Source organism: Kitasatospora sp. NPDC058046, assembly GCF_042885595.1.
Lineage (GTDB): Bacteria > Actinomycetota > Actinomycetes > Streptomycetales > Streptomycetaceae > Kitasatospora.
This window is the reverse complement of the sequence record NZ_JBHVRS010000003.1, coordinates 56,401-282,151: the sequence shown is the minus strand read 5'-3', so window position 1 is coordinate 282,151 and position 225,751 is coordinate 56,401. Positions and strand designations below refer to the sequence as shown.

198 protein-coding genes (2 of these 198 running past the window's edge) are annotated in these 225,751 nt (G+C 74.6%); 109 read left to right on the top strand and 89 right to left on the bottom strand.

The genetic code is table 11. The features are described 5' to 3' along the window. Both ACFVU7_RS09045 and ACFVU7_RS09040 read right to left on the bottom strand, forming a co-directional pair. Positions 1 to 806, bottom strand: partial view of an acetylhydrolase gene (locus ACFVU7_RS09045; RefSeq protein WP_387820384.1) — the 5' portion only. The gene continues 499 nt to the left of window position 1, outside the view; only the first 806 of its 1,305 coding nucleotides appear in the window; its start codon is at positions 804 to 806; its stop codon lies beyond the left edge, outside the window. 240 nt (positions 807 to 1,046) lie between these two features. Further along, positions 1,047 to 2,009, bottom strand: coding sequence for a phosphatidylinositol-specific phospholipase C (locus ACFVU7_RS09040; protein ID WP_387820382.1), 963 nt, complete (start codon positions 2,007 to 2,009; stop codon positions 1,047 to 1,049). A 239-nt stretch (positions 2,010 to 2,248) separates the two neighbouring features. Here ACFVU7_RS09040 and ACFVU7_RS09035 point away from each other — a divergent pair, with 239 nt between their 5' ends. After that, entirely contained in the window at positions 2,249 to 2,515 is a 267-nt protein-coding gene (locus tag ACFVU7_RS09035; protein ID WP_053111985.1) for a hypothetical protein, read from the top strand. Between the two features lie 36 nt (positions 2,516 to 2,551). Here ACFVU7_RS09035 and ACFVU7_RS09030 read toward each other — a convergent pair whose 3' ends face one another. The 4 genes from ACFVU7_RS09030 to ACFVU7_RS09015 form a co-directional block, all read right to left on the bottom strand. After that, positions 2,552 to 3,394: a methyltransferase domain-containing protein gene (locus ACFVU7_RS09030; protein ID WP_388044759.1), complete on the bottom strand. Its 843-nt coding sequence runs from the start codon at positions 3,392 to 3,394 to the stop codon at positions 2,552 to 2,554. Positions 3,395 to 3,556: 162 nt separating this feature from the next. Continuing rightward, on the bottom strand, positions 3,557 to 4,219 hold the full coding sequence (locus tag ACFVU7_RS09025; RefSeq protein ID WP_388044758.1) for a ferredoxin: 663 nt from the start codon (positions 4,217 to 4,219) through the stop codon (positions 3,557 to 3,559). A gap of 114 nt (positions 4,220 to 4,333) precedes the next feature. Further along, on the bottom strand, positions 4,334 to 4,828 hold the full coding sequence (locus tag ACFVU7_RS09020; RefSeq protein ID WP_049651013.1) for a hypothetical protein: 495 nt from the start codon (positions 4,826 to 4,828) through the stop codon (positions 4,334 to 4,336). Between the two features lie 65 nt (positions 4,829 to 4,893). Continuing rightward, positions 4,894 to 5,337: an ArsI/CadI family heavy metal resistance metalloenzyme gene (locus ACFVU7_RS09015; protein ID WP_388044757.1), complete on the bottom strand. Its 444-nt coding sequence runs from the start codon at positions 5,335 to 5,337 to the stop codon at positions 4,894 to 4,896. A gap of 88 nt (positions 5,338 to 5,425) precedes the next feature. On the opposite strand from ACFVU7_RS09015, the gene ACFVU7_RS09010 reads away from it, so the two are divergent. The 4 genes from ACFVU7_RS09010 to ACFVU7_RS08995 all read left to right on the top strand — a co-directional run bounded on the left by ACFVU7_RS09010 (position 5,426) and on the right by ACFVU7_RS08995 (position 7,932). Further along, the gene (locus ACFVU7_RS09010; protein WP_049651012.1) at positions 5,426 to 5,827 is read left to right on the top strand and encodes a helix-turn-helix transcriptional regulator; all 402 of its coding nucleotides are present in this window, start codon (positions 5,426 to 5,428) and stop codon (positions 5,825 to 5,827) included. A gap of 89 nt (positions 5,828 to 5,916) precedes the next feature. Next, positions 5,917 to 6,924, top strand: a complete 1,008-nt coding sequence (arsB, locus tag ACFVU7_RS09005; RefSeq protein WP_388044845.1) for an ACR3 family arsenite efflux transporter — start codon at positions 5,917 to 5,919, stop codon at positions 6,922 to 6,924. Continuing rightward, a complete protein-coding gene (locus tag ACFVU7_RS09000) occupies positions 6,917 to 7,375 on the top strand; it encodes an arsenate reductase ArsC (protein ID WP_388044756.1) in 459 nt (152 codons plus the stop codon). Before arsB ends, ACFVU7_RS09000 begins: the two co-directional genes overlap by 8 nt. A gap of 23 nt (positions 7,376 to 7,398) precedes the next feature. Next, positions 7,399 to 7,932 (top strand): GNAT family N-acetyltransferase, encoded by a 534-nt coding sequence (locus ACFVU7_RS08995; RefSeq protein ID WP_388044844.1) that lies wholly within the window; start codon positions 7,399 to 7,401, stop codon positions 7,930 to 7,932. A 109-nt stretch (positions 7,933 to 8,041) separates the two neighbouring features. Here ACFVU7_RS08995 and ACFVU7_RS08990 read toward each other — a convergent pair whose 3' ends face one another. Further along, positions 8,042 to 8,383: a hypothetical protein gene (locus tag ACFVU7_RS08990; protein ID WP_049651007.1), complete on the bottom strand. Its 342-nt coding sequence runs from the start codon at positions 8,381 to 8,383 to the stop codon at positions 8,042 to 8,044. A 198-nt stretch (positions 8,384 to 8,581) separates the two neighbouring features. Here ACFVU7_RS08990 and ACFVU7_RS08985 point away from each other — a divergent pair, with 198 nt between their 5' ends. Next, complete coding sequence (locus ACFVU7_RS08985; RefSeq protein WP_049651006.1) at positions 8,582 to 8,965, top strand: VOC family protein; 384 nt, start codon at positions 8,582 to 8,584, stop codon at positions 8,963 to 8,965. On the opposite strand, the gene ACFVU7_RS08980 is transcribed toward ACFVU7_RS08985, so the two are convergent. The 4 genes from ACFVU7_RS08980 to ACFVU7_RS08965 all read right to left on the bottom strand — a co-directional run bounded on the left by ACFVU7_RS08980 (position 8,952) and on the right by ACFVU7_RS08965 (position 12,410). After that, positions 8,952 to 9,452, bottom strand: a complete 501-nt coding sequence (locus ACFVU7_RS08980) for a hypothetical protein (protein ID WP_388044755.1) — start codon at positions 9,450 to 9,452, stop codon at positions 8,952 to 8,954. The two genes, ACFVU7_RS08985 and ACFVU7_RS08980, sit on opposite strands and share 14 nt — an antisense overlap. A gap of 190 nt (positions 9,453 to 9,642) precedes the next feature. Then, positions 9,643 to 10,509: a DUF3592 domain-containing protein gene (locus tag ACFVU7_RS08975; protein ID WP_388044754.1), complete on the bottom strand. Its 867-nt coding sequence runs from the start codon at positions 10,507 to 10,509 to the stop codon at positions 9,643 to 9,645. A 24-nt stretch (positions 10,510 to 10,533) separates the two neighbouring features. Further along, entirely contained in the window at positions 10,534 to 11,625 is a 1,092-nt protein-coding gene (locus ACFVU7_RS08970; protein ID WP_388044753.1) for a hypothetical protein, read from the bottom strand. Positions 11,626 to 11,732: 107 nt separating this feature from the next. Continuing rightward, entirely contained in the window at positions 11,733 to 12,410 is a 678-nt protein-coding gene (locus ACFVU7_RS08965) for a CPCC family cysteine-rich protein (RefSeq protein WP_388044752.1), read from the bottom strand. Between the two features lie 212 nt (positions 12,411 to 12,622). Here ACFVU7_RS08965 and ACFVU7_RS08960 point away from each other — a divergent pair, with 212 nt between their 5' ends. Next, on the top strand, positions 12,623 to 13,462 hold the full coding sequence (locus tag ACFVU7_RS08960) for a helix-turn-helix domain-containing protein (protein ID WP_388044751.1): 840 nt from the start codon (positions 12,623 to 12,625) through the stop codon (positions 13,460 to 13,462). Between the two features lie 143 nt (positions 13,463 to 13,605). Beyond that, positions 13,606 to 15,414, top strand: coding sequence for a CocE/NonD family hydrolase C-terminal non-catalytic domain-containing protein (locus ACFVU7_RS08955; protein ID WP_388044750.1), 1,809 nt, complete (start codon positions 13,606 to 13,608; stop codon positions 15,412 to 15,414). 74 nt (positions 15,415 to 15,488) lie between these two features. On the opposite strand, the gene ACFVU7_RS08950 is transcribed toward ACFVU7_RS08955, so the two are convergent. After that, complete coding sequence (locus ACFVU7_RS08950) at positions 15,489 to 17,057, bottom strand: MFS transporter (RefSeq protein ID WP_388044843.1); 1,569 nt, start codon at positions 17,055 to 17,057, stop codon at positions 15,489 to 15,491. A gap of 160 nt (positions 17,058 to 17,217) precedes the next feature. Here ACFVU7_RS08950 and ACFVU7_RS08945 point away from each other — a divergent pair, with 160 nt between their 5' ends. Beyond that, positions 17,218 to 17,529, top strand: coding sequence for a helix-turn-helix transcriptional regulator (locus ACFVU7_RS08945; protein WP_074004133.1), 312 nt, complete (start codon positions 17,218 to 17,220; stop codon positions 17,527 to 17,529). A gap of 110 nt (positions 17,530 to 17,639) precedes the next feature. Next, entirely contained in the window at positions 17,640 to 17,873 is a 234-nt protein-coding gene (locus tag ACFVU7_RS08940; protein WP_074004134.1) for a helix-turn-helix transcriptional regulator, read from the top strand. A gap of 12 nt (positions 17,874 to 17,885) precedes the next feature. Here ACFVU7_RS08940 and ACFVU7_RS08935 read toward each other — a convergent pair whose 3' ends face one another. After that, positions 17,886 to 21,059, bottom strand: coding sequence for a putative bifunctional diguanylate cyclase/phosphodiesterase (locus tag ACFVU7_RS08935; protein WP_380738214.1), 3,174 nt, complete (start codon positions 21,057 to 21,059; stop codon positions 17,886 to 17,888). A gap of 231 nt (positions 21,060 to 21,290) precedes the next feature. Here ACFVU7_RS08935 and ACFVU7_RS08930 point away from each other — a divergent pair, with 231 nt between their 5' ends. The 5 genes from ACFVU7_RS08930 to ACFVU7_RS08910 all read left to right on the top strand — a co-directional run bounded on the left by ACFVU7_RS08930 (position 21,291) and on the right by ACFVU7_RS08910 (position 28,346). Then, complete coding sequence (locus ACFVU7_RS08930; protein WP_388044749.1) at positions 21,291 to 24,725, top strand: amino acid adenylation domain-containing protein; 3,435 nt, start codon at positions 21,291 to 21,293, stop codon at positions 24,723 to 24,725. Beyond that, positions 24,722 to 25,537 (top strand): leucyl/phenylalanyl-tRNA--protein transferase, encoded by an 816-nt coding sequence (locus ACFVU7_RS08925; protein WP_388044748.1) that lies wholly within the window; start codon positions 24,722 to 24,724, stop codon positions 25,535 to 25,537. The genes ACFVU7_RS08930 and ACFVU7_RS08925 overlap by 4 nt, the downstream gene beginning before the upstream one ends. Before the next feature lie 79 nt (positions 25,538 to 25,616). Next, positions 25,617 to 27,179, top strand: coding sequence for a hypothetical protein (locus ACFVU7_RS08920; protein ID WP_388044747.1), 1,563 nt, complete (start codon positions 25,617 to 25,619; stop codon positions 27,177 to 27,179). 136 nt (positions 27,180 to 27,315) lie between these two features. Beyond that, positions 27,316 to 27,861, top strand: a complete 546-nt coding sequence (locus ACFVU7_RS08915) for a hypothetical protein (RefSeq protein ID WP_388044746.1) — start codon at positions 27,316 to 27,318, stop codon at positions 27,859 to 27,861. Continuing rightward, positions 27,858 to 28,346, top strand: a complete 489-nt coding sequence (locus tag ACFVU7_RS08910; RefSeq protein ID WP_388044745.1) for a hypothetical protein — start codon at positions 27,858 to 27,860, stop codon at positions 28,344 to 28,346. The genes ACFVU7_RS08915 and ACFVU7_RS08910 overlap by 4 nt, the downstream gene beginning before the upstream one ends. A gap of 123 nt (positions 28,347 to 28,469) precedes the next feature. Here ACFVU7_RS08910 and ACFVU7_RS08905 read toward each other — a convergent pair whose 3' ends face one another. Beyond that, the gene (locus tag ACFVU7_RS08905; RefSeq protein ID WP_388044744.1) at positions 28,470 to 29,435 is read right to left on the bottom strand and encodes a DUF2510 domain-containing protein; all 966 of its coding nucleotides are present in this window, start codon (positions 29,433 to 29,435) and stop codon (positions 28,470 to 28,472) included. Positions 29,436 to 29,444: 9 nt separating this feature from the next. Beyond that, positions 29,445 to 30,686, bottom strand: a complete 1,242-nt coding sequence (locus ACFVU7_RS08900; RefSeq protein ID WP_388044743.1) for an MFS transporter — start codon at positions 30,684 to 30,686, stop codon at positions 29,445 to 29,447. Between the two features lie 152 nt (positions 30,687 to 30,838). Here ACFVU7_RS08900 and ACFVU7_RS08895 point away from each other — a divergent pair, with 152 nt between their 5' ends. From ACFVU7_RS08895 to ACFVU7_RS08875, 5 genes are all read left to right on the top strand, one after another. Then, positions 30,839 to 31,378: a CGNR zinc finger domain-containing protein gene (locus tag ACFVU7_RS08895; protein ID WP_388044742.1), complete on the top strand. Its 540-nt coding sequence runs from the start codon at positions 30,839 to 30,841 to the stop codon at positions 31,376 to 31,378. 95 nt (positions 31,379 to 31,473) lie between these two features. Beyond that, positions 31,474 to 32,046: a hypothetical protein gene (locus ACFVU7_RS08890; RefSeq protein WP_241853023.1), complete on the top strand. Its 573-nt coding sequence runs from the start codon at positions 31,474 to 31,476 to the stop codon at positions 32,044 to 32,046. A gap of 77 nt (positions 32,047 to 32,123) precedes the next feature. Beyond that, on the top strand, positions 32,124 to 32,891 hold the full coding sequence (locus ACFVU7_RS08885; RefSeq protein ID WP_388044741.1) for an HAD hydrolase family protein: 768 nt from the start codon (positions 32,124 to 32,126) through the stop codon (positions 32,889 to 32,891). Between the two features lie 147 nt (positions 32,892 to 33,038). Next, the gene (locus ACFVU7_RS08880; protein WP_388044740.1) at positions 33,039 to 33,488 is read left to right on the top strand and encodes a nuclear transport factor 2 family protein; all 450 of its coding nucleotides are present in this window, start codon (positions 33,039 to 33,041) and stop codon (positions 33,486 to 33,488) included. A gap of 34 nt (positions 33,489 to 33,522) precedes the next feature. After that, the gene (locus ACFVU7_RS08875) at positions 33,523 to 34,566 is read left to right on the top strand and encodes an aminoglycoside phosphotransferase family protein (RefSeq protein WP_380738238.1); all 1,044 of its coding nucleotides are present in this window, start codon (positions 33,523 to 33,525) and stop codon (positions 34,564 to 34,566) included. A gap of 299 nt (positions 34,567 to 34,865) precedes the next feature. Here ACFVU7_RS08875 and ACFVU7_RS08870 read toward each other — a convergent pair whose 3' ends face one another. Further along, positions 34,866 to 35,255: a nuclear transport factor 2 family protein gene (locus ACFVU7_RS08870; RefSeq protein ID WP_049655217.1), complete on the bottom strand. Its 390-nt coding sequence runs from the start codon at positions 35,253 to 35,255 to the stop codon at positions 34,866 to 34,868. Positions 35,256 to 35,338: 83 nt separating this feature from the next. Next, positions 35,339 to 36,487, bottom strand: a complete 1,149-nt coding sequence (locus ACFVU7_RS08865) for an MFS transporter (protein WP_388044842.1) — start codon at positions 36,485 to 36,487, stop codon at positions 35,339 to 35,341. Between the two features lie 241 nt (positions 36,488 to 36,728). On the opposite strand from ACFVU7_RS08865, the gene ACFVU7_RS08860 reads away from it, so the two are divergent. The 7 genes from ACFVU7_RS08860 (at position 36,729) to ACFVU7_RS08830 (ending at position 43,159) form a co-directional block, all read left to right on the top strand. Continuing rightward, positions 36,729 to 37,334, top strand: a complete 606-nt coding sequence (locus tag ACFVU7_RS08860; RefSeq protein WP_380776884.1) for a TetR family transcriptional regulator — start codon at positions 36,729 to 36,731, stop codon at positions 37,332 to 37,334. A gap of 229 nt (positions 37,335 to 37,563) precedes the next feature. Then, positions 37,564 to 37,845: a hypothetical protein gene (locus tag ACFVU7_RS08855; RefSeq protein WP_049654447.1), complete on the top strand. Its 282-nt coding sequence runs from the start codon at positions 37,564 to 37,566 to the stop codon at positions 37,843 to 37,845. 162 nt (positions 37,846 to 38,007) lie between these two features. Then, positions 38,008 to 39,411 (top strand): cytochrome P450, encoded by a 1,404-nt coding sequence (locus tag ACFVU7_RS08850; RefSeq protein ID WP_388044739.1) that lies wholly within the window; start codon positions 38,008 to 38,010, stop codon positions 39,409 to 39,411. A gap of 127 nt (positions 39,412 to 39,538) precedes the next feature. After that, positions 39,539 to 40,195 (top strand): DUF1707 domain-containing protein, encoded by a 657-nt coding sequence (locus tag ACFVU7_RS08845; RefSeq protein ID WP_117490708.1) that lies wholly within the window; start codon positions 39,539 to 39,541, stop codon positions 40,193 to 40,195. Between the two features lie 84 nt (positions 40,196 to 40,279). Continuing rightward, positions 40,280 to 41,098: a serine hydrolase gene (locus ACFVU7_RS08840; RefSeq protein ID WP_388044738.1), complete on the top strand. Its 819-nt coding sequence runs from the start codon at positions 40,280 to 40,282 to the stop codon at positions 41,096 to 41,098. Between the two features lie 171 nt (positions 41,099 to 41,269). Then, the gene (locus ACFVU7_RS08835) at positions 41,270 to 42,478 is read left to right on the top strand and encodes a transferase (RefSeq protein WP_388044737.1); all 1,209 of its coding nucleotides are present in this window, start codon (positions 41,270 to 41,272) and stop codon (positions 42,476 to 42,478) included. A 30-nt stretch (positions 42,479 to 42,508) separates the two neighbouring features. Then, complete coding sequence (locus ACFVU7_RS08830; protein ID WP_388044736.1) at positions 42,509 to 43,159, top strand: DUF4328 domain-containing protein; 651 nt, start codon at positions 42,509 to 42,511, stop codon at positions 43,157 to 43,159. A gap of 12 nt (positions 43,160 to 43,171) precedes the next feature. On the opposite strand, the gene ACFVU7_RS08825 is transcribed toward ACFVU7_RS08830, so the two are convergent. From ACFVU7_RS08825 to ACFVU7_RS08805, 5 genes are all read right to left on the bottom strand, one after another. Beyond that, entirely contained in the window at positions 43,172 to 44,305 is a 1,134-nt protein-coding gene (locus ACFVU7_RS08825) for an FAD-dependent monooxygenase (protein WP_388044735.1), read from the bottom strand. Between the two features lie 139 nt (positions 44,306 to 44,444). After that, positions 44,445 to 45,035 (bottom strand): ATP/GTP-binding protein, encoded by a 591-nt coding sequence (locus tag ACFVU7_RS08820; protein WP_074004152.1) that lies wholly within the window; start codon positions 45,033 to 45,035, stop codon positions 44,445 to 44,447. Between the two features lie 2 nt (positions 45,036 to 45,037). Next, a complete protein-coding gene (locus ACFVU7_RS08815) occupies positions 45,038 to 45,625 on the bottom strand; it encodes a DUF742 domain-containing protein (protein ID WP_388044734.1) in 588 nt (195 codons plus the stop codon). 5 nt (positions 45,626 to 45,630) lie between these two features. After that, positions 45,631 to 46,095: a roadblock/LC7 domain-containing protein gene (locus tag ACFVU7_RS08810; protein ID WP_049654463.1), complete on the bottom strand. Its 465-nt coding sequence runs from the start codon at positions 46,093 to 46,095 to the stop codon at positions 45,631 to 45,633. Beyond that, positions 46,095 to 49,025 (bottom strand): nitrate- and nitrite sensing domain-containing protein, encoded by a 2,931-nt coding sequence (locus ACFVU7_RS08805; protein WP_388044733.1) that lies wholly within the window; start codon positions 49,023 to 49,025, stop codon positions 46,095 to 46,097. The genes ACFVU7_RS08810 and ACFVU7_RS08805 overlap by 1 nt, the downstream gene beginning before the upstream one ends. Positions 49,026 to 49,904: 879 nt before the next feature. On the opposite strand from ACFVU7_RS08805, the gene ACFVU7_RS08800 reads away from it, so the two are divergent. After that, complete coding sequence (locus tag ACFVU7_RS08800; RefSeq protein ID WP_255357445.1) at positions 49,905 to 50,036, top strand: hypothetical protein; 132 nt, start codon at positions 49,905 to 49,907, stop codon at positions 50,034 to 50,036. 234 nt (positions 50,037 to 50,270) lie between these two features. Then, positions 50,271 to 52,097 (top strand): ABC transporter ATP-binding protein, encoded by a 1,827-nt coding sequence (locus ACFVU7_RS08795; RefSeq protein ID WP_053112194.1) that lies wholly within the window; start codon positions 50,271 to 50,273, stop codon positions 52,095 to 52,097. Positions 52,098 to 52,113: 16 nt separating this feature from the next. On the opposite strand, the gene ACFVU7_RS08790 is transcribed toward ACFVU7_RS08795, so the two are convergent. The 3 genes from ACFVU7_RS08790 to ACFVU7_RS08780 form a co-directional block, all read right to left on the bottom strand. Beyond that, complete coding sequence (locus ACFVU7_RS08790; RefSeq protein WP_049654400.1) at positions 52,114 to 52,758, bottom strand: response regulator transcription factor; 645 nt, start codon at positions 52,756 to 52,758, stop codon at positions 52,114 to 52,116. After that, positions 52,749 to 53,912, bottom strand: a complete 1,164-nt coding sequence (locus ACFVU7_RS08785) for a sensor histidine kinase (RefSeq protein WP_388044732.1) — start codon at positions 53,910 to 53,912, stop codon at positions 52,749 to 52,751. Before ACFVU7_RS08785 ends, ACFVU7_RS08790 begins: the two co-directional genes overlap by 10 nt. A 95-nt stretch (positions 53,913 to 54,007) precedes the next feature. Then, positions 54,008 to 54,673 (bottom strand): DedA family protein, encoded by a 666-nt coding sequence (locus ACFVU7_RS08780; protein ID WP_049654396.1) that lies wholly within the window; start codon positions 54,671 to 54,673, stop codon positions 54,008 to 54,010. A 197-nt stretch (positions 54,674 to 54,870) separates the two neighbouring features. On the opposite strand from ACFVU7_RS08780, the gene ACFVU7_RS08775 reads away from it, so the two are divergent. Further along, entirely contained in the window at positions 54,871 to 55,377 is a 507-nt protein-coding gene (locus ACFVU7_RS08775; RefSeq protein ID WP_375874473.1) for a hypothetical protein, read from the top strand. A 45-nt stretch (positions 55,378 to 55,422) separates the two neighbouring features. On the opposite strand, the gene ACFVU7_RS08770 is transcribed toward ACFVU7_RS08775, so the two are convergent. Next, the gene (locus ACFVU7_RS08770; protein WP_074004157.1) at positions 55,423 to 56,226 is read right to left on the bottom strand and encodes a nucleotidyltransferase family protein; all 804 of its coding nucleotides are present in this window, start codon (positions 56,224 to 56,226) and stop codon (positions 55,423 to 55,425) included. 210 nt (positions 56,227 to 56,436) lie between these two features. Here ACFVU7_RS08770 and ACFVU7_RS08765 point away from each other — a divergent pair, with 210 nt between their 5' ends. Continuing rightward, on the top strand, positions 56,437 to 57,657 hold the full coding sequence (locus ACFVU7_RS08765; RefSeq protein WP_388044731.1) for a glycosyltransferase: 1,221 nt from the start codon (positions 56,437 to 56,439) through the stop codon (positions 57,655 to 57,657). A 55-nt stretch (positions 57,658 to 57,712) separates the two neighbouring features. On the opposite strand, the gene ACFVU7_RS08760 is transcribed toward ACFVU7_RS08765, so the two are convergent. Both ACFVU7_RS08760 and ACFVU7_RS08755 read right to left on the bottom strand, forming a co-directional pair. Continuing rightward, on the bottom strand, positions 57,713 to 58,663 hold the full coding sequence (locus tag ACFVU7_RS08760) for a hypothetical protein (protein WP_388044730.1): 951 nt from the start codon (positions 58,661 to 58,663) through the stop codon (positions 57,713 to 57,715). 8 nt (positions 58,664 to 58,671) lie between these two features. Next, complete coding sequence (locus ACFVU7_RS08755; RefSeq protein WP_049659979.1) at positions 58,672 to 59,205, bottom strand: SigE family RNA polymerase sigma factor; 534 nt, start codon at positions 59,203 to 59,205, stop codon at positions 58,672 to 58,674. Positions 59,206 to 59,333: 128 nt separating this feature from the next. Between ACFVU7_RS08755 and ACFVU7_RS08750 the strand changes: the two genes are divergently transcribed. From ACFVU7_RS08750 to ACFVU7_RS08700, 11 genes are all read left to right on the top strand, one after another. After that, positions 59,334 to 60,095, top strand: coding sequence for an alpha/beta fold hydrolase (locus ACFVU7_RS08750; RefSeq protein ID WP_380740975.1), 762 nt, complete (start codon positions 59,334 to 59,336; stop codon positions 60,093 to 60,095). Positions 60,096 to 60,194: 99 nt separating this feature from the next. Continuing rightward, positions 60,195 to 61,025, top strand: a complete 831-nt coding sequence (locus ACFVU7_RS08745; protein WP_388044729.1) for an alpha/beta hydrolase — start codon at positions 60,195 to 60,197, stop codon at positions 61,023 to 61,025. A gap of 264 nt (positions 61,026 to 61,289) precedes the next feature. Further along, complete coding sequence (locus tag ACFVU7_RS08740; RefSeq protein WP_388044728.1) at positions 61,290 to 62,228, top strand: urea transporter; 939 nt, start codon at positions 61,290 to 61,292, stop codon at positions 62,226 to 62,228. 113 nt (positions 62,229 to 62,341) lie between these two features. Beyond that, positions 62,342 to 62,647, top strand: coding sequence for an urease subunit gamma (locus ACFVU7_RS08735; protein WP_117490737.1), 306 nt, complete (start codon positions 62,342 to 62,344; stop codon positions 62,645 to 62,647). A 3-nt stretch (positions 62,648 to 62,650) separates the two neighbouring features. Then, the gene (locus tag ACFVU7_RS08730; RefSeq protein ID WP_388044727.1) at positions 62,651 to 63,559 is read left to right on the top strand and encodes a sirohydrochlorin chelatase; all 909 of its coding nucleotides are present in this window, start codon (positions 62,651 to 62,653) and stop codon (positions 63,557 to 63,559) included. A gap of 23 nt (positions 63,560 to 63,582) precedes the next feature. Then, on the top strand, positions 63,583 to 64,020 hold the full coding sequence (locus ACFVU7_RS08725) for an urease subunit beta (RefSeq protein WP_063780133.1): 438 nt from the start codon (positions 63,583 to 63,585) through the stop codon (positions 64,018 to 64,020). Next, positions 64,020 to 65,744 (top strand): urease subunit alpha, encoded by a 1,725-nt coding sequence (ureC, locus tag ACFVU7_RS08720; RefSeq protein WP_074004164.1) that lies wholly within the window; start codon positions 64,020 to 64,022, stop codon positions 65,742 to 65,744. The genes ACFVU7_RS08725 and ureC overlap by 1 nt, the downstream gene beginning before the upstream one ends. Before the next feature lie 35 nt (positions 65,745 to 65,779). Further along, complete coding sequence (locus ACFVU7_RS08715; RefSeq protein WP_388044841.1) at positions 65,780 to 66,514, top strand: urease accessory protein UreF; 735 nt, start codon at positions 65,780 to 65,782, stop codon at positions 66,512 to 66,514. 52 nt (positions 66,515 to 66,566) lie between these two features. Continuing rightward, positions 66,567 to 67,187 (top strand): urease accessory protein UreG, encoded by a 621-nt coding sequence (gene ureG / locus ACFVU7_RS08710; RefSeq protein WP_049651049.1) that lies wholly within the window; start codon positions 66,567 to 66,569, stop codon positions 67,185 to 67,187. Continuing rightward, a complete protein-coding gene (locus ACFVU7_RS08705; RefSeq protein WP_388044726.1) occupies positions 67,184 to 68,176 on the top strand; it encodes an urease accessory protein UreD in 993 nt (330 codons plus the stop codon). Before ureG ends, ACFVU7_RS08705 begins: the two co-directional genes overlap by 4 nt. Before the next feature lie 81 nt (positions 68,177 to 68,257). Next, on the top strand, positions 68,258 to 69,547 hold the full coding sequence (locus tag ACFVU7_RS08700) for a PQQ-binding-like beta-propeller repeat protein (protein WP_388044725.1): 1,290 nt from the start codon (positions 68,258 to 68,260) through the stop codon (positions 69,545 to 69,547). A 10-nt stretch (positions 69,548 to 69,557) separates the two neighbouring features. Here the strand turns inward: ACFVU7_RS08700 and ACFVU7_RS08695 are convergent, their stop codons facing one another. Continuing rightward, entirely contained in the window at positions 69,558 to 70,055 is a 498-nt protein-coding gene (locus ACFVU7_RS08695) for a MarR family winged helix-turn-helix transcriptional regulator (protein ID WP_387966609.1), read from the bottom strand. 68 nt (positions 70,056 to 70,123) lie between these two features. On the opposite strand from ACFVU7_RS08695, the gene ACFVU7_RS08690 reads away from it, so the two are divergent. Further along, positions 70,124 to 71,020 carry an NmrA/HSCARG family protein gene (locus ACFVU7_RS08690; protein ID WP_375874464.1) on the top strand — a complete coding sequence of 299 codons (897 nt, stop codon included), beginning with the start codon at positions 70,124 to 70,126 and terminating at the stop codon, positions 71,018 to 71,020. A 140-nt stretch (positions 71,021 to 71,160) separates the two neighbouring features. Here the strand turns inward: ACFVU7_RS08690 and ACFVU7_RS08685 are convergent, their stop codons facing one another. Both ACFVU7_RS08685 and ACFVU7_RS08680 read right to left on the bottom strand, forming a co-directional pair. Next, a complete protein-coding gene (locus ACFVU7_RS08685) occupies positions 71,161 to 71,607 on the bottom strand; it encodes a protein phosphatase (RefSeq protein ID WP_074004169.1) in 447 nt (148 codons plus the stop codon). 31 nt (positions 71,608 to 71,638) lie between these two features. Beyond that, positions 71,639 to 73,081 (bottom strand): LuxR C-terminal-related transcriptional regulator, encoded by a 1,443-nt coding sequence (locus ACFVU7_RS08680; RefSeq protein ID WP_375874463.1) that lies wholly within the window; start codon positions 73,079 to 73,081, stop codon positions 71,639 to 71,641. Positions 73,082 to 73,230: 149 nt separating this feature from the next. On the opposite strand from ACFVU7_RS08680, the gene ACFVU7_RS08675 reads away from it, so the two are divergent. From ACFVU7_RS08675 to ACFVU7_RS08665, 3 genes are all read left to right on the top strand, one after another. After that, entirely contained in the window at positions 73,231 to 74,157 is a 927-nt protein-coding gene (locus ACFVU7_RS08675) for an NADP-dependent oxidoreductase (RefSeq protein ID WP_388044724.1), read from the top strand. Positions 74,158 to 74,388: 231 nt separating this feature from the next. Next, a complete protein-coding gene (locus ACFVU7_RS08670) occupies positions 74,389 to 75,120 on the top strand; it encodes an MIP family channel protein (protein WP_049651042.1) in 732 nt (243 codons plus the stop codon). Between the two features lie 207 nt (positions 75,121 to 75,327). Beyond that, a complete protein-coding gene (locus tag ACFVU7_RS08665; protein WP_049651041.1) occupies positions 75,328 to 76,116 on the top strand; it encodes an SDR family NAD(P)-dependent oxidoreductase in 789 nt (262 codons plus the stop codon). An 88-nt stretch (positions 76,117 to 76,204) separates the two neighbouring features. On the opposite strand, the gene ACFVU7_RS08660 is transcribed toward ACFVU7_RS08665, so the two are convergent. Then, positions 76,205 to 77,134, bottom strand: a complete 930-nt coding sequence (locus tag ACFVU7_RS08660; protein ID WP_388044723.1) for an NAD(P)-dependent oxidoreductase — start codon at positions 77,132 to 77,134, stop codon at positions 76,205 to 76,207. Between the two features lie 117 nt (positions 77,135 to 77,251). Here ACFVU7_RS08660 and ACFVU7_RS08655 point away from each other — a divergent pair, with 117 nt between their 5' ends. Beyond that, positions 77,252 to 77,833: a MerR family transcriptional regulator gene (locus tag ACFVU7_RS08655; protein ID WP_388044722.1), complete on the top strand. Its 582-nt coding sequence runs from the start codon at positions 77,252 to 77,254 to the stop codon at positions 77,831 to 77,833. 4 nt (positions 77,834 to 77,837) lie between these two features. Continuing rightward, entirely contained in the window at positions 77,838 to 78,611 is a 774-nt protein-coding gene (locus ACFVU7_RS08650) for a GNAT family N-acetyltransferase (protein WP_049651039.1), read from the top strand. A 436-nt stretch (positions 78,612 to 79,047) separates the two neighbouring features. Here the strand turns inward: ACFVU7_RS08650 and ACFVU7_RS08645 are convergent, their stop codons facing one another. The 4 genes from ACFVU7_RS08645 to ACFVU7_RS08630 form a co-directional block, all read right to left on the bottom strand. Beyond that, on the bottom strand, positions 79,048 to 80,184 hold the full coding sequence (locus tag ACFVU7_RS08645; protein WP_388044840.1) for a PP2C family protein-serine/threonine phosphatase: 1,137 nt from the start codon (positions 80,182 to 80,184) through the stop codon (positions 79,048 to 79,050). Between the two features lie 232 nt (positions 80,185 to 80,416). Continuing rightward, a complete protein-coding gene (locus ACFVU7_RS08640; RefSeq protein ID WP_049651037.1) occupies positions 80,417 to 80,839 on the bottom strand; it encodes a MarR family winged helix-turn-helix transcriptional regulator in 423 nt (140 codons plus the stop codon). Positions 80,840 to 80,869: 30 nt separating this feature from the next. Continuing rightward, positions 80,870 to 82,090, bottom strand: a complete 1,221-nt coding sequence (locus tag ACFVU7_RS08635; RefSeq protein WP_388044721.1) for a M48 family metallopeptidase — start codon at positions 82,088 to 82,090, stop codon at positions 80,870 to 80,872. A gap of 147 nt (positions 82,091 to 82,237) precedes the next feature. Beyond that, complete coding sequence (locus ACFVU7_RS08630; protein ID WP_117490770.1) at positions 82,238 to 83,026, bottom strand: universal stress protein; 789 nt, start codon at positions 83,024 to 83,026, stop codon at positions 82,238 to 82,240. Between the two features lie 328 nt (positions 83,027 to 83,354). On the opposite strand from ACFVU7_RS08630, the gene ACFVU7_RS08625 reads away from it, so the two are divergent. After that, positions 83,355 to 84,602, top strand: coding sequence for a CapA family protein (locus ACFVU7_RS08625; RefSeq protein ID WP_388044720.1), 1,248 nt, complete (start codon positions 83,355 to 83,357; stop codon positions 84,600 to 84,602). 185 nt (positions 84,603 to 84,787) lie between these two features. On the opposite strand, the gene pepN is transcribed toward ACFVU7_RS08625, so the two are convergent. After that, entirely contained in the window at positions 84,788 to 87,277 is a 2,490-nt protein-coding gene (gene pepN, locus ACFVU7_RS08620) for an aminopeptidase N (RefSeq protein WP_388044719.1), read from the bottom strand. A 248-nt stretch (positions 87,278 to 87,525) separates the two neighbouring features. On the opposite strand from pepN, the gene ACFVU7_RS08615 reads away from it, so the two are divergent. From ACFVU7_RS08615 to ACFVU7_RS08590, 6 genes are all read left to right on the top strand, one after another. Beyond that, complete coding sequence (locus ACFVU7_RS08615; RefSeq protein WP_074004178.1) at positions 87,526 to 88,341, top strand: 2,3-dihydro-2,3-dihydroxybenzoate dehydrogenase; 816 nt, start codon at positions 87,526 to 87,528, stop codon at positions 88,339 to 88,341. A 95-nt stretch (positions 88,342 to 88,436) separates the two neighbouring features. Next, positions 88,437 to 89,648 carry an isochorismate synthase DhbC gene (gene dhbC, locus ACFVU7_RS08610; protein WP_079272487.1) on the top strand — a complete coding sequence of 404 codons (1,212 nt, stop codon included), beginning with the start codon at positions 88,437 to 88,439 and terminating at the stop codon, positions 89,646 to 89,648. Continuing rightward, a complete protein-coding gene (locus tag ACFVU7_RS08605; protein WP_388044718.1) occupies positions 89,645 to 91,324 on the top strand; it encodes a (2,3-dihydroxybenzoyl)adenylate synthase in 1,680 nt (559 codons plus the stop codon). Before dhbC ends, ACFVU7_RS08605 begins: the two co-directional genes overlap by 4 nt. A 51-nt stretch (positions 91,325 to 91,375) precedes the next feature. Next, positions 91,376 to 92,095: an isochorismatase family protein gene (locus tag ACFVU7_RS08600; protein WP_388044717.1), complete on the top strand. Its 720-nt coding sequence runs from the start codon at positions 91,376 to 91,378 to the stop codon at positions 92,093 to 92,095. Then, entirely contained in the window at positions 92,092 to 92,325 is a 234-nt protein-coding gene (locus ACFVU7_RS08595; protein WP_388044716.1) for a phosphopantetheine-binding protein, read from the top strand. The genes ACFVU7_RS08600 and ACFVU7_RS08595 overlap by 4 nt, the downstream gene beginning before the upstream one ends. A gap of 107 nt (positions 92,326 to 92,432) precedes the next feature. Then, positions 92,433 to 93,167 (top strand): AMP-binding protein, encoded by a 735-nt coding sequence (locus tag ACFVU7_RS08590; RefSeq protein WP_158077745.1) that lies wholly within the window; start codon positions 92,433 to 92,435, stop codon positions 93,165 to 93,167. Between the two features lie 125 nt (positions 93,168 to 93,292). Here ACFVU7_RS08590 and ACFVU7_RS08585 read toward each other — a convergent pair whose 3' ends face one another. Continuing rightward, positions 93,293 to 94,429 carry an amidohydrolase gene (locus tag ACFVU7_RS08585; protein ID WP_388044839.1) on the bottom strand — a complete coding sequence of 379 codons (1,137 nt, stop codon included), beginning with the start codon at positions 94,427 to 94,429 and terminating at the stop codon, positions 93,293 to 93,295. A gap of 249 nt (positions 94,430 to 94,678) precedes the next feature. Between ACFVU7_RS08585 and ACFVU7_RS08580 the strand changes: the two genes are divergently transcribed. From ACFVU7_RS08580 to ACFVU7_RS08570, 3 genes are read left to right on the top strand one after another with little or no spacing between them, the layout of a single operon-like run. Next, positions 94,679 to 102,007, top strand: a complete 7,329-nt coding sequence (locus ACFVU7_RS08580; RefSeq protein WP_388044715.1) for an amino acid adenylation domain-containing protein — start codon at positions 94,679 to 94,681, stop codon at positions 102,005 to 102,007. Beyond that, positions 102,004 to 102,189: an MbtH family protein gene (locus ACFVU7_RS08575; RefSeq protein ID WP_049656914.1), complete on the top strand. Its 186-nt coding sequence runs from the start codon at positions 102,004 to 102,006 to the stop codon at positions 102,187 to 102,189. Before ACFVU7_RS08580 ends, ACFVU7_RS08575 begins: the two co-directional genes overlap by 4 nt. Continuing rightward, entirely contained in the window at positions 102,186 to 103,592 is a 1,407-nt protein-coding gene (locus ACFVU7_RS08570) for a DHA2 family efflux MFS transporter permease subunit (RefSeq protein WP_388044714.1), read from the top strand. Before ACFVU7_RS08575 ends, ACFVU7_RS08570 begins: the two co-directional genes overlap by 4 nt. Positions 103,593 to 103,887: 295 nt before the next feature. Here the strand turns inward: ACFVU7_RS08570 and fes are convergent, their stop codons facing one another. Then, positions 103,888 to 105,021: an enterochelin esterase gene (gene fes, locus ACFVU7_RS08565; RefSeq protein ID WP_388044713.1), complete on the bottom strand. Its 1,134-nt coding sequence runs from the start codon at positions 105,019 to 105,021 to the stop codon at positions 103,888 to 103,890. After that, positions 105,018 to 107,210, bottom strand: a complete 2,193-nt coding sequence (gene fhuB / locus ACFVU7_RS08560) for a Fe(3+)-hydroxamate ABC transporter permease FhuB (protein ID WP_388044712.1) — start codon at positions 107,208 to 107,210, stop codon at positions 105,018 to 105,020. The genes fes and fhuB overlap by 4 nt, the downstream gene beginning before the upstream one ends. A gap of 107 nt (positions 107,211 to 107,317) precedes the next feature. On the opposite strand from fhuB, the gene ACFVU7_RS08555 reads away from it, so the two are divergent. The 8 genes from ACFVU7_RS08555 (at position 107,318) to ACFVU7_RS08520 (ending at position 122,875) form a co-directional block, all read left to right on the top strand. Beyond that, entirely contained in the window at positions 107,318 to 108,343 is a 1,026-nt protein-coding gene (locus ACFVU7_RS08555; protein ID WP_380782107.1) for an ABC transporter substrate-binding protein, read from the top strand. A 27-nt stretch (positions 108,344 to 108,370) separates the two neighbouring features. Then, complete coding sequence (locus ACFVU7_RS08550) at positions 108,371 to 109,153, top strand: ABC transporter ATP-binding protein (protein WP_117490785.1); 783 nt, start codon at positions 108,371 to 108,373, stop codon at positions 109,151 to 109,153. 274 nt (positions 109,154 to 109,427) lie between these two features. Further along, entirely contained in the window at positions 109,428 to 110,285 is an 858-nt protein-coding gene (locus ACFVU7_RS08545) for a DUF4132 domain-containing protein (protein WP_388044711.1), read from the top strand. After that, on the top strand, positions 110,282 to 115,387 hold the full coding sequence (locus ACFVU7_RS08540; RefSeq protein WP_388044710.1) for a hypothetical protein: 5,106 nt from the start codon (positions 110,282 to 110,284) through the stop codon (positions 115,385 to 115,387). The genes ACFVU7_RS08545 and ACFVU7_RS08540 overlap by 4 nt, the downstream gene beginning before the upstream one ends. Beyond that, the gene (locus tag ACFVU7_RS08535) at positions 115,384 to 116,547 is read left to right on the top strand and encodes an AAA family ATPase (RefSeq protein ID WP_049659767.1); all 1,164 of its coding nucleotides are present in this window, start codon (positions 115,384 to 115,386) and stop codon (positions 116,545 to 116,547) included. The genes ACFVU7_RS08540 and ACFVU7_RS08535 overlap by 4 nt, the downstream gene beginning before the upstream one ends. Before the next feature lie 4 nt (positions 116,548 to 116,551). After that, positions 116,552 to 120,175: a DUF5682 family protein gene (locus tag ACFVU7_RS08530; protein ID WP_388044709.1), complete on the top strand. Its 3,624-nt coding sequence runs from the start codon at positions 116,552 to 116,554 to the stop codon at positions 120,173 to 120,175. Continuing rightward, positions 120,172 to 122,091: a hypothetical protein gene (locus ACFVU7_RS08525; RefSeq protein WP_388044708.1), complete on the top strand. Its 1,920-nt coding sequence runs from the start codon at positions 120,172 to 120,174 to the stop codon at positions 122,089 to 122,091. Before ACFVU7_RS08530 ends, ACFVU7_RS08525 begins: the two co-directional genes overlap by 4 nt. Positions 122,092 to 122,416: 325 nt before the next feature. Then, positions 122,417 to 122,875, top strand: coding sequence for a MarR family winged helix-turn-helix transcriptional regulator (locus tag ACFVU7_RS08520; protein WP_049660429.1), 459 nt, complete (start codon positions 122,417 to 122,419; stop codon positions 122,873 to 122,875). 124 nt (positions 122,876 to 122,999) lie between these two features. On the opposite strand, the gene ACFVU7_RS08515 is transcribed toward ACFVU7_RS08520, so the two are convergent. Further along, entirely contained in the window at positions 123,000 to 124,790 is a 1,791-nt protein-coding gene (locus tag ACFVU7_RS08515) for an ATP-binding protein (protein ID WP_388044707.1), read from the bottom strand. 489 nt (positions 124,791 to 125,279) lie between these two features. Beyond that, entirely contained in the window at positions 125,280 to 126,557 is a 1,278-nt protein-coding gene (locus ACFVU7_RS08510) for an acyl-CoA dehydrogenase family protein (protein WP_063780157.1), read from the bottom strand. A gap of 479 nt (positions 126,558 to 127,036) precedes the next feature. Here ACFVU7_RS08510 and ACFVU7_RS08505 point away from each other — a divergent pair, with 479 nt between their 5' ends. The 3 genes from ACFVU7_RS08505 to ACFVU7_RS08495 all read left to right on the top strand — a co-directional run bounded on the left by ACFVU7_RS08505 (position 127,037) and on the right by ACFVU7_RS08495 (position 132,630). Further along, positions 127,037 to 128,098 (top strand): GAF domain-containing protein, encoded by a 1,062-nt coding sequence (locus ACFVU7_RS08505; protein WP_063780156.1) that lies wholly within the window; start codon positions 127,037 to 127,039, stop codon positions 128,096 to 128,098. A gap of 294 nt (positions 128,099 to 128,392) precedes the next feature. Continuing rightward, positions 128,393 to 129,979 carry a lipase maturation factor family protein gene (locus ACFVU7_RS08500; protein WP_388044838.1) on the top strand — a complete coding sequence of 529 codons (1,587 nt, stop codon included), beginning with the start codon at positions 128,393 to 128,395 and terminating at the stop codon, positions 129,977 to 129,979. A gap of 320 nt (positions 129,980 to 130,299) precedes the next feature. Next, positions 130,300 to 132,630 (top strand): hypothetical protein, encoded by a 2,331-nt coding sequence (locus tag ACFVU7_RS08495; RefSeq protein WP_388044706.1) that lies wholly within the window; start codon positions 130,300 to 130,302, stop codon positions 132,628 to 132,630. Between the two features lie 118 nt (positions 132,631 to 132,748). On the opposite strand, the gene ACFVU7_RS08490 is transcribed toward ACFVU7_RS08495, so the two are convergent. Beyond that, the gene (locus tag ACFVU7_RS08490) at positions 132,749 to 133,579 is read right to left on the bottom strand and encodes a helical backbone metal receptor (RefSeq protein WP_388044705.1); all 831 of its coding nucleotides are present in this window, start codon (positions 133,577 to 133,579) and stop codon (positions 132,749 to 132,751) included. A gap of 260 nt (positions 133,580 to 133,839) precedes the next feature. On the opposite strand from ACFVU7_RS08490, the gene ACFVU7_RS08485 reads away from it, so the two are divergent. From ACFVU7_RS08485 to ACFVU7_RS08475, 3 genes are read left to right on the top strand one after another with little or no spacing between them, the layout of a single operon-like run. Continuing rightward, positions 133,840 to 134,940: an ABC transporter substrate-binding protein gene (locus ACFVU7_RS08485; protein ID WP_388044704.1), complete on the top strand. Its 1,101-nt coding sequence runs from the start codon at positions 133,840 to 133,842 to the stop codon at positions 134,938 to 134,940. A gap of 3 nt (positions 134,941 to 134,943) precedes the next feature. Beyond that, positions 134,944 to 136,032, top strand: coding sequence for a FecCD family ABC transporter permease (locus tag ACFVU7_RS08480; RefSeq protein ID WP_388044703.1), 1,089 nt, complete (start codon positions 134,944 to 134,946; stop codon positions 136,030 to 136,032). Continuing rightward, positions 136,029 to 136,835 carry an ABC transporter ATP-binding protein gene (locus ACFVU7_RS08475; protein ID WP_388044702.1) on the top strand — a complete coding sequence of 269 codons (807 nt, stop codon included), beginning with the start codon at positions 136,029 to 136,031 and terminating at the stop codon, positions 136,833 to 136,835. The genes ACFVU7_RS08480 and ACFVU7_RS08475 overlap by 4 nt, the downstream gene beginning before the upstream one ends. Before the next feature lie 32 nt (positions 136,836 to 136,867). Here ACFVU7_RS08475 and ACFVU7_RS08470 read toward each other — a convergent pair whose 3' ends face one another. The 4 genes from ACFVU7_RS08470 to ACFVU7_RS08455 all read right to left on the bottom strand — a co-directional run bounded on the left by ACFVU7_RS08470 (position 136,868) and on the right by ACFVU7_RS08455 (position 141,611). After that, positions 136,868 to 137,857 (bottom strand): L-tyrosine/L-tryptophan isonitrile synthase family protein, encoded by a 990-nt coding sequence (locus ACFVU7_RS08470; protein ID WP_388044701.1) that lies wholly within the window; start codon positions 137,855 to 137,857, stop codon positions 136,868 to 136,870. Between the two features lie 94 nt (positions 137,858 to 137,951). Continuing rightward, on the bottom strand, positions 137,952 to 139,274 hold the full coding sequence (locus ACFVU7_RS08465; protein WP_388044837.1) for a cytochrome P450: 1,323 nt from the start codon (positions 139,272 to 139,274) through the stop codon (positions 137,952 to 137,954). 101 nt (positions 139,275 to 139,375) lie between these two features. Beyond that, positions 139,376 to 140,749: an MFS transporter gene (locus tag ACFVU7_RS08460; protein WP_388044700.1), complete on the bottom strand. Its 1,374-nt coding sequence runs from the start codon at positions 140,747 to 140,749 to the stop codon at positions 139,376 to 139,378. A 259-nt stretch (positions 140,750 to 141,008) separates the two neighbouring features. Then, positions 141,009 to 141,611 (bottom strand): sigma-70 family RNA polymerase sigma factor, encoded by a 603-nt coding sequence (locus ACFVU7_RS08455; RefSeq protein ID WP_117490806.1) that lies wholly within the window; start codon positions 141,609 to 141,611, stop codon positions 141,009 to 141,011. 16 nt (positions 141,612 to 141,627) lie between these two features. Between ACFVU7_RS08455 and ACFVU7_RS08450 the strand changes: the two genes are divergently transcribed. Further along, positions 141,628 to 141,894, top strand: a complete 267-nt coding sequence (locus ACFVU7_RS08450) for a zf-HC2 domain-containing protein (RefSeq protein ID WP_388044699.1) — start codon at positions 141,628 to 141,630, stop codon at positions 141,892 to 141,894. 327 nt (positions 141,895 to 142,221) lie between these two features. On the opposite strand, the gene ACFVU7_RS08445 is transcribed toward ACFVU7_RS08450, so the two are convergent. Continuing rightward, complete coding sequence (locus ACFVU7_RS08445; RefSeq protein ID WP_388044698.1) at positions 142,222 to 143,139, bottom strand: hypothetical protein; 918 nt, start codon at positions 143,137 to 143,139, stop codon at positions 142,222 to 142,224. Positions 143,140 to 143,933: 794 nt separating this feature from the next. On the opposite strand from ACFVU7_RS08445, the gene ACFVU7_RS08440 reads away from it, so the two are divergent. After that, entirely contained in the window at positions 143,934 to 145,163 is a 1,230-nt protein-coding gene (locus ACFVU7_RS08440; RefSeq protein ID WP_074004426.1) for a cytochrome P450, read from the top strand. Positions 145,164 to 145,298: 135 nt separating this feature from the next. On the opposite strand, the gene ACFVU7_RS08435 is transcribed toward ACFVU7_RS08440, so the two are convergent. Continuing rightward, positions 145,299 to 146,006 carry an N-acyl homoserine lactonase family protein gene (locus ACFVU7_RS08435; protein ID WP_388044697.1) on the bottom strand — a complete coding sequence of 236 codons (708 nt, stop codon included), beginning with the start codon at positions 146,004 to 146,006 and terminating at the stop codon, positions 145,299 to 145,301. Between the two features lie 58 nt (positions 146,007 to 146,064). Beyond that, positions 146,065 to 146,523: an Lrp/AsnC family transcriptional regulator gene (locus tag ACFVU7_RS08430; protein ID WP_049652743.1), complete on the bottom strand. Its 459-nt coding sequence runs from the start codon at positions 146,521 to 146,523 to the stop codon at positions 146,065 to 146,067. A gap of 228 nt (positions 146,524 to 146,751) precedes the next feature. On the opposite strand from ACFVU7_RS08430, the gene ACFVU7_RS08425 reads away from it, so the two are divergent. Genes ACFVU7_RS08425 through ACFVU7_RS08415 form a run of 3 tightly spaced genes read left to right on the top strand, consistent with a single transcriptional unit; the run spans position 146,752 to position 149,561 of the window. Continuing rightward, positions 146,752 to 147,381, top strand: coding sequence for a LysE family translocator (locus tag ACFVU7_RS08425; protein ID WP_388044696.1), 630 nt, complete (start codon positions 146,752 to 146,754; stop codon positions 147,379 to 147,381). A 22-nt stretch (positions 147,382 to 147,403) separates the two neighbouring features. Further along, entirely contained in the window at positions 147,404 to 148,879 is a 1,476-nt protein-coding gene (locus ACFVU7_RS08420; protein ID WP_079272430.1) for a CoA transferase, read from the top strand. A 46-nt stretch (positions 148,880 to 148,925) separates the two neighbouring features. Next, on the top strand, positions 148,926 to 149,561 hold the full coding sequence (locus ACFVU7_RS08415) for a DUF6461 domain-containing protein (protein ID WP_388044695.1): 636 nt from the start codon (positions 148,926 to 148,928) through the stop codon (positions 149,559 to 149,561). A gap of 67 nt (positions 149,562 to 149,628) precedes the next feature. Here ACFVU7_RS08415 and ACFVU7_RS08410 read toward each other — a convergent pair whose 3' ends face one another. Continuing rightward, positions 149,629 to 150,228 (bottom strand): HdeD family acid-resistance protein, encoded by a 600-nt coding sequence (locus tag ACFVU7_RS08410; RefSeq protein WP_049652737.1) that lies wholly within the window; start codon positions 150,226 to 150,228, stop codon positions 149,629 to 149,631. 173 nt (positions 150,229 to 150,401) lie between these two features. Between ACFVU7_RS08410 and ACFVU7_RS08405 the strand changes: the two genes are divergently transcribed. Next, positions 150,402 to 152,321, top strand: a complete 1,920-nt coding sequence (locus ACFVU7_RS08405; protein ID WP_388044694.1) for an NAD-binding protein — start codon at positions 150,402 to 150,404, stop codon at positions 152,319 to 152,321. Between the two features lie 106 nt (positions 152,322 to 152,427). Here ACFVU7_RS08405 and ACFVU7_RS08400 read toward each other — a convergent pair whose 3' ends face one another. The 5 genes from ACFVU7_RS08400 to ACFVU7_RS08380 all read right to left on the bottom strand — a co-directional run bounded on the left by ACFVU7_RS08400 (position 152,428) and on the right by ACFVU7_RS08380 (position 158,928). Then, positions 152,428 to 153,213: an enoyl-CoA hydratase gene (locus tag ACFVU7_RS08400; protein WP_074004199.1), complete on the bottom strand. Its 786-nt coding sequence runs from the start codon at positions 153,211 to 153,213 to the stop codon at positions 152,428 to 152,430. 192 nt (positions 153,214 to 153,405) lie between these two features. Next, the gene (gene aceE, locus ACFVU7_RS08395) at positions 153,406 to 156,132 is read right to left on the bottom strand and encodes a pyruvate dehydrogenase (acetyl-transferring), homodimeric type (RefSeq protein WP_388044693.1); all 2,727 of its coding nucleotides are present in this window, start codon (positions 156,130 to 156,132) and stop codon (positions 153,406 to 153,408) included. A gap of 193 nt (positions 156,133 to 156,325) precedes the next feature. Further along, positions 156,326 to 156,991: a GntR family transcriptional regulator gene (locus ACFVU7_RS08390; protein WP_049652728.1), complete on the bottom strand. Its 666-nt coding sequence runs from the start codon at positions 156,989 to 156,991 to the stop codon at positions 156,326 to 156,328. A gap of 40 nt (positions 156,992 to 157,031) precedes the next feature. After that, positions 157,032 to 158,126: an enoyl-CoA hydratase/isomerase family protein gene (locus tag ACFVU7_RS08385; protein WP_388044692.1), complete on the bottom strand. Its 1,095-nt coding sequence runs from the start codon at positions 158,124 to 158,126 to the stop codon at positions 157,032 to 157,034. A 148-nt stretch (positions 158,127 to 158,274) separates the two neighbouring features. Next, entirely contained in the window at positions 158,275 to 158,928 is a 654-nt protein-coding gene (locus tag ACFVU7_RS08380; protein ID WP_388044691.1) for a TetR/AcrR family transcriptional regulator, read from the bottom strand. Between the two features lie 101 nt (positions 158,929 to 159,029). Between ACFVU7_RS08380 and ACFVU7_RS08375 the strand changes: the two genes are divergently transcribed. Continuing rightward, positions 159,030 to 159,800, top strand: coding sequence for an SDR family oxidoreductase (locus tag ACFVU7_RS08375; protein WP_380737517.1), 771 nt, complete (start codon positions 159,030 to 159,032; stop codon positions 159,798 to 159,800). Positions 159,801 to 159,890: 90 nt separating this feature from the next. Here the strand turns inward: ACFVU7_RS08375 and fahA are convergent, their stop codons facing one another. The 5 genes from fahA to ACFVU7_RS08350 all read right to left on the bottom strand — a co-directional run bounded on the left by fahA (position 159,891) and on the right by ACFVU7_RS08350 (position 166,170). Further along, on the bottom strand, positions 159,891 to 161,114 hold the full coding sequence (gene fahA / locus ACFVU7_RS08370; RefSeq protein WP_388044690.1) for a fumarylacetoacetase: 1,224 nt from the start codon (positions 161,112 to 161,114) through the stop codon (positions 159,891 to 159,893). Then, complete coding sequence (locus ACFVU7_RS08365) at positions 161,111 to 162,022, bottom strand: hypothetical protein (RefSeq protein ID WP_388044689.1); 912 nt, start codon at positions 162,020 to 162,022, stop codon at positions 161,111 to 161,113. The genes fahA and ACFVU7_RS08365 overlap by 4 nt, the downstream gene beginning before the upstream one ends. Beyond that, the gene (locus ACFVU7_RS08360; RefSeq protein ID WP_388044688.1) at positions 162,019 to 163,221 is read right to left on the bottom strand and encodes a homogentisate 1,2-dioxygenase; all 1,203 of its coding nucleotides are present in this window, start codon (positions 163,219 to 163,221) and stop codon (positions 162,019 to 162,021) included. The genes ACFVU7_RS08365 and ACFVU7_RS08360 overlap by 4 nt, the downstream gene beginning before the upstream one ends. 140 nt (positions 163,222 to 163,361) lie before the next feature. Then, positions 163,362 to 164,576: a 4-hydroxyphenylpyruvate dioxygenase gene (gene hppD / locus ACFVU7_RS08355; RefSeq protein WP_049659944.1), complete on the bottom strand. Its 1,215-nt coding sequence runs from the start codon at positions 164,574 to 164,576 to the stop codon at positions 163,362 to 163,364. Between the two features lie 229 nt (positions 164,577 to 164,805). Continuing rightward, the gene (locus tag ACFVU7_RS08350; protein WP_388044687.1) at positions 164,806 to 166,170 is read right to left on the bottom strand and encodes a phosphoribosyltransferase family protein; all 1,365 of its coding nucleotides are present in this window, start codon (positions 166,168 to 166,170) and stop codon (positions 164,806 to 164,808) included. 339 nt (positions 166,171 to 166,509) lie between these two features. Between ACFVU7_RS08350 and ACFVU7_RS08345 the strand changes: the two genes are divergently transcribed. The 4 genes from ACFVU7_RS08345 to ACFVU7_RS08330 all read left to right on the top strand — a co-directional run bounded on the left by ACFVU7_RS08345 (position 166,510) and on the right by ACFVU7_RS08330 (position 168,953). Then, entirely contained in the window at positions 166,510 to 166,914 is a 405-nt protein-coding gene (locus tag ACFVU7_RS08345) for a hypothetical protein (protein ID WP_388044686.1), read from the top strand. After that, positions 166,911 to 167,321, top strand: a complete 411-nt coding sequence (locus tag ACFVU7_RS08340; protein WP_388044685.1) for a hypothetical protein — start codon at positions 166,911 to 166,913, stop codon at positions 167,319 to 167,321. Before ACFVU7_RS08345 ends, ACFVU7_RS08340 begins: the two co-directional genes overlap by 4 nt. Positions 167,322 to 167,367: 46 nt before the next feature. After that, positions 167,368 to 168,033 carry a hypothetical protein gene (locus ACFVU7_RS08335; protein WP_388044684.1) on the top strand — a complete coding sequence of 222 codons (666 nt, stop codon included), beginning with the start codon at positions 167,368 to 167,370 and terminating at the stop codon, positions 168,031 to 168,033. A gap of 209 nt (positions 168,034 to 168,242) precedes the next feature. Continuing rightward, the gene (locus ACFVU7_RS08330) at positions 168,243 to 168,953 is read left to right on the top strand and encodes a response regulator (RefSeq protein ID WP_387966657.1); all 711 of its coding nucleotides are present in this window, start codon (positions 168,243 to 168,245) and stop codon (positions 168,951 to 168,953) included. A gap of 129 nt (positions 168,954 to 169,082) precedes the next feature. Here the strand turns inward: ACFVU7_RS08330 and ACFVU7_RS08325 are convergent, their stop codons facing one another. Together ACFVU7_RS08325 and ACFVU7_RS08320 are read right to left on the bottom strand one after the other, a co-directional pair. Then, complete coding sequence (locus ACFVU7_RS08325; RefSeq protein ID WP_074004212.1) at positions 169,083 to 170,798, bottom strand: acyl-CoA dehydrogenase family protein; 1,716 nt, start codon at positions 170,796 to 170,798, stop codon at positions 169,083 to 169,085. Between the two features lie 91 nt (positions 170,799 to 170,889). Further along, positions 170,890 to 171,438 carry a PadR family transcriptional regulator gene (locus ACFVU7_RS08320; protein WP_074004213.1) on the bottom strand — a complete coding sequence of 183 codons (549 nt, stop codon included), beginning with the start codon at positions 171,436 to 171,438 and terminating at the stop codon, positions 170,890 to 170,892. A gap of 185 nt (positions 171,439 to 171,623) precedes the next feature. Here ACFVU7_RS08320 and ACFVU7_RS08315 point away from each other — a divergent pair, with 185 nt between their 5' ends. Then, positions 171,624 to 172,097 (top strand): SPW repeat protein, encoded by a 474-nt coding sequence (locus tag ACFVU7_RS08315; RefSeq protein WP_310593178.1) that lies wholly within the window; start codon positions 171,624 to 171,626, stop codon positions 172,095 to 172,097. A gap of 131 nt (positions 172,098 to 172,228) precedes the next feature. On the opposite strand, the gene ACFVU7_RS08310 is transcribed toward ACFVU7_RS08315, so the two are convergent. Together ACFVU7_RS08310 and ACFVU7_RS08305 are read right to left on the bottom strand one after the other, a co-directional pair. Continuing rightward, complete coding sequence (locus tag ACFVU7_RS08310) at positions 172,229 to 173,635, bottom strand: aspartate ammonia-lyase (protein WP_074004214.1); 1,407 nt, start codon at positions 173,633 to 173,635, stop codon at positions 172,229 to 172,231. Positions 173,636 to 173,769: 134 nt separating this feature from the next. Next, positions 173,770 to 174,525 (bottom strand): carbon-nitrogen hydrolase family protein, encoded by a 756-nt coding sequence (locus ACFVU7_RS08305; protein ID WP_388044683.1) that lies wholly within the window; start codon positions 174,523 to 174,525, stop codon positions 173,770 to 173,772. A gap of 366 nt (positions 174,526 to 174,891) precedes the next feature. On the opposite strand from ACFVU7_RS08305, the gene ACFVU7_RS08300 reads away from it, so the two are divergent. Then, positions 174,892 to 176,901, top strand: coding sequence for a cholesterol oxidase substrate-binding domain-containing protein (locus tag ACFVU7_RS08300; protein ID WP_388044682.1), 2,010 nt, complete (start codon positions 174,892 to 174,894; stop codon positions 176,899 to 176,901). 31 nt (positions 176,902 to 176,932) lie between these two features. On the opposite strand, the gene ACFVU7_RS08295 is transcribed toward ACFVU7_RS08300, so the two are convergent. Continuing rightward, positions 176,933 to 177,574 carry a helix-turn-helix domain-containing protein gene (locus ACFVU7_RS08295; RefSeq protein WP_388044681.1) on the bottom strand — a complete coding sequence of 214 codons (642 nt, stop codon included), beginning with the start codon at positions 177,572 to 177,574 and terminating at the stop codon, positions 176,933 to 176,935. A gap of 183 nt (positions 177,575 to 177,757) precedes the next feature. Between ACFVU7_RS08295 and ACFVU7_RS08290 the strand changes: the two genes are divergently transcribed. Together ACFVU7_RS08290 and ACFVU7_RS08285 are read left to right on the top strand one after the other, a co-directional pair. Then, positions 177,758 to 178,522 carry an AzlC family ABC transporter permease gene (locus ACFVU7_RS08290; RefSeq protein WP_388044680.1) on the top strand — a complete coding sequence of 255 codons (765 nt, stop codon included), beginning with the start codon at positions 177,758 to 177,760 and terminating at the stop codon, positions 178,520 to 178,522. Beyond that, a complete protein-coding gene (locus ACFVU7_RS08285; protein ID WP_369808302.1) occupies positions 178,522 to 178,830 on the top strand; it encodes an AzlD domain-containing protein in 309 nt (102 codons plus the stop codon). Before ACFVU7_RS08290 ends, ACFVU7_RS08285 begins: the two co-directional genes overlap by 1 nt. Positions 178,831 to 178,909: 79 nt before the next feature. On the opposite strand, the gene ACFVU7_RS08280 is transcribed toward ACFVU7_RS08285, so the two are convergent. Further along, positions 178,910 to 179,236: a hypothetical protein gene (locus ACFVU7_RS08280; protein WP_074004216.1), complete on the bottom strand. Its 327-nt coding sequence runs from the start codon at positions 179,234 to 179,236 to the stop codon at positions 178,910 to 178,912. A 79-nt stretch (positions 179,237 to 179,315) separates the two neighbouring features. Then, positions 179,316 to 179,855: a GNAT family N-acetyltransferase gene (locus ACFVU7_RS08275; protein WP_380778674.1), complete on the bottom strand. Its 540-nt coding sequence runs from the start codon at positions 179,853 to 179,855 to the stop codon at positions 179,316 to 179,318. A 100-nt stretch (positions 179,856 to 179,955) separates the two neighbouring features. Between ACFVU7_RS08275 and ACFVU7_RS08270 the strand changes: the two genes are divergently transcribed. From ACFVU7_RS08270 to ACFVU7_RS08250, 5 genes are all read left to right on the top strand, one after another. Further along, positions 179,956 to 181,143: an acyl-CoA dehydrogenase family protein gene (locus ACFVU7_RS08270; protein ID WP_074004218.1), complete on the top strand. Its 1,188-nt coding sequence runs from the start codon at positions 179,956 to 179,958 to the stop codon at positions 181,141 to 181,143. A 75-nt stretch (positions 181,144 to 181,218) separates the two neighbouring features. Then, the gene (locus ACFVU7_RS08265; RefSeq protein ID WP_049652263.1) at positions 181,219 to 181,596 is read left to right on the top strand and encodes a hypothetical protein; all 378 of its coding nucleotides are present in this window, start codon (positions 181,219 to 181,221) and stop codon (positions 181,594 to 181,596) included. 318 nt (positions 181,597 to 181,914) lie between these two features. Beyond that, positions 181,915 to 182,793: an alkaline phosphatase family protein gene (locus ACFVU7_RS08260; RefSeq protein ID WP_074004219.1), complete on the top strand. Its 879-nt coding sequence runs from the start codon at positions 181,915 to 181,917 to the stop codon at positions 182,791 to 182,793. A gap of 424 nt (positions 182,794 to 183,217) precedes the next feature. Beyond that, positions 183,218 to 183,700, top strand: a complete 483-nt coding sequence (locus ACFVU7_RS08255) for a hypothetical protein (RefSeq protein WP_049657923.1) — start codon at positions 183,218 to 183,220, stop codon at positions 183,698 to 183,700. Positions 183,701 to 183,975: 275 nt separating this feature from the next. After that, complete coding sequence (locus ACFVU7_RS08250) at positions 183,976 to 185,274, top strand: multidrug effflux MFS transporter (RefSeq protein WP_074004220.1); 1,299 nt, start codon at positions 183,976 to 183,978, stop codon at positions 185,272 to 185,274. A 165-nt stretch (positions 185,275 to 185,439) separates the two neighbouring features. Here the strand turns inward: ACFVU7_RS08250 and ACFVU7_RS08245 are convergent, their stop codons facing one another. The 10 genes from ACFVU7_RS08245 to ACFVU7_RS08200 form a co-directional block, all read right to left on the bottom strand. Continuing rightward, complete coding sequence (locus tag ACFVU7_RS08245; protein WP_074004221.1) at positions 185,440 to 187,497, bottom strand: glycosyl hydrolase family 18 protein; 2,058 nt, start codon at positions 187,495 to 187,497, stop codon at positions 185,440 to 185,442. 589 nt (positions 187,498 to 188,086) lie between these two features. Next, on the bottom strand, positions 188,087 to 188,662 hold the full coding sequence (locus ACFVU7_RS08240) for a hypothetical protein (protein WP_079272435.1): 576 nt from the start codon (positions 188,660 to 188,662) through the stop codon (positions 188,087 to 188,089). 226 nt (positions 188,663 to 188,888) lie between these two features. Continuing rightward, positions 188,889 to 189,818, bottom strand: coding sequence for an ABC transporter substrate-binding protein (locus ACFVU7_RS08235; protein WP_074004222.1), 930 nt, complete (start codon positions 189,816 to 189,818; stop codon positions 188,889 to 188,891). Between the two features lie 43 nt (positions 189,819 to 189,861). Next, positions 189,862 to 190,539, bottom strand: coding sequence for an ABC transporter permease (locus ACFVU7_RS08230; protein ID WP_049657036.1), 678 nt, complete (start codon positions 190,537 to 190,539; stop codon positions 189,862 to 189,864). Next, positions 190,536 to 191,204, bottom strand: coding sequence for an ABC transporter permease (locus tag ACFVU7_RS08225; protein ID WP_049657035.1), 669 nt, complete (start codon positions 191,202 to 191,204; stop codon positions 190,536 to 190,538). Before ACFVU7_RS08225 ends, ACFVU7_RS08230 begins: the two co-directional genes overlap by 4 nt. Beyond that, positions 191,194 to 192,393 carry an ATP-binding cassette domain-containing protein gene (locus ACFVU7_RS08220; protein ID WP_388044679.1) on the bottom strand — a complete coding sequence of 400 codons (1,200 nt, stop codon included), beginning with the start codon at positions 192,391 to 192,393 and terminating at the stop codon, positions 191,194 to 191,196. Before ACFVU7_RS08220 ends, ACFVU7_RS08225 begins: the two co-directional genes overlap by 11 nt. Positions 192,394 to 192,608: 215 nt before the next feature. Beyond that, complete coding sequence (locus ACFVU7_RS08215) at positions 192,609 to 192,995, bottom strand: rhodanese-like domain-containing protein (protein ID WP_388044678.1); 387 nt, start codon at positions 192,993 to 192,995, stop codon at positions 192,609 to 192,611. Then, a complete protein-coding gene (locus ACFVU7_RS08210; RefSeq protein WP_388044677.1) occupies positions 192,989 to 193,579 on the bottom strand; it encodes a cysteine dioxygenase in 591 nt (196 codons plus the stop codon). The genes ACFVU7_RS08215 and ACFVU7_RS08210 overlap by 7 nt, the downstream gene beginning before the upstream one ends. A gap of 196 nt (positions 193,580 to 193,775) precedes the next feature. Then, positions 193,776 to 193,853 carry a putative leader peptide gene (locus ACFVU7_RS08205; RefSeq protein ID WP_107086570.1) on the bottom strand — a complete coding sequence of 26 codons (78 nt, stop codon included), beginning with the start codon at positions 193,851 to 193,853 and terminating at the stop codon, positions 193,776 to 193,778. A gap of 145 nt (positions 193,854 to 193,998) precedes the next feature. After that, positions 193,999 to 197,139, bottom strand: a complete 3,141-nt coding sequence (locus tag ACFVU7_RS08200) for a hypothetical protein (protein ID WP_388044676.1) — start codon at positions 197,137 to 197,139, stop codon at positions 193,999 to 194,001. A 430-nt stretch (positions 197,140 to 197,569) separates the two neighbouring features. On the opposite strand from ACFVU7_RS08200, the gene ACFVU7_RS08195 reads away from it, so the two are divergent. From ACFVU7_RS08195 to ACFVU7_RS08180, 4 genes are all read left to right on the top strand, one after another. Continuing rightward, positions 197,570 to 198,412, top strand: coding sequence for a nitrilase-related carbon-nitrogen hydrolase (locus ACFVU7_RS08195; RefSeq protein WP_049649708.1), 843 nt, complete (start codon positions 197,570 to 197,572; stop codon positions 198,410 to 198,412). A gap of 11 nt (positions 198,413 to 198,423) precedes the next feature. Next, the gene (hydA, locus tag ACFVU7_RS08190) at positions 198,424 to 199,872 is read left to right on the top strand and encodes a dihydropyrimidinase (RefSeq protein WP_117490870.1); all 1,449 of its coding nucleotides are present in this window, start codon (positions 198,424 to 198,426) and stop codon (positions 199,870 to 199,872) included. 173 nt (positions 199,873 to 200,045) lie between these two features. Further along, positions 200,046 to 201,059: a TIGR03842 family LLM class F420-dependent oxidoreductase gene (locus ACFVU7_RS08185; RefSeq protein ID WP_049649710.1), complete on the top strand. Its 1,014-nt coding sequence runs from the start codon at positions 200,046 to 200,048 to the stop codon at positions 201,057 to 201,059. Between the two features lie 63 nt (positions 201,060 to 201,122). Further along, positions 201,123 to 202,679, top strand: a complete 1,557-nt coding sequence (locus ACFVU7_RS08180; RefSeq protein ID WP_388044675.1) for an NCS1 family nucleobase:cation symporter-1 — start codon at positions 201,123 to 201,125, stop codon at positions 202,677 to 202,679. A gap of 72 nt (positions 202,680 to 202,751) precedes the next feature. On the opposite strand, the gene ACFVU7_RS08175 is transcribed toward ACFVU7_RS08180, so the two are convergent. Continuing rightward, positions 202,752 to 203,996, bottom strand: a complete 1,245-nt coding sequence (locus ACFVU7_RS08175) for a glycosyltransferase (protein ID WP_388044674.1) — start codon at positions 203,994 to 203,996, stop codon at positions 202,752 to 202,754. A gap of 246 nt (positions 203,997 to 204,242) precedes the next feature. Between ACFVU7_RS08175 and ACFVU7_RS08170 the strand changes: the two genes are divergently transcribed. Together ACFVU7_RS08170 and ACFVU7_RS08165 are read left to right on the top strand one after the other, a co-directional pair. After that, positions 204,243 to 204,509: a GlsB/YeaQ/YmgE family stress response membrane protein gene (locus ACFVU7_RS08170; RefSeq protein ID WP_117491020.1), complete on the top strand. Its 267-nt coding sequence runs from the start codon at positions 204,243 to 204,245 to the stop codon at positions 204,507 to 204,509. A 208-nt stretch (positions 204,510 to 204,717) separates the two neighbouring features. Beyond that, positions 204,718 to 204,981: a GlsB/YeaQ/YmgE family stress response membrane protein gene (locus ACFVU7_RS08165; protein WP_063780048.1), complete on the top strand. Its 264-nt coding sequence runs from the start codon at positions 204,718 to 204,720 to the stop codon at positions 204,979 to 204,981. 101 nt (positions 204,982 to 205,082) lie between these two features. Here the strand turns inward: ACFVU7_RS08165 and ACFVU7_RS08160 are convergent, their stop codons facing one another. From ACFVU7_RS08160 to ACFVU7_RS08140, 5 genes are all read right to left on the bottom strand, one after another. Then, positions 205,083 to 206,006, bottom strand: coding sequence for an ADP-ribosylglycohydrolase family protein (locus ACFVU7_RS08160; protein ID WP_380783010.1), 924 nt, complete (start codon positions 206,004 to 206,006; stop codon positions 205,083 to 205,085). A gap of 107 nt (positions 206,007 to 206,113) precedes the next feature. Beyond that, positions 206,114 to 206,701 (bottom strand): TetR family transcriptional regulator, encoded by a 588-nt coding sequence (locus ACFVU7_RS08155; RefSeq protein WP_074004228.1) that lies wholly within the window; start codon positions 206,699 to 206,701, stop codon positions 206,114 to 206,116. Positions 206,702 to 206,781: 80 nt separating this feature from the next. Next, positions 206,782 to 207,795, bottom strand: coding sequence for an aldo/keto reductase (locus tag ACFVU7_RS08150; protein WP_388044673.1), 1,014 nt, complete (start codon positions 207,793 to 207,795; stop codon positions 206,782 to 206,784). Positions 207,796 to 208,075: 280 nt separating this feature from the next. Beyond that, a complete protein-coding gene (locus tag ACFVU7_RS08145; protein WP_049649718.1) occupies positions 208,076 to 208,378 on the bottom strand; it encodes a GNAT family N-acetyltransferase in 303 nt (100 codons plus the stop codon). A 49-nt stretch (positions 208,379 to 208,427) separates the two neighbouring features. Continuing rightward, entirely contained in the window at positions 208,428 to 209,315 is an 888-nt protein-coding gene (locus ACFVU7_RS08140) for a class I SAM-dependent methyltransferase (protein ID WP_388044672.1), read from the bottom strand. 197 nt (positions 209,316 to 209,512) lie between these two features. On the opposite strand from ACFVU7_RS08140, the gene ACFVU7_RS08135 reads away from it, so the two are divergent. The 8 genes from ACFVU7_RS08135 to paaE all read left to right on the top strand — a co-directional run bounded on the left by ACFVU7_RS08135 (position 209,513) and on the right by paaE (position 218,641). Further along, positions 209,513 to 211,015, top strand: coding sequence for a histidine kinase (locus tag ACFVU7_RS08135; protein WP_388044671.1), 1,503 nt, complete (start codon positions 209,513 to 209,515; stop codon positions 211,013 to 211,015). Beyond that, a complete protein-coding gene (locus tag ACFVU7_RS08130) occupies positions 211,012 to 211,671 on the top strand; it encodes a response regulator transcription factor (protein WP_049649719.1) in 660 nt (219 codons plus the stop codon). The genes ACFVU7_RS08135 and ACFVU7_RS08130 overlap by 4 nt, the downstream gene beginning before the upstream one ends. A gap of 855 nt (positions 211,672 to 212,526) precedes the next feature. After that, positions 212,527 to 214,179, top strand: coding sequence for a M20 family metallopeptidase (locus tag ACFVU7_RS08125; RefSeq protein ID WP_388044670.1), 1,653 nt, complete (start codon positions 212,527 to 212,529; stop codon positions 214,177 to 214,179). 332 nt (positions 214,180 to 214,511) lie between these two features. Further along, complete coding sequence (paaA, locus tag ACFVU7_RS08120; protein ID WP_388044836.1) at positions 214,512 to 215,513, top strand: 1,2-phenylacetyl-CoA epoxidase subunit PaaA; 1,002 nt, start codon at positions 214,512 to 214,514, stop codon at positions 215,511 to 215,513. Between the two features lie 83 nt (positions 215,514 to 215,596). Then, positions 215,597 to 215,863: a 1,2-phenylacetyl-CoA epoxidase subunit PaaB gene (paaB, locus tag ACFVU7_RS08115; protein WP_220450137.1), complete on the top strand. Its 267-nt coding sequence runs from the start codon at positions 215,597 to 215,599 to the stop codon at positions 215,861 to 215,863. 13 nt (positions 215,864 to 215,876) lie between these two features. Next, positions 215,877 to 216,800, top strand: a complete 924-nt coding sequence (paaC, locus tag ACFVU7_RS08110; protein ID WP_388044669.1) for a 1,2-phenylacetyl-CoA epoxidase subunit PaaC — start codon at positions 215,877 to 215,879, stop codon at positions 216,798 to 216,800. Next, a complete protein-coding gene (paaD, locus tag ACFVU7_RS08105) occupies positions 216,794 to 217,462 on the top strand; it encodes a 1,2-phenylacetyl-CoA epoxidase subunit PaaD (protein WP_388044668.1) in 669 nt (222 codons plus the stop codon). The genes paaC and paaD overlap by 7 nt, the downstream gene beginning before the upstream one ends. Beyond that, entirely contained in the window at positions 217,463 to 218,641 is a 1,179-nt protein-coding gene (paaE, locus tag ACFVU7_RS08100) for a 1,2-phenylacetyl-CoA epoxidase subunit PaaE (protein WP_388044667.1), read from the top strand. A 43-nt stretch (positions 218,642 to 218,684) separates the two neighbouring features. Here the strand turns inward: paaE and ACFVU7_RS08095 are convergent, their stop codons facing one another. Together ACFVU7_RS08095 and ACFVU7_RS08090 are read right to left on the bottom strand one after the other, a co-directional pair. Next, the gene (locus ACFVU7_RS08095) at positions 218,685 to 219,878 is read right to left on the bottom strand and encodes an NAD(P)-binding domain-containing protein (RefSeq protein WP_388044666.1); all 1,194 of its coding nucleotides are present in this window, start codon (positions 219,876 to 219,878) and stop codon (positions 218,685 to 218,687) included. A gap of 66 nt (positions 219,879 to 219,944) precedes the next feature. Continuing rightward, complete coding sequence (locus ACFVU7_RS08090) at positions 219,945 to 220,316, bottom strand: YbjQ family protein (RefSeq protein ID WP_049649739.1); 372 nt, start codon at positions 220,314 to 220,316, stop codon at positions 219,945 to 219,947. Between the two features lie 125 nt (positions 220,317 to 220,441). Between ACFVU7_RS08090 and ACFVU7_RS08085 the strand changes: the two genes are divergently transcribed. Further along, positions 220,442 to 221,371: a hypothetical protein gene (locus tag ACFVU7_RS08085; protein ID WP_388044665.1), complete on the top strand. Its 930-nt coding sequence runs from the start codon at positions 220,442 to 220,444 to the stop codon at positions 221,369 to 221,371. Positions 221,372 to 221,500: 129 nt separating this feature from the next. Beyond that, positions 221,501 to 222,199 carry a peptidyl-tRNA hydrolase gene (locus tag ACFVU7_RS08080; RefSeq protein WP_049649724.1) on the top strand — a complete coding sequence of 233 codons (699 nt, stop codon included), beginning with the start codon at positions 221,501 to 221,503 and terminating at the stop codon, positions 222,197 to 222,199. Positions 222,200 to 222,307: 108 nt separating this feature from the next. Here the strand turns inward: ACFVU7_RS08080 and ACFVU7_RS08075 are convergent, their stop codons facing one another. The 3 genes from ACFVU7_RS08075 to ACFVU7_RS08065 are packed head-to-tail and all read right to left on the bottom strand — an operon-like array spanning position 222,308 to position 224,766. Continuing rightward, on the bottom strand, positions 222,308 to 223,051 hold the full coding sequence (locus ACFVU7_RS08075; protein WP_388044664.1) for a hypothetical protein: 744 nt from the start codon (positions 223,049 to 223,051) through the stop codon (positions 222,308 to 222,310). Between the two features lie 30 nt (positions 223,052 to 223,081). Beyond that, the gene (locus ACFVU7_RS08070) at positions 223,082 to 223,846 is read right to left on the bottom strand and encodes a hypothetical protein (RefSeq protein WP_380737475.1); all 765 of its coding nucleotides are present in this window, start codon (positions 223,844 to 223,846) and stop codon (positions 223,082 to 223,084) included. Beyond that, entirely contained in the window at positions 223,843 to 224,766 is a 924-nt protein-coding gene (locus tag ACFVU7_RS08065) for an ATP-binding cassette domain-containing protein (RefSeq protein ID WP_074004242.1), read from the bottom strand. Before ACFVU7_RS08065 ends, ACFVU7_RS08070 begins: the two co-directional genes overlap by 4 nt. A gap of 263 nt (positions 224,767 to 225,029) precedes the next feature. On the opposite strand from ACFVU7_RS08065, the gene ACFVU7_RS08060 reads away from it, so the two are divergent. After that, positions 225,030 to 225,751, top strand: the 5' portion of a protein-coding gene (locus ACFVU7_RS08060; RefSeq protein WP_117491050.1) for a sensor histidine kinase. 529 nt of this gene lie beyond the right edge of the window; 722 of the gene's 1,251 nt are visible here — the first part of the coding sequence; the start codon lies at positions 225,030 to 225,032; its stop codon lies beyond the right edge, outside the window.

The window sequence follows — 225,751 nt, the reverse complement described above, 5'->3', positions numbered from 1 at the left end:
AGCAGGCCGGTCGGCAGGGTGCGGCCGTCGACGTCGGGGTTGCGGCCGTTGGCGAGGTCGACGACGCGGTCGAGGAGGAAGAGCAGGTCGGCGGCGTAGTCCTTCGGGGCCAGCCCCGGGGCGACGCCGTCCCGGGTGACGACGGTGCCGTCGGGGAACTCGGTGAATCCGTCGTGGGTGTGGTCGACGGTGACGACGGCGAAGCCGTGGCTGGCCAACTCCTGGACCACGATGGTGTGGTCGGCGCGGTGGCTGCCCGCGCCGTGCGAATAGACGACGACGGGCAGCGGCCGGCCGGCCCGGTGGACGGGGGCGCCCTGGTGGCCGGCGGTGAGCGGGGCGAGTGAGAGGGGGAGGGGGAAGCCGGCGTCGTCGAGGAAGGCCTTCAGGGCGCCGTCGGTCATCCAGGGGGCGAGCGGGTACGCGTCGGCGGCCGCGGCCCGGGCCGGGTACCAGACGGTGGCCATCAGCTCGCGGAACTTTCCGGGTCGGGCGTTCGGGTCGAGCCTGGCCTCGTCGCGCAGGTGCAGTGGCACCATGCCCACGGGGAAGGGGCCGGTGGGCGCGGGCAGGGTGAGGCGGCCGGGGGAGTCGGGGCCGGTGCCGGTGCTGGTGCCCGTGGAGGAAGCGGGGGTGGAGGCGGGGGCGGCCGAGGCGGCGTGGGCGAGGCCCAGCGGCGCGACGGCGCCCAGTGCGAGGGCGGCGCCGAGCATGCGGCGGCGGCTCGGTCCGGTGGGGCGGGCGGTCGGCGTGCTGTCCATCGGCGTGGTGCCCGTCGGCGTCGTGTCCATCGGCGTGGTGTCCATGCGCGGAACGCTGTCACGGGGGGCGCGGGGGCGGCATCGGCCTGCGGATTGATGATCGGTCACCTGGCATTGGCCCACGGGTTTACATCCCCGGGCTGATGCGGAACGGGCGTGCGCGGGATCTCGCGAAGGGCGGCCCCGAGGGCGTGCGGTCGACGCCTCGGCCCCCTCGGGTGCGGGAGGGGGCCGAGGGGGCCGAGGCGGATGGTGCCGAGAGGGATGGTGCCGTCGCCGATGTGCCTAGACGAAGTTCTTGTCGATCAGCATCTGCAGCACGTTGACGTGGAAGTCCGGGAAGTCCATCGGCACGATGCCGAACCGGGCGCGCTGCTGGGTGCGGGCGTTCAGGTACGGGTAGACGGTGCGGTCCATCAACGACTGCGAACTGGTCTTGGGCCAGTAACCACCGGCGTACGACAGGAAGTTGACGAACATCTTCGAGTAACCCGGGTTGAGGAAGGCCTTGTCGAACTGGGCGACGATGCGCTGGCCCTTGGTCCCCAGGGGGTCGGTGCCGCCGGTCTGCCAGAGGTCCTGGGTGTCGAAGTAGCCGTTCTCGCCGCTGGACCAGTCGATCAGGCCCCACGGGTTGGTGAAGTCGGCGATCAGGACGACCTTCCCCCGGGCGGTGGCGAGGGTCGGCCAGCCGTAGAAGTGGAACAGGTCGCGGTAGCCGAGCCCGTCGAGGTAGTGGTTGATCCGCCGCATGAACTCGGTGTCGTCGAGCGCCTGGCCGCCGGCGCGCTCGTTGCGCAGGCGCATCAGGACGGTCTCGCCGGGGTGCGAGCGGAGGAAGGAGCGGCACTGGTCGAGCACGTCCTGGAGCCGGATGTGCTGGTAGTTGTCCGAGTGGTAGATCCCGAGTTCGTCGGGCGCGCCCTGGAGGCCGTTGCAGCGGATGTCGAGGAAGCGGACGCCCTCGGTCAACTGCTGGGGCAGGCCCCAGTTCTGGGTGTGCGACCACTCGGTGCCGTAGGCGGGGTTCTCGCAGCAGGAGTCGTGGGTGCCGGGGATGGTGAGGTCCAGGAGGGAGGTGCTGCCGTTCAGGCGGCTCATCCAACTGTCGGTCGGCAGCCCGCGCGGGGTGGTCGAGGCGGCGGCGGAGGGGGAGGCCGAGGCGCTGCCCGGGAGGGCGAGGCCTCCGAGGGCGGCGGCGCCGAATCCCGCGCCCCAGCTGAGGAGTTCACGACGTGCGATGCCCATGGTGCGGCTCCTTGGGGTCCAGTCGGTCCGGGGTCGATCCGGGGTCGATCCGGGGTTGATCCGGGGTCGGTCCGGTCGGTCGTACGAGTCGTGCGAGGCGTGCGAGTGGTGCGCTTGTCATCTTGGAGCACGCGGCCACTGCTTTGGCAGGTTCACGACGCCGGCAATCCGGGGCCGGACGGCCCCGGCGGGGTGAAGATCGAAATGCGCGGACGGCCGCCGCCCGCCACGGTGGGACCGTGGCTGCGATCGTCGTCCTCTTCGAACTGGCCCCGGACCAGGCCCTCGGCCCCGAGGGCGTCGGGCCGGGCGTGGTCGCGGTGCACGCCGCCGGCCAGGACCCGGACGTCCCGGAGGACCCGCAGGCGCGCACCCTCTGCGGGCTGGACACCGCGCCGATGGAGCACGCCCACTACCGCCCCGCCCGGCCGGGCGAGCCGTGGTACCCGCCCGAGCTGGAGCAGCAGCGGTGCCGGCTCTGCGAGGCGGCGCTGCACCGGCTCTGAGAGTCCTGAGGATCAGGAGAACGTTCGAGCGGCCGGTCAGCGGGGCCGGTGGGCGATCGCGGCGAACATCGTCACCGACAGGTGGAACGCCCCGTGCCCGGCGGCCGCGTCGAGGTCGGCGTAGAGCCGGTCGCGCTGCTCCTCGGTGAGCAGGCCCCGGCCGACGGCCGCCGCGCCGAGACCGCGGAGGATCGGTCCGCCGACCGTGTGGGGGTCGTGCAGGAGGACGTCGGCGCCGAGGGTGTCGACGGTCAGCCCGGCCTCGACCAGCCAGCCCGCGAGGCTGCACCCGGCCTCCGGCTGGGCGGCGGCGCCCTGGACGACGGCGGCCAGCGCGGGACGGACGTCCGGGGCCACCGGGTGCAGCAGGAAGGTCGACCAGTCGGTGTCCAGCAGCGCGACCCGGCCGCCCGGGCGCAGCACCCGGGCCATCTCGGCGACGGCCTTCGCCGGGTCGGTGAGGTGCTGGAGAACGCGCTCGCACCAGACCGCGTCCAGCTCGCCGTCGGGCAGCGGCAGCGCCTGCGCGTCGCCGTCCAGGAAGCGGGCCGGGCTGCCGGCCTCGGCGGCGCGCCGCTCGGCGACGGCCCGCAGACCGGGGTGCGGTTCGACGCCGATCGCGCTTCCCGTGCTGCCGCCGGCCGCACCGCCCTCCGGGCTGACCGCCGCCGCGAGCACCCGGGTCTCCGAACCGGTGCCGGCGCCGACGTCCAGCGCGCGCTCGCCAGGGCGTACGGCGAGCCGCTCGTGCGCCCACGCGCGCAGGCGCCGTACCCCGGGGTTGGCGGCCTGCGCGTCCAGCGCGGCGACCAGCCGGTCGGTGTCCGCCGGGTCGGCGTTGGCGGCGTGGAAGGCCGAGGTGGGACGCGGGTCGGTCATGGGCGCCACCCTAAACGGACATGACGGTCCATCAGTGACATCCCGCCCGCGCTCCTCGCGGCACGGCTCGTCTGGGACGGCGGTCCGCCCCCTGCCGACCGACAGGGGCCCCGGGGTGGCGGGTCCGGCCGGCTTTCCGCTCCTCGTGCCCGCCGCCGCGGGTCAGAGTTCCGGCAGTGCCTCGCCGACGCGGGGTTCGCGGTGCTCGGTGAGCCAGAACAGGTAGCCGCGCAGGTAGGCCTCCAGCCCGTCGTCCAGGTAGGCGGCGTACTGGCGCAGGGCGTCCGGTTCGTTCCGGCCGTCGTCGCCCAGTCGCAGTTCGTCGGCGATCCAGGCGCGGACCTCGTCCCGGCGGGCCCACCAGTCGCGTACCGCCTGCGGGGTCCAGTGCCGGTCGCCGTCCCAGGCGTAGCCGCCCAGGGGCTCGTCGTGGGCGATCTCGACCAGGGCGGCCACTTCACGCGGGTTGACGGGTTGGCGGTGGACGAACTCGCAGTGCCTGTCGTCGGAGAGCACGTGCTCGGGGAGGTAGTACGGCCCGTTCAGTCCGCTGTCGGTCTCGCCGACGTAGAACGGGCCGGGCACGTTCAGCCAACCGCGCTGCTCCCAACGGCCGCGGCCCACCGAGTCGGCCATCTCCCGGGCGGTCGGCAGCGGGTCCCAGTAGGCGAGCTCCTGCCACGGCCCCTCCACCGGGTGGAGGAGCAGCCGCCCGCGCATCCGGGCTGCGGCCTGCCGCAGCGCCGCCTCGTGCGAGAGCTCCTGCCCCCGGTTCAGCGACCGGATCCACCGGCCGATCACCCCGCCCACCTGCGTCTTTCTCATGCGGCCCAGCCTAGGACCTGCCTTTGGGCGCGCGTCGTTCGCCCGGGGGGCGGGGGAGTGCCGGCCCGTGGACGGGGCGTTCGCCTGAGCGGGCTCGCGGGCCCTCGGAACCGCTCAGGCGAAGCCGGCCTCGGTGAAGCGGCAGCCGCCGCGCTCGGCGCCGGACAGGACCGGGGTCGAGGTGAGCCGCGGGGTCTCGCGGATGTACTGGCGGAAGCCGGAGGCGCGGAACTTCAGGTCGAAGGAGTGGCCCTCGATGTGCCAGTGCGGCGAGTCCTGCTTGTCGTCGTCCGGTGCCAGCCGGTGCAGGTCGGCGATCTCCAGCTCCGGGGCCATGCCCTCGAAGCCGAAGTCGCCCTGGAGGTCCCAGACCTCTTCGAAGGCGAGGGTCGCGGGGGCGACCCAGAAGGAGAAGTTCCGCGCGGGCCGGACGGGGTGGACCCACTGGACGATGTAGTCGAGGTCGAGGAGGAGGCGCGGCAGGAAGTCGTCGGTCTGCTGCACGTACAGGCCGTGGACGGTGGCGTCGTGCCAGCCCATTTCCTCGAAGTCGGCGTCGCTCCAGACGCTTTTCGAGAGGCCTGATTCCTGGTGACCGCCGCTGTTCATGGTCGTCATCCAATCAGGCCCGGTGCGCGGGAAGTCGGCCGGGCCGACTTCCCGCGCACGCCGGCTCAGGCGGACGCCTCGCCGGTGGCGGTGCCCGTGCAGCAGGCCTCGGGGGCGCCGGCGGCGCTCTTGCCGAGGGTGTCGGCGTCGGCCTTGACCACGTAGACCTCCCAGGGCTCCTTGCCGGGGGCGGTCACCCAGACCTTGTCCTGGACGGCGTAGCAGCAGGAGGTGTCGTTCTCCTCGAAGGCGGCGAGGCCGGCGTCCCGGAGACGGGTGGTGGCGGCGGTGACCTGCTCGGTGGAGGCGACCTCGACGCCGAGGTGGTCCAGGCGGGTGTCCTCGCCCGGCTCGCCCTCGATGAGGACGAGCTTCAGCGGGGGCTCGGTGATGGCGAAGTTCGCGTAGCCGGGGCGGCGCTTGGCGGGCTCGGTGCCGAAGAGCTTGGTGTAGAAGGCGATGGAGCCTTCGAGGTCGGCGACGCGCAGGGCGAGCTGGACACGGGACATGGTGGCCTCCAACAGGCTGGATCGAGCCTGGATCGATATCCGTCGATGCAAGCTTGCGGACTGGATCGGCGTTCGTCAATATAGAAGCATGTCGAAACAGGAACTCCGAGTGCTGGGCCAGGACGACGGCGCGGACGGCTGCTGCCCCGGGCTGCTGAGCGCTCCGCTGGACGAAGGGCAGGCCGCCGAACTGGCGCCGTTGTTCAAGGCCCTGGGCGATCCGGTGCGGCTGCGGCTGCTGTCGATGATCGCCTCCGGCGCCGGCGGCGAGGTGTGCGTCTGCGACCTGACCCCGGCCTTCGACCTGTCCCAGCCGACGATCTCCCACCACCTGAAGCTGCTGCGGCAGGCCGGGCTGATCGACTCCGAGCGCCGGGGCACCTGGGTGTACTACCGGCTGGTCCCCGAGACCACCGACCGCCTCGCGGGCGTCCTCACCCGCCCGGCACCGCTCGAACCCGGCTCGGTGCCGCTCGGAGCCGCCGAGTGAGCGCCGCAACCGGGGCCCCCGCCCCCGCCCCCGTCGCCGGCCGGCTGTCGTTCGTCGACCGCTACCTCGCGCTCTGGATCCTCGCCGCGATGGCCCTCGGCATCGGCCTCGGCCGGCTCGTCCCGGGCCTGGGCGACGCGCTCGCGAAGGTGACCGTCACCGGCGTCTCGCTGCCGATCGCGCTCGGCCTGCTGGTGATGATGTACCCGGTGCTCGCCAAGGTCCGCTACGACCGGCTCGACACCGTCACCCGGAACCGCCGCCTGCTGATCCCCTCCCTGGTGCTCAACTGGCTGGTCGGGCCCGCCGTGATGTTCGCCCTCGCCTGGCTGCTGCTGCCCGACCTGCCGGAGTACCGCACCGGGCTGATCATCGTCGGCCTCGCCCGCTGCATCGCCATGGTGATCATCTGGAACGACCTGGCCTGTGGCGACCGGGAGGCCGCCGCCGTGCTCGTCGCCCTGAACTCCGTCTTCCAGGTGGTCGCGTTCGGCGCGCTGGGCTGGTTCTACCTGTCCGTGCTGCCCGGGTGGCTCGGCCTGGAACAGGCGGCGCTCGACGTGTCGGCCTGGGAGATCGCCCGCAGCGTGCTGGTCTTCCTCGGCATCCCGCTCGCCGCCGGCTACCTCACCCGCCGCCTGGGCGAGAAGGCCCGCGGCCGCACCTGGTACGAGACCGGGCTGCTGCCGCGGATCGGCCCGTTCGCGCTGTACGGGCTGCTGTTCACGATCGTCGTCCTGTTCGCGCTCCAGGGCCGTGCGATCACCTCGCAGCCCCTCGACGTCGCCCGGATCGCGCTGCCGCTGCTGGTGTACTTCGCCGTCATGTGGGCCGGTTCCCTGGCGCTGGGCCGCGCGGTGGGCCTGGACCACCCGCACGCCACCACCCTGGCGTTCACCGCCGCGGGCAACAACTTCGAACTGGCCATCGCCGTCGCCATCGCCACCTTCGGCGCCACCAGCGGCCAGGCCCTCGCCGGAGTCGTCGGGCCGCTGATCGAGGTGCCGGTGCTCATCGGCCTCGTCCACGTGGCCCTCGCCGCCCGCCGCTACTTCCCCCAGCCCGCCACCGCCGTCGAAGGGTCCGCCCATGTCTGAGTCTCAGCCGCCCGTGCCCGCAGCCGTGTTGCCGTCCGGGCCGTCCAAGCCGTCCGTGCTGTTCGTCTGCGTGCACAACGCCGGCCGTTCCCAGATGGCCGCCGCCTTCCTGAGCCACCTCGGCGGCGACCGGGTCGAGGTCCGGTCGGCCGGCTCTGCGCCCGCCGACACCGTCAACCCGGCCGTGGTCCGGGCGATGGCCGAGGCGGGGATCGACCTCTCCGCCGAGACGCCCAAGGTCCTCACCGTCGAGGCGGTCCGGGCCTCGGACGTGGTGATCACCATGGGCTGCGGCGACGCCTGCCCGTACTTCCCCGGAAAGCGCTACCTGGACTGGCAGTTGGCGGACCCGGCCGGTCAGGGCGTCGACGCCGTGCGCCCGATCCGCGACGAGATCGAGCGGCGCGTCCGCGGTCTGCTCGCCGAACTGGGCGTGGGGGCGGGGGCGTGAACGGGGGAGTGGCCATCGTCGCGATGACGGCGGCGCACGCCGAACAGGTCCTGGCGATCTACCGGTTCGGGATCGACGGCGGCGACGCCACCTTCGAGACCGCCGCGCCGAGTTGGGAGGTGTTCGACGCCGCGCGCCTGGCCGAGCACCGCTTCGTCGCCCTCGACGGACACGGAGACGGGGACGGGCACGGAGACGGGGACGGGCACGGAGACGGGGACGGGCACGGGCACGGCCGGGTGCTCGGCTGGGCCGCGGTGGCCCGGGTGTCGGACCGGTGCGCGTACGCGGGTGTGGTCGAACACTCCGTCTACGTCCACCCCGGGGCGCGGGGGCGGGGCGTGGGCGCCGCGTTGCTGGAGGCGCTGATCGCCTCCACCGAGCGGGCCGGGATCTGGATGATCCAGTCGGGGATCTTCCCGGAGAACACGGCCAGTCTCGCCCTGCACGCCAGGGCCGGGTTCCGGGTCGTCGGGACGCGGGAGCGCATCGGCCGGCGCGACGGCCGGTGGCGCGACGTGGTCCTCCTTGAACGCCGCAGTCCTACGGTCGGTTGAGCACATCGCTGACCGAATCGCCGTCCGAAGAGCCGTCCGGCGGGTGGCGCGGAGTGGGAAGTCGGCCGGGCCGACTTCCCACTCCGCACGTGTCCGGGTACGGCGCCGACTACACGCCGACCGCGGTGCCGGCGTGGGCGGAGGCCGCCTGGTACTCGTCGTCGCCCTCGAACCGTGCTTCGCAGCCGGTGGTGAGAGTGCTGGCGACGATGACCGGATCGAGGATCTTGGAGCCGGAGTTCAGCTTGGCGATCCCGCTCTGGTCGGTGGTCGCGGAGCCGACGCGCTGGCCGCTCGCGGTGCTGTAGAAGGTGATCTGCCGCCCCACGATCGGCTTGCCGTCCGTGTCGGTCAGCGTGGCCTCGAAGTCACCGCTGATCGGCGAGTGGGCGACCACGTGGCCGCTCACCGTGCGTGCCGTGAGCTGGACGGGCTTCTTCTCGGAAGTCATAACGTAACCTCCTGGATGCTCTGGGCTACTCCCTCCACCGTAGGCACGTCCGTGAGGGCCTGCACCCGGGCCGTATCGCCGCAGGTCAGGGCCGTCAGCGGGGCCGCTCCTCACGGGCCGGTCCCGCCCTCGGCGGGGGTGCGGGGAGCGGGCGCGACCCGGTGGCGTCCGGCGCGGGGATCGGGGAGACTCGCGCGCATGGTTTCGGTGTTGCAGAACGTGGCGATCGACTGTGCGGACGCCTATGAGCTGGCGCGGTTCTGGAGTGGTGTGACCGGTCGGCCGTTGGACCCCGACTGCCGGCCGGGGGACCGGGAGACGCAGGTGCTGCTGGCGGAGGGGCCGGTGCTGTACTTCAACCAGGTGTCCGAGGCGAAGACGGTCAAGAACCGGGTCCACCTGTGCCTGCGGCCCGAGACCTCGCGCGACCAGGAGGTGGAGCGGCTGCTCGGCCTCGGCGCGACCTTCGTCGGCGACCACCGGAACCCCGACGGTTCGGGGTGGGCCGTCCTCTCCGACCCCGAGGGCAACGAGTTCTGCGTGCTGCGCAGCGACTCCGACCGGGCCGTCACGAACCCCTGACGCCGGCGCGCCGTCCCGGCCGGAGCCGCGACCAGGCCCCGACGCCCAGGGCCGTCCCAATCCCCAGGAAGGCCCCGACCCCGGCCGGCGCGACCCACCCGGTGATCGGCGCCGCCGCGCCGCCGCCCTCCCCGGTGAGGGCGAGCAGCGCGGTGAGCAGACCGTACGGGACCAGCAGCGTCCCCGCGCAGGCCAGAACGAGCAGCGGCCCGCGCGGGAGGCGCCGTCCCCACGGCCAGGCGAGGGCGCAGGCCATGGCGAGCCCGGCCAGGGCGAGGACGGCGGTGAAGTCGACGCCGTGCCGTTCCAGCCAGACCAGGGCCCCGGGCGCGCCGTTGCGGGCGAACTCGTCCGCCACGTCGAACCCGGCCGCGAGCCCGGCCCGGCCGCCCGCCGCCCAGTAGCTCTTCAGGCCGATGTACGGGACGGCGGCGGCGACGCCCAGCGCCGCGACCCTTCGTGCCGTGGCCGGTGTCGGTGCGCGCATGCCGTCTCCTCCGGTGTCCCCGCCCGCCGGCCGCTGCCGCCGGGCGGACTCCACCGTGCCCGCGCCCGGGGCACCGGGTCGTCCTCCCCGGAGCCGGGTTCCGGGCCGAGCCGTCCCCCGCCCGGGGGAGTGGGAAGCCGGCCCGGCCGACTTCCCACTCCGGGGGCGACGGGGCGACGGGGGCCAGGGGCTACCGGGAGAGCAGGACCGCTCCCGCGGCCGCCGCCGCGGCCAGGATGACGAGGGCCAGGACCGCGCAGCCGAGGTTCGCCTCCACGGACCCGCGGGTGGCGGCGAGGGCCGGGGTGAAGTCGGCCGGGTTGTCGGGCGCGTAGTGGATCACGACGTCCTGGCCGTACACGGCGGTGGTGTCGGACAGGTACGAGGGCTGGTAGCCGGTGACGGCCGTCCCCTCGGGGGTGGTGAAGGAGTAGACGGGTGTCCGGCTGGTGCGGAGGTCGCCGTCCGCGTCGGTCTCGACGGTCCTGAGGACGGCGATGACGCGGCCCGTCGCGGACGCCATGGCGTCCAGCTCGGCGAGACGCTTCCTCATGCGCCGCCGCTCCCCGGGCAGGTGGAAGGCGGTGAGGACGGTGAGCGGCCCGCAGACCGCGACCAGGGACCACGGCCAGCCCCAGTCGATCGAGGCGACGACCACCAGCCCGACGTAGATCAGCAGGACGGCGGAGTTCGGCAGGCCGAGCCCGCGCCCGCCGCCCTGGAGGCTGTTGGTGAACCGGAAGGCGTGCGGCCGCCCCGGCGGGTAGCGGATTCCGACCTCCCGGCCCACCCAGGCCGTGGTGATCAGGTCGCCGGTCCCGGTGTCGTTCGTGACGACGAACTCCTCGCCGGTGGAAGGGTCCCGGAAGCGGACGACCACCGCGATCCCGTCCTCCTGGGAGCTCCCGTGCCGCGGCTCCCGCACCCGTTCGATCCGCCCCGTCACCCGTACCGTCCGCTGCGCCCGGGTCAGGCCGGCCAGCGACCGCCCGTACCCGACCAGCGCGACGAGGCCGAACGCCCCGCACCACAGCGCCAGAACTCCGTGCCAGTTCATCTGCGTCCCGTTCCTGTCCGTGGTTCAGTGCGCCGAGGTGCGCCGCAGCACCCGGCCCTGCCCGTCCGCCTCCAGCACGGCGGCGCCCCCGGGCCCGGTCACGCTGACCGTGATGGTGACGGGGCCGTCGGTGCGGAGGACGGTGATGCTCCAGGCCTGCGGGGCGTGGACGCCGAGGGTGGTCCTGGCCTCCTCGACCAGGGCGGGGAACCGCTCGTAGGGCAGCGACTTCGGGTCGAACTCGCGGGCCTTCGTGTCGGCCGAGGAGAACGTCACCGCCAGCAGGTTGTCCGTCACCTGGAGGGTGGTCACCGGGCCGTACTCGCCGTTCCGGGTCACGGAGTCGATCGACCGGCTCAACGCGCCGTCGTCGAGGAAGGACTGGCCGGCGCCGAGCACGACGGTGCCGGACCCGCCCGTCACCACCTCGGCCGACCATGAGGAGGAGACCGAGGGGTCCGCCGAGGAGGACGGCGGTTCGGCGGGCCGCTGCTCGAACAGGTCCGCGCGGAACAGGAACACGACGGCCGTGGCGGCGAGCAGCAGGCCGAGGAGCCCGACGAAGCCGACGGCACGGCTCTCGGGAGGCTCGCTCAGCCTGGTCGCCTCGGGTGCGGAGTCGAGTCGGGCTCCGGCCGCCCGCTCCTCCCACTCCGGGGTCGGCCGCTTCACGATCCGCATGTCCGTCGGCCGGTCCGGCGGGTAGCGGACCACCAGGACGGTGCGGGGCACGTAGTCGGGGAGGTCGGCGACGTTGATGTCCTGGGTGAGCTCCACCCGGAACGCGGGCCCGTCGTCCGGTACGACGGTGAGGTCGAACCGCACCGCCCGGTCGGTCACCTGGCCCTCGGGGACGGTCCGGCCCTCGACCACCGCCAGCGCCGTACGCGGGACGACGGCCGCCTCCCGCGCCCGCCGCGGCCAGCCGGCGAGGAGGTACAGCAGGCCGTAGCCGATCGGCACGCCCAGGCCGCCGACGAGCAGCGGCACATTCTCCAGGACGACGCCGACGACCAGCCCGGCGAGCGATCCTCCGATGACGCCACCCGTCAGGAAACTGCGGGCGAGGGCGATCGGCAGGTTGCGCCTGGGCGGCACGCCGGGGGTGATCGTCATACCGGTGATTGTGCCGGGCTGAGGGGCCGGCCGATAGGCCTTTGTGCCGTCGCCGGTGGGGAGTTGCTCGCGACCGGCCCTGCCGGACGGGCTTCGGCCTCGGTCGACTACTCGTCGTAGACGACCGTGAAGTCCCTTTCAGCCGTGGCGAATTCGGCCAGTCGGCTGCGGAGCAGCGCGGCCGACGACGGGACCTCGCGCTCCAGCTCGGCCCAGCCGGTGAAGCGCAGCTCGCGGGGCATCGCGACCAGGCCGGTGATCGCGTCCCAGAAGGCGTTCCAGTTCCTGCCGTAGAACGCCGGGAAGCCGAGTTCGCGCTTCAGGACGGCGTGGAGACCGCTGTCGTCGCGGACGGATCCGACGTCGATGGTGACGAGGCGGGGCACGCTCGGTGTCGGGTCCTCGGTGGCGCCCGGGAAGGACGGCAGCCACCAGCACCAGACCGACCGGTCCTCGGGCCAGGGGCGGCCTTCCTCGTCCGCCCGGTCCTCGAAGACGTCCCTGGCCAGGTCGATGGGCCGCCAGGCGGGGTCGAGCGGCTCGTCCGGCGTCGGCGGCCGGACGAAGCGGCGGCCGCGCTGGTCGCAGGCGCCGTATTCCTGGAAGTTCCGCTGGGCCCGCACCAGCGAGACGCTGTTGGCGCCGCGTGGCAGGAGCGGCCGGCGGAGCTGGGTCGGGTCGTCCTCCCAGGAGCAGACCGGGCAGACGACGGAAGAACCGGGCCACCCCTCCCGGACGTCGAAGACGAGATGGCCGCAGCAGGGGCAAGGCCGACGAGTGTCCACCCCGGCAGTCTGGCCCGCCGTCCCGGTGCGTGGCGACCCGGTTTCGCGCGGCCGTTCGTCAGCCTTCCGTTCTGCTCCCCAACTCCGCTGCAACTGTGTGCAATCGGCTCGGGGGCGGCGGCGGTGCGCGGCTACGCTTCTCGGTAGGAGCCGCACGGGGAGTGCGCCGTCCACCCCGACAATTCCCAGGCAGGTGAACCATGCCCTCAGTCATGCCGTCCAGCAGCGCGGTGGCGGTCCGCAAGGAGGTCGCCGACCGGTTGCGCGAGCTGTGCCGCGACGCCGGGTTCAACGGGCGCGAGCTGGCGCTCCGGGCCGGCTGGCACCCCTCCAAGTCCTCCCGGATCATCAACGCGCTGACCTCGCCCTCCGACGAGGACATCCGCACCTGGTGCCGGCTCTGCGGGGCGGAGGAGGATTCGGCCGACCTCATCGCCGCGACCCGCTCCGCCGAGTCGATGTACGTGGAGTGGCGGCGGCTCCAGCGCACCGGGCTCACCCGGCTGCAGAACTCCTACGTGCCGCTGTTCGAGCGCACCAGGGTGTTCCGGGTGTACAGCTCCTCCCTCGTCCCCGGGTTCCTGCAAAGCCGGGGCTACGCAACGGCGTTGCTCTCCGCCATCACCCGTTTCCACGGCACCCCCGACGACGTCGCCGACGCGGTCGACGCCCGGCTCGCGCGCTCGCGGATCGTCCGGGAGGGCGGGCGGCGGTTCGCCCTGCTGGTGGAGGAGTCGGTCCTGCGCCACCGGATCGGGGACGCCGGGGTGATGCGCGGGCAGCTGGACGACCTGCTGGCCGCGACCGCGCTGCCCGCCGTCTCGTTGGGGATCGTCCCGGCGGGCGCGGAGCGGGAGGTCTGGCCGCTGGAGACCTTCAGCGTCTACGACGAGGAGCAGGTGGAGGTGGAGACCCTCACGGCGAGCCTGACCGTGACCAGGCCCCGCGAGGTCGCCCACTACCTGGACGCCTTCGAGAAGTTGTCCGGTACGGCCGTGTACGGGGACCGGGCCCGGGCGCTGATCGGTTCGGCGCTCGACACGCTCGGGTGACGCGCGAGTACCACGGTTCGGCGATCGGCAAGGGAGGATGACCGCGAACCACCTATCCGAGCGAATCTGACGATGCATCAGTTAGCATCCGGTCGCTCCGGACCATGATGCGGTCAGCATCCGTTACGGAAAAGGTGGTTCGCATGGCCAGTATCAGTGGGCAGCCGATCCCGGCGATCACCGAGGCGACCCTCACGGAGATCGCCGACAGCGGCCTCCGGGGCCCTGGCAACACCGTCAACCAGGCCGTCGTCGACCTCGGCAACGCCTTGGTGGCGGCCGTCCAGGGCGACGAGAGCGTCGAGCTCCCGCCGGAGCTGGCCGAGCTGGTGGCCCAGGTGCGGCGGATCGCCGAGGTCGAGGTCACGGGGATCCCCGTCGAGGAGAACCTCAAGCTGTCGGCGTTCACCATCAAGCTGCACGGCGACGAGCAGCGCCCGGTCGTGATCCTGCCCGCGGGGTGGAACCCGCTCGGCTGGCTGCCCTTCGTCTACGCCTACTTCAAGCTGGCGCTGCGCGGCTACCACGTGCTGACCTACACCCCGCGCGGCCTCGGCTACCCGGGCTGGATCTCCACCTCCGGGGGGCACATCGACGTCGCCGGGCCCAAGGACTGGGCCGACGGCTCGAAGGTCATCACCTACGCGGAGGGGCACTTCAGCCCGAGCAAGGTCGGCTTCCTCGGCGTGTCCTACGGCTCCGGGATCAGCCAGCTGGTCGCCGCGCACGACCGGGACGAGCGGGTCAAGGCCGTGGTCGCGCTGAGCACCTGGGGCAACCTGGCCACCAGCCTCTACGCCAACGACACCCGGCACGTGGAGGCCGTCAAGGTGCTGGTCGGCTTCACGGGCGGGGAGCGGGACGACAAGTTCGACGAGGAGGCCCTGGACATCCTCGACAAGTTCGACCAGAACCGCGACCTCGACGACGTGGTCGCCTGGGGCACCGAGCGCTCGCCGGAGACATACCTGGACAGGACCAACGAACTCGGCATCCCGACCTACATCTCCAACACCTGGCACGAGACCCTTTTCCCGGTCGCCCCGGTGATCGACGTCTACAACCGGCTGACCGTGCCGAAGCAGCTGAACCTGTGGATCGGCGACCACGGCGCGCCGGAGGGCGCCGGACTGTCCGGACTGCTGACCCACCTGCCGTTCCCCGGTCTGGCGGAGCCCCTCCGGGAGGCCTACGAGTTCCTGGACCACCACCTGCTGGGTGTCGACAACGAGGCGCCGAACCGCAAGCAGGTGACCAATCAGGTCATGTTCACCTACAAGACCAAGCCCGTGCTGGGCGGCGGGCAGCGGATCACCGAGGCCGCCCGCAGGGAGGGCCACGACTCGTGGGCGGACGTCACCACCGGCACGGAGGTCTGGTACCTCACCGGCGTCAACGGCGACGGTGATGGCGCGCTGGCCGACAAGCAGAACGACGACTGGTCGCGGAGCTTCACCGCCGGCCTGGAGACCAAGGCCACCGCCGTGGACGAGGTCATCAAGACCGGCCAGAAGGAGTGGACGGGCAACCCCCGGCCGTACGTCCTGGCCGAGTTCGAGCGGGAGAACCTGCTCGTCTGGTCGACCGATGCGCTGACCGGCAGCGGCGGGGTGGCCCGCCGCATCCGGGGCGCCGCGACGGTCCGGCTGACCGTGCGCAGCACCGCGGACGCCGCCACCCTGGTGGCGTACCTGTTCGACGTCGCCCCGGACGGCACCGCGCGGATCATCACCCACGATCCCTACACCGTGCTCGGCCTGACGCCCGGCCAGGACGCCACCGTCGAGTGGGAGCTCCAGCCCGCCGCGTACGACGTGCCGGACGGGCACCGGGTGGCGCTGGTCGTCAACAGCCGCGACCGGCTGTACGCCTTCACGGGCGAGGTGGGCAGCACCACCACCATCGGTTCGCCGCGCGGGAACGAGTCCCGGCTGGAGCTGCCGCTGGGCTGATCCGCCCGGCGCTCCTGCCCCGGCCCGTAGGCCCCGGCCCGTCGCCCTCGTGGCGGCGGGCCGGTCGGCGTCCGTCAGGCCGTGGTCCTGGCGGTGGAGCCGCGCAGCAGGAGCGCGATGAGGACGGCGAGCAGCGCGCCGACGGCTGCCAGGCCCCACAGCACGGAGTGGAAGGCGGAGTCGTAGGCGTGCGCCAGGAAGTCAGTGAAGGCGCGGTGGTCGGTGGCGCCGGAGAGTTCGGCGGCGCCCGCGAGGTCCCCGCCGGCCGCCCGGTCGGCGACCTCGCCGGCTCGGGAAGCGCCCGGGTGCGCGCCGATGCCGTCGGCGACCCGGGTGCCGAGCACGGTGGCCAGCGCGGAGCCGTACACCGCGACGGCGACGGCCTCGCTGCCCAGGCGCAGGGTGTTGAGGAAGCCCGCCGCCATGCCCGCCTTGGCCGGGTCGACCAACTCCAGCGCCTGGCCGTCGACCAGGCCGGCCGACAGCCCCATTCCGGCGCCGGTGATGAGCATCGGGGCGGCGAGCAGCAGCACGGTGGCGGAGGGGGAGAGCAGGGTGAGGGCGAGGTCGCCCGCCACCAGGCAGGCCAGGCTGAGGAGGACCAGGGTGAGCGGGCGCACGCCGCGGGCGACCAGCCTGGCGGCGAGCATCGGCAGGACCAGTACCGGTGCGGTGAGCAGCAGCATCAGCAGCCCGGCGGCGCCGGTGCCGCGGCCGGTGACGGCGGTCAGGTAGCTCGGCAGGTAGGTGAGCACGGTGACGAAGCCGAAGGAGGCGGCCACCGGCACCAGGCAGAGGCCGAGGAAGCGGCGGTCGCGCAGCAGGCCGAGGTCCAGCATCGGGTGGGCGCTGCGGTGTTCGACGGCCGCGAAGACGCCGAGTACGGCGACCGCGCCGGCGAACAGGCCGAGCACGCCCGCGCTGCCCCAACCCCACTGGGAGCCCTGGACGATGGCGGTGGTGAGCAGCACCATGGCGAGCACGAACAGCGCGCTGCCGGGGACGTCGATCCGCCCGCCGCCGGCGCCGCCGCTGCCGCCGGGTGCGGCGGCCACGGCGCGGGCGATCACGGGCAGCGCGAGCAGGACGAACGCCAGGGCGACGGCGTGCACCGCGAACACCCAGCGCCAGCCGAGGCCCTGCACCAGCACGCCGGCCAGCGACGGGCCGAGGGCGACGCCGGCCCCGGCGACGGTGCCGAACAGCGCGAAGGCCCGGGCGCGGGCCGGGCCGTCGAAGACGGTGGAGAGGATCGCCGCACCGCAGGAGAAGATCGCGGCGCCGCCGATGCCGGTGAGGGCGCGGGCGGCGTCCAGCCAGAGCACGTCGGCGGCGACGGCGCTGGCGAGCGAGCCGAGGGCGTAGAGGGCGACACCGGCGGCGAAGGCCCTGGCCCGGCCGATGACGTCGGCGATCGAGCCCCAGACCAGGGTGAAGCAGGCGAAGGCCACGTTGAAGGCGTTGACCACCCACTGGAGCGGGGCGAGGTCGGCGTGGGTGCCGGCGCCGATCCGGGGGAGGGCGACCGCGGTGCCGGAGATGGACATCGGGACGACGAGGACCGCGAGGAGGACGGCGGCGAGGACGGAGGTGCGGGCGGGGTGTCGCCGCTGGTCGGGGGCGCCGGACGGCGCGGCTTGCATGGCCTGCGTCGGCTGTGCGGCCTGTGTGGGCTGCGTGCTCAAGGGGGCGTGACTCCAGGCTTGAACCGGCCACGGGGTGGCCAGGTACGGATTTGATCGAACCTAAAGCTGTCATGGCGTCGAGGTACGATGCAACCCATACCTTGCGGAGGAGGAACCGATGCCCGACGCCGAAGGCCACCCCTCGACCGGGGAGATGGACCTGCGCACCGTCCTGGGCGCGCTCGCCGACCCGCTGCGCTACGGCGTGGTCGCGGCCCTGCTGCGGGAGGGCGAGGGGGCGGCGCGCACCTGCGCCTCGTTCAACCTCCCGGTCTCCAAGTCCACCCTCACCCACCACTTCCGGGTGCTGCGCGAGTCCGGCCTGATCCGCCAGGTCGACCGCGGCAACAGCCGGGCCGCCACGCTGCGCCGCGAGGACCTCGACCAGCGCTTTCCGGGGCTGCTCGACCTGGTCCGCGCCGACTCCTGACGGCGGGGGAGGCCCAAGCGGAGGTCAAGGAACCTTGACCTCCGCTTGGGGCCGTCCAGGGCTGACGGCGTGTCAAACTGTGCGCCCCGCAGGCCGATGAGGAGAGTTCGGTGGATCTGGCGCGCCCCCTGATCGAGGATTTCCCCGCCCACCCGGACGGCGACCCCGCCGACGCCCTGGCCCGCGCCGTCCGGGCCCGCCGCACCGCCCTCGGTCTCACCCTCCCCGACCTCGCGGTTCGCACGGGCCTCCCCGAGGCCGATGTCCGGGCCGTCGAGGCGGGGCACGCGAGGCCGACGCTGGCGCTGCTCACGGTGCTGTCGCGCGCCCTGCGGAAGGTGTAGCCGGGGAGGTCTTCAGACCGGCTCGTAGGAGGTCCGGCGGACCAGGGCGCGGGCGTCGGGGGAGTCCATGGGGTGGGCGAAGAGGTACCCCTGGCCGAGCGGGCAGCCCATGGCGGCGAGCAGGTCGCGCTGGTCGGGGTGCTCGATGCCCTCGGCGATGACCTGGACCCCGAGGGTGTCGGCGATCCGGGTGATGCCCTCGACCAGGGCGTACTGCTGGGGCGAGTGGCCGAGGCCGTCGATGAAGGACTTGTCGATCTTGAGCAGGGAGATCGGGAACTCGCGCAGGTAGGACAGCGAGGAGTAGCCGGTCCCGAAGTCGTCGATGGCGATGCCGACACCGAGTCCGGACAGCGTGGCCATGTCGGCGTGGACGCGGTCGTCGCGGCGCATCAGCACCGACTCGGTGAGCTCCAGGACGAGGGTGTGGGGGTCGATGCCGGTGGCGGCCAGCGCCCGGCGGACCACGTCCACGAAGCCGGCGTCGCGGAACTGGCGGGCCGAGACGTTGACGTTGACCCGCAGTGGCGGCCGGCCGGCGGCCGTCCGCGCCGCCGAGCTCGCGGCGTGCCAGGCGGCGACCTCCTGGGCGGCGCGTTCCAGCACCCAGGCGCCGAGCGGGACGATCTGGCCGCTCTCCTCGGCGAGGGCGATGAACTCGTCGGGCAGCACCATGCCGCGCCGGTCGTGCGGCCAGCGGACCAGCGCCTCGAAGGCGACCAGATCGCCCGAGCGCAGGTCGACGATCGGCTGGTAGTACAGCTGGAAGGCCGATTCGGCGATCGCCGAGTCGAGGTGCTCGTTCAGCTCGTGCCGCTCCACCATGCCGGTCTGGAGGGCCGGCCGGTAGTGGCGCCACTGGCGGCGGCCGGCCGCCTTGGCGGAGTAGAGCGCGAGGTCGGCGTGGGTGAGCAGCTCGGTCGCGTCCACGCTGTCCTCGGTGGTCGCCACACCGATGCTGGCCGTCACCCGCACCGTGCCCGACGTGAGCTTGAACGGTTCGGCGAACACCGCCAGCACCCCGGACGCGATGGTGTCCACGTCGGCGGGCCGTCTCGCGTCCTCCACCAGGACGGCGAACTCGTCGCCGCCGAGCCGGGCGGCGGTGTCCGAGGCGCGCAGCGCGGTGGAGATCCGCAGCGAGACGGCGACCAGCAGCTCGTCGCCGACCGCGTGCCCTTGGGTGTCGTTGACCACCTTGAAGTCGTCCAGGTCGATGAAGAGCACCCCGGTGACGGCCCCGCTGCGCTCGCCCCGGGAGAGCGCGTGCCCGACCCGGTCCTGGAACAGCACCCGGTTGGCCAGGCCGGTCAGCGAGTCGTGGAAGGCCCGGTGGGTCAGCTCGCGCTCCATCTGCCGCTGCTCGGTCACGTCGCGCAGGGTGAGCACCAGGGCGCCGACGGTCGGGTCCGCGCGCAGGTCGTCGGAGCGGACCTCGGCCTCGATCGGGGTGCGGTCCTGGCGCAGCAGCCGCCAGTGCTCGCGCGGCTGCTCGCCCCGGGGCGGCTCGGCGGTCCCGCGCATCCGGGCCAGCGCCTTGCCGACCTCCCGGCTGTCCTCGGGCGGGACCAGGTCGGTCAGCGGGGTGCCGGCCAGGTCGGGGCGGCCGAGCACCGTCGCGGCGGACGGGGAGGCGTAGCGCACGCCGTCGTCGGCGTCGAGGATCAGGATGACGTCGCTGGCGTTCTGCACCAGGGTGCGGAAGTACAGCTCGCTGTTGCGCTGGGTGACCTCGCGGCTCAGCACCACCCGCTCGACCGCGAGGGCCGCCTGCGCGGCGAGGATCTCCAGCGAGCTCCAGAGGCCGGCCAGCTCCTGCTCCGTCCCGGTGACGACGAGCGCGCCGATCAGCGGGTCGCCGGAGGGGCGCTCGGCGAGGGTGAGCGGACAGACCAGGGCGTACGGCATGCCGCCGAGGCGGGCGAGGAGGCCGCCGTCGGCCGGGGTGGCGGCCGGGTCCAGGCCGAGGGAGCCGACGGGCAGCAGCACGGTCTCCCGGGCGGTGGCGAGCTCCAGCACCCGGTCGGACTGCGCGGTGTCCCCGGGCGTGGGCCGGGGGGTGTCGCTCCCGGCGTGCCGGACGTGCAGCACCCCGGCCTCGGCGACGGAGAGCAGGGCGACGTGCCCGGCCTCGGCCGGCATCAGGGTGGAGGCGGCGGACTGGACGGCGTCCGCGACCTCCCCCACCGTGACGGCCGCGGTCAGCCGGGCGCCCGCCTCGCGCAGCGCCCGCTCGCGGGCCACGGCCTGCCTGCGGGCGGAGACGACCACCGCCAGCCGGGCCAGCACCAGCAGGTAGAGCACCGCCGAGAAGGCGCCGATCACGCCCGCGTTGCTGGTGTTGCCGGCCAGCGCCTCGATGATCAGGATCGCCGGGGCGATCAGCGAGGCCAGGGTGAGCAGTACCAGCCGGGCGGTGCTCAGGTCCGGCTGCTGGGTGGGCACCGGACGGGTCAGCTCGACCATCGACGGGTGCAGCGCCGCCGCGCCCCAGGCGGTGTAGAAGGCGGCCCAGCCGAGTTCGACGGGCGTGCCGATGTGCCAGGTGCCGTGCAGCTGGATCAGCCCGTACAGCACGTCGGAGACCATGATGCCGAGCGAGCCGACGGCGAGCAGCTGCAGGGAGCGGGAGTTGCCGCCGCGCGGGGTCAGCAGCCGCAGCAGCAGGGCGAGCACGACCACGTCGCCGAGCGGGTAGGCGATCGAGACGGCCTTCTGGAACCAGTCGAGGTCCGGGTTCCGGGCGTACGGGAGGATCAGGTAGATCCAGGCGAGCAGGGCCAGCCCCATGGTGGGGACGAGGGCGTCGAGCAGCCCGGCGCGGTCCTGACGAGCTGTGCGCCAGCGGATGAAGCCCAGCACGCCGACCGCGTACAGCACGTACTCGGCGAGGTAGAAGCCGTCCGCGACGGACGGGAACGGGTTGGGCACGTGCAGGATGTCCAGCTGGACGGCCTGCACCACCTCGCCCACCGTGAAGCTGAGGTTGGCGAGCGCCAGCACGTACCAGTAGCGCGCGTGCGCGGGACGGTTGAGGCGGACGCCGACCACGATGGCGGCGACGCCGCCGAGGCCGATGCCGGTCCACCAGATGATCCGCTGGCCGGGATTCGCGTAGTAGATGCCGGTGAACAGCACCATCCAGAGCAGGTAACAGACCATCAGGTGTTGTCGCCGGCGAGTCAACGAGGCTACCTCCTCCACGACATCACCCCGCCGGTCGGGCGGGGGAGTTCGGGTGAGGACGGGACGGGCCGGGCGTAGGAGCCGGTCCGGGTGGGGCGGATGAGCGCTTTCGCGCAGCAGCGAGGCGTCCGGTGGGGGGTGCGACCGGACGTCCTCGACGGGGCAGGAGTGCGTATAGTCGGAAATGTCGCACTCCCCAGCATTCTGCCGCCACAGCATGAGGTCAAGCCGGTGGACGACGCAGTAGACAGCGCACAGGGCGTACGAACGGATGCGAGCTCCGGCCGTCACGCCGTGGTCCGCAACGGCAACGGTCAGTATGCGATCTGGCCGGGCGACTTGACCGTCCCGGCCGGCTGGCAGCAGGTCCACGGGCCGGCCGGGCGGGCCGACTGCCGGGACTGGGTGGAGCGCGAGTGGCGCCCGGCCGGGCTGGGCTTCCCCGACGGCGCCCCGGTACGGCGGGCGGCGGGCGGAATCGCCGACCCGTCGGCCGGATCGGCGGACCCGTCGGCCGGATTCCCGCACACCGTCGCCGGATTCGCGGACACGGTGCACGGGCTGTTCCGCGCGCGGGCGGCGCACGACCCGGACGCGGTCGCCGTCATCGCCGCGGACGCCACGCTGAGCTACCGCGAACTCGACCTGCGCAGCGACCGGTTGGCCGCCGCGCTGCGGGCGCGCGGGACCGGCCCGGAGCAGGTGGTGCCGGTCTGCCTGGACCGCGGGGCGGGTCTGGTCACCGCCTGGCTGGCCGTGCTCAAGGCCGGCGGGGCCTTCCTGCCGCTGGACCCGGCCCACCCGCCGCGGCGGCTGGCCCGGCTGGTCGAGGACTGCGGGGCGCGGGTGGTGGTCGCGGACGGTGACGGGTTCCCGGAGGCGCCCGGGGTGTCCGTGCTCGGGGTGTCCGCGCCCGGGCCGGAGGACGGCGGGGAGCCCCTGAACCCCGGGGCGTTCTTCGCCGGGGACGACGGCGCCGTCCCCGACGACCTCGCCTACCTGATCTACACCTCCGGCACCACCGGCCGCCCCAAGGGCGTCCCCGTCACCCACCGCGCACTGCTGTTCACCCTCGACCGGATCGTCCACGCCTACCGGCTGCGCCCCGGCGAACGCGTCCTGCACCTGGCCGCGCTGGGCTCCGACACCGCGCTGGAGCAGGCGTTCGGCGCGCTGCTCGCGGGCGCGACGGTGGTGCTCGGCGGGGGCGGCGGCGCGGGCGGCACCTGGGCGCCCACCGAGCTGGCCGGCCGGCTGCCCGGGCTGGGCCTGGCCGTCGCCGACCTCACCCCCGCCTACTGGCACCACCTGCTCGACCTGCTCCCGCCCGGCGGGCCCGGCCCCCAGGGGCTGCGCCTGGTGGTGGTCGGCGGGGACGCCGTGCACGCCGCCGACAGCCGGCACTGCCTGGAGCGGCTGCCGGGCGCCCGGCTGCTCAACGCGTACGGGGTCACCGAGGCGGCCGTCACCTCGACGCTCTGCGAGGTCACGGCGGAGCTGCTCGACGGGGGCGGTGGAAGCTCCGCGGGGGCGGCCGGCACCCCGGCCGCGCCCGTGCCGATCGGACGGCCGCTGCCCGGGGTGCGGGTGCACGTGCTGGACGCCCGGCTGCGCCCCGTCCGGCCCGGGGAGAAGGGGCAGATCCACCTCGGCGGGCCCGGCCTGGCCCGGGGCTACTGGCGGCAGGCCGGGCTCACCGCCGAGTCCTTCCTGCCCGACCCGTACGCGCCGCTGCCCGGCGAGCGGATGTACCGCACCGGCGACGCCGGGCGCTGGCGGGCGGACGGGCAGCTGGAGATCCTCGGCCGCTTCGACGACCAGGTGAAGGTGCGCGGGCACCGGGTGGACCCGGCCGAGGTCGAGGCCGTCCTGGCCGCGCACCCCGACGTCCGACAGGCCCGGGTCGCGGCCGACGGCGAGGCGGCCGACGGCAGCCGCACGCTCACCGCGTACTACACGCCCGCCTCCGGGACGGCCGTCGGGGCGCCGGGGCTTCGGGCGTTCCTGGCCGACCGGCTGCCCGAGTACCTGGTGCCGGCCGAGTTCGTGCCGCTGGAGGCGATGCCGCTCACGGCGGCGGGGAAGATCGACCGGCGGCGGCTGCCGCACGCGCCGGTGCGCTCCCCGGCGTCGGCTCCCGTTCCCCCGTCGACCCCTTCGCCGGCCCCCGCGCCCGGCCCCGCCGGAGACGGGGCGCTGGAGGCGGCCGTCGGACAGCTGTGGGCGGAGCTGCTCGGCGTCGAACACATCGGCCCGGACGGCGACTTCTTCGCGCTCGGCGGCACCTCGCTGCTCGCGATGGAGATGCTGGCGCGGGCCCGGATCCTGCTCGGCATCGACGTCGGGCAGGTGCGCACGCTCACCCGGGCACTGCTGCGCGAGCCCGTCCTGCGCGCCTTCGCGGCGGCGCTGTCGGCGGTGCGCGCGGACACCCCCGCCGGGGCCGTACGGGACGCCGCGGTCGACTGGTTCGCGGAGGCCCGGCTCACCGAGGACCTCCGGCAGTCCTGGAGCCCGGCGCCCTCCCGCGCCGAACCCGCCGAGATCCTGCTCACCGGCGCCACCGGCTTCTGCGGCGCCCACCTGCTGCACGCGCTGCTCGCCACCACCCGGGCGCGCATCCACTGCCTGGTCCGCGCGCCCGACGAGGAACACGCGCTGGAACGGCTGCGGGCGGCCCGGCAGCGCTTCCTGCGGCAGGACCTCGCCGACCGGCGGGTGGTGCCGCTGGTCGGCGACCTCACCCGGCCGAAGCTCGGCCTGACGGACCGTCAATTCGACTGGCTGGCAGGGAACCTGGACGCGATCCACCACCTCGGCGGACAGGTCAACTTCCTCTACCCGTACCACCAGTTGCGTGGCGCCAACGTCGGCGGCACCCGGGAGGTCGTCCGGCTCGCCGGGCACAGCCGGGGCATCCCCGTGCACTACCTCTCCACCCTCGCCGTGCTGGCCGGCTTCGGCGCGGCCGGCGTCCCGAAGATAACCGAGCGCACCCCGCTCGCCCACCCCGAACGGCTCGGCGTCGGCTACGTCGAGAGCAAGTGGGTCGCCGAACAGCTGCTGCACAACGCGGCCGTCGCCGGGCTGCCCGTCACCGTGCTGCGCACCAACGACGTCACCGGGGACCTCGCGTCCGGGGCGATGAACACCGGCACCGAACTGTGCGCGCTGATCGCCTACGTGGCCGACAGCGGGACCTACCCGGACGTGCGGCTGCTGCTCGACTTCGTCCCCGCCGACCGCTTCGCCCGGGCCGTCGCGCACATCGCCGCCCACGCACCCGCCGCCGGCGAGGTCTACCACCTCACCTCCCCGCGCCCGGGCACCCTCGCCGACCTCGCCGAGCGGCTGCGGGCGCGCGGCCACCGGATCGCCCCGCTGCCGTACGGGGACTGGGTGCGGCGGCTGGTCCGGTTCGCCGCCGGGAACCCGACGCACCCGATCGCGCCGTTCGTCCCGCTGTTCGTGGACCGCGCGCCGGGGTCGGAGCTGTCGGTCAGCGAGATGTACTTCCGGCCGACGTTCCCACTGTTCGAGCGGGCGAACGCGGACGCGGCGCTGGCCGGGAGCGGGATCGAACTGCCGCCGGTGGAGGCGGGGTTGATCGACCACTACCTGGCGGGGCTGGAGCGGGAGGGCTTCCTGCGGGCGGCGTCGCCGTGAGCCCCTCCGAGGCGCTCGAAGCACTGGATGTGCTCGGCGCGCTGGACGTGCGGCGCGGGCCCGGCGACGGCCCGGTGGCCTTCGGCGGGTCGCTCGGCGCGCTCGGCCCCGGCGGGCTGCTGGCGGCGTACCGGCGCGGGTTGTTCCCGCTGCCGGCGGCGGACGTCTACGCGAGCGCGTACAACGAGGCGGTGTACGGGGACGCCGTCGAGGCGGGCGAGGTGGCGCTGCTGCCCGGCGGGGCGGACCCGTACGCGCTGGCCTGGTGGTCGCCCGACCCCCGGCCGGTGATCGCGCCCGACGGCGTCCGGCTCGGGAGCGGGCTGGCGCGGCGGCTGCGCAACCGGTCCACGTGGTGGACGAGCGCGGACCGGGCCTTCGGACGGGTGCTGGCGGCGTGCGCCGAGGGCCGTCAACCGGCTTGGCTCACCGAGGAGTTGGCGGCGGTGCTGGTGCGGCTGCACGAGCTGGGGGCGGCGCACAGCGGGGAGGTGTGGGAGGGGGAGGAGCTGATCGGCGGGGTGTTCGGGATCGCGGTCGGGCCGGTGCTGAGCCTGGACTCGATGTTCCGCCGCCGCCCGGACGCCGCCCGGGTCGCCGTCGCCGACCTCGGGGCGCGGTTCGGCGCGGCGGGCGGGCGGCTGCTCGACGCCCAGTGGGACGGGCCGCACGTGCGGAGCCTCGGGGCCGAGCCGATGGCGCGCTCGCGGTACCTCGCGGAGCTGTCGGGCGGGGGCGGGGCTTCCGCTGTGGTCCCGGACGGGGCGCCGCTGCCGGCGGCGCGGCTGGGAGAATCGGCACACCTCCGCTGACCTGCGGTTAAACCTGATCGGGCTGGCTTTTTTGGCCTGTCTTCGACAAACTTATTCCTCGTCAGTAACATGACGCCGCGTGTTCAAAAGTTCCATAGGCAGGGCCTCCGGCCCCGCCGTCCTCACCCTCACCCTCATCCTCGCCGGGGCCACCGCGTGCGGCCCGACCGACCCCGGCGCCACCCAGGCCGGTGCCGAATCGGCCGCCGCCACCGTCGCCGACCCGGCCGCGACCGCCGCCGGGGGCAGCCCGGCCGCCGCCCGGCCCGCCGGTGCCACCCCGCACGCCAGAGCGGCCAGTCCCGCCACCGGCCGTCCGACCCCGGGCAAGGCGCCCGTCACCGCCGCGCCCGCCGGCGACCAGCAGGCCGCGATCGGCAGCCCCGGCAAGGACGGTGGCGCCGTCACGGCGGCGACGAAGAACCTCCAGCTGACGGCGTACGACCCGGCGGGCGGGACGGCGGTGCTGTCGGCGACGGGGCCGGGCGCCACGGCCCCGACCTCGCCAAGTGCCGCCCCCGGCACCGCTCCTGCTGCCTCTCCCAGCGCCGTGCCGAGCACCGCTCCCAGTGCCGCCCCCAGTGCGGCCGCCGCCGCCGTCCAGCCCGGGCAGCTGATCGCCAGCCCGCCCACCGCCGCCGCACCGCAGGGCGCACTGGTCGCCGTCACCGGCGTCCGCCCCGGCGCGGGCAACACACTCGCCCTGACCACCCGCCCGGCCACCCTGGCCGAACTCCTCGGCGGCACCGAGGCCGACGGCAACGTCCCCGTCGACCCGCACGGCATCACGGTGACCCCGCTGGTCAAGGACCTCAAGGCCACCGCCGGCCTGACCGGCAACGGCGTCCAGGCCGACGCCTCCGGCACCCTGGAGGTGAACCTCAAGGCCCCCGTCCCGCTGCCCGACGGCGCCAGCCTCGACGCCTCCGGCTCGCTCCAGCTCCACCCGGCCGTCCACTTCGCCTACCACGGCGCCGCGGCCGGCAGTCCGCGCACCGCCTCGATCGGCTTCGACCTCGGCGCCCACGCGCAGTGGAAGGTCACCGGCGACGCCGCCCGCAGCACCGGCGCGGCGCCCATCCGGGTGCCCTTCGCCAAGCTGCAGGCCAGCCCGGTGCTGACGGTCGCCGGCCTGCCGGTGGTCGTCAACCTCGGCCTCACCTGCTACCTGGAGGTCAGCGCCGACGGCCAGGTCCACCTGGAGGCGGAGCAGGACGCCACCGGCACCTGGGCGGTCCGCGCCGACTACACCGGCGGCAAGGGCTGGACCCCGGTCACCAACGCCGACACCAAGGTCACCCCGGTGCACGTGCGGCTCAACGGCAAGGCGGGCGTGCGGGCCGCGCTCGGCGCCGAGATCAGCCTCGGCCTGTACGACACCGTCGGCGTGGAGGCCACCGTCGCCCCCTACCTGCGCGCCCAGGCCGAGGGCTCGCTGGTCGCCGACTCCTCCGGCAACCCGCCGCAGGTGCAGGGCAGTTGGTCACTGGTCGGCGGCGTCGACCTGAACGGCTCGCTGCTCGCCCACCTGAAGGTCTTCGGCACCCCGATCATCGAGGGCAAGCTGCCGCTGCCGCCCTTCCACCGGGAGTGGCCGCTGCTCGGGGGATCGGCGACGCTGCCCGCGCCGCAGCACAGCTGATCCGACGTCACTTCGTGGGCCCCTCAACCGGGTTGTCCGGTCGAGGGGCCCTCGTCGTGGGTAGGCTCGGGTCGAAGCTCGGGCCTGAGTTCGAACCGGTCGGAGGGGGTGCGGGGGCGGGATGCGGAACAGACAGGTGGCCTACGGCGTTTCGGTCGCCCTGGTGTGGGCGGTGTCGCTGACGCTGTACGCCGCCACCGGGATCGGCTGGTGGGCGGCCGTACCGGCGGGGCCGGCCGTGCTGGTGCTGCTGGCGGTCCTGTGGCCGCGGCGGCGGGGGAGCGGGGCCGGGCGGGGAGGGGATGTCGCCGCGTGGGGCGCACCCCGCTCCGCGGCCGGGCCGGCGCCCGGCCGGGCGGCCTCGCTGCCGGAGAGTTCGGTGGTCTGGGAGATGGGGGACCCGGCCGGCCCGCCGGTCGTCAAGGGCCCGGTCGCCGGAAGCGCCGTCCTCCCGGATCGGATCGACTCCACCGAGCGGGACGACGACCTGGTGATCGTCGGGAGCGGTGCCGCCTCCCGGTACCGTCCCCTGCACGAGTACGCCCAGGACCCGCTGACCCCGGCGGCCGCCGAGACCGTCGCCACGGGCCTGGAGCGGCTGTTCCTCCGCCTCGGCCCGCCGCCGGGCGCCGCCCACGGCCCCGACCAGTCCGCCCCCGCACCCCGAGGTGACGACCGGTGACCACCCCCGAGGAAGGCCGCCTCCGCCGCCCGACGGCCCTGGAGATCGCCACCCAGTGGGCCCAACTCCCGCCCGAGCACCTGCGGGTGGCCCTGGAACACCTCGAACTGGAACTCCAGCGAGAGCACGCCAGGGAGACGGCAAGGGAGCGCCACCGGGCGTCCCTCGAAACGGTCCGCCTCAAGGAGGAGCACGCGACCGAGCGCGCCCGGATCGCGGCCCGGGAACGCCGCGACCAGCGCGCCCACCAGCTCTACGTCGGCGGCCTGGTGGCCGGCTTCGTGCTCGCCGCCGGGATGCTCGTCGGCTCGGTGCTCGTCGGCCTCGACGGCCGCCAGTGGCTGGCCGGCCTGCTCGCCGGGCCCAGCCTGATCGCCCTGCCGGTGGTCTTCGTCCTGCGCCGCAGCGACCGCCCCACCGCCCGCCCGCGCCCCCTCCCGCCGCCCTCGGCCCCGGACCAACTCCCGGGCGACCAACCGGCGTAGCCGGAGACGGGTGCCCTCGCCGGGTTGGTCCTGTGGCGTCCGCCGTGGTGGGGGCGTGTCGTGGCTCCCGGAGCGCCCCGCCGCCGTGGAACCGGGCGGCCGGCGGCACCCAGGAGCGGTGCGTCAGGTGCCGCTGGTCGGGGTGTCGTCCTTCTTGACGCCCAGGAGGATCTGGTCGAGCACCGAGACGTCCGGGGCGGCCGGGTCCTCGTCCACGCCGCCGTCGAAGACCACGTAGCCGCCGCCCTTGGCGGGGAGGGCGGCCAGCAGGACGAAGCCCTGGGTGCCGTCGGTGTTGGTGATGTGCCAGCGGGTCGCGTACCCGGCCACGCCGGCCACGGTGATGGTGCCCGAGCCGTAGTCGGTCTGCGAGGCCATGCCGCTGAAGATCTGCTTGGCGACCGTCGGCATGGCGGCGTCGGCGGCGGCTTTGGGGGTGTCGCCCTGGACGGTGTTCTTCTCCACCGAGAACCGGCCGCGGATGCACGCCTTGCCGTTCGCGCAGGTGTAGCGGCCGCTGCCGAGGTAGACCGACCACTGCGGGGTGTCGGTCGCGGAGACCTCCCAGCCCTCGAACACCGGCAGGGTGATCGAGTGCTGCTTGTCCGCGACGGTGCTCCGGAGGACCGGCGCGGGCTTGGGCGTGGACGGCTTCGGGGCGGGGGTGGGGCTGGTCGTCGGGCCGGTGCTGCTGGTGACGGGGACGGTGGGGTCGGTGGTCGGGTCCGCCGCCGGGTCGCCGCCGTTGCTGAGCGCGATCCCGGCGACGCTGCCGCCGATCGCCAGGACGCCGACCGCGATGCTGATGAGCACGCCGGGCTTGACCCGCTTGGGAGTCGGGGCCGGGGGCGGGTAGCCGGGGCCGGGCTGTCCGTAGCCCGCGCCGGGGTAGGCCTGCCGGGACGGGTGAGCCGGGTAGGCCGGGTACGCCTGCTGCGCCGGGTACGCCTCCTGGCCCGGGTAGCCGTAGGCGCCCTGGGCCGGCCGGACGTCGCCGGTCCAGGCGTTGCCGTCCCACCAGCGCTCGTGGCCCGGGGCGCCGTCCGGGCCGGGGACCGGGTACCACCCGGGAGGCGACTCGTTGTTCACGGCCGTACGCTACCCGGCGGTGTGCCGCCTGGGCCGGGGAGGGGTGCCGCGCCCGCCGGCACCCCGGCGGGCGGTGGCCGCGAGGGTCACGGCCGTGGTCGCGGCGAGGGCCGCCCAGGCGGCGGTGAAGCCGTGGGTGGTGTCGCGGAGCAGCCCGAGGGCGGGCGGGACCACGACGACGGCCACCTGGTTGACCGCCATGACCAGGCCGAGGGCGAAGCCGGTCCGTCCCGGCGGCGCCGACTCCGCCAGGTGGGCCACCCAGGGGCCGTACCAGCCGATCCCGAAGAAGCCGAGCCAGGTGAACAGGACGGCGGCCGCGGCGGGGGACCGGCCAGCCGGCGTCGTCAGGACCACCAGCCCGGCCACCACCGCGGCCAGGCAGACCAGGACGGGCCGGTACCGCCCGGCGCGGCTCCGGTCGCTCCAGGCCGCCAGTGCGATCCGGCCGACCGCCCCCGCGACCTGGACCGCCACCAGGACGGCGGCGCCGGCGCCGGGGCCGAGGGCCGTCACATCGTGGAGGTACAGGGCGCCGAGCACGCCGATGCCGCTGTGCACCGAGACCAGGGCCAGGCCGGAGAACAGGAGCCTGGCCATGGCCGGTTCGCGGAGGATCCGCAGCCGGGCGCGGACGGAGGCCGTCGGTGCCACGGGGCCCGGGGTAAGGCCGCGAGCCGGGGCGGGAGTGGAGCGTACCGGCGGGGCGGTCGGCGGGCGCCGGTAGAGGGCCGCGAAGAGCCCGGCGCCCAGGAGCGCGACCAGCCCGCCGACCACCAGTGCCGCCCGCCACCCGTACGCCACGGCCACCAGCGGCAGTACGGCGGCGGCGAGCGCCCCGCCCAGCGGCAGTCCGGCCTGGCGGACGCCCATGGCCAGCCCCCGCTGGGTCGGGTCGAACCAGGAGGCCACCGACTTGCTGCCGCCGGGCTGAACGGTGCTGTACCCGGCGCCGACGGCCAGCAGGACGGCCAGCAGGGAGGCGTACCCCTGCGCCAGGCTGCCGAGGAGCAGGGCCGCGGCGACCACGGCGGCGCCGAGGCCGACGACCCAGCGCTCGTTGTACCGGTCCAGCAGCTCGCCGGCCACCAACAGGCCGACCAGCGGCACCAGTTGGGAGGCCGACAGGAGCAGGCCGAGTTGGCTGGTGCTGAGGTCCAGCGCGTGCTGCAGGGGGACGGCCATCGCCCCGATGCCCTGGACGAAGAAGCCGGAGGCGGCCTGGGTGACGGTGGCGACGGCCAGGACCACCCAGCGGTACCGGAGCGGGCGGGCGGTGTCCCCGGGAGCCGCCGGTGCGGAAGTCGTCGGATCGGAAGTCGGGGATGTGGAAGTCGTCGGTGCGGAAGGCTTTCCGGTGTCGGTGTGCTGACGCATGCCCAGCAGCCTGCTGTCATGGTCTTATGCACCTCAACCCTTACGGCGAGAGCGCCGTGCACCTGGCCGCGGCCCTGGCCAACCGGCGCCCCGGGACCGCCGAGGAACTGGCGGACCGCTGCCGCGCGGCCGGGCTGGTGGTCGACGGGCCGGTCCGGCCGGCGGACCTGGCGTGCATCCTGGCCCTGCTGGACACCTGGGAGTCGGTGGTCGACGCGGCCGACGAACGCGAACGGGCCGAGCGGCTCAACCGGATGCTCGCCGCCGACGCCGCCCACCCCCGGCTGACCGACCACACGGGCGGCTGGCACCTCCACTACCGCGACGACCACCAGTCGTTCGGCGCCGTGCTGTCCACCCTGATCGCCGTCGGCACCGCCTTCCACCTGGTGGGCCGCGGCATGCGCCGGCTCGGCCGGTGCGCCGTCGCCGAGTGCGCCACCGTCTTCGCCGACACCACCCGGACCGGCCGCAAGCGCTACTGCACCCAGCGCTGCGCCAACCGCGACGCCGTCCGCCGGCACCGCCGCGCGGCGCGGCCGGCGAACGGCACGGCCCGCGCGTGACCTTCCCGGCCTCGGGAGCAGGAAGTCGGCCGGGCCGACTTCCTGTTCCGACTGCCCCGGCGGCCGTGTCGGTGCCGAGGGCTACGGTGTCGATCATGACCGACTACGACTGGATCCACCGGGGCCCCATCGACTGGCTGGAAGGACAGGGCTACGGAGAGGACGAGACCGTCCTGGTGTACTTCCGGGGAACCACCCGGGCCGCCGTGGCCGACGGGCTGACCGCGCGGCACCGTCCGCCCTTCGCCCGGGGCGAGGAGCCGGCGCCCGGCGAGTGGGGCGTGATCGTGCACCCCATGCTCAACCCGTCCCGCAACGACTACGACGACATCGACTACCGCGGGCTCTGCCCCGAGGGCGCCGAACTGGTGGTGTTCGTGCCCAACCCCTGCATCGTCAAGGCCCACGGCCCCAAGGCGTACCACTACCGGGACGGCCGGATCTCCTCGTGCGTCGACTACGAGGGCGCCGAGCACGTCGGGGAGCGCTGGCCCAACGCGCTGGCCCCCCTCGTCACGGCGGCCGGGCTGGGCATCGGGGGCGAGTTCGCCGAGAGCCCGGACCACGAGCAGCGGCTCACCGCGCTGATCTGCGAGCACCTGGGCCTGCCGGCCCTGGACCGGGCCGCCATGACGGTGGACCGCGAGCTGATGGACGACTACCAGTAGGGGCCCGGCTCGTGGGGGCGTTTCCGGGCGGGACCGGTGGTGGATCGTGTACGGCACCGGCTGGATAGCATCGTCTTATGATCTCCTCCAGCGCCCGCACCACGGTCTTCGACATCGACGGCACGCTCTGCTTCGACGGGCGGACGATCGACAGCCGGATCCTCGCCGCCCTCGACGCCTGCGAGCGGGCGGGCCACCAGCTGGTCTTCGCCTCCGCCCGGCCGGTCCGCGACCTCCTGCCCGTCCTCGACGGGGCCTTCCCCACCGCCACGCTGATCGGCGGGAACGGCAGCCTGGTCTCCGTCGACGGGCAGGTGCGGGCGCGGGCCGCGTTCGAAGCCGGTGAGCTCGGGCGGCTGCTGGCCGAGGTCGAACGCTTCCGGGCCGGCTACCTCGCCGACGGCCCGTGGGACTACGCCTACACCGGACCGGCCGACCACCCGATCCGCGGCCGGGTCGACCAGGGCGGCCTCGCCCGCCGGGTCGAGCTCGCCGAACTCCCCGCCGTCGTCAAGTTCCTGGTCGTCGACGCGACCGACCTGGCGGCCCTCGCCGAGGCCGGCCGCGCGCTCGGGATGACCGTCAACCACCACCTCGACGAGGCGATCATCGACTTCGCCCCGGGCACCACCAACAAGTGGGAGGCGCTGACCTCGCTGGGGATCGACGCCTACAACGCCTTCGGCAACGACATCAACGACCTCGACCTGCTGCGCAACGCGCGGCACTCCGTCCGGGTCGGCGGCCACCCGGGCCTGGACGGCGTCGCCCGCGTCACCGTCGCCGCCGAACCGGAGGCCGTCGCCGCCGAGATCTCCCGCCTGGTCGAGGCACCCGTCCGGTAGTCGCCGGACGCCGCTCGCCACTCGGGCACGGCGAGCCTGCCGGGTGCTTCCCGTGGTCGCCGCCGCCGTGCCCCATCGGGACCCGACGCCCGATCAAGGCGTGGGAACATCAGGGGAGATGACCGCCGTCCGGCCCCGGGGGAGACCATGTCCGCGCCCGTCGATCCGGTGCCGAGCCACCGGGCGATCGAGAACCTGATCGCGCGCTACGCCGAACTCGTGGACGACGGCGACTTCGTGGGCCTCGGCGCCTTGCTCGCCGACGCCGTCTTCGTCGGCAGCGGCGCGCCGGTGCGCGGCGGCGAGGCGATCGAGGCGATGTTCCGGGAGACGGTGATCATCCACGCCGACGGGACACCGCGGACCCAGCACGTCACCACCAACGTGGCGGTCGAGGTCGACGAGCCGGCGGGGACGGCGGTCGCCCGCTCCTACGTCACCGTGCTGCAGGCACTGCCCGGGCTTCCGCTGCAGGCCATCGCCGGGGGCCGGTACCACGACCGCTTCGCGCGCGGGGAGGACGGGCGGTGGCGGTTCGCCGAGCGGCGGGTGCGGATCACCCTGGTCGGCGACGTGAGCCGCCACCTGCGGCGGTAGGGTGCCGCCGACCGGGACGAGGAGGGGCGGGCCAGTGGTGCGGGAGCGGTTGGCGGGTGCGGCGCGGGCCGCGCTGGGCGGCGGGCGGCGGCTGGAAGCGGTCGAGCGGCTGGCGGGCGGCAGTAAGAAGGGCGTCTACCGCCTGCGGATGGACGACGGGACGACGGCGATCGCCTACCGCTGGGACCGGACCGAGAACTACTGGCCGGCGTCCGAGGGCGACGACGACCTCGCCGACCCGTTCTCGCCCGGCCTCGGACTCGACCTGTTCGAGGCCGCGCACGCGCGGCTGGACGCGCTCGGCGTCCGGGTCCCGGCGCTCCGGTTCGTCGAGCGCGCCACGGACCGGGACGGCGGGAGTGCCCCGGGCACGGCTGCTCCCGCGGCCGACGACCCGGCCGACCGCACGGCCGACCGCACGGCCGACCTCGCGATCGTCGAGGACGTCCCCGGCGAGAGCCTGGAGAAGCTGCTCGCCCGCGACCCGCACGCCGCCGCCCCGGTCCTGGCCCGGCTCGGCGAGGCACTGGGCGCCATGCGCGGCCACCGGGCGCCCCGCTACGGGAAGGTGGCGGTGGTCGACGGGGGAGGAGCGTCGCACGGGCCGTCGTGCGAGGGCGTCGTGCTGGACCGCGCGCTGCGCGACCTCGCCGAGGCGGCCGCGCGCGACCCCCGGATCTCGGAAGCCCGGGACCGGTGCGCGGACCGGCTGCGGGCCCTGGCAGCGGCGGTGCGCCCGCGCGCCGAGTACCCGGTGGTGCACGGCGAACTCGGGCCCGACCACGTGCTGGTGGACGCGGACGGCCGCCCGGTGCTGATCGACATCGAGGGCACGATGTACTTCGACGTCGAGTGGGAGCACGTCTTCCTGCGGATCCGCCTGCCCCGGGCCGACTACCGGCCGCTGGCGGCGGACGGCCTGGACGAGGACCGGCTCGCCCTCTACGCACTGGCCCAGCGCCTCTCGCTGACGGCGGGACCGCTGCGCCTGCTCGACGGGCCCTTCCCGGCCCGCGAGGCGATGGCCGCCATCGCCGAGCACAACCTGCGCCAGGCCCTGCGCCTGCTCGGCGACTGAGGCCGGGTGGGGCGGACGAACCCGTGGACGGCAGACCCCCGGACCGCTCTCGCCGAGGCGGGCCTGGTTCTCGTGGGCGGATGGACCGAACCCGAGGGCCTCGTCCCGCCGTTCCTCACCGGCCAGGCGCCGGGATGCCCGCCCGCGGGTGCTGCGGCGGTTCACCGCGTGGGTGGCGCAGGGCGCGCTGGACGACCCGGACGAGCCGCCGCTGGGCCCGGTGGCGCGTCGCTGGCTGGACGGCCTCCCGGGGCGGACCTGATCGCGGGCCGGCCCACGATCAGGTCCGCCCCGGTCGGTCAGCCGGTGAGCTGGGCCTGGAAGACGGCGCTGTTGAAGTACGCCCGGGCCTCGCGGATGAGGCCGGTGTCGTCCAGCTCGTAGACGTTGATGCCGGACCAGTTGACCGGTTTGCCGTCCAGGGCCACGGCCGCGCCCCGCCAGGAGACGGCGACGTGGCTGCCGACGGTGTGCGCCTCCAGCGGCGTCAGCCCGAGGAAGGGGCGGAAGCCGGGCAGGACGGAGGAGATGAAGGCGTGGATCGCGGGGCGGCCGGTGATCGGCGGCGCGCCGACCGGGTCGTGGAAGACGCCGTCCTCGGCGAAGGACCCCGCCCAGGCGTCGGCGTCGCCTTCCTGGGAGGCGCGGAAGAACTGGAGGACGGCGGGCGGCATGGCCGGGAACGTCATGGGAACTCCTTCGGGATGTGGTGATGCGGTGACGTGGTGGTTTGGTTGAAGCGGTTACAGCGGTTACAGCGGTTTGAAGCGGCTCAGCGACCGGCCCCGGTCCTGACCCCGGTCCGCAGGGCGGCCAGGGCGGCGGCCGCGGTGAGCGCGACGAGGCCGCACACCCCCGGCCAGCCGAGCTGGGCGTGGAGGCGGATGCCGAGCCAGGAGCCGGCGCTGCCGCCGAGGAACGAGCAGGTCATGTAGGCGGTGTTCAGCCGGCTGCGGGCCTCCGGGCGCAGTGCGAAGATCCGGGCCTGGTTGGCGACCTGGCCGCACTGCACGGCCAGGTCCAGCAGCAGGAGGCCGGCGGCCAGCGCGACGAGGCCCGTCGCGCCGCCGGTGCCGCCGGCGGCGAGTACCGCGGCCGCGGCGAGGGTGGCGCCGGTGCACCAGGCGTTGACCCGGTCCGGGCCGTGCCGGTCGACCCGGCGGCCGGCGGCCGGGGCGCAGAACATGCTCGCCGCCCCGATCAGGGCCAGCAGGCCGAGGGCCTGGGCGCCGAGCCGGTAGGGCGGGCCGGTGAGCAGCAGGGCGAGCGCGGTCCAGGTGGCGCTGAAGCCGCCGAAGAGTGCGGCCTGTCCGAGTGCGGAGCGGCGCAGGGCGGGTTCGGTGCGCAGCAGCCGGACGGTGTCGGCGAGCAGGGCCGGGTACCGGTCGCGGACGGCGGGCGGGGTGGCGGGCAGGGCCAGGCCGAGGGCGAGGGCGAGCAGCGCGGTGAGGGCGGCGGCGGCCAGGTAGGGGGCGCGCCAGCCGAGCTGTTCGCCGAGGACGCCGCCGAAGGTGCGGGCCAGCAGGATGCCGCCGATCAGGCCGCCCTGGAGGGTGCCGATCACGGCGCCGCGCCGGTCGGGTGCGACCAGGCCGGCGGCCAGCGGGATGAGCAGCTGGGGGACCACCGTGGCGAGGCCGACGACCGCGCCGGCCGCGACCAGCGGGCCGGCGGCCGGGGCGAGCCCGGCGGCCAGCAGCGCGCAGGCCGTCACGACCAGGAGCACGGTGATCAGCGGGCGGCGGGGGAGCCGGTCGCCGAGCGGGACCAGCAGGAAGATCCCTGCGGCGTAGCCGAGTTGGGTGACCGTGGCGAGGTTCGCCGCGGTGCCCGGTGCGATGCCGAGGCCGTCGGCGACGAGCGGGGTGAGGGCCTGCGGGAAGTAGACGTTGGCCACGCTGACGCCGCAGGCCAGCGCCATCACCAGGGGCAGCCGCCGGCCCGTGGCGGCGGGCCGGGGCACGGGGTCCGGTGGCGTCGTCGCGGGCGGTGTGGGCCCGGGCGGCGCGAGGGCCGTGGGTGGCTCGGGCTCGGGCAGGACAGCCGGATCGATCCGGGGCATCATGACTCCAACCGAACGAACTAGATGGTTCGAATGCTCGCCGTGAGCGTGCCAGACCGCCGCGGGATCGTCAAACGAACCGGTTCGTTACCATCGGCCCATGGCGTACGACTCGACGGCAACCAAAGAGCGGATCCTCACGGCGGCGGCCACCGAATTCGCCGCGTACGGCGTGGCCGGCGCCCGCGTGGACCGCATCGCCGCCCAGGCCCAGGCCAACAAGCGGGCGATCTACGACTACTTCGGCGACAAGAACAGGCTCTTCGCCGCCGTCCTGGAGCGCCTCATGGCCGACCTCGCCCAGGCCGTCCCGCCCGGCGACGAGGACCTGGCGGCGTACGCCGAGCGGCTCTTCGACTACCACCGCGACCACCCGGAGGCCCTGCGGCTGCTGCTCTGGGAGGCCCTCGAACTCGGCGACGAGCCCGTTCCGGGGGAAGCGGACCGGACCCGCCACTACCAGGACAAGATCCGGGCGGCGCGGCCCGCGGGCAGCGGCGACGACGGCGACAGCGGCGGTGACGGCGACGACGCCCGCGCGCGGCTGTTCCTCATGCTCGGCATGGTCGGCTGGAGCCTCGCCATGCCCCAGCTCCGCCGCATGATCCTCGGCCCCGACCACACCCTCGACGGGCTGCGCGCCGAGATCGCCGACGCCGTCCGGGCGCTGCCGACCGCCGGAAGCGGGCTCCCCGAGCAGCTGTAACCCCCCGCCATGCGGTCGTCCCGTCCTTTGCGGAAGAGCGTGGAAGGACGCGGAAAGTCGGCGGGTCCGACTTTCCACTCCCGGCGGACCGCGGGCGAATGCCGCGCCAGGCATTGTCCTCGGTTCGGGGGATTTGCGGCGGGATTTCTGACATGGACAGGGCGGTGGGGGAATTCATGGCCCGGAAGGGTGCCGTAACCGATGTGCGCCCTCGGAAGGGAGAACAGTCATGCGTCGTCGGATTGCCGCGGTCGGGATGCTGGCCGCCGCCGGAGTGCTCGCACTCGCCGTGCCCGCACAGGCGGCTACGGGGGTTCTGGTGGTGAACGGTGTGACGCACCAGAATCCGGCGCGGGGGTGCTACCCGACCGTGTCGCCGGTGGTCGTCGAGAACCTCACGAACGTGACGGTCGACGTGTATTCCGCGCCGAACTGTCAGGGGACGGTGACGCGGGAGGTGGCAGCCGGGATGACCGCGGCGACGGTCGGGTTCAGCTACTTCGTCAACTGAGGCACCTCGTCAACTGAGGCCGGCCCGCCGGCCGCGCGACGGAAAGGGGCCGGGGCGGTGCTCCGTACGGAACACCGCCCCGGCCGTCCCGTGGCACGGGAAGGCCCCGGTTCGTACAAAGGCACCGCGGAACGATCCCCGGAAGGCACCCCAGGAGGTCCGATGCAGATCCCCGGTCCCGAGCCGAGAGCGGACGGCGGGGTGGGCGCCATCGCGCGGGCGGGCGGGTTGCACGACTACCAGCTGTGGCTGCACGCCGAGTACGGGCCCGTCGTGCGGTTCCAACTGCCGGGGGCCGAGACCGCGGTGTCGATCGCCGACCCGGTGCTGCTGGAGGCCGTGGCCCACCTCGACGAGCGCCCGCCGGGGCTGTTCTCGTTCCTGGACCCGCTGTTCGAGGCGGGCAACCTCCAGGTGCTCCCGGCCGGGGAGCACGGCCCGTGGCGCCGGCTGCTGCTCACCGTCCTCGCCGGACGGCCCTCGCACGAACGGCACTTCGCCCGCTTCACCGCCCTGGCGACCGGGCTCGCCGACCGCTGGGCCGCCCTGCCCGCCGGTCAGGCCGTCGAGCTCCAGCGGGAACTCACCGGGCTCTCGCTCCGGATGATCTGCGGCTACGCCCTGGACGGCGGGACGGAGGACCCGGACGGGGGGATCGAGGACCCGGAGGGTGTGGTCGAGGCCTTCGAGGCGGTGCTCACCGACCAGTTGGAGCGCCTCTACCGGGTGCCGTCCGAGCAGCCCCCGGAGCAGCGCGCCGAACGGGCCGCCCGGGCGCTCGCCCGACTGCGGGCGACGGTCGACCGGGTGATCGCCGCGCACCACCGGGGCCACCTCGGCGGCCGGAGCGGCGGGGACGGCAGCGGTGGGGGCGGCAGCGGTGGGGACCGCAGCGACCTGATCGGCGCCCTCGTCGAGGCAGGGGAGAGCCCCGCGCGGATCCGCGACACCGTCCTCGCGGTGATGCTGGCCGCCCACCACACCACGGGCGTCGCCGTCTCCTGGACCCTGCACCTGCTCGCCGCCCACCCGGCGGCGGTCGCGCGCGTCACCGGGGAGCTCGACCGCGTCCTCGGCGACCGCCCGGTGCCCGACCACGCCGACCTGCGCCGGCTGCCGTACCTGGGGATGGTCCTGCGCGAGTCCCTGCGCCGGTACCCGCCCGGCCCGTACGGCGCCCGGCTGACCACCGGGCCGCTGGCCGTCGGCGGGTACGTCGTCCCCGCCGGGGCGGTGGTCTTCCTCCCGATCCGGGCCGTCCACCTGAACCCCGCGTACTGGCCCGAGCCGGAGCGGTTCCGGCCCGAGCGGTTCACCCCCGAGGAGTCGGCGGGGCGGCCCCGGCTGGCCTGGATCCCGTTCGGCCTGGGGCCGCGCGCCTGCGAGGGGGAGGGCCTGGCTGTGGTGGAGGCCCAGGTGCTGCTGGCCGTGCTGCTCAAGCGGCTGCGCCTCCGGCCGGAGCCGGGCCACCGGGTGGTCCCGGTCGAGCGGTTCGTGCTCTGGGCCGCCGACGACATCCGCATGCTGGTCGAGCCGCGGGCCGCGGCGGGCGAGCCCGCCCGCTGAACGGGCCCCGCTGAACGGCCCCGCGGAACCGGTCTGGCGGGAAACCCTATCGCGATATATCGTGAGTTCCTGTCCGCGCCGCTGACCCCAACGCGCGAAGACCATAGCCGAGTTCAGGACGGGAAGTATGCCGGGAGAGATCGTGCCCGCCGCAGGGAAGCAGGCCGCCCGCGGCCAGGAGTCCGCGATGCGGGCCTCCCACGCCGACCGGGACCGGGTGGCCGAGCTGCTGCGCATCGCGGCGGGCGACGGCCGGCTGACCTCGGAGGAGCTGGACGAGCGCCTGGAGGCCGCCCTGTCCGCGCGGACGATCGGCGACCTGGCCGGACTCACCACCGACCTGCCGCCCGTCTCGCTCGCCCCCGGCGGGGTGGTGGCGGAGGTCAAGGACGTCCTGACGATCGACCAGCGGTGGAGCCGGGTCAGGCGGGAGGGGCGCTGGGTGGTGCCGCGCCGCCTGGAGCTCTTCGTGGAGTGGTGCGACGTGACGCTCGACTTCACCGAGGCGGTGATCACGCAGGACACCCTGCAGATCGACCTGGACATGGAGGGCAAGACCCTGACCCTGATCACCGGGCCGGGCATCGTGGTCGACGCCGACGGCCTGGCCCTGGAGTTCAGCCGGATCAGGAACCGCCGGGCGCCGGACCACGGTGCGCCGGTCACGCTGCGGATCGAACTGGTCGGCAGGAAGCGCCACGGCCGCGTGGTCGTGCGCCGGCCCCGGCGGACGGCCGGACAGTGGCTGCTCAGGAAGCCCCTGGCCCTGCCACCCGGTGACTGACGGTCCGTCATGGCGGCGGAGGCGGTTTCGTGTCGTACGCCGCAACCGTCGAGCTCCGGCCCCGACCTCCCCTACCCTTCCTCCATGCTCTCTGTGGTGGTCGCCCCCTGGGCGGGAAAAGCGGAGCCGGTGTTCGTCCACAATCCGGACGAACTTCACGACGCCGCCAGCACGATGAAGGTCGCGGTGCTCGCCGCGCTCTGCCGCGGCGGGGCGAACCTCGACGCCGAGGTGCCGGTGGTGAACCGCTTCGAGTCCGTCGTGGGCGGCGAGTTCGGCAACGACCCGGACTGGGACAGCGATCCGCTGCCCTGGGAGCTGGTCGGCACCCACGTGCCGCTCCGGCTGCTCGCCGAGCGGATGATCACCCACTCCTCCAACCTGGCCACCAACATCTGCCTGGCCCGCACCACCCAGCAGGCCGTCACCGAGGTGTGGCGCCGCGCCGGTGCCACCCACAGCTCCACCCCGCGCGGGATCGAGGACTACGCGGCGCGCGCCCAGGGCGTGCACAACCGGGTGACGGCCCGCGACCTGGTCCGGCTGCTGCGCTCGCTCGCCGGGGAGCCCGAACTCCTCGCCCTCCTCGAGTGCAACGAGTTCCGGGTGGACCTGGCCGCAGGCCTCCCCTCCAACACCCGGATCGCCTTCAAGAACGGCTGGGTCCCCGGTGCCCGGCTCGGCGTCGGCCTCGTCCAGCCGGCCGACTGCCCGCCCTACCTGATCGCCGTCTGCTACACCGGCCCGCTCGCCGACGGCACGGACCGCACCGACCCGGCGGCCCGCCTGCTCGCCCGCGTCTCCAAGGCGGTGTGGGACCGCCGGGACCAGATCAGCCGCCCGGCGCCGGTGGCCCGTCCGGTGTCCTCGGCCGGTCCTGCGCCGCTCCGCTCGGCGGGTTGATCCGTACCGGCCCCGCGTGGCCGGTGCGTTCGCCACGCTCCCGGTCGGGCTTCGGACCGCCCCCGTTCTGGTGTTCGGCGCCAAACCGTAACCGATCGTGCGCGCATGATGATCGGTCGGTTGCGGTATCCGATTGAGGCGTCCTGCTCAAGCGGTCGGGGGTGGGCTGAAGTGTCGTCCCGTCTACGCATACTCGCCCGGTGGGTCACGGCGACCGCCGTCGCCGCGGCCTACGTCGCGCTGCACCTGCTGGTCAACGTCGGCACGGGGGTGGATGTCGAGGCCAGCAGGGCCGGTGCCCTCTGGTGCGGGGCGATCGCCCTGGCTTTGCTCGGGCCCGCCCTGTGGCTGCGGCACCGGCGCCGGTCCGGGGTCGCCGAACTCGTCGGGCTCGTCGACCGCTTCGGCGCGCGACAGCCACGGTGGCGGCGGGCCGTCCGGATCGCCAACGGCGCCGGGTACCTGCTGTTCGGGGGCGGCACCGCTGCCGTCGCCGTCTCGGAGCGGGGCGAGGGCATGGGCCTGACGGTGTCGTTCGGGGTGCTGGTCGGCGGAGTGGCGGCCGGGGCGGCGGGACTGCTGATCCTGCGCCGCACCCGCCCGCTCGCCGCCCGCGGGGCGGCCCAGGCCCTGTTGCGGGACGGGCGCAGGCCGGTGCTCTACCTGCGCAGCTTCGACGACGACGCGACCGCCGCCCGGGTGGACGACGGGGCGGAGATCAACCTCCACAGCCGGGAGGAGCAGTTCGCCGCCGCGCTGGGCGCCGTCGGACCGGTGATCGCGGTGGGGCGGCCGGGGGAACCCCTGCCCCTCCTGGGCGCGGCCCGGTTCTACCTGCCGCTCGACGACTGGCAGGGCACCGTGCGGCAGCTGATGGACCTGTCCCAGCTGATCGTCCTGCGCCTGGGGAAGGGCGAGGGGCTGCGCTGGGAGATCGGCGAGGCGCGGGCCACCCAGCCGCCGGGGAAGCTCGTCCTGCTGGCCCCGCGCGGACTGTCCGAGCTGGCCGACCAGTTGAACGAGGGCCTGCCCACCCCGGTGCTGCCGAGGGAGGCGGTCACGGGTGAGCACTGGATCGGCGCCGTGATCGCCTTCGACGGCCACTGGACGCCCCGGGTGTTCCCGGTGGTGGAACGCAAGGGGCCGTGGGCGTGGATGGAGCGGGTGGGCCTCACCACGCCGCAGACGCCCACGGTGCACCTGGCCCACGCCATCCGGACGGCCCTGGCGGCCACCGGGTGGCGGCCCCGGCGGACGATGACCTGGCGAGCCCAACTCGCGACGAGGAAGGCGGACTTGACGGGCGTGGGGTTGGCCGTCGCGCTGACCCTGCCGGGCTGGCTCGGCTACCGGGTGCTGCAGCTGGCCGGTCTGTGGTGAATCGGTGAGCCGACAGGAAGAGGGGGAAGCATGGACAGGTCGAAGCAGCACAGGGCCGTGGTCGGATGGGGTGCCGCGGCGTCGCTGCTGATCCTCGCGATGGTGGCGGGGGACATACTGCTCGCCGCGGCCGACTGGCGCGTCTACCTGGTCGTCCAGGACGCCCTCGCGGGCAGGGCGACGGAGGCGGAGTTCACGGCGGCCGCCGACTTCTGGGACTCCGTCAGGGGGCCGCGGTGGTTCCTGTTGCTCGTCCCGGTCTACGCGGTGTTCGCCGTGTGGATGTGGCGGGCCCGGCTCAACGCCGAGGCGCTGGGCGGCCCGGGCAGCCAGCGCCGGGCGCGGGCCTGGGTGCTCGCGGGCTGGATCACCCCGGTGGCGAACCTCTGGGTGCCGTACCAGGTCGTCTCGGACGTCTGGAAGGCGAGTGCGCCCGGGCGGTCGGCTCCCCGGGCGCGGCTCGCCGTGTGGTGGGGAGCGCTGCTGGTCGGAACCTACGTGGGCAACGGGTACGTGAACCTGCTCAAGGACGAGGTCGACACGGTCGACGACCTGCGCCGGCTCGTGACCCTGTCCACCACCAGCGCGGTGCTCGACGTGGTCGCCGGAGCGATCATCGTCCACACCATCCACCGCGTCAGTACCTGGCAGACCCAGCGGCGCGCCGAAGCGCGCCGCTGAATCCGCGGGCCGTCAGTACGGCTGCACGAGGACGTGCGCCGCGCCGGGGATGCCGACCTTGAGCAGCTCGTCCTCCTCCGGCGTGGTCGCGGTGCCCGTCTCCTGCTTGAGGACGGCCCGGGACAGGGCCTGGACCCACATGGCGCGCGGGCGGCGGCGGGCCTCCCAGGCGGTGAGGGCGGCCGGGACGGTGTCCTCCGCGTCCAGGCTCTGGGCGAGCACGAGCGCGTCCTCGACGGCCATCGCGGCGCCCTGGGCGAGGTGCGGGGTGGAGGCGTGGGCGGCGTCGCCGGCCAGGACGATCCGGCCGACGTGCCAGGGCTCCTCGACGGTGACCTGGGAGATCCGCGAGTAGACCACGGCGGCCGGGTCGGTGATCTGCGCCAGCGCCTCGGCGATCGGGCCGCCGAAGCCGGCCAGCCGCTCGCGCAGCTGCTCGTGGGCGCGTTCCGGGTCGGGGCGGAAGTCCTCGGCTTCGGCGAAGACCGAGCCCAGGTACATCTGCTCCGCGCTGATCGGGGTGAGCAGCGCCTTCGCGTTCAGGTTGCCGGAGGACATCACCACGCCCCGCACCTCGGGCGAACGCGGGACGGTCACACGCCAGTTGGCGAAGCCGGTGTACTCGGGGGCGTACTTCTCGCCGTACAGGTGGCGGCGCAGCGGCGAGCCGATGCCGTCGAAGCCGACGACCAGGTCGTAGCGGCCGACCTGCCCGTCGGTGAGGGCGGCCTCGATGCCGTGGGCGTCCTCGCGCAGGGTGCCGATGGTGGTGCCGAAGCGGAGGGTGGCGCCCGCCTTGACGGCGGCGTTGGCGAGGACGCGGGCCAGCGCGGGGCGCGGGATGCCGTTGTTGGAGGGGGCGTCGCCCATCCGGGGCTGCGGGATCTTCGCGAGGGTGGCGCCGGCCGGGTCGCAGATGGTCAGCACCTCCCACTCGAAGCCGGCGGCGAGGCAGTCGTCCAGGACGCCGATCTCGCGCATCACGTGCAGGGCGTTGGACGGCTGGATGATGCCGACGCCGAGGGCCTCCAACTGCTCGCGCAGCTCGGCGACGTCGACCTGGTGGCCGCGCTCGGCGAGGGCGGTCGCGAGGGTGAGGCCGCCGATGCCGCCGCCGTTGACGAGGACGCGCAGGGGTCTGTTCATGAGGGGGCTCCGAAAGGAAGTTCACAGGAGGTGCGGGGGTGCGGGGGCGGTGCGGGGCCCGGCCGGAGCCGGTCCGGCCGAGCGGGCACGGCGGTCGAGGGGAAGGGTCGGCCGGGATGTCGGTCCGGCCGGGGCCGGTTCAGCCGACGGGTGTGGCGGCGAGCTCCATCAGGTGGTCGACCAGGGCGAGCAGCAGGTCCCGCCCGAAGGCGCGCTCGCGCACGTCCCCGAGCAGCATCGGCACCTGCGGGTCGAGGTCGAGCGCGGCCCGGATCTCGTCGGGGGTGCGGGTGTTGGTGTTGTGGAAGCAGTTGATCGCGACCACGAACGGGATGCCCCGGCTCTCGAAGAAGTCGATGGAGGCGAAGCTGGTCTCCAGCCGGCGGGTGTCGGCGATGACGATCCCGCCGAGGGCGCCGTTGACCAGGTCGTTCCACATGAACCAGAAGCGCTCCTGGCCGGGCGTGCCGAACAGGTAGACGACCAGCTCGGGGCTGACCGTGATCCGGCCGAAGTCGAGGGCGACGGTGGTGGTGGTCTTCTGGTCGACGCCGGCCAGGTCGTCGACGCCGACGCTGGCCCGGGTCAGGTACTCCTCGGTGCGCAGCGGGGCGACCTCGCTGACCGAGCCGACCAGGGTGGTCTTGCCCACGCCGAAGCCGCCCGCGATCAGGATCTTGACGGCGGCCGGGGCGGCGGGGGCGTCGGTGGCGGAGTGGGGGGTTGCCATGTTCAGAGTCTCCGGAGTCCTTCGCGTACGGCCGTGAGCAGGCCGAGGTCCACGCCGCCGGCGGCCCGGGCCACCGACAGCGGCGCCCGGGCCTTCAGCAGGCCCTGGGCGACCAGGTCGCCCAGCAGGATCTTGGTGACCGAGACCGGGAGGTCCAGGCCCGCCGACACCTCGGCGACGGCGATCGGGCGCCGGCAGCGTTCGAGGATCAGCCGGTGTTCGGGCTGGAGGCCGCGGGCACCGGCGCGGCTGCCCCGTGCCAGGGCGGCGTCGGCCTCCTCCTCGACCGTGGTGAGCACGGTGATGAGGGTGAGGTCGTCGCGCTCGGGCGCGGTCCGGCCGCGGGTGATCGTGTACGGGCGCACCATGCTGCCCGTCTCCTCCTCCGCGTCGTCCTCCAGCTCGCTCCAGTGCGGCACGGTGCCGCGCCGCCAGGAGTCGTCCCAGCCGGACTGCCGGCCCGAGGCCGGGCCGGACGGAGAGCCGGGCTGCGGGCCGGACGGCGAACCGGAGGCCGGACCGGGCCGCGGGTCGGCCTGCCGGCCGTCGTCGCGGCCGTCCCCCCAGGCGTCGTTCCCGTACGGTTCCACCCTGGTCAGCCCCGGTTCCGGGCGGCGAAGGCGTCGAAGGAGGCCGGGGCGGCGGGGGCGCCGGGGGCCTCCTCGTGGCGGACCGGGGTGGTGAGCTTCTGGCCGACCTGCTGCACCAGGGTGTGCATCGCGACGGACATCACCTCGGCGTCCACCTCCTGGGAGGCGACCACGGCCAGGTGGGTGCCCTGGGCGGCGGCGATGACGAACAGCCAGCACTCGGCGAGCTCGACGATCACCTGGTGCACCGGGCCGCCGTCGAACAGCGCCCCGACCCCGCGGGCCAGGCTCTGCTGGCCGGTGGCGACGGCGGCCAGGCGCTCGGCGTCGGCCCGCTCGATGGTGCGGGAGTGGCTGACCACGAGACCGTCGTCGGAGAGCAGGACGGCGTTCCTGGTCCCGGGCACCGAGTCGACGAGTCCGTCCAGCAGCCAGTCCAGGTCCTGGTGGGTGGCGATCGTGCGGTTCATCACTGCTCATCCGTTCGTGTGGTTCGGGGGTCCGCGGCCGGAAGGGCCCAGGGGGCGGGCGCGGGGGCGGGGGAGGGCTCCGGCGGGGTGGCGGGCAGGCGGTGCTCGCCGCTGTCCTGGGCCCGGGCGGCGCGGGACTGCCGCTGGAAGGCGCCGATCGCCGCACCCGAGCGCCGTACCGGGCGCTCGGTGCGCTGGAACGGTCCCGTGGGCGGGGTGTCCGCGGCGGGCCGCTCGACCCACTGCGGCTGGGCCGGCGGGGGCACCCGCAGCTCGGCCGCCAGGCTGGCCTGCCGGACGCGCTGCGGCAGCGGGGGCTGGCCGGCCTGGGCCGGGCTGAACGGCACCGAGGTCCGGTACTCGCGGGGCTGGCGCCGCTCGGCCAGCCGGTAGTGGTCGGCCGGGCGGTACTGCTCGTCGGCGTACGGGGCCTCGGCCTCGGTGACCCGGGCGTAGGCGATGTCCGGGTAGGCCGGGGCGTCCTGGGCGGGCGCCGGGTCGGCCGGGGAGGTGTGCTCGATCGGCTGCTCCGGCTGGTGGTCGGGCCGGGCAGCCGTGGCGGGCTGCTCCACTCCGTACGACGGCACGGGGCCGGTGGACGGTTCAGCGTCGTACGACGGCTCCGATCCGAAGGGCTGCCCGGACGGGTACGGCTGCTCCGCCGGGTACGCCTGCCCGGCCTGGAACGGCTGCTCGGCCTGGTACGGCTGCTCGGGCCACTCCGCCTCGAACGGAGCCGCCGGGAGGACGGCCGGGGCGTCCGGGCCCGACGGCAGCGGCTGGACGACCGCCGGCTGGAACGGGGCCGCGGGCAGCGGGACCTCCTGGAGCGTGGCCTCCGGTGCCGCGCCCCACCCCGCCGCCGGTCCCGCGTCCGGTCCCGGCCACGTCCCGGCCTCCACCGGGGGCAGCGGCACCGGGGCCCCGTGCGGGGCGTGGTCGCCCTGCGTGAAGGAGTCCACCGGCGCGACCGGCGGACCGGCCGGCACCGGGACGGGCGTCTCGTCGGAGGCCGAGCGGACGGCCCGGCGCGAGCGGCGCACCAGCGGGATCGGCTCGGTGGCCGTGCCGCCGGCGCCGTCCGGCAGCCCGGTGTCGCCCTCCAGGACCAGCTCGTCGGGAACGAGCACGACCGCCCGGGTGCCACCGAAGGCGGACGGGCGGAACTCGATCCGCAGCCCGTGCAGGGCGGCCAGCCGGGAGACCACGTGGAAGCCGAGGCGGATGTCGTCGGCCCGGGCCAGCACGTCGGTGCGCGGCGGGCGGCTCATCAGCTCGTTGGCCGCGTCGTACTGCTCCGGGTCCATGCCGAGGCCCCGGTCCTCGATCTCGATCGCGAGCCCGCGGCCGACCACGGCGGCGCGCACCTCGACCGGCGTGGGCGGCTTGGAGAAGGTGGTGGCGTTCTCCATCAGCTCGGCGAGCACGTGCGCCACCGGGCCGACGGCCCGCTCGGAGAGCCAGGGGTCGCCCTCGATGTCGATCGAGATCCGCCGGTAGTCCTGCACCTCGCCCTGCGCGGCGCGCAGCACGTCCAGCAGCGGGACGGGCTTGCGCCAGCGCCGCTGCGGCTGGCCGCCGGCCATGATGACGAGGTTCTCCTCGTAGCGGCGCAGGCGGGCGGTGAGGTGGTCGAGGTCGAAGAGGCCCTCCAGGACCTCCGGGTCGTCGTGCTTGCGCTCCAGCTCGTCCAGCTTGCGCAGCTGGCGGCCGATCAGCAGCTGGGTGCGGCGGGCGATGCGCTGGAGCAGCCGCTCGAAGCCGCGGTGCTGCTCGGCCTGGCCGACGGCGGACTCCAGGGCGGCGGAGCGGGCCAGGTTGAGCGCCTGGCCGAGCCGGGCCAGCTCGTCGGTGCCGTTGCCGTGGGGGCCGTCCGTGATGGTGCGGGTCTCGGCCTCGACGTCCACCTGCTCGCCGCGGCCGAGGCGGTCGACCACCTCGGGCAGGGTGCGCTGCATCTCCTCGGCCTGGGTGTGCAGGTCCTTGATGCGGCGGCGCAGCGAGCGGCTGAGCCGCCAGGAAGCGATGATCACCGCGACGACCGTGATCAGCCCGACGACGGTGGTCAGCACGACCCGGGTGAGCATGCCGACGATGGCGCTCTTGGCGACCTCGATGATGCCGTTGGTGCGGTCCTCGATCGCCTTGACCAGCGGCGGGTTGAGCCCGTCGAGGGCCTGGCGCCACTGGTCCTGGGTCGCCGGGAGCTTGACGGTGCCGTTGGCGTCGGCGGCGGTGGGCTTGAGCAGGGCCTGCTCGACGGCGGCCTTGGCCTGCCAGGACGGGCTGTTGACCAGCTCGTGCCAGGCCGGTGCCTCGGCGTCCGGGATGTACGGCAGGACCTGGACGTTGAGCAGGTGGTCCTGCGCGCCGATCAGCTGCTGGACCTGCTGGTAGTCGGTGGCCGACAGTCGCCCGGTGGGCCAGCCGCGGGCCAGGACGGCGTCCTCGCGGGAGAGCATCTCCTTGGCCCAGAAGGAGTTGACCAGGGTCTTGGACAGCCAGGTGACCTCGCCGGTGTCGACCCGGCTGAGCGCGGTGAACAGCCGCAGGTCGACGCTGATCAGGTCGGTGTAGTAGGCGAAGACGCTCTGCTGGTCGGTGGTGCCGCGGTCGACGGCGGAGCGCTGCTCGGCCAGCTTGCCCATGGCCTGGCGGGCCTCGACGACGGCGGACCGGATCTCGCCGGGGGCGTTGTCGGCGGTCGCGCCGGAGAGGGTCTGGAACTGCCGCACCGCGTCGTCGGTCAGCTGGCGCTGGTGGCGCAGCTGGTCGGCGTTGGAGCCGGGCCGGGCGAGCGCCTCGGCGCTGAGCCGGCGCTCCTCCTGGAGGTTGTAGTAGACGATGTTGGACGGTTGGCCGGCCTTCTGGGCGATGGTGGCCTGGTCGGCCAGCCGCTGGAAGTCGGCGATGGTCTCACCGCTGGTCACGGCCCAGAGGGCGACCAGGGCGATGCTGGGGACGACGGCCAGGACGAGCAGCGCCGTCCGCAGGGACAGGCGTGGACGCCTGCGGGGGCCCTTCGGCGTCGGGGGCCGCCGATTCGCACGCGCGCGCAGAGCTGACTCCTTGGGGCTGGCGGCCGGCCGGTGAGGGGCGGGCCGTCCGGGCACGGTTTTTTGACGAAGCGATACTAGTCATACCGTGTGATTAGAGTGAAAACCCGTTCGCTGCCTGGGCTGTGCTTGCACACGGAGCGGACACAATGTCATTCATTCGTTGACCGTCCGTATGCGGAGCAGGCCCTTCCGGACTCGCCCGACACAGTGTCAACGAGGCGCGCGGCCGACGGATGGCCGGGGTGTGAAAACTGTGTGACGCCCCGCCGGGACCCGCTCGGCACGCCCGCCGGGCCACCGCCCGGCCCGGATCCGCCCCTCCGGCCGCGTGGCGGCCCGTCCGGCGAGGGGGAGGGCGTGGAGGGCGGCCATCCGGCCCATTTGTCAGGTTCTCTGAGGACTCGCGTACCACGGTCAGCCTACCCGGCACACGGCCGCGGACGCCCTCCGTGGGAGCCGCCGTTCCGATGACGTACCGGGAGTCGCCGAACGTGACGGGCGGGACACCCTCCACGGTGGCGGCCGGTCGTCGCGAAGTCCGTACGGCTCTGGAGCTGCGAACACGCTCGGTGGGCGGATACTGGAGGAGTGGGACGGATCGGACCGGGCGTCGCCGACAGGCCGCCGGAACGGTCCGACCACGGGCAACGGCCTCCAGGTCCCCGGGACCGCGCCGCCGGTGCAGGTCTCGGCGGGCGCCAGGAGCGCCGACGCAACGAGAGAGAGAAGCCGTGATGAGTTACTTCGGCCGTGGAGGAGACAGAGGCGGTGGTTACGGCCGTGACCGTGACCGTGGTCGTGGGCGTGATCGTGATCGTGGCCGCAACCGTCGTGGAAACCACCGTCGCCGTTTCGGCATGTGGTGACGGTGATTTCGGCTAGGACTGCGCACAACAGTCCCGACTAGCGCCATCACAGGGGCCGGCGGTACCACCGCCGGCCCCTCACCCTGGGGCCGGCACCGCCGCCACGCGGAGGGTGACGCGTCCCGGACGACGGGGCCCGGACGACGGGGCCCCGGATGACGGGTCCCCACCTCGGAAACGGCGGATCCGGACCCCGAAAGGTCGTTTCCGGACACCGGAACGACGTCTCCGAGAGCAACGGGTCGTGGCCATGCGCGAAGTGACGCCCCCGGGCGACCGGGCGGCGCGGGACGACGACGACCCGGGGCCGGTGACGGACCCGCCCGTCGTCCCGCTGCGGGAGCTGATGCGCCGGTTCTGGCCGTGGGTGCGCCCCGACGTGCGCTGGCTCCCGGTGAGCGCGGTCCTGCTCGTCCTCGGCGCCTTCGGCGAGGTCGTCTCCGTCTGGCTGTTCAAGGACCTGATCGACGACGTCCTGGTGCCCCGGCACTTCGCCGACTTCTGGCTGCTCGCCGCCCTCATGCTCGGCGCGTCCGTGGCCGCCGCGCTGTTCACCTACGGCGGCACCTACACCAGCACCAGGACCGCCGAGCGCTACATGCTGCGGCTGCGCACCGACACCCTCGCCCACCTGCACACCCTGCCGCCCGACACCCTGGAGACCCGCTGGCGCGGCGACCTGGTGGCACGGCTCACCTTCGACATCGCCGAGATCGAGCAGATGGTGGCCACCGGACTGGTCGAGGGCGCCGTGGCCGCGGTCAGCCTGCTGCTGTTCACCGGAGCCGCCTTCTACCTGAGCTGGCCGCTCACCGTGGCCGCGCTGCTGGCCGCCCCGCTGTTCGTCCTCTCCACCAGCCTGTTCGGGCGCCGCATCCGGCGCCGGGAACGGCAGGTCCAGCGCCGCGCGGGCGGCGTCACCGCGCTGCTGGAGGAGTCCCTGCGCAACGCCACCGTCACCCGGACCTGCGGCCAGGAGAGCCGCGAGGTCGAACGGGTCCACCGGGAGGGAAAGGCCCTGCTCGACGCCGAACTCTCCGCCGCCCGGGTCGCCGACCTCTACCAGCCCTTCCTCGGCGTGCTGCAACTGCTGGCCGGGCTCACGGTGGTGGGCGTCGGCGCGCTGGAGGTCATCCACGGGCAGCTCAGCCTCGGCGGCCTGCTCGCCTTCGCCGCCTTCATGGCCCAGCTGTTCGAGCCCGCCCAGCAGCTCGCCGCCCTCGTCCCGCTGGCCGGCACGGCCTGCGCCTCGGGCGAACGCGTCCTGGAACTGCACGACCTCACCAGCCCGGTGCGCGAACGCCCCACCGCCCGCGACACCGGCCCGGTCCAGGGCCGGGTCACCCTCCAGGGCGTCCGGGCCGGCTACCCCGGCGCCACCGGGACCCCCGGGCCGCCCGTCCTCACCGACCTGGACCTCGACCTGCTCCCCGGCGAGACCCTGGCCCTCGTCGGGCCCAGCGGCAGCGGCAAGTCCACCCTCGCCAAGCTCCTCGTCCGCTTCCTCGACCCGCAGGCCGGCACCGTCCGCCTCGACGGCCAGGACCTGCGCGACCTCACCCTCGTCTCGCTGCGCCAGGCCGTCACGCTGCTGCCCCAGCAGGCCCCGCTGTTCCGCGCGACCATCGCCGACAACATCGCCTACGGCCGCCCCGACGCCCCGCCCGCCGCCATCGAACGCGCCGCCCGCAACGCCGGCGCCCACGACTTCGTCACCGCGCTCCCGGACGGCTACCGCACGGTGATCGGCGCCGACGGCTTCCAGCTCTCCGGCGGCCAGAGCCAGCGCGTCGCCATCGCCCGCGCCTTCCTGCGGGACACCCCCGTGCTGGTCCTGGACGAACCCACCACCGGGCTGGACCCGCACACCGTCGAGCAGTTCGTCCCCGCGCTGCGCCGCCTGATGACCGGGCGCACCACCGTCCTGATCACCCACGACCGGGCGCTGCTGCCCCTCGCCGACCGCGTCCTCACCCTCCGGCCGCCGGACACCGCCGGGCCGGCCGCCGGTCCGGACAGCCGCCCGGACGCCAGCCCGGTCGACGCGTTGCGCGGCCGGGAGCCGCGGAAGCCCTGAGTCGACGGCGCGGCGGCTACGCGCCGAGGTAGTGCAGAACGGCCAGGATGCGGCGGTTGTAGTCGGTGGTGCGGGGCAGGTCCAGCTTGTCGAAGACGGCGTTGAGGTTCTTCTCCACCGCGCTCATCGAGACGTGCAGCCGCTGCGCGATGGCGGCGTTGGTCCAGCCCTGGGCGAGCGCCTCCAGGACGCTGCGCTCACGCGGGGTGAGCCGGGCCAGCGGGTCGGTGCGGGTGGTGCGCACCACCAGTTGGCGCACCACCTCCGGGTCGATCACCGCGCCGCCCGCCGCGACCCGCACCAGGGCGTCCAGGAACTCGTCGACCTCCGCCACCCGGTCCTTCAGCAGGTAGCCGACCCGCTCCGCGCCCGCGTCCAACAGCCGGGCCGCGTACCCGCGTTCGATGTGCTGGGAGAGCACCAGCACGCCCACCTCCGGCCAGCGCTCGCGGATCTCCACCGCCGCCCGCAGCCCCTCGTCGGTGTGGGTCGGCGGCATCCGGATGTCCACCACCACGACGTCCGGCGGCCGTTCCGCCACCGCCGCCGTCAGCGCCGCCGCGTCGCCGACCGCGGCCAGCACCTCGTGCCCCTCCTCGGCGAGCAGCCGGACCAGGCCCTCCCGCAGCAGGGTCGAGTCCTCGGCGAGGGTCACGCGCATGGCAGCTCCGCGGTGATGACGGTCGGGCCCCCGGCGGGGCTGTGGACGTGGAGGGTACCGTCCAGCGCGGCGACCCGCCCGCGCAGGCCGGTCAGGCCGCTGCCCGCCGGGTCCGCGCCGCCGCTCCCGTCGTCCTCGACCCGTACGGTGAGCACGCCGGCGGTCCGCTCGACCAGGGCCGAGACCGCCGAGGCGGCGGAGTGCTTGGCCGCGTTGGTGACGCACTCCGACACCACGAAGTAGGCGGCGGTCCGGACGGGTTCGGGCAGCGGGCCGGCCACCTCGTAGCGGAGCCGCAACGGGACGGCGCACCGCTCGGCCACCCCGCCCAGCGCCTCCTCCAGGCCCAGGGTGTCCAGCGCCGACGGGTACGCCCGCCAGGCCACCTCGCGCAGCTCGGTCAGCACGCCCTGCGCCTCCCGGTGCGCCTGGTGCAGCAGCGCCTCCGTCCGCTCCGGGTCCTGGTGGCGGTCCAGGCCGCGCCGCGCCCGGCCGATCAGCATCGCCAACGCGACCACCCGCTGCTGCACGCCGTCGTGCAGATCCCGCTCGATCCGCCGCCGCTCGGCGTCCACGGCCTGCACCACCGCGGCCCGGCTGTCGGCGAGTTCGGTGATCCGGCGGCGCAGCAGCTCGGCCTCGGACGGCCCGAAGCACTCCCGGGCGGTCCGGGCGTCCAGCGCGGCCAGCGAGAACAGGCCCTGCACGGCCAGGAAGAGCAGCACCCCGCCGAGCAGCACCTGGGTCGCCAGCTCCTCCCAGCCCAGCGAGCCGCGCAGCACCCCGCCGACCAGCAGGACGGCCAGCGCCAGCCCGAAGCCCAGCAGCCCCAGCACCACCCCGGCGACCAGCCCGCCGCCGCTGCGCACCGCCAGGTAGCGCAGCACCCGGCGGTCGTCCGCCCGGTACTGGTGGGGGAAGCGGTCGCCGAAGAAGGCGCTGCGCCGGGCCCGCTCCAGGGCGGCCAGCCGGCGCACCCCGGACAGCAGGCCCGGCACCGCGTACGGGCGGGTGCGCGGCCAGAGCAGGAACGGGCCGAGGACGACGGCCGCGAGGAGGAGGTACAGCGCGGAGAGCGCGGCGCTCGGGCAGCCGAGCAGAACTCCGGTGGCCCGGCGCGGCCATGACGTGGCGTCCGCTGCATCCCCCTGCACGGGGTCCGAGCTTACGGGGCGGGCCGGGCCTGCGGGGGCGGTGGGGTGTTCGGGGCCTTCGGGGCCGGTGGGGCCGGTGGGTCCGGCCGGGCCGGTCACCGGGCGCGGCGGTGCTGGGCGGCACTGTTGCGCCCGCGCCAGCGCATCACGACGTACCCGGCCACGGCCACCGCGACCACCACCAGGACCGCCTTGGAGAAGAGGCCGACGTACGTCTCCACCGTGTCCCAGCGGTCCCCGAGCAGGAACCCGGCCATCACCAGCACGCTGTTCCACACCAGGCTGCCGATCGTGGTCAGCATGACGAACGCGGGCAGCGGCATCCGCTCGACCCCGGCCGGAACGGAGATCAGGCTGCGGAAGATCGGCACCATCCGGCCCAGCAGCACCGCCTTCGTCCCGTGCCGGGCGAACCAGGCCTCGGTGCGCTCCAGGTCGGAGGCCTTGACCAGCGGCAGCCGGGCCCAGATCGCGTGCATCCGCTCCCGGCCGAACAGGGCGCCCAGCCAGTAGAGGACGACGGCCCCGGCGACCGAGCCGAGGGTCGTCCAGGTCAGCGCGGAGGCGAGGCTGATCACGCCCTGCCCGGCGGCGAAGCCCGTCAGCGGCAGGATCACCTCGCTGGGCAGCGGCGGGAACAGGTTCTCCAGCGCGATCGCCAGGCCGGCCCCGGGGCCGCCCAGGGTGTCGACCAGGTCGGCCGCCCAGCCGGCGAAGCCGTCGGCGGGCTGCTGGGCGATGGCGAGGACGGTGTGCGGCATGCGGGCTCCAGGGTGGTCGCGGTGCCGGCGCCTGGTGCGCCCGGCTCTGCCCTCCACGCTAGGAACCGCAGGTCAGCGCCGGTATGCGGGTTTCCGGCGAACGCCCTGTGGTTTTCCGTACCGCCGCACCCTGTGGTTTTCCGCAGGGGCGGAGAATCCGGTGGCGGCTGGCGTGGCCGCTTTGTCAGGATGGCGCCATGGACGACGCATTCACCCTGGCCTGGCAGCATTCCGCCGGACTGGTCTTCCCCGAGGACCTGCCGATGGCCGCCGCCGGGCTGCTGGCGGCGGGCATCGGCGGGGACTCGCCCGCGCTCTGCGACCTCGCGGGGCGGCCGGGCCGGGGCGAGCCCCCGGTCGAGCTGACGGAGCTGCTGTGGCAGGCGATGGCGGAGCTGGGCCTGCCGGTGCCGGACGACGGCTTCGTCCAGCGCAGCCTCCTGCACCACACCGCGGCCCGGCTGGTGTCCGGGGAGATCACGCCGGTTGAGGCCGTCGCCGCGCTCTGGTCCCGGATCGACGAGCGCACGACCGGGGCGGAGCGGCGGCTCGCGGAGCTGGTCGACCAGGTCTGCTGCCCGGGCTGCGTCGACACGTGGCCGGTCGAGGTGACGCGGGACTGGGAGCGGGAGATGAGGGCGGCGGCCGTCGAGGTGGCGTCGGCGCCCGACCACCGGAACGCCACCTCCTGGCACCGGGGCTGAACGCGCCTCGCCCGCCGGGCGGTTGGCGATCAGTCGTTCGGCGGCTCAGCGGTTCAGTGCGGCCACGGTCTCCCTGGTCAGCTCCCGCGCCCGGGCGACGGTGGCCGTCAGCTCCGCCGCCGACCCGCCGGGCTCGGCGAGCAGGCCGTGCGCGCGCCTGCCGAAGTACGGTGGGGCGTCCGGCAGTCGACCGGCTACGGCCAGCGCGCCCTTCTCGTTCAGGCACCAGCGGCGGTGGTGGGCGAACAGGGCCTGGACCAGGATGCCGACGGCGTGCGACAGGCAGAGCGAGACGTGCAGGGCGTCGGCGCGGACGGCGCTCTTCGCGGCGGTGTCGAGCAGGAAGCCCGCCTCCCAGGTGGCCGCGGTGAGGGCCCCGCGCAGCGGCTCCGGGTAGTCGGCGGTCTGCCGCTTGAGCCGCGTCAACTCCCCGGTGGGGTCGGCCAACGGTTGCCCGAGGGCGACCTCGCCCGGGTAGCAGGGCGACCAGAAGCCGAGCGGGTGGCCGGCCTGCGTCCCCACCTCGTAGCGGCCCGCGCGGCAGTCCGCCCACACCCGTCCGACCCGGTCGAGGTCCCGCAGGATCCAGTCCACGGCGACGCCGTCGACCCGCAGCCACGCCCCGCCGTTGACCCACGGGCCCCAGCCGCCCGGGCCGGCCACCTCGGTCTCCGGCCCGGCGAGCGCCCGCAGCGCGTCGAGGTCGGGGCCGCCCCGGTAGTACACCCCGAGGTCCCAGTCCGACTCCGGCCGCTCCTCGCCCCGCGCCCGGCTCCCGCCGAGCATCACTCCCACCACGCCCGGCACACGGGCGAGTTGACCGGCCATGTCCTCGATGATCGCGCGCATGAAGGAGATTCTGGCAGGAGAAGCGGTGTCCGCCCGGGAATTTCCGGTGCGGTGCTGGCGTCCGCGGAGGCGTACCCACTCCTCGCCACTCTCAACGTACAGCGCACGGGGGGCCTTGCCGCAAGGCCCCGGTGGTGACGCAGAATCACCGCTTCGAGGACGCCGGTCCGCGAAGCACGGAAGCAGATCCGCGAAACGGGGAGTCACGAAGTGCGAGTGGTGTTGTCGACGTACGGGTCGCGCGGGGACGTCGAGCCGATGGCCGCGCTGGCGGTGCGGCTGAGGGAACTCGGCGCCGAGGTGCGGGTCTGCGCGCCGCCGGACGAGGAGTTCTCGGCGCGGCTGGCCGAGGCCGGAGTCGAGCCGGTGCCGGTCGGTCAGTCGGTGCGCGCGCTGGTCAGCGGGCCGCCGCCGAAGCCCGGGGACCTGCCCGCGCGCGCCGCCCGGCTGGTCGAGCGGTTCCACGCGGCGGTGCTCGCGGCGGCCGAGCCGGGCGGTGCGGTGCTGGCCACCGGGCTGTTCCCGGCGGCGGCCGGCGCACAGGCGGCGGCCGAGCAGCTGGGCGCCCGCTTCGTGTACGTGGCCCTCCAGCCGACCGTGCTGCCCTCCCCGCACCACCGGCCGTTCGAGTACCCGATGCTGCCCTACCCGCCGGAGGCGACCGACCCCCGGGAGCTGTGGGAGCTCAACATCGGGACGATGAACGCGCTGTTCGGCGACGCGGTCAACTCCCGCCGGGCGGCGGTCGGACTGCCCGAGGCCGACAACGTCCGGGACCACGTCCTCACCGGCCGGCCGTGGCTGGCCACCGACCCGCTGCTCGACCCGTGGCCGCGGCCCGCGGAGGCGGACGCGGCCTGGCCCGAGGCGGTGCAGACCGGCGCGTGGATCCTGCCGGACGAACGCCCGCTGCCCGCCGACCTGTCGGCCTTCCTGGCGGCCGGCGAGGCGCCGGTGTACGTCGGCTTCGGCAGCATGCCGCTGCGCGACCCGGCGGGCGCCGCCCGGGTCGCCGTCGAGGCGGTCCGGGCGCAGGGCCGCCGGGTGCTGCTCGGCCGCGGCTGGGCCCGACTGGCGGAGGTGGACGGGGCCGAGGACTGCTTCGCGGTCGGCGAGGTCAACCAGCAGGCGCTGTTCCCGAAGGTGGCCGCCGTCGTCCACCACGGCGGCGCGGGCACCACCGCCACGGCCGCCCGGGCCGGGGTGCCCCAGGTGCTGGTCCCGCAGATGGTGGACCAGCCGTACTGGGCCGCGCGGGTGGCGGAGTTGGGCATCGGCGCCGCCCACGACGGCCCGACCCCGACCACCGCGTCCCTCGCCGCCGCCCTGCGCCGGGCCCTCGCGCCCGCCACCCGGGAGCGCGCCGCCGCCCTCTCGGCCCGGGTCCGCACGGACGGTGCGACGGCCGCCGCGAAGCTGCTGCTCGGCTGAGGGGGACAGGGGCGCGGGAAGTCGGCCCGGCCGACGTCCCGCGCCTGCCCCGGGCTCAGGAGGCCGGTTCGGTCAGGTACTTGGCACCGGCGTCCGGGAGCTTGTTGCCGTCCTTGTCGAAGAACTGCCAGGACTTCGCCCGCATCGTCCCCGGGCGGGCCACCACCAGCTCGCGGATCGGGGAGTCGGCCACGGTGACGGGCGTCGGCTCCGTGGTGCTGCCGTCCGCCCAGGTCACCACCACCCGGCCGACGTCCGGTCCGATCGAGAGCAGCACCACGTCCAGCGGGGCCACGGTGTCGCCCTTGCCCCGGTGGCCGACCAGGCCGCCGCCGAAGACGGTCCGGTTGCGCGGGTCGACCTTGCCCGGGGCGGCCTGGGCGCCGTCGGAGTCATGGCTGAGCCGCACCCCGTCCACCGTGAAGTAGACGTTGGTGACGTCGCAGTCCGGCTGCCAGTACCGCTGGACGTACTCCTCCGTCGGCTTGGAGATCTCCGAGTCGTACCTGCTGCGCTCCTCCCACACCGCCGTCGCCTGCTCGAACGCCCGCTCCCGGGGGGCCTCCGGCCACAGCGCCTCCCACAGCTGCCACTGCTTGCCGTCCGGGGTCAGGCCCTGGCCGAGCAGCACCCGGACCGGGGTCAGCGGGTTGCGGAAGGCCGGGGCGGTCCCGTTCGGCGGGAGGGGGGTGCCCAGCCCGGGGGTGTTCGCCACCGTGAGCGTGGGCGTGGGCGCGGCGCCGACGCCGGCCGGACCGATCCCGTGGGCGGGCGCCGGGCCCGGGCGCAGCTGCGCCAGCGCCCCGCCGGTCAGCGCCACCGCGGCGGCCAGCGCCGCCGCGCCGACCACCGTACGGCGGCGGTGCCGCAGCCGGCGGCCCCCCGCCAGGATGTCCGTCACCGGCGCCGGGCCGATCCGCGCGCCGGCCGCCGCCTCGGCGAGGCCGAGCCCCACCCACAGGTCCGTGCCGTCGTCCACGCCCACCCCGTCCGGTTCCCGGTCCATGCCGCCCCTCATGCCGCTCCTCCGATGTGCGTCGTGTCCTTGAGTCCCACCAGTGCCGTGACCTGCCGCAGCCGCGCGATGCCCTTCGCCGCGTGGCTGCGCACCGCGCCCACCGAGCACCCCATGGCGGCCGCCGTCTGGCTGTCGCTCAGGTCCTCCCAGTGCCGCAGCACCACCGCCTCGCGCTGGCGCGGCGGCAGGGTGGCCAGCGCGGCCAGCAGGGCCCCGCGCTGGTCGGAGCGGGCGTAGCCGTCCTCCACCCCCGCCGCGTCCGGCACCGCGTCCACCAGCAGCTCCGGCGCCCGGCGGCGCCAGCGGCGGGCGTGCTGGTTGACCAGGATCCGCCGCACATAGGCGTACGGATCGTCGGCCCGGCGCACCTTCGACCAGGCCGCGCAGGACTTCTCGGCGGCCGACTGCACCAGGTCCTCGGCCGCGTACTGCTCGCCGGCCAGCAGGTACGCCGTCCGTACCAGGCGCGGCCAGACCGTGACGATGAACGCCTGGAACCCGTCGTCCCGATCGTCTTTCGCTTCTCCCATGAGCACCTCCGAGCACCTCCTTCACCCGTCCAGAGCCCGGGGGCGGTCGAAAGCGCTTACCTGCGGCCGCGGCGGCTTCAGATTCAAATCGCTTGGGGAACGGTGGTGGGGACACTACGATCCGCCGAATGATCATTTCTCATGACGTAGCGGGCAGCGGGCCCGCCGTGGTGCTGCTGCACTCCTCGGTGTGCGACCGGCGGATGTGGGACGCGCAGTGGCAGCCGCTGGTCGACGCCGGACACCGGGTGGTCCGCTGCGACTTCCGCGGCTTCGGCGACACGCCGCTCGCGGACGCCCCGTACAGCGACGCCGGGGACGTCCTGGCCCTGCTCGACCACCTGGGCATCGGGACCGCCGCCCTGGTCGGCGCCTCCTACGGCGGCCGGATCGCCCTGACGGCGGCCGCGCTGCGCCCCGAGGCGGTCACCAGGCTGGCCCTGCTCGGCGCGGGCATGCCCGGACACCAGCCCAGCGACACCCTGCGCGCCTTCGGCGGGCGCGAGGACGAGCTGATCGAGGCCGGGCGGATCGACGAGGCCGTCGAGCTGAACGTCGAGTCCTGGCTCGGCCCGGAGGCCGACGAGCGGACCCGCGCGCACGTCCGCCGGATGCAGCGCCACGCCTTCGACGTCCAGATGACGGCGACGGTCGGCTCCGACCGCGAGGACGTCGACCTCGGCCGGATCACCGCCCCCACCCTGGCCGTGTCCGGCGCCCACGACTTCCCGGACTTCCGGGACATCGCCGCCGCCCTCCCCGCTCTCCTCCCCGACGCCCGCCACCAGGAGCTCCGCTGGGCCGGCCACCTCCCCAGCCTGGAGCGCCCGGCCGAGACCACCGCCCTGCTGCTCGCCTTCCTCCACGAGGACGGCCCGGCCGCGCGGTAACGGCGAGCCGTGCGGTGGCGACGGCGGTGAGCCCGTCGTGGGGCAGCCCGTCGAGGGAAAGCCCGGACCCGAACGTGTGTCGGGAGCCATGATGACGGGGTGCACTTCACCACGGAATCCAGCGCGGACGGCGTGACGCAGCGCCACTTCACCCTCGACGGCGCGCCCGGAGTGCTCTGGCAGCCGGACGGATCGCCCCTCGGCGGGCGGCCGTTGGTGCTGCTGGGGCACGGCGGTGGCCAGCACAAGCTGGGTCCGGGACTGGTGGACCGGGCCCGGCGGTTCGTGCGGCGGCACGGGTTCGCGGCGGTGGCGCTGGACGCGCCGGGGCACGGGGAGCGGACGCGCAGCGCCCAGGACGAGCGGTTCGCCACCGAGATCGGGGAGTTGATCGCGGCGGGCCGGCCGGTCAGCGCCTGGGTGGCGCGGCACACGGCGGCGCTCGCGGAGCGGGCGGTGCCGGAGTGGGTGGTGGTGCTGGACGCGCTGAGCGGCGAGGCGGAGCGCCCCGGTCGGGCTGAGGGCCCCGGACAGACGGAGCGCCCCGGTCGGGTGGAGGACCCCGGACACGCGGAGGGCCTCGGGCCGGTCGGGTACTGGGGGTTGTCGCTGGGGAGCGCGATCGGCATCCCGCTGGCGGCGGCCGAACCGCGCGTCGCCGTCGCGGTGTTCGGGCTGACGGGGCACGCGTCGCAGACGGAGGCGGCGGGGCGGGTCGGCGTGCCGGTGGAGTTCCTCCTCCAGTGGGACGACGCGCTGGTCCCGCGCGAGGGGGCGCTGGCGCTGTTCGGCGCGCTGGGCTCGCGGGAGAAGACGCTGCACGCCAACCCCGGGGGCCACCTGGAGGTGCCGGAGCCCGAACTGGAGTCGTCGGAACGGTTCCTGGCGCGGCATCTGATCCGGGCGGGAGCGAGCGCGGCCCCGGCATAGCCGATGCCAACCGTCAGTAAAACTTCGCAAAGGATTTCTCCCTGCAACGAACCCGACGGGCCGCGACTTCAACAGATTGTTGCAGCTCAGCGGCCCGATGGTCACCCTTCGTGGATTTGGCATAACACCCCGTACCCCCTGGACTTCGCAAACCATAGGAGTACGGTTCCGGAGGAATCGCCGGGGCCGACATTCAGGCAGGCCGGCCGTACCGGAAAATTGGTGCGCAGCATGGGTTTGCAACAGGGTGGGGAGAGCGCCTCGGTGGCGACTCGTCCGATATCCGCCAGGGTGGTCGCGGAGGTCCTGCGCGGCGTCGCGCAGGTCGATTTCATGCCGTCCGTCGTCTGCGGACTCTTCTTCGTGGCCGCACTGTTCGCCGCCGACTGGCGGTACGGCCTCTACGGACTGCTCGGCAGCGCTGTCTCCACCGCCGTCGCGTACGGGCTCGGGCTCGACCGGGAGACCGTCGGGGCGGGGCTGCACGGGTACAACGGCTGCCTGGTGGCGCTGAGTTGCGCCGTCTTCCTGGGCGCCGGGCACCCGGCGACGGTCGCGGTGGCGGCCCTCGGGTCCGCCGTCGCCGTGGTGGTCACGGCGGGGCTCGGGGCGCTGCTCGCCACCTGGCGGCTGCCCGCGCTGACCGCGCCGTTCTGCCTGGTCGCGACGGCCGTCACGGCGGCCGCCCCCGGCTTCCGGCGACTGTGGCAGGGCGCGGGCGCACCCGCCGCGCTGCCCGTCCCGGCCGCCGGGCCGACCGGGCTGAGCTGGGACCAGCTCTGGCACGGGTTCTTCGCGAACATCGGTCAGATCTTCTTCATGCCGCAGTGGTACGTCGGACTGCTGTTCCTGGCCGGGCTGTTCGCGGCGAGCCGGCTCGCGGGCCTGATGGCCTGCGCGGGGAGCGCCACCGGGCTGCTCACGGCCTGGGCGTTCGGCGCCCCCGGCGAGGCGGTCGGGCAGGGCCTGCTCGGGTACAGCGGCGTCCTGGTCGCCCTCGCGCTGTGCGGGGTGTTCCTGGCGCCCGACGCCTGGAGCGCGGCGTACGCCCTGGTCGGTGCGGCCGGCGCGACCGTGCTCACGCCGGCGCTCGGCGCGGCCTCCGCGCCCTTCGGCGGTCACGCCTTCACCTGGCCGTTCGTCCTGACCACACTGCTGTTCCTGGCGGCGGTGCCGGCCGTCCCGCGCCTGCGCCGGACTTGATTCCGCGTCCGGCGCCGCCGAATTCATCTGATGTCGAGAACCCCGGGCTCACCGAAGCCCCTTGAGCATCTTTCTGCATTCCATCGGATTCTCGGAAAGGAAGAGTGATACCCGTGAATCTCTCGCCGCGTGAGATCGACAAGCTGTACATCTACGTCGTCGCCGATCTGGCCCGCAAACGCCGGGACCGCGGCGTCAAGCTGAACTACAGCGAGGCCTGCGCGCTGATCAGCGAGGCGATCATGGAGGGTGCCCGGGACGGCCGCACCGTCGCCGAGTGCATGGAGATCGGCAAGCAGGTCGTCGGCGGCGAGGACGTCATGCCGGGCGTGCGCGAGATGCTCCCGCTGCTCCAGGTCGAGGCGGCGTTCGTGGACGGGACCAAGCTGGTCTCCTGCCACGACCCGGTGGGTGCCTGAGTGATGACCCGGTCCCATGCCGCCGCCACCGTGGTGCTGGCCGGCGGCCACGAGAGCGACGGCGGCCGGGACCTCGCGGCGCTGGCGGCCCGCGAGTCCACCGTGCACGCCGCGGCCCCCGCGGGCCGTCCGCTCACCGAGGCCGTCCGGTCCGCGCTCGCCGCGGCGGACGACGGGCCGGTGTGCGTCGTACCGATGACGCTCGGCCGCGACCCGAAGCTCGTCGCCGACACCGCCCGGGCGCTGCGCTGGCTGGCCGCCGGGGAGGGCCGCGGACGGCTCGCCCTGACCGCGCCGTTCGGCGCCGCTGACCACCTGATCGGCTGGCTGCGCGCCGCCGCCGGCACCGCCCCCGACGGCGCGGTGCTGGTCACCGCCCCGGCGGCCGGCCCCTTCGAGGACGCCGAACTGTTCCGGATCGCCCGCCTCGCCCGCCAGTACGGGCGGCACCGGTGGGTCGAGGTCGCCTTCGACGGCGGCGACCCGGACCCGGCCGAGGGCGCCGAACGCTGCCGGCTGCTCGGCGCCCGCGAGGTGACGGCCGTTCCGGCCTCCTTCGGGCCGGCCCTGCGCACCGCGCTGCCCGGCGTACGGGACGGCGGCCCGCTGCTGCGGCCGTCCGCCGTCGCCGGGGTGGTCGCGGCCCGGACGGCGGCGGCGCTGCACCTGCTCGGGCACGGGGAGGACGGCATCCTGGCCGGCCTCGACGCCGAGCACGGGCACGGCTACGCGCACAGCCACGGGCCGGGGGAGCAGAGCCACGGTCACAGCCACGGGCCGGGCGGGCACCAGCACGGCCATGCGCCGGGCGGGCAGAGCCACGGCCACGCGCCGGGCGGGCACCAGCACGGCGATGCTCCCCACCCGCACCACCCCAGCCACACCCACGAACCCGCACACACCCCCCACTGACCCGGCAGAGAGGAAGGCCAGCCATGTCTGGTGGCGCCGCGTACCTGTACGGCGACGACCCGGTGGAGATCAACGCCGGCCGCGCCAAGGCCACCGTCACGGTCAGCAACACCGGTGACCGGGCGATCCAGGTCGGATCCCACTACCACTTCTTCGAGGCCAACCGCGCCCTCGACTTCGACCGCAACGCCGCCTTCGGCAAACACCTGGACATCCCGGCCGGCACCGCCGTCCGGTTCGAGCCGGGTGACACCAAGGACGTCACGCTCGCCGAGTTCGGCGGCCACCGCCGCCTGGTCGGCTTCGCCAACCTCGTGGACGGCGGCATCACCGCCCCCGCCACCCGCGCCCGCGCCGTCGACCGGGCCATCGCCCTCGGCTTCAAGGGCACCAACCTCGACCACAAGGAAGACCGGCCCCGGGACTTCCACACGGAGACCCACCCGGAAGGCGACCGCTGATGGCCATCCTCTCCCGCAGGCAGTACACCGACCTCTTCGGCCCCACTGTCGGCGACCGCTTCCACCTCGCCGACACCAACCTCCTGGTCGAGGTCGAACAGGACTTCAACCAGGGCCACTACGGCGACGAGGCCGTCTACGGCGGCGGCAAGGGCATCCGCGACGGGATGGCCCAGGACCCGGCCGCGACCTCCCTCCAGGGCGCCCTCGACCTGGTCATCACCAACGTGGTCGTCATGGACGCGGTGCTCGGCGTGGTCAAGGGCGACATCGGCGTCAAGGACGGCCTGATCGTCGCGGTCGGCAAGGCGGGCAACCCGCACACCCAGAGCGGCGTGCACCCGCGCCTGGTGATCGGCCCCGGCACCGAGGTGATCTCCGGCGAGCACCTGATCGCCACCGCCGGCGGCATCGACACCCACATCCACTTCATCGCCCCGCAGCAGGTGCAGGAGGCGCTGAGCAACGGCATCACCACCCTGATCGGCGGCGGCACCGGCCCCTCCGACGGCACCAACGGCACCACCTGCACCCCCGGCCCGTGGAACATCCACCGGATGTACCAGGCCGTCGAGGACCTGCCGGTCAACGTCGGCCTGCTGGGCAAGGGCAACGGCTCGCTGCCCGGCGCGCTGCGCGAGCAGGTCGAGGCGGGCGTGTGCGGCCTCAAGGTGCACGAGGACTGGGGCAGCACCCCGGCCGCGATCGACAGCGCGCTGAGCGTCGCCGACGAGTACGACGTGCAGGTGGCCATCCACACCGACACCCTCAACGAGTCCGGCTACTTCGAGGACACCCTGTCCGCGATCGACGGCCGCACCATCCACACCTTCCACACCGAGGGCGCGGGCGGCGGCCACGCCCCCGACATCATGCGGATCGCCGGCGAGCCCAACGTGCTGCCGTCCTCCACCAACCCGACGCTGCCCTACACCGTCAACTCGGTGGATGAGCTGCTGGACATGGTGATGGTCTGCCACCACCTCAGCCACAACATCCCCGAGGACGTCTCCTTCGCCGACTCCCGGGTCCGCGCCGAGACCATCGCCGCCGAGACCGTGCTGCACGACGAGGGCGTCATCTCGATCTTCTCCTCCGACTCGCAGGCGATGGGCCGGATCGGCGAGTCCTTCACCCGGGCCTTCCAGACCGCCCACCACTGCAAGGACCAGCGCGGCAAGCTGGCCGGCGACAGCGAGCGCAACGACAACGCCCGCGTCCTGCGCTACCTCGCCAAGCTCACCATCAACCCCGCCGTCGCCTCCGGCACCGCCGACCACATCGGCTCGCTGGAGCCCGGCAAGCTCGCCGACATCGTGCTCTGGCCGATCAACTCCTTCGCCGCCAAGCCGAAGATGGTCATCAAGGGCGGCGTGATCAACTGGGCGCTGATGGGCGACCCGAACGCCTCGCTGCCCACCCCCCAACCGGTCTACTACCGCCCGATGTTCGGCCAGTACGGGCGGGCGAAGCAGGCCACCCGGGTGTCCTTCATGTCGCAGGCCGCCGTCGACCTCGGGGTTCCGGCCCAACTCGGCCTGGAGAGCCGGGTGCTGCCGGTGCGGCGGTGCCGTACGGTCGGCAAGCAGCACATGGTGCGCAACGACGCGCTGCCGAAGATCGCGGTCGACCCGGAGACGTACAAGGTCACCCTGGACGGCGAGCCCGCCACCATCGAACCGGCCCGCGAGCTGCCGCTCAACCACCTGTTCTACCTCGCGTGAGCCCCGTCACCGAGACGCGGCCGGGCCTGGATGCCATGGGCGGCCTGGACGCTGTGGACGGCCTGGGGGATTTGGACGCCCTGGACGGCCTGGACGCCCTGCTGGTCTGCCTCCAGCTGACCGACTCGGCCTTCCCCAGCGGCTTCTACACCCTCTCGCACGGGCTGGAGGGCTACGCCCAGGCCAAGGCCGTCACCCCGGACACCCTGCCCGGGCTGCTCGCCGACCTGCTGCGGCACGGCGTCGGGCCGTCCGACGCCACGGCCCTGGTCCTGGCCCACCGGGCGGCCACGGCGGGCGACTGGGAGCTGCTCGCCGAGACCGACCAGCGGCTGCACGCCACCAGGCTCAACCGCGAGCTGCGCCTGGCCGCCACCCGGACCGGTCGCCAACTCCTGGACATCGCCCGGGAGTCGGTGGGCGGCGAGCCGCTGGAGCGGTACGCCGCGCTGGTCGCGGAGAAGCGGGCCCCCGGCTGCCAGGCGGTGGCGGCCGGGGTGGCGTACGCCTCGGCCGGCGTCCCGGTCCAACAGGCCGTCGCCAGCGACCTGTTCGCGTTCTGCACCAGCTTCGTCGGCGCGGCGCTGAGGCTCCGGCTGACCGACCACCGCAAGGCGCAGGTGGTGCTGCGGGCGGCCTCCCCGGTGATCCGGGAGGTCGTATCCGCCGCCCTGGAACGGGACTTGGCTGACCTCGGCGGCTGCGTGCCGGTCGCGGACGCCATGTCCGGGCGGCACGAGCGGGCGGAGGCCCGGCTGTTCATGAGCTGACCGCCCGATGCGAACGTGCGCCACAGAAGAACGACCGACAGAAGGAGGAGAGTTGACCGAGAACGTGCTCCGCGTGGGCATCGGCGGACCGGTGGGCTCCGGCAAGACGGCGCTGATCGAGGCGCTCGTCCCGGTGCTGATCGCCCGCGGCCACCGCCCGGCGGTCATCACCAACGACATCTACACCCAGGAGGACGCCCAGCACGTGCGGCGCACCCTGGCCGGGATGCTGGACCCCGAGCGGGTCGTCGGCGTGGAGACCGGCGCCTGCCCGCACACCGCCGTACGGGACGACCCGACGATGAACCTCGCGGCCGGCGCCGAGATGCTGGAACGCTTCCCGGACGTCGACACCCTGCTGTACGAGTCCGGCGGCGACAACCTCACGCTGACCTTCAGCCCGGTGCTGGTCGACCTCTTCCTCTTCGTCCTCGACACCGCCGAGGGCGAGAAGATGCCCCGCAAGCGCGGCCCGGGCATCACCGAGTCGGACCTGCTGGTCATCAACAAGATCGACATCGCCCAGTACGTCCGCGCCGACCTCGGGGTGATGGAGTCCGACGCCCACCGGGTGCGCGAGGGCGGGCCGGTGGTGCTCACCAACTGCCTGACGGGGGAGGGGCTGGAGGAGATCGCGACCTTCCTGGAGACCTTCCGCAAGGTCCCGGCGTGACAGCCTCCCCGGCTGCGGCGGTGCCCCGGCTCGACCCCCGGCACTACGAGCCGGCCCGCGTCCCGTACGAGGTCCGCCGCCACGCCGGGACGCCCGACACCCTCGCGGTCGGACGTCCCGGCAAGGTCGGGCTGCTGGAGCTGGCCTTCGAGCGGGTCGGCGGGCGCACCGAACTCACCGGCCACTACCAGAAGTCGCCGCTGCAGATCATGCGCCCGCTCTACTTCGACCCGGCCCGCCCCGACCTCGCCGTCACCTTCCTGATGTCCACCGGCGGCGGCATCCTCCAGGCCGACCGGCTCCGCACCGACCTGCACTGCGGCGCCGACACGGCGGTCCACCTGACCACCCAGGCAGCCACCAAGGTCTACCGGATGGAGCACGACTACGCGACGCAACTGGTCAACCTGACGGCCGGGCCGCACGCCTACGTCGAGTACCTGCCCGAGCCGGTGATCCCCTTCGTCGACTCGCGCCTCTACCAGCGGACCGTCCTCACCGTCGACCCGGAGGCGACCGTACTGGCGGGCGAGACCGTCCTGGCCGGCCGCCTCGCCCGGGGCGAGCGCAACGCCTACCGGGTGTTCGCCTCGGACCTCGAAGTGCGGCGCCCAGGTGGTGAATTGGTGGCACTGGACACCGTGCGACTGGAGCCCTCGCCGGGTGGAGGCGGAGGGGGCGGTAGGGGCGCCGGGGTCACCGGGCCGGCGGTGCTGGCCGGGCACGACGTGATGTCCAGCCTGTACGTCCTCAGCCCGCTCGCCCCGGCGGCCCGGATCGCGGACGTCCTGCACGAGGCGGTGGTCGGCTGCGGCCAGGAGTACGGCGAACTGCTCTACGGGGTCAGCGTGCTGCCGCAGGACAGCGGTGCCTGGCTGCGACTGCTCGGCTCCGACACCCGGGCCTGCGCCGCCGCCCTGCGCGCGGCCTGGGACGCGGTCCGGCGGCTGCTGATCGGGGTGCCGGCGCCGGAGCTGCGGAAGACGTAGGGCCGTCGGCCGGCGCCGCCGGTCGTGATCTTCTTCCGGATCCGGCACAACCCCGGGGTCGGGTGCGCGGTCCTGTCTGGCGTGAACGACGATGCGAGACGGGACGCCGTGCCGGACGAGGTGGGCAAGAAGGTGCCGGACGAGGCGCGCGAGACGGCGCCGGACGTGGCCCGCGATGCGGTGCCGGATGACGTGCGCGATGCGGTGCCGGAGGACGTGCGGGAAGCCGCACCGGACGGTGTTCCGACGCCACCGGCCCGGCGCCTGGTCAACCGCCGGCGGCTGCTGACGGGCGCCGCCGCCCTGGGCGCCCTCGCGGCCGCCGCCGGCGTCAACGAGTGGGCCCGCCGAAAGAGCTCCCACGGCCCGCGACTCTGGCGGACGACCGCCGCGAGCGGGCGGCTCGTGCTGTCCGCCGACCGCCGACAGGGCCTCTACGCCTCCGGCTTCGACGGCTGCGTGCGCGCCCTCGATCCGCGCACCGGCGAGATCCGCTGGAGCCGTACGGTCAGCACACCCGACGCCGCCGCTGCCCCGGGCGGCTGGCCGTTGGTCGCCGGGGACGGTGTGGTGTGCGTGGCCACCGACACCCGTCTGCGGGTCCTGGACGCGGCGTCGGGGGAACAGCGCTGGGAGGCCGCCCTGCCCGACTGGTCCGAGGGCGGGTGGCGGCAAGGCCCCGCTGTCGGCGGCGGCAGCGTGTTCGCGGTGTACGGAAGCTCGGTGCGCTGCTACGACCTGGCCACCGGCGCGCCGCGCTGGACCGGCCCGGCGGGCGTCTCGGCCGCTCTGGCCCTCGGCGGCGGCACCGTGTACGCGGCGGGGAGGCCGAGGGGGCTCCTGGCGCTGGACGCCCGCACCGGTGAGCGCCGCTGGGAGCGCGACCTCGTCGTCAGCGGCCCACTGACCGTCCACCGGGACGCCCTGCTGGTCTCCTCGCCCCCGGAGACGATGGCCTCCACGATCGTCGCCGCGCTGGACCCGGCGACCGGCGCGCAGCTCTGGGCGTCCGTCCAGCACGGGGAGCTGAGCTGCCCTGTGTCGGCTGCCGGTCGGACCGTCTACATGGGCGGCGGGGACCGTCTGTTCGGGTTGGACACGACGACCGGTGACTGGGTCTGGAAGGCCAACACCTTCGCCGGTCGGAAGGGCGGGACCCCTGCCATGGTCGCCACCGAGGACGGCGTCTACGCCTGGTCGGGGGACGGCCGGCTGTGGGCGTTCGATCCGTCGACGGGCGGGATGCGCTGGCAGGACGATTCGGAGGAGGTCGGCCGGATCTCGCTGGCCGCCGCTGGTGGGACCGTCTACCGGGGCGGCCCGGGCGGCGTTCTCGCGCTGGGCGCCCTGCCGGCGCCGCCGTCGGCCTGACCAGGCGGGTTCAGGGGCGGCCCGTCCCGCCCGGCCCGCCCGGTTCCATGGTCGCCAGGCGGGCGACCTGGCGGTGGCTGAGCTCGACGGTGCGGTTCATGTGCCGCAGGAGGAAGGCGAGTTCGGCTTCGCTGTCCTCGGCGAAGACGGCCGCCCAGTCGGTGGACAGCTCGCGCCACACCTCCCCGAAGCGCTCCAGCGCCTCGGGGAGGACCGCGACCAGCACCCGTCGGCGGTCGGCCTGGTCCCGCTGCCGGGCGACCAGCCCGGCCTTCTCCAGCCGGTCGACCAGCCGGGTGGCCGAGCCGCTGGTCAGCCCGGTGAGTTCGGCGATCCGGCCGGTGGTGACCGGCCCGTCCTCCAGGGTGAGCAGGTTGAGGCACTGGACGTCGGTCGGGTGCATGCCCAGGTGGTCGGCGACGGCCTGGTTGAACAGCACGTACGAGGCCAGGTAGCGGCGCGAGACCGGCCACAGCCGGGCCATCAGTTCGTCGCGGGTCGTCGTCATGGGGGAAGGGTAACCGGCTGCCCGATAATTGTTTGCGCCACGCAGAAATCTTTCTCTATGTTGTCTGCATGACGCAGATAACTGAGTCCGCAGCCTCCCGTGCCCGCCTCCTCCCCGTCGCCGTCACCGGCGCCACCGGCGCCCAGGGCGGCGCCACCGCCCGCGCCCTCCTCCGCGCCGGCCGCCCCGTCCGCGCCCTCACCCGGAACCCCGGCTCGCCCGCCGCCACCCAGCTCGCCGCACTCGGTGCCGAACTGGCCCGCGCCGACTTCGACGACCCGGCCTCGCTCGCCACCGCCCTCGACGGCGCCGGCGCACTGTTCGCGATGTCCACCCCGTTCGGCACCGACCTCGGTGTCGAAGTCCGCCAGGCCACCGCCCTGCTGGACGCCGCCCGGGCAGTCGGAAGCGTCCGGCACGTCGTCTTCACCTCGGCCGCGAACGCCGACCGCTCCACCGGCATCCCGCACTTCGACAGCAAGCACCGCATCGAACAGCACCTGGCCGGCCTCGGCCTGCCCTGGACCGTCCTCGGCCCGGCCGCCTTCATGGAGAACTACGCCAACGACTGGACCCTCCAGTCCCTCCGCGACGGCGTCTTCCACCTCCCCATGCCCCCCGGCGTCCCACTCCCCGTGATCGCCGCCGACACCATCGGCACCTTCGCCGCCCACGTCCTGGCCAGGCCTGACGCCTACACGGGCCGCCGCATCGACATCGCCTCCCAGTGGCGCACCGGCGAGCAGATCGCCGCCGCGATCAGCGCCGCCAGCGGCCGCCCCATCCGCTTCGAACAGGTGCCGCTCTCGGTCGTGGCGGCCCACTCCGAGGACCTCGCCACGATGTTCCGCTACCTCCAGGACCCCGGCCTCACCATCGACACCGCCGCCCTGCACGCCGAACACCCCACCATCGACTGGCAGCCCCTGGAGACCTGGGCGGCGGCCCGCACCTGGCACCTCTGAGGGGCTTCAGGCGCCCGCAGTGACCTTGGGTGCTGAGGCCTTGATCAGGTTGATCGTTCCAGCCTGGTACACGTCGCCGTTGACGGTTCCGCCCGTGACCTGATTGGCGGTCGAGATCCTTGGAACGCTACCCACCCGACCTAGGCCAGCCGCTCCACGAACTTGCGCTGCCACGGTGTTTCGACGGCGTGCCGGCTGTAGTGCTCCCGCACGTACGCCACCGCCTCCGCGGCCGGGACGCCGTCCAGGACGGCGATGCAGGCGAGTGCGGTGCCTGTGCGGCCCCGGCCGCCGGCGCAGGCGAGTTCGACGCGTTGGGTGGCGGAGCGTTCCCAGGCTTCGCGGAAGGCGTCGGTGGCGTCCGTGCGGTCGGTGGGGAGGCGGAAGTCGGGCCAGCGTACCCAGCGGCTGGGCCAGTCGACGTGCGGCGGGCGGCCCAACAGGTAGAGGCCGAAGTCGGGTCGGGGGCCGGGCGGCAGGGGCTTGCTGAGGCCGCGGCCGCGCAGGAGGCGGCCGGAGGGCAGGCGCAGGAGCCCGGGGGTGGTCGGGTCCCAGGTGGTCGGGCCCGGGGTGGTGGGGTCGGTCATGTCGGCCATTCCTCAGGTGGGGGAGGGGTGTTCAGGATGCCGCGTGCAGCCCGACCGGGCCGCGGGGCAGTCCGGCGCGGTGGGCCAGGGCGGCGGCTTCGCCGCGGGAGGAGACGTCGAGTTTGGCGAGGATGTTGGCGACGTGGAACTTCACCGTCGACTCGCTGATGTGGAGTGCCGCCGCGATGTCCCGGTTGCGGCGGCCCCGCGCGAGCTGGTCGAGGACCTCGAGTTCGCGCGGTTGGAGGCCGTCGAGGGGGTCGGTGGCGAGGGCGGGTTCGGGCAGGGCGAGCGGGAGGTCGACGGTCACGGTGGTGCCCCAGCCGGGGACGGCTTCGACGCCGTGGCGTCCGCCGAGGGCGGTGATGCGGTCGGCGGTGCGGTGGACGGTGAGGGCGTCGGCGGTGAGCAGGCCGAGGCCGTCGCCGCGTACGACGGCGCGCAGTTGGCCGTCGGCGGTGAGCTGCCAGCTGACGTGCAGCCGGGTCGGCTTCTCCTGTTCCAGCATCAGCAGGACGGCCACCCGGACGGCGTCGCGGGCGGTGTGGGCGGCGTCGGCCGGGACGGAGCGGTCGGCTTCCGGCGGGGGTGCGACGTCGAGGTGGACCCGGGTGTGCCGCAGCAGCGGGCGCAGTTCGCGGACGAGTCGGGCGAAGGCGGCGTCGGCGGGTTCCTCGCTGAGGGTGCGGTCGAGTTCGGCGCCCTGGCGCAGGTCGAGCAGGGCGGTGACGGCCAGTTCGGTGGCGTTGCGGCGGGCGGTGGCGTCGTCCAGGCCGGTCGAGCGCAGCGGGGCCAGGATCGCGGTGAGCGCGGCGCTGTGGGTGCCGGTGAACTCGGCGATGGCGCGGGCGCGGGCGTTGGCGGAGGCGCGGGAGGCGGCGGTCTGGGTGGGGGCGGCGTCGGTGGCGCGGTGGTCGGAGTGGGCGATGACCAGGTCCCACAGCTGTTGCAGGACGGCGAGTGCCCCGGGGGCGACCGGTTCGGTGCCCGCCCGGACGAGGACGAGGACGGCGCCGCTGTCGTTGCCCGGCGTGGTCGTGACGACGACGACCGGCCGGGATTGTCCGGCGAGTTCGGACTCGCCCTGCCAGGGACGGCCGGCGGAGGTGGTCGCGGCCGCCTGTTCGGCCAGCCGGGACAGGTCCAGCGTGCTGATGGCGGCGGTGAGTTCGGGCGGGCCGTAGCTGTGGGAGGGGTTGAACGTGCAGACGCCGCTGAGCTGCGCGAGCGCCGTGTGCGGGACGAGGGTGCCGAGCACGTCGGACAGGCGCAGCAGGAGGTCCGGCCGGGGAGCGCGCAGCACCTCGACGGCCCGTGCGAGCGCGTCCTCGGGGCGGCCCCAGCGGTCGCGCCAGGTCCCGTCCGCGCCCGTCCCGTCCGTGCGCGGATCGCCCGTGCCCGTCCCGTCCGTGCGCGTGCGCGTGCCCGTCCCGCCCGTGCCCGTGGCGGTTCCGGGCGGCTCAGTGGTGTCCATGCGGTCCAGCCTAGTTCGGGCGCCGCCGGGCCCGCCTGGCCGTTCGGACAGGTCGAACCGTCCGAAGGACTGGCTGGGCTGCCGTTGCCCCGGTCGCAGGATGGAAGACGTCGGAGGCAACAACTCCCCTGGAACCGAAGGACCTTCCCATGACCAAGGCGATCGCCTTCCCCGAGTTCGGCGGCGCGGACGTGCTGCGCCCGATCGACATCGAACTTCCCGCCCCGGGCCCCGGCCAGGTGCGGGTCGCGGTCCGCGCGGTGGGCGTCAACCCGCTGGACCACAAGCTGCGCACCGGTGAGCTGGCCGGGTTCTTCCCGGTCTCCTTCCCCTACGTTCCGGGCTTCGAGGTGTCCGGCGTGGTGGAGGCCGTCGGCGCCGAGGTGCGCGGCTTCGCCCCCGGCGACGAGGTGTTCGGCGCCCTGATGGGCGGCGGCTACGCGGAGCGGGCGCTGGTGGACGCGGCGATGCTGGCCCACAAGCCCGCCACCCTGGGCTGGGCGGAGGCCGCCGCGATCCCGACGGCGGCCGAGACGTCCGAGCGCGCCCTCGCCGTCCTGGGCGTGCGGCCCGGCGAGACCCTGCTGGTGCACGGTGCGGCCGGCGGGGTGGGCACCGTGCTGCTCCAGTTCGCCCGGGCCCGTGGGATCACCGTGGTCGGCACCGCGAGCGAGTCGAACCACGACCACCTGCGCGAGCTCGGCGCGATCCCGGTGACGTACGGCGAGGGCCTGGCCGAGCGGGTGCGGGCCGCCGCCCCGGGCGGGGTGGACCGGGTGCTGGACGCGGCCGGGCGCGGGGTGCTGCCGCTGTCGATCGAGCTGGTGGGCGGCGCGGACCGGGTGCTGACGATCGCCGACGTCCAGGGCGCGCAGGAGCACGGCGTCCGGTTCACCGGTGGCGCCGAGGGCGTCGAGCCCTACTACACGAGCGCCTACGCGGCCGCGCTGGCCCTGCACGAGGCGGGCACCCTGCGGCTGCCGCTGCACCGGGTGTTCCCGCTGGCGGAGGCGGCCGAGGCGCAGCGGGTCAGTGAGGGCGGGCACCTGCGCGGCAAGATCGTGCTGACGGTCTGACAGGCACACGGCGCCCGCCCTGTCCCTGTCTGCCCGTTTTGCTTCCGTTTTGCATTGGCTGCGCCATTTCCGTACGGTTTCATCCGTTCGGAGTAATTCGGCAGGCGGACGCGCCGTAAACACGGCGCTACGCCGTCCGGCCGACATGCGGTCCCTCGAACGGTCGACCAGGGTTGGCCGGACGTGGGCGGCACCGGACCGCCTGCCCTGACGGTCAGGAGGACCAGGCGCATGGGTGGAACGGACAGGCGGGCGGTGATCGGCGAGTTCCTCGGGACCCTGCTGCTGGTGCTGCTGGCAGTGGGTGCTGCGGTGCTCGCGGGGGTGGCGATCGGTCCGGTGGGCATCGCGTTCGCGTTCGGCTTCGTGCTGCTGGCGCTCGCGTACGCGCTCGGCCCGATCTCCGGCTGCCACGTCAACCCGGCGGTGACGCTCGGCTTCCTGCTGGCCCGCCGGATCGACGGGCGCACGGCGGTGTCGTACTGGGTGGCGCAGCTGCTCGGTGGCATCGCGGGGGCGGGGCTCGTCCTGCTGCTGGCGAAGCAGATACCGGGGCTCGAGACCCACGGCAAGCTCGGCACCAACGGCTGGGGCGAGCGCTCCCAGATGCACATCAACGCCGGCGGCGCGTTCCTGACCGAGGTCATCCTCACCTTCCTGCTGGTGTACGTCGTCCTGGCGGTCACCCACCGGCTGGCCGCGGTCGGCTTCGACGGGCTGCCGATCGGCCTCGCGCTGGTGGTCGTCCACCTGGTCGGCATCCCGCTCACCGGCACCTCGGTCAACCCGGCGCGCAGCCTCGGCCCGGCGCTGTTCGCGGGCGGCGACGCGCTGTCGCAGCTGTGGCTGTTCCTGCTCGCCCCGCTGGTCGGCGGCGCGCTGGCGGCGGGGGTGCACCTGCTGACCCACCCGCAGCCCAACCTTCCGGTGGCGGAGGCCCTGGCGACGGACGCGCGGGTGTAGTACCCGCCGTCGAGCCGGCGCGGCGGCCGGGACCGTACCGACGGTCCCGGCCGCCGCTGTCGTCGGTGGCCTTCTGTCGGCTCCTGCTTCTCTCCGCTCCGGCCCCCCGGGCCCGCTCCGGGCCGCTTTTGAGCCGCCGACCGGCCGGATCCGGCGGACCGGCCGAAGGCGCCCGACGCGTGGCCGCCCGCTGGGTAGAGTCGCGCCATGGTGACTGAGAACGCGGGGAGCCCCGCGGGCGGGCGGCTGGCCGGCCGCTCCTGTGCGGTGACGGGTGCGGCCAGTGGTATCGGACGGGCCGTCGCCGAACGCTTCGTCCGGGAGGGCGCGTCGGTGGTCGCCTTCGACGTGGACGAGGCCGGGCTGGACCGGCTGGCCGAGCGGTTCCCGGACGCCGTCAGCACGGTGGTCGGCGACGTGGCCCGGGACGAGGACGCGCGCCGGCTGGTGGCCGCCGCCGTCGAGCGGCACGGGCGGCTGGACGTGCTGGTGGCCAACGCCGGGATCATCCCGCTGATGGAGATCACCGAGGCCACCGCCGAGGACTGGGACCACGTGATGGCGGTGGACGGCCGCGGCATGTTCCTCACCTGCAAGTACGCGATCGAGGCGATGACCGCGCAGGACCGGCCCGGCGGCTCGATCGTCTGCCTCTCCTCCATCTCCGGCGAGGCCGGCCAGCGCGGCCAGGCGGTGTACGGGCCCGCCAAGTTCGTCGCCTCCGGCCTGACCAAGCACCTCGCCGTCGAATGGGCCGACCGCGGCATCCGGGTCAACGCCGTCGCCCCCGGCACCATCACCACCGAACGGGTCGCCCGGCTGTACGACGAGCCCGGCGGCACCGAGTACCTCGGGGCGATCGAGAAGCTGCACCCGATGGGGCGGCTCGGCGACCCGGCCGAGGTCGCGGCGGCCGTCCTCTTCCTCGCCTCCGACGACGCGTCCTTCGTCACCGGGGTCGTGCTGCCGGTGGACGGCGGGTACCTGGCGCAGTAGCGGGCCCGGTCGGCGGGGTGTCCGGCTGCCCGGTTCCCGGCTGCTCGGTTGTTCGGTTACCTGGCTGCCAAGCTGCCCGGCTGCTCGGCTATCCGGCGAGCAGGTCGACCAGGGCGGACACCCCGTCCGACCCGTGCCCGGCCCCGACCGCCCGCCGGGTGACGGCGAGCGCCGCGTCCAGGACGGAGGTGTCCAGGCCGCGCGCCCGGGCGGTGTGCGCGACGTGCGCCAGCCCGGCCTCGGCGGAGGCGAGGCTGCTGTGGTCGCCCGGATGCCGGCGGTCGTCCGCGCGCTGCGCGAAGCGGTCGATCAGCGGCGGCAGCAGGCGCGGCAACCCCTGGGCGTACGGCGCGAGTTCGGCGCCGCTGATGCCCTCGGCGCGGGCCAGCGCGAGGGCGTGCAGGCAGCCGTGCACGGTGGTCCAGAACAGGTCGAGCAGGGCCGCGTCGAAGGCCGCCGCCCGGCCCGGGTCCGCGCCGACGTGGCGTACGGTGCCCAGCGTCCGCAGCGTCGCCTCGTGGGCGGCGAAGATCTCGGCGTCGCCGCTCAGCAGGACGGTGCCCTCCGGGCGGCCGATGGTCGGGGTGGGGGTGAGGACCGCGGCGTTCAGGAGGCGGTAGCCCCGGGCCTCGGCGTCGGCGGCGTTCGCCCGCGCGTCGCCCGGCGCGGTCGAGGTGGCGTTGACGACGGTCCGGCCGCGCAGTGCCGCCCCGGCGGCCTCCAGTACGGCCCGGGCGGCCGGCTGGTCGCGGACGCAGAGCAGGACGAGCGGGGCGCCGGCCTCGGCGGAGCCCGTGGCTCCTTCGGTGGAGCCCGTCACCGCCTCGGCGGGGCTCGCGGCCGACCGCGCGCCGAGGGCGAGCGGTTCGGCGTCCCGGCCCGGCGTGCGGTTCCACACGGTGACCGGATGGCCGGCGGCCAGCAGCGCCCCGGCCAGCGCCCGGCCCATCGGACCCAGGCCCAGCACGGCAACGGCGGTGCGGGCAGGGGAGGTTGAGGAAGATCGTTCGTTCGGCATGGCGGTTACGCTAGACCTTCACGCCGACGGCAGAGTCAAGGCGGAGGGGCACGGCGGAACGTCACGGGGGCTTCGGTGGAGAGCCTCGGTGGACGGTCCGTCGAGGAGGTGTCCGCGATGCGGATCGGAGAGCTCGCCCGGCGCACCGGGGCCACCCCGCGCGCGCTGCGCTACTACGAGGAGCAGGGGCTGCTCGCGCCCGAGCGCCGTCCCAGCGGCTACCGCGAGTACGGAGAGCCGGACGTCGACACCGTCCGCGGGATCCGCACCCTGCTCGCGGCCGGCCTCAACAGCGCCGTGATCGCCGAGATCCTCCGCGGCCTGCCGGGCCCGGGGCAGCGCCCTCCCGGCCCGACCTGCCCCGAACTGCTCGACGGTCTGGCCCGGGAACGCGCCCGGATCACCCGGCAGATGGACGAACTCGCCGAAGCGCGAAGCCTGTTGGACGCCATCATGGGTGCGGAGGCGCCGAGCGAGGCGATCCGGTCCGGCCGGCTCCGGGCGGCGGACTGCCGGCAGGACGGGGAGCGTGAGCAGACCGGTGGCCGTCGCCCACAGCAGGACGGGGAGCGTGAGCAGACCGGTGGCCGTCGCCCGCGGCAGGACGGGGAGCGCCGCCCGGAGCCGACCGGGGGGCGCTACCCGCAGCCGGTGGCGCGGAAACTCGATGGTGCGCGCTCGCGGACCGTGCTGGAGTGAGCGGATGGATCATGACGACATGCTTGCCCTGTTCGACGACCGGATCCGGCGCAACACGCCGCCCGATCCCGGCTGCCGCGTCGAGCGCGACGGTGCGGTGGTCCGGCAGGTGGGCTCGGAGCACAGCTGGAACGGCGTGGTCTGGTCCGGGCTGGACGAGGCCGGGGCGGACGCGGCGATCGCCGCGCAGGTGCGCCACTTCGCCGGACTGGGGCTGGAGTTCGAGTGGAAGGCCTACTCCCACGACCGCCCCGCCGACCTCGGCGCCCGCCTGCTGGCGGCCGGTTTCACCCCGGAGCCGGACGAGGCGCTGATGCTCGCCCGGATCGCGGACCTGCCCGCCGAGGCCGCCCTGCCCGAGGGCGTCCGGCTGCTCCCGGTGACCGACCCGGCCGGGGTGGACCTGCTGATGGACGCCCACACACAGGCCTTCGGCGCCGAGAACCCCCGTCTGCGCGAGCGGCTGCTCGACCACCTGCGGCACGGCGTCGGGACGGTCAGCATGGTCGTCGCGATGGCCGGCGACCGCCCGGTCAGCGGCGCCAGGATGGAGCTGATCCCGGGGACCGGGTTCGCCGGACTCTGGGGCGGCGGCACCGCACCCGACTGGCGCGGCCGGGGCATCTACCGCGCCCTCATCGCCCACCGCGCCCGCCTCGCGGCCGAGCTCGGCTACGAGTACCTCCAGGTCGACGCGAGCGATCAGAGCCGGCCGATCCTGCAGCGCCTCGGCTTCGCCTGGGTGAGCACGACGACCCCGTACGTCCGCCAGCCGTAGGGCCTGCCGGGGGCGCGCGGGTACGGGTACGGGTGGGGAGATTCCTTCCCACCGTGTGGACGCGGCCGGTGTGCCCCTGCCGATCGGCAGGGGGACGTGGGGGTGCCGCTGCTCAGGATGTGCCGTTCGGTACATGTGCGGGAGGGGTGGCCGGGGTCATCGTTGGGGCACCACGAGCGGGGCCGTCCGGGCCCCGGGAAGGAGCCCCGGCATGTTCGACCTCCGCCACCCGCGCGCCCTCGCCGCGACGGTTGCCGTGCCCGCCCTCCTCGGCCTGGGCTTCGGCCTCGGGCTCGTACGCGCCCGGAGGCGATCAGGCCGGGAGCCGTGCCCGAGGCACCGCGGCCGGCCCGACGAGGGTCGTGACAAGGCAATCCGACAGGGCCGCCTGCCGTCGTTCCGAGGACGCTCGTCACGGGGCGCTCGCCGGCCGCCCTCACGGCAGCCGCTCGACCACGACCATGGCCGCGTCGTCGTTCAGTCGGCCGCCGACGTGGGCGAGCAGGTCGCGGCGCAGGTGGTGGAGCAGGGCGGCGGGGTGTTCGGCACGCCAGGCGGTGACGCGTTCGGTGAGCGGGTAGAAGCGCCGCTGGGCGTCGCGGGCCTCGATCACGCCGTCGGTGTAGATCAGCAGCCGGTCGCCGGGCCGGAACGGGAAGGTCTCCGTCTCGTACCGCGTCGGCGCGAGCTCGCCGAGGCCCAGCGGCGGGGAGGGTTGGCGGGCGGCGAGGGCGGTGATGCCGTCGGGGTGCAGCAGCAGCGGGGGAGGGTGGCCGCAGTCGATCAGGCGCACCGGGGAGCCGTCGTCGGGGATGTCGAGCAGCACGGCGGTGATGAAGGACTCGCCGGAGTCGCCGCTCTCCTCCGGGGGTTCCTCGGGCGGGGGGAAGGGCAGTGCGGAGAGCGCCTGCCGCTCGCGCCGCTCCCACCGGTCCCGCCGGGACTGTTCGGCGAGCTGGGCGAGGTCCCAGCTGACGCTGCCGTCCAGGTAGGCGGCCAGGTCGGGCAGTTCGGCGTGCAGGTGGGCGGCGGCGCGGAAGGCGCCGAGCAGCAGGGCCGCGTCGCCGAGCGAGGAGAGGCCCTTGCCGCGCACGTCGCCGACCAGCAGCCGGGTGCCGGTGGCGGTGCGGGCGGCCGCGTACAGGTCGCCGCCGACCTGCGCCTCGGCCTCGGCGGCCAGGTAGACGGAGGCCAGGTGGAGTGGTCCGATCCGCTCCGGCAGCGGGCGCAGCAGCACCCGCTGGGCGGCCTCGGACACCGAGCGCACCCGGGCCAGTTCGCGCTCGTGCCGTTCGCGCAGCACCCGCAGGCCGACGATCAGTGCCGAGACGATCAGCTGCGCGCTGAGCTGGGTCTCGATGTTCGCGCTGGTCAGGCCGTCCCGGACGGCGCCGATGACGGTCAGCGCGGCGAACGCGAGCGTGGCGACCCCGGCGGTGGCCCGGGGGCCGGCGAAGGAGGCGGTGAGGGCGGGGGCGACGATCAGCAGTGGGCCGAGGTGGACGTCCGGCGGGGAGACGATGTCGACGACGGTGATCAGCACGATCAGCGCGAGCGTGAGCGCCGTCAGCACCCGGCGGTCGGGCCGCCAGGCGCGGCGGCGGTCGGGGGGATGCGGCGCGGGCGGCGGGTGCGGCGCATCGGGGCGCTGCCGGAGGGGCACTCCTCCTCTGTACACCGTGGGGGTGCCGGGGCGCACCCGGAGCGGCCGGGCTCACTCCCCGGCAGCGTTCGGTTCCTGACCCCCGCCAGCGCTCGGCTCACGCCTCCCGGCAGGGCTCCGCCCGCTCCCCTGCGGTGCCCGGTCAGCCCTCCTGGCCGTAGCGGGCCAGGTAGTCGGCGAAGCGGGCGACGTCCTCGTCGGACCAGTCGGTGAAGCGCGCGGTGAAGGAGAGCCGACGCTGCTCGTTGGCGTCCCGCAGCAGGGTGAGCCCCGCCTCGGTGGCGCGCAGGATCTGGCCGCGCTGGTCGTCCGGGTCGGTCTCGCGGGCCAGCAGGCCGAGCTTCTCCAGGGCGGTGACCTGGCGGCTGACGGTGGACTTGTCGAGCATGAAGTACGCGGCCACGTCGGCGGCCCGGCAGCCGCCGCGCTCGGTGATCAGGTCGAGGATGCTGTAGGTGACCAGCGAGAGGTCGGGGTGCAGCTGGGAGGCCTTGTGCCGGGCGCGGCGGGCGAAGGCGGTCAGCTCGCGCTGGATGGTCTCGATGGACGACTGGCGGCCGGGCACGGCGTTCCTATCTCCTCGATATTTGTTGCACTATACAACAGATGTGCCCGGGATCGCGCCCCGCTCCGGCGCCCGCCGTTCCGGTGCGGCCTGCCAGGCGCGGGCGGCGGCGATCCGGCTGGTCGCACTCGGGTGAGTGGCGAACAGTAGCTCAAGCACCCTCGGCGGGTCGACATCGGAGACGTTCGCCACGGCCAGTCTGCGCTGCATCGCCACGAACTGCTCGACGTCCCCGGTCAGTTCGAGCGCGTGCCGGTCTGCCCTGGCCTCGATCCGACGGCTCACCGCACACTGCGCCGGCCCCGACAGCGCGCCCAGCAGCGCCGCCAGTGCCGCCAGCAGCGGCAGCGCCCGGGGGTCCGCCGCGTCCGTCGCCCCGGCGGCGTCCAGCAGCGGCCGCCAGGTGGCGAGCAGGCCGAGGACGGCCACCGCGACGGCCGCACCGACCGCGCCCAGCGCGGTACCCACCGGCACGTCCCGGTGCTTGACGTGGCCCAGCTCGTGCGCGACCACCAGTTCCACCTCGCGCGGCTCGGCGGTGGTCAGCAGGGTGTCGTACGCGACGATCCGGCGGGTCGCCCCGAACCCGGAGACGTACGCGTTGAGCGCGGTGGTGCGGCGGGAGGCGTCCGCGACCAGGACGTCCCGCACCCGGACGCCGTCCCGCTCGGCCAGCGCCAGCAGCGCGGTGCGCAGCTCCCCCGGGGGCATCGGGGAGAAGCGGTTGAACACCGGCTCGATCAGCAGCGGATGGAGGAAGGAGAGCGCCACCGTCAGCAGCGCCGCCGCGCCCGCCCCCGGCAGCCACCAGCGCTGCGGCGACCAGGCGGTCAGCGCGAACAGCCCGAGCGCGAGCGGGAGGACGAGGACGAGGGTGAGCGCGAGGCCGCGTACGGCGTCCAACGCCCACCCGGCCCAGCCCTGGGTCACCAGCCCGTACCGGGCCCGGACGGTCCGCGCCCCGGCGCCGAACGGCAGCTGCAGCGCCTGGCCGAGCAGCACCAGGGCTGCCGCTCCGGCCAGCACCCCGGCCGTCCGGGAGCCGCCGAACCAGCCGCCGACGGCGGTCACCACGGCGGCGCCGGCCGGGGTGAGGCCGAGCAGCAGGGTGAGCGCCAGGCCTGCCAGCCGCCCGCCCAGCGCCCACGGCAGCTGGGCGCGGCGCAGTGCCCGGCCCCGGGCGCGCTCGTCGGGGGAGAAGTCCGGGGTGGCCTCCGGGGTGGGGGCCGCGGAGGCTGGCGTGGTGTCCATGGCGGGGAGCGGCTCTCTTCCGGTCGGGGCGGGGAGGATCGGGTCGGGGAGGGACGGGGGTACGGCGGTTCAGCGGTGATTCAGCATGGCGTACCCGGCCGCTCGCTGCTCACGCCACGGCCCGGTTCCCACCCCCGGCCGGGTTGTTCACTCCTCCGTGGTCCCGGTGGCGCCGTGGACGCCGGCGCGCAGCAGCTGGTGGCCGAGGTCCACCAGGGCGCGGCCGACCGCGAACTCGTCGCCGACCGCCGGGGCCGGGGCGTCGCGCGGGTTGCGGCGGGAGCGGGTGTCGCTGTGCAGCACGTTGCCGTCGGCGTCCAGCACGGCGTGCACCCGGGTGGTGTCCTCGTCCTCGACCACGTGCAGGCTGAGCTGCCAGTCCTTGGTGCGCACGGCCCCGGGCGCCGGCTGTTCGACCCCGAGGGCGGTGGCCGCGGGGGAGGCCGTCCCGTCGGCGCGGACGATCACCACCGGACAGACCCCGTGCACCGCGCACCGGGTGGACACCGAGCCGAGCAGGGTCCGGGCGAAGGTGCCCCGGCCGCGACTGCCCAGCACCAGCAGGTCGGCCCCCTCGGCGGCCTCCAGCAGCACCTCGGCGGCGTGGCCCAGCACCAGGCTCTCCCGGACGTCCACCGGGCGGTCCGGGCCGAGGACCTCGTTGATCTCGGCGCTCAGCGTCCGGCGGGCGATCCGTTCGAAGCCGTCGTCCACCATCGGCGCGAACCACCCGTACAGCGAGGGGTACTCCCAGGCCGCCACCGCGTGCACCGTCGCCCCGGTGAGCACGGCCTGGCCGACCGCCCAGCGCAGGGCCGCCTTCGACGGCGGGGAGCCGTCGATCCCGACCACGATCCGGCGCTCCCGGGCGGGGGAGGCGCGGCCGCCGCCCGCGGGGGAGACGTCACCCGCGGAGGAGAGCTGATTGCTGCCCATCACGTCACACCTCCGGGCCTTCGGTGCGGGACTCGCCCCCCTACGCGCGCTCCCCTGCACGGGCTCCCCCCGCACTCGTCCCCTCCACACCACGCTGCGCGCCCCGCCTGCCTCCGCGCCAGGGACGTGGTGGCCCGGTCGGGTGGGCGGTTGGGACGGGTCGTCCAGGCGGGCCGGGTGCGCCGTCCGGGGAGCGGCCGTCGGCGCCCGGTCGGGGCCGCCGCGCCGTGCCCTTTTGTGGCCGGAATGTTGCGGGCTCGGGTCCGAGCGGTGGTGATTCGGTGGCGTACGCTGATCGTTCTCGCATCATCCTCGGGGGGATCCACTCATGCGCCGTGCCGCGGCCGCCGTCGCGCTGTTCGCCGGACTGACCGCCGTCACCGCCTGCGGGCCGGACGACCCCGCCCCGGCCCCGGCCTCCGCCGCCCCCGTCCCGCCGGGCGAGTCCTCGGCGCCGGGCGGCTCGCCCTCCGGCACGGCCCCGGGCAAGAGCGCCCCGCCCCGGTCCGACGGCACCATCACCGTCGCCTTCGCCGGGGACGTCCACTTCGAGGGCCGCACCGAGGCCCGGCTGGCGGTCAAGCCGCCCGAGCCTGCGCTCGGCCCGATCTCCCGCACCCTCGCCGACGCCGACCTGTCCGTCCTCAACCTGGAGACCGCGATCACCGGGCGCGGCGCCCCGGAGCCGAAGACGTACACCTTCCGCACCTCGCCCAAGGCGCTGTCGGTGCTCAAGGACTCGGGCGTCGACGTCGTCTCGATGGCCAACAACCACGCCGTGGACTTCGGCGCCGACGGCCTCACCGACACCCTCGCCGCCAAGGACTCCTCGCCGATCCCGGTGGTCGGCGTCGGGCGCAACGCCAAGGAGGCGTACGCCCCGTACGTCACCACCGTGCGCGGGGTGAAGGTCGCGGTGGTCGCCGCCAGCCAGGTCGAGGACCTCACCAACCAGAAGTGGCGGGCCGGCGCGAGCAAGCCGGGCATCGCCTCGGCGCTGGACGTCCCGGCGCTGGTCAAGGCGGTGGAGACGGCGAAGCAGCAGGCCCCGGTGGTGCTCGTCTACCTGCACTGGGGCGACGAGGGCAAGGCCTGCCCGACCGGTCCGCAGACCACCATCGCCAAGAAGCTCGCCACCGCCGGAGCCACCGCCGTGGTCGGCACCCACGCGCACACCATGGTCGGCTCGGGCATGCTCGGCGACACCTACATCGGGTACGGCTTCGGCAACTTCCTCTGGTACGGCACCTCGAACTACGCCAACTCCAACGAGACCGGCGTCACCACCCTCACCCTCACCGCCGACGGGAAGGTGACCGGGGAGGCCTTCACCCCGGCCACCATCGACGACAAGGGCATCCCGGAGCCGGTCACCGGCGCCGCCGCCGAGGCCGCCCTCAAGCGCCGCGACGGTCTGCGCGGCTGCACCGGCCTCTCCCCGGCGCCCGCCGCCCCGGGCGCCCCCGGCACCCCCGCGACGGCCCCCACCGCCCCGACGGCCCCCGCCTCCACGGCTCCCGGGAAGTCCTCGACGGCTCCCGCGAAGGCTCCGACGACCCCCGCCGCGCCGCGCTAGGGTCCGGTCGACCGGCCCGGATACGTCCTGCGGGCCTTGCCGGACAAACCCTGCCGGACGGGCCTTGCCGGAGGACGGGCCCTGCCGGACCAGGGCGCGGCGTCGCGGTGCGGCGGCACGGGACAGCACGAGACGGCGGCGCGACCACCCGGGCCACGCCGCCGCCTACCGCCCGCCGGGGGGTGCTACCGCTCGGCCCGCGCCCGTGCCCGGACGGCGCGGCGCAGGGTGTCCAGCTGGTCCACCAGTCCGCGCCGGGTCGCCGCGGTGAGCTCCGGGTCGGCCAGGCAGGCCTCGGCCGCCCGTACCGTCCGTTCGGTGGCGGCGAAGGCGGGGAAGCCCGTGGTGGCGAGCACCCGGGCCAGTGCGGGGCCGCGGCGGGCGGCGGCCGACCCCAGCTCCTCGAAGTAGCGGGCGGTCAGCCCGTCCAGCAGCTCGGCCTGCTCGGGCTGCCACAGGCCCCTGGCGGTGGCGGCGGCCAGGTAGTTGGAGAGCTCGCCGTGGAACAGCGCCTGCCAGGCGGCCTCCTTGGCCCCCGGGTCGGGCAGCGCGGCGCGGCAGCGGGCGGCGCCCTTCTCGCTGGTGTCGCTGGGGTCGGCGGCGAGTTCGGCGGCGATCTCCGGCTCACCCGCCGCGCCGAGCACGCACAGCCGCAGCAGCAGCTGCCAGCGCAGGTCCGGGTCGAGCACCGGCCCGCCGGGCACGGTGCCGGCCGCCAGCCAGTCGCGCAGCTCGGCGGCCTGCGCCTCGCCGGCGGCGGTGCCGATCACGCCGCGCGCGGCCACCAGGCGCAGCCCGGTGCGGTCCGTTTCGTCCTCGGTGCGGCGCAGCAGGGTGCGGCAGACCTCGTTCAGGACGGCCAGCGCCGCCGGCCGTGCGGTCGGCGGCACGGCGCAGTCCACCACGAAGTCGCGGGCGAAGGAGAGCACCGCGTCGACCAGGTGCACCGAGGTCTCGCCGGGCAGGTGGGCGGCGACCAGCTCCAGGTACTCGCCGGGCGCCAGCTCCCCGTCGCGCACCTGGTCCCGGGCGGCGCTCCAGAGCACGGCCCGGGCCAGCTCCTCGGGCACGGCGCCGAGCGAGGAGCGCACGGTCCGCCAGGAGCCGGGGTCGAGACGGATCTTGACGAAGCTGAGGTCGGTGTCGTTGAGCAGGGTCAGCTCGGCGTCGGCCTTCACCGCCGCGGTGCTGTCGGCCGCCAGGTCCAGCGGCACGCGGTCGGCCAGCTCCAGGGCGCCCTCGGGGGTGCGCCGGTAGTGGCCCACGGTCAGCTGGTGCGGGCGCGGCCCGCCGTCGGCCGAGGTGTGCTCGATCCGGCCGTCGGTCAGCCGCAGGGTGTCCACGCCGGTGGTGCGCAGCCAGCGGTCGGCCCAGCCGTGGACGTCGCGGCCGCTGGTCGCGGCCAGGGCACGGAGCAGGTCGTCGAGGGTGGCGTTGCCGAAGGCGTGCTCGTCGAAGTAGTCGTTGACGCCGGCCAGGAAGGCCTCCTCGCCGAGCCAGGCGACCAGCTGGCGCAGCGCGGCGGCGCCCTTGGCGTAGGAGATGCCGTCGAAGTTCTGCAGCGCCTGGGCGGTGTCGTCCACCGTGCCGGGTGCCACCGGGTGGGTGGAGGGGCGCTGGTCGGCGTCGTAGCCCCAGGTCTTGCGGTTGGCGGCGAAGCCGGTCCAGGCACTGGTGAAGCGGGTGGAGGAGGCGGTGACGCTGTAGGCCATGTACTCGGCGAAGGACTCGTTCAGCCACAGGTCGTCCCACCACTTCATGGTGACCAGGTCGCCGAACCACATGTGCGCCATCTCGTGCACCACCACCAGGGCGCGCTCCTCGCGCCTGGTGTCGTCCACGGCGGAGCGGAACACGAACTCGTCGCGCAGTGTGACGCAGCCCGGGTTCTCCATCGCGCCGGCGTTGAACTCCGGGACGAAGCACTGGTCGTAGCTGTCGAAGGGGTAGCGGTGCCGGAAGACCCGGTGGTAGTGGTCGAAGCCCTGCCGGGTGACCTCCAGCAGCTCAGGGGCGTCGGCGTCCAGGTGGGCGGCGAGCGAGCGGCGGCAGTGCAGGCCGAGCGGGATCCCGTCGTGCTCGGCGCGCACCGAGTGCAGCGGGCCGGCCACCACGGAGACCAGGTAGCTGCTGATCGCCGGGGTGGGCGCGAACTCCCAGCGCCCGGGCGTGACCTGGCGGCCCACGCCGTTGCCGACCACGGTCCACTGCCGCGGCGCGGTGACGGACACCGTGTACCGCGCCTTGAGGTCGGGCTGGTCGAAGGACGCGAACACCCGCGGGCCGTCGTCGAGGAAGGACTGGGTGTAGACGTAGTCCTCGCCGTCGGCCGGGTCGGTGAAGCGGTGCATGCCCTCGCCGGTGTGCGAGTAGGCCATGTCGGCCTCGACGGTGAGCTCGTTGTCGGCCGCCAGGCCGGTCAGCGGGAAGCGCCCGGCGCGCAGCGCGGCGACGTCCAGTTCGCGGCCGTTCAGCACCACCCGGCGGAGCGCGGCCGGTTTGACGTCCACGTAGGTCCCGGCGCCCGGGGTGGTGCAGCCGAAGCGGATCACCGTGGTGGAGCCGAAGACCTCCCGACCGCGGGTCAGGTCGAGGTCGAGGCGGACGGTGCGGACGTCGAGCAGGTGGTGGCGCTCGACGGCCTCGGCCCGGGTGAGTACTGAGGTATCAGACATACGGCTCATGCTGCTTCATCCACGGGTGGGCGGCACCCGTTTTTCGGTGCCGGCTTTTCGGTGCCGGCCTTTTGGCACCCGCTCTTCGATGCCCGCTTCTCGGTGCCGGCTCTTCGGTGCCGGAAGGAGACCGGGGCCGCCGGATCGTCCGGGGCGGACGGCCTCCGTGCGTCCGGAGCGAGTTGACGGCGAAGCAGCGGAATTCGTACAGGCGCTCGGCACAGGCGAACAGCTGTGTTAGGTTAGGCTTGCCTAATCTTGCTGGTCGGAGGGGATGTCCTGTGCAGCAACAGTCCGAATTCGCCGGTGTCGTCGCGATGGTCACCGGGGCCGGGCAGGGCATCGGCGCGGCCGTGGTGCGGGCGCTGGTGGCCGAGGGAGCCGTCGTCGCGGCGGTGGACCGCGATCCCGGCGGGATCGACGCGCTGGCGGCCGAGCTGCCGTCCGTGCGTCCCTACGCGCTGGACGTCTCGGACGCCCAGGCGGTCGACAGCACCGTGGAGTCGATCGAGAGCCGGCTCGGACCGATCGGCGTGCTGGTCAACGTCGCGGGAATCCTGCGCACCGCCCCGGTCGTCGAACTCACCGACGGGGACTGGGCGGACACCTTCGCCGTCAACACCACCGGCGTCTTCCACACCAGCCGCGCCGTCGGCCGCCGGATGGCGGACCGCGGACGCGGGGCGGTCGTGACCGTCGGCTCCAACGCCGCCGGGGTGCCGCGCGCCGGGATGGCCGCCTACGCGGCGTCCAAGGCGGCGGCCACCATGTTCACCCGCTGCCTGGGGCTGGAACTCGCCCGGTCCGGGGTGCGGTGCAACGTGGTGTCGCCCGGCTCGACCGACACCGCGATGCAGCGCGCGCTGTGGGGCGAGGACGCCGAGGCGGCCGAACGCCGGGTGATCGAGGGCGACCTGGGCGCCTGGAGGGTCGGCATCCCGCTCGGGCGGATCGCCGCGCCCGCCGACATCGCGGAGGCCGTGGTGTTCCTGGCCTCCGACCGGGCGCGGCACATCACCATGCACGACCTGTACGTCGACGGCGGCGCGACCCTGCGCGCCTGAGCGGAACGCCGCCGGTCCTCCTCCCACCCCCCGAAGAACCGTCCCAGACTGGAGAAACCGCCGTGACCACGGTGCACCACGCCCCCGCCGGGCCGATACCCGCCGGGCCCGACGCCCCGGCGACCGCCCTCGCCGAGGGCCAGGACCACGCCGTCATCGGCGCGGCCAGCGGACTGCTCGGCCAGTACCGGGCCGGCTCCGACGAGGCGTTCTTCGCCTCGCCGACCCGCACCCTGCTCGGCTCCGGGGTGCACGCCCGGGTGCCGCAGGACGGGCGGCCGCTGTCGGTGCGGGTCGCCGAGACGCTGGCCGAGGCGGGCCGCTCCGGCGTCGAACGGCCGCTGGTGGTCGGCGCGGTGGCGTTCGACCGGGACAGCCGGGTCGAACTCGCCGTCCCCGCCCGGGTCCGCACCGCCGGGGCGCTGCGCGACGACCCGCTGATCGCCCTGCCCGCGCCGCCGGCCGAGCAGGCCGACTGGCGGATCGACCCGGTGCCCGCGCCCGAGGCGTACGGCGCGGGCGTCGCGGCCGCCGTCGAGCGGCTGCGCGGCGGGGAGTTGAGCAAGGTGGTGCTGGCCAGGACGCTGGAGCTGAGCGCCGCGCGGCCGCTCGACCTGCCCGCCATCCTGCAGCGGCTGGCCCGCCGCGACCCGGGCGGCTACACCTTCGCCGTCCCGTCCGGCGGCGGCCGCACCCTGGTCGGCGCCAGCCCCGAACTCCTGCTCTCCCGGCGGGGAACGGCCGTGCTGGCCAACCCGCTGGCCGGCTCCGTTCCGCGCAGCGAGGACCTCGGCGAGGACGTCCGGCGCGCCGCCGCGCTGCTGGAGTCGCCCAAGGACCTGCACGAGCACGCCGTCGTGGTGGACGCCATCCGCGAGGCGCTGGCGCCGTACTGCCGCACCCTGGAGGTGCCCGAACGGCCCACCCTGGTACGGACGGCCGCGATGTGGCACCTGGCCACCACGATCCGCGGCGAGCTGGCCGACCCGGCGGTCTCCGCCCTCGAACTGGCCTGCGCGCTGCACCCCACCCCGGCGGTCTGCGGCACGCCGACGGACGTCGCCCGCCGGGTGATCGGCGAGGTCGAGCCCTTCGACCGCGGCCTCTACACCGGCATGGTCGGCTGGGAGGACGCGACCGGCGACGGCGAGTGGGTGGTCACCATCCGCTGCGCCGAGGCGGAGGGGCGGACGCTGCGGGTGTACGCCGGCGCCGGCGTGGTCGAGCAGTCCCGGCCGGAGGCCGAACTCGCCGAGACCAGCGCCAAGTTCCGCACCTTCCTGGACGCCGCGGGGGTGGCCCGGTGACGCCGCTGGAGACGGCCCGGGCGGGCTTCACCCCGTACCCCGCCGAGTTCGCCGAGCGCTACCGGGCCGCCGGGTACTGGCGCGGCGAGACCTTCGGGCGGATGCTGCGCGAGCGCGCCGCCGAGCACGGCGGGCGCACCGCCGTCGTCGACCCGGGCGGCCACGGCGTGGCGGCGACCGAGCGGCGCTGGACGTACGCCGAACTCGACCGCCGGGCCGACCGGATGGCCGCCGGACTGCTCGCCCGGGGCATCCGGGCCGGGGACCGGGTGGTGGTCCAACTGCCCAACGCCGCCGAGTTCTTCGAGGTCGTGTTCGCGCTGTTCCGGATCGGCGCGCTGCCGGTCTTCGCGCTGCCCGCCCACCGGTACGCCGAGATCGGGTACTTCTGCTCCTTCACCGGGGCGGCGGCGTACGTGGTGCCCGCCGTCGAGAGCGGCTTCGACTACCGCGAACTCGCCAGCCGGGTACGGGCGGAGAACCCCGCGCTGCGGCTGGTGCTGGTGGCCGGCGAGGACCCGGGGGAGCACGTCCGGCTCGCGGACGTGCCCTGCGACGGGCCCGGCCCGGAGGCCTTCGGCGGGGAGCCCGGGCCCGAGGATGTCGCCTTCCTCCAGCTCTCCGGCGGCAGCACCGGAGTGCCGAAGCTGATCCCGCGCACCCACGACGACTACATCTACTCGCTGCGCGGCTCGGTCGAGCTGTGCGGCCAGGACCCGGACAGCGTGTACCTGTGCGTGCTGCCCGCCGCCCACAACTTCCCGCTCAGCTCGCCGGGTTCGCTCGGCACGCTGTACGCCGGCGGTCGGGTGGTGCTCTGCCCGCAGCCCGCCCCCGAGACGGCCTTCCCGCTGATCGAGCGCGAGGGCGTGACCATCACCGGGCTGGTGCCGCCGCTCGCGCTGCTCTGGCTGGACGCCGCCGAGCGCGGTGTCCGCGGCTACGAGAGCCTGGAGGTGCTGCTGGTCGGCGGCGCCAAGTTCAGCGAGGAGGCGGCCCGGAGGGTGCGCCCGGTGCTGGGCTGCACGCTCCAGCAGGTGTTCGGGATGGCCGAGGGTCTGGTCAACTACACCCGGCTGGACGACCCGGAGGAGCTGGTCACCACCACCCAGGGCCGGCCGATCTCGCCCGACGACGAGGTCCGGGTCGTTGACGACCAGGACCGGGACCTGCCCGACGGCGCCACCGGCCACCTGCTCACGCGCGGCCCGTACACCATCCGCGGCTACTGGAACGCGCCCGGGCACAACGCCGACTCCTTCACGGCGGACGGCTTCTACCGCACCGGGGACCTGGTCCGGCGCACCCCCACCGGCCACCTGGTGGTCGAGGGACGGGCCAAGGACCAGATCAACCGGGGCGGGGAGAAGGTCGCCGCCGAGGAGATCGAGAACCACCTGCTCGCGCACCCCGCGGTGCACGACGCGGCGGTGGTGTCGATGCCCGACCCGTACCTGGGCGAGCGCACCTGCGCGTACGTGGTGCTGCGCGCCGAGAGTCGTGAACAGCCCCCGAAGAGCGTCGAGTTGAAGCGGTTTGTGCGACAGCGCGGGCTCGCCGAGTACAAGGTGCCGGACCGGGTCGAGTTCGTCGCCGCCTTCCCGGCCACCGGGATCGGGAAGGTCAGCAAGAAGGAGCTGCGGGCCGCGATCGCGGCCTCGCTGACCACCGGCTGACGCCTCCGTCCTTCGTCGCCACCTCGCCACATCTAGCTAAGGAACACCACCGTGGGCCTGCCCCGCATTCCCCGCTATCCCATGCCCGCCGCCGAGGAGCTGCCCGCCAACCGGGTCTCCTGGGCGGTCGACCCGGCGCGCGCCGTCCTGCTGGTGCATGACCTGCAGAACCACTTCCTGGACGCCTTCGACGCCGAGGCCGAACCGCTGCCCGAACTCCTCGGCAACGTCCAGGCGTTGGCGGAGGCCGCGCGTGCCGCCAGCGTGCCCGTCGTGTACTCGGCGCAGCTCGGCGGACAGAGCCCGGCCGAGCGCGGGCTGCAGCAGGACTTCTGGGGCCCGGGCATCCCGGCCGACCCGCGGGCCACCGCGATCGCCGACGCCGTCGCTCCCGCGTCGGGCGACACCGTGCTGACCAAGTGGAAGTACAGCGCCTTCGTGCGCACCGAGTTGGAGCAGCTGCTGCGCGAGCAGGGGCGGGACCAGCTGGTGATCACCGGCGTGTACGCGCACATCGGGGTGCAGGTGACCGCCTGCGACGCCTGGATGCGGGACGTGCAGGCCTTCGTGGTGGCCGACGCGGTCGCCGACTTCGGCCCGGCGGAGCACCGCGGTGCGCTGGCCTGGGTGGCCGGGCGCTGCGGGATGGTCGCCACGGCGGAGACCGTGCTCGGGGCGATGGCTCCGGCCGCAGCGGCGGCCGGCCTGGACGCCACGGCCGGCTTGGACGCCGCAGGCGTCGACGTGCTCGAAGGGGTGGGCGGCAAGTGACGGGTACGGGCTTCACGGTGGAGCGGATCCGGGTCGAGGTCGCCGACCTGCTCGGCGAGGACCCGGCGGAGATCCCGCTGGACGAGAACCTGGTCGACTGGGGGCTGGACTCCATCCGGCTGATGACCCTCGCCGGGCGCTGGCAGGAGGCAGGCGCCGAGGTGGCGTTCGTCCAGCTCGCGGAGCGCCCGGCGATCGAGGCCTGGGCCGAGCTGCTGGGCGCGGCGTGATGGCGGCGGGGGTGGGCGAGGCGCTGCGGGACCCCGTGCGGGATCCGCTCCGGGAGCCGGTTCGGGCTGGAGCCCGGGATTCGGCCCGCGGGGCGGTGCTGCCCGAGGTGCCCGAACTGCCTCCGCTGCCGCGTCGGACGGTGCGCTACCCGGCCACCACCGCGGTGGGGCCGGTCGAGGCGCAGGCGGCGCGGACGCCGGACGCGCCGGCGCTGGTGCTCGCGGGCGGGGAGACCGTCGGCTACCGGGAGTTGAACGCCTCGGCCAACCGGCTGGCGCGCGCCCTGGCCGCCCGTGGGGCCCGTCCGGGTGCGGTGGTCGGCCTGGCGGCGTTCCGCCGTCCGGCGGAGCTGGTGACGGCGCTGCTGGCGGTGGCGAAGTCGGGTGCGGCGTACCTTCCGCTGGACCCGTCGGACACGCCCGGGCGGCGCGAGCGGCTGCTCGCGGAGAACGCTCCGGTCTGCGTGCTGGGGGAGGGGGTGCCGGGGGCGCTGGCCGGGCTGGAGACGGAGGGCGAGCTGCCCACCGACCCGCCCCGGGCGCTGACCCCGCACCATCTGCTCTGCGTCGGGTACGGCCCGGGCGGGCGCCCGAGCGCCGTCCGGCTCACCCACGCCGAGGCGGACCGCCGGGTGCGCGAGCTCCAGGCGGCCCACCCGCTCGGGCCGGGCGACCGGGTGCTACAGCTGGGCCTGCCGCTCTGGGAGTACCTGTGGCCGCTGCGGACCGGCGCCGCCGTGGTGCTCGCCGACCCGTGGCAGGAGGGCGAGGTCGGGGCGCTGGTGCGGGAGTTGGGCGTGACGGCGGTGCGGGTGGCACCCGGGGTGCTGCTCGGGGGGTGAGCGGGATCCGGGTGCCGGGGGGCGACGGCTGACGGAAGACGGTCGACGGGTAACAGATGACAGATGACAGATGACAACTTTCAGCGAACAGATTTCGTTATCTGTTCGCTGAAAGTTGTCGGCCGTCATTCGTTCGTCGCCGCCGCCGACTCCGCCGACTCCGCCGCAAGATCCGCCGCCAGGTCCGCCGCCGTCCACGCCATCGCCACCGCGCCGTCCAGCACCGCCCGCTCCGCCTCCGCGCCCAGTGCCGCCTCGGCGAACGCCGCCTCGTGCGGGGCGCAGGCGCCGCCGGTGATGTCCAGCACCGGATGGATCGACGGCACCGCGTGCGACACGTTCCCCATGTCCGTACAGGCGAAGGGTCCGCTCTCGACCGGTTCCGGCCGGCCGAGCGCCGCCGCGTTGGCCCGCCACAGCGTCAGCAGCCGGGGGTCGGAGCGCATGTCCAGGTAGTCCGGCTCGGGGCGGGTCAGTTCCACCTCGCAGCCGGTGGCGAGTGCCCCGGCGCGGAAGCAGTCCTCGACCCGGGAGCGCAGTTCGGCGAGGTCCTCGGCCGCCGAGGCCCGGATCTCGTACTCGGCGCTCGCGCTGTCCGGGATCAGGTTCGGCGCCGTGCCGGCCGCCGTGGTGATGCCGTGCACCCGCCACTGCGGCGGGAGGTGCTGGCGCAGCAGCCCGATCGCGACCTGGGCGACGGTGAGCGCGTCGGCGGCGTTGCGCCCCCGGTGCGGGTCGAGGCTCGGGTGGGCGGCGTGCCCGGTGTAGCGGACGGAGAGCGTGCCGAGGGCGAAGGAGCGGAAGTCGGCGACCTCGACGGGGCAGGGGTGGACCATCATCGCCGCGTCCACCCCGTCGAACGCCCCGGCCTCCAGCAGCAGGGCCTTGCCCGCCCCGCGTTCCTCGGCCGGCGCGCCGATCACCCGTACGGTGAGCCCGAGTTCGTCCGCGTACGGGGCGAGCCCGAGCGCCGCGCCGATCCCGGCGGCGGCGATCAGGTTGTGCCCGCAGGCGTGGCCGAGTCCGGGCAGGGCGTCGTACTCGCAGACCAGCGCGACGGTGACCGGCCCGCTGCCGAGGCGTGCGTCGAAGGCGGTGGCCAGGCCGTGGGCGGGCGCGGTGACCGAGTAGCCGTGCGCGCGCAGCAGTTCGGAGCACCAGGCGGCGGCCAGGTGCTCCTCGAAGGCGGTCTCGGGGTGGGCGTGGATGCGGTGGCTGAGCGCGAGGAGTTCCGCCCGCAGGGCGAGGACGCGCTCGCGCACGGCCCGCTTGGCGGCGCTGGGTCCGGTGGGTTCGGCGGGCCCGGTTGGTTCGGCGGGCCCGGTTGGTTCGGCGGGCCCGGTTGGTTCGGTGGCTTCGGCGCCCTGCGGCAGCGGTTCGGTCTGGGGCACGGGTGGCATCTCCGGGGTGTCAGGGGCCCGACCCTGCGGGGCCGTTGACCAGATCATATGAACTTAGATTAGGCTAACCTAAGTAAGGCGTTCCGGATCCCCCGAGGAGCTCTCCACCCCATGCCTGCCGTCGAAACCCAGATCGCCGACAGTCAGACCGTCGACAGCCAGATCGCCGACAGTCGGGCCGGCCACAGCCGGACCGTCGACGGTCAGGCCGCCGACGTCCCCCTGCTCGCCGCCCAGGCCGCCATCTGGTACGCCCAGGCCCTCGACCCCGACAGCCCGGTCTACAACACCGGAGACGCCGTCGAGATCACCGGCCCGCTCGACGAGGAACGGTTCGAGCAGGCGCTGCGGCAGGCGGTGGAGGAGGCCCAGGCGCTGAGCGCCGTCATCGTCACCGGCCCGGACGGCACGCCCCGCCAGCGGCTGAGCCCCGGCCGTCACTGGCCGCTGCACCGCCTGGACCTGCGCACCGCCGCCGACCCGGCCGCCGAGGCCGAGGCCTGGATGCGCGCCGACCTCGCCCGCCCGGCCGATCTCGCCGAGGGCCCGCTGTTCACCCACGCGCTCATCCGGCTCACCGGGGACCGCCGGCTCTGGTACCGCCGCATCCACCACCTCGCCGTCGACGCCTACGCGTTGACCCTCCTCGGCGACCGGGTCGCGGCCCTCTACACCGCCCGCACCGCCGGCACCGAACCCGCGCCGAACCCCTTCGCCGACCTCGCCGAGGCCGCCGCCGAGGAGGCCGCCTACCGGGAGAGCGCGCAGTACGGGGCCGACCGAGCCCACTGGTCGGCCCGGATGGCCGACGCCGACACCCCGGCCACCCTCCCGGGCACCCCCGATCCCGGCGCGTCCCCCGATCCCGGCGCGTCCCCCGGGCACGGCACGTCCCCCGATCCCGGCGCGTCCGGCGCATCGATCCGCCTCACCGCCGAGCTGCCCGCCGGCACCCGCGACCGCCTGGAGCGCGCCGCCGACGCCGTCCGCGCCACCTGGGCCGAACTGCTCCTCGCCGCCGCGGCCGGCTACCTGCACCGCCTGACCGGCACCCAGGACGTCGTCCTCGGCCTGCCGCTCGCCAACCGCCGCGGCCCGGCCGCCCTGCGCACCCCCGTCGCCGCCGCCAACGTGCTCCCGCTGCGCCTCGCCGTCCGCCCCGCCGACAGCGCCGAGGCCCTGCTGCGCGCCGTGGTCCGCGAACTGCGCGCCGTCCGCCGCCACCAGCGCTACCCGCTGGAGGAGTTGCGCCGCGACCTCGGCCGCACCGGCGACCGCCGCGCCCTGTTCGGCCCGATGGTCAACATCAAGGCCTTCGAGAGCGACCTCGACCTGGCCGGTCTGCCCGGCACCGTCCGCAACCTGGCCGCCGGTCCGGTCGACGACCTCGCCCTGAACGTCTCGCCCGGCCCGGACGGCGCGCTGCGCCTGGTCATCGACGCCGACCCGGCCCGCTATGGGGCCGCCTCCCTCGCCGCCCACCGCGACGGCCTGCTGCGCTACCTCGACGCCCTCGCCGACCTGCTGCTCACCGACCCCCGGACGCCCGTCGCCCGGATCGACCTGCTCGACCAGGACGGCCTGCGCCGCGCCACCGAAGGCCGTACCGAGCCCCCGGTCGAGCGGACCGTGCCCGAGCTGTTCGCCGCCCAGGCCGCCCGCACCCCGGAGGCCGTCGCCGTCCGCTCCGGCGCGGCCGCGCTGACCTACCGGCAGCTCGACGCCGCCGCCAACCGGCTCGCCCACCGGCTGACCGCCCTCGGCGTCAAGGACGGCGCACCGGTCGCGATCGCCCTGCCGCGCGGCACCGACACCCTGGTGGCGATGTTCGCCGTCCTCAAGGCGGGCGGCGCCTGCGTCTCCCTCGACCTCGCCCACCCCGAGCGGCGCCTCGCCGCCGTGCTGGCCGACGCCCGCCCGGTCTGCGCGATCGGCACCGCCGAGGCCCTCGCCGGGCTCGGCCTGCCCGCCGGCCTGCCCGTCGTCCGCCCGCAGGACGCGGCCGGCGAGCCCGACACCGCCCCGCCCGCGCCCCGACTCGGCCAGCCCGCCTACGTGTTGCACACCTCGGGCTCCACCGGCCGCCCCAAGGGGGTGGTGGTCACCCACGCCTCGCTGGCCAACCTGCACGCCGGCCTCGGCGAGGACCACGTCGCCCCCGCCCTGCGCCGCGCCGGCCGGGACCGGCTGCGCGTCGCCCACAGCGCCTCGTTCGCCTTCGACGCCTCCTGGGACCCGGTGCTCTGGATGGTCCACGGCCACGAGCTCCACCTGCTGGACGACGCCACCTACCGCGACCCGGCCGCGCTCGCCGCCCACCTCGACCGCGAGCGCGTCGACTACCTCGACCTCACCCCCTCCTACCTCGAAGTCCTGATCGCCGAAGGCATCCTGGACGAGGGCCGGCACCGCCCGTCCGTCCTCGTGGTCGGCGGCGAGGCCACCCCGCCCGCCCTCTGGCAGCGCCTGGCCGCCGTCCCTGGCCTGCACCCGGTCGACCTCTACGGCCCGACCGAGACCACCGTCGACGCCTACGCCTGGACCCCGGGCCCGGACGGCGCCCCGCGCGGCCGGGTGGTGCGCGGCTCCCGCGCCTACGTCCTGGACGGCTCGCTGCGCCCCGTGCCCGACGGCGTCACCGGCGAGCTGTACGTGGCCGGCGCCTGCCTGGCCCGCGGCTACCTCGGCCGCCCCGACCTCACCGCCGAACGCTTCCTCGCCGACCCCTTCGGCCCGCCCGGCAGCCGGATGTACCGCACCGGCGACCTCGCCCGGCGCCGCCCCGACAACACCCTGGAGTTCCTCGGCCGGGCCGACGACCAGGTGAAGATCCGCGGCTTCCGGATCGAGCCCGGCGAGATCGCCGCCGTCCTCGCCGAACTCCCGGGCGTCGCCCAGGCCGTGGTGATCGCCCGCCCCGGCCCGCAGGGCAAGCGCCTGCTCGGCTACGCCGTCCCGGAGAGCGGCAGCACGCCCGATCCGGACGGGCTGCGCGCCGCGCTCGCCGCCCGGCTGCCCGCGCACATGGTCCCGGCGGCCGTCCTGCTGCTGGACGAACTGCCGCGCACCGCCCACGACAAGCTCGACCACCGGGCCCTGCCCGAGCCCGCCGCGGCCACCGAGGGCACCGCGGCGGCCACGCCCCGGGAGGAGCTGGTCTGCGGCCTGTTCGCCGAGGTCCTCGGCCTGCCGCAGGCACCCGGCCGGGAGGCCTCCTTCTTCGACCTCGGCGGCCACTCGCTGCTCGCCGGCCGCCTCGCCGCCCGGCTGCGCGAGACCTTCGCCGCCCCGGTCGGCTTCGCCGACGTGTTCCGGCAGCCGACCCCGGTCGGCCTCGTCGAACTGCTCGACCAGGCCGTCCTGTTCGACCCGGCGGAGCCCGAGCACCGCCCCGCCCTGGTGCCCGTGCCGCGCACCGGGCGGATGCCGCTCTCGCCCGCCCAGCGCGGGCTCTGGTTCCTGCACCGCCTCGAAGGCCCCAGCCCCACCTACAACATCCCGCTGGCGCTCACCCTCACCGGCCCGCTCGACCGGCACGCCCTCAGTCTCGCGCTCGGCGACCTCGTCGCCCGGCACGAAGTCCTGCGCACCGTCTACGGGGAGGAGCCGGACGGCACGCCGTACCAGCGCATCCTCTCCGAGTTCCGGCCCGAACTTCACGGGAGCACCGGAGAGCTGGGCGATGAAGTCCGGTACGCCTTCGACCTGACCGCCGAACCGCCGCTGCGCGCGAGCCTGTTCACCGACGGCCCCGAGCGGCACACCCTGCTCCTGCTGCTCCACCACATCGCGGGCGACGGCGCCTCCACCACCCCGCTGCTGCGCGACCTGGCCGTCGCCTACGGCGCCCGGAGTGCCGGTCGGGATCCGGAACTGCCGGAACTCGCCGTCCAGTTCGCCGACCACGCGGCCTGGCAGCGGGAGCGGCTCGGCACCGCCGACGCGCCCAGCCCGCTCGCCGCCCGGCAGGTGGAGCACTGGCGCGCCGCGCTCGCCGGACTGCCCGACCAGCTGGAGCTTCCGCTCGACCGCCCCCGTCCGGCCGTCGCCGGCCACCAGGGGGCCACCGTGCCCTTCGCGCTCGGCGCCGAGGCGCACACCGCCCTGGCCGGGCTCGCCCGGGCCGCCGACAGCACCGTCTTCATGGCCGTCCAGGCCGGGCTCGCCGCCCTGCTCACCCGGCACGGCGCCGGCACCGACATCCCGGTCGGCACCCCGGTGGCCGGCCGGGAGGACGAGGAGACCGCCGCACTGGTCGGCTACTTCGTCAACTCGGTGGTGCTGCGCACCGACACGTCCGGCGACCCGACCTTCCGCGAGCTGCTGGCCCGGGTCCGCGGCACCGTGCTCGCCGCGCACGAGCACGCCGAACTGCCCTTCGACCGCCTGGTCGAGGAGCTCAACCCGGCCCGCTCGCTCGCCCGCCACCCGCTGTTCCAGGTGATGCTGGCCTGGCAGAGCCGCCCGGACGAGCGGACCGCCCTGGGTGGCGGCCTCACCGCCGACATCGCCGCGATCCCCAGCGGCACCGCCAAGTTCGACCTCACCCTGAACGCCGGGGAACTGCCCGGCGGCGGCATCGGCGGCTTCCTGGAGTACCGCACCGACCTCTTCGACGGCGCCACCGTGGCCGCCCTCGGGGAGCGCCTGACCCGGCTGCTCACCGCCGCCGCGAGCGCCCCCGACACCCCGATCGGCCTGCTGCCGCTGATCAGCGAGGAGGAGCGGCGGCGCGCCCTGGTCGAGTGGAACGGCCCGTCGGTGGACACGTCTTCGGACGCCACCCTGCCCGAGCTCTTCGAGGCGGCCGCCGCCGCCCATCCGCACGCCGTGGCGGTGGGCTACCGGGACGAGCAGCTCGACTACACCGAACTCGCCGCCCGTGCGGACCGGTTGGCCCGGCTGCTGGCCGCCGAAGGCATCGGTCCCGGCACCATCGTCGCGCTCGCCCTGCCGCGCTCGCTCGAACTCGTCGTCGCCCTGCTGGCGGTGGCCAAGTCCGGCGCCGCCTACCTGCCGCTCGACCCCGACTACCCGGCCGACCGACTCGCCTACATGCTGGCCGACGCCACCCCGGCCGCCCTGCTCACCGACCGCGCCACCGCGCCCCGGCTGCCCGCCCACGAGGTGCGGCAACTCCTGGTCGACGGGCCGGAGTCCGCCGCCTTCCCGGCCGTCCCGCTGGAGCAGCACGAGCGCACCCGCCCGCTGCGCGCCGAGGACACCGCGTACGTCATCTACACCTCCGGTTCCACCGGCCGGCCCAAGGGCGTGCCGGTCACCCACCGCAACGTGGTCCGGCTGTTCGGCGCCACCGACCACTGGTTCGGCTTCGGCGCCGAGGACGTGTGGACGCTGTTCCACTCCTACGCCTTCGACTTCTCGGTCTGGGAGCTGTGGGGCGCCCTGCTGCACGGCGGCCGACTGGTCGTCGTCCCGCACCTGGTCAGCCGCGACCCGGCGGCCTTCCTGGACCTGCTCGCCCGCGAGCGGGTCACCGTGCTCAACCAGACGCCGTCCGCCTTCTACCAGCTCAGCGCCGCCGACCGGGACCGCCCCGGCAGCGAACTCGCCCTGCGCTACGTGGTGTTCGGCGGCGAGGCGCTCGAACTCGCCCGGCTGGACGACTGGTACGACCGGCACGCCGAGGACGCGCCCACGCTGGTCAACATGTACGGCATCACCGAGACCACCGTGCACGTCTCGTACATCGCCCTGGACCGGGCGAGCGCCGCCGCCGGGAGCAGCAGCACCATCGGCGTCAACATCCCCGACCTGCGGGTCTACGTCCTCGACCAGCACCTCCAGCCCGTCCCGCCCGGTGTCACCGGCGAGATGTACGTGGCCGGGGCGGGCCTGGCCCGCGGCTACCTCGGCCGCCCCGAGCTGTCCGCCACCCGCTTCGTCGCCGACCCGTACGCCGCGCTGTTCGGCGAGCGCGGCACCCGGATGTACCGCTCGGGGGACCTCGCCCGGCGCCGCGCCGACGGCGTCCTGGAGTACTTCGGCCGGGCCGACCAGCAGGTCAAGCTGCGCGGCTTCCGGATCGAACTCGGCGAGATCGAGGCCGTGCTGGCCGCCCACCCGGCCGTCGCCGACGCCGCCGTGGTGGTGCGGGAGGACGTGCCGGGGGACAAGCGGCTGGTCGGCTACGCGGTCTCCCCGGTCGGCGCCGTGGGACCGCTCGGCACCGCCACCCCGGACGAGCTGCGCGCCCACGCCGCCGCCGAACTGCCCGCCCACATGGTGCCCTCCGCCGTCGTCCTGCTCGACCGCCTCCCGCTGACCGCCAACGGCAAGCTCGACCGCCGCGCCCTGCCCGCCCCCGAGGCCCCCGCCGCAGGCGCCGGCCGCCCGCCGCGCACCCCGCGCGAGCAGCAGCTGTGCGAACTGTTCGCCGAGGTGCTGGGCGTGGCCTCGGTCGGCGTCGAGGACGATTTCTTCGCACTCGGCGGGCACTCGCTGCTGGTCGTGCGGCTCGCCGGGCGGATCCGCGAGGTGCTCGGACTGGAGGTCGGCATCGGCGCGCTGTTCCAGGCGTCGACCGTGGCCGCCCTGGACGCCGCCCTCGCGGCGGGCGCGCCCGGCGCCGACGCCCTGGACGTGCTGCTGCCGCTGCGGCCCGTCGCCCCCGGCCGGCAGCGCCCGCTGTTCGCCGTCCACCCGGCCGGCGGCCTCAGCTGGTGCTACACCGGCCTGATCCGCAACCTGCCCGGCGAGGTGCCGATCTACGGCCTCCAGGCCCAGGGCGTCGGTGCCGCCACCGCCGAACTCCCGCTGCCGGAAACGCTGGAGGAGCTGGCCGCGCACTACGCCGACCGGCTGCGCGAGGTCCAGCCGGAGGGCCCGTACCGGCTGCTCGGCTGGTCCACCGGCGGGATCATCGCGCACGCGGTGGCCGTCCGGCTCCAGGAGCTGGGCCATGAGGTCGAGTTGCTCGCCATCCTGGACGCCTACCCGGCCGAGGGCTTCCGCGAGCTGCCCGTCCCCGACCAGGCCGAGGCGCTGGAGGCGCTGCTCACCATGGGCGGCTTCGGACCGGAGGACCTCGACGGCCTGCCGCTCGAACTCGGCGCCGTCACCGCGCTGTTGCGCCGCGAGGGCAGCCCGCTCGCCGGGCTGGACGAGAGCACCGTGGCCGCGCTGAACCGGATCTACCTCAACACCAACCACCTGGTGCGCGGCTACGACCACCGCCGCTTCGACGGCGACGTGCTGTTCTTCCGCGCCACCGTCGACACCATCGACGACACCCTGGTGCCCGAGCTGTGGACGCCGTACGTGTCCGGCCGGATCGCCAACACGGACGTGGCCTGTTCCCACAAGGACATGACCCTGCCCGAGCCGATCGCGCACATCGCGAGCGTGATCGCCGACCACCTCAAGCAGTCCGACAAGCAGTCCGACAAGAAGACCGACGATGGAGAAGACCACCGATGAGTGACGCCCCCGCCAACCCCTTCGACGCCGACGGCGAGTTCCTCGCGCTCGTCAACGCCGAGGGACAGCACTCCCTGTGGCCCGCCTTCGCCGCCGTCCCGGCCGGTTGGACCGTCGCCCACGGCCCCTGCGAGCGGCCAGCCGCCCTGGAGTGGATCACCGCGCACTGGACCACGCTGTGACCCCTCCGGCAACCCCTCCGGCGGTCCAGGCCCCGGCGCGCCCCCTGCTCGCGGGGCGCGCCGCGGTGGTGGTCGTCTACACGGCCGCGATGTGCATGAACGGCCTGGACTCGACCATCGTCAACCCGGCGCTGTTCAGCATCGCCGAGGACTTCGGCCGCCCGGTCTCGGCGGCGAACGCCGTGGAGACCGCCTTCCTGGTCGGCCTCGCCCTCGGGCTGCCGGTGGCCGGCTGGCTCGGCGACCGGTACGGCGTCAAGCGGGTCTTCCTCGGCTCGCTCGCCGCCTTCACCCTCGCCTCCGCGCTCTGTGCGGCGGCGCCCGGCCTGGGCACGCTGTCCGCCGCCCGGGCCGTCCAGGGCGTGGCCGGCGGGCTGCTCACACCGGTCGGGATGACCCTGCTGTTCCGGGCCTTCGCCCCGCACGAGCGGGCCGGCCTGGGCCGCATCCTGATCGTCCCGACCGCGCTGATGCCCGCCCTCGGGCCGCCGCTCGGCGGCTTCCTCACCGAACACCTCTCCTGGCACTGGCTGTTCCTGGTCAACGTGCCGATCGGCGCGGCCGCCGTGCTGATCGGGCTGATCGGCCTGCGCGGTGAACAGGAGCCCCCGGCCGGCCGCTTCGACACCACCGGCTTCCTGCTCGCCACCCCCGGCCTGGGGCTGCTCACCTACGCCCTCGGCTTCGGCCCGGCGCACGGCTGGACCTCCCCGGGGGTGGCCCTCGGCGGACTGCTCGGCCTGGTCCTGCTGGGCGCCGCCGTACGGCACCAACTGCGCACCGCCGAACCCCTGGTGGACCTGCGGCTGCTCGCCGACCGCACCTTCGGCACGGCGAGCTGGCTGGCCCTGCTGACCTCGGCCGGGTTGATGGGCGCCCTGTTCGTGCTGCCGCTGCTCTACCAGGCGGCGCGCGGCGCCACCGCCCTGGACGCCGGGCTGAGCGTCTTCCCGGAAGCCATCGGCCTGATGGCCGCCTCGCAGGTGGTGGACCGCCTGCTGCCCCGCCTCGGCCCGCGCCGGCTGGCCGTGCCCGGGCTGCTGCTGGCGGCGGCCGTGCTGGCCGCGCTCGGCTTCGCGGAGAACCCGTGGGCCGTACGGGCGTTGATGTTCGCCGCCGGACTGGTGCTGGGCACCGCCGTGCTCACCGTCCAGATCGCCGGCTTCGCCGACGTCCCGCCGCCCGCGATGGGCCGCGCGATGGGCCTGTTCACCATTCTGCGCACCCTCGGCGGCGCCCTCGGCATCGCCGCCACCGCGGCCCTCATCGGCGCGTTCGGCGACGGCGCGGGCGCCGGGCCCTACCGGCTCGCCCTCGGGCTCACGGCGGCCCTGGTCGCCGCCGGCGCCCTCCTGGCCGTCCGCCTCCCGGTCGACGCCCCGGGCCCGCCGCCGGAGGACTGAGCCCGCAGGTGGTGGTCGTCCGCCCGCCTGCGTCGTGCGGCCCGGCGGACGACCACCGCACCGGGCACGGGAGCAACGCCACCGTGCCGGATCGTCCCGCCGACCGACCCCGACAACGACTCGAGCGGGAAGCCCATCCGCGACTACCCGCGGATGGGCTTCCCGCTCTACCCGGTCGTGGACCCCTGAGGAAGACGGTGACGCCGTTCCCGGATCCCGACCGCGACCGCCGGCGGCGATCAGGGGTGAGGTCCCCGATCGCCGCCGACCGCCCGCGGACCGGCTGGTCCGCAGGTCACCGGCCGCCCAGCAGGTGGGCGAGCCCGTCGGCCAGGCCACCGCGCCAACAGGCGTAGTCGTGGCCGCCGTTGAACTCGCGGTAGGCGAGGTCGTAGCCGCGGGCGGTGAGGACGTCGCGCAGGTGGCGGTTCTGGGGGAGCAGCATCCACTCCTGGAGCCCGACCTCGATCCAGAAGCGGGCCGGGCGCCGCTGTTCGGCGGCGAGGCGGCGGGTCAGCCACTCGCTGCCGACGTCGAACTCGGTTTCGTCGGGCCACCAGAAGGAGCCGGACTGGGAGAGCGCGTTGCCGAAGCGCTCCGGGCGGCGGTAGGCCGCGTAGGCGGCGGTGAGGCCGCCCGCGCTCTGGCCCGCGACCACGGTGTCGGCGGGGTCGGTGCTCGCGCCGAACTCCGTTGCGGCCCAGGGGAGGAGGCGGTCGGCGAGGAGGTCGACGAAGGCCGGGTTGCAGCTCAGGTCGTCCGGCCGCTGCGGGCCCATGGTGTGCACGAGCAGGGCGATGGTCGGCGGGATCGCACCGTCCGCCGCCAGGTTGTCGAGGGTGTCGCCGACGGACAGCACCCCGCCCCACATCTCGCCGTCCAGCAGCACCGCGACCGGGTACGGTCCGCCGTCCGCGCGGTGCCCGGCCGGGAGGTGGACGTCCACCCGCCGGCCGGCCGCCGTGTGCGCGACGGTCCGCCCGCGCGGCACGCCCTCGCGCCGCGCCACGTACGGCTGCGCGGGCGCGGCGGGCAGGCTGAGCACGGAGGAGGGGTGCCGGCCGTCGCGGGCGGGCAGCCGGGGTTCGGTGTCGTACGGGTCGGGGCGGGCCCGGTCCAGGACGCGCAGCCAGTCGGCGCGGGTGGTGCCGGGGGCCTCGCCCCGGAAGGGGTACAGCTGGTAGGAGGCGCGGTGGTCCTCGCGCAGCCGGTAGGTGATCGACCAGCTTCCATCGGCCTGACGCTCCATCAGGTGCGGTGTCAGGTCCCCGGCGTGGCGGTCCTTGTCGGTGACGGTGTGCAGCAGGGCGAGCACGCCGTCGCAGTCGGCCTCCCGGTGGGTGAAGGTGACCAGGCGGTAGGCGGGGTCGTCGGGGTCGAGGGCGACGACGGGCGGGGCTTCCACGGTGGGTTCTCCAGAGGTGGTCACGCGGGGCTGCCCTTGCGGCTGAGCAGCACCCAGAGCAGGAACGGGCCGCCGAGGACGGTGGTGACGATGCCGACGGGGATCTCCACCCCGCCGAGCAGCACCCGTCCCAGGGTGTCCGCGAGGACGACGAGCAGGGCGCCGGTGAGGGCCGAGCCGAGCACCGGCACCCGTGCGGGTCCGGCCAGCCGCCCGGCGACCACCGGCGCGGCCAGTGCCACGAAGCCGACCGGCCCGCAGACGCCGACCGCCAGTCCGGCCAGGGCGACGGCCAGCAGCAGGCAGGCGAGCCGCACCCGGCCCGGGTCGACGCCGAGCGCCGAGGCGACGCTGTCGTCGAAGCGCAGCACCGCCAGGCGCCGGGCCGCCACCAGGGCGAGCGGCACCAGTACGGCCAGCCCGACCAGGACGGGCGTGGCGATCGCGAGGTCCCGGCCGTTGAGGCTGCCGGAGGTCCAAACGTACAGCGATCCGGCCGAGTTGAGCGAGCGGCGGGCCAGCGCGACCTGGATCACCGCCGAGGCCAGCGCGGACATCGCGAGGCCGACGACCAGCACCCGGTAGCCGCGCGCGCCGAGCCCGCCGGAGACCAGGGTGACCACCAGGACGGCGGCCAGCGCGCCGAGCGGTCCGGCCCACCAAGCGCCGAAGGTGCCGGAGGCGGTGGCCGAGATCAGCACGGCCGCGGTCGCGCCGTCGTTGACGCCGAGGAGTTCGGGGGTGGCCAGGCGGTTGCGGGCGAGGGTCTGGGTCAGGCAGCCGGCCAGGCCGAGCGCGGCCCCGGCGGCGAGGGCGGCGACGATCCGGCCGAGTCGGAACTTCTGCACCAGCAGCACGTCGAGGCGGTCGCCGTAGCCGAACACGGCCTGGAAGGTGCGGCCGAGGTCGAGTTCGCTCTGCCCGGCGTGGGCGGCGACCACCACGGCGGCGAGCAGGGCGGCGGCCAGGCCGAGCGAGGCGGCCAGCGCCCGGTGGGGGAGCAGCAGCGACCAGGCGCCGTACCGCAGTGCCAGGTCAGGCTTCGGGGCGGGCGGTTCGGCCCGCCGTCCGGCCGGCGGGGTGGCCTCGGCCGGGGCGCTGAGGGCGAGCGCGGCGGAGCGCCGGGAGCGGACGATGGCGATCAGGGCCGGGGCGCCGACGAGGGCGACGATCACCGACACCGGCGCCTCGTACGGCCTGGCCACCACCCGGGCCAGCACGTCGGCGCCGGTCAGCACGGCCGCGCCGAACAGTCCGGCGAGCAGGGTGAGTCGGCCGATCCGCGGACCGGCGAGGGACCGGGCGAGGAAGCCGGCCAGCAGGCCGAGGAAGGACACCGGCCCGGCCAGGGCGACCGCGGAGGCGGTCAACAGGGTGACCGCGACGGCGACCGCGGCCCGGGTGGCGCCGGGGCGGTGGCCGAGGCCGCGGGCCAGGTCGTCGCCGAGCGCCAGGGCGGTGAGCGGCCGGGTGGTGAGCGCGGCGAGCAGGAAGCCGGCGCCGAGGACGGGGGTGAGCCGGGCGAGTGTGCTCCAGCCCTCCACCCCGGCCAGTGAGCCGAGCACCCAGACCCGGTAACGGTCGTAGGCCTCTGGTGAGTTGACGATCAGCACACCGGTGAGCCCGCCGAAGGTGGCGCCGACCGCGGAGCCGCCCAGCACCAGCCGCATCGGCGAGCCGCCGCCCCGGCTGCCCGCGATCAGCAGCACCAGCGCGCTGGCGAGCACGGCGCCGCCGAAGGCGAAGGCGAGGTAGCCGTAGGAGCTCTGGACGCCGAGTACGGCGATGCCGAGCACGACGCCCAGCGAGGCGCCGGCGTTGACGCCGAGCAGGCCGGTCTCGGCCAGCGGGTTGCGGGTGACGGACTGCAGCTGCGCCCCGGCGACGCCGAGCGCCGCGCCGACCAGCAGCGCGGTGAGGGTGCGCGGCAGTCGCAGGTCGCCGACGACCAGGGCCAGTCGGCCGTCGGCGCGGGCGCCGTCGTGGTTGAGCAGGTAGTCCAGCACCCGGCCGGGGCCGACCTCGCCGGCGCCGACCGACAGCGAGAGCGCGGCCAGGGCGAGCAGGAGCACCACCGCCGCCGTGACGGCCGGCCAGGTGGGGCGGGTGCCCTCCGGGCGGCCCCCGGGCCCCTCCGGGCGGCCCCCGGGCCGTCGGGGCTCCGGCGCGGTGGCGGGGGGCGCCTTGGTGACGCCGGCTTGCGACAATGTCATAAGGTAAGGCTAACCTAATGGTCGAGTCCGTCCCACGGGGCCCCTCCGCCCCGCCGAACGACCCGGACGCTGCTCAACTCCCGTACCACCGTTGCCCGGAGGCACCCATGCCGTTCGCCCGTCGCCCGCTCAGCCCCGTCCGCCGCCGTGCGGCCCAGGCGCTGGCCGTCACCGGGGCGGCCGCGCTCCTGCTCACCGGCTGCGGCTCCTCCGGCTCCTCCTCGGGTTCGTCCACGGCCGCCTCCCCGGCGGCCGACGCGGCGGGCGGCGGAAAGGGCGGCGACACCGGCAAGCGCACCGTCAAGGACGCCACCGGCAAGGCCGTCGAGGTCCCCGCCGAGCCCAAGCGGATCGTCACCCTCACCCAGGAGGACCTGGACGCGGTGCTCGCCCTCGGCGTCAAGCCGGCCGGCATCACCAACGGCCAGGGGCTGGCCGAGCCGCCCGCGTACCTCAAGGACAAGGTGCAGGGCGTCCCGGTGGTCGGGAACCTGCTCCAGCCCGTGATGGACAAGGTGATCGCGGCCAAGCCCGACCTGATCCTGGCCGGCGACATGCAGGACGAGCAGGTGCTCAAGCAGCTGCGCGAGATCACCCCCGCCACGCTGGTCACCATGGCGCCCACCGACGACTGGAAGCTCGCCTTCCGGGGCATCGGCAACGCCGTCAACAAGCTCGACCAGGCCAACAAGGTGATCGGCGACTACGAGGCCAAGGCCGCCAAGGCGGGCGGCGAGCTCGGCAAGAACAAGGGCGCCGCCGTCTCCATCGTCCGCTGGAACCCCACCGGCCCGAGCTGGATGGAGAAGAAGCAGTTCGCCAGCGGCGTCGCCCTGGACATGGGCCTGACCCGCCCGGCCGCGCAGGACAAGGACGGCAACGCCCACAGCCCGGCGCTCAGCCTGGAGAAGCTCAACGAGATCGACGGCGACTGGCTGTTCCTCTCCACCCTGACCGACGACGGCAAGACCGCGCTCAAGGACGTCCAGTCCAAGCCCGCGTACCAGGAGCTGGGCGCGGTGAAGAACAACCACGCCGTCACCGTGGACGGCTCGGTCTGGTCCACCCGGGGCGGCCCGCTCGCCGCGGACGTCGTCATCGGCGACCTCGCCAAGGCGCTCGGCGGCAGCTGAGCGGGCGCCGGTCGAGGGGGAGCTGCCATGGAGTTGACGATCCAGGGACTCAGCGCCGGCTATGGGCCGGGGCGCCCGGTGCTCGGCGGCGTCGACCTCACCGTCCCGGCCGGCCGGGTGGTGGCGGTGGTCGGGCCGAACGGCTGCGGGAAGTCCACCCTGCTGCGGTCCGTCGCGCGGCTGCACCGGCCGGACGGCGGGCGGGTCCTGGTCGGCGGCGAGGACGTGTGGCGGCTGCGCCCGCGCCAGGCCGCCCACCGGGTCGCGCTGCTGCCGCAGAGCCCGCAGGCCCCGGAGGCGGTGACCGTCGCCGGACTCGTCCGCTACGGCCGCCACCCGCACCAGGGGCTCTTCCGGCAGTGGTCGGCGGAGGACGAGCGGCTGACCGCCGAGGCCCTGCGCGCCACCGGCGTGGCGGAGCTGGCCGACCGCCGGCTCGACCGGCTCTCCGGCGGCCAGCGCCAGCGCTGCTGGCTGGCCATGGTGCTCGCCCAGGACACCCCGGTGGTGCTGCTCGACGAGCCGACCAGCGCACTCGACCTCGGGCACGCGGTGGAGGTGCTGGAGCTGGTCCGCCGGGTCGCGGCGGGCGGGCGGACGGTGGTCATGGTGCTGCACGACCTCGCGGCCGCCGCCCGGTACGCGGACCTGCTGGTCGCGCTGCGGGACGGCGCGGTGGTGGCCTGCGGGCCGCCGCGCGAGGTGGTGGACGCTCCGCTGGTGCGGGCGCTGTACGACATCGACAGCCATGTGCTCGCGGCACCGGGCGACGGCGCGCCGGTCATCGTGCCCCGGGCGCCGCTGGGCTGACGGGGCGGGGGCCGAGGGGTCGTCGGGTCGCCGGGACGGAGGGGGTCGCCGGGGCCGGGGGACGGGCGGGGCGGAAGGACGGGCGGGGCGGCTGCGTGGGGGCAGCCGCCCCGCCTTTTTCGTCTCTTCGATCACCCGTTCGAGTGGTTTGAAGTCTGCATGTCACGGCCGGAGTTCACCCCGCCCGTCGCATTGTCAGTGGGCCTCGCTACGTTCCTCGCATCGCTGGTCAGCAGGCGATCGACAGGTGTTTCCCGGTGGGAGGAGTACGGCCGTGGCATGGGTGGAGACGGACGCGGGAGGGTACCGCGTGGCGCTCGACGGGGAGGGCAGGGTGGCGTGCCGCAACGCGGCGGGCCGAGACCTCAAGTCCCTGCCGTCGAAGCTCGGTGACGACCGCGCGGTCGTCCAGCTCAAGCAGCTCGCCGAGTGGCTGGCCGCGCACGAGCGGGGCTGCCTGGAGGACGTCGAGCGCTGGATGGTCCGCTCGCTGCCGGTGCCCGCCGCGGTGCTCACCGCCGTGTGGCCGGACGAGGCCTGGCAGGGCGTCCTGAAGGACCTCGTGGTCACCGCCGTGGACGGCTCCGTGGTCGGCTTCCTGCGCGGCGCCGACGCCGAGCGCGGCCTCGGCCTGGTCGACCTGGACGGCGACACCGTGCGCCTCACCGACGGCGAGGTGCTGATACCGCACCCCGTCCTGCTCGAAGACCTCGACGAGCTGCGCGAGTTCGCCGTCGAGCTCGGTGTCTCCCAGCGCGTCCAGCAGCTCTACCGCGAGGTCTGGCACCGGCCCGCCGACGGGTCGGCCGGCACCGAGGTCACCACCTACGCCGGCGGCCGCTACCGGGAGCTGCGCGAGCTGGTCGGGCGCTGCAACCGGCTCGGCTGCCGGGTCCGCGGCGGCTCCGCCGTCCAGTCGGTCACCGAGGGCGGGCGCACCGTCGAGGCCCGGGTCTGGGTCGGCGACTACTACGAGTACGACGCGTGCGAAACGGGCGCGCTCAGCTGGGCCGGCCCGGACGGCCGGGCCCTGCCGCTCACCGAGGTCGGACCGGTCGCCTGGTCCGAGGGCATGCGGATGGCCGCCGCCCTGTACGCCGGCCGCACGATCCAGGGGGAGGAAGCCGCATGACCGCCACCGGCCTGACCACGACCACCACCACCACCGGCCCGGGCGGCAACGGCGCCGACCGCGCCGCGACGCCCGAGGAACTGCTCGACGCCGGGGCCGTGCTCCCGTCCGGCACCCTGCCCGACGCCGGCCGCCCCGACAGCGCCGCCGACGTGCTCACCGCCCGCACCTACACCCACCCCGCGCTCGACGGCCGCCGGATCGTCCGGCTCGTCCCCGGCGCGCTCGGCCCGGCCGAGGACCTCGCCCTCGACTTCCTCGGCCTGGCGCCGGAGGCCGGGGCCGCCGAGGTCGGCCAGGTCCGCCAGGAGGCGCTCGGCTTCCCCGCCTGGGCACTGGTCCACGACCCGGCCAACGGCCACCACGCGCTCGCCCTGGTCAAGGAGCTGGAGCGGATCGCCCGCCAGGCCGCCTCCAAGCCCGGCGCCGCCAAGGACGGCTTCGACGAGCTCGCCACCCGCCTCGGCCGCGCCGTCCCGCACTTCCTGCCCACCTTCTGCGAGGAGGTCGGCCGGATCTTCCTCGGCCACGGCAACCAGACCTACGCCGCCGCCTGGTTCGGCAAGGCCCGCGAGGCCGAGCGCACCCACGGCCTGACGGTGGACGAGGAGCGGCTGCGCGCCGTCTTCCTGGAGTTCGCCCTGGCCGGCGCGCTCACCGTCAAGTCGCTGCGCCAGTACGTCAAGGAGCTCGCCCAGCGGCTCGACCCGCTGACCGCCTGGCAGCGCTTCCGCCAGCTGTGCACCGAGCGCTCCGCGGCCGGCATGGCCCCGTACGCCGGGATCGCCGAGGACGCCCGCGCCCTGGTCAAGGCCGCCGGACTGGACCGCACCGAGCACGAACGGGCGCTGCTCGCCGAGCTGCTGGACTCCCCGGCGGTCAACCGGGCGCCCGCCGCGTTCTGGAAGTCCTGGCACGGCGCGCTGGTCGAGCTCGGCCGCGACGACACGGCGGTCCGCACCCGACTGCTGGAACTGCTGCCCGACCCGGCCTCCGCCGACCCGGCCCCGCACGACACCGCCTGGCTGGCGGTGCTCGCCGAGACCGGCGCCGAGGAACTGCTCACCGGCCCCCGCGCCGAGGGCGCCGAGCCCGCCGCCGCCTGGCTCCAGCGCTGGTGCCACCACCACGGCCGCGGCTGGCGCAACCGGCCCAGCTGCCCGGCCACCCTCGCGCTGGCCGGCCGGATGGTCGAGCGGCTGAAGGCCGACGCCGTCCCGGTGGACCTCCACACCGGCATCCGCGCCAGCCACACCCGGATCGACCTGCTGGACCTGCTGCTGGCCGCGGGCGTGCCGGTGGCCGACCCGCCCGGCGGCCTCGGCTTCGACCTGCGCGACTGGGCGGCGCAGAGCGGCCCCGACAGCTCCGCCCTCACCGCCGTCGGCGCCGACGAGCGCTACCGGCCGCTGCTGCGCCGGGCCACCCCGCCCGCCTGGGAGACGGCCGTCCGGCGCCAGGCGCCCGCCGTGCCGCTGCTGAACGAGCTGTTCGCGGAGTGGGCCGAGGAGCGCGCCGAGGAGCTGACCGCCGCCCGCGGCCTGGCCGGCGCCGCCGACCTGGTCCGGTCGATCGGCCAGTACCACGCCGCCATCCGGACGGTCGCCCCGGTCGTCGCCGAGCGGATCGCCGCCCTCGACGTCACCGCGCTGCTCACCGACGCCCTCCGGGCCGGAATCCTGGACGAACTCGGCTGGCCCGCCCTGGAGGAGGCGCTCGGCAAACTCGCCGACCCGCCCGCCGACGACGCCCCGCAGCACCCCGTCCCCAGCCTGGCCGGCGCCGGCCTGAGCGACCTGCTCATCGAGGACGCCTGGCCGCACCTGATCCTCGCCCGCCTCGACCGGGCCGTCGTGGTCGGCCCGCAGGGCATCGTGCTGGCGCACACCCTGCGGCTGCCCGAGCGGCCGTCGCACGAGCGCAACCGGACCAGGCTGCGCTTCGTCGACGGCGAACTGCTGGTCGTCTGGTCCGAGGAGGGCAAGCAGCTCGCGTACTGGTCCAGCCGCCCGGACGAGCGGTTCGAGCTGGAGGGCGAGACCATCGCCGGCTACTACTACCGCGACCGCGAGCCCGAGGCGCCCTCCCTCCAACTGCCCGGCGGCGGCCGCACCACCGGCGAGCGCCCGCTGCACGCCGGCGACACCCGGATGCCCCACGAGCACCCCGTCCTCGGCGACGGCACCGGCTACTGGACGATGCGCCGCACCACCGAGGGCGAGGCCGTCCTGCGCGAACTCGACCCGGCCACCGGCACCCTGGGGCGCACCGCCGAACCGCCGGTGATCGCCGCCACCGCCCACGCCGGCCGGCTGGTCCAGCGCAGCACCTGGCTGCTGCCGCTCCAGCCCGGCCTGGAGCGGACCCCGCTCGGTACCGACGGCACCGTGCTCGGCAACTGGGTCAGGACGGAGCCCGGCAAGGCCGTCACCACCTTCACGGCCGACGGTCACCGCATCGAGCTGCCGCTGGCCGGTCACCGGACGGACACCGTCCCGGTGGCCCGGCTCGCCCTGCCCGGCGCGGCCGCCCCGGTGGTCAGCCACACCTCCGGCGAGCACTTCTCGCTCAACCTGCCCGACCTCACCGGCCAGGCCGACCGCACCGTCGACCTGCGCCCCGGCCGCTCCGGTGAGCTCTCCGCCGCAGGCACCCCGCTCATCCCGCCCTACCCGCACTGGCACGCCCTGCGCCCGCGTGACGAAGCGGGCTCGGAGGCACTGCGCGCCGTCACCGCCGAGCAGGCCGCCCGGCTGGTCGACGCCGCCTGGCCGGTCGACACCGAACCGGTCCCGGCCGGCGAACAGTGCTGGCTCACCGTCCAGGGCGTGCGCCGCCCGCTCGCCCGGCGCACCTCGCGCACCCTGCCCGTCCCGGAGGTCGGCGCGATCCTGCCCGGCATCGCCCACCCGCGGCTGCTGGCCGGCGTCGCCGGGCTCGCCCGTACCGCCGCCGACCTGCTGGACCGGGTCGCCCGGTTCGTCCCGCAGCCGGAGGCCGAGCGTCCCGGCAAGGCGAAGAACGCCGAGTGGCGGCCCGACCACGGCCGCGACCACGAACTGCGCGACGCCGTGCGCGCCGTGCTGCCCGAGATCGGCGGCTTCGGCAACAACTGGGGCTCCGAGGAGCGCTGCCGGGTGCTCAACAACCTGCGCGCCGTCACCGCCGTGCTGGCCGCCCCGCCCGCCGCCGAGGGCGAGGGCTGGACCAGCCCCGCCACCGTCACCCTGCACAACGGCAGCGTCAGTTACGGCTGGCTCCAACTGCTCGGCCGGATCCACGCGCTGGCCTACGCGGTGGCCTCGCCGTTCACCGAGTCCGCCCACCGCTCCTCGCTGGTCCTGCTGCTCGGTGAGCTGACCAGGGGCCCGCTGGCCGACCGCGGCGCCACCCTGCGCGAGATCGTCCTCGCCGAGCAGGTGCCGCCGGCCCCGAACGCCACCGGCCCCCGGCCGGTCACGCCCCGCGAGGGCGAGGTGCTGCGGCACGGCGGGCGCACCGTCGTCATCATCGGCCACCAGCGCCAGGTCGCCGACGGCTGGGTGCACTGGCTCGCCGTCGACCACGACCCGAGCGGGGAGTTCGGCCCCGTCGCGCACTTCACCACCCTCGAGGAGCGCGGCACCGAGGAACTGGTCGACGCCGCCTGGGTCGCCAAGTTCTGGAGGGTCGCCGCGCTGCACGGATTCGTCCCCCGGGACGCGGCCAGGGCGGAGGCCTTCAACGAGCTCACCGGCATCGGCACCGCCCGCTCCGCCCTGCTGCTCAGCCCGCCGTCCGGCCTGCTGTACTGGACGGACATCTCCGCGCCCACCGAACTCGGCCTCAAGGCTGCCGAGTTCAAGGCCGCCCGGGCCTGGCTGCGCGGGCACGACCACAACGGCCTCGCCGCCGTCTGGGGTGCCCTGCTGCCCGCCGACCCGAAGACCCTGTGGACCGAGGGCCCCGACATCGCCGCCGGCGCCGAGGAGTGGATCCGGCGCTTCGGACGGCTCGTCACCCTCCCCGAGGAGGCCCTGGCCACCGTCCAGGGCGTGTCCATCGACACCGTCGAGGCGGTGCTCAACCCCGCCCACACCCCGTGGCTGGCCGGCCGCACCGGCTTCCGGTTCACCGAGGTGGACGGGGTCGGCCAGCGGCTGACGCCCGAGGACGAGTCCGCCGTCCCCGAGACCGGCGCGCTCGGCTCCACCATCGCCGCGCTGCGCTGGCTCGCCTACCACCTGCCCGCCGACAGCCCGCTGCGCCCGCTGCTGCCCACCGCCGCCGCCGCGCTGCGCGACCGCCTCGCCGACCCGGAGCTGCTGCTCGACCTCGACCTGGTGCGCACCGTCAAGGGCGCCTCGCTGGCCGCCGTCCTGCGCACCCACTTCGGCCTGCCCGCCGAGGGCGGGGCCGACCGGGACGGCCTGGTCCACTGCGGCCCGGCGCTCGTCCTGACGCCGTACCACGAGGACTACGAGCGGATCTGGCTGCGCCCGGCCGCCCTCACCGGCCCGGACGACCCACTGCTCGAACTGCTCGACGGGCTCTCCAGCAGCTACTGGTTCTCCGCCGAGCGGGGCGCCATCGAAGCCGTGCTGCGCGGCGAGCCGGAGCAACTGGCCGCCTCCGCCGCCTCGGTGCCGGCCCCCGGCGAGGGCCCGGCCTGGCTGCAGAACCCGCTGCTGTCCGTCCCCGAGCTGGTCGCCGAGGTGTCCCGCACCCACGGCCTGGGCGAGGACGCGGCCACGCTCTACCTCCAACTGCTCGCCCTGCCCGACCCGACCGATCGCAACGCCGCCCGCTGGACGGGCTGGAAGCCCGCCCGGCTGAAGAAGGCCCGCGCCGAACTCGCCGCCAGCGGCCTGGTGCTGGAGGCCAAGCGCTCCCGGGCCGGCCGCGGCCTCTTCCTGCCCGGCGGCTGGCAGGAGGCCAAGTCGCCCGCCCTGCCCGCCGAGACGTGGAAGGCCGCCCTCTACGAACTGCCCACCCACCGGCCCGCGCTGGTCCCCCTGCCCGTCCCCGAGCTGTTCGCCCGGGCCTGGCAGCGGACCGTCGACGGCGACGCCCCCGGATACGAAGAGCTCCAGACCGGCAAGCGCAGGAAGGCCCGCCGATGACCGCCACCGAGACCACCAAGGGCGCCGCCGCCCCCGCCGCGGCCGACCGGCAGACCGTCCCGCCCGAGGAGAAGTACGCCGCCGAACTGGAGTTCCTGGCCGCCCACGACAGCGGCCCGCGCCCGCCCGGCTGGCTCCTGACCCCGCGCGCCGTGGTCACCTTCGTGATGGGCAGCGGCGGCGAGAAGCTCAAGGCCGGGCGCAAGGGCCTGGTCATCGAGCCGAAGTTCGTCGGCGAGCGCGCCCTGGTCGAACGCTGCGTCGTCACCCTCGCCGGGGAGCGCGGCCTGCTGCTCGTCGGCGAGCCCGGCACCGCCAAGTCCATGCTCTCCGAGCTGCTCGCCGCCGCCGTCTGCGGCAGCAGCGCGCTCACCGTCCAGGGCACCGCCGGCACCACCGAGGACCAGCTCAAGTACGGCTGGAACTACGCCCTGCTGCTCGCCAAGGGGCCCAGCCGCGAGGCCCTCGTGCCCTCGCCGGTGCTCACCGCGATGACCACCGGCGCGGTCGCCCGGGTCGAGGAGGTCACCCGCTGCCTGCCCGAGGTGCAGGACGCGCTGGTCTCGCTGCTCTCGGAGCGGCGCATCGCCGTCCCCGAACTGGCCGGCACCCCGGACGGCCAACTGCACGCCGCGGCCGGCTTCACCTTGATCGCCACCGCCAACCTGCGGGACAAGGGCGTCAGCGAGATGTCCGCGGCGCTCAAGCGGCGGTTCAACTTCGAGACGGTCGGCCCGATCGGCAGCCTCGCGGCCGAGGTCGACCTGGTCCGCCGCCAGTCCACCGCCGCCGTGGCCCGGGCCGGCGCCGCCTACGCGGTGGACGACGCCGTCCTGGAGGCCCTGGTCACGGCCTTCCGGGACTTGCGCAGCGGCCGGTCCACCGAAGGCTGGGACGTCGAACGCCCGTCCACCGTGATGAGCACCGCCGAGGCGGTCTCCGTCGCCACCGCGCTCGGCGTCAGCGCCGCCTACCTGCCCGACGGCGGGGACCTGCTCGGCCGGCTGCCCGGCCAGCTCCTCGGCGTGGTCCGCAAGGACGAGCCGTCCGACGCGGCCCGGCTGCTCGGCTACTGGGACGGCCCGGTCCGCCGTCGCGCCGAGCAGGGCGCCGCCACCTGGCGCACCCTGTGGGACCTCCGTCCGGCGCTGGAGGCCTGATCCGATGAGCAGCGCGGAGACCACCCGCCCGGACGACGCGGACCAGGCGGAGCACCCGGACCAGGCGGTCCGGGCCGAGGCCGACCGGCTGGCCGCGGCCGGCACCGGTCGCCCCGGCCCCTACCTGATCGGCGTGCGCCACCACGCGCCGTCCCTCAGCGCGGTGGTCCCCGCGCTGCTCGACGCCGCCCGGCCGGACGTCGTCCTGGTCGAGCTGCCCGCCGAGTTCCAGCCCTGGCTCGGCCCGCTCGCCGACGAGGCCACCCGGGCCCCGGTCGCCCTCGCGGCGGCCCCGGCCGGGCCCGAGGAGGCGGCCGGGCCCGCCTTCTACCCGTTCGCCGACTTCTCCCCGGAGCTCGCCGCCCTGCGCTGGGCCCGGCGCAACGGGGTGGAGGCCGTCGCCTGCGACCTCCCGCTCGCCCACCGCGCCGCCCGCACGGCGGAGCGCGGGCGCACCGATCGGATCCCGGACGCACCCGGCGTCGCCGACGCGCTGCGCCACCGCCTCACCGGCCGGGACTCCGACGAGGACCTGTGGGACCGCCTGGTCGAGACGGCCGCCCCCGGCTCCACCCCGGAGGCCGTCCGGCGCGCCGCCCTGCTGGTCGGCTGGGCGCTGCGCCGGGACGCCGAGACCGGCCCCGGCGTCGACCCGTACGACCTGCGCCGCGAGGCCTGGATGCGGTCCCGCATCCAGGCCGCCGCGGCCGGCGGGCGCCGGGTCGCCGCCGTGATCGGCGCCTTCCACGCCCCCGCCCTGCTCGGCGGTCCCCTCGCCACCGAGGAGCCGCCGCACCCGGACGACCCCGGGCACGTCCTGTCCCTGATCCCGTACACCTACCCGCTGCTCGACGCCCGCTCCGGCTACCCGGCGGGCATCCGCGACCCGGAGTGGCAGCACACCGTCCTCGACGCCGGCGGGGACCCGGAACGCCTCGCCGAGGCGCTCACCACCACCGCCGTCCGGATCTGCGCGGCCCTGCGCGCCCAGGACCACCCCAGCGGCCCGGCCGACGCCCGCGAGATCGTCCGGCTGGCCGGCGACCTCGCCCGGTTGCGCGGCCACGCCGCCCCCGGCCGCGGCGAACTCGTCGAAGCGGTGCAGACCGTCCTCGCCCAGGGCGAGCCCCTCGGCCGCGGCCGGGCCGTCGCCCGCGCCCTCGAACAGGTCCTGGTCGGCACCCGCACCGGCCGCCCGACCCCCGCCGCCCCGCGCAGCGGACTCGCCCCCGCCGTCGAGACCCTCCTCGCCGACCTCGGCCTCCCCGGCCCCGGCGACCCCGGCCCGCGCGACCTGCGCCTCGACCCGCTGCGCAGCGGCCTCGACCGCCGCCGCGAGACCCTCCTGCACCGCCTCACCGCCTGCGAGGTCCCCTACGGCGAGCCCGTCGCCACCACCGGCGCCGGCGGCACCGAAACCCTCGGCACCCGCTGGCGCCTGCACTGGACGCCCGCCACCGCCGCCATGCTCACTGTCGCCGGCACCCGCGGCGTCACCCCCGCCCAGGCCGCCGAAGGCGCCCTGCGCGCCCGCCTCACCGACCAGCCGACCCCGCGCGAGATCATCGACGGCCTTGCCGCCGCCGCCTCCTGCGCCCTCCCCGCCCTCACCGAGGCCCGTCTCACCCAACTCACCACCCTCCTCCCCGCCTCCGCCACCCTCCCCGACCTCCTCGACGCCCTCGCCCTCCTCGACCGCCTGACCGCGGGCCACTTCCCCGGCCACACCCCGGCGGGAGCGGAGGAAGGCCCCGTCGTCGCAGACGACGGCACGCCCGTGGCCGGCGCCCCCGTGGCCGGCCCGCCCGTGCTCGTCGCGGCCGGGGAGGTGCTCACCGTCGCCGCCGTGCGGCAGTTGGAGGGCCTGGGCGGGTCGGACGACCCGCAGGACGCGCGGGCACTGGTGGAGCTGGTACGGCGGGCGGACCGGCTCGGCGGGGTGCGGCTGGCGTACGTGCTGGCCGGACTCGCCGAGCAGGGGAGCCCGCTGGTGCGGGGCGCGGCCGGCGCGGTGCGGGTGCTGCTCGGCCAGGAGCCGGCCGAGGTGCTGGGCGGCCGGGCCGCCTCGTGGGTGGACGGCGCGACCGCTCCGGAGGCGCGACAGGCGCTCGGGCGGGCGCTGGTCGGCCTGCTGACGGCCGCGGAGGGGCTGTTCGACTCCGCGCCGCAGGCACTGGAACCGCTGCTGGAGCGGGTCACCTCGCTGCCCGACGACGCCTTCCTGGACCGGCTGCCCGCGCTGCGCGGCGGGTTCGACACGCTCAGCCCGGCCGCCCGGGACCGGCTGCTGGCCCTGGTCGAGGAGCGTCTGGGCGCCCGGCTCGCCACCCTGCCCGAGGAGGCCGGCCCCGCTGTGCTCGCCGGCTGGGTGCGCGCGGACCTCGCGGCGCGTGCGGCGCTCGTCCGTCGCGGCCTCCTGCCCGCAACGCCCGCGCAGCCCGCGGCCGTTGCACCGTCGCCCGCGGCCCCGCCGCCTGCCTCCGACCCGGTTCCCGTTCCCGACCCCGACCCCGCCCGTACCCTCGCCCCCGCCGAGCGTTGGCGGCTGCTCCTCGGCCGCCCCGGCAGCGGCGGCCTGACCGGTCGCGGTGCCCGACTCGCCACCGCCCTGGACGAGTTGTACGGCGGCGGCCACGGCGAGGGCTCCGGCCCGGGCCTGGACAGCCGGGGCGGCAAGGGCGGCCGCGAGGCCCCGTACCCCGGTGTGCGGGAGTGGGCCGAGGAACTGGAGTCGCTGTTCGGCCCCGGCGTGCGCGAGGAGGTGCTGGCCGCCGCCGTCGCCCACGGCCGTACCGACGTCCTGGAGACGATCGACCCGTCCGCCGTCCGCCCGTCCGTCGAGTTGCTGCGCACCGTGCTGGACCACGCGGGCGGTCTGCCCGAGGCCCGGGTGGCCCGGCTGCGCCCGCTGGTGCGGCGCCTGGTGGACGAACTGAGCCGGGAGCTGGCCACCCGGCTGCGCCCGGCCCTGACCGGGATCGCCGTGCCGCGCCCGTCCCGCCGCCCGGGCGGCGGGCTGGACCTCGACCGGACCATCCGGGCCAACCTGGCCACCGCCCGCCCCGCGCCGGACGGCGGCACCCTGATCGTGCCCGAGCGCCCGGTCTTCCGGACCAGGGCGCGGCAGGCCAACGACTGGCGGCTGATCCTGGTCGTGGACGTCTCCGGGTCGATGGAAGCCTCCACGGTGTGGGCCGCGCTGACGGCCTCGATCCTGGCCGGGGTGCCCTCCCTGAGCACCCACTTCGTCGCCTTCTCCACCGAGGTCCTGGACCTCACGGAGCGGGTGGACGATCCGCTGGGCCTGCTGCTGGAGGTGAGCGTCGGCGGCGGCACCAGCATCGCGAGCGGGCTGCGCTACGCGCGGGAGCTGGTGACGGTGCCGTCCCGCACGCTGGTCGCGGTGGTCAGCGACTTCGAGGAGGGCGGGCCGGTCGGCGGGCTGCTGGCCCAGACCCGGGCCCTGGTGGACTCCGGCGTGCACCTGCTCGGCTGCGCGGCGCTGGACGACACCGGGACGGCCCGCTACTCGAAGGCGGTCGCTGGCCAACTGGTCGCGGCCGGAATGCCCGTGGCGGCGTTGAGCCCGCTGGAACTGGCCCGCTGGGTGGGGGAGAAGGTGCGATGAGCGTGACGGCGCGGACGAGCGACTGGCCGGGCGTGCGGCCCGAGGTGGTCGCCGAGGTGGTGGCCGGGCTGAGTGCCCGGCTGCAGAAGCGGCTGGACGGCGCGGCGGCGAAGCTGGCGGAGCGGCCGGTGGCCCGGGAGGGCGACGAGTGGCGGGTGGAGGTGGACGAGGAGACGGTGCTCGTGCTGCACGCACCGGGCGGGGTGGTCGCGGCGGAGGCCGGCGTCCGCTGCGGCTGCCTGCTCGCCCCGGCCTGCGTGCACCGGGCCGCGGCGGTCACCCTCTGCCCGCTGGCCGGGGCCGGGGCCGAGCCGGGGCCGGAGCCCGAGCAGGAGCCCGAGCCCAGGAGTGACACGCACGGCGCGCCAGGGGAGCCGAACGGCCGGCCGGCCGCCGACCCGATCGTCGGCGACCCGCTCACCGCCGTCGAACTCGCCGCCGTCCGCCACCTCCACCGGGCCGCGGCCGCCGTCCTGGCCGCCGGGGTGAGCGGGGCGGGTGCCGTCTCCCAGGCCGAACTGCTGCGCGCCGCCCACCGGGCGCGCCTCGCGGGCCTGCACCGCCCGGCCGCGGCGGCCGTCACCGTCGCGACCAGGGTCCGGGCGGCGCGCTCCGGCGCGCCCGACCACCGCCTGGCGGACCTGGTCGCGGGCCTGCGCGAACTCCTCGGCCTCACCACCGCCCTGGCCACCGGCACCGCCCCGGTCGCCGAGCTGCGCGGCACCGCGCGCCAGGCCTACCGGGAGGAGGGCGGTCTGCGGCTCTACGGCCTGTTCGCCGAGCCGGTGCTGACGGCCACCCATGCCGGTGCGGTCAGCTGGGCGGTGGACGCCGACGGGCGCCTCAGCACGATCGCCGAGGTGATGCCGCACGACGACGCGGCGGCCGCCGCCCCACAGGCGGTCGGGGCGGGCAACCGGACGGTCCGGTTGGGCGACGCCGCGCTCAGCCACCGCGAGTTCAGCCGAGCCGGGCTGGCCGTCCAGGGTGCGACCAGGTCCGGTGGTGGTCGGCTGGGCGCCGGGGCCTCGGTCCGGGCGGTGCGGGCGACGGGCGCGGCATGGACGGCGGAGCCGGCCGCCCGGCTCTGGTCGGAACCGGCCTCCGCCCAGGTGGCCCGGGCACTCGCGGCGCAGGAACTGCCGTACGAGAGCCGCCCGGCCGGGAGCGACCTGCTCTTCCTGGACGTCACCCTGCTGGGTACGGCCCCCGGCCCGGGCGGTGCACCGCAACTGCTGGCGCGCTGCACGGCGAGCGGTGCGCAGGGCGGTCCGGTGATCGTCCTGCGCCCGGCGCACGAGCACCCCGACCTGCCGTTCCGGGCGAACCTCGCGCTGCTCGCCACCGCCCCCGGCCTGCGGCTGCGGGTGATCGGTCGGCTGGAGCGGGCGGACCGTCCGGAGCTGCGTCTGCTCGCGATCGGTACGCCCCCGGCCGCCCCCGACCCGCTCGCCCTGTCCGCGGACCGGGCGGGTCGGGTCAACCTCGGCCTCGAACGCCTCCAGACCGCCGACCTCGCCGCGTCCGCGACGGCCTCCGCCACGGTCGGCGAGCCGGCGGACGGGTCGGCGGAGGAGCCGGCGGACGGATCGACTGCCCCGGCGCCGTACGGCCCGCCCGTCCACGTGCTCGGCCGCCGGGTCGAGCAGACGGTCACCACCGGTCGGCACGCCCTCGCCCCGAGCGAGGCCTCGGCGGCGGCCGACCGCGGTCTGCTGCGCGCCGCCGGGCTGGCCACCGCCGCCGAACTCCTCGACGGCCTGCGGGCCTCCGCCGCCAACCAGCAGCGCGACGTCTTCGGCCGGATCGTCACCGACGACCACGAGGATTTCGCCACCGCCTGGCTGACCGCGGCCTCCTACACCGAGGAACTGGCCACGGCGCTGTGCGCCTCGGCCTGGTCCGGGGAGGGGTGAGGAGCCGGTCGTGTGCGGCCCCGTGGTGTCCTTCGACGCCCCGGGCGGCGGGCGGGCCGGACCCTCGTGCGGGGTCCGGTCGCTCACCGCAGGACGGCCTCCGCCCCGCCGTCGCGGCGGCTGACGGCCCGGAGCGGAGGCCCTCGACGGGGAACCGACGGGGGTATAAGCCGAACTATTTGCACAGTCCGATATTCCGCGCCAAATGGCATACTTGTCACAGGAAGACACGGGACGAAACCTCGTACGAGACCCCGGACGAGAGACCTCACGCGGGGCCGCGTCCGGCACACGGTACGAGCAGCGCGAGGGAAGGGTAGGCGTCATGGGAATCCGCGACGATGCGGCCGAGATCCGGGCCCGCGGCTGGCGGACGCTCGCCGCGCTGCACGGCATGATCGACACCGCGCTGGAGAAGGCGCTCCAGGCCGAGTTCAAGCTCTCGGTGGTCGAGTACACGGTGCTGGAGGCGCTCTCCCGCCAGGACGGCTGGCACATGCGGATGCAGCAGCTGGCCCGCGCGGCGGCGCTGAGCAGCAGTGCGACCACCCGGCTGGTGAGCCGCCTGGAGGACCGGGGCCTGCTCGGCCGGTTCCTCTGCGCGGACGACCGGCGCGGCATCTACACCGAGCTGACGCCCGAAGGCCGCGACCTGCTGACGGCGGCTCGCCCGGTGCACGACGCCGCCCTGGAGGCGACGCTGGCCGAGGCCACCGAGGTCCCGGAGCTGGCCCCGCTGGTCGGGTCGCTCGCCGAACTCCACCCGGTCCACGCCAACGCCTGAGCCCCGCACCGACGGCTGAGACCGAGGCGGGCCGCCCACGGAAGCGGTCCGCCCGGCCCGGATCGTCCGGCAGCACCTTGACCACGTCCAGCGCCGGGCGGTCGAAGCGCAGGTCGAAGCAGCGTCACCGCCACTCCTCGGCCTCCCGGACGGTGGGGGAGTCCGCAGAGACCCGCTGCGGGGCGGAAGGGGCGGACAGGGCGGACGGCGCGGGGTGTTGCGCCCCGTGCACGGGCGTCGCCGGGCCGAGTTGCCCGGTCGGGCCGGCGTCCCGGGCCCGTTGCGGCACGGCCGCTTGGGCGTGCGGCGCACCGTCCGAGCCGTCGTCGGGCCGTGGTGCCGGGCGGCGCTGGTCCACCGCGGGGCTGCCCGACAGGTCGTACATGCGCGGCAGCACGGGCCGGGGCACGACCACGGCGCCGGGCAGTCCGGGGATCTCGGCGCCGACGGCCAGGCCTCCGTTGGCGGGCGCCTCGGCACCGCCGACCCCGGCGGCGCCCGTCCCGGCGCCCGTCCCGGCAACCGCCCCGGCGCCGTCCGCGCCGTAGGGGACGGCCGGGGCCCCCGGGGCGCCGAACGGTCCCGGGCCCGCCTGGCTCCCGCCCGGCAGCCCGCCGTGCCCTGCGGCCGTCGCACCCGGCGGCTCCTGCCCGAGGGCTTCGGACCCGGAGCCGCCCCCGACCCCCGCCCCAGCGTCCGCCCCCGCCCCCGCTTCTGCCCCCACGTCGGTCACGGGAGCCCGGGTGATCCGGGCCCCCGAGGGCAGCCCGGACACCGCGGCCGACTGCGCGGCCTGCTCCAGCAGCGCCGAGGGCACCAGCACCGCGGCCCGGGTGCCGCCGTACGGGGACGGGTGCAGGGTGACCCGGACGTCGTGCCGGGCGGCCAGGTGGGCGACGACGAACAGGCCGAGCCGCAGGTCGTCGCCGAGCGCGGAGACGTCCAGGTCGGGCGGGTCGGCCAGGTACGCGTTGAGGCGCTGGTACTCCGTCTCGGTCATGCCGAGTCCGCGGTCCTCGACCTCGACCGCCAGGCCCTCGGGCACCTCCTTCGCGGAGATCTGCACCTGGGTGTACGGCGGGGAGAAGGTGGTGCCGTTCTCGATCAGTTCGGCGACCAGGTGGATGACGTCGGCGACGGCCTGCCCGCCGAGCGAGACGCGCGGCACGCCCCGGACGACGACCCGGGAGTAGCTCTCGGTCTCCGAGACGGCGCTGCGCAGCACGTTGACCACGGGTACGGCGTTGCGCCAGCGCCGGGCGGGGAGGTCGCCGCCGAGGATGACGAGGTTCTCGGCGTTGCGCCGCATCCGGGTGGCCAGGTGGTCGACCGCGAACAGTTCGCGCAGCAGTTCCGGGTCCTCGTGCTCGCGTTCCAGCGCGTCCAGCATGCTGATCTGCCGGTGGATCAGGATCTGGGTGCGCCGGGCGATGTTGAGGAAGACCTTCTTCGTCCCCTCGCGGCCCTGGGCCTGGTGGACGATGGCGGCGACCGCGGCCTGCCGGACGGCGGCGAGGCCCTCCGAGGCCTGCTGGACGTCGTCGCCGGTCCGTCGGGAGGGTGTCCAGGCGGCCGGGGCGGGCACCTGCTCCCCGGCGCGCAGCCGCCCGACCACCTCGGGGATCTCCTGCTCGGCGAGCGCCATGGTGTCGGCCCGCAGTTCGGACAGCCGCGCGGACAGTGCCCAGGCGGTCCGGATGCCGCGGACCAGGCTGATCAGCACCACCGCGGCGACGACCGCGCTGCCGGCCAGCAGCGCGGTGCGCTGGCCGGAGTCGCGCAGCAGGTAGGCGGCGTAGCCCCAGGCGGCGGCGAGGCCCAGGCTGGGGACCAGCACGGCGGCGAGGAGCGGGCTGCGGAGCGAGCCGGACCGCCCGGCGCGGTGGCCGGTGCGGGGGGCCGGTATGCCTGGCATCTGATTCCTTGCTGCAGGGCCGAGTCGCGGGGCCGGGTCGTGGAACCCGGCCGTCGAACCCGACCGCGGGGCCGGGTCGTGGAACCCGGTCCTGGAACCGGGTCGTGGGGCCTGGCCGCGGGACCGGCGCGCCGGTTCGGACCGGTGGGTCCGAGCGGCGGGCCGACCCGTACGGCGCGGCCGGGTCGCAGGGAGCCGGGGCCGGGATCCGTCGGAGCCGGTGACGTGGTGTCACCGGTCCGGCGGGGTGCAGCACGGCCGCCGACGGCACGGAACGCTATCAGCCCGTGGTGCGGTCGGCGCAATATCAACTGGCTCTGCGCACAAGGCCGATGGCCTCGCGACGGTGCCCGCGCCGGACGCTCCGCCGGCGCGAAGCCGCAGCTCACGGCCCTCGGTCGGGTCGGGCCGACGGCCCTCGGAGGTCGGGGACGGCCACGGTAAGGATGCGACAGGAACAGGTCAAGTCGCGCCGCGGCGGGCGGGATCTCAGCCCGCCAGCGGCATCGGCAGCACCCGTCCGCCCAGGCCTGGCGGCTTCTCCACGTGGGCCTCCCGCTGGGCGGCGAGTTCGCTCCAGGGCCAGCTGGTCAGCTCGGACAGCTCCGCCGACCACTGCTTGCCGTAGGTGCCCGAGGCGAACTGTCCGAGCCGCAGCCGCTGGACGTCCGAGGTGCCGGCCGGCGGGTAGACGTGGGTGGCGTCCCGCAGGTAGCGCTCGATACGGAACTCGGGCTGGAGGCCGCGGGCGGCGTGGATCTCCATGGCGTTGCGCGCGGAGTCCAGCGCGTACTCGGTGTTGATGAGCTTGGCGTTCATCAGCTCGGCGTCGCAGGCGCGGCCGTGGTCGAGCAGGTGGGAGGCGTGGTAGGCGGCGAGCCTGGCGGTCATCAGCCGGGACTGCATCTCACCCAACTTGAGCATGATGTTCGGGAGTTGGTTGATCGGCCGGCCGTACAGGACGCGCCCCTCGGCGAACCGGACGGTGTCCTCGACGATCGCGGTGTGGATGCCGAGCGCGACGGCGGCGAGGTTGATCCGGCCGTAGAGGGTGGAGGAGGAGTAGGCGACGTCCAGTCCCCGCCCCTCCCGGCCGAGCCGGTTTCCGGCCGGGATGCGGCAGTCCTCCAGGATGATCTCGCCGAAGCTGAAGCCGTGCAGCCCGCTCTGGGAGCCGGGGGAGCCGGTCCGGAACCCGGGGCGGTCGCTCTCGACCAGGAAGGCGGACAGGCCCCGGCTGCCCTGGCCGGTGCGCAGCACCACGCCGTGCACGTCCCCGATGTGGGAGTTGCCGACGAACCACTTGCGGCCGTTGAGCACGTACTCGTCGCCGTCGCGGACCGCGGTGCCGGTCATCCCGAGCACGTGCCCGCCGGACTCCGGCTCGGTGACGGCGATGGTCGGCAGGCACTCTCCGGAGGCGAACTTCGGCAGCCACGTGCGGCGTTGGGCCTGGGAGCCGTAGTGGAGGACCTTGGCCACGCCCAGCTGGGAGGCCTGCGCGATCGAACCCGCGGCCCCGCTGACCCGGGCCAGCTCCTCGATGATCACGGTCTTGGCGACGTGCCCCAGTCCGAGGCCGCCGAACTCCCGGGGAATCGTCACGCCGATCCAGCCCTGCCGGGCGATCTCCCTGGCCAGCTCGACCTCGATCGTCCGCTCGGCCTCCATCCTGGCCACCCGCGGACGCACCTCCTTCTCCGCGAAGTCACGGACCTCGGCGCGAAGGCCCTCGTGACGGTCGTCGGTGAAGTAGTCCATCGCCATGCTCCGGTCCTCTCGATACGTGTGGTGCCGTGCCTCCGTCCGTGCCGTCGATGCCGCTCCGGCGACCCCTACGGGGGGCGGTGGGTGTGCGGGGGTGTCGGCCGGTCGCCCCGGTGCGATCGGCGCATGCGTCACCGGGCGGTGTCCCGGTGACGGGAACCGTCCGTGTCTTCGGCAGGGCTCATTGTTGTATGGGGTACCGGGGCATCCCAGAGTCGATCTTGGATTGGCGCGATTCGGCCCGTCCCCGTCGGGAGGGGTTTCGTCCGGGCGCCGGGCGGGAATCGATCTTCGCTTCCGTGACGGTCCGTCGACCGGTCGTCCACATGCGGTTTTGACGAGCCATCGGCAAGGCTCCGGTGCGGCTCCGGCCGGGCGCCGGAAGGACTCCGGAAGGACATCGGCAGGACTGAAGAACGGTCGATCGGACCCGCCCGGGCGTTCTGATGTCTGGTTACATGTGCGCCATGACAGATGTGATGAGCACTCAAGGCCAGTTCCCGGGTGCCTCCGGGGAGTCCGCGCGAACCCGCAGGCTGCGCGGCCTTGGGCTCAACGACCCGTCCGCGGACGAGGCCTTCGACCGCTTCGCCCACCTGGCAGCCAGTATCACGCGCGCTCCCATCGCGATGGTCAACTTCATCAACGACGAACGCCAGATGTTCCGGGGGCTCTACATTCCGCCAAGTTCGGCCGACGCCGCGGCCGAGGACGGATCGTCCTGGGCGGAACGCGGCATCGCCTTCGACCTTCCCACCCGCGAGATGCCGCTGAGCCACGGCTTCTGCCCGCACGTGGTCGCCCAGCGTTCCCCCCTCGCCCTCGACGACATCCTCGCCTACCCCCGGTTCGCGGGGAACCCGGTGGTGGACGAACTCGGCGTCCGCGCCTACCTCGGTGCCCCGCTCGTCGACGACACCAACACCGTCATCGGCACCGTCTGCGTGCTCGACCGGGAACCCCGGCAGTGGGGGCGCGAGCGGCTGCGCGACATCCAGCACCTCGCCGAGGCGCTGCTCTCCGAGATCCGGCTGCGCGACAGCCTGCTCGCCCAGCGCCAGGAGATGTTCGCCGCCTTCGACGGCTCGCCGTACCCCATCCTGCTCACCGAGGGCCCGGGCCAGGAGATCCGCTACGCCAACGCCCAGCACGCCGACACCTTCGGCGCGCCGACGGCGTACGGGACGATCGGCGCCGCGTACCCGCAGCTCGGCGCGGCGGGCCTCGAACAGACCGTCGTGGAGGCGTACCGCACCGGTCGCACCGCCGTCCTCGACAACGTCCGGATGCAGGCCGCCCGCCCGGACGCCCAGCGCGGCCGGCAGGTCTTCAGCTTCACCTGCACCCCGCTGCGGGCCGCGCTCACCGGCCGGATCAACGGCGTCCTCACCGTCGGCATGGACATCACCGCCCAGTCCCGCACCGAGGAGGAACTCGGCACGCTGGCCGCCCTGCTCGTCGACCGGCTCCAGCAGAGCGGCGGCTCCGTGCCCGGACGCTCGGCCATCGCGGGCGAGGCCGGTCCCGTCCTGCCCGGCTGAACCCCGGCCGGTGCGGACCGCCCACCGCCGTGGTGGGGCGCCTCTCACCCCCGTGGAGAGGACCCCGCCACGGTGTCGGTGCGGTGCCGATGGTGTCGGCGCGGTACCGCCCGGGCCCGTCCGAGATCGTCCGGCGCAGTCCGGCGCCGTCCGGTGCCGTCCGGGTATCGGGAGTTCGCCGGGATGCCCACGGGATCCCCCCGGGATTCCGCCGGGCCGAGCGGGTGAACCGTCCCCGCTCCGCCGCCCCGACCGGGCCCGCGCCCGGGGTGCCGGGTGGTAGGCATGGGCCGCATGGACTGGTTCGCCGCCCCCGACTACTGGCTGAGCCGGCTGCTCGTCCAACGCCTGCTCGCCGCCCTCTACCTGATCGGATTCCTGGCCGCCGCCGCGCAGTTCCGCGCCCTGATCGGCGCCGACGGCATGCTGCCGGTGCCCCGGTTCACCGCCAGGGTCCCGTTCCGCCGATCCCCCGGCCTGTTCCACCTCCACTACAGCGACCGGTTCTTCGCCGCTGTCGCCTGGAGCGGCGCCGCCCTCGCCGCCGCGGTGGTGGGCGGGCTCGGCGACGCCGTCCCGCTCTGGGCGTCCGTTCTGCTGTGGACGGTGCTCTGGGGCCTCTACCTCTCCATCGTCAACGTCGGGCAGACCTGGTACTCCTTCGGCTGGGAGTCCCTGCTGCTCGAAGCCGGCTTCCTCGCGGCCTTCCTGGGCAACGCCGACACCGCCCCGCCCACCCTGGTGCTGTGGTTGATGCGTTGGCTGGTCTTCCGGGTCGAGTTCGGCGCCGGACTGATCAAGCTGCGGGGCGACAGCTGCTGGCGGGACCTGACCTGTCTCCGGTTCCATCACGAGACCCAGCCGATGCCCGGACCGCTCAGCTGGTTCTTCCACCACCTGCCCGCCCCGGTCCACCGCGTGGAGGCCGCTGCCAATCATTTCGTCCAACTCGTCGTACCGGTGGGCCTGCTGCTGCCGCAACCGATCGCGAGCTACGCGGCCTGCGCCGTCCTCGTCACCCAGTTCTGGCTGGTCGCCTCCGGCAACTTCGCCTGGCTCAACTGGCTGACCATCGTCCTCGTCCTCGCCGCCGTGCAGCCGGCCCGCCTGGGCCTGCCCGTCCACGCCCGCGCGTACCCCGGCGCGCCGTTCTGGTACGAGGCGCTCGTGATCGCGTTGACCACCATCGTCGTAGTGCTCAGCTACTGGCCGGTGCGCAACATGCTCTCCCGCGCCCAGGCCATGAACCGCTCCTTCAACCGGCTCCACCTCGTCAACACCTACGGCGCCTTCGGCAGCGTCAACCGGCTCCGCCAGGAGGTGGTGGTCGAGGGCACCGACGAGGCCGTGCTCACCCCGCACACCGTCTGGCGCGAGTACGGCTTCAAGGGCAAGCCGGGCGATGTCCGCCGGCTCCCGCGCCAGTTCGCGCCCTACCACCTGCGGCTCGACTGGCTGATGTGGTTCGCCGGCATCTCGCCCGCCTACGCCCGCCCCTGGTTCCTGCCCTTCGTCACCCGCCTGCTGTCCGGCGACCGGGCCACCCTGCGCCTGCTGCGCCACAACCCGTTCCCGGACGCCCCGCCGACCCACGTCCGGGCGACCCTCTACCTCTACCGGTTCACCGATTGGCGCGAACTGCGGGAAACCGGCGCGTGGTGGCACCGCACCGCGCTCGGCGAGTACCTCGCTCCGGTCGATCTGCACGCCGTCGGCCGGGCCGGGTACCGGCCGCCGCTCGGCCGACGGGGGCCGGCACGGGGACGCGGCGTACGGGAGGTGCCGCTGGAGCGGTTCCGGCGGCCCGGCAGGCGACGGGACATGCGGCTGGACAGGCGGCCCGGGCCCTCCGGCGGAGAGCGGCGGGAGGGCGCGGGATGAGGGCCGGCGGTGTGGAGCCGTGAGCAGCGGAGACACCCGTCCGGACCAATGCCGGGCCACTTCCGGACCAGCTCCGGAGCGGCGCCGGACCACCCGGTCGGACCGCCCGAGTGGCGGCCAGGCGGGCGGTATGGCACACGACACCCGCCCGTCCGGGCGGTGGGTGCGTGCAAGGCTCGAACGGGCACCCGTATTCTGGGCGTCCACACCGGCAGCCCGACCGCGCGCCCCCTAGCCCCGCCCCAGGGGCGACCCCGCGCACCCGGTCCGCCGCCCCCTCGCCGCCAGCCCCGCCGTCGACGCCCAGAACCGGACCTCACATGACAGTGCTTCACTCGCGCAACGCCGACGCAGCCGACCCGGCGGACGTCGCCGCCGCCGCAGACGTCAAGGACCCCCAGGACGCCGCCGCGGAGCCCGACCTCCGCGAGGACCTCGGCCGCTACGCCGAGCTCGGGGCCTTCACGCTCACCGCCGAGACCCACGCCTGGTACGCGGCCGTCGACACCGTCGCCACCCCCGAGGACGCCCGCGCGGCCTCCACGGCCCTCGCCGAACTGCGCGGCAGCGACCTCCAGCAGACCTGGGAGGCCGTCCTCTCCCTCGCCGCCGACACCAAGCTGGACGAGCCCGACACCGTCGCCAAGACCGCGCTGCTGGTCGAGATGCTCCAGCGGGTGCACCGCACCTCCGCGGCCCTCTTCCCCGCCGCGTACGACGCCGACCTCGGCGCCCTCGCCGCCGCCACCGCCGACAGCACCTGGCGCCGCGAGAACGGCGTCAAGCTCTCCTGGCTGCGCGGCCGCTCGCTGCGCAAGCAGGCCGTCGCGCTCGCCACCGACCGCCGCATCCGCCGCGAGGACCTGCACGAGGCCCTCACCTCCGCCGAGATCGAGCGCCGCGCCTGGGCCGCGCTCGCCCCGGCCGGCACCCTCCCGCGAGTGCCCACCGACGGCGCCCTGGTCGACCGCACCGCCCAGGCCTTCGAGACGATCAACACCGGCCTGCGCGGCCTCGCCCGCCTGCTGCCCGACCACGACCTCGACGGGCTGCCCTTCGCCGAGCTGATCGACCTGGTCGAGCGCCTCGCCGCCGACGAGGGCACCCTCTACCGCCTGCCCACCATCCGCGGCCTGCGCGCCGGACTCGAGGAGGCCGGCCTCGCCGACCTGCTCGCCGAACTCGCCACCGCCAAGGCCGACCGCCGCGCCGCCGAGGCCGCGTACACGGCCCGCCAGGCGCTGGCGAGCGGGCAGCGGGACGGGCTGGCGGAGAAGAGCGCCGCTGCTGTCGAGGCGGCGCCGGTCGAGGAGCCGGGTGCCGAGGACGCTGCCGGTGCTGTGGTCGAGGACTATGCCGATGCCGCTGTCGACATCGATGGTGCGACCGGTACGGAGGAGGCTGCGGTCGAGGAGCCCGGGACCGAGGAGCCGACCGACCGGGCCGACGCCGAGGCGGCTGCCCTGCAGGCGCTGGCCGGCGGACAGCGGGACGGGCTCGTGGAAGAGGCCCCGGCCGCGGTGACGGCTCCGGTGGAGGACGCCGAGGAGACCGCTGCGGCGACTGCGACTGCGGTGGCCGAGGCTGAGGCCGAGACCAAGGAAGAGACCGAGACCGAGACCGAGACCAAGGCCGAGGTCGAGATCGAGGCCGAACCGGCATCGGACGCGGTTGCCGCTGACGACGAGCCGGCGGCGGCGCAGGCCGAGGAGGAGACCCCGGCCGCTGTGGTCTCCCTCCCGGCGCCCTCCCCGGCAGCCGACGACCTGGTGGCCGCCGCGACCGCCGCCCTGGCCGAGGCCGCGGCCGCGGACGAGACGACGGCGGACACGGAGCCGGAGGCTGCCCCGGTCGCCGAGGCCGTCGAGGTCAAGGAGACCGCGGTCGCGGTCGAGGAGCCGGTTGTCGAGGCCGCTGAGATTTCCGTCGAGGCCGAGGTTGTGGCCGAGCCCGAGGCCGTTGCGGTGGAGCCCGCTGTCGAGGCGTCGGTCGTGGAGGCTGATGAGCCTGCGGTTGAGGTCGAGGCGGTCGTCGCTGAGGCTACGGTCGAGGCCGAGGTCGAGCCTGTGGTCGAGGCCGAGGCCGTTGTGGCGGAGCCCGCCGTCGAGGAGCCGGCCGCCGTGACTGCCGTCGAGGCCGAGGCCGAGGCTGTGGTTGAGGCCGAGCCCGAGAGCGTTGTCGAGGAGCCCGTCGCCGAGGCCGAGGCTGTGGCCGAAGAGGTGGCGGAGCCGGTGGCCGAGCCCGAGGAGCCCGCCGTCGAGCCCGAGGCCGTCGCCGAGGAGCCCGCTGTCGAGCCCGAGGCCGTCGCCGAGGAGCCCGCCGTCGAGCCCGAGCCCGAGCCCGAGCCCGTCTCCGCTGCCGAGGAGCCGGTCGTCGAAGCCGAGCCCGAGCCCGTCGCCGCCGTCGAGGCGCCCACCGCCGAGCCCGAGGCCGACGCCCGTCCCGCGAAGCCGGACTTCACGCCCGGCCGCCCCGTGACCGCCTACTCCGCCGACGAGCTGCTCGCCGTCGTGCGGTGGGTGGACGGCGACGGTGCCGAGCGGACCGATGAGGAGCTGCTGCGGGCGGCCATGAAGGAGCTGGGCTTCGCCCGTCTCGGCCCCCGGATCAAGGAGGCGCTGGGCGCCGCCGTGGCCGCCGCGCGCGGCTGACGACGTACGGCCACACAGGCCGAGGGCCCGGGACGCGAGCACGCGTCCCGGGCCCTGTCGTGTTCCGGGGCGCCCTGTGGCGACGTACGCCGGTCCCCAGGTGTCACGGGCGGTCGTCCTACGAGGCGTCCGGACTGCCCGGACCGCCCGGACCGAGGGGGTGGTCGAGGGCGTGCCGCAGTACGGCCGGGGTGGTCACCAGCGACGGTCCGTACCAGGTCAGGTGCCGTCCGCTGACCAGTGCCGCCGGTGTGCCCGGGAACGCCTCCGGGCCGTCTTCGGCGGTGAAGCGGTACGGCTCGTCCGGCAGGACCACCAACTCGGGCTGGCAGGCGAGCAGTTCGGGCAGTGGAACGGCCGGGTAGCGCTCGGGGTGGTCGGCGTGGACGAGCCGCAGGCCCAGGCGGCGCAGCAGGTCCCCGGCGAAGGTGTCGCGGCCGAGGACCATCCACGGGCGGCGCCAGATCGGGACGACGGTCCGGGGGCCGTCGGCCTCCGGGGGCGCGCCGCCGCTCCCGACGGAGGCCCAGGCGGCCTCCGCCTCGTCCAGCCAGGCGGGCCGGGGCAGCCCGCAGGCGGTGGTCAGCAGCCGGTGCAGGGAGCGGAAGGCGTCGTCCAGGGTGCGGATGTCGGTGACCCAGACCGGGACGCCGGCCGCCCGCAGCGCGTCCAGGTCGGGGCGCCGGTTCTCCTCGTCGTTGGCGAGGACGAGGTCGGGCGCGAGCGCGAGGATGCGTGGGACGTCCGGGTTCTTGGTGCCGCCGATCCGGGTGACGGACAGGTCGGCGGGGTGGCTGCACCAGTCGGTGGCACCGACCAGCAGGCCGGGTGCGGTGGCGGCGACCGCTTCGGTCAGTGACGGCACCAGCGAGACCACCCGGCGGGGCGGGCGCGGTCCGAGCCGGACGGGGAGGTCGAGGTCGTCGCGCGGGGCGGTGGGGTCGGCCATCCGGTCAGCCTACGTCCGGCCTCCGGCGAGGGGGCGTGCGGACGGCGACCGGCCGCGCGCGGCACCGGGGACCCACTGCCGGGAACCCGCTGCCGGCCGCGCATCGCCGGAGACCAACCGCCGGGAACCCATCGCCCGGGCCGTCCGACTACCTGGTCCGGGTCCGCAGCACGGGCCCTCAGTACGACCACCCGGTGCCAGGGCCGAGCCCGGTCACCCGGGACCGTCACCGAGCACCATCACCGACCAGGAGAGTTGTCATGCGCCCTCGTGTCGTCTGCGGAATCGCGGCCGCCGTCGCCCTGTTCGCCACGGCCTGCGGAAGCGGGACCGGGGGCGGGTCGAGCGCCTCCGTCACCGTCCGGCCCGACGCCGGCGGTGGCTTCCCCGTCACGGTCGCCGACTGCGCGGGCAAGGAGACCACCATCGCCAAGGCGCCCGGCAGGATCGTCACCAGCAACGCCTCCAGCCTGGAGCTGCTGCTCCGACTCGGCGCGGGGGAAAGGGTGATCGGCACCGGCTTCCCGCCCGGCAAGGGCACCCTGCCCGCCGCGCTCGCCGAGCAGGGCGCCAAGGTGCCGGTGCTCGGGGACAAGAGCATCCCCAAGGAGAAGCTCCTCGGCTCCGGCGCCGACCTCTACGTGGACACCTTCGGCGCGATGCCGATGATGGGCGGCGGCGCCACCGGGCCGAGCGAGGAGGAGTACGCGGCGGCCGGCATCCAGCACGTGTACCTGCTCTCCACCGCCTGCGCCGGGACGCCGAAGGCCGCCAAGGCGCCGCGCACCGACCTGGCCGGGATCGAGGAGGACGTCCGCAGGCTCGGCGCCGTCACCGGCACGGCCGCGCGGGCGGAGGAGCTGGTCGCGGGGATGGAGAAGCAGCTCGGCGCGGTCCGCACCGCGCTCGCCGCCGTGCCGGAGGGGCAGCGGCCGAGCTACTTCGTCTTCGACTTCGACGCCGGCACCAAGCAGCCGGTGGCGGTCTGCGGCCGGCAGGTCGCCAACGCCGTGATCACCCAGGCCGGGGCGCGCAACGTGTTCGCCGACTGCGACGCCGACTTCAAGCCCGGCTCCTGGGAGGACGTGGTCGCCAAGAACCCGGACTGGATCCAGCTGGCCGTGCGCAACCGGGGCAGCGAGGAGGCCACCCGCAAGGCCTTCGACGAGGCCGAGGCCTTCCTGAAGGGCTTTCCCGCGACCCAGGGCCTGAAGGCCGTCCAGGAGGGGCACTTCGTCCGGCTCGGCTCCGAGGTGACGACCATCGCGGGGGTGCGCAACGCCGACGCCGTCCGGCAGATCGCCGCGACCGTCCACCCTGACCTCGTCAAGGCCCCCGACCTCGCCAAGAACGGGCAGTAGCCGGTGGCGTCGGCCACCGCTCGGAAGGAGCGCGGCGAAGTCCGCCCGGCCCGCATCCTGCGGGCCGGGCCGCTGGCCGCCGTTCTCGTCGTCGCCCTGGTGCTCGCGCTGACCGCCGCCGTCTCGCTCGGCTCGGTGGACGTCCCGGCCGCCGAGGTCTGGTCGGTGGTCGCCCGCCGGCTCACCGGCCGGGCCCCGGAGCCAGGCGCCCGTGATCTCATCGTCTGGCAACTGCGCGTCCCCCGTGCCCTGTTGGCGGCCGTGGTGGGCGCCGGGCTCGGCCTGGTCGGCACCGCCGTGCAGGCCCTGGTCCGCAACCCGCTCGCCGACCCGTACCTGCTCGGCATCTCCTCCGGGGCCTCGCTCGGCGCGGTCGCCGCCATCGTCCTCGGCACCACCCTCGGGCTCCAGCTCTCCTTCGGCAGCGCGCTCGGCCTCACCGTCTCCCTGGCGGCGTTCGCCGGCGCGCTCGCCGCGTTCTCGCTGGTCTGGCTGATGGCCCGGCGCGGTGGCGGCTTCTCCCCGCTGCGCCTGGTCCTCGCGGGCATCGGCATCGCCCAGTTCCTCGGCGGCATCACCAGCTACCTGGTCCTGCAGACCCGCGACGAGCAGCAGACCAGGGGCGTGCTGTTCTGGCTGATGGGCAGCCTCGGCGGCGCCGTCTGGGCCCAACTCGCCGTCCCGGCCGTCGCGGTGGCGCTCGGACTGGCCCTGCTCCAGGCCCGCGCCCGGGGGCTCAACGCGATGCTGATGGGCGACGAGACGGCCGCCGGGCTCGGTGTGGACGTCGCCCGGCTGCGCCGCGAGGTCTTCGTCGTCACCAGTGTGCTCACCGGGGTGCTGGTCGCCGTCTCCGGGGCGATCGGCTTCGTCGGGCTGATGGTGCCGCACGTGTGCCGGCTGCTGGTCGGCGCCGACCACCGGCGGCTGCTGCCGCTGTCCGCGCTCACCGGGGCGCTGCTGCTGGTCGTCGTCGACACGGTGGCCCGCACCGCCCTGGACGGCCAGGAACTGCCGATCGGCGTGGTCACCGCCGTCCTCGGCGCCCCCACCCTGCTCTACCTGCTGGACCGACGACTGGAGCGCAGTTGAGGATCGCCGTCGAGGACCTGAGTGTCGCCCTGGCCGGCCGGACGGTGCTGGCCGGGGCCAACCTGATCGCCGAGGAGGGGGAGATCGCCGGACTGGTCGGACCCAACGGCAGCGGCAAGTCCAGCCTGCTGCGCACCGTCTACCGGCACCTGCGGCCCAGCGCCGGGCGGGTGCTGCTGGCCGGGCGGGACCTGGCGGAGCTACGGCCCGCCGAGTCCGCCAGGCACATCGGGGCACTGCCCCAGGAGCGCGGCGGGGACTTCGAGTTGAGCGTCCGCGAGGTGGTCGCGATGGGCCGCACGCCCTACAAGCGGGCCTTCGCGGCCGACGACGCCGAGGACCGCCGGATCACGGCCGAGGCGCTGGCGCGGGTCGGCATGGCCGGGGCCGCCGACCGCCGGTTCGCCCAACTGTCCGGCGGGGAACGGCAACGGGTGCTGCTGGCCCGGGCGCTCGCCCAGCAGCCGGACGTCCTGGTGCTGGACGAGCCGACCAACCACCTGGACGTCCGGCACCAGGTCGAACTGCTCGCCCTGCTCCGGGAGCAGCGCCGCACCACCCTGGTGGCCCTGCACGACCTCAATGCCGCCGCCTCGGTCTGCGACCGGCTGCACGTCCTGCACCGCGGCGCCCTGGTGGCCTCCGGGGCGCCGCGCGAGGTGCTGACCGCCGAGCTGCTGGCCGAGGTCTTCGGGGTGCGGGCCGCGGTGGTCGAACACCCGCTCACCGGCGACCCGTTGATCGCCTTCGACCACCGTGCCCCGGCCCCGGCTGCGGCGGAGGCCGCCGTGCCGGGGCGCTAGGTGTTCCGTCCCTTCCCGTACGGGACCGCGGCCTAGCGGGACTCGTAGTGGCTCGGCCGGCCGTCCCGCAGGACCAGTCGGCCGAGCCGGGCGGCCTCGTCGCTGCGCAGCAACTCCCGTCGGCCGTCGGCGCGGTGGAGTACGGAGGAGTGCCAGGGGGTGGTCCAGGAGTCGGCCGCCGCCAGCAGTCGGATGCCGAACTTGGACGCCCCGGCCGGCTGCGGGTGGATGGAGAGCCGGACGGCGCGCGGGTGGTGCTCGGCGATCAACTCGCCCCAGGCGCGGCTGCGCTGGATCACGCCGTAGGCGCGACGGCGGCACTCCCGCTGGAGGGCGGAGCGGGTGCCGGTGAAGCCGACGGTGTCCTCGGTGAGGAAGCGGGTGATGCCCCGGTAGAGCCGCAGGGTCTCCTCCTCGGTCAGCACCTGTTCGCGCAGCTCCTCGACGCTCGGCGCGTACCGGGCGTGCACCCGGGCGCGCTTCTCGTCGTACGGGAGGTCGCCGAGGACGGCCCGCAGGTCGAAGGTGTCGAGGTGGGCCAGGCCCTCGCGGGCGATCATGGCGGTCAGGGCGTCCGAGTAGGCGTCTATGTGGTCGTCCGGGACGTTGATCAGGTCGCCGAAGATGTGCCCGTCCGAGCAGATCAGGATGCGCGCACCGGGTGCGTGCAGTCGGCCGATCTCGGCGCACAGGCCGTCGAGGAAGGTCAGCGACAGCCGTTCGCCCTCGTCGGGCAGGTGGCCGAGCACCTTCGCGGGGTTCGGCGACTTGCAGGGGAAGCCGGGCAGGGTCAGGACGATCGGTTCGCCGGCGGCGATGAAGTCCGCCAACTGCGCCAGCTGGAGCGGGAAGTGCTCCGGGCGGGCGTCGAACTCCGGGTCCGCGGCGCGGCGGTGCGGCAGCAGCAGGCCGAGGACGCGGGCGGCGAGGGCGGCGGCGGTGGTGCCGGTGTCGGGGGCGCTGGTGGCAGTGGTGAGGGCGTCGGGGGTGATGACGGCAGGGGCGGTGCCGACGGGCGGCATGGTGGGTCCTCCACGAAAGGTGGTGCGGTACGGGTTTCGGGCTCCGGGCGGGCGGAGCCGGACGGTCGGAGCCGGGGCGCGGTGCGCCCGGGGGTCAGCGGCGGTGGTCGTAGGCGACCGGCAGCCGGTTCACCCCGCGGGCCAGGACGGCGGGGACCCAGGCCAGGTCCGCCAGGCCGTCGCCGGGCGCCTCGGCCGGACGCAGCCCGGGCAGCCGGGTGAGCAGGGTGGCGAGGGCGACCTGGAGTTCGGCCCGGGCCAGCGCGGCGCCGGGGCAGTAGTGGATGCCGTGGCCGAAGGCCAGGTGGGCGTTGGGCGTGCGGTCGAGGTCGAGGCGGTCGGGCTCGGGGAACTGCGCGTCGTCGCGGTTGGCGGCGCAGAGCGAGACGATCACCGAGTCGCCGGCCGGGACGGTGGTGCCGAACAGGTCGCTGTCCTCGGCGAAGAACCGCCAGGTGGTGAGCTCGAACGCGGCGTCGTGGCGCAGCAGTTCCTCCACCGCCCGGGCGAGCCGGCCGGGCTCGTCGGCGCCCTCGCGCAGCCGGGCGAGCTGCTCGGGGTGGCGCAGCAGCGTGACCAGCATGGTGGTGATCTGGTTGGTGACCGGCTCCTGCCCGGCGACCAGCAGCTGGAACACCATCGAGTCCAGCTCCGCGCGGCTCAACTCGCCCGCGTCATGGGCTGCGACGAGCCGGCCCAGCAGGTCCTCCTGCGCCGCCCAACCGGGCTCCCGGCAGTCGGCGCGCTTACGGGCGACGACGTCGGCGATGTACGTCTGGAGGCCGCGCAGCCGGGCCTCGTACGCCGGGCGGCCGGGGTCCTGCGGGCCGACCGGCTGGACCACCTTGCCCCAGTCCCGGTCGAAGCGGTCCGCCAACTCGGGCGGCAGGCCGATGACTTCGGCGAGCACCCGGAAGGGGTAGTGGGCCGCGAAGCCGGCCACCAGGTCCGCGCCGCCGGACTCCGGCAGCTCGTCCACCAGGGCGTCGGCCAGCTCCTGGAACCGGGGGCGCAGCGACTCCACCCGGCGCGGGGCGAAGGCGTCGAGCACGAGCCGGCGCATCGAGGTGTGCTTGGGCGGGTCCTGGTGGAGCAGGTGGACCTGGAGCTGCGAGTGCTGGGGCTCGGGCATGATCGACGCGAGCCGGCGCCAGTTGTCGTTGCCGAGGGTGTGGTTCTTGCCGAAGCGGGGGTCGTTGAGGGCCGCGTGGGCGGCCCGGTAGCCGGTGACCAGCCAGGCGTGGATGCCGCTGGGGAACTCCACCCGGTGCACCGGCCCGGCCTCGCGCATCCGCTGGTAGAGCGGGTACGGGTCGCGCTTGTACTCCGGACCGTACAGCGGGACGGGGGAGGGCAGCCGGTCGTACCCGTACGGGCAGCGCGGGGCGTCGTCGGTGGCGGCCGGGTCGGGGATCATGTCGGTCATCTGAGGAGGTCCTTCGGTGGGGAGGGGGGTGGTGGTGGGGTGCGCTGAAGCGGGTGCGGTTCGGTGCGGGGCAGTGCGGGGTGGGGTGGTGGTCAGGGCCTGGGGCGGCGGTGCAGGGCGAGCAGCGCGACGGCGGTGGCCGCGACGAGGGCGGCCAGGGCGATTCCGGCCCGGGTCCCGGTGGTGTCGCGGGCCCCGGCCAGGGCGGTGGCGGTCGCGAGGGCCGGGCCGAGCGCGAAGCCGAGGCTGCGGGCGAGTTGGACGGCGGAGCCGGCGGTGGCGAGCTTCCCGGGTGGGGAGGCGGACATCACCAGGGCCTGGGTGGGGCCGCCGTTGAGGCCCATCCCGGCACCGGCGAGGGCGAGTCGCGCGGCGATCTCGGGGGCGGACCAGCCGGTGTCCAGCGGGACGAGCAGGGCCAGGCCGAGGGTGGTGACGGCGGCGCCGGTGAGCGCGGTCGGGCGGGCGCCCCAACGGTCGGCCAGCCGGCCGCCGACCCGGCCGGCCAGCACCATGCCGAGCGGGAACGCCAGCATGGTGAGCGCGGTGGCCGTGGCGCTCTCGCCCCGAGGGCCGCGCAGGTGCTGGGCGAGCAGGTAGTGGCAGGCCGCGAAGCCGGCGGCGAGCGCCAGCACGGAGGCGTTGACCCCGGCGGTCCCGGCGGCCCGCAGCACCTCGGCCACCGGTCGGCCGCCCGGGCGGCGCAGCCAGAGCAGCACCAGCGGAACGGCGGGCAGGACGAGCAGCAGCCACAGCGCGGACTTCGGGGCCAGGGTGAGCCCGAGCAGGACGGCGGCCACGGCGGCGCCGATCAGCGCGGCGTCGCCGAGTGAGGACCGGTCGGGCGGCCGCAGTCCGCCGCGGCGCGGGGCGTGGCGCCGCACGATCAGCACGGCGGCCAGGCAGACCGGCAGTTTCACCAGGAAGATCGCCCGCCAGCCCAGGTGGTCCAGCAGCAGACCGCCGATCACCGGCCCGGTGACGGCGCCGAGCGGACCGAGCGTCGCGGGCACGCTCATCGCCCGGCCGCGCAGCTCGGGCCGGACGGAGGTCGCGGCGAGCACCGGCATCAGGACGAAGAGCACGGCCCCGAAGGCGCCCTGGAACAGCCGGGCCGCGATCAGCCAACCGGCCCACGGGGCGCAGGCGGCCAGCACGCTGCACAGGGTGAAGCAGCCGACCGCGAGCAGCAGGGCCGAGCGGGTGCCGACCTGGTCCAGCCAGCGCCCGGCGGGCAACAGCAGGGCGACGAGCGGGAGTTGGTACCCGAGGACGGCCCACTGGGCGACCCCGGGGGAGACGTGCAGGCCGGCCGAGATGTCGGTGAGTGCGAGGTTGACCACGTTCATGTCGAGCATCGCGACGAAGGACAGCAGTCCGGCGGCGACGACCAGGCTCCAGCGGTCCGCCGATGGTTGCTGATGCTCCGTCAGAGATGAGGCGGTCGGGGTTGGTTGCGCCGTCATGAAGTCCCTCCGTCTCCCGTACTGCTGTACCGGACGCCGCCTCGGCGGCGGGGTCCGGTACAGCAGTCGGTGGCGAGGGGGCTCCGGTTCCGAACACTTGGGGGATTTCTTCTCGATAGCCGGAAGCTGACGGCTGGCAGCGGACAACGGACAGATGACAGACGACAGCTTTCAGCGAACAGATAACAGATTTCGAAATCTGTTATCTGTTTGCTGTCAGTTGTCCGCCGCTGCCCGCTGCCAGCCGCCCGCCCGCCGCTCAGCAGGCGGTCGCGAGCTCCCCGGCCTCGGCGGCGCGCAGGCGTGCCACCAGCTCCTCCCGCGCCCGGGCGACCCGGGAGCGGACGGTCCCGACGGGGCAACCGGCGACCTCGGCCGCCTCGGCGTAGCTCAGGCCGACCACCTGCGTCAGCACGAAGGCCTCGCGCCGCTGGGCGGGCACCCGGTCGAGCAGGTCGCCGAGCGCGACGCCGTCCTCGAACCCGGCCGTCGGTGCGCCGCCCTGCCGCTCCGCCGCCTCCTGCCAGTCCGGCAGGGCCGCGCAGCGCGGCCGGGCGGCGGCCATCCGGTACCGGTCGATCACCGTCCGCCGGGCGATCGACAGCAGCCAGGTGCGGGCGGAGGAGCGCCCCGCGAACGCGGGCAGGCCGCGCAGTGCGCGCAGGAAGGTCTCCTGGGCGAGGTCGTCGGCGGATTGCACGTCGGTCAGGTGGGCGACGAAGCGCCAGACGTCCCGCTGGGTCGCCCGGACGAAGGCCTCGACGTCGGCCGCCCGTCCGGAGCGGGCGGTCAGCGCCAGTGCGGTGAGCTGCTCGTCATCCACGGCGGCCCCCCGCCCGGCCGGTCCCGGCGGCACGGCCATGCGGGACGATGGTCGTATGAGATGCGCGCAGTTCCGTACCGCTCTGTCCGCCCGGCTCGACGGCGAACCGAGCGGTCTGCCGGAGGTACGGCTGGACAAGCACGTCGCGCGCTGCGCCGGCTGCCGGGAGTGGCTGGCCAGGGCCGAGCAGCTGCACGGCCGGGTGCGGGCGGGCACCACCGACGGGCCCTCGCCCGAGTGGTCGGCCCGGCTGCTGGCCCGGCTGGGCGAGGGCGGCCCCGAGGGCCGTGCTCCGGACGGACCGCGGTCCGTCGAGCGCTAGGCGCGGTGGGCGTGCCCGGCGGGGCGGGCGCGTCCGGGGGAGCGGAAACGGCGGGACGGTGGCGCCGGCCGGAGCCGGTGCGCCGTCGAAGTCAGGCATGGGAAGGTCCCGAGGGGAAGGCGGGGAGCGGCACCGCGCAGGGCGGCACCGTCGGCGTCCATGGGCAGCCGCGCGGCACGCCGGCCCTGGGGAGGAGCGGCGGCGGACGCGGGCCCGCACCCTGACGGCACGACGGCGCGGGGCGCGGCCGTACGGCAGGGCGACCTGCCCGTCGCGGGGTCCCGGTGGCCGGAGGTGGCCGGGCGGGGAGAAGCAGCGGCGGGCGCGTCAGCAGGCGAGGGCGAACGCCGGCGGCCCGCGCCGGACCACGGCATGCGTCAGCAGCACCGACCGGGGCGGCCGGGCCCGGTCGTCGGCCGGGCGGGGCGCTGCCGGGGCCCGGTAGCCGAAGGGGCGCGCGAACAGCGCCAGCAGCGGGAGCAGGAGCGCGCCCGCGACCACCGCGCCGAGCGCACCGAGCAGCTCGAAGAGCCGGACCAGCGCCGCGTCGCCGCGCCAGAGCAGGAGCGCGCACGCCAGCGCGGCGAGCACGTGGGCGGCGGCCATCCCCGGTGACATGCCGTGGGACATCCCGTGCGCCATGTCGTGCGCCGGTCCTTGCGCCGGTGCGCTCACCAGGTCCTGCGCCGTGCCGTACGACCCGCCGCCGTGCAACGCGCCGTCGGGCATCATGTGCGGTCCGTCGGGCATCCCGGTCATCCCGGGCAGGCCCGCGTCCACGGCGGTCGCGCCCGAGCCCCCGTGGTGCGTCCCGGCCGCCGGCCGCAGACCGCCGGTGGCCGGCGGGACGTCCGGGTCGATGCCCGCCATCCGCGCCAGTTCGACCGGGGAGAGCCCGCCGGGCGCCCGGTCGGGGTTGCAGAGCAGGAGGGCGGCCCAGTCCGTGGTGGCGAGCCGGCCGAGGCCGCCGCCCCCTCGGGAGAACGCCGCGGCCTGTTCGAACAACTGGTGCAGCGCGGTCTGCGCCACGACCATCCAGAGGCTGATCACCCCGAGTCCGCGCCGCTTCCCGGCGAGCAGCCAGGTCAGCCCGAGGACCGCCCCGAACCCGCCGGCCAGCACCGTCGGAGAGACTCCGGATCCGGCCATGGCGACGTGCGCGGTGGCGGCCATCGCCACGCACAGCGCGGCGAAGACCACGGCGCGCAGCAGGCGGATCCGGTCGGTCATCACGATGGCACTCATCGTCGCACCCGCCCTGCCCGGCCCGTAGCGCACCCTCCGGTCATGGCCGGTTCTGTGCCGTGAGACCATGCCCGGCCGCCGGCCCCCGGAGCCCGCCGGATCACCACCCGGTTCGGTCCGCCGACCCGACGCGACGAACCGAACAACGGCTCGTAGGACCATCGGGGCGGTTTGACAGCACGTACCCCATTGCTCACTTAATGTGCACCACCCCGTACGGTGCGTATCGGGACGACGCTGTTCAGAAGCAGGGAGGTCCGGCCTTGGAGACCCCGACGGATACCTCGGCGCCCATTGCCGACAATGCCAAGTCCGCTGCCCCCACGGAGCCGACCGTCCCGCAGCAGGCGACAGGCCGGAAACAGGCGACGGCCGTGGTTGAAGTCGAAGCCGAGGAACTCGGCGAGCAGGCCGAAGCCGCCGCCCCGGCCGAAGCCGCCGCCCCGGCCGGAGCTGTCGAGCAGGCCGGAGCTGTCGAACCGGCCGAAGCCGTCGAGCCGGATGAAGCAGAGGAGTCGGCCAAGGCTGAGGAAGCTGCCGGACCGGCCGAAGCCGCCGAGTCGGCCGACGTCGCCGGACCAGCCGAAGCCGCGGAGCGGGCCGAAGCCGAAGAGCCGACCGAAGCCGCGGAGGCGGCCGGAACCGCTGAACCGGCCGAGGCCGCAGAGCAGGCCGACCCACCCGGATCCACCGAGCCCGCCGACGAGGCTGACCCCGCCACCCCGGCTGAAGCAGCGGAGTCGGCCGAGGCCGCCACCCCGGCCGAGCCCGCGAAGCCGACCGAGCCCGCCGCCCTGCCCGCGTCCGTCGACCTCGCGGACCCCGGCTTCTGGCAGCTGCCCGCCCCCGACCGCGCCGCCGCCTTCGCCGAGCTGCGCCGCCGCCCCGGTCCGGTGTTCTTCGGCGACCGCGCCACCGGTCGCGGCTTCCACGCCCTGGTCCGTCACGCCGACGTGGTCGAGGCCAGCCGCACCCCCGCCGTCTTCCTCAGCGGCCCCGGTGTGACCACCCCCGTCCCGGCCCGCTGGGTCCGGCTGCTGTTCGGCGACTCGATGGTGAACCTGGACGACCCCCGCCACGCCCAGCTGCGCCGGATCGTCTCGCGGGCGTTCACCCCGCGGCTGCTCGACCGGGTCGAGGAGGACGTCCGGCGGATCAGCACCGAGCTGGTCGACCGGATCGAGCGGGAGCGGCCGGAGGACTTCGTGACCGCGGTCGCCGCCGAACTCCCGTTCCAGGTGATCTGCACCATGATGGGCATCCCGGAGCGGCCGCGCCGCACCATCCTCGACCTGGTCAACCGCACCTCCGAGGACATCGGTGTGGCCCGGCCGCTGCGCCGCCGGCTGCGGGTGCCGGGGCGCGGGCTGCGGGCGCTCGCCCGGATGCAGGGCATCGTCGCCGGGATCGGCCGCCGTCGCCGTCGCCGGCCGGAGGAGGACCTGATCTCCGCGCTGGTCACCGCCGACGTGGACGGCCGCCGGCTCACCGGACGCGAGCTGGGCGCCTTCTTCAGCCTGCTGCTGGTCGCCGGGGTCGAGACCACCCGCAACGCGCTGGCCCACGGCCTGCACCTGCTGACCGTCCACCCCGAGCAGCGCGCCCTGCTGCTCGAGGACCTCGACGGACGGCTCGGCGGCGCGGTGGACGAGATGGTCCGCCACGCCACGCCGATCATCCAGTTCAACCGGACCCTCGCCGTCGACCACGAGCTGGGCGGCTCCGGCGGCCCGCTGCTGCGCGCGGGGGAGAAGGTCGCGCTGTTCTACGGCTCGGCCAACCGCGACGAGGAGGTCTTCCCCGACCCCGACGTCTTCGACATCACCCGCACGCCCAACGCCCACCTCGGCTTCGGTGGCGGCGGTCCGCACTACTGCCTCGGCGCGCACCTGGCCCGGCAGGAGATGACGACGCTGTTCCGCGAGCTGTTCACCCGCCTTCCCGAGGCGCGGTCGGTCGGCGAGCCGCAGCTCGTCCCGTCCAGCTTCGACCACCGGGTCCGCTCGCTGCGCTTCACCTTCTGAGCCTCCTGAGCGCCCCGGCCGCCCGGCCACCCTGAGCACCCCGGCTGCCCCGGCCACCCTGGGCGCCCCGGAGGCCCCGGGCGCCCCGGACCTCCTGAGCGACCGGTCCCCTCCGGACGGCCGGGGCTCCGACGGCTACTCGGCCGGCTCCCAGACCGCGTTGTCGTGCGCGAACAGCACCCGGTGCGGCCCGTGCTCGGCCACCCGGTCGAGCCAGGCCCGGTACCCGGGCAACGGCGGGGCCACGCCCTCGCGCACCGCCCGCCGGGCGAGCACCGCCTGCCCGTACTCGGAGGCGAAGTCGTAGGCCTGCCCGGCCAGCAGGACCGGCCCGCCGCCCGGGCGGTCCACCAGCAGTGACTGGTGGCCCCCGGTGTGGCCGGGGGTGGGCAGCACCCGGACGCCCGGCCAGACCTCGGCCTCGCCGTCGAGTTCGCGGTACTCGGCGCCGGGGAAGTCGACCAGCGCGTCGATGGTGTACCCGCCGCGCCGGGCGGTGGCCAGCTCCTCCGTCTGGACCAGGACGGGCGTGCCGGCGAACAGCGGGTTGCCGCCGCAGTGGTCGAAGTGGAGGTGGCAGTTGACCACCAGGTCGATGTCGGCGACGGCGACCCCGGCCGCCGCGAGCGCCTCCGGCAGCGGGCGGCGGACCGGGCGGTAGTGCGCCTCGGTCTCCGGTTCGCCGCCACCGATCCCGGTGTCGAACAGCAGCAGCCCCTCCGGACGTCGGACCAGGTACGCGAGCACCGGTTCCACGCGCGGCTCCGGGCCGCCCACTTCGGTGGCCGGTCGGACGAAGTACCCCAGGTCGAGACGGCGGATCACGTGCAATTCAGCCCCCATGTCGCAGTGCGTCGCTCTGCCCCCGTACGGGCGGCCGCGCGGGCCCCCCGTTCGCACCCTACCCGCCGACCGGCAGCCCCCGGTCGGCCTTCACCTGCTTCATCGTCAGGTGCGAGTTGACCTGCGCGATGCCCGGCAGGCCGGAGAGCACGTCGGTGATGAAGCGTTCGTACGCGGCGATGTCGGCCACCGCGATCCGCAGCAGGTAGTCGGGTTCGCCGAACAGCCGGTGGGCCTCCACCACCTCCGGCAGCTCGGCCACCCGGCGCTCGAACTCGGCGACCGTCACCTGGTCCTCGTGACGCATGGTGATCGTCACGAAGGGCTGGAACCCGCGCCCGACCGCCGCGCCGTCCAGCACCGCCCGGTAGCCGCGGATCACACCGTCCTGCTCCAGTTGGCGCACCCGGCGCAGGCAGGGGGACGGGGTGAGGTCCACCCGGGAGGCCAGCTCGGCATTGGTCAGGCGCCCGTCCTGCTGGAGCTCGCGGAGGATTCTGCGGTCGATTCGGTCCATGGCGCAACATTCTGCCAAAACGCCGCTCCGACCTGCACGAAGTCGCCATCGCGTGCCAGCCCGATCCGGCTACCTTCAGTGACCGAACCCGATGCCGGGTCACTCCGGCAGATCCCCGGGGCACCCCGGCAGGCCGCTGGAACAACCTCCGGCCGACCCGCCGGAACGACCCCCGGCCGATCCGCCGGGCCCACACCGCGACGAGCACGACAGGCCACGCCCACGCCCATGGACACCCACGCCCTCCTCCTCTTCCTCGGAGTCGACCTCCTGCTGGTCTGCACCCCGGGCCCCGACTGGCTCTACATCGCCGCCCGCGGCCTCGGTCAGGGACGCCGCGCCGCGCTGATCGCGGTCGGCGGGGTCTGCGCCGGGTACGCCGTCCACACGCTGTTCTCCAGCGCCGGACTGGCCGCCGCGCTGCGCGCCGTCCCGGCCGCCCTGCCCGTGCTGCGCCTCACCGGCGCCGCGTACCTGCTGGTGCTGGCCGTCATGATGTTGCTGGCGCTGCGCAAGAGCGGGGGCGCCGCCGCCCTCGCCGCGCCCAAGCCGCAGCCCACCGCGACGGTGCTGCGCCAGAGCATGCTGACCGCGCTGCTCAACCCCAAGGGGCTGCTGCTCTACCTGTCCCTGGTGCCGCAGTTCGTCGACCCGGACGCCGCCCTGCCGGTCGGCGGCCAGGTGCTCGCGCTCGGCTCGCTCAACGTGCTGGCCTGCGCGGTGGTGTACGGGCTGGTCGCGTACGCCAGTGGGCGGCTCGGCGGCCGGTTCGGCGGCACCCCGCAGGCGGCCCGCCGGATGACCATGGTCTCGGCGGTGCTGTTGATGCTGGTGGCGGGCGTCACAGCGAGCGCCTGAGAACGGGAGCACAATGCCGGGCATGACCGAGCGCCCGTTGCCAGAAGGAACCACCGCGGCCACTGGAACCACCGGAACGGCGGCAGCCGCCGGGGCCGTCGACCGCCCGACCGCCCACGCCTGGGCGGCTCTCGGCGGGCCGCCCGAGCTGCTGGAGCGGGTGACCTTCCACGGCCCGGAGGACGTCCTGCCCTCCGGGCTGCCGGTGCGCCGGCTCGCCCGGGCCACCGTGGCGGTCTGCTCGCTGGCCGCCGCCGAGCTCGCGTCCCACCGCGCCGGAGGCTCGGCGCCCCTGGCCGCGTCCGTCCCCGCCGTCCGGGTGGACCAGGGGGCCGTCGCCACCGCCTTCGTCAGTGAGCGGCACCTGACGGTCGACGGCCGCGCGCCCGTCAACTTCGCCCCGCACTCCGGCTTCTGGCGCACCGCCGACGGCTGGGTGCGCACCCACGCCAACTACCCGCACCACCGGACCCGGCTGCTCTCCGCCCTCGGCCTCGCCGCGGACGCCGGGCCCGAGCAGCTCGCCGAGGTGCTCGGCAGGCTGCCGGCCGAGCGGATCCAGGAGCGTGCGTACGCGGCGGGAGCGCTCGCGGTGGCCGTCGTGCCGGTGAGCAGCGTCGTGCACCCCCTCGTGGAGCACCTGGAGGTCGGCGCCGCCGCCGGAACCGCGCCGGTCCGCCCGCTCGGCCAGGCCCCGGTGGACCGGCCCGCCGCCGGGATCCGGGTCCTCGACCTGAGCCGCGTGATCGCCGGACCGGTGGCCACCCGTACCCTCGCCCTGCTCGGCGCCGACGTCCTGCGGGTCGACTCGCCCCGGCTGCCCGAGGCCGACGACGCCCACGCCGACACCGGCTTCGGCAAGCGCTCCACCCGCCTCGACCTCGCCGAGCCCGCCGACCGCGCCGTCTTCGACGGCCTGCTCGCCACCGCCGACGTCGTCGTCTCCGCGTACCGCCCCGGCTCCCTCGACGCCCACGGCCTCGGCCCCGACGCGCTGTTCGCCCGTCGCCCGGACCTGATCCTCGCCCAGCTCTGCGCCTGGGGCTGGACCGGCCCCTGGGCCGGGCGGCGCGGCTTCGACAGCCTGGTCCAGGCGGGTGTCGGCATCGCCGCCCACGAGGCCGCCCCCGAGACCGGATCCGCCACCGGCGGCCGCCCCGGCGTGCTGCCCGCCCAGGCCCTCGACCACGGCACCGGCTACCTCGTCGCCGCCGCCGTGCTGCGCTCCCTCACCGACCAGCGCACCCGCCGCCCCGGCGGCCGCCACCTGCGCTTCTCCCTCGCCGGCACGGCCTCCTGGCTGCTGCACGGCATCGAACCGGAGACGCCGCGGGGAGGCCCGTCCGAGCCCTACGACCCCGCCCGCCGGCTGGCCGAGGTCGACTCCCCGTACGGGCGGCTGCGCCACGCCCTGCCGCCGATCGGCTACGAGGGGGCGCCCGCCGACTGGTCGCGCCCGCCGGGGCGTTGGGGAACGGACGAGCCGGTCTGGCTCTGACGGCCTCGGGCGGGCGCTGTCCGAGGCGTCTGGCAGCATCGCCGTCATGACCGCACACGCCACGGACTACACCTGGTTCCCCCGGCGCTACCCCGTCCTGGGTGAGGCCTGCTGCCTCACCCAGGTACAGGGGCTCGCGGCCGGTGAACTGCTGCGCCGCTTCAACGCCCTGCCGGGGACGGGCGCCGTCGGGCTGGAGGAGGTGGTGGCCCGCTGGAGCTCCTACACGAACGGGGCCGACGCCGAGGCCAGGGAGCTGTTCGACCCCGCCGAGGACCGGCTGCTCGTCGCCGTCACCGAACTCGACGGCTGGGCACTCGCGGTGGAGCCCTTCGGCTACCTCGGCACCCTGGACGCGGAGATCCTCCGGCTCGCCGAGGGCACCCGGCTGGTCTCGCACTACCGCAACGCCCTGGGGGCCGACCACTTCCACTGGTGGGAGCACGGCATCCAGCGGCTGCACTTCGAGCCGCTCTTCCCCGACCAGCGGGACGGCACGGACGCCGAGGCGCCCGGCATCCCCGAGCTGCTGACCGCCTGCGGCTTCGAGCTGGAGGCGGAGGCGTACGACCTGTGCGGCGAGGCCGCGTTCGCGCTCGCCGAGCGGCTGACCGACGTCCGGCTCGACCCGGAACGGCTGGAGGCCGCGACCTTCCGGATCGGCTACGCGCCGCGTCCGTGAGCCGTTCCGCCCAGCGCCGAGGCCGCGCCCCGGCGGGACGCGGCCTCGGTGTACCGGACGGCTGTTGTCAGACCCCGGACGGGATCTGCTTGGCCCGGCTGCGGACCTGGAGCGCCGTCACGATCTCGACCAGGCCCAGGATCACCAGCCAGCACCCGGACAGTACGGCCAGCGCGGTGATCGACCCGACCGGCCACACCATCAGCAGCACACCGGCCAGGGTGTTGGCCACGCCCGCGAAGGCCTGCCAGCCCCGGGCGGGCATCATCGGGTCGGAGATCGCGGCGGCGAGCTGGGTGATGCCGCGGAACAGCCAGCCGATCCCGATCCAGAGCGCGAGCAGCAGCAGCGACTGCACCGCACTGCGGAAGCAGAGCAGTCCCAGCAGCACGCAGATCGCGCCGCTGATGAAGGCCAGCACCCGCAGCGCGGTGGTGGAGTGGGTGCCGAACGCGGCGATCAGCTGCACGATGCCGATCACCAGCAGGTAGAGGCCGAACAGCACGCCCACCACCAGGAGCGTCTCCCGGGGCCAGGCGAAGACCACGATCCCGAGGGCGAGCGAGGCGAGTCCGGCGACCAGCAGGACCTGCCAGGCGGCCTTGGCGAGCAGTCCGAGCGGACCCTGGACCGGGGTGCCGTCGGGGGTGATGATCGGAGGGGCCACGGTGGCGTACTCCTCGGGGCTGACGCCGGGGCGGCCGGCTGACGGGCAGGGAACGAACCCCAGCCTCTCCGCGCCACGGCCGTACCGCGCGTCGGATACGGCCGTTCGGGGGATTCGCCGCGGTCGCCGGAACGTCACCCTCCGGACACTTGCCGTCGATACCATCCGTCGGTATGACTTCTGAAGGGTGGGGGACCCCTCCGGTCGAGCCGATCAGCCAGCACTACATCGTCTGCGGGGGCAACGCGCTGGCACACCGACTGGTCCTGGAACTCGTCGAGCACTACGAGGTGCCGGTCGTCGTCCTGGTCGCCGACCGGACCCGCGACCACGCGCCGCAGATCGAGCAACTCTCCGGCGTGGCGGCGGTCGTGGAGTACGCCAGCGTCACCGAGGAGGCGCTGCGCGCGGTGTCCATCGGCACCGCGCGCGGCCTCGCCCTGGTCGAGGGGAGCGACCAGGAGAACATCCACGCCGCGCTCAGCGCGCAGAACCACAACCCGGACATCCGCATCGTGTTCCGGATGTTCAACCAGCGGCTCGGCGAGAACATCGAACGGCTGCTCAGGAACGGTGCCGCGCTCTCCGGCTCCGCCACCGCCGCCCCGGCCTTCGCCTCCGCGGCGCTCGGGCGGCCCAACTCGGTGGAGATCGAAGGGCGTTACCTGCACATCGCGTTCGACGACGACATCACCTCCGACCGGATCTGCGTGGTCGCCGACCAGATCGACCGGCAGGACCTCGGCAGGATCCGACTGCTGCCCGAGCAGCAGGGAGACTCGGCCGAATTCGTCCGGCTCGCCGCCGAGTTCGGCGACCAGGGGCCGATCCGCCCCGGTGGCGTACGACCCGAACCGGCGCCGTCGGCCGAACCAGCGCCGGCGGCCGACCCGGAGCCTTCGGCCGAACCGGAGCCTTCGGCCGGGCCGATGCCGCCGGCCGGTCCGGTGCCGTCGCCCGGCCCCGCCCGGGAGGGGGAGCCGGGTGGCCGGGCGGCGCTCCAGGTGCTGCGGATCGAGCCCCGGGAACCGATCGACTGGATGAGACGGCTGCGCTGGCGGCTGCTCGACACCATGCGCTTCTTCACCAGTGCCCGGATGCGCCTGGTGCTGCTCACCGCCCTCGCGGCGGTGCTGCTGGCCTTCGGCGTGCTCTGGTACCTCAACCGGAACTTCGGCTGGACCGTCTACATCGCACTGCTCGACCTGGCCGGCGCCGCCCAGCCGGACCAGCTCTCCGACGTCGCCGCCGGGACGGGGGCGGGCACCGGCGGGTTCTGGCAGCGGGTCGCGCAGGTGGTGATCACCATCTGCGGGATCACCTTCGCGCCGGTCGCCACCGCGATCGCGGTCGAGGTGCTGGGCTCCGGGCGGCGCGGGCAGCCGCGCAACCCCGGGGCGGGCACCCGGGACCACGTGATCGTCGTCGGCCTCGGCAACGTCGGCACCCGGGTCGCGACCCAGCTGCACACCATGGGCGTGCCGGTGGTCTGCATGGAGCGGGACCCGCAGGCGCGCGGCATCGCCGCCGTACGGGCACTGGGGATCCCGGTGGTGATGGGCGACGGTCCGTTCGAACAGCAGCTGCGCCGGGCCCGGCTGAAGCACAGCAGGGCGCTGGTCGCGGTCAGCGGGGACGACGCCACCAACCTGGAGGCGGCCCTGGAAGCGCGCCACGGCAATCCCGAGGTCCGGGTGGTGGTGCGGCTGTTCGAGGACGACTTCGCGAGTCACTTCTACAAGACGCTGGACAACGCGGCCTCCCGGTCGGTGTCCTACCTGGCCGCGCCCGCCTTCGCGGCGGCGCTGATGGGGCGCGAGGTGCGCGGGACGCTGTCGGTGCTCCGGCACGTGCTGCTGATCGCCGAGCTGACGGTGGAGGACGGCAGCGGGCTGATCGGGCTGAACCGGCACGACCTGGAGGACCCGGGCGGCGTCCGGGTGATCGCGGTGCGCTTCGCCCACGGCGGACAGCTGCAGTGGAACTTCCCCGACCGCACCCGGCGGCTGGCCCCGGGCGACCAGATCGTGGTCGCCGCCACCCGCAGCGGGCTCGCCCGGCTGAACACGGTGGCGGTGGAGGAGCAGGGCTGAGCGGGGCTGTCCTCGGACGGGGTTCAGCTGACAGATTTCAGATTTCAACATCTGAAATCTGTCAGCTGTTATCCGTCGGCCGTCAGTTGTCAGCCGTCCTCGGCCGTCAGCGGTTCTGGAACTCCGGCGGGCGCTTCTCGGCGAAGGCCGTCATGCCCTCCTTCTGGTCCGCCGTGGCGAAGGCCGCGTGGAAGAGCCGGCGCTCGAAGCGGACGCCCTCGGCGAGCGTCGTCTCGAAGGCGCGGTTGACGCTCTCCTTCATCATGATCGCGGCCGGGGCGGACATCGCCGCGATCGTCTCGGCGGTGGCCAGCGCCTCGGACAGCAGCTGGTCGGCGGGGACGATCCGGGAGACCAGTCCGGCCCGCTCGGCCTCCTCGGCGCCCATCATCCGACCGGTCAGGCACAGCTCCATGGCCTTCGCCTTGCCGACCGCCCGGGTCAGCCGCTGCGAGCCGCCGATGCCCGGGATGACGCCGAGCTTGATCTCCGGCTGCCCGAACTTCGCGGTGTCCGCCGCCAGCAGGACGTCGCACAGCATGGCCAACTCGCAGCCGCCGCCCAGCGCGAACCCGGCCACGGCCGCGATCACCGGCTTGCGCAGGGCGCCGAGCCGGTCCCACGGGCCCAGCCAGTCGTCCAGGTAGACGTCCGGGAACCGGTTGCCCTGCATCTCCTTGATGTCGGCGCCGGCCGCGAAGGCCTTCTCCGAGCCGGTGATCACCAGACAGCCGATCTCCGGATCCCGGTCGAAGGCGGTCGCGGCGGCGACCACCTCGTTCATCAGCTGGGTGTTCAGCGCGTTGAGCGCCTTGGGCCGGTTGAGCGTGATCAGCCCCACCCGGCCCTTGCGCTCGACCAGGATCGTCTCGTAGGTCTCGGTCTCGGTCATCGCCGTCGACTCCCATTTCCGCTGCTCGGCGCCCGTGGGCGCGCCCTGACCACCCAACGATCTACGACGCGCCCCGCCTCGCGCCAGTCTTGGTATGCGAGACGCCGGTCACCAGGCGACGGAGGCGACGGCGGGGCGGTCGGACGGAGGCGGCGGCGGGACGAAGTGACGGCCGGACGGACGCCGGGCCGGTCAGAAGCGGACGCCGTAGCGCTCCGCCGCCTGCCGTACGGTCTCCGCCTTCACCTCGCCCCGGCGGGCCAGCGCGGCCAGCGCCGCGACCGTCACCGACTCGGCGTCCACCCCGAAGTGCCGCCGCGCCGCCGCCCGGCTGTCCGAGAGGCCGAAGCCGTCGGTGCCCAGCGAGGTCCAGTCCTGCTCCACCCACGGGCGGATCTGGTCCGGCACCGCGCGCATCCAGTCGCTGACCGCCAGCACCGGCCCGGGCGCCCCGGCCAGCGCCCTGGTCACGTACGGGACGCGGGCCGCCGCGCCGGTACCGGCCGCGGCCTGCGCCAGGTTGGCCGCGTCGCAGTCCAGCGCCTCGCGGCGCAGCTCCGTCCAGGAGGGTGCGGACCAGACGTCGGCCGCCACGCCCCACTCCTCGCCGAGCAGCCGCTGCGCCGTCAGGGCCCACTGCACGGCGGTGCCGGAGGCGAGCAGTTGGAGCCGCGGCGGGTCGGCGGGCAGGTCGACGGCCGGGGTGGCGGACGACGCGGCGACGTCCGCCGTGCGGTAGCGGTAGAGGCCGCGCAGGATGCCGTCCACGACCTCCTCGCCGTCCGGGAGCGCGGGCTGCACCAGCGGCTCGTTGTAGACGGTGAGGTAGTAGAACACGTCCTCGCCGTGGGGGTGTTGCTCGCTGCCGCCGTACATCCGGCGCAGGCCCTCGCGGACGATCACGGCCACCTCGTAGCCGAACGCCGGGTCGTAGGAGAGCGCGGCCGGGTTGGTGGAGGCGATCAACTGGGAGTGGCCGTCGGCGTGTTGGAGGCCCTCGCCGGTCATGGTGGTGCGGCCGGCGGTGGCGCCGACCAGGAAGCCGCGGCCCAACTGGTCGGCCATCGCCCACATCTGGTCGGCGGTGCGCTGCCAGCCGAACATCGAGTAGAAGATGTAGAACGGGACGACCGGCTCGCCGTGGGTCGCGTACGAGGTCGCGGCGGCGGTCAGCGAGGCCATCGAACCGGCTTCGGTGATGCCCTCGTTGAGGATCTGGCCGGTCGTCGACTCCTTGTAGTGGAGCAGCTGGTCGCGGTCGACCGGGTCGTAGGTCTGCCCGAGCGGGGAGTAGATCCCGGCGGTCGGGAAGAGCGACTCCATGCCGAAGGTGCGCGCCTCGTCCGGGACGATCGGCACCCAGCGGTGGCCGGTCGCCTTGTCCCGCAGCAGGTCCTTGACCAGCCGGACGAAGGCCATGGTGGTGGCGATCTCCTGGTTGCCGGAGCCCTTGAACAGCGTCTCGAAGGGCTTCGCGGGCGGGGTGGGCAGCGGTGTGAAGCGCACCCGGCGGGCGGGCGCCGGCCCGCCCAGTGCGGCGCGGCGCTCGCGCAGGTAGCGGGCCTCCGGCGAGTCCGGGCCGGGGTGCGCGTACGGGGGCAGAGGGTCGTTCAACGCGGCGTCCGGAATGGGGAGTTCGAGCAGGTCGCGCATGGCCCGGAACTCGGCTCCGGAGAGCTTCTTCATCTGGTGGTTGGCGTTGCGGGACTCGAAGCCGGGGCCGAGCGTCCAGCCCTTGACGGTCTGCACCAGCACCACGGTGGGCGCGCCCCGGTGTTCCAGCGCCGCGCGGTAGGCCGCGTACACCTTGCGCGGCTCGTGGCCGCCCCGGGAGGTGGCGACCGTCTCGATCAGCCGCCGGTCGTCCACGGTGTCGGCGAGCGCCCGCAGTTCGGGCGAGCTGTGGAAGAGGTGCTCGCGGACGTACCCGGCGTCCGAGGCGGCGTAGGTCTGGAACTGCCCGTCCGGCACCTCGCCGAGCCGGCGGACCAGTGCGCCCGTGGTGTCGCGGGCCAGCAGCTCGTCCCAGGCCTCGCCCCACAGCGACTTGACCACGTTCCACCCGGCCGCGCGGAAGCGGCGTTCCAGCTCCTGCACGATCTTGCCGTTGCCGCGCACCGGCCCGTCCAGGCGCTGCAGGTTGCAGTTGACGACGAAGGTGAGGTTGTCCAGGCCCTCCCGGGCGGCCAGCGCGAGCGCGGCGGTGGACTCGGGCTCGTCCATCTCGCCGTCGCCGAGGAAGGCCCACACGTGCGAGCCGGAGGTGTCCTTGATCCCGCGCGCGGTCAGGTAGCGGTTGAACCGGGCCTGGTGGATCGCCGAGAGCGGCCCGAGGCCCATCGAGACGGTCGGGAACTCCCAGAACCAGGGCAGCCGGCGCGGGTGCGGGTAGGAGGGCAGGCCGTCGCCGCCGGCCTCCTGGCGGAAGCGGTCCAGCTGGGCCTCGGAGACCCGGCCCTCCAGGAACGCGCGGGCGTAGACGCCGGGGGCGGCGTGGCCCTGCACGTACAGCTGGTCGCCGGAGCCGTCGGCCTCCTTGCCGCGGAAGAAGTGCTGGAAGCCGACCTCGTACAGCCAGGCGGCGGAGGCGTAGGTGGCCATGTGCCCGCCCAGGCCGCCGCGGTGGTTGCCCCTGGTCACCATGGCGGCGGCGTTCCAGCGGTTCCAGGCGGTGATCCGGCGCTCCATCTCCTCGTCGCCGGGGAACTCCGGTTCGGCGGCGGTGGGGATGGTGTTGACGTACGGGGTGTCCAGCAGCGGAGGGACGTCGAGCCGCTGCAGCTCGGCGTGCTCGACGAGGCGGCGCAGCAGGTGGGCGGCGCGGTTCGGTCCGCCGAAGTCGCGGGCGGCGTCAAGGGACGCGCGCCACTCCGCGATCTCCTCGGGGTCGTGGTCGGGAAGCTGGTCGAGCTGGGACACGGGTGGTTCCCCTTTACCGGTGCGCTTCAGGGTGCTTATTCCAGGATGCGGAATAGCATTTCTCTCCATGGAACTATTTGGACGGTAGAGAGTGATCGGGTGGCCCGTCAACCGCTACTGGCGGGTAGTTTGAGCGATGATCGATCATCTCTATGCGAACTTTATGCGGAAGGGCAACCCCGGCCCGAGCGGCTCAGTCGGAGTGCCGGGCGTACTCCAGGACGTGCTCGGCCAGCAGCCGGCCGACCGCCGGGTCCTGCCGCCGGAAGGCCTCGATCAGCGGCCGGTGGTCGGCGGCGTTCTCGTGCAGCTCCGGCCGGACCCGGTGCAGCGACAGCACCGTCCACACCTCGACCCCGAGGCCCTCCCAGGCCCGCAGCAGCGTCCCGTTGCCGGAGGCGGCGACGATCTCGCGGTGGAAGGCCACCCCGTGCCGGGCCTGGCCGAGGGCGTCGCCCGCCGCCGCGGCCGCCGCCATCCGCTCGGCGTGCCGCTCCAGCGCGGTGGTGTCCCCGGCCAGCCGGACCACCGCCGACTCGGCGGCCAGCCGCTCCAGCGCGGCTCGCACCTGGTAGACCTCGCGCAGCTCGGCCGGTCCGATCTCGCGCACCCGCACGCCCCGGTTGGGCTCGGCGTCGAGCAGCCCGAGGGTCTGGAGCGCGCGCAGCGCCTCGCGGACCGGCGCCTGGCTGACGTTCAACTCGGCGGCCAGGCGCCGCTCGACGATCCGGTCCCCGGGCTGCCAGCGGCCGTTCAGCAGGCCCTCCAGCAGCAGCCCGCGCACCTGCTCGCCCAGCGGCACCCGGGACAGCGGGTCGGTGCCCCCGGCCGGGGTCGGCGGCGGGACCGGGTGGTTCATGGCGGGCTCCAGGTGTGCCGTGAAAGTGGGGAAGGGGGGCTCAGGCCAGGCCCAGTTCGTCGCCCTCGCGCGGGGCGAGGAAGCGGGCGACGTCCGCCTCCGTCACCTCGGCGAGCGTGCCAGGCTTCCAGCGGGGGTTGCGGTCCTTGTCGATCACCTGCGCGCGGACGCCCTCGACCATGTCGTGGCCCTCCAGCGCGGCGCAGGAGATCCGGTACTCCTGGTCGAGCACGGCCTCCAGCGAGGGGAGCGTACGGGCGCGGCGCAGCGCGGCCAGGGTGGTCTTCACGGCGGTGGGGGAGTTCGCCAGGACGGCCTCGGCGGCCTCCTTGGCCTCCGGGACACCGGAGTTCAGCAGCCGGTCGACGATCTCCTCGACCGTGTCGGCCGCGTAGCAGGCGTCGATCCAGGGGCGCTGGGCGGCCAGTGCGGCGGGCGGCGCGGGCTCGGCGTGCGCGGCGACGACGGCCGCGACGGCGGAGGCGACGGCGGTGGTGCCGGTTGTGGTGCTGTCGGGCGCCGTGGCGGTGCTCCGGCCCAGGGCGTCGAGCAGGTCCGGGATGCGCCGCGAGGGCACGAAGTGGTCCGCGAAGCCGCACAGCAGGGCGTCGCCCGGGCCCATCGAGGCCGCGCTGAGCCCGAGGTGGGTGCCCAACTCGCCCGGGGCGTGGGCGAGCAGCCGACTGCCGCCGACGTCCGGGGCGATCCCGATCCGGGTCTCGGGCATCGCGACGGTGGACCGCTCGGTGACGATCCGCACCGCGCCGTGGGCGGACACGCCGACGCCGCCGCCCATGGTGATGCCGTCCATGACCGCGACGTACGGCTTCGGGTAGCGGGCGATCAGCGCGTTCAGCCGGTACTCGTCGCGGAAGAACGCCCGGGTGCCGGCCCCGCCCGCCTTGGCGTCGTCGTGCATCGCGCGGATGTCGCCGCCCGCGCACAGGCCGCGCTCGCCCGCGCCGGTCAGCACGACGGCGCGTATCCGGTCGTCCGCGGCCCAGCCGTCCAGGGTGGCGCGCAGGGCGGTGACCATGCCGTGGGTCAGCGAGTTGAGCGCCCGGGGGCGGTTCAGCACGAGCCGTCCGACGCCGCCGTCCAGGAACGCCTGGACCTCCGCCACCTCTGCGTTCATCGGGCCCGCTCCCGTTCCTCGGTGATGTCGTCGGCGATGCCGATTCCCGCCGTCCACCGTACCGGGGCGGGCGCCCGTTGTGATCACTCGCCCGGCGATCATGTTTCCGACGGGCGCTCCAGGGGCGCTCCGCGGTGCGCGGGAGGCGCTACGGCCAGGCGCGCAGGGCGAGTTCGGCGGTGCGGGCCAGGTCGGCGGGGGTGGCGCCGTCGCGGGCCTGCTGGGACATGCCCTGGAGGACCGCACCGAAGTAGCCGGCCAGCCCCTTCGGGTCGGCCTCCGGCGGCAGTTCGCCGTCCTGCTGTGCCCGGCGCAGCCGCTCCTCGAAGGTGCGCAGGTTCCCGTTGCGTCGCTCGCGCAGCTGGTCCTGGATGACGGCGTCCTGCGGGGTCACATTGGTGGCGGCGGAGATCACCAGGCAGCCGGCCGGATGCGACGGGTCGGCGTAGACGGCGGCGGCCTCGCGCAGGATGCGGGCGAAGGCGCCGTACGCGGTGGGCTCCTCCGCCAGCGCGATGGCCGCGAACTCGCCGGCGGGGGAGTGGCCGTACTGGCGGACCACCTCCTCGAACAGCGACCGCTTGTCACCGAAGGCCGCGTACAGGCTGCCGGGGCGGATGCCCATGGCGGTGGTGAGGTCGGTGACGGAGGTGGCCTCGTAGCCGTGCTGCCAGAACAGCCGGGTGGCCGCGGCCAGGGCCTCGGCGCGGTCGAAGGCCGGCGGGCGTCCGCGACGGGGAGTGCGCGGCGGGCCGGTGGGCCCGTCCGGGGATGCCGTTGTCGCCGCGTGCGCCTCTGTCATGCGCTGAATTTTAGAGCACTCACTCAAGAAGTGTGTGCTAGCGTATTTCTTGAGCGATCGCTCAAGAAATACGCTGAGTGCAAGCAGGAGGGGGCTCGGACATGGGCGCGGACAGGCTTCAGGGCAAGACGGCACTGGTCACGGGGGGCAGCAGGGGGATCGGCCGGGCCATCGCCCGCCGGCTCGGGCGGGACGGCGCCACCGTCGCCGTCGGCTACGCCCGCGATGCGGTGGCGGCGGAGGAGGTGGTGGCGGGCATTCGGGCGGACGGCGGGCGGGCCTTCGCGCTGCCCGCCGCGCTCGGGCGGCACGGCGATGCCGTCGCGCTGTGGGAGGCCTTCGACGCGCGGATAGGCGAGTACGCGCCGGCCGGGGGCGTCGACATCATCGTGAACAACGCCGGGATCGGGCGCAGCTCCGACCTCGCCGGCCTGACCGAGGAGGAGTTCGACGAGGTCTTCGCGGTCAACGTCCGCGCACCGTTCTTCATCGTCAAGCACGGGCTGGAGCGACTGCGTGACGGCGGCCGGATCATCAACATCTCCAGCGGCCTGGCCCGGCTCGCCATGCCGGAGATCATGGCCTACGGCGCCACCAAGGGCGCGCTGGACACCTTCTCGCTCAACCTCGCCCAGCAGCTCGGGCCGCGCGGGATCACCGTCAACTCCGTGGCGCCCGGGATCATCGACACCGACCTCAATGCGGAGTTCCTGGGCGATCCGGAGGCGCGGGCCTGGGCGGCCTCGGTCGCCGCGCTCGGCCGGGTCGGGGCGCCGGAGGACATCGCGGACGTCGTTGCCTTCATCGCCTCGGACGACGCGCGGTGGATGACGGGGCGCGTGGTCGACGCCACCGGCGGCTCGCGGCTGTAGGCGGGAGCCGCCGGCGGTGGGGTAACAGATGACAGCTGACAGATGATGAAATCTGTCATCTGTCATCCGTCATCCGTCGGTCGTGAGCCCTCAGCCCCGCACGCGCCCGGTGACCTCGCCGAACCCGATCACGGCGCCGTCCGGCCCGGGCGCCGTGGCGGTGATGGTCACCTCGTCGCCGTCCTCGAGGAACGTCCGGGTCGTCCCGTCCGGGAGCTTCAGCGGCTCCTCGCCGTTCCAGGTCAGCTCGATCAGCGCGCCCCGGGTGTCCCGCTCCGGCCCGCTGACCGTCCCCGAGGCGAACAGGTCGCCGGTGCGCAGCGAGGCGCCGTTGACCGTCATGTGGGTCAGCTGCTGCTGCGCCGTCCAGTACATGGTGGCGAACGGCGGCCGGGAGACCTGGTGCCCGTTCAGCCGGACCTCCATCGCGAGGTCCAGGCCCCACGGCTCGCCGCCCCGGTCGTCCAGGTACGCCAGCGGCTCGACGTCGCGCTCCGGCGGCGTGACCCGGGCGTGGTCCAGGGCGTCCAGCGGCACGATCCACGGCGAGATGGAGGTCGCGAAGGACTTGCCGAGGAAGGGGCCGAGCGGCACGTACTCCCAGGCCTGGATGTCGCGCGCCGACCAGTCGTTGAGCAGGCAGACGCCGAACACGTGCTCGCGGAAGTCGTCCAGCGCGACCGGCCGGCCCAGCTCCGACGGCGTGCCGACGACGAAGCCGACCTCGGCCTCGATGTCGAGTCGGCGGGACGGCCCGAAGGTCGGTGCGGCGTCGGCGGGCGCCTTGCGCTGCCCGGACGGCCGCACCACCGGCGTGCCGGAGACCACGACCGTGCCCGCCCGCCCGTGGTAACCGATCGGCAGGTGCTTCCAGTTGGGGGTGAGCGGCTCCGAGCCCGGGCGGAAGATCCGGCCCAGGTTGGTGGCGTGGTGCTCGGAGGCGTAGAAGTCGACGTAGTCGGCGACCTCGAACGGCAGGTGCAGCTCCACCTCGTCGGCCGGCAGCAGCGCCGGCGACAGGGCCTCGCGGAAGGACTCGTCGGTGAGCCAGGTGGTGAGGTCCGCCCGCACCCGGCTCCAGACCGGGCGCCCCGCCGCCATCAGCGGGTTGAGCGAGTCCGCGTCCAGCAGCACCGACGGCGCTCCGGCCGCGCGGGCGGCCGCCCCGGCGTCCAGCACGAAGTCCCCGACGCGCACGCCGATCCGGCGCCGCCCGGGCTGGTCGGCGGCGGTGAAGACGCCGTACGGCAGGTTGTGCACGCCGAACGGCGAGTCCTGGGCGCTGGCGAGCCAGCTGCTGGGGGTGGTGCTCAACGGTCCTCCTGGTGCAGTGGACTGGGCGACGACAGCAGGCCGAGCGCGGCCAGGTCACCCAGGGGCTCGGCGATGCTACAGGTGCCGAACGCGGTGAACGAGTTGCGAATCACCACGATCTGACGGTCCGTCAGTGCGCGTGCCGCCTTGGCCAGCACCTCGCCGTCGCGTTCCGCCAGCACCGCCGCCGCGGCGGCCCGGTCGGTCTCCTGCGCGGCCAGCAGCACGTTCAGGAAGCCGTGGTGCTCGAAGCCGGTCTCCGGATCGGTGTGCCGGACGGCGTTGTGCAGTCCGGCGGTGCACTTGTACGGCAGTCCGCGCTGCGCGCAGCCGGTGAGGAAGGCGGCCAGTTCGTCCTCGTCCGGGAAGGCCTCGGCGACCAGCCCGCCGGTGCGGAACTTCGCCCGGTACGGGCTGTCCACCAGCACGTCCAGGACGGCGTCCAGCCCGTCCCCGCGCAGCAGTTCGCGGGGGAGTTCGACGGCGGCGGGGACGTCCGGGGGCAGCAGCCGGTCCAGCGCGGCCACCGCCTCGGCGGCGTCCCGGGTGGCCAGCTCGACGCCGGCCAGCTCGAACGGTGCGGCGGCGGCGAGCGCCGGGGCGAGCTCGATGCTGCCCCCCGGCAGCACCAGCCCGACCTTGAGCGGCCGGTCGCCCGCCACCACCGAGTCGTCCGCCCCCGCGGCGCCCGGAACCGAGCCGGCCGAGACCGCCGCGGCGAGCTCGCCCAGTCGGCCGGCCCCGCAGAGGAAGGGCCCGACCGCCTCGGCGTACCAGGCCGCACGGTGCGCCCGGTGCGCGGGCACCGCCTCGGCGACCGGCAGGTTCCCGGGCGGGAACACCGCCGCGTCGTCGAACAGTCCGCGGAACAGCTCGGGGATCACACCCCCCGAAGGCAGCGCGTTCATCGCCCGGGCCCCCGACCGGCCCAGGTCCAGGCGTAGTTGGCGTCCTCGGTGGCCCGGCCGCCCTCGCCGAGCTCCAGCGGGCGGAAGGTGTCCACCATGACGGCCAGCTCGTCGAAGAACTCCGCGCCGATGCTGCGCTCGTACGCCCCCGGCTGCGGCCCGTGGGTGTGCCCGCCCGGGTGCAGCGAGATCGAGCCCTGGCCGATGCCGGAGCCCTTGCGGGCCGCGTAGTCGCCGCCGCAGTAGAACATGACCTCGTCGCTGTCCACGTTGGCGTGGTAGTACGGCACCGGGATCGCCAGCGGGTGGTAGTCCACCTTGCGCGGGACGAAGTTGCAGATCACGAAGCCGTTGCCCTCGAAGACCTGGTGGGCCGGCGGCGGCTGGTGGATCCGGCCGGTGATCGGCTCGAAGTCCTTGATGTTGAACGCGTACGGGTACAGGCAGCCGTCCCAGCCGACCACGTCGAACGGGTGGTGCGGCACGGTGTATCGGGTGCCCGCGATCCCGTTCGGGCCGCGGTGCTTGACCAGCACGTCGACGTCCCCGGGGGCGTCCACGACCAGCGGGCCGACCGGTCCGCGGAAGTCCCGCTCGCAGTACGGCGCGTGCTCCAGCAGCTGCCCGTACTTGGACAGGTAGCGCTTGACCGGGGTGATGTGGCTGTTCGCCTCGATGCAGTAAGCGCGCAGCGGCTCGTCCCCGGCCGGCACCCAGCGGTGGGTGGTGGCACGGGGGATGACCACGTAGTCGCCCTGCCCGACCTCGATCGAGCCGAACACCGTCTCGACCGTGCCGGAGCCGGACTCCACGTACACGCACTCGTCGCCGAGCCCGTTGCGGTAGAGCTCGCTCGGGGCCCCGGCGGCGACGTACGAGATCCGCACGTCGCCGTTGCCGAGGACGAGCCGGCGGTTGCCGACGACGTCCGCGGACTTCCAGTCCTGGTCCGCGAACAGCTCGTGCAGCTTGAGGTGGCGGGGGAGGAGGGGGTGGTTGGGCACCGTGGACTGGTCCGGCAGCTCCCACGGCACCGCGTTGACCACCGCCGAGGGGATGCCCCGGTGGTAGAGCAGCGAGGAGTCCGAGGAGAACCCCTCCTCGCCCATCAACTCCTCGTAGTACAGCCCGCCTTCGGGGGTGCGGTGCTGGGTGTGCCGCTTGGGCGGGATGCTTCCCAGCTGCCGGTAGTACGCCATCTCCGTGGTCCTCCTCGACCGTTCGGCAGAGATCCGTTCGTCAGAGCCTGCCAGAGCCTGTCAGGGCCCGGACAGACCCTTGTCAGGGTCCGTCCGGGCTTCTGCAGAGCTCGTTGGGGCCCGTCAGAGCCCTCGGACGCTCACAGGTTGCCGCGTCGGTCCTGCTCGCGCTCGATGGACTCGAAGAGCGCCTTGAAGTTGCCCTTGCCGAAGCCGAGCGAACCGTGCCGCTCGATGAACTCGTAGAAGACGGTGGGGCGGTCGCCGATCGGCTTGGTGAAGATCTGCAGCAGGTAGCCGTCCTCGTCGCGGTCGACCAGGATGCCGCGCTTCTTCAGCTCCTCGACCGGCACCCGGACCTTGCCGATCCGCGCGCGCAGCTCCGGGTCGTCGTAGTAGGAGTCCGGGGTGGAGAGGAACTCCACGCCGCGTGCCCGCAGCACGTCCACGGTGGTGAGGATGTCGTTGGTGGCGAGCGCCATGTGCTGGCAGCCGGGGCCGGTGTAGAACTCCAGGTACTCGTCGATCTGGGACTTCTTCTTGGCGATGGCTGGCTCGTTGAGCGGGAACTTCACCCGGTGGTTGCCGCTGGCGACGACCTTGGACATCAGCGCGGAGTAGTCGGTGGCGATGTCGTCGCCGACGAACTCGGCCATGTTCACGAAGCCCATGACGCGGTTGTAGAACGCCACCCACTCGTCCATCCGGCCCAGTTCGACGTTGCCGACGGCGTGGTCGAGGGCCTGGAAGAGGCGCTTGGGCGAGCCCTCCGGGTGGGTGACCCGGCTCTCCGCGACGACGTAGCCCGGCAGGTACGGGCCGTGGTAGCGGGAGCGGTCGATCAGGGTGTGGCGGGTCTCGCCGTAGGTGGCGATGGCCGCGCGGCGCACGGTGCCGTTCTCGTCCGAGACGTCGTTCGGCTCCTCCAGCACGGTGGCGCCGGTCGCGCGGGCGTGCTCGATGCACTTGTCGACGTCCGGGACCTCCAGGGCGAGGTCGACGACGCCGTCGCCGTGGCGGCGGTGGTGGTCCAGCAGCGGGCTGTCCGGCTGGACGCCGCCCTTGATCACGAAGCGGCAGGAGCCGGAGCGGAGCACGTACGCCTTTCGGTCGCGGCGGCCGGTCTCCGGGCCGGAGTAGGCGACCAGCTCCATGCCGAAGACGACCTGGTAGAACTGCGCCGTCTGGGTGGCGTTGCCGACCACGAAGACGACCGCGTCCTGGGCCGTCACCGGGAAGGGGTCGGCGGCGGCGTCGTGCTCGACGAGGCCGACGAGGCGGCGCAGCTGGTCGGCGTCAAGACCGGCCTCGCGCTCCTCGGGGGTCAACTCAAGGGCGTGGGACTGCGGGGTCATCGCTCGTTCCTCCACTTCGGGCCTCGCCGTCGAGGCTTCCGCTGGATCGCGACCGCACCGAACGGGTGGGCGGTGTGGTTGCGGAGAGCTTGCTCCTGTCGGGGTGGTTGGGCAACAGGTCGGATTTTGACTGCTCAATGTGTACAAGCTGATCAGAAATTCCCGCTGTCAGCTGCGCAAAATGCGCTGCTCACCGGGGGTGAAGCACGAAGTCTGCGCAATGGGACGGTCACGCGCTCCCGGGGCCGACGGGGCGCGGGAGGTGGCGGAGGAACCAGTCCGCGGCCAGCTCGGCGACCCGGTCCAGGGTCCCCGGCTCCTCGAACAGGTGGCTCGCGTGCGGCACCACCGCGAGCCCGGTCTCGCAGCGCAGTCGGCTCCGGGCCCGCCGGTTGAGGTCGAGCACGGTGGGGTCCAGCGACCCGACGACGAGCAGCGTCGGGGCGCGGACCCGGGCCAGGGTGTCGGGCGCGGCGAGGTCCGGGCGACCGCCCCGGGAGACCACGGCGCGCACCGCCGGGCCCAGTTCGGCGGCGGTGTGCAGCGCGGCCGCGGCGCCGGTGCTGGCACCGAACAGGCCGAGCGGCAGGCCCCGGGTCTCGGGCACGGCGGCGTCCGGGCCGCCCTCCGCCGGGCCCAGCCGCCGGGCGACGGCTGTCAGCCGGCCGCCCAGCAGCGCCACGTCGAACACGTTCCGCCGGTCGGGCTCCTCGGCCTCGGTGAGCAGGTCGAACAGCAGCGTGGCCAGCCCGGTGCGGTTCAGGTACTCGGCGACGTGCCGGTTGCGCGGGCTGTGCCGGCCGCTGCCGCTGCCGTGCGCGAAGACGACGACCCCGCGCGCGCCGGCCGGGACGGTCAGCCGGCCCGCGAGGCGGACCCCGGCGACGGGCAGCAGCAGCTCCCGGTCGACCCCGGCGGAGGCCCCGGGCGGGTTGTCGGCGGCGGCCTCGGCCAGCAGCCGCAGCACCTCCTCGTCCTCGGTCTGCGAGAAGTCGGCGTAGAACTCGCCGATCGCGTAGAACGGGGACGGCGTGTCGACGCAGACCAGCTCGTCGGCGACCTCGTCGAGACGCTCGGCCCAGTCCGCGGGCGCGACCGGCACCGCGAGCACCACCCGGGCCGCGCCGCGCTCCCGGACGATCCGGCAGGCCGCCCGGGCGGTGGACCCGGTGGCGATGCCGTCGTCCACCACGACCACCGTCCGTCCGCGCAGGTCGGCGCGCGGCCGGTCACCCCGGTAGCGGCGGGCCCGGCGCGCCAGCTCGGTGCGCTCGCGCCGTTCCACCTCGGCCAGTTGGCCGTCCGTGACCGAGGAGAACCGGATCACCTGCTCGTTCAGCACCCGGACGCCGTCCTCGCCGATCGCCCCCATGCCCAGCTCGGGCTGGTACGGCACGCCGAGCTTGCGGATCACGCAGATGTCCAGCGGTGCGCCGAGCGCCGCGGCGACCTCGGCGGCCACCGGCACGCCGCCCCTCGGCAGCGCCACGATCACGGTGTCGGGGCCGGTCAGGTGGCCGAGCCGGGCGGCCAGCCGACGACCCGCCTCGGTGCGGTCGGCGAAGCGGGTGAAGTGGGTTCCGGTGACGTGCATGACACGGCCTCCGGTTCCACCGTACGTCGTTCCGGGCGGCTCGGGACGGTCGCGGACGGGGTTCCCGGGGTGCGTGCGGAGGGCGGTGCGCGGGATCGGGAGCCGCGACCGGACCGGGGCGCGACCGGGGTGCGACCAGGGCGGGAGCAGGGCAGGACCCTGGCGCGACCGGGGCGGGACCGGAGCAGGATCCGGCTGGGACGGGGCCGGGATCCCGGGTGGGATCGGGTCGGGAGCCGGACGGGACGACACCCCCGTGTGGTCGGGACAACGGGCGGCGCACGGTGGATCACAGAGGCGGACCGCAGCGCCCGCCCGCGACCGGAAGGAGCGCCCGTCATGTCGGGCACCGTGATCACCGACCTGCGCCGCCGAGGCGCCGTCGACCCCGGCCGCCTGCTCGCCGGACCGCTGCGCGGCGTCGGCCTGCGACGGCTCGACCCGGGCCGGCGCACCGAGGTGGCCGCCGACGGCGTCGAGCACGCGCTCTACGTCACCGCCGGCTCCGGTCTCGCCGAACTGCCCGAGGGCGCCGTGCACCCGAACCAGCCGAACCAGCCGGACCACCAGGACCGCCAGGACCATCCGGAGCGTGCCGAGGCCGGCCTGCCGCTGGTCGAGGGCACCGCGATCGTGCTGCCGCTCGGCTCGCGGACCGTGCTGGCCGCCGGCACGGCAGGACTGGAGTACTTCCACGCCGTCCTCGCCGTCCCGCCCTCCTCCGAAGAAGGTGACCCCAGGTGATCGTCACCACCGACACCGGCGCGGCCATGGTCGTCATCGGCCCGAACGGCGAGCGGGTACGGATCCGCTCCCTCGCCCGGCGCCCGATGCTCGCCAGCGCCTGCGAGACCTTCGACCACCTGCGGCTGAGCCCCGGCGCCCACCACGTGCTCGCGGGCCGGCCCGACACCGAGACCGTCCTGCACGTGCTGCGCGGAGCCGCCGTCGTCGGGCAACTCTCCGACGAGACCGACCACTTGGCCTCCGTGGGGGACCTGCTGATGGCCCACCGCGGCCGCACGCTGCACCTTGAAGCCGGACCGCTCGGCGCGGAACTGCTCTGCCTGACCCTCGCCGTCCCCCGGCACACCGCCGGCGCCCGGGCCGCCCCGGACCGCCGCCGAGCCACCCGCCGCGCCCGGCCCTGACCGGCTCCGACGGGTCCTGCCAGTCCTCGATCCGAGGAGACCCCTCGTGATACTCGTCCCCGCTGCCGTCCCCCGCACCGCACCCGCGTTCCAGCGGCTGATCGACCCCGAGCAGCGGCCGGCCGTCCGCGCCGGACTCACCGTCGAGGCGTTGCCGCCGGGCGTTCGGGTCGAGCAACTCCCTTACGAATCCGTCGAATCGGTGACCGTGGTGCTCTCCGGTCGGCTGCTCGCGGCCGGCCGGATCCTCTCCCCGGGCGAGGTGCTGCACCACCGGCCCGGCACCTCCTACCGGCTCACCGCCGTCCGCGGCGCGCCGACCGCCGTGCTCACCGTCCGTCCCACCCCGCCCCGGGCCGCCATCCCGGCCCAGCGGTCGGGCTCCGCACCCGCCCCGAGCTGGCGGCAGGTGGAGGTGGGCACCGTACGGCTCGACCCGGTCGGTGTCTGCGGACCGTATGCGGACCGGGCCGCCGACGCCTTCCTGGTGGTCCTCTCCGGAGCCTCCTCCTTCCTCGGCGAGCTCGGTGAAGTGCCGCTGCTCCCCGGCGACTTGGTCTACGTCCGGGCGGGGGAGCGGTACGGCCTCCGGGCCGGCCGTCGCGGACCGGTCACCGCCGTCCTGGGCCGCGTCGGGACCCCCGGCGCCACCCTGGGGCCGGAGTGGGACAGCAGGCCCATGCGCTCGGGGCAGGCCGATCCGCAGGGGTGAGGGTGCGAGGCCGGGAGGCCGCGGTGAGATGACAGTCGACAGCTGACAGAGTTCAAAATCTGTCAGCTGTCGACTGTCATCTGTTATCCGTCCGCCCGCCCGTCGCCCGTCCATCGCCGTCGGGTGCGGCGGGCGGCGGGCCGACACGCGGAGGGCTTCACGCGCACGTCACGGAAAGTCACGCGATCGCCGCTGATAGTGTCGGCCGGGTGGATGAAGAACAGCCGGTGGAACCCGCGGACCCGGCCGGAGACCCGCCCGTCCGTGTGCTGATCGTCGACGACCACCCCCTGTTCCGGGAGGGGCTCAAGGCGGCACTGGAGAGCGCCGAGGGCGTCCTCGTGGTCGCCGAGGCCGAGCGGGTCGCCGACGTTCCGGGGGAGGTCGCCCGGCACCACCCCGACGTGGTGATCATGGACCTCTCGCTGCCCGACGGCTCCGGCCTGGAGGCCGTCCGGCAGCTCGCCACCCGGGAGGCGCCGCCGCCGGTGCTGATGCTGACCATGTCGGACGACGACGGGAACCTGCTCGCCGCCCTCCAGGCGGGCGCGCGCGGCTACCTGGTCAAGGGGGCCGGGCGGGAGGAGGTGCTGCACGCGGTGCGGACGGTCGCGACGGGCGGCGCGGTGTTCGGCGGCGAGGTGGCCGGACGGATCACCGCCCTGCTGGCCGGGGCGAGGATGCGGGAGGCGGGGCAGCTCTTCCCCGAACTCACCGCCCGCGAGGCCGAGGTGCTGGGCCTGGTCGCGCGCGGGCTGGACAACCGGCGGATCGCCCGGGAGCTGGTGGTCGCGGAGAAGACCGTCCGCAACCACATCACCCACATCTTCGAGAAGCTGCACGTCGCCACGCGCGCCGAGGCGGTCGCCCGGGCCCGCGACATGGGCCTCGGCGACGGCCGGACCTCCCCGGAGCGGTGAACCGGAGCGGTGAACCGGAGGGGCGATCCGAGGGGCGAACGGGGAAGGTGAACGCGGGCCGTGGGCCGGAGAAGTGAACCGGGGGTGCCGGCCCGCCGACCGGCACCCCCGGAGTCCTGCCGCTCAGCCCTACGGCCGCATCTCGTACGCACCGGAGAGGGCCTCGACCCGCTCCCACACCCGCGCGTCCCGCGCCGGGTCGGCGACCGGGCGGCGCACGTTCGTCAGCGCCCAGGCGGCCTGCTCCTCGGTGGCCGAGGCCTTGCCGTGCAGCTCGGTGGCGTGCGCGGAGAAGTCGCGGACCAGCGCGTCGAAGATCCGGTCCAGCACGTCGCCGCCGTCCTCGGAGGCGGTCAGGCCGGTCAACTCGGCCTGCTCCAGCACCAGCTGGCCGTAGACGATCAGCGCGAACAGCTGGCCGATCTCCAGCAGGAAGTCCAGGTCGGCCTGCTGCTCCTTGCTCGGCGCGTTCTCGAGCAGCAGCGCGCAGAAGCCGTCGGCCTGCTCGCGGAAGCGGGCGACGTTGGGCAGCGCGGCGTGGCGGTCGTAGGCGGCGCGCCAGTCGTGGAAGCGGATCGCGCCGAGGCCGCGGGCCGGGCCCTGCCGGAACAGGAAGTCGTCGTCGGCGGCGTCCAGGCGGCTCGGCACCGGGGCGTAGTCGGCCGGGGCGAACAGGTAGTTGCCCATGAACTTGAGGATCAGCGCCAGGTTGACGTGGACGGTGCCCTCCAGCTTCGGCAGGCCGCGGATGTCCTTCGCGGCCTTGTCGAAGTAGGTGTCCGCCTCGAAGCCCTTGGCGGCGATGACGTCCCACATCAGGTCGATGACCTTCTCGCCCTCGGTGGTGACCTTCATCTTGGTCATCGGGTTGAACAGCAGGTAGCGGCGGTCCTCGGGGGAGGCGGTGCGGAAGTAGTCCACGGCCCGCGCGCTGAACAGCTTCATCGCCACCAGGCGGACGTAGGCGTCGGTCAACTCCCGCTTGACGTGCGGGAAGTCGGTGACCCGCTTGCCGTACAGCACCCGGTTGTGGGCGTGCGTGACGGCCTCGTACATCGCGTGCTCGCAGATGCCGATCGAGGCGGTGCAGAGGTTGAACTTGCCGACGTTGACGGTGTTGAGCGCGGCGTCGAAGGCGGCCTGGCCGGTGTGCAGCACGTCCTCGGCGCGCACCGGGTAGTCCTCCAGGCGGAACTCGCTGACGTACATCTGCGCGTTCACCACGTTCTTGACCAGGTGGTACGCGTCGTGGCGGCTGTCGGCGGCGAAGAAGACGTAGCCCTCCGGGCCCTCGACGTCAGAGCGGCGGCCGAACACCGAGACCAGGCCGGCCACGTTGCCGTTGCCGATGTAGTACTTGGAACCGGTCGCGGTGAAGCCGCCCTCGCCGTCCGGGGTGAGGATCATGTCGGTGGAGTAGATGTCCGCGCCGTGGGTGCGCTCGGAGAGGCCGAAGGCCATCACGTGGCCCTCGGCCAGCAGCTTGGCGGCGCGGGCGCGGACCGCCTCGTTCCCGCTCTGCCAGACCGGGCCCAGGCCCAGGATGGTGACCTGCCAGGTGTACCAGTAGCCGAGGCCGTAGAAACCGAGGATCTCGTTCAGCTCGGCGATGCGGGCGGTGTCCCAGCGCTTGTCGGGGTCGGCCGAGGCGGGGGTCAGGAACTCCGCGAACAGGCCCTCCTTCGCGGCGAAGTCCAGGAAGTCGGCGTACCAGCTGCGGTCGATGTAGGTGTCGATCAGCGCCTTCTTGCCGCGGGACTCGAACCAGTCCACCGTCGCGCGCAGCAGCCGGCGGGTCGGCTCGTCGAACTGTGCGGGGTCGTAGTTGCGCGGGTTGAAGAGCATCGAGGGGCTCCCGGGGGTCGAGGGTGTGAGGAGGGGCGGGTGGCAGGGACCGGGCGTCGCCCGCCGTCCGCCGGTCGTCGGCGGTCCGCCGTCAGCCGGCGGAGGAGAGGCGGCGCAGGGTGGCGAGCACGTCGTCGAGCCAGGCGAGGGTCATCCGCTCGTACTCGATGCCGCCGCGCAGCACCACGTGCTGCAGCTGCTGCCCGGCGTCGAGCGCGGTGGCGTCGGGGAAGTCCCGCTGCTCGCCGTGCAGGTAGCGGGCGAGCAGGGCGGCATGGCCCTCGCGGTGCCGTTCGACCTCGGAGATCAGTGCGGCCGGGTCGTCGAAGGCGGCGGCCCGGATCTTGACCGCGAGCTCGTGCCGGACGGTCTCCGGTTCGACCGGTTCGCGCAGCCAGCCGGCCAGCGCGGCCCGTCCGGCCTCGGCCGCCGAGTAGACCTTCTTGTCCGGGCGTCCGTCCTGGCTGACCTCCTGCGCGGCCACCCAGCCGTCCGCCTCCATCCGCCGCAGCACCCGGTAGATCTGCTGGTGGGTGGCGGTCCAGAAGCGCCCGATCGAGCGGTCGAAGCGCCGGGCCAGCTCGTAGCCGGAGCCGGGCTGCTCCAGCAGTGAGACGAGGATCGCGTGCTCCAGTGCCATGGCCCGCATCCTGCTATGCAACGAGTTGCATAGGCAATGGCGACCCGGACGGTTGAGACGCAGGTCACCGGCGTGATCCGATGGTTATCGGTTATTCCGGATGATTGGGTGCAAATCGTTGGATAAGAGCCAGAATGGGTACGGGGCAAGCGCCTTACCGGTTCCGACCACAGGAGGTGGTATCGGTGGCAACCCATATCCCGACGACGGGCATGGAGCACCATCCGGACATCGTCGAACTGCGCGAACGCTACGAGCGGGTCACCTCGACCCCCCGTGCCCAGGGCATCGAGGCCCTGGCCGTCCTGGCCGGCCTCTTCCTGGCGGCATCGCCGTGGATCGTCGGCTTCACCGCGTACAACACCCTGACCGTGACCTGCCTGATCGTCGGGCTGGCCTACACGGCTCTGATGGCCGGCTACGGGTCGGCCTACGAACGCACCCACGCGCGGGCCTGGGCGGCCGCCGCGCTCGGTGCCTGGACGATCATCTCCCCGTGGGTCGTCTCCGGGTCCGTCGCGCACGGCAAGAACATCGTGACCTGCGTCATCGTGGGCGCCGTGATGTTCCTGCTCGGCCTCGCGGCGATCTCGATGGCGACCATGACGTCGAACGGAGCATCGATGCGGCGCGGCCGGGCCGGTCGCGCCAAGGGCTGATCTTCCCCGCAGCCCGTGACCGGGGCGCGGAGGGCGCAACCGCCCGCCGCGCCCCGGCGCACGTCCTTCGGCGAAGGCGCGGCCGGCGACCGGGACCAAGTCGTGTCACAGCCGCCGGCCGGCCCGGCCCGCTAGGGGTGCGTCATCCGCAGCACGTCCAGCGCCTCGTCCAGCTGCTCCACGGTGAGCCTGCCCTGTTCGACGTAGCCGCGCTCCAGCACCACCTGACGGATCGTCTTGCGCTCCGCCAGCGCCTGCTTGGCGACCTTCGCGGCCTCCTCGTACCCGATGTAGCGGTTCAGCGGGGTCACCACCGAGGGCGAGGACTCCGCGTACTCCCGGGCCCGTTCGACGTTGGCGGTGATGCCGTCCACCGTCCGGTCGGCCAGCAGCCGGGCGCTGTTGGCGAGCAGCCGCACTGACTCCAGCACGTTGCGGGCGAGCACCGGGAGCATCACGTTCAGCTCGAAGTTGCCGCTCGCGCCCGCCAGGGTGACCGTCGCGTCGTTGCCCACCACCTGGGCGGCGACCATCAGCACCACCTCGGGCAGCACCGGGTTCACCTTGCCCGGCATGATCGACGAACCCGGCTGGAGGTCCGGCAGGTTGATCTCGCCGAGCCCGGTGCGCGGACCGGAGCCCATCCACCGCAGGTCGTTCGCGATCTTCGTGAACCCGACCGCCACCGTGCGCAGTTGACCGCTCAGTTCGACCAGGGCGTCCCGCGCGCCCTGCGCCTCGAAGTGGTTCCTGGCCTCGGTCAGCGGCAGGTCGGTGGCGCGGGCGACCTCCGCGATGACGGCCTCCGGGAAGCCGGGCGGGGTGTTGATCCCGGTGCCCACCGCCGTGCCGCCGAGCGGGAGTTCGGCCACCCGGGGGAGGGTGGCCAGCAGCCGCTCCCGCCCGTGCCGTACCTGCGCCGCGTAGCCGCCGAACTCCTGGCCGAGCGTGACGGGCGTGGCGTCCATCAGGTGGGTGCGGCCCGACTTGACCACCCGGGCGAACTCGGCGGCCTTGCGCTCCAACGCCTCCGCGAGGTGCTCCAGCGCCGGGACCAGGTCGTGGGTGACGGCGCCGGTGGCGGCGATGTGGATCGAGGACGGGAAGACGTCGTTGGACGACTGGCTGGCGTTGACGTGGTCGTTCGGGTGGACCGGCCGGCCCAGCCGCTCCCCGGCCAGGGTCGCGATCACCTCGTTGGTGTTCATGTTGGACGAGGTGCCCGAGCCGGTCTGGAACACGTCCACCGGGAACTGGTCGTCCCAGCGCCCCTCCGCGACCTCCTCGGCCGCCGCCGCGATCGCCTCCGCCGTCTCCTCGTCCAGCACCCCGAGCCGGGCGTTCACCCGGGCGGCTGCCGCCTTGATGCGGGCCAGCGCGGCGATGTGCGCCCGCTCCAGCCGCTGACCGGACACCGGGAAGTTCTCCACCGCCCGCTGCGTCTGCGCCTGCCACTTCGCGTCGGCCGGCACCCGGACCTCGCCCATCGAGTCGTGCTCGATCCGGTACTCCTGCGGCTTCTCCTGCTGGCCACCCATCGCGCGCTGCACCTCCTGTACGGGCCCGACCGGGCCCGGAACGGATCTCCGATCACCACAGCCGCGAGCGGGGCCCGGGTATTTCCGGTGGGGGTGACCCGGTTCCGGTTCTGGTCCCGGTTCGGGCCCGGCGCCTACTGCCGGGGCAGGCCGGTACGGGCCACCTCGGCGCGGACCAGCTCGCCCGGGGCGGTACCGGCCTGGGCGACGAGGCCGCCGCCCGGGGCCCAGACGCCGGAGCCGCCCGAGCTGTCCGGGTACTCGCCGGTGGCCCCGGCGCAGGTCGCGAGCACGCACCACACCCCGTGGGCGGCGGCCCGGTCGCGGACGTGGCCGTCCCGGCGCTCGGCCTGGGCGGCGCCGGGCCCGTAGAGGGTGGAGGCGACGTAGGCGTCGATGCCGAGCGCGGCGGTCTCCTCGGCGTGCGTCGGATCGGCGGCGTCCGCGCAGACGGCGAGGCCGAGCCGCAGACCGTCCAGCTCCAGGACGACGGGCTTCCCGCCCGGGGTGAAGCGCTCGACCTCGGCGCCGTGCAGGCGCATCTTCCGGTAGACGACCTCGGCGCCCTCCCCGGTGACCGCCAGCGTGGCGACGGACTCGCGCCCGTCGGCCTCGACCACCGGCGCCCCGATCAGGGCGACGGCACCGGCTGCGGCGCAGGCCGCCACCAGCGGTGCGAGCCGGGCGTCCGCCGGGTCGACGGCCGGTGCGGCCAGGTCGTAGCCGGTCAGCGACAGCTCGGGGAACACCACCAGCCGGGTGCCCGCCTCCCGTACCGCCTCGGCGTGCCGGGCCGCGTTCTCGGACACGGTGTCCGGACGGCCGGCGGCGGCGCAGACGGGCTGGGCGACGGCGACCGTCAGCGGCCCGGGCACGGGACGCGCGGGCACGGGCGGGTTCGCGGACGAGGGCACGGCGGGGCCTCCGGCGGGCGGGGTGGGGTGATCGCGATCAACCTATGCGCCCGCCGAGGAGCCGGGCAACAGAGTCCGGACGAGGAGCTGTGCAGGTGGACGGGGTTCCCGGGGCGGATCGGACCGATCTCACTCGAAGGAGTGAGATCCCCGGCGGGTGCTTCAAACGGCCGTACGCCCCTCCCTACGCTCCAGACCGGGCCGGGCGGACTCCGGCCGGACCCGGATCGCCGCAGCTCGGCCCGGGGGGACCAGCGCGAAGGGGCGGACGGACGGATGACCACAGGACACGGCCCGAGGGGCGGAACGGGTGACGGGGCGGCACCGGAGGGGATGACCCCCATGAATACCCGCATGAACGCCCAGGTGGACGCCGCTGCGGACGCCCCGACGGAGGCCTCCGCGGGCGCTCGGGCGCAGGCCCCGGCGAGAGCCTCGTCGACGGCCCCGGCGGCCCCGGCGGCCCCGGCGGGCCCGCGGAGGGGCACCACCGACGGCCTCACCCGCCGACAGCTGCTGGGCGCGTCGGCGGTGCTCGGCGGCGCGGCCTGGCTGCTGCGCGGCACCGTCGGCCCGGACAGCGCCGAGGCCGCCACGCCCGTACCGCCCGGGCTGCCCGCCGGCACCGAGCTCTACCAGCGGGTCTTCCAGAACTGGTCCGGCGAGATCCGCACCGACCAGCTGTGGACCTGCGCGCCGCGCACCCCCGAGGAGGTCCCGGCCCTCGCCGACTGGGCGCACGCCAACGGCTGGCGGCTGCGCGCCTCCGGCTACCGGCACACCTGGGCGCCGCTCACCGTCGCCGCCGGGACCCCGGAGAGCGCCCGGGTCCTGCTCGTGGACACCAGCCGGTACCTCACCGCCATCAGCGCCGACTCGCCCGGCACCGTCCGGGTGCAGACCGGCGCCACCATGGAGGCCCTGCTCGCGCACCTGGCCCAGCGCGGCCTGGGCCTGACCGCCTGCCCCGCCCCCGGCGAGCTCACCGTCGGCGGCGTGCTCGCCATCGGCGGCCACGGCACCGCCACCGCGGCGGTCGGGGAGGTGCGGCCGGAGGGGCACGGCTACGGCTCGGTCGGCAACCAGGTCGTCCGGCTCACCGCCGTCGTCCTCGACCCGGCCACCGGCCGCTACACGCTGCGCACCTTCGACCGCTCCGAGGCCGACAGCGCCGCCTTCCTGGTGCACCTGGGCCGCGCCTTCCTCACCGAGGTGGTGCTGCGGGCCGGCGCCGACCGCCCCTTGCGCTGCGTCAGCCGGCTCGACATCCCGGCGAGCGAGCTCTTCGCCCGCCCGGGCAGCGGCACCGGGACCGGCGGCGGGCTCGGCGGAGTGCTCGGGGGAGTGCTGGGCGGCGTCCTCGGCGGCGGGAGCGGCCCGCGCACGCTCGCCGAGTTCGTGGACCGCGACGGCCGGGTCGAGGCGATCTGGTTCGCCTACACCGAGTACCCCTGGCTCAAGACCTGGAGCGTCACCCCGAACAAGCCGCTCGGCTCCCTCTCCGTCGACCGCCCCTACAACTACCCCTTCTCGGACAGCATTCCGGAGCCGGTCGCCCGGCTCGCCGGGGAGATCGTCGCCGGCGCCTGGGCATCGGCCCCGCTGTTCGGCCAACTCCAGTACCTGGTCGCGAAGGTGGGGCTCACCGGCGACATCACGGACATCCTGCTCTCCGGCGACCTGCTGCGCCGGCTGCTCAGCGGCGAGGTGCTCACCCACCTGCTCGCCGGCGGACTGCACTCCGACCTCTGGGGCCCTTCCCGTGCCCTGCTCCAGTACGTCCGCCCGACCACCCTGCGGGTCACCGCCAACGGCTACGCGATCCTCACCAAGCGCGCCGACCTCCAGTGGGTGGTGAGCGAATTCGCCGCCTACTACCGGGAGTTGCTCGCCGCCTACCAGGCCCGAGGTGAGTTCCCGGTGAACGGCGCGGTGGAGATCCGGGTCACCGGCCTGGACGACCCGGCCGCCTCCGGCGTCCCCGGCGCCCGGCCCCCGCTGCTGTCCGCACTGCGCCCGCGCGCCGACCGTCCCGAGTGGGACACGGCGGTCTGGCTGGACGTCCTGGCCTTCCCCGGCACCCCCGGACTGGAGCGCTTCGCCCGGGAGTTGGAGCAGTGGCTGCTGCGCACCTTCGACGGCACCCGGGCGGGCCTGCGGGTCGAGTGGTCCAAGGGCTGGGCCTACACCGACGCCGCCGCCTGGTCCGACCCGGACATGATCGGCCGGGCCATCCCCGACAGCCTGCGGGTCGGCGGCGGGCCCGGCTGGGACGAGGCGGTCGCCGTCCTGGACCGCCACGACCCGCACCGGGTGTTCGGAAATCCCTTCCTGGACGGGCTGTTGAAGTAGTCCGTGCCCGCAAGGGGATGCTGGCTGGTCGTCAGATGTGTTCCATGACGATCACCGCGAGGGTGTCCGGGGCCAGGGCGCGGAACACGTGCGGAGCGTCGCCCGGGTAGCTCACGTAGTCGCCCGGGCCCAGTTCCACCGGCGCCTCCGTCGGTCCGACCAGCGCCCGCCCGGCACCGATCAGCACGTGCTCGACGGTGCCGGGCATGTGCGGGTCGGAGGCCCTGGTCTCGCCCGGCTGCGCCTCGATCCGGTAGATGTCGCGCCGGGCGTTGGGCGGGCAGGAGGAGAGCACGGTGGCGGCGTAGTCGGCGCGCTCGGAGTGGGTCACCGGGCCCTCGCCGGCCCGGATCACCTTGACCACCGGGCGAGGCGGGTCGACCAGCCGGCTGAACGGCACGTTCAGCGCGACCCCGAGCGCCCAGAGCGTCTCCACGCTGGGGTTGCCCGCGCCCGACTCCAGCTGGGACAGGGTGGACTTGGCGATGCCCGCACGCCGGGCCAGCTCGGCCATCGACAGGCCGCTGCGCTCGCGCTCGCGCCGGATCGCGGAGGCGATCTGGCCGATCAGCTCGGTGCCGTTCCCGTTGCCGTTGCCGCCGGCGCTGCTGCCGCCGGGGCTGTTGCCAGTGCCGTCGTCGGGGCCCGTGGCCGGGGTGGTCTGGTCACTCATGCTCGCCACTCACGCTTCCTCCTGGCCCCTTCCACGTCCACGGCTCCCGGTGCGGCCGATTCCGCCGTTCATGCTGCCACGGTCGGTCGTGCCGACCGTACCGACCGCGTCGGCCATCGTTCGCCGGATCGGTCCGCCTGTTCGCCTTGACGAACGAGGCTGGAGCGGTTCACTCTAATGAACATGCGTTCGCTACTCCGAACACTGGAGCGCGCCACCCTCCGGGACGTCGCTCTGGTCTGCCTGGCCGATGCCCTCGTCGGCGCCTCCTTCGGCGCGATCAGCGTCTCCGGCGGTCTGCCGCTCTGGGTGCCGGTCGCCCTCTCCGTCCTGGTGTTCGCGGGCGGCTCCCAGTTCGCGGCGGTCGGCGTGGTGCTCTCCGGCGGCGGCGCCCTCGCCGCGGTCGCCACCGGGCTGGTGCTCAACGCCCGGCTGCTGCCCTTCGGCTTCACCGTGGCCGACGTGCTCGACGGCCCCTGGTGGCGGCGCCTGCTGGGCGCGCAGCTGCTCACCGACGAGACCGCCGCCTTCGCCCTGCAGCAGAACGAGCCGCGCCGGCGCCACGCCGTGTACTGGCTCTGCGGGATCGCGCTGTTCGTGGTCTGGAACGTCTCGGTGCTGCTCGGCGCGCTCGCGGGCGGGCTGATCGGCGACACCGACGCGCTCGGCCTGGACGCCGCCTTCCCGGCGGTGCTGCTCGCCCTCGTCCTGCCCTCGCTCGTGGGCCGCCGCATCCGTACGGCGGCGCTGGTGGGAGCGGTGGTCGCGGTCGCCGCCACGCCGTTCGTCCCGGCCGGGCTGCCGGTGCTGCTGGCCCTCGTCGGGCTGCTGTTCGCCGGACGGCCGGCGGCGGGGGAGGCGGCCCGGAGTGCCGCGGACGAGCAGAACGTGGAGAACGCGGTGGGCGGGGAGAGTGCTGTGAAGAGCGAGAAGGAGACGGTTCGATGATGCCGCTGTACGCCGTTCTGCTGCTCGCGGCCGGAACGTACGCCTACCGGCTCGCCGGGCCGCTGCTCGCCGGCCGGCTCGCCCTCTCGGAGCGACTGCGGCACCTGCTGGCCGTCGCGGCGACGGTGCTGCTCGTGGCCCTGGTCGCGACCGGCGCGCTGACCCAGGGGCACGGCTTCGCGGGGTGGGCCCGCCCGGCGGGCGTGCTGGCCGCAGGGGTGCTCGCGCTGCGCCGGGCACCGTTCCCGGTGGTGGTGGTCGCCGGTGCGGCGACGACGGCGGTGCTGCGGCTCTGCGGGGTGGGGTGACGGCTGACAGCTGACAGAGTTTGAAATCTGTTATCTGTTATCTGTCGGCTGTCATCTGTTCGCTGTCACCCGCCCTCCGTCACCCGTCCTCCGCGTCCCCCTCGGCCAGGCGCTCCGCCTGGACCTCCGGCCGCTCGCTGTCCCACAGCAGCTCCCACACCTTGAACACGCAGTGGTAGTCGCGCATGCTCCCCTGCGAGACCAGCAGGTAGGTGTCCCCGTCGCGGAGCAGCGTCCGCCGTCGGCTGTTGAACGGGTGCTGCGGGGTGTAGGAGGGGACGAGCCGCTTCAGCTCCTCGACGGCCTCCTCGCGGCTGCCCTCGACCTCGGCGAGCACCTTGCTGCCCCAGGTCCGGTCGTGCCCGGTGCCCACCGTCTCCTCCACGACCAGCGCCCAACGTGCCATGCCCTGCTCCCGTTCCGTTCCGATCCGCTGTGTCCCTCGGCCCGCCCGGCCCGCTTCGCCCGCCCGGCCCGTCGACCCGTCAGCGCGTCGGCGACTTGAAGAAGATGGTGGTCGGCCGGAGCACGCCCGCCGGGTCGGCCGCGAAGTCCGGCACCGAACCGACCCGGGTCCAGCCCGCCCCCTCGTAGAGCCGCTCCGCCGGGCTCCCGGTCTCGGTGTCCAGCACCAGTAGCCGGATGCCCAGCTCCACCGCCCGTTCCTCCAGGGCTGCCAGCAGCCGTCCCGCCAGCCGGTGCCCGCGATCGGCGGGGTGCACCATCAGCTTGGCCACCTCGCCCCGGTGGCGGCCGTTCGCGGTGGTGGCGGGCCGCAGCTGCACCGTGCCGGCCAGCCGTCCGTCGGCCCGGTTCCGGGCGGTCCACAGCACCAGCCGGCCGGCCGCGAGGTCCGGGCCGAGCGCCCGCCACCACGTCGTGGCCTCGTCGGGCGCCAGCGGGGCGAGGAACCCGATCGAGGCGCCGCCGTGCACGGTCTCCACCAGGAGCCCGGCGAACTCCTCCGCCGAGTCGTCCAGCTCCTGGGCCGTCACCTCGCCGATCACGTACGCACCGTCGGACATGTCGCCATCCTCACTCGTTCGCGCCCGCCCACCGCTCGGCCGGGTGCGCGATACTCGCCGGTATTCCGCTGGTATTCCGCCGAGAGTACAAGGAGCTTCGATGACGAAGCCGACCCGGATCGACCCGTCCGACCTGCTCGCCGTCGGCGACCTGCTCTCGGACGAGGAGCGGCTGATCCGCGACACCGTTCGCCGGTTCACCGAGGAGCACATCCGCCCGCACATCGGCGACTGGTTCGAGCGCGGGGTCTTCCCGGTCCGCGAGCTGGCCCCCGAGCTCGGCGCCCTGGGCGTGCTCGGCATGCACCTCGACGGCTACGGCTGCGCGGGCGCCGACGCGGTGGCGTACGGGGTGGCCTGCATGGAGCTGGAGGCGGCCGACTCCGGGCTGCGCAGCTTCGTCTCCGTCCAGGGCTCGCTCGCCATGCGCTCGATCCACGCCTTCGGCTCCGAGGAGCAGAAGCAGCGCTGGCTGCCCGGCATGGCCGCCGGTGAACTGATCGGCTGCTTCGGCCTCACCGAGCCGGACTTCGGCTCCGACCCCGCCAACATGCGGACCCGGGCGGTGCGGAAGGGCGGTGAGGGCGGCGACTGGGTGCTGTCCGGCAGCAAGATGTGGATCACCAACGGCAGCATCGCCGACGTCGCCGTGGTCTGGGCGCAGACCGAGGAGGGCGTGCGCGGCTTCCTGGTCGAGCGCGGCACCCGCGGCCTGACCGCCACCGACGTGCACGGCAAGCTCTCGCTGCGCGCCTCCGTCACCAGCGAGCTGGCCTTCGACGAGGTGGTGCTGCCCGCCGACGCAGTGCTGCCCGGGGTGGTCGGCCTGCGCGGACCGCTCTCCTCCCTCAACGAGGCCCGCTACGGCATCCTCTGGGGCACCGTCGGAGCCGCCCGCGACTGCTACACCGCCGCCCTGGACTACGCCAAGAGCCGGATCCAGTTCGACCGCCCGATCGCGGGCTTCCAGCTGACCCAGCAGAAGCTGGTCGAGATGATGCTGGAGGTCGAGAAGGCCTACCTGGTCGCGCTGCGGATCGGCCGGCTCAAGGAGCAGGGCGCGGCCCGCCCGCAGCACATCAGCTTCGGCAAGCTCAACAACGTCCGCACCGCGCTGGAGATCGCCCGCAGCGCCCGGACCGTCCTCGGCGCCAATGGCATCACCACCGAGTACCCGGTGCTGCGGCACGCCAACAACCTGGAGTCGGTGCTCACCTACGAGGGCACCAGTGAGATCCACACCCTGGTCCTCGGCGAGGCCATCACCGGCGAGTCCGCCTACCGCTGACGGGCCGCCGCCCGCCCTTCCCGGCCCGGGAAAACCGGTGGCCGGGCCCGTCGCGGCCCGGCTACCGTCCCTGCCATGACCAGCCAGTACGTCCCGACGCGGCCCCCGACCACCACCCTCTGGCGCCCCACCGGCCCGGAGGAGCTGGCCCTGGTCGAGGCCGCCGACCGGCGCGCCTGGCCGCCCCGCCTGCCCGAGCAGCCGATCTTCTACCCCGTCCTCAACGAGGACTACGCGATCCGGATCGCCCGGGACTGGAACGTGCCCGCCTCCGGCGTCGGCTACGTCACCCGCTTCGAGGTCGACACCGCCTTCCTCGCCCGCTACCCCGTCCAGCGGGCGGGCGGCCGGACGATCCTCGAACTCTGGGTGCCCGCCGAGGAGTTGGCCGAGTTCAACCGGCACATCGTCGGCCGCATCGAGGTGGTCCACGAGTTCCGCCCGCAGTCGTGACCCGCCCCGCCGCCGGCAGCCCCGACCTGCCCCGCCGTCCGTAGCGCCGACCTGCCGCCTCCCCGCCTGCCGCCCCGCCGCCCGGAGCCCGCGGCCCGGAGCCCGCGGCGTCGGCACGGTCGGCGGGGCGGCCCGTTCCGTACGGCCCCCGTCGGCCGCGGACCGCCCCGGCGGCTCCCCGGCGCTCTTCCGACACCTCGTGGACACCCGGCGTTCGGTGAGGTGACGCCGACCGGTACGGCGGTCGGTGGAGCATGGCGCGGTCGGCGGCGCCCTCGGCGGGCGCGGCCGGGTGCGCACGACCGAAAGGAACGTCCCATGTCCGCTGCCCAGTGGCCCCGCCCCCGCGTTCTCGTCGTCGGGATCGACGGTGTCCGCCACGACTACCTGGCGCAGGTGCAGATGCCGCGCCTGGAGGAGGTCGCCGAGGCCGGGTTCCTGGTGCCGGTCACCGTCGCGGACGGCACGCCCACCATGTCCGGGCCGTGCTGGACCACCATCGTGACCGGGGTCGAGCCCGCCAAGCACGGGGTCTGGGGCAACCACCTGGGCGGCAACCGGCTCGACGTGTTCCCCGACTTCGCCACCCGCCTCGCCCGGGGCGACCGGCGCCGCACCTTCGTCGCGGCTGGCTGGGACCCGCTGATGATCAACGAGTCCGGCGGCCCGCTGTTCCGCGCCCCCGGCCGGCTCTCCTACGTGGCCCCCGCCGAGGACACCCCCGAGGCCTGGGAGGCGGTGGACGAGGAGGTCGTCCGGGAGGCCGTCCACGTCCTCGGCACCGCCGACCCGGAGGCCTCCTTCGTCTACCTCGGCGCCGTCGACGAGACCGCCCACTTCCTGGGCTGCGGCGACGAGTACCGCGCGTCCATGCGCACCGCCGACGAGCGCCTCGGCCGCCTCCTCGACGCCGTCCGCGGCCGGGCGACCTACGCCGAGGAGCAGTGGACGGTCATCGTCGTCACCGACCACGGGCACGTGGACGCCGGCGGCCACGGCGGCCGTACGGTCGAGGAGCGGACGGCCTGGGTCGCCTGCGCGGGGCACGGCATCCCGGCCGGCCCGCCCACCGGCGAGATCCGCCACCCGGACGTCGCCGCGCAGGTGTACGCCTCCCTGCTGCGCCCGATCGACCCGCACTGGACCCTCGACGGCCGCCCGTTCCCGCTGGCCAGGCCGGTGCCGGCGGCGGTCTGAGCGGCGGGCGGTCCGCGATCCGGGGGTACCGGTGCCCCCGGGTGCAGCAGGCCGGGCTGCGGCGGCGCCGGGCTTGAGCGAGGCTCGACCGGGGCTCGACCGGGGCTCGGGCCGCGCTCGACCCGCGCGTGCCGGCCTGGGCGCCGGAGCGGCACGCCTCCGAGCCCGCGGGCCCCGGACCTGCGGGCCTCAGGGTCCCTGCCGAAGGACATACGCCTGAAGGTGGAGAAGGTACCCCGTGGGTTGGAGACAAGATCGCGACCTGGTGGTGACGATCCGACGGGTCGGGACGGGCCACGATGGTTGCACCGGACGGTGGAGCACGCCGACCGGGCCGGCGACGCGGACCTGAGCGGCCGCCGGCGGCGGAGACGAGCGGTCGGCGACGGCCGCACCGGTCACGACACGGAGAGGACAGCCGGGCATGAAGGGCATCGTGAGCAAGGTCGCGCTGGGAGTCGCTGGTACCGGCATGGCCGTCGCCGTGGCGGCCGTGGCAATCGGCCCGCGGGTGTCCGACTGGTACGACGAGCACCACCAGCAACAGGGCTCGTACGAGACCGGCACCCAGGCCAAGGCCGACCGCCGGTCGATGCCGACCTGGCTGCCCGACAACGCCTCCGGGGTGAAGTACCTGATGTCCACCAGGGGCGACGACCGCCTGCTGCGCGCCACCCTCCCGGAGGAGCGGCTGCCCGTCGGCTGCACCGCCGGGCAGCCGGGCAAGAGCGCGCACCCGGTGCCGGAGTCGCTCAAGGCCGGCTGGTTCCCCGAGGGCGTCGCGACCAAGGTCATCGGCACCTGTGGGTACTACAACGTGGCGCTGACCGGCAACCAGCTCTACGCGTGGCAGGACGGCGCGGCGGTGCAGGCGGCGCTGCGCGCCGAGCACGTCGCCAAGCGCTGAGTCCGGCGGGCACCCGAGTACTCCTGAGCACTCCCGGGAACCCCTGAACACCTCTGAGCACTCCTGGTCGCCGCGACCGGGGAACGGAACGGCCCGCCGGGCACCGGAAGGTGCGGGCGGGCCGTCGCCGTGTGCGGGCCGGAAACGGGCGGCGGACGATCCGCCCGGCGCACCCCCGCAGCCGGACAGCACGTACCCCCGCTGTCGGAACCGGACCGTGCTGCGGTAGGACGGAGCGCGAACGAACCCCACGTCGCCCGTCCGTAAGGAGAACCATGCCCGGCCCGACCGTCGGCCCCACCGACGACACGTCGACCGCTGCCGCCACCACCGCCCCCGCATCCGTCGCCGCACCCGCCACCGGCCAGACCCGTCCCGGCTGGGCCGTGATCGCCGCCCTCGGCGGCCTCACCGCGCTCGGTCCGCTCACCACCGACCTCTACCTGCCGGGCCTGCCCGCGATCGCCGACGACCTGGTCGCCCAGCCGGCCGCCGTCCAGCTCACCCTGACCTTCTCGATGTTCGGGGTCGCCGCCGGGCAGCTGCTCTTCGGGCCGCTCAGCGACCGCTACGGGCGCCGGGTGCCGCTGCTCGCCGGGCTCGTCCTCTACACCCTGTCCAGCGTGGTGTGCGTGTTCGCGCCGAACCTGGCCGTGCTGATCGCCGCCCGCTTCGTCCAGGGCGCGGCCGGGTCCGCCGGGCTGGTGATCGGACGCGCCGTCTCCCGGGACCGCTTCCAGGGCGTCGCGCTGCTGCGCTTCCTCGCCTCGATCGCCCTGATATCCGGGCTGGCGCCGATCCTCGCGCCGATCATCGGCGCGCAGCTGATGCGGTTCACCTCGTGGCGCGGCACCTTCGGCGTGCTGACGGCGCTCGGGCTGCTGCTCACCCTGGTCTCGTTCGGGGTGCTGCGCGAGACGCTGCCGCCGGAGACCCGGGACCGCGGCGGCGTGGGCGCGACCCTGCGGACGATGGGACGGCTGCTGGGCAACCTGCCGTTCCTCGGGCTGGCGCTGACCAGCTCCCTCGCCTTCGGGGCGCTGTTCGGCTACATCAGCGGGTCGTCGACGGTGCTCCAGCACGTGTACCAGGTCTCGCCGCAGACCTACAGCCTGCTGTTCGGGCTGAACTCGTTCGCGATCGTGGTGATGACCCAGGTGAACGGGCGCGTGCTGGCGCCGCGCTTCACGCAGCGGGTGCTGATGCTGGGCAGCCTCGCGGCGGCGGTCGCCGCCGGGGTGGCGCTGGTGCTGCTGACCACGGTGTGGGACTTCGGGCTGGCCGGGTTCTGCCCGCCGCTGTTCGTGATGATGGGCAGCCTGGGCGTGCTGCTGCCGAACACCGCCGCCCAGGCGCTCGGCCTGGTCGAGCCGCAGGTGGCGGGTACGGCGTCGGCGCTGCTCGGGACGGGCAACTTCCTGTGCGCCGCGGTGGTCGCGCCGCTGAGCAGCCTCGGCGGTCAGCCGTCGGCGGTGCTGCTGGCGCTGGTGGTCCTGGTCTGCGGGGTGCTCGCGACGGTGGTCTACCTGGCGCTGTGCCGACCGGAGCGGATGCGGGCGGCGGCGGGCGGCTGACAGGAGACGGGCGGCAGGCCGCGGCCGGAAGACTGACGGCGGACGGATGACAGCGAACGGGTAACAACGAACAGAAGACGGATGACAGCTGACAGATGTTGAAATCTGTCAGCTGTCATCCGTTATCCGTTACTCGTCAACCGTCATTCGTCGCCCGGGGCGGTCTCAGGCGATGGAGAAGTCATCCCCGTACACGTTGCCCTGGCCGTACCAGCCGTGCAGGTACACGGAGACGGTGCCGTTGGCGCCGGTGGTGAAGGGGACGGACACCTTGGTCCAGCCGGAGGAGTTGGCCCACGCGCTGGCGGTGGCGCCGCCGTTGACGCCGATGTAGGCGTAGTTGCCCTGCACCCAACCGCTCAGGGTGTAGCTGGTGTTGGGCTTCAGCGTGACGGTCTGCGCGCACTCGCCGGTCTGGGCGGCGGTGGCCGCGGCCTGGAGGGCCTTGGTGCCGGAGTGGACCGGGGTGGAGACCACGGCGCCGCCGCTCTGGCAGGTCCACGGGGCCAGGCTGCCGCTCTCCAGGTCGCCGTTGACCAGGCCGGTGGTCGGCGTGGTCCCGGTGACGGTCAGCGTGTAGGACGCGATGTGGTTGCCGGAGGCCCCGGTGGCGCTGATGCCCAGCGGGTAGGTGCCCGGAGTCACGGCCGAGCTGGTGGAGATGTTCAGGGTGGCGCTGTTGCCGGCGGTGACGCTGCCGGGGGTGATGGTGGCGGTGATGCCAGGGACGGGCTGGCTGACGACCGCGAGGTTGAGGTTCTGCGCCGAGCCGGCCGTGACCGCCGTCGAGATGGTCGCCGAGACGGACGAACCAGCCGCGACCGTACCGGAGTTCGGGTTCACGGCGACCGAGAAGTCATTGCCGGGCTGGGTGCCGGTGACGGTCAGGGTGAAGGTGCTGGTGTGGCTGCCGGAGGCCGCCGAGCCGGTGACCGTGATCGGGTAACTCCCGGGCGTCACCGAGGAGGTGGTGCTGATGTTCAGCGTGGCGCTGTTGCCGGCGGTGACGCTGCCGGGGGTGACGGTGGCGGTGACGCCGGCCGGGGCGCCGCTGACCGTGAGGTTGACGCTCTGCGCGGAGCCCGCCGTCACGGCCGTCGCGATGGTGGCCGAGGTGGACGAACCGGCCGCGACCGTGGCGGAGTTCGGGCTGGCCGACACCGAGAAGTCGTTGCTCACCGTCGAGCCGCTGGTGAACGGCGCGAAGACGTGGGTGAAGTCCCAGGTGTTCTGGGCGATCCCGGAGCAGTTGTCGTTGCCGGCCGTGCCCGGGCAGCCGCCGTTGTCGCGCTGGAGGGCCCAGAAGGACAGCGTGTTGATGCCCTTGGAGACCGCCCAGTTGTACACGGTGGTGGCGTTGGCCAGGGTGAAGGTCTCGGCCGGACCGAAGTCGTCGACACCGATCATCTCGGTGATCCCGATCGAACCCCACAGCTGGGCGGGGGTCTTGGACGGGTAGAGCTTGGCGAGCTGGTTGTAGAGGCCCTGCGCGGAGGTCTGGGTGTCGGCCGCCATGTCGTGGGCGGCGTTGTCGTAGTAGTCGAAGGTCATCATGTTGACGACATCGATCCGCGCGTTGTTGCTGACCGCGTTCTTCAGCACCGCGAGACCGCTGCTGGCCAGCCCGGAGGTGGTGGTGGGCAGCGTGTAGGAGAACTGGATGCTCCGCCCGTTGGCGGCGGCCCAGTCCTGCACGAGCTTGATGGCCTTGTTGCGGCGGTCGATCCCGGCGGTGTTGGTCAGCGAGTTGTCCTCGATGTCGAGGTCGATCCGGCTGACGTCGTAGGTGGTGATCACGTTCTGGAAGGCGGCCGCGATCTGGTTGACGTCGGTGCAGCTGTCGGCGATCTCGGTGCCGGTGTTGTCGGCGGTGTAGCCGCCGAAGGACGGGATCACGTCCCCGCCGTTGGCGCGGATGGTCGCGATGTCCGCGCCGAACGTGGAGGAGGACACCGGCTTGGAGGTGTCGCCGTTCCAGTACGGCGTGCAGGAGCCCTTGGTGGCGGCCTGGAGGAACGCCATGGTCAGGTGCTTGGCGCCGGACTGCGCGGCCAGTTGGGCCGGGCTCTGGCCGGTCCAGGACTCGAAGTAGGGGGCGAAGACCCGGCTGGGGAGCGGGGTGGCGGCCTGGGCGGAGCTCGTCCCGGCGGCGACCAGGCCGGCCGAGGCGGCCAGCGTGGCGCAGGCCGTCAACACGGCCTGGACTGTTCGGCGGAGGCGCATGGATTCTCCAACAGACTTGGTGGGGCAGGACGTTGGGGAGGTGCGGTCGGTCCGGGTGGGGCGGCCGTGTGGGGTCGGCGGCGGCCCCGGGACCGGGTCGGAACCGGGAGTACGGGGAAGTGCGGGGGTGTGCGGGCGTGCGAAGGCCCACCGACTCGCGTGGACGCGGGCGGCGTGCGGAAGCGCGCGCCGTACGGAGCGGGGGTGGAGCGGAGCATGGCAGGGCATGGCAGTGCCTCAGCCGCCGGTGGTCACACCCCCACAGTGCATCCCGGTCGGATCGACATGCTTATGTTTGGACTAGACCACTGGTCTGTCAAGAGTCCTAACAGTTCGTCAGCACACGGCCCGCGCGACGGAAGGGGGGCGGACCGGCGTCGGGACGGGTGGGCCGCCGGTGGGGCCCGCCGGGAGGACGGTGTCGGACGCTCCGGGTGGCGGCGAGGGGCGGCGGTGAGGGGCGCCGGAAACGAGAAGACCGTGGCCGCGCACCCGGAAAGGGGCGCGGCCACGGCAGCCCGGCGCTCAGGACACCGGGCGGATCATGGTGTCGCCGACCAGCGGGCCAGCGGACAAGCGGATCGGCGGGTCAGTGGGACGGCGGGCAGAGCGTGGCGAGCAGCGCGTCGTTGATCTTCGTGGCGGTGTCCGGCCCGAAGCCCTGCGGGTGGTCGGCGGAGGTGAAGCGCTGGTTGGCCAGGTCCGCCAGCTTCTGCTTGTCCTTGGGGAACTGGTACATCGACTGGCACTGGTTGCGCGCCCGGTCCACGGCCTGGTCCGGCTTGCCGCCGACGATCGCCGGGTCGATCGCGTCCAGCGCGGAGACCAGCTTGGCCGTCACGTCGGTGCCCGGCTTGGCGGGCAGTCCGGCATCGGCGGGCGGCGCGGGCTTGGACGGTGCGGGGGCTCCCGAGGCGCCGGCGTCGGGGGCGGGCGCGCCGGTGCCGCCGTCGGCCGTGGGGGCGGCCGGGTCGGACCCGGGGGTCGCGGGCGGCGTCGCCGAGGGCGTGGCGGCGTCGGAGGGCGCGGTGGCCGAGGCGGCGGGGGCGGTGGGGGAGCCGGCCGCGGAGGTGGCCTTGCCCGAGTCCGATCCGGAGCTGGAGCAGGCAGCGAGGCTCACCGCGGCGAGTGCCGTGAGGGTGGCGGCGAGGAGACGAGTGCGCATGGCGCCCAGACTGTCATGTTCGCGCCGCAGAAGGGAAGGTCCCTTCAGTGGTCGGAAAGCACCTGGAACGCACCCGTGAGCGCACCCGTGAGCGCACCTGTGAGCGCACACGCGAGCGCACCCGGAAAGCCCCGGGACGGTGCCTCCGGAACGGCGGACGGCGGCCCGGAGGAGCTTCCTCCGGGCCGCCGCGTTCACGCTCCACGGCCGCCGGGCCGAATCGCCGTCAGCCGAGGCCGTTGGACTTCAGCCAGTCCTTGGCGACCGCCGACGGGTCCTCCTTGTCCACCGACACGCGCTTCATCAGCGCCACCAGCCCGGCCGTGTCGAGCTTGGCCGACACCGCGTTGAGCGCCGCCGTCGCGGTCGCGTCCACGCCCGCCTTGTTGACCAGCGGGGTGACGTTCTGGGCGCCGAAGATGTTCTTCGGGTCGGCCAGCGGGACCAGCTTGTACTGGACGATCTTCGGGTCGGTGGTGAACACGTTGCCGACCTGGATGCTGCCGTCCTTGAGCGCGTTCGCGGTGGCGTCGCCGGTGGGTTTCCACTCCTTGAAGGTCAGCCCGTAGACGTCCTTGAGCTGCTGCTCGCGGCGGCTCTTGAACTCCGGCGGCCCGCCGATGGTGTACTCGCCGGCCTTGGCGGCGAGGTCGGCGATGCTCTTGAGGTTGTCCTTGTCGGCCGTCTCCTGGGTGACGCTGAGCGAGTCCTTGTCCTCGGCCGGGGAGGACTCGAGGATGCCCAGCGTGGCGGGCAGCGTCTTGGCGAGCTCCGCGTTCACGTCCTGGGTGGTGACAGCGGTGGACTTGGCGTCCAGGTAGGCGAGCAGCGAGCCGTTGTACTCCGGCAGGACGGTGAGGTTGCCGCTCTGCAACTGCCCGTAGAGCACCTCGCGGCTGCCGATGTTGAACTTCTCCTGGACCTTCACGCCCTTGGCCTTGAGCGCCTGCGAGTAGATCGACCCGAGCAGGACGTTCTCCGGGAAGTTGGCCGAGCCGACCACCACGGTCGAGCCGGACCCGCCCGTGGCGGCCGAGGCGCTCGAACCCCCGTCGAGCGGGTTGCCGCCGGAGGAGCCGCAGGCGGTGGCGCCGAGGGTGAGCGCGGCGAGGGTGCCGAGGGCGGCGACGCGGCGGCTTCGGTTGATTGTCGACATGGTGACAGATGTCCTTCCGGAACGGGAGGGGAGGGGAACGGAGTCAGCGGGGCCGCTGCTGGGCGCGCACCCCGGGCGGGAGCGCGAACCGGGCGAGCAGGGCGAAGAACAGCTGGGCGACGACCGCGAGCAGGACCACCAGCAGCGCGCCACCCACGGTCACGGCGTACTTGCGGGTCGCCAGCCCGTCGATGACGTAGCGGCCGAGGCCGCCCAGCCCGACGTAGGCGGCCACCGTGGCGGTCGCGATCACCTGCACGGTCGCGGTGCGGAAGCCCGCCAGCAGGGTCGGGGCGGCCGAGGGCAGGCAGACCTGCCACAGCACCTGGGGGTGGGTCAGCCCGATGCCGCGCGCCGCGTCCCGGACGTCCGGGTCGGTGCCGCGCACCCCCTCGACGGCGGCCACCAGCAGCGGCGGCGCGGCGAGCGCGACCAGCGGGACCAGTACGGCGGTGTCGCCGACCCCGGCGAGCAGCACCGCCAGCGTCACCAGGCCGAGGGTGGGCAGGGCGCGGGCGGCGCCCGCGAGCGCGGTCACCACGGTGACGCCGCGCCCGGTGTAGCCGATCAGCAGCCCGAGCGGGACGGCGAGCAGCGCCGCGAACAGCAGGGCCGCGCCGGAGAGCAGCAGGTGCTCGGAGACCCGGTGCACGATCGAGTCCGGCCCGCTGAGGTGGTCCGGGTCGGTGAAGAAGTCGCTCAGCCAGTTCAGCCAGTTCACGAGCCCGCCCCCTTCTCCCGGACGGCCCAGGGCGCGAGCAGCCGCCGGGCGGCCACCAGCACCAGGTCGACGGCCAGCGCGAGGACGGCGATCAGCACGATGCCGGCCAGGATCGGCGTCGGGAAGGTGCGCTGGAAGCCGTCGACGAACAGGTAGCCGAGCCCGCCGCGACCGACCAGCGCGCCGACGCTGGCCAGCGAGATGCTGGACACCGCCGCGACCCGCAGTCCGGCGATCAGGTACGGCACGGCGGCGGGCAGCTCGACCGAGGTCAGCCGGTGCCACGGCCCGTACCCCATCGCGGTGGCGGCCTGCCGGACGGAGTCCGGGACGGCGCGCAGGCCGTCCACGGTGGTCGGCAGCAGCACGGCGAGGGCGTAGAAGGTGAGCGGGATCATCACCGTCGCCTGGGTGGCGAGGCCGGTGTACGGGATCAGCACCACGAACACGGCCAGCGAGGGCAGCGCGTAGACGATGTTGAACACGGCGGAGAGCGGCTGGTACAGCCGGGGGTAGCGGGCGCAGGCCAGGCCGAGCGGGACGGCCAGCAGCAGGCCGATGAGTACGGGGACGAGGGCGATCACGGCGTGGTCGGCGAGCAGGTGGCCCAAGTAGCCGAGGTGGTCGCCGATCCAGTACCAGCGGACGATCGGTTCATCGTCCACCGTCGGCTCCGTCCGTGCTGCCCGTGCTGCCCGTTCGGCCGGGGCCGCCCGTGTCGTCCGGGTGGCCGCCGGCGGCCGGGGGCTTGTCGGTGCGGACGGGCGCATCAGCGGCCGGCGAACCGGTGGCAGACGGACCGGCGGCCGGCGAACCGGAGGCGTCGGGCCGCAGGGCGGCGAGGACGGCCTCGCGGCTCGCGGTGCCGGTGACCCGGCCCTCGGCGTCCAGCGCGACCGCGACCCCGGCGGGGGAGAGGACGGCGGCATCCAGCGCCGTGCGCAGGGTGTCGGCGTCCGGGCGGAAGGCGGCCGCCGGGTGCAGCTCGGCGGTGACGGCGTCGCGGTCGATCCAGCCGATCGGGCGGTGCCCGTCGTCCAGGGCCAACTCCCAGCCGCCGTACCGGAGTCCGTCGCCCACCGGGCGGAGCCGGACGCCGCTCGCGGGGCGCAGGGCGAGGCCGCGCAGGCCCCGGTCGCGCCCGAGGAAGGCGGCCACGCCCTCGTCGGCGGGGGTGGTGAGCAGGGTGTGCGGGTCGGCCAGTTGGGCGATCCGGCCGTGTTCGCGCAGCACCACCACCTGGTCGCCGAGCCGGACGGCCTCCTCGATGTCGTGGGTGACGAACAGCACCGTCTTGTGCAGCTCGGACTGGAGCCGCAGCAGCTCCTCCTGGAGCCCGGCCCGCACCACCGGGTCGACCGCGCTGAACGGCTCGTCCATCAGCAGTACCGGCGGGTCGGCGGCCAGCGCGCGCGCCACGCCGACCCGCTGCTGCTGGCCGCCGGACAGCTGGAACGGGTACCGCTTGGCGGTCTCGGGCGCGAGCCCGACCAGTTCGAGCAGTTCGGCGGCGCGGGCGCGGGCCTTCTTCCGGTCCCAGCCGAGCAGGTAGGGGACGGTGGCGATGTTGTCGATCACCTTGCGGTGCGGGAAGAGCCCGGCCTGCTGGATCACGTACCCGATGCCGCGGCGCAGCTTGGCGGGTTCCAGCTCCGCGACGTCCGTGTCGTCCAGCAGGACCCGGCCCGAAGTGGGCTCGACCATCCGGTTGACCATGCGCAGCAGGGTGGTCTTCCCGCAGCCGGACGGTCCGACCAGGACGGTTATCCGACCGGTCGGGACCTCCAGGTCCAGTCCCTCGACGGCGATGGTGCCGTCGGGGTGGCGCATTCCCGCGCCCTCGAATCTGATCACGTGGAGTTTCCTCGTCAGGGCGCCCCGGAAAGGCGGCGCCTGGGTCGTTCGGTCGTTCGGTCAGGGTCGTTCGGTGGCGGCGGTTTCAAGCGCCCGGGCGTACTTCCGCCCGCGTGGTTGCCCGGCTTTGGACCAGCGGAAACTCTGATCACACTATGACCTGCATCATCTCCTGTCCCTGATTTACCGCCCCGGCACGCGGTGCGACCGCAGGCTCAGCCGCCCTGACGGGTCGGCAGGCCGGCGGCCGCCCAGTCGACGAAACCGCCGTCCAGGTCGGTCGCCCGGTGCAGTCCCAGCTCGCGCAGGGAGGCCGCGGCCAGGCTGGAGGCGTAGCCCTCGGAGCAGACCACGACCACCTCGACGTCGTAGCCCGAGGCCTCGGGAATCCGGTGACTGCCCGTCGGATCGAGCCGCCACTCCAGCACGTTGCGTTCGATGATCAGCGAGCCGGGGATCTCCCCCTCGGCCGCCCGCTGCGCCGCCGGACGGATGTCCACCAGCAGCGCGCCGTCCAGCTGGGCCTGGTACGCCTCGCGGGCGCGCGGTCGGTGGACGCCCTCCCGGGCCCGCTCCACCAGGTCGTCGATCGTGGTCACCACTGTTCAGGTCCTTCCTCGGAGGTGCGGACGAGCCCGCCGGCCCGCAGGTCGTAGTGCGCCATCGAACTCAGCGGCGGCGAGTAGGCGTGCAGGGTGACGGCGGGGCCGACGGCGGTGTTGCGCACGTCGTGCACGTACTCGGGGCCGAAGGCGCGGGCGGTGCCGGCCGGGATCCGGCGGATCAGCAGGCCCTGCTCGGGCCCGCCGAGGGACAGCTCCTCCAACTCGCCGAGGGCGACCGCGAAGGCGCCGCGCGAGCCGCCGTGGTCGTGGAAGCCGGTGGACTGGCCGGGCAGCCAGCTGATCAGCCACACCTCGTGGTCGTCGTCCGCGGCCAGCCGCCGGTACCAGCGCTCCTCGGTGGAGAGGCGGACGTGGTGGATCCACTCCTCGGGCCGCTCGGCCAGTTCGCGGACGATGGTCCGCAGGGTGCTGGGGGTGAGCGGCGCGGGGGTGTCCCCGGCGGGCGGCGTCGGTGGTGGCTCGGGGGTGCTCGTGGGGCTCGCGGTGGCGGGGCGGGTGTTGTCGGGGTTTACGGTCGGCTGGGTTTCGGGGCTGATGCTCGGGCTCGGGCTCAGAGTCATGAGGGCGTCCTCGGGTGCGGCGGGAACGTCGGTGGGAAGCGCCCGATGTCCGGCGGCGGTGGAGGGCGCGGGCCGACGGGGCGGCCCGGCACGCAAGGGTGCGCCGGGGCGGGTGCGGGGTCAGGACTGCGGGTGCGGGTGCGCGGCGCGGGCCCTGGCAGACGTCACAGAGCGGGACCGGCGGGGGAGAACAAGGTCAACAGGCACAGATGGAACTCGCCTGGCGTCGCAGATCGACGTGCAGGCGGCATACCAGAGTGGCGCCGGAGTCCATGCGCCGGATCTTTCCCGAGCGAAGCGGAGGAAGTCAAGCCGAGCCGACCGTCCGCCGCCGTCCGTTCCCGGCGACCGGCGGACCGGTCGGCTACCCGTCGCCCGCTCGCCGAGCCCCCTTCGAGCATCCGTCGGTCGCCTCCCGGCTACTCCTCGGCCGGGCGGCGCGGTGCCGGGGGAGCCGTGGCGGACGGTGCGGGGTCGGTGTCGCGCGTCGGCTGTGCGGGCACCGACCCGGTGGGGCCCGGGGCCGGTCCGGCCGGTGCCTGCTCGGCCCGCGCCTGGTCGGTCAGTGCCTGCTCGATCAGCGGCGCGGCCTGTTCTCCCAGATGGCGGCCGAGCGTCTGGTAGGCGTCGAACTGCTGGTGGTCGAACCACTGGTCGCTGGTGCGGTCGTTCGGGAAGGCCCGGTTCGCCATCGCGTAGGCGTGCAGCTCGTACGGCATGCCGGGGGTCAGTACCGCCTGGAGGAGGATCAGCCGGCCGTGCCGGACGGCCCCGGGCCCCTCGTCCAGATCCGGGTAGCGGATGTCTCCGGTGACCACCGCCCGGGCCGAGAGCCGGGCGGAGAGCTGCGCCGCGAGCCCGCGCGGCGGCGGTCGGCGGCCCGCGCGGCCCTGCACGCCGTCGTCCGCGCGGCCGTCCGAGCGGCCGTCCGCGTCGTCACCCTCGGCAGGCTGGTCGGTGGCGGTGCCCGGGATCAGCAGCTCGGGCTGGTGCAGGGTGATGGCGACGCCCAGCTCCTCGCGGGCCAGGGTGATCGCGGCGGCCAGGTTGGTGGCGTACCCCGCGTCGCCGCTGGCGTCGATGCAGACCACCGTCCGTACCCGGTGCCGCAGCAGCTCGACCAGCCCGAGGTTCTCGTAGTGGCCGCCGTCGGTGGTGAGCAGGAAGCGGTCGTCGGCCGGGAACCGCCCGATCAGCTCCCGCAGTTGGTACGGGAGGCGGCGGACGGCGGGCTGCGCGGGGCGGCGCCAGTCCGGCGGACCGGACCAGTCGGGGCCGAGCACCGCCGGGTTGGGCAGCCACGTCCCGAGGCGGGCGTTGGTCACCGCGAACAGCCGCTGGTAGACGCGGGATTCCCGCCCCATCGCGGAGGAGAAGGCCGCGCCGGAGACGGCCATCGCCGACTGCACGGTGAGGTCCCGGGCGATGTGCGCACTGGTGCGCCGCTCCAGCAGGTCGGTGCGCGCGTACCCGATGTCCGGGCCGCCCACGTAGTCGTAGGAGAGCGAGAAGGAGGCCGCCGGACGGCCCGGTGGCGTACGGGAGTTGCCCGACAGGTTGGCCGCCGCCGAGAAGATCACCTGGGGGAAGTCGGGGTGCCGGGCGCCGTAGTGGCTCAGCCACGTCTGCTCCCGGAAGAAGTGGTACGGGCGGGCCACCGACCGGCCGCCCTCGGTGGCCCGCCGGACCGCGAACGCCGAGGCCAGCCGCAACCGGTAGAACGGGTGCAGGCTCACCCAGGTCTGGTCGAGGTTCAGCCCGACCGCGCCGAGCACCAGGGGCAGCAGCACCTGGACGGCCGTCGGCCAGGCGTAGCCGGTGGCGACCGCCCAGCCGAGGGACAGCAGCGCACCCGCCGTCAGCGCCAGGAGGGCGGAGCAGACCACGAGGGTCTGCGGGAGGCTGGCGCCGCTGACACGGGGCCGGCCCGCCGCGCCCGGCGTGGTGGCACCCCGACCGGGCGTCCGGCGGTCGCGCCAGAGTATGCCGAGCAGCAGCGCCAGGTAGCTGAGCGCCACGGTCAGGCCGAGCCCCGCGCCGGTGAGCTGCGGCCCCGCCGCCAGCGCCTGCTGGAGCCGCACCGCGCCCCAGGCCAGGCCCGGTACCACCAGCACCCCGACGGCCAGCAGGGCGGCCAGGGCGAGCAGGCCGAGATTGGCCCTGCGCAGCGCCCGTGGCAGCAGCGCCTGCCAGCCGAGCGAGGGGAAGGCCAGCAGCCAGAGCAGCCAGCACCCGGTGGCCGAGGCCAGCAGGAGGCCGAAGGCGGCGAGCGCCGGTGTCCGGAGCTCCAACGGCCCCGGTACGGCGCCGGCGTGGCGCAGCCCGGCCGCCGCCAGGTGGCTCAGGTCGGTGAGCGGCACGGCCCGGTAGAAGCGGCTGAGCCCGAGGCCGAGTGTCAGGACGGCGGCCAGCAGCAGGGTGAGGGCGGACAGCACCCCGCGCAGCAGCGTCCCGAGGGCGACCAGCCATTCGCCCGCGCCGTCGGCGATGTACTTGCCGTGCCGGCGGAGGTGGTCCTCCTCGGGGGACCCGGGCTCCATCACGGTGTCGGCCGTCAGGCCCGAGACGGCGCGCACCGGGCTGCCGGGCGCGGAGTCGCTGAGCGCGAGCTGGAGCGCGCCGACGGTGTAGCCGCCGCCCGAGACGGAGACCAGGTAGCGGGCCCGTTTCAGCCACGGCCGCAGCGACTGGAGCGCGCCGAGGGTGACGCAGGCGGAGCGGATGCCGCCGCCGGAGGCGCAGAAGCCGAGTTCGGCGGGTTCGCGGCCGGGCGGCACCCGGGCGGCGTCGCGCCAGTGGGCGTGCCGGACGGGCGTGTTCGGGGCGTCCGGCGCTTCGGCGGCGGGTGCCGTGGCGCCGCGCCGGGCGGCGATCGGCCAGGGCGGGATCAGCGCCGGACGGTCGGGGGAGTCGGTGCCGCGGGCCTTCGCGCCCGCCCGCGACGGCCGGAGCCCGCGCACCGCGCGGGTGGCGGTCACCAGCAGGATGCCCGCCGCGAGCACCCCGGCGGGCAGGAGCAGCAGCCACTTGACGGTGGCGAGCGCGGTGGCGACGGCGAAGGGGGTGTCGGAACCGCCCGCACCCGGGTGGAGGCCGTCCAGCCCGGCGCGCAGCAGCGCGTCCTCGCCCAGGTCGCAGCAGGCCGCGAGCAGCCCGGCGCCGCCGACCGCGATGGCCGACAGCCGCCGGCGGGCCGGCCCGAGCACGTACCCGCCGAGCAGTGCGGCGGCGAGCAACGTCAGCCCGTAGCCGCCGATCAGCCAGCCGTCGGCGCGCAGCGCGGCCAGGTGGTCGGCGGCGCGGCCGCCGACCACGGCCTCGGCGGCCGCGCGGGAACCGGCGAGCTGGAGGGCGATGTTCCGTACGCGCGGCGCCTGATGACGGAACAGCAGCCCGCCGAGGAGGACCGGCAGCAGGGCGCCGAGGGCGAGCAGCAGGCCGGCCCAGGCGGGCAGGGCGGGCGGCCGCGCCGCCGGGCCTCCGCCCCCCGCGCCACCTGCCGTACCCGTCGCCTCCGCCGCTTCCTTCGCCGCCGCCGTCTGCGTCGCGGAATCCGCCACCACCATCGTCACCCCCCGCTTGGCCGCCCCGATCCCCCGTGACCGGGACGCTGAACTCGTAGGAAACCACCGATGACTGACGATCCGTAGTGATCCACCGCGATGTCCACGCGGGTCTTACCCCACCATCGCCGATTGCGCACTCGGGGTGTCCGGTTTCACTCGAACGAGTAAGAAGGCGACGCGTGGGGTAGATCAGCTTTTCATCCCACCCGGGACCATCCGCGTGTCCGCGCAACAAGATCACCCCAGACGCGTTTCCACCGACGTATTGTCAGGCCACCGAGGCCGGGCCTACCGTCTACAGATCGCTTTCTACGCACGTAGACCCTGCGGTTCCCCGAGCGGACCCGCAGGCGAGACCCGCCCCGTCAACCCTCAGACCGCGGGCCCGACCGCACGGCCGGGCCGCGGAGTTGCGGAGGTAACCATGTCGCAGATCGTCCGGGCCGCGCTCGTCCAGACCCGCTGGACGGGTGACCAGGAGAGCATGATCGCGCTCCACGAGCGGTACGCCCGCGAGGCCGCCGCCCAGGGAGCGAAGATCATCGGCTTCCAGGAGGTCTTCAACTCCCCGTACTTCTGTCAGGTCCAGGAAGCCGAGCACTACCGCTGGGCCGAGGCCGTCCCCGACGGCCCGACCGTGCGCCGGATGCGGGACCTCGCCCGCGAGCTCGGGCTGGTGATGGTCGTCCCGGTCTACGAGGAGGAACAGGCCGGCGTCTACTACAACACCGCCGCCGTCATCGACGCCGACGGCAGCTACCTCGGCAAGTACCGCAAGCACCACATCCCGCAGGTCAAGGGCTTCTGGGAGAAGTACTACTTCAAGCCCGGCAACCTCGGCTGGCCCGTGTTCGACACCGCCGTCGGCAAGGTCGGCGTGTACATCTGCTACGACCGCCACTTCCCCGAGGGCTGGCGCGCCCTGGGCCTGGCCGGCGCGCAGATCGTCTACAACCCCTCCGCCACCAGCCGCGGCCTGTCCGCCTACCTCTGGCAGCTCGAACAGCCCGCCGCCGCCGTCGCCAACGAGTACTTCGTCGCCGCGATCAACCGCGTCGGCACCGAGGAGTACGGCGACAACGACTTCTACGGCACGTCCTACTTCGTGGACCCGCGCGGGCAGTTCGTCGGCGACGTCGCCTCCGACAAGGAGGAGGAACTCGTCGTCCGCGACCTCGACCTCGGCCTGATCGAACAGGTCCGCCAGCAGTGGGCGTTCTACCGGGACCGCCGGCCCGACGCCTACGGGCCGCTCGCCGAGGCCTGAGGAGCAGCGCGATGACCACCAACGACGTGAGGGCCACCCGCGACCCGCACCAGCGCACCGTCGTCCGCGGCGGCCTCGTCATCACCGCCACCGAGGAACTCCACGCCGACGTCCTGATCGAGGGCGAGCGCGTCGCCGCCCTGGCCACCACCGGCAGCTCCGCCGCCGAGGCCTGGACCGCCGACACCGTCATCGACGCCACCGGCCACTACGTCATCCCGGGCGGCGTCGACGCCCACACCCACATGGAGCTGCCGTTCGGCGGCACCGCGGCCTCCGACACCTTCGAGACCGGCACCCGCGCCGCGGCCTGGGGCGGCACCACCACCATCGTGGACTTCGCCGTCCAGTCGGTCGGCGGCTCGCTGCGCGAGGGCCTGGACACCTGGCACGCCAAGGCCGAGGGCAACTGCGCGATCGACTACGCCTTCCACACCATCGTCTCCGACGTCAACGACGCCGTGCTCAAGGAGATGGACACCCTCGTGGACTCCGGCGAGTCCACCTCCTTCAAGCTCTTCATGGCCTACCCCGGCGTCTTCTACAGCGACGACGGCCGCATCCTGCGGGCCATGCAGCGCGGCGCCGCCAACGGCGGGCTGATCATGATGCACGCGGAGAACGGCATCGCCATCGACGTCCTGGTCGAACAGGCGCTCGCCGCCGGGAGGACCGCCCCCCGCTACCACGGCGAGGTCCGGCGCGAACTGCTGGAGGCCGAGGCCACCCACCGGGCGATCAAGCTCGCCCAGGTGGCCGGCAGCCCGCTCTACGTGGTGCACGTCTCCGCAGCCGCCGCGCTCGCCGAAATCGTCGGGGCCCGGGACGCCGGCCTCAACGTCTTCGGCGAGACCTGCCCGCAGTACCTCTTCCTCTCCACCGACAACCTCGCCGAGGAGGGCGCCGACGGCTTCGAGGGCGCCAAGTACGTGTGCAGCACGCCGCTCAGACCGCGCGAGCACCAGGAGGCGCTCTGGCGCGGGCTGCGCACCAACGACCTCCAGGTGGTCTCCACCGACCACTGCCCGTTCTGCTTCGTCGGCCAGAAGGAGCTGGGCCGGGGCGACTTCTCGAAGATCCCCAACGGCCTGCCGGGCGTCGAGAACCGGATGGACCTGCTCCACCAGGCCGTGGTGGACGGGCACATCAGCCGGCGCCGCTGGGTCGAGATCGCCTGCACCACCCCGGCCCGGATGTTCGGCCTGCACCCGCGCAAGGGCACCATCGCCCCGGGGGCCGACGCCGACCTGGTGGTCTACGACCCCACCGCGGTGCAGACCGTCTCCGCCGCGACCCACCACATGAACGTGGACTACTCGGCCTACGAGGGCCGTCGACTCACCGGCCGGGTGCGGACGGTGATGTCGCGCGGCACCGTCGTGCTGGACGACGGCGACTGGCGCGGCCGGGCCGGCCACGGCACCTTCCTGCGCCGGGACACCTGCCAGTACCTGGTCTGATCCCTCTCCCGATTCCCGCCCCTCCCGTTCCTCCCGTTCCTCGACGTCCACCCGCCGCCGCCCGGTCTGCCGGCCGCCCGCCCGCCCGGCTGCCGGCCCGGCCCTTCGACTGGTGCGACCGATCCGGTCGACGGCCGGGTGGCGGCGGTCAAAACCCTTACCTGGAGCCCCTCATGGACATCGGCCTCGTCCTCCAGACCGACCCGCCCGCCCGACTGCTCATCGACCGGATGATCCGCGCCGAGCGGGCCGGGTTCAGCCACGGCTGGACCTTCGACTCCTGCGTGCTGTGGCAGGAGCCCTTCGTCATCTACAGCCGGATCCTCGCCGAGACGGAGCGGATGACCGTCGGCCCGATGGTCACCAACCCCTCCACCCGCACCTGGGAGGTGACCGCCTCCACGTTCGCCACGCTCAACGACATGTACGGCAACCGGACCGTCTGCGGCATCGGCCGCGGCGACTCCGCCATGCGGGTCGCCGGGCGGAGCCCCGCCACCCTCGCCCGGCTCTCCGAAGCCATGCACGCCATCAAGGAGTTGGCCGAGGGGCGCACCGCCGAGGTGGACGGCAGCGAGATGCACCTGCCGTGGGTCCGCGCCGGCGCCTCCCTGCCGATCTGGATGGGGGCGTACGGGCCGAAGGCGTTGAACCTGACCGGACGTCAAGCCGACGGCTTCATCCTGCAGTTGGCCGACCCCTACCTCACCGAGTTCATGGTCAAGGCGGTGCGGGCCGCCGCCGTCGAGGCCGGCCGGGATCCGGAGTCGATCACCATCTGCGTCGCCGCCCCGGCCTACGTCACCGCCGACGACTCGCCCGAGGCGCTCGCCCACGCCCGGGAGCAGTGCCGCTGGTTCGGCGGGATGGTCGGCAACCACGTCGCCGACCTGGTCAGCCACTACGGCGAGCACTCCGACCTGGTACCGGAGGCGCTCACCGACTACATCAAGGACCGGCAGGGCTACGACTACAGCCACCACGGGCGGGCCGGGAACCCGGACACGGCCTTCGTCCCGGACGGGATCATCGACCGCTTCTGCCTGATCGGCCCGGTGGAGGCGCAGCGGGCCCGACTGGCGGAGCTCCGCTCGCTCGGCGTCGACCAGTTCGCCGTCTACGCCATGCACGACGCCATCGAGACCACCATCGACGCGTACGGGACGGACGTCATCCCGCACCTGTGACCCCGCCCGGCGCCCCCACCCGAGCTCGGCCGCGGATCCGCCCGCGGCGGACGGGAGTTGCCCATGCCCGGAACCGCGACCAGTGACGGCAGACAGTGGCACCACCCCGATGGCCGGGTCGAACTCGACCCGGCCGCCGGGGACTTGCCTCCCAACGGCTTCACCAGCGACGACCTGCGGCCGGTCCCGGTGGCACGGCGTACCTGGACCACGTACAACTTCCTCGCACTCTGGGTCGGCATGGCCCACAACATCCCGTCCTGGACCCTGGCTTCGGGCCTGGTCACGCTCGGCATGGACTGGAAGCAGGCGGTGCTGACGATCGCGCTCGCCAACCTCCTCGTGCTGGTCCCGATGCTGCTCACCGGGCACGCCGGCACCAAGTACGGCATCCCGTTCCCGGTCTTCGCCCGGGCCGCCTTCGGGCTGCGCGGCGCCAACCAGCCCGCCCTGCTGCGGGCGGCGGTGGCCTGCGCCTGGTTCGGCATCCAGACCTGGATCGGCGGCGAGGGCATCTTCCTGCTGGCGGGCAAGCTGTTCGGCGAATCCTGGCGCACGGCCGGTGAGTTCGGCGGCTACCCGTGGACGCAGTGGCTCTCGTTCCTGCTGTTCTGGCTGATCGAGATGGCCATCATCGCGCGGGGGATGGAGGCGCTGCGGCGGTTCGAGAACTGGGCGGCGCCGTTCGTCATCGTCGGCGCGCTCGCGCTGCTGGTGTGGATCACCGTCAAGGCGGGCGGGCTCGGGCCGCTGCTCGACCAGCCGTCCAGGCTGGGGTGGGGCGGCGGCTTCTGGAAGGTCTTCTTCCCCGCGCTGATGGGCATGATCGGGTTCTGGTCCACCCTCTCGCTGAACATCCCCGACTTCACCCGCTTCGGCGGCAGCCAGCGGGCCCAGATACGCGGGCAGGCGCTCGGCCTGCCGACCACGATGACGCTCTTCGCGTTCCTGTCCGTGCTGGTCACCTCGGGCTCCGAGGCGGTCTACGGGGCCCCGGTGTGGGACCCGATCCAGCTGGCCGCCAAGATGGAGAACCCGGTCGGCATCCTGTTCGCGCTGCTGACCGTGCTGGTCGCGACGCTGTCGGTGAACATCGCCGCCAACGTGGTGTCGCCCGCGTACGACCTCGCCAACCTGCTGCCCCGCTTCGTCACCTTCCGGACCGGGGCGCTGATCACGGGGGTGGTCGGGATCGTGATCCTCCCGTGGCGGCTGATCTCCGACCCGCACGTGTACATCTTCACCTGGCTCGGTGTGGTCGGCGGGCTGCTCGGCACGGTCGGCGGAGTGCTGATCGCCGACTACTGGGCCCTGCGCCGCACCCGCCTCCGGCTCGCCGAGCTGTACCGTCCGGGCGGGGCGTACTGGTACGCGGCCGGTTGGAACTGGCGGGCCGTGACGGCGCTGCTGGTGGGCGGCGTGCTGGCCGTCGGCGGCTCGTACTCCACCGTCGACGCCGACGGTGCGAAGCAGGGCCCCTTCCCGGCGGACGGCCTGATCCCCGTCCTCAAGCCGCTCGCCGACTACGGCTGGGCCGTCGGGCTGACGGCGGCGGCCGTGGTGTACCTGGGGCTGAGCGGGGTGTTCAGGAGGGGGAGCGGGGAGGCCGGGGAGGGCTGACGGGGGAGGACGAACGACTGACGGGTGACAGCGAACAGCTGACAGATTTCGAAAGTTGTCGGTTGTCAGTTGTCAGCTGTTCGCTGAAACCCGTTCGACGGCGGCGAGGACCTTGGCCGCGCCGTCCTCGGCGGCCAGGGCGGTGGCGACGGCTCGGGCGCGGGTGCGGTAGCGGGGGTCGTCGAGCGTCAGGCGGAGGGAGGTGGCGAGGCGGGCGGGGGTGAGGCCGCGCAGGAGGACGGGGCCGGGGGAGACGCCGAGCCGGGCCAGTCGGGCGGACCAGAACGGTGCGTCGAGCTGGGCGGGCACGGGGACGGCGGGGGTCCCGGAGCGGAGGGCGGCGGCCGTGGTGCCGGCACCCGCGTGGTGGACCACGGCGGCGGTGCGGGGGAAGAGCCAGTCGTGCGGGGTGTCGCCGACGGTCAGGACGGAGTCCGAGTCCTCGGCGGCCAGTCCGCTCCACCCCGACTGGAGCAGGAGGCGCACCCGGGCGGCGCGGGCGGCGGCGAGGACGGTCGCGGTCAGCCGCTCGGCGTCGGGGACGACCAGGCTGCCGAAGCCGACGAAGACCGGCGGCGGCCCGGCGGCCAGGAAGTCGAGCAGCCGGGCCGGGGGCTGCCAGTCCGGCCGGTCGGCCGGCCACCAGTAGCCCGCCACCTCCAGTCGGGGGCGCCAGTCGGCGGGTCGGGGCACCACCAGTGGCGAGAAGCCGTGCAGGACGGGGTGGTTGCGGCGGGCCCGGGCGATGCCGAGCGGCGGCAGGCCGAGCCGACGGCGCAGCCCGCGGACGGCCGGGACGAACAGCTGGTCGGTCGCGGCCTGGACGGCGTGTCCCGCCAGCAGGTTGCCGGACCGGCCGAGCGATCGGGTGCCGGTGACGGCGGGCGCGAACTCCCGGGTGGGGGCGAGGGGTTGGAGGTACAGCCCGATGCTGGGGATGCCGGCCGCCTCGGCGGCTACCTGGCCGAGTGCGCTGGTGGTGCTGGTGGTCAGCAGCAGGTCGGTCCCGAGCGCCGTGGCGTCGGCGATGCCGTCGCCGAGTGCGGGCATGAACCTCCGGCCGAGCCGCAGGAGTTGCAGGACGGCGCCCGGTCCGCTGCCGGCCCGCAGCAGGCGCCGGCCCTCGGCGGAGGCGAGTTCGGTGCGCGAGTCGACCGGCAGTGGGCGGAACTCCAGCCCGGCGGCCCGTACCGACTCGGCGAAGGTGTCGTGGGTGGCGACGGCCACCTGATGCCCGGCCGCCCGCAGCCGGACGCCGAGCCCGGTGAAGGGGGCCACGTCGCCCCGGGAGCCGGCGGTGGCGATCAGGATGCGCATGGCCGCAGTATTTCGGCGCGGGCGGCGCGCGGGAAGGGCGCCACGCGCGGGCGGTCCGGCCTGGGCGGCCGGTGTCGTCGGCCGGTCCCGTCCGCTGGGTTCGTCCGCCGGGTTCGGACGGTGCTGCGCGGGTGGCCGACCGGGGCGGCCGACGCGGGTGGCGGAACCGGGCGGCGGGCGGTGGCGTCCTTGCGGGCAGAGCGGACGGGACGGGGCCGTCGCGCCTTGGACGGGAAGGGATGCCGGATGAGCATCGTCGCGTGGATCGTGCTGGGCCTGCTGGCCGGTGCGCTGGCCAAGCTGCTGCTGCCGGGGAAGGACCCGGGCGGCCTGATCGTGACCACCCTGATCGGCATCGCCGGCTCCTTCGTCGGCGGCTGGATCGCATCGCACTTCATGCACCGCTCGATCTCCGCGCACTTCTTCGACGCGGCGACCTGGGTGTCGGCGATCGGCGGCGCCCTGGTGCTGCTGATCGCCTACCGGCTGCTGTTCGGCAACTCGCGCCGCTGACGGAATGGTTCGGTGCGGCCCCGGCGTCCGGGAGACGGCGGGGCGTGCCGGGGGAGGGGAGTTCCGCCGACCGGTACGACGGCGCCCGGATGGCCGGTTCGAACCGGTCCTTGCCGGTGCTGGAACGGTGCGAGGCCCTCGTACGTCCTTCCGAACGGGACCCGGGGGCTCGACGGGGTCGCCACACCGATGACGCAAGGGGCGGCGGATGAGCTGGATGGCGTGGATCGTGCTGGGCCTGGTGTCGGGGACACTGGCCAGGATGGCGATGTCGAGGGGGGAGCGCGGCCTGATCGGCAGCACCCTGATCGGCATCACCGGCTCCTACATCGGCACCTGGATCGTCTCGCACTGGATGCACGGGACGGTGAAGGTGAGCTTCCTCGACGTCACGACCTGGGTGTCGGCGATCGGCGGCGCCATGGTCCTGCTCTTCGGCTACAAGGTGCTCCGCTTCCTCGCCCGGCGCTGACCATCTGGTGCTGACGGCTCGATGCTGATGGCTCGGCGCTGATGGTTCGGTGCTGACCGCCGGGCTTTGAAGCCGGGCGGTCAGCACCCGGCACCGCCCGGTTACCGGTCGGCGGTCCGGGACGCCTCGGCGACCCAGCCCGGGAGCGGCTCGCGCGCGGCGAGCCACCCGGGCGGCACGTCCGCGAGCCCGGTCCGGGCGGCGGCCACACCGGCGGCGATGGCGCAGGTGGTGTCCTTGTCGCCCCAGCCCTCCAGGGTGTTCCAGACGGTCTCCGGCAGCGAGTCCAGGTGCCCGGCCGCGGACCAGAGGGCGAACGGCACGGTGTCCGCGGCGGAGATCAGCGCTCCCGAGCCGAGCACGGTGGCGGCGTGCCGGACGCTGGTGTGCTCGGGCATCCGGGCGGCGATCCGGAGCCCGGAGCGGACCTCGCTGTCCGGCAGCCGTCCGGCGATCTCGGTCAGCAACTCGGCCCGGCTGGGCGGGTTTCCGCCCCGGCTGCGGACCGCCAGCGCCGCCGCGAGCGCGACCGCCACCGCACCGGCGACGGCCTCCGGGTGGAAGTGGGTGGTGAGCGCCTGCAGTTCGGCCTGCCGGACCACCGTGTCGAGGTCCTCGGCGAACCAGGCGCCCAGCGGCGCGACCCGCATCGCGGCGCCGTTCCCGTGCGAGCCCTGGCCCTCGAACTGGGCCGCGGTGATGGCGCGCCAGTCCCCGCCGGCGCCGATCCCGCGCAGGACCCGGTGCATCGACGGGCCGTACTTGCGCCCGTACTCGCGGGCGTACTCGGCGGCGAACTCCCGGGCGAGCGCGTCCGGTCGGACCTCGCCCGCGTCGAGCAGGTGGCGGACCAGCACGAGTGCCATGGCGGTGTCGTCGGTCCAGTGCCAGGGTGCGGGCCGGACCAGCCTGGCGGCGAGCGCGGCGGGCGCCTCGTCCAGCGGGACCGAGAACCACCGGTCGCCGAAGGCGTCGCCGAGGGCGAGTCCTTCCAGGCTGTCCAGGACCGGGCGGGCCGCACGCATGTCATCCTCCGTGTGAGATCAACTGTGTGCGGCAGTCTGCCGGACGGGCGGGGCGCCGGCGAGCGGTTATTCCTCCGCTCGCCGGCGCCACATCTGCTGACGGTTCGTCACTTCGCCTTCAGGCCACCGAGGACGAGCTTCCAGACGGCGTCGAACCGGTCGTCGACGTCGGGGGTGGACCAGGTGGAGGCGTAGGCCGGGTCGTGGAAGGGGCCGGTCGCGTCGAAGACGGCGCGGGCGGTGTTGCGGATGTGGGCGAGCTTGAACTCCTTGGTCTCGATGCCCTCCGCCACCATCCGCGCGATCTGGTCGACCAGGGTGTCGACGTGGGTGTCCACCAGGCCGCTGTTCTCCTCGACCAGCACCATGTAGGTGGCGAACAGCTCCGGGTCGTCCAGCGCCTTCTTCCGCTTGGCCGTGAACAGCGCCGTCAGCCACCGCTGCAGCCGCTCGGAGGCGGGGCCGCCCTCGTTGGAGACGGTCGACAGCTCGTGGTGCGCCTGGTCGAGCCAGCGCTGGGTGACCGCCTCGCGCAGCGCGGCCTTGCTGGGGAAGTGGCGGTAGACGCTGCTGTGGCTGACGCCGAGGATGCGGGCGACGTCCACGACGGTGGCCTTGGCCGGGCCGAACCGCCGGAGGACGTCCTCCGCCGCGCTCAGGATCTGCTCGGCGGTGAGTGTGGTGTCCGTGGTCACGGGGAGGTCCGTCCTTAGGTCGTGCGGTCGGGTCGTGCGGCGATGGCGCCGGTGGTGCGGCGACGGCGCTGGTGGTGCGGTCAGCGCTCGCTGTCCAGGTGGGCCATCTGTGCGGCAGCGTACCGGTCACCGGCGGCGGAGCCGGCGGGTACGGCGGCCTCGACGGCGGCGAGGTCGGCCTCGGTCAGCGCGACGTCGAGGGCGCCGAGGGCCTCGGTCAGGCGGTCCCGGCGGCGGGCCCCGACCAGCGGGACGACGTCCTGACCGCGGGAGGCCACCCAGGCGATGGCGACCTGGGCGACGGTGGCGCCCTGTGCGACGGCGATCTCGCGCAGGGCCTCGACCAGCGCCAGGTTGTGGGCCAGGTTCTCGCCCTGGAAGCGAGGGCTGTGGCTGCGGAAGTCGGTCCCGGCGAGGGCGCGTTCCCGGTCCCAGTGGCCGCCGAGCAGGCCGCGGGAGAGCACGCCGTACGCGGTGATGCCGATGCCGAGCTCGCGGGCGGCGGGCAGGACGGCGGCCTCGATCGAGCGGGAGAGCAGCGAGTACTCGATCTGGAGGTCGCTGATCGGGTGGACGGCGGCGGCCCGGCGCAGGGTGTCGGCGCCGACCTCGGAGAGCCCGATGTGGCGGACGTAGCCGGCCTTCACCAGGTCGGCGATGGCGCCGACGGTCTCCTCGACCGGGACGCCAGGGTCCAGACGGGCCGGGCGGTAGACGTCGACGTGGTCGGTGTGCAGGCGGCGCAGGGTGTAGGCGAGCGCCGTCTTGGTGGCGGCGGGGCTCGCGTCGTAGCCGAGCCACTGGCCGTCGGGGCCGCGCTGGGCGCCGAACTTCACGCTGATCTGCACGCTCTCGCGGTCGCGGCCGCGCAGCGCCTCGTGGATCAGCAGCTCGTTGTGGCCCATGCCGTAGAAGTCGCCGGTGTCGAGGAGGGTGACCCCGGCGTCGAGGGCGGCGTGGATGGTGGTGATGCTCTCGGCCTCGTCGGCCGGGCCGTACAGGTCGGACATGCCCATGCAGCCGAGGCCGAGGGCCGAGGTGACCGGTCCGGTGGTGCCGAGGGTGCGCCGGGCGGGGCGGGTGTGGGAGGACACGGGTGACTCCAAGGGGGCGGGTGCGGTGCCGGAAGGGGCAGGAGCAGGGTGACCCGGGTCTCACTGTGACACGACAGCGAACAGATTTCAAAATCTGTTCGCTGTCGTCTGTTATCTGAAAGTTGAAATCTGTCGACTGTCATTTGTTCGGCGGACGGGCGGGCGGGCGGACATGCGGTCGGTCGGGCGGACGTGCGGACGTGCGGACGTGCGGGCGGGCGGACGTGCGGGCGGGCGGGCGACTGCGGCATGGCGGCAGACGCCCGCGCCGAAGCCGACATCAGTCGGCGACCCGGCTCCGGTTCTCGTACGCGAGGTCGGTGTACTCGGGGTGGCGGAGCATCCAGCCCTTGATGAAGGGGCAGGTGGCCAGCACGGACAGGCCGCGGGCGCGGGCGTCGTCCAGGGCGGCGCGGGCCAGCGCGCTGCCGATGCCCCGGCCCTCGAAGGCGGGCTCGACCACGGTGTGCGGATAGACCACCAGCTGGTCGCTGCGCAGGTACTCGGCGAAGCCCGCCGGCTTGCCGTCCTCCCAGGCCTCGAAGCGGTTCCGGGCTTCCACGTCACGTACCGAGATGGTCATCGCGGCTCCTCACTGCGGGAGAGTCGGAGCCGGGCCCGGCCCCGGTCCATCATCGGGGGAGCGGGGCCGCCCCGCCCGCCGATCCGGACGTTGTGTCCGTGGCGGTCGTCGTGCTCGGTGCCTTGTCCGGGGGTGCTGGTTCGACCGCCGGCCCGACAGCGGGCTCGACGGCGGGGCTCCCGGCCGGTGCCCAGGTCTCGCGGCCGCCCGGCGACCGCAGCAGGCAGGCGCGGGCGGGCGGCACATTGCGCCACACCGTGCGCTCGCCCAGCCCGTACGCCTGCTCGAACCGCCGCAGCAGCCGGACCACCGCCCGGTGGCGGGCGCCCCGGCGGGGGCCGGAGGTGAGGCTGCGCGCCGTCGTCGTGCCGAGGTACCCGAAGTACGTCAGCTCGCCGCCGGGCGCCAGCAGCCGCAGGTAGAGGTCGAGGATGTCGCGCACCTGTGCGGGCTCGAAGTTGGTGAACGGCAGCCCGGACACGATCACGTCGTACCGCTGCCCGCGGTCCTCCGCCCGGGCCCCTTCCGGCGCCGGTCGACGGCACTCCGGCAGCTCCTCGACCCGGCAGGCCGACAGTCGCAGGCCGACCCCGGGGTGGCGTGCGGCGAGGACCGGGTCCTCCCGCAGCCGTTCGGCGAACCGCGGGTTGGCCTCGACGACGTGCAACCGGTCGCCCGGGCGCAGTACTTGGGCCAGTCGGCGGGTGACCACGCCGGTGCCGGCGCCGACCTCCAGCACCGAGATCGGACGGTTCGGGCGGCTGGTGACCGGTACCACCAGGGCGTTCACCAGCTCCGGGCCGCTCGGGGCCAGCGCGCCGGTGTCGTGGAAGGTGCGCAGGGCCTCGGCGAGGAACAGCAGGTGGTCGCCGCCGACGGGCGAACTGTACAGGGGGGAAGGGGAGTCCGGACGGTGGTGGAGCCGTTCGTTGGTCATGCCGTCGACGCTAGGCAGGGCGGAGCCGCCGTGAATCGGCCGGTCAGCGGCGCCGACCCCCGACGAAAGTCGAGGGTGCGGTTACCCGGAAGACAGAGGCGCTCCGCGGCCGAGCGCCCCTAGCATCGAGCCCGAGGTGCCCAAGGGTGGACGTACGGAAGGCTTTCGGGCCGAGGAGAGCGGAAAGGAGGAGCACCATGCGCCGGAGTGTGCTCGGCTGGTACGGGCCGGACCACCGGGCCGGGACGGACACGTTGCTGCTGCTCGGCCTGCTCGGCCTGACCATCGAGGAGGCCCTCGCCCAGTGGACGCAGACCGACGGTCCGCTGCGCCTGCCGCGCACGGTCGTCGCCGCGCTCGCCGCGGTCTCGCTCTTCTTCGCCCGCCGCCACCCCGTGGCCTCGGCCGTGCTGCCGGTGCTCACGGGCGGGCTGTTCAACCGGGCCGTCCCCGGCCTGTTCAGCGTCTTCCACCTCGCCTACCTCGGCCGGCCGGGCCTGGCGATGGCGGGCGGCTCGGTCATCGCGGTGGCCAGTGCGGTGGGTGTGGACTCACTGGTCGGCCGGGCGGGTACCGCCGGGTCCCAACTCCTGCTCCAGGCCGCCACCATGGCGGTCGGCCTGTGGCTGCGGGGCAGACGGGTGCTGATCCGCACCCTGCACGAGCAGGTCGACGCGCTGCGCCGCGAGCGCGAGCTGCGCGCCGAGCAGGCCCGGTCCGCCGAACGGGCCCGGATCGCCCGGGAGATGCACGACGTGCTGGCCCACCGGCTCAGCCTCCTGGTCCTGCACGCCGGGGTGCTGCGCGACCAGGCCAGGGCCGGCACCGTCGCCGACGACCCCGACCGGCTCACCCACCGCCTCGAACTGCTGCGCACCACCGCCGCCCGGTCGCTCGACGACCTGCGCGACGTCCTGGGCGCGCTGCGGGCCGACCCGTCGGCCCCGCCCGCCACGGGAGGCGAGCCGTCCGTGCCCGTCGAGGCCGGGCGCGTCCCGGCGCCCGCACTGCGCGACCTCACCGAGCTCGTCGGCGAGGCGACCCAGGCCGGCCAACGGGTCGAACTCACCCTCTCCGGGGAGCCGGAGAGCATCCCGACCACCCACCGGCTGGCCGTGCACCGGCTGGTGCAGGAGGCGCTGACCAACGCCCGCAAGCACGCGCACGCCGCGCCCGTCACCGTCCGGGTCGGCTACGGGGCGCCGGCGACGACGGTCGAGGTCCGCAACGGCCCGGGCGAGGCGCCGTTGGGCGGGCCGGGCACCAGCGGCGGGTACGGGCTGGTGGGGCTGGCCGAACGGGTCGGCGCCCTCGGCGGCCACTTCGACGCCGGTCCGGACGGTGGCGGCGGCTTCCGGCTCTCCGCCCGGTTGCCCGCGCCGGACCGCCCGCCGCAGGCGGTGCCGGACGAGGCTTCCGCCCGGCTCCGTGGCGACGGTCCGGATCCACAGTCGGCGCGCGCGGTGGCGCACCCCGGGCGGGCGTCGCCGCGGCCGGAGCGGGGGAAGGGGACGCCAGGGGCGCGGCAATCGCAGGAAGGGGCGCAGGGGGCGCGAGGAGTGAAGCAGTCGGAGCCACCGAAGCAACCGAAGCGACCGGAGGAACCGACGCAGCCGAACCAATCGACGCAAGCGACGCAACCGACGCGGGCGAAGCACGTTGAGCAGGAACCGAAGCCGCAGCCGAAGGACGCCGCATGATCCGAACAATGGTGGTCGACGACGACGCGCTGGTCCGTCTCGGCCTGGTCGACCTCCTGGCCCAGGACCCGGAGCTCACCGTGGTCGCCGAGGCCGCCGATGGGCTGCAGGCCGTCGAGCTCGCCGCCGGTCGGCGGATCGACGTTGCGCTGATGGACATCCGGATGCCCCGGCTCGACGGGATCGCCGCCACCCGGCGGCTGCGCGAACTCCCCGACGGTCCGCGGGTCATCGCCCTCACCACCTTCGACCTGGACGAGTACGTGTACCAGGCGCTCGCGGCCGGGGCGGACGGCTTCCTGCTGAAGGACACCCCGCCCGCGGAGATCGCCCGGGCCGTCCATGTCGTCGCCGGCGGCCAGGGGATGCTGCACCCGGCGGCCGCTCGGCGGCTGATCGACCGCTACCACCGGGTCGGGGCGCCCCGGTCGGTGGCCGCCCGCAGCCGGGCCGCCGGACTCACCCCGCGGGAGACGGACGTACTGCGCGAACTCGCCGACGGGCTCTCCAATGCCGAGATCGCCGGTGTGCTCGGGATGCGGGAGAGCACGGTCAAGGCGCACGTCAGTCGGATCCTGACCGGGCTCGGAGTCGCCAACCGGGTCCAGGCGGCGCTGCTCGCACGCGACGCCGGGCTGATGGGCGACGGCGGCTGAGGACGGACGGCTGGGATCGGCCGGGCCCGGGTTCGGGTGCCCAGGTGCCGGGGTGCCGATCGGTCGTGCACTCGCGGGTACGTTCGCGAACGTTCGCGCACGCGCATATCCGGGCGCTGTCCCGCTGTTCCGGGGTGCCGCCCTGTCGTGCCAGGGGTTGCAGCCGAAGCACGTCGGGGCTCGGTGGGGCTCGGTGGGGCTCGGTGGGGCACATCGGGGCACGGCATCGGCCGGTGTTCACCTTGGCGTTCCCCGGACGTTCCTCCGGAGTCGGGGCGGACGTCGAAGCGGGCTTCCATGAGCCGCCGCGTGCTCCCGGTTCGTATCGCGTGCTGAGCCGCTGTCACCCATCCGGCGTGGAAATGCCGTGCCTTGGCCGTTTGCGCTGCCGAACTCGGGCGGCGGGTCCATGGTGGAGATGGGCGCGATCCGGCGACCGCGTCCGCGCGCCGATCCAGGCCCGCGCGCCGAGCGCCCGCGCCGAAAGCGGACGGGTGTTGTCCTAAGCGGGGCCCGGTACCGGCACGCTGGGAACAGGGCCACCTCGCAGGAAACCGAACGGTTCTTCTAGGCTCACATCTCGGCTTCCCTGCGGCGGTCCGGCCACTGCGCCCACCGCCACGAAGCCGCCGTCCACGGGGCTCCGGGCGGACCGGGGCCACCGGATCGAGCGAGGAGGACGCACATGCCAAGCACGCCGCCCAACCGTTCCACCGTACTTGGGCCAGACAGGCCGATTCGGTGGGCCGCTCATCATCCCGGTCGGCCGGTGCGGTCCGGCCGGGCCTGGTACCCGGGCGGGAGCGGTCGGCCGGCACGGCCGCTGTATACCGGCGGCGGCCGCGGAGGCGAGCGTTGAGTCCCCAGATCGTCGGGTCGCCCGCCGCACCGGGCGCCGCCGCGGAACCCGCCCCGACGTCGGTCGCCGTCCCGGCCGCCACCGACGGTGAGGCCCTTGCCGCCGCCACGGCCACTGCGACCGCCGCCGCCGCTACCGCCGCAGCCACCGCTACCACCACCAACGGCACCGCCGCCGGCACCGCAACTGCCGCTGCGGACCCGGGCACTACGGTCTCGGCCCCTGCGCTTCCCGCCGCTTCGGTCCAGGCCACCGCGGCCGCTTCCGGTGCCGCGAAGACCGTCGCGGCCAAGGTGGCCGTCACCACGACCGCAGCCGCCAAGTCCGCCCTCACGAAATCCGCCCTCACCAAACCCGTCGTCGCGAAGGCCGCGGCGGCGAAGAGCCCCGTGACGAAGAGCCCTGTGACGAAGAACGTCGTGGCGAAGAACGTCGTCGCGAAGCCCGCGACGGGCCCGGCCGCCGCCGTCACCACGGCGCTGCCCGGTGTGCCGCAGGCGCTCAGCACCCGGGCCCGCACCCTCGCCGGGGCCGTCCGGCGTCGCTGCGTCGACCTGGCGCGGATCGAGTCGCCCAGTGGGGACGCCCCCAGACTCGACGCGCTCGCCGAGGAGTTGGCGGCCGGCTTCTGTGCCACCGGTGCCACCGCCCGGCGTGAACCCGGACCGGCCGGCGACCACCTCGTACTGGAGTGGGAGGGTCGGGACGAGTCCCTGCCGCACCTGCTGATCGTCGGGCACCACGACACCGTGTGGCCGGTCGGCACCCTCGCGGACTGGCCGGTGACGGAGGAGGACGGCCGGCTCACCGGGCCCGGCGTGGTCGACATGAAGGGCGGACTCGCCATCCTGGAGGGGGCGTTGTCGGTGCTCGCGGACCTGGGTGAGCGCCCGCACCGGACCGTCCGCCTGGTCGTGGTCTCCGACGAGGAGGTGGGCAGCCCCGACGGACGCCGCCTGGTCGAGCGCCAGCTGCGCGGAGCCGCCGCGGTCCTGGGCCTCGAACCGCCGCACCCCGACGGTCGGTTGAAGACCGCGCGGCGCGGCAGCACCCGGGTGCGGCTCACCGTGACCGGCCGCGAGGCGCACGCGGGCAACGACGCCCACGACGGGGTGTCCGCGGTCGACGAGCTGGTGGACCAGCTCGTGCTGGTGCGCGACCTCGCCGGTCAGCCCGGCACCGAGCTCAACGCCGGTCGGATCAGCGGTGGTTCGCGCGCCAACGTGGTCGCCGGCCGGGCCGAGGCCGAGCTGGGGCTGCGCTTCGCCACGGTCGAGGCGCAGCGCCGTACGCTGGACAACCTCGCCCGGCTCACCGCGCTGCGTCCGGGCGCCCGGGTCCGTACGGAGGTGCTGTCCAGCCGTCCGGCCTGGCCGGAGCGGACCGGCAACCCGCTGTTGCGGCACGTGCGTTCGCTCGCCGCGGTGCTCGGGCAGCAGTTGGACGGAGCTCCGGCGGGCGGGGCGGGGGACACCAACCTGCCGGGCTCGCGCGGGCTTCCGACCCTGGACGGCTTCGGCGCGGTGGGCGCCGGGGCCCACGCCCGGCACGAGCACATCCGGGTCGACCAGATCGCTCCCCGGATCGCCCTGCTGGCGGCGCTGCTCGCGGTGCCGCTGCCGCGACTGCGCGACCGCGCGGAGGGCTGAGCCGGCGGTGAGCTGCTGACGGCCGGGAGCCGGTCGCCGGTCGCCGGCCCCCGGCAGTCGGCGGCGGCGAACGTAGAACGGCGGACAGCGGACGGCGGACGGCGGACGGCGGACGTAGAGCAGCGGACGTAGAGCAGCGAACGGAGAACAGAAGACAGCCGACAGATAACAGCTGACAGATTTCAGAATCTGTCAGCTGTTATCTGTTGCGCGCCTTGCCATCCCTCCGCCCCTCCGCGCAGAATGGTACCGACCGAACGGTCAGTCGGTTGGTCGGTGCTCCAGGCGACCGACCGGGCAGGACACGAGAGGGGACTGTGGTGACAGCAGAGGTGGCCGAGACGGTCCCCGCGCAGACGCTGGAGGATCGGTTCGAGGCGGTCGTCGCCGCCGAGCAGCGGATCGAGCCCAGGGACTGGATGCCCGACGCCTACCGGGCCACCCTGATCCGCCAGATCGCCCAGCACGCCCACTCCGAGATCATCGGCATGCAGCCCGAGGGCAACTGGCTGACCCGGGCCCCGTCCCTGCGCCGCAAGGCCATCCTGCTCGCCAAGGCCCAGGACGAGGCCGGCCACGGCCTCTACCTCTACGCCGCCGCCGAGACCCTGGGCGTCGACCGCGCCGAGCTCACCGAGAAGCTGATCTCCGGCCGCCAGAAGTACTCCTCGATCTTCAACTACCCGACTCTCACCTTCGCCGACGTCGGCGTGATCGGCTGGCTGGTGGACGGCGCCGCGATCTGCAACCAGGTCCCGCTCTGCCGCTGCAGCTACGGTCCGTACGCCCGCGCGATGGTGCGGATCTGCAAGGAGGAGTCCTTCCACCAGCGCCAGGGCTACGAGCTCCTGATGACGCTGATGCGCGGCACCGAGGCCCAGCGCCGGATGGTCCAGGACGCGGTGGACCGCTGGTGGTGGCCGTCGCTGATGATGTTCGGCCCCTCGGACGCCGACTCGCCGAACACCGCCCGCTCGATGGCCTGGCGGATCAAGCGGCACAGCAACGACGAGCTGCGCAGGCGCTTCGTCGACATGACCGTCCCGCAGGCCGAGCACCTGGGCGTCACCCTCCCGGACCCCGAGCTGCGCTGGAACGAGGAGCGCGGCGGCTGGGACTTCGGCGAGCCGGACTGGTCCGAGCTGACCAGGGTCATCCACGGCCAGGGCCCCTGCAACGCCCAGCGGGTCGAACGCCGCCGCACCGCCTACGAGGACGGCGCCTGGGTGCGCGAGGCGGCCGTCGCCTACGCGGCCAAGCGCGCGGCCGAGGCCGCCGGGCCCACGGAAGCCTCCGAAGCCACCAATGTGACCGAACAGGAGAACGGAAAGTGACCGACCCCCAGGTTGGCTCCCCGTCCGGGCCCAAGGCCGGGCCCGAGGCCGGTTCCAAAGCCGGTCCCAAGGCCGGCTGGCCGCTGTACGAGGTGTTCGTGCGTCCCCGGCGCGGGCTGAACCACGTCCACGTCGGCTCGCTGCACGCCGCCGACGACCGGATGGCCCTGCTCGCCGCCCGCGACCTGTACACCCGCCGCAACGAGGGCGTGAGCCTCTGGGTGGTCCGCTCGGACGCGATCACCGCCTCCACCCCGGACGAGCGCGACCCGTTCTTCGAGCCCAGCGGCGACAAGGTCTACCGCCACCCGACCTTCTACGACATCCCCGAGGATGTCCCGCACATCTGACGGGGGAGCCACCGTGCACGACCACACCACCTCCACCACCTCCACCGCCGGCACCGGCCAGGACGACCACGTCTACCTCAGCCTCGCCGACGCCGCCCCCGGCCCCGAGGGCGAGGGCCGCTGGGCGTACGGGACGGGCTTCGCCGATCCCCTGCTCGGCGTGGACACCGCGCTGCCCCCCGGTCTGGACGGCGCCGACCTCTCCGCCTACTGCCAGATGCTGGGCGACGACGCCCTGGTCCTCGCGCAGCGGCTGATCGAGTGGTGCACCCGGGCGCCCGAGCTGGAGGAGGAGGTCGCGCTCGCCAACCTGGGCCTCGACCTGCTCGGCCAGGCCCGCCTGCTGCTCACCCGGGCCGGCCAGGCGGACGGCACCGGCCGCACCGAGGACGACCTGGCGTACTGGCGGGAGGAGCACGAGTTCCGCAACGTCCGCCTGGTGGAGGCCCCGAACGGTGACTTCGCGTACTCGATCGCCCGGCTGCTGCTGTTCGCCACCGCGCGCGGCGCCCTCTACGAGGCGCTGAGCGCGCACCCCGACCCGGTGCTGGCCGCGGTCGCCGCCCGGGGCGTCAAGGAGCTGGCCTACCACCGGGAGTACGCCACCGCCTGGACCCTGCGCCTGGGCGACGGCACGCCGTACTCCTCCGGGCGGATGCAGGCCGGGCTGGACGCGGTCTGGCCGCTGCTGGAGGAGCTGTTCACGGCGCACCCGGTGGAGCGGCGGGTGGGCGTCGACCCGGCGGCCCTGCGCGAACCGGTGCTGCGCTCGCTCGGCGCCGTCCTCGCCGAGGCCGGGCTGACCGTGCCGGACGTACCGCCGCTGGCCACCGTCCTCGGCCTGGCCGGCCGGGACGGTGTGCACACCGAGGCGCTCGGCCTGCTGCTCGCCGAGTTCCAGGTGCTGGCCCGCGCCCACCCGGGGGCGACATGGTGACCGGCGACGTCGTGACGGGCCCGGGGCCGACGGGCACCGCGGAGCCGACGGGCGGGACGGTCGCGACGGGCACTGCGGACCCGACGGCCCGCGAGCTGGCCTGGGCGGTCGCCGCGGCCGTGCCGGACCCGGAGCTGCCCATGCTCACCCTGGCCGACCTGGGAGTCCTCGCCGAGGTCGGGGTGGACGGCGGCAGCGGCACGGTGACCGCCTGGCTGACCCCGACCTACTCGGGCTGCCCCGCCGTTGCCGAGATGGCCGCCGACGTGGACCGCCGGCTGCGCGCGGCCGGGTACCCGGACGTCCGGGTGCGGCTGCGGTTGGACCCGCCGTGGTCCACCGACCTGATCACCGCCGAGGGCCGTCGCAAGCTCGCCGAGGCGGGCATCGCCCCGCCGCGCCCCACCGCCGCCGTCGCCGCGGCCGGACCGGTGGCGCTCACCCTCGGTCCCACCCGCACCGGAACCGCGACCGCGCCCACCACCCTGGCCGCGCCCACCACCGCCGCCGCGCCGAGGACCGCCGCCGCACCCCCCGTGCCGTGCCCGCGCTGCGGCGACGCCGACACGGAGGAGCTGTCCCGCTTCGGTTCCACCGCCTGCAAGGCGCTCTGGCGCTGCCGGGCCTGCCGCGAGCCGTTCGAACGCGTCAAGGAGATCTGAATGCCCGCCGCTTCCTCCGCCGCTCCCGCCTCCTTCGCCGCCGGGTCCGCCCCCGACGCCGAGGGGACCGGCATCCGCCCCGCCCGCCGCCCGACCTTCCATCGGCTGCGGATCGACCGGGTCGAGCGGCTCTGCGAGGACGCCGTCGCGGTGACCTTCGCGGTGCCGGTCGGGCTGGCGGAGGAGTACGCCTTCCGCCCCGGGCAGACCCTGACCTTGCGCAAGCTGGTGGACGGCACCGACGAGCGCCGCTCGTACTCGATCTGCGCCCCGGTCGGCGGGCCGCTGCGGATCGCCGTCCGGGAGGTGCCCGGCGGGCTGTTCTCACGCTGGCTGGTGCGCGAGGCGAAGCCGGGCGAGGAGGTGGAGGTGCTGACGCCGTCCGGCCTGTTCACCCCCGAGCTCGGCGTCCCGGCCGACCACGTGCTGCTCGCGGCCGGCTCCGGGATCACCCCGATGCTGTCGATCGCTGGCTCCGTGCTCGCGGCCGACCGCAGCTCCACCGTCACCCTGCTCTACGGCAACCGGCGCAGTGACAGCGTGATGTTCGCGGACGAGCTGGCCGACCTGAAGGACCGCTACCTCGACCGCTTCCAGCTGGTCCACGTGCTCTCCCGGGAGACCAGGGACGCCGAACTGCTCAGCGGCCGGCTGGACCCGGAGCGGGTACGCGCGCTGCTGGCGGCGCTGGTGGACGTCGGGAGCGTCGGGCACTGGTGGCTGTGCGGCCCGTTCGGCATGGTCGTGGGCGCGAAGGACCTGCTCGCCGAGCTGGAGGTGCCGGGCGAGCGGGTGCACCAGGAGCTGTTCCACGCCGAGGACGAGCCGCTCCCGGAGCGCGACGAGGACTGGGACCGGACGGACGCCTCGTCCGGCGGCTTCGCCGACGGCGTGTCGGGCCCGCGGAGCGAGGTCACCGTCGTCCTCGACGGCCGCGGCAGCACGCTCTGCCTCCCGCGCGACCGCTCGATCCTGGACGGCGCCCAGCGCTCCCGCCCCGACCTGCCGTTCGCCTGCAAGGGCGGAGTGTGCGGCACCTGCCGCGCCCTGGTCACCGAGGGCGAGGTGGAGATGCGCCGCAACTTCGCGCTGGAGGAGAAGGAGCTGGCCGCCGGCTACGTCCTCACCTGCCAGGCCCGGCCGCTCACCGACCGGGTGACCGTGGACTACGACCGCTGAGCGGGCCACCACCGCCCGCCGACCGGATCACGATCGCCGAGCCTCAGACGGTGGCGGGCTCCATGACCGGGTCACCGGGCGCCGGGCTCCCGACGGTCGGGCTGCCGACCGTCGGGTCGGCGATCGTCGGCCGCCCGGGCGCAGGGTCCCCGAGCAGCTTGACGAGGTCGTTGACGGCCGCCCGCCCGGCTCGGTTGGCGCCGACGGTGCTGGCGGACGGGCCGTAGCCGACCAGGTGGACGCGGGGGTCGGCGGTGGCCCGGGTGCCGGTGAGCGCGATGCCGCCGCCGGGGGAGCGCAGCCCGAGCGGAGCGAGGTGCCCGACCTCGGGCCGGAAGCCGGTCGCCCAGACGATCGCGTCCACGGCCAGCTCCTCGTCTCCCCAGGCGACCCCGTGCTCGGTCAGGCGGTCGAACATCGGTCGGCGGTGCAGCGCGCCCAGCTCCTCGGCGCGCCGGTAGGCGACGGACGGGCCGAGCCCGGTCACGCTCACCACGCTGCGCGGCGGCAGCCCCTGCCGGACCCGCTCCTCGACCTTGGCGACCACCGCGCGCCCGTACTCGGGGGTGAACGGCCCGTCGTGGTAGACGGGCTCGGAACGGGTCACCCACACCGTCTCGCCGACCGCGGCGACCTCCGACAGCACCTGGACCGCCGAGGCGCCGCCGCCCACCACCAGCACCCGCTTGCCCGTGAACTCCTCGGGGCCGCGGTACTCGGCGTAGTGCAGCTGGCGGCCCGCGAAGCGGCCCGGGTAGTGCGGGAGGAACGGGCGGGTCCAGGTGCCGGTGGCGTTGATCAGCGCGCGGGTGGACCAGGTGCCGCGGTCGGTCTCGACCAGCAGCCGGGAGTCCGGGCGCTCGGACTCAGCGCGTATGGCGCGCACCGCGACCGGGCGTACGACCGGGAGCGCGTGCTGCGCCTCGTACGCCGCGAAGTACTCCGGCACCACCTCGCGCGCGGGGGCGTCCGGGTCCGGCGGCGGGAGTTCGGCGTCCGGGAGGTCGTGGACGCCGTGCACGGTGGCCATCCGCAGGGACGGCGAGCGGTACGCCCAGGCACCGCCGGGGACGGCGTTGGCGTCGAGGACGACGAAGCCGCCGTCGAGGCCCGTCCGGTGACGGGCGAAGCCGCGGCGGTGCAGGTGGTAGGCGGCGGACAGACCTGCCTGTCCGGCGCCCACCACCAGGACGTCCACCCGTTCCGGAACGCTGTTCGTTGCACCGTAAACAGTCACGCCCGAGAAACATCGGGGGGTCGGCGGGTGTTCCCCGGTCAGGAGGGGAATGTCACAGGAGGAACGTCAGGAGACCGGGGAGATGACCGCGGCGGTGCCGTAGGCGCAGACCTCGGTACCCACGGCGGCCGCCTCCGTGACGTCGAAGCGCATCATCAGGACGGCGTTGCCGCCGCGCGCCTTGGTCTGCTCGATCAGCCGCTGCATCGCCTCGTTGCGGCTCTCGACCAGGGTCTTCGTCAGACCGCGCAGCTCGCCGCCGACCAGTGACTTCAGACCGGCACCGATCTGGCTGCCGACGTGGCGGCTGCGGACGGTCAGCCCGAAGACCTCGCCGATCACGTGGTCGACCCGGTAACCGGGGATGTCGTTGGTGGTCACGACCAGGACGTCGGCGTTCGGGCCCTGCCCGCCGCCGTACTCGTTGATGTCAGCCATGCGGTTCATCCTGCCAAACTCCTGCGTCCGAGTGACAGCGGCGGGGCCGGGCGGTGGCCGAGAAGGCTCCCGGAAGCTGGTCCGGACCGGTGATCGGGCGACCGAAAGGCCGTACCGTTAGCCCCATGGGCGAGCGAAGTGATCATCCACAGGGGCCGGGCGCGGCGGAGGACTCCGGCGCGCAGGAAATCGAGGCGACGGTGGTGCTGGGCCTGCGGATCACCGACTGGCCGGCCCTGCGCGCGGCCGCGATCAGGGCCGTCGAGGAGCTGGACTTCGGGGGCGTCGACCCGGCCGGGCAGCGCCGCGAACTGCTGTGCGAGGTAGCCGAGGACGCCAACGCGGCGCTCGGCGCGCTGCTGCATCCGGACCGGCTGGTGGCCGCCATCCCCGGGGTGGAGGCGATCGGCGGCACGCTGGAGATCAGCGTCACGGAGGACTTCACACCGGACTTCGCCGACCTGTTCCCGCTGGAGGGCGACGAGGAGGAGGGCGGCGCGGGCGCGGACTGGACGCTCACCCCGCGCACGGCCTGCCTGCTCCACGCCCAGCTGATCGGCCTGGCCGACGCCGCGTACGACGACCTCGACGAGCACGGGGACGAGGCGGTCGCCGACAGCGATGACGTGGACTGGACGGTCTTCGCCCGGCTTCCCGAACGCACCTGGCGGATGCACCGGGGCTGGCGCCGCGCGATGGCCCGGGCCTTCGACGACCTCGCCGACGACCTCGCGCTCGGCGAGTGGCCGCTGCCGCGCTGCCTGGCCGAGGACATCGCGCTGCGGATGGCCCTGGTGGACGCCCGGGCGCTGCTCGGTGCGCAACCCGAGTCGGTGGCGGACATGATGGGCGACCTCCCGGCCGACCTGTACGACTACGACTGGGACGGCTGCCAGGACGAGCTGTTCGGGGTCTACGGGCCGGACGAGGGCGATCCGGAGCTGGCGGCGGAGCAGCGCACCGAGATGCTGCTCGCGGCCACCCACCCGGAGGGCTGGTTCCTGATGTACGAGGACGCGGAGGAGCGGGACCCGCAGCGCGGCTACCGGCGCTGACGGCGCGAGTGCCGGAGTGACTACCGGGGCGGACGGGGCGGGCCGAGTCGGTCGGGGCGGGGCTGGCATCCTGGACGGGTGACTTCTCCTTCCGACGCCCCGACTCCCCTTACCCCGGCCCCCGCTCCGGTGGCCGACCCCGGCGACGCCCCGTCGCGCGAGGACCGCGACGAGCGGCCGCAGTACGTGCTGCCGCTGGTCGTCCGGCTGGAGCGGGCCACTCCGCCGGGCCGGACGGACGCGCTGGAGACTTCGGCGCGGGCGGTGCTCACCCTGCTCGCCGACCCCCGGGTGACCGAGGCGGGCGGCGAGTGGGCGGAGCGGGTCGAGGCCTGGGAGGACGCCCGGATCCGCAAGGTGGTCCGGCGGGCCCGGGGCGGGGAGTGGCGCCGGGCCGGCGAGCTGCCGGGCGTCACGGTGCACGGGCGGGAGGCCGAGGTGCGGGTGTTCCCGCCGGTCCCGCTGGACGGCTGGCCGAAGGAACTCGCCAAGCTCCAGGTGTCCGGGACGGACCTCGAGGAGACGGCCGAGGTCGGCGCGCCCGAGCCGGGGCTGCCGGTGCTGTGGCTCAACCCCGAGCTGGAGATGAGCGCGGGCAAGACGATGGCGCAGACCGGGCACGCCGCCCAGCTCGCGTGGTGGCGGCTGGACGAGGCGCAGCGCAAGGAGTGGGCCGAGGCCGGCTTCGCGCTCGCGGTCCGGACCGCCTCGCCGGAGGCGTGGGAGGAGCTCGTCCGCAGCGGGCTGCCGGTGGTCCAGGACGCGGGCTTCACCGAGATCGCGCCCGGGAGCTGCACGGTGATCGCGGAGCACCCGGCGCTGCGGTGACGGGCTGACAGGCGACAGCGGACAGCCGACGGCGAACAGCTAACAGCGAACAGACGACAGATTTCGAAATCTGTCATCTGTTCGCCGTTTGCTGTCGGCTGTCGTCCGTCAGCTGTGCCGGTACCGCCGCATCGCCCGCAGCCCGCCATAGGCCGCCAGGGCCGTCCAGAGCGCCATGATCAACAGCCCGGTCCAGTGGCCGTAGTGGATGCCCGGTTCGGTCTGGGTGCGCGTCGCGTAGAGGCCGGCCCGGTCGGGCAGGAACTGGCCGAGTTCCCGGACACCGGGGATGGCGGCCAGCCAGGTGGTGCCCAGGAACACCATCGGGGTCAGCAGGCCGAGCGCGGCGCTGAAGTTGCCCAGCATCGCGGTCAGTCCGAGGCAGAGCAGCACCATCATCGGGTGGTACAGCACGCCGGCCAGGAAGCTGCGGGCCAGGCCCGGGGTGGAGAGGTCCAGGCCGACGGTGGTGCCGACGGCCAGGAACGAGCCCGCCGTCGAGGCCAGGCCGAGCAGCAGGCCCAGCCCGGCGCCGAGCGCGAGCTTGGCGCCGTACAGCCGGCCGCGCCGGGGGACGGCGGTGAGCGAGGTGCCGATCATGCGGGTGTTGAACTCCTGCCCGATCAGCAGGATGCCGAGGCAGGCCACCGCGACGTGGCCGAAGAGCAGCCCGTAGAAGATCCCGTTGGCCGGGTCCGGGGCGGGCGTGTGGTCCTTCGCCCCGTAGGCGGCGCTGACGGCGGCCGTGACGCCGACGGTCAGCGCCAGGGCGACCAGCGGGGCCGCCCACTGCGAGGGCAGGGTGGTGAACTTGACGCGTTCGGCGCGCAGGGCGCCGGCGAGCGTGCTCATGGTTTTCTCTCGTTTCCCGTTCGTCCGAGGTCACTTGGCGCCGATGCGGCGCAGCGCGCGCAGGCCGCCGTAGGCCGCCAGCGCCGTCCAGAGCGCCATGATCAGCAGCCCGGTCCAGTGCCCGTACGCGACCTGCGGGTCGTCGGCGTACCGCAGGGCGTACTGGCCGGCCCGGTCGGGCAGGAACTGGACGACCCGGCGGACCCCGGGTACTCCGCCGAGCAGTGGCGAGAGCAGGAAGACGGTCGGCACCAGCAGTCCCATGGCGGCGGTGAGGTTGCCCAGCAGCGCGGTCGCTCCGAGGCAGAGCACCACCAGCAGCGCCTGGTAGAGCACGCCGGCGACGGCGCTGCGCAGGAGGGCCGGCCCGTCCCAGGCGCCCGGGGCGGTGGCCGCGTAGCCGGCGAAGGCACCCGCCGTGCCGACGGCGCCGACGGCGAGGCCGACGAGCGCGCCGAGCGCCAACTTGGCGCCGTACAGCCGGTTGCGGCGCGGGACGGCGGTGAGCGACACGTTGATCATGCGGGTGTTGAACTCCTGCCCGATCAGCAGGATGCCGAAGCAGGCCAGGGCCGCCTGGCCGAAGTTGAGCCCGTAGAAGACCCCGACGCTCGGGTCGTCGGTGATGCTGTGGTCCTTGCCGCCGATGGCCGCGCCGATGGCGGTGGTGACCCCGGCGGTCAGCAGCAGGGCGAGCAGCGGGGTGATCCAGAGCGAGCGGAGGGTGGTGAGCTTGATCCGTTCGGCGCGCAGGACGTGCAGGACGTGCGCGGAGCCGGCAACCGGTGTGCTCATGCGGAGGCCTCCGCGCGGTACTCGACGCTGTCGGCGGTCATCCGCATGAACGCCTCTTCCAGTGAGTCCTGTTGGACGGCGATCTCGTACAGCACCACCCCGTTGGCGGCGGCGAGCGCGGCGATCCGCTCGGGTTCGGCGCCGCTCACCTCCCAGGCGCCGCCGTCGACTTCGGTGGCGTCGAGGCCGTGGTCGTGGCCGGGGCCGCCGAGCAGGGCGGCGAGCTTGGCGGGGGCGACGGCGCGGACCCTGATCCGGGTCCGGCCGTGGCGGTCGATGAACTCGGAGGTGGCGGCGTCGGCGAGCAGTCGCCCGCGCCCGATCACCACCAAGTGGTCGGCGGTGAGCGCCATTTCGGTCATCAGGTGGGAGGAGACCAGCACCGCCCGGCCTTCGGCGGCCAGGTCGCGCAGCAGGGTGCGGATCCAGCGGATGCCTTCCGGGTCCAGGCCGTTGACGGGTTCGTCCAGCAGCAGCACCGGCGGGTCGCCGAGCAGCGCGGCGGCCACCCCGAGGCGCTGGCGCATGCCGAGCGAGAAGCCCCGGATCCGCCGTCCGGCCGCGTCCGCCAGGCCGACCTGGCCGAGCACCTCGTCGACCCGGCGGGCCGGCAGCCCGTTGCTCGCGGCGAGCCAGCGCAGGTGGCCGTGCGCGGTCCGGCCGCCGTGCATCGCCTGGGCGTCCAGCAGTGCGCCCACCGTCCGCAGCGGGGCGGGGAGTTCGGCGTACGGGCGGCCGTCGACCAGGGCGTGTCCGGCGGTCGGCCGGTCGAGGCCGAGGACTAGGCGCATGGTGGTGCTCTTGCCGGCGCCGTTGGGGCCGAGGAAGCCGGTCACCACGCCGGGTCGGACCTCGAAGGTCAGGTCGTCGACGACGCGCCGGCCGTCGTACTCCTTGGTCAGGCCCTGGATCTCGATCACGGCCCGCTCCCCTCGTCTCGTCGTCGGTGGTCTCCGCCGGTGTCCGCTGTCGCTGCCCCGGTCGGTGGCTCCATTCGACCGGAGCGGGCCGGTGCGGCGGATCCCGCCGGGGCGGGGATCCGCCTCCCTCCCAGGAGGGAGGGCGCGGGCGACCGGCGCGGGATCCGGGGACGGGGGCGACCTGGCAGGATGGCGCAATGTCCAAGATCGCAGCGCTGAGGGGCGCGAGCGCGGTGTCCGGAGGATCCGCGCCGGGAAGTGCGGTGTCCAGGCTCGTCGCGCCGCTGGCGGCCGGTGTCACGTACGCGCGGCTGCTGCACCTGCTGGTGGGGTGGATCTTCGCGGGCGTGGTGCTGATGATCTATCCGGGGACGTACCGGAAAGGCCTCGGCGAGATCCTCACGGCGAGCGTACTGGTGGACTGCGTGCTGCTCGCTGCGCTCGCGCTCATCCCGGCGGCTCGGCGGGCGGAGGGGGTGCAGGCGCGGCTGCTGCTGGTGCCCGACCGCGAGGAGGACATCGCCGCCGAGCCCTCCCGCACCTGGGCCGACCGGCGGCGGACGGCGGGTTGGCTGATCGGCCGGGTCGCGCTCGGCTCGGTGGCCGGGTTCGTGCTCTCCCTCGGCTCCGCCGCGTGCTACGACCGGCTGACCGGTCCGGACGCGCTCTGGTACCTCCCGTTCTCCCCTCTGCTGGTACTCGGTTTCGGCTGGTTCCTGGTCCTCGCCGGGCGCCTCCAACTCGCCATGGCCGTACGGCTGCTGGGCCCGTCGCCGACCGAGCGGCTGGCGGAGGCGGAGCTGCGGGCCGAACGCCTGCTGGAACGCAACCGGTTGGCCCGGGAGCTGCACGATTCGATCGGCCACGCACTGACGGTGACGGTCCTTCAGGCGGGCGCGGCGCGCGAGGTCGGGGACCCGGTCTTCGTCGCCAAGGCGCTCGAAGTCATCGAGGAGACCGGTCGGCAGGCCATGGAGGACCTCGA

Coding starts and splice junctions, on each gene's coding strand:
- ACFVU7_RS09040 (WP_387820382.1), bottom strand. CDS start 2,009: ATGGGCATCGCACGTCGTGAACTCCTCAGCTGGGGCGCGGGATTCGGC.
- ACFVU7_RS09030 (WP_388044759.1), bottom strand. CDS start 3,394: ATGACCGACCCGCGTCCCACCTCGGCCTTCCACGCCGCCAACGCCGAC.
- ACFVU7_RS09025 (WP_388044758.1), bottom strand. CDS start 4,219: ATGAGAAAGACGCAGGTGGGCGGGGTGATCGGCCGGTGGATCCGGTCG.
- ACFVU7_RS09020 (WP_049651013.1), bottom strand. CDS start 4,828: ATGAACAGCGGCGGTCACCAGGAATCAGGCCTCTCGAAAAGCGTCTGG.
- ACFVU7_RS09015 (WP_388044757.1), bottom strand. CDS start 5,337: ATGTCCCGTGTCCAGCTCGCCCTGCGCGTCGCCGACCTCGAAGGCTCC.
- ACFVU7_RS09010 (WP_049651012.1), top strand. CDS start 5,426: ATGTCGAAACAGGAACTCCGAGTGCTGGGCCAGGACGACGGCGCGGAC.
- arsB (WP_388044845.1), top strand. CDS start 5,917: ATGGCCCTCGGCATCGGCCTCGGCCGGCTCGTCCCGGGCCTGGGCGAC.
- ACFVU7_RS09000 (WP_388044756.1), top strand. CDS start 6,917: ATGTCTGAGTCTCAGCCGCCCGTGCCCGCAGCCGTGTTGCCGTCCGGG.
- ACFVU7_RS08995 (WP_388044844.1), top strand. CDS start 7,399: ATGACGGCGGCGCACGCCGAACAGGTCCTGGCGATCTACCGGTTCGGG.
- ACFVU7_RS08990 (WP_049651007.1), bottom strand. CDS start 8,383: ATGACTTCCGAGAAGAAGCCCGTCCAGCTCACGGCACGCACGGTGAGC.
- ACFVU7_RS08985 (WP_049651006.1), top strand. CDS start 8,582: ATGGTTTCGGTGTTGCAGAACGTGGCGATCGACTGTGCGGACGCCTAT.
- ACFVU7_RS08980 (WP_388044755.1), bottom strand. CDS start 9,452: ATGCGCGCACCGACACCGGCCACGGCACGAAGGGTCGCGGCGCTGGGC.
- ACFVU7_RS08975 (WP_388044754.1), bottom strand. CDS start 10,509: ATGAACTGGCACGGAGTTCTGGCGCTGTGGTGCGGGGCGTTCGGCCTC.
- ACFVU7_RS08970 (WP_388044753.1), bottom strand. CDS start 11,625: ATGACGATCACCCCCGGCGTGCCGCCCAGGCGCAACCTGCCGATCGCC.
- ACFVU7_RS08960 (WP_388044751.1), top strand. CDS start 12,623: ATGCCGTCCAGCAGCGCGGTGGCGGTCCGCAAGGAGGTCGCCGACCGG.
- ACFVU7_RS08955 (WP_388044750.1), top strand. CDS start 13,606: ATGGCCAGTATCAGTGGGCAGCCGATCCCGGCGATCACCGAGGCGACC.
- ACFVU7_RS08950 (WP_388044843.1), bottom strand. CDS start 17,057: ATGCAAGCCGCGCCGTCCGGCGCCCCCGACCAGCGGCGACACCCCGCC.
- ACFVU7_RS08945 (WP_074004133.1), top strand. CDS start 17,218: ATGCCCGACGCCGAAGGCCACCCCTCGACCGGGGAGATGGACCTGCGC.
- ACFVU7_RS08895 (WP_388044742.1), top strand. CDS start 30,839: ATGCACCTCAACCCTTACGGCGAGAGCGCCGTGCACCTGGCCGCGGCC.
- ACFVU7_RS08890 (WP_241853023.1), top strand. CDS start 31,474: ATGACCGACTACGACTGGATCCACCGGGGCCCCATCGACTGGCTGGAA.
- ACFVU7_RS08885 (WP_388044741.1), top strand. CDS start 32,124: ATGATCTCCTCCAGCGCCCGCACCACGGTCTTCGACATCGACGGCACG.
- ACFVU7_RS08880 (WP_388044740.1), top strand. CDS start 33,039: ATGTCCGCGCCCGTCGATCCGGTGCCGAGCCACCGGGCGATCGAGAAC.
- ACFVU7_RS08870 (WP_049655217.1), bottom strand. CDS start 35,255: ATGACGTTCCCGGCCATGCCGCCCGCCGTCCTCCAGTTCTTCCGCGCC.
- ACFVU7_RS08865 (WP_388044842.1), bottom strand. CDS start 36,487: ATGGCGCTGGCCTGCGGCGTCAGCGTGGCCAACGTCTACTTCCCGCAG.
- ACFVU7_RS08860 (WP_380776884.1), top strand. CDS start 36,729: ATGGCGTACGACTCGACGGCAACCAAAGAGCGGATCCTCACGGCGGCG.
- ACFVU7_RS08855 (WP_049654447.1), top strand. CDS start 37,564: ATGCGTCGTCGGATTGCCGCGGTCGGGATGCTGGCCGCCGCCGGAGTG.
- ACFVU7_RS08850 (WP_388044739.1), top strand. CDS start 38,008: ATGCAGATCCCCGGTCCCGAGCCGAGAGCGGACGGCGGGGTGGGCGCC.
- ACFVU7_RS08845 (WP_117490708.1), top strand. CDS start 39,539: ATGCCGGGAGAGATCGTGCCCGCCGCAGGGAAGCAGGCCGCCCGCGGC.
- ACFVU7_RS08840 (WP_388044738.1), top strand. CDS start 40,280: ATGCTCTCTGTGGTGGTCGCCCCCTGGGCGGGAAAAGCGGAGCCGGTG.
- ACFVU7_RS08830 (WP_388044736.1), top strand. CDS start 42,509: ATGGACAGGTCGAAGCAGCACAGGGCCGTGGTCGGATGGGGTGCCGCG.
- ACFVU7_RS08825 (WP_388044735.1), bottom strand. CDS start 44,305: ATGAACAGACCCCTGCGCGTCCTCGTCAACGGCGGCGGCATCGGCGGC.
- ACFVU7_RS08820 (WP_074004152.1), bottom strand. CDS start 45,035: ATGGCAACCCCCCACTCCGCCACCGACGCCCCCGCCGCCCCGGCCGCC.
- ACFVU7_RS08810 (WP_049654463.1), bottom strand. CDS start 46,095: ATGAACCGCACGATCGCCACCCACCAGGACCTGGACTGGCTGCTGGAC.
- ACFVU7_RS08795 (WP_053112194.1), top strand. CDS start 50,271: ATGCGCGAAGTGACGCCCCCGGGCGACCGGGCGGCGCGGGACGACGAC.
- ACFVU7_RS08790 (WP_049654400.1), bottom strand. CDS start 52,758: ATGCGCGTGACCCTCGCCGAGGACTCGACCCTGCTGCGGGAGGGCCTG.
- ACFVU7_RS08780 (WP_049654396.1), bottom strand. CDS start 54,673: ATGCCGCACACCGTCCTCGCCATCGCCCAGCAGCCCGCCGACGGCTTC.
- ACFVU7_RS08775 (WP_375874473.1), top strand. CDS start 54,871: ATGGACGACGCATTCACCCTGGCCTGGCAGCATTCCGCCGGACTGGTC.
- ACFVU7_RS08770 (WP_074004157.1), bottom strand. CDS start 56,226: ATGCGCGCGATCATCGAGGACATGGCCGGTCAACTCGCCCGTGTGCCG.
- ACFVU7_RS08760 (WP_388044730.1), bottom strand. CDS start 58,663: ATGGACCGGGAACCGGACGGGGTGGGCGTGGACGACGGCACGGACCTG.
- ACFVU7_RS08755 (WP_049659979.1), bottom strand. CDS start 59,205: ATGGGAGAAGCGAAAGACGATCGGGACGACGGGTTCCAGGCGTTCATC.
- ACFVU7_RS08750 (WP_380740975.1), top strand. CDS start 59,334: ATGATCATTTCTCATGACGTAGCGGGCAGCGGGCCCGCCGTGGTGCTG.
- ACFVU7_RS08730 (WP_388044727.1), top strand. CDS start 62,651: ATGACCCGGTCCCATGCCGCCGCCACCGTGGTGCTGGCCGGCGGCCAC.
- ACFVU7_RS08725 (WP_063780133.1), top strand. CDS start 63,583: ATGTCTGGTGGCGCCGCGTACCTGTACGGCGACGACCCGGTGGAGATC.
- ureC (WP_074004164.1), top strand. CDS start 64,020: ATGGCCATCCTCTCCCGCAGGCAGTACACCGACCTCTTCGGCCCCACT.
- ACFVU7_RS08715 (WP_388044841.1), top strand. CDS start 65,780: ATGGGCGGCCTGGACGCTGTGGACGGCCTGGGGGATTTGGACGCCCTG.
- ACFVU7_RS08695 (WP_387966609.1), bottom strand. CDS start 70,055: ATGACGACGACCCGCGACGAACTGATGGCCCGGCTGTGGCCGGTCTCG.
- ACFVU7_RS08690 (WP_375874464.1), top strand. CDS start 70,124: ATGACGCAGATAACTGAGTCCGCAGCCTCCCGTGCCCGCCTCCTCCCC.
- ACFVU7_RS08685 (WP_074004169.1), bottom strand. CDS start 71,607: ATGACCGACCCCACCACCCCGGGCCCGACCACCTGGGACCCGACCACC.
- ACFVU7_RS08680 (WP_375874463.1), bottom strand. CDS start 73,081: ATGGACACCACTGAGCCGCCCGGAACCGCCACGGGCACGGGCGGGACG.
- ACFVU7_RS08675 (WP_388044724.1), top strand. CDS start 73,231: ATGACCAAGGCGATCGCCTTCCCCGAGTTCGGCGGCGCGGACGTGCTG.
- ACFVU7_RS08670 (WP_049651042.1), top strand. CDS start 74,389: ATGGGTGGAACGGACAGGCGGGCGGTGATCGGCGAGTTCCTCGGGACC.
- ACFVU7_RS08665 (WP_049651041.1), top strand. CDS start 75,328: ATGGTGACTGAGAACGCGGGGAGCCCCGCGGGCGGGCGGCTGGCCGGC.
- ACFVU7_RS08660 (WP_388044723.1), bottom strand. CDS start 77,134: ATGCCGAACGAACGATCTTCCTCAACCTCCCCTGCCCGCACCGCCGTT.
- ACFVU7_RS08655 (WP_388044722.1), top strand. CDS start 77,252: ATGCGGATCGGAGAGCTCGCCCGGCGCACCGGGGCCACCCCGCGCGCG.
- ACFVU7_RS08650 (WP_049651039.1), top strand. CDS start 77,838: ATGGATCATGACGACATGCTTGCCCTGTTCGACGACCGGATCCGGCGC.
- ACFVU7_RS08635 (WP_388044721.1), bottom strand. CDS start 82,090: ATGGACACCACGCCAGCCTCCGCGGCCCCCACCCCGGAGGCCACCCCG.
- ACFVU7_RS08630 (WP_117490770.1), bottom strand. CDS start 83,026: ATGGGCAGCAATCAGCTCTCCTCCGCGGGTGACGTCTCCCCCGCGGGC.
- ACFVU7_RS08625 (WP_388044720.1), top strand. CDS start 83,355: ATGCGCCGTGCCGCGGCCGCCGTCGCGCTGTTCGCCGGACTGACCGCC.
- pepN (WP_388044719.1), bottom strand. CDS start 87,277: ATGTCTGATACCTCAGTACTCACCCGGGCCGAGGCCGTCGAGCGCCAC.
- ACFVU7_RS08580 (WP_388044715.1), top strand. CDS start 94,679: ATGCCTGCCGTCGAAACCCAGATCGCCGACAGTCAGACCGTCGACAGC.
- ACFVU7_RS08575 (WP_049656914.1), top strand. CDS start 102,004: ATGAGTGACGCCCCCGCCAACCCCTTCGACGCCGACGGCGAGTTCCTC.
- fhuB (WP_388044712.1), bottom strand. CDS start 107,210: ATGACATTGTCGCAAGCCGGCGTCACCAAGGCGCCCCCCGCCACCGCG.
- ACFVU7_RS08555 (WP_380782107.1), top strand. CDS start 107,318: ATGCCGTTCGCCCGTCGCCCGCTCAGCCCCGTCCGCCGCCGTGCGGCC.
- ACFVU7_RS08550 (WP_117490785.1), top strand. CDS start 108,371: ATGGAGTTGACGATCCAGGGACTCAGCGCCGGCTATGGGCCGGGGCGC.
- ACFVU7_RS08540 (WP_388044710.1), top strand. CDS start 110,282: ATGACCGCCACCGGCCTGACCACGACCACCACCACCACCGGCCCGGGC.
- ACFVU7_RS08535 (WP_049659767.1), top strand. CDS start 115,384: ATGACCGCCACCGAGACCACCAAGGGCGCCGCCGCCCCCGCCGCGGCC.
- ACFVU7_RS08530 (WP_388044709.1), top strand. CDS start 116,552: ATGAGCAGCGCGGAGACCACCCGCCCGGACGACGCGGACCAGGCGGAG.
- ACFVU7_RS08525 (WP_388044708.1), top strand. CDS start 120,172: ATGAGCGTGACGGCGCGGACGAGCGACTGGCCGGGCGTGCGGCCCGAG.
- ACFVU7_RS08520 (WP_049660429.1), top strand. CDS start 122,417: ATGGGAATCCGCGACGATGCGGCCGAGATCCGGGCCCGCGGCTGGCGG.
- ACFVU7_RS08515 (WP_388044707.1), bottom strand. CDS start 124,790: ATGCCAGGCATACCGGCCCCCCGCACCGGCCACCGCGCCGGGCGGTCC.
- ACFVU7_RS08510 (WP_063780157.1), bottom strand. CDS start 126,557: ATGGCGATGGACTACTTCACCGACGACCGTCACGAGGGCCTTCGCGCC.
- ACFVU7_RS08505 (WP_063780156.1), top strand. CDS start 127,037: ATGAGCACTCAAGGCCAGTTCCCGGGTGCCTCCGGGGAGTCCGCGCGA.
- ACFVU7_RS08500 (WP_388044838.1), top strand. CDS start 128,393: ATGGACTGGTTCGCCGCCCCCGACTACTGGCTGAGCCGGCTGCTCGTC.
- ACFVU7_RS08495 (WP_388044706.1), top strand. CDS start 130,300: ATGACAGTGCTTCACTCGCGCAACGCCGACGCAGCCGACCCGGCGGAC.
- ACFVU7_RS08490 (WP_388044705.1), bottom strand. CDS start 133,579: ATGGCCGACCCCACCGCCCCGCGCGACGACCTCGACCTCCCCGTCCGG.
- ACFVU7_RS08485 (WP_388044704.1), top strand. CDS start 133,840: ATGCGCCCTCGTGTCGTCTGCGGAATCGCGGCCGCCGTCGCCCTGTTC.
- ACFVU7_RS08470 (WP_388044701.1), bottom strand. CDS start 137,857: ATGCCGCCCGTCGGCACCGCCCCTGCCGTCATCACCCCCGACGCCCTC.
- ACFVU7_RS08465 (WP_388044837.1), bottom strand. CDS start 139,274: ATGATCCCCGACCCGGCCGCCACCGACGACGCCCCGCGCTGCCCGTAC.
- ACFVU7_RS08460 (WP_388044700.1), bottom strand. CDS start 140,749: ATGACGGCGCAACCAACCCCGACCGCCTCATCTCTGACGGAGCATCAG.
- ACFVU7_RS08455 (WP_117490806.1), bottom strand. CDS start 141,611: ATGGCCGTGCCGCCGGGACCGGCCGGGCGGGGGGCCGCCGTGGATGAC.
- ACFVU7_RS08450 (WP_388044699.1), top strand. CDS start 141,628: ATGAGATGCGCGCAGTTCCGTACCGCTCTGTCCGCCCGGCTCGACGGC.
- ACFVU7_RS08445 (WP_388044698.1), bottom strand. CDS start 143,139: ATGAGTGCCATCGTGATGACCGACCGGATCCGCCTGCTGCGCGCCGTG.
- ACFVU7_RS08435 (WP_388044697.1), bottom strand. CDS start 146,006: ATGGGGGCTGAATTGCACGTGATCCGCCGTCTCGACCTGGGGTACTTC.
- ACFVU7_RS08430 (WP_049652743.1), bottom strand. CDS start 146,523: ATGGACCGAATCGACCGCAGAATCCTCCGCGAGCTCCAGCAGGACGGG.
- ACFVU7_RS08425 (WP_388044696.1), top strand. CDS start 146,752: ATGGACACCCACGCCCTCCTCCTCTTCCTCGGAGTCGACCTCCTGCTG.
- ACFVU7_RS08420 (WP_079272430.1), top strand. CDS start 147,404: ATGACCGAGCGCCCGTTGCCAGAAGGAACCACCGCGGCCACTGGAACC.
- ACFVU7_RS08415 (WP_388044695.1), top strand. CDS start 148,926: ATGACCGCACACGCCACGGACTACACCTGGTTCCCCCGGCGCTACCCC.
- ACFVU7_RS08405 (WP_388044694.1), top strand. CDS start 150,402: ATGACTTCTGAAGGGTGGGGGACCCCTCCGGTCGAGCCGATCAGCCAG.
- ACFVU7_RS08400 (WP_074004199.1), bottom strand. CDS start 153,213: ATGACCGAGACCGAGACCTACGAGACGATCCTGGTCGAGCGCAAGGGC.
- ACFVU7_RS08390 (WP_049652728.1), bottom strand. CDS start 156,991: ATGAACCACCCGGTCCCGCCGCCGACCCCGGCCGGGGGCACCGACCCG.
- ACFVU7_RS08385 (WP_388044692.1), bottom strand. CDS start 158,126: ATGAACGCAGAGGTGGCGGAGGTCCAGGCGTTCCTGGACGGCGGCGTC.
- ACFVU7_RS08380 (WP_388044691.1), bottom strand. CDS start 158,928: ATGACAGAGGCGCACGCGGCGACAACGGCATCCCCGGACGGGCCCACC.
- ACFVU7_RS08375 (WP_380737517.1), top strand. CDS start 159,030: ATGGGCGCGGACAGGCTTCAGGGCAAGACGGCACTGGTCACGGGGGGC.
- ACFVU7_RS08365 (WP_388044689.1), bottom strand. CDS start 162,022: ATGAACGCGCTGCCTTCGGGGGGTGTGATCCCCGAGCTGTTCCGCGGA.
- ACFVU7_RS08360 (WP_388044688.1), bottom strand. CDS start 163,221: ATGGCGTACTACCGGCAGCTGGGAAGCATCCCGCCCAAGCGGCACACC.
- hppD (WP_049659944.1), bottom strand. CDS start 164,576: ATGACCCCGCAGTCCCACGCCCTTGAGTTGACCCCCGAGGAGCGCGAG.
- ACFVU7_RS08350 (WP_388044687.1), bottom strand. CDS start 166,170: ATGCACGTCACCGGAACCCACTTCACCCGCTTCGCCGACCGCACCGAG.
- ACFVU7_RS08345 (WP_388044686.1), top strand. CDS start 166,510: ATGTCGGGCACCGTGATCACCGACCTGCGCCGCCGAGGCGCCGTCGAC.
- ACFVU7_RS08325 (WP_074004212.1), bottom strand. CDS start 170,798: ATGCTCTTCAACCCGCGCAACTACGACCCCGCACAGTTCGACGAGCCG.
- ACFVU7_RS08320 (WP_074004213.1), bottom strand. CDS start 171,438: ATGGCACTGGAGCACGCGATCCTCGTCTCACTGCTGGAGCAGCCCGGC.
- ACFVU7_RS08310 (WP_074004214.1), bottom strand. CDS start 173,635: ATGGGTGGCCAGCAGGAGAAGCCGCAGGAGTACCGGATCGAGCACGAC.
- ACFVU7_RS08300 (WP_388044682.1), top strand. CDS start 174,892: ATGAATACCCGCATGAACGCCCAGGTGGACGCCGCTGCGGACGCCCCG.
- ACFVU7_RS08295 (WP_388044681.1), bottom strand. CDS start 177,574: ATGAGTGACCAGACCACCCCGGCCACGGGCCCCGACGACGGCACTGGC.
- ACFVU7_RS08290 (WP_388044680.1), top strand. CDS start 177,758: ATGCGTTCGCTACTCCGAACACTGGAGCGCGCCACCCTCCGGGACGTC.
- ACFVU7_RS08285 (WP_369808302.1), top strand. CDS start 178,522: ATGCCGCTGTACGCCGTTCTGCTGCTCGCGGCCGGAACGTACGCCTAC.
- ACFVU7_RS08280 (WP_074004216.1), bottom strand. CDS start 179,236: ATGGCACGTTGGGCGCTGGTCGTGGAGGAGACGGTGGGCACCGGGCAC.
- ACFVU7_RS08275 (WP_380778674.1), bottom strand. CDS start 179,855: ATGTCCGACGGTGCGTACGTGATCGGCGAGGTGACGGCCCAGGAGCTG.
- ACFVU7_RS08270 (WP_074004218.1), top strand. CDS start 179,956: ATGACGAAGCCGACCCGGATCGACCCGTCCGACCTGCTCGCCGTCGGC.
- ACFVU7_RS08265 (WP_049652263.1), top strand. CDS start 181,219: ATGACCAGCCAGTACGTCCCGACGCGGCCCCCGACCACCACCCTCTGG.
- ACFVU7_RS08260 (WP_074004219.1), top strand. CDS start 181,915: ATGTCCGCTGCCCAGTGGCCCCGCCCCCGCGTTCTCGTCGTCGGGATC.
- ACFVU7_RS08255 (WP_049657923.1), top strand. CDS start 183,218: ATGAAGGGCATCGTGAGCAAGGTCGCGCTGGGAGTCGCTGGTACCGGC.
- ACFVU7_RS08250 (WP_074004220.1), top strand. CDS start 183,976: ATGCCCGGCCCGACCGTCGGCCCCACCGACGACACGTCGACCGCTGCC.
- ACFVU7_RS08245 (WP_074004221.1), bottom strand. CDS start 187,497: ATGCGCCTCCGCCGAACAGTCCAGGCCGTGTTGACGGCCTGCGCCACG.
- ACFVU7_RS08240 (WP_079272435.1), bottom strand. CDS start 188,662: ATGCGCACTCGTCTCCTCGCCGCCACCCTCACGGCACTCGCCGCGGTG.
- ACFVU7_RS08235 (WP_074004222.1), bottom strand. CDS start 189,818: ATGTCGACAATCAACCGAAGCCGCCGCGTCGCCGCCCTCGGCACCCTC.
- ACFVU7_RS08210 (WP_388044677.1), bottom strand. CDS start 193,579: ATGACTCTGAGCCCGAGCCCGAGCATCAGCCCCGAAACCCAGCCGACC.
- ACFVU7_RS08205 (WP_107086570.1), bottom strand. CDS start 193,853: ATGGACTCCGGCGCCACTCTGGTATGCCGCCTGCACGTCGATCTGCGA.
- ACFVU7_RS08195 (WP_049649708.1), top strand. CDS start 197,570: ATGTCGCAGATCGTCCGGGCCGCGCTCGTCCAGACCCGCTGGACGGGT.
- hydA (WP_117490870.1), top strand. CDS start 198,424: ATGACCACCAACGACGTGAGGGCCACCCGCGACCCGCACCAGCGCACC.
- ACFVU7_RS08185 (WP_049649710.1), top strand. CDS start 200,046: ATGGACATCGGCCTCGTCCTCCAGACCGACCCGCCCGCCCGACTGCTC.
- ACFVU7_RS08180 (WP_388044675.1), top strand. CDS start 201,123: ATGCCCGGAACCGCGACCAGTGACGGCAGACAGTGGCACCACCCCGAT.
- ACFVU7_RS08175 (WP_388044674.1), bottom strand. CDS start 203,996: ATGCGCATCCTGATCGCCACCGCCGGCTCCCGGGGCGACGTGGCCCCC.
- ACFVU7_RS08170 (WP_117491020.1), top strand. CDS start 204,243: ATGAGCATCGTCGCGTGGATCGTGCTGGGCCTGCTGGCCGGTGCGCTG.
- ACFVU7_RS08165 (WP_063780048.1), top strand. CDS start 204,718: ATGAGCTGGATGGCGTGGATCGTGCTGGGCCTGGTGTCGGGGACACTG.
- ACFVU7_RS08160 (WP_380783010.1), bottom strand. CDS start 206,006: ATGCGTGCGGCCCGCCCGGTCCTGGACAGCCTGGAAGGACTCGCCCTC.
- ACFVU7_RS08145 (WP_049649718.1), bottom strand. CDS start 208,378: ATGACCATCTCGGTACGTGACGTGGAAGCCCGGAACCGCTTCGAGGCC.
- ACFVU7_RS08140 (WP_388044672.1), bottom strand. CDS start 209,315: ATGACCAACGAACGGCTCCACCACCGTCCGGACTCCCCTTCCCCCCTG.
- ACFVU7_RS08135 (WP_388044671.1), top strand. CDS start 209,513: ATGCGCCGGAGTGTGCTCGGCTGGTACGGGCCGGACCACCGGGCCGGG.
- ACFVU7_RS08130 (WP_049649719.1), top strand. CDS start 211,012: ATGATCCGAACAATGGTGGTCGACGACGACGCGCTGGTCCGTCTCGGC.
- paaD (WP_388044668.1), top strand. CDS start 216,794: ATGGTGACCGGCGACGTCGTGACGGGCCCGGGGCCGACGGGCACCGCG.
- paaE (WP_388044667.1), top strand. CDS start 217,463: ATGCCCGCCGCTTCCTCCGCCGCTCCCGCCTCCTTCGCCGCCGGGTCC.
- ACFVU7_RS08090 (WP_049649739.1), bottom strand. CDS start 220,316: ATGGCTGACATCAACGAGTACGGCGGCGGGCAGGGCCCGAACGCCGAC.
- ACFVU7_RS08085 (WP_388044665.1), top strand. CDS start 220,442: ATGGGCGAGCGAAGTGATCATCCACAGGGGCCGGGCGCGGCGGAGGAC.
- ACFVU7_RS08075 (WP_388044664.1), bottom strand. CDS start 223,051: ATGAGCACGCTCGCCGGCGCCCTGCGCGCCGAACGCGTCAAGTTCACC.
- ACFVU7_RS08070 (WP_380737475.1), bottom strand. CDS start 223,846: ATGAGCACACCGGTTGCCGGCTCCGCGCACGTCCTGCACGTCCTGCGC.